At 47.2% G+C, this 230686-nt stretch carries 205 protein-coding genes, 4 pseudogenes, 1 riboswitch and 1 other annotated feature (2 of these 211 only partly in view); of the genes and pseudogenes, 137 read left to right on the top strand and 72 right to left on the bottom strand.

Annotation, left to right across the window (positions count from 1 at the left end; all coding sequences use genetic code 11):
- Positions 1-64 carry the 3' portion of a PTS transporter subunit EIIC gene (locus tag PJK55_RS08900; RefSeq protein WP_271305524.1) on the top strand. The gene continues 1490 nt to the left of window position 1, outside the view, so the window shows 64 of its 1554 coding nt (coding positions 1491-1554); its start codon lies off the left edge, out of view; its stop codon occupies positions 62-64.
- A 38-nt stretch (positions 65-102) separates the two neighbouring features.
- On the opposite strand, the gene PJK55_RS08895 is transcribed toward PJK55_RS08900, so the two are convergent.
- On the bottom strand, positions 103-993 hold the full coding sequence (locus PJK55_RS08895; RefSeq protein WP_271305523.1) for a helix-turn-helix transcriptional regulator: 891 nt from the start codon (positions 991-993) through the stop codon (positions 103-105).
- A 75-nt stretch (positions 994-1068) separates the two neighbouring features.
- Here PJK55_RS08895 and PJK55_RS08890 point away from each other — a divergent pair, with 75 nt between their 5' ends.
- From PJK55_RS08890 to PJK55_RS08875, 4 genes are all read left to right on the top strand, one after another.
- On the top strand, positions 1069-1587 hold the full coding sequence (locus PJK55_RS08890) for a dihydrofolate reductase family protein (RefSeq protein WP_271305522.1): 519 nt from the start codon (positions 1069-1071) through the stop codon (positions 1585-1587).
- Positions 1588-1936: 349 nt separating this feature from the next.
- Entirely contained in the window at positions 1937-2338 is a 402-nt protein-coding gene (gene tnpA, locus PJK55_RS08885) for an IS200/IS605 family transposase (protein WP_214882410.1), read from the top strand.
- 4 nt (positions 2339-2342) lie between these two features.
- Positions 2343-3419, top strand: coding sequence for an RNA-guided endonuclease InsQ/TnpB family protein (locus PJK55_RS08880; RefSeq protein WP_271305453.1), 1077 nt, complete (start codon positions 2343-2345; stop codon positions 3417-3419).
- A 174-nt stretch (positions 3420-3593) separates the two neighbouring features.
- Positions 3594-4598 carry a diguanylate cyclase gene (locus tag PJK55_RS08875; RefSeq protein WP_271305521.1) on the top strand — a complete coding sequence of 335 codons (1005 nt, stop codon included), beginning with the start codon at positions 3594-3596 and terminating at the stop codon, positions 4596-4598.
- A gap of 68 nt (positions 4599-4666) precedes the next feature.
- On the opposite strand, the gene PJK55_RS08870 is transcribed toward PJK55_RS08875, so the two are convergent.
- The 7 genes from PJK55_RS08870 to PJK55_RS08840 all read right to left on the bottom strand — a co-directional run bounded on the left by PJK55_RS08870 (position 4667) and on the right by PJK55_RS08840 (position 12770).
- Positions 4667-5401: a polysaccharide deacetylase family protein gene (locus tag PJK55_RS08870; protein ID WP_271305520.1), complete on the bottom strand. Its 735-nt coding sequence runs from the start codon at positions 5399-5401 to the stop codon at positions 4667-4669.
- A 55-nt stretch (positions 5402-5456) separates the two neighbouring features.
- A complete protein-coding gene (locus PJK55_RS08865) occupies positions 5457-5936 on the bottom strand; it encodes a GNAT family N-acetyltransferase (RefSeq protein ID WP_271305788.1) in 480 nt (159 codons plus the stop codon).
- A 5-nt stretch (positions 5937-5941) separates the two neighbouring features.
- Entirely contained in the window at positions 5942-6223 is a 282-nt protein-coding gene (locus tag PJK55_RS08860; protein WP_271305519.1) for a hypothetical protein, read from the bottom strand.
- A 117-nt stretch (positions 6224-6340) separates the two neighbouring features.
- Positions 6341-7840 carry a gluconokinase gene (gene gntK, locus PJK55_RS08855; RefSeq protein WP_271305518.1) on the bottom strand — a complete coding sequence of 500 codons (1500 nt, stop codon included), beginning with the start codon at positions 7838-7840 and terminating at the stop codon, positions 6341-6343.
- A gap of 16 nt (positions 7841-7856) precedes the next feature.
- A complete protein-coding gene (locus tag PJK55_RS08850) occupies positions 7857-9200 on the bottom strand; it encodes a GntT/GntP/DsdX family permease (protein WP_271305517.1) in 1344 nt (447 codons plus the stop codon).
- Between the two features lie 89 nt (positions 9201-9289).
- Positions 9290-10171, bottom strand: coding sequence for a phosphogluconate dehydrogenase (NAD(+)-dependent, decarboxylating) (gene gnd, locus PJK55_RS08845; RefSeq protein WP_214694376.1), 882 nt, complete (start codon positions 10169-10171; stop codon positions 9290-9292).
- A 139-nt stretch (positions 10172-10310) separates the two neighbouring features.
- A complete protein-coding gene (locus tag PJK55_RS08840; RefSeq protein ID WP_271305516.1) occupies positions 10311-12770 on the bottom strand; it encodes a bifunctional diguanylate cyclase/phosphodiesterase in 2460 nt (819 codons plus the stop codon).
- A gap of 161 nt (positions 12771-12931) precedes the next feature.
- Here PJK55_RS08840 and PJK55_RS08835 point away from each other — a divergent pair, with 161 nt between their 5' ends.
- From PJK55_RS08835 to PJK55_RS08825, 3 genes are all read left to right on the top strand, one after another.
- Complete coding sequence (locus PJK55_RS08835) at positions 12932-13780, top strand: MurR/RpiR family transcriptional regulator (RefSeq protein ID WP_271305515.1); 849 nt, start codon at positions 12932-12934, stop codon at positions 13778-13780.
- 83 nt (positions 13781-13863) lie between these two features.
- Positions 13864-14250, top strand: coding sequence for a hypothetical protein (locus PJK55_RS08830; RefSeq protein WP_271305514.1), 387 nt, complete (start codon positions 13864-13866; stop codon positions 14248-14250).
- A gap of 79 nt (positions 14251-14329) precedes the next feature.
- A complete protein-coding gene (locus PJK55_RS08825; protein WP_271305787.1) occupies positions 14330-15805 on the top strand; it encodes an FMN-binding glutamate synthase family protein in 1476 nt (491 codons plus the stop codon).
- A 133-nt stretch (positions 15806-15938) separates the two neighbouring features.
- Here PJK55_RS08825 and PJK55_RS08820 read toward each other — a convergent pair whose 3' ends face one another.
- The gene (locus PJK55_RS08820) at positions 15939-16784 is read right to left on the bottom strand and encodes an endo alpha-1,4 polygalactosaminidase (protein ID WP_271305513.1); all 846 of its coding nucleotides are present in this window, start codon (positions 16782-16784) and stop codon (positions 15939-15941) included.
- 32 nt (positions 16785-16816) lie between these two features.
- Here PJK55_RS08820 and pelF point away from each other — a divergent pair.
- From pelF to pelG (PJK55_RS08805), 3 genes and pseudogenes are all read left to right on the top strand, one after another.
- A pseudogene (gene pelF / locus PJK55_RS08815) lies at positions 16817-17257 on the top strand (GT4 family glycosyltransferase PelF); the annotation flags it as partial.
- Positions 17238-17501, top strand: coding sequence for an exopolysaccharide Pel transporter PelG (gene pelG, locus PJK55_RS08810; RefSeq protein WP_271305512.1), 264 nt, complete (start codon positions 17238-17240; stop codon positions 17499-17501). The pseudogene pelF and the gene pelG (PJK55_RS08810), both read left to right, overlap by 20 nt.
- Positions 17462-18013 (top strand): exopolysaccharide Pel transporter PelG, encoded by a 552-nt coding sequence (gene pelG / locus PJK55_RS08805; RefSeq protein ID WP_271305511.1) that lies wholly within the window; start codon positions 17462-17464, stop codon positions 18011-18013. The genes pelG (PJK55_RS08810) and pelG (PJK55_RS08805) overlap by 40 nt, the downstream gene beginning before the upstream one ends.
- A 41-nt stretch (positions 18014-18054) precedes the next feature.
- On the opposite strand, the gene PJK55_RS08800 is transcribed toward pelG (PJK55_RS08805), so the two are convergent.
- Positions 18055-20862 carry a sensor domain-containing protein gene (locus PJK55_RS08800; RefSeq protein WP_271305510.1) on the bottom strand — a complete coding sequence of 936 codons (2808 nt, stop codon included), beginning with the start codon at positions 20860-20862 and terminating at the stop codon, positions 18055-18057.
- Between the two features lie 479 nt (positions 20863-21341).
- Between PJK55_RS08800 and PJK55_RS08795 the strand changes: the two genes are divergently transcribed.
- The gene (locus PJK55_RS08795; RefSeq protein ID WP_271305509.1) at positions 21342-21956 is read left to right on the top strand and encodes a flavodoxin family protein; all 615 of its coding nucleotides are present in this window, start codon (positions 21342-21344) and stop codon (positions 21954-21956) included.
- A gap of 36 nt (positions 21957-21992) precedes the next feature.
- Here PJK55_RS08795 and gnd (PJK55_RS08790) read toward each other — a convergent pair whose 3' ends face one another.
- On the bottom strand, positions 21993-22877 hold the full coding sequence (gnd, locus tag PJK55_RS08790) for a phosphogluconate dehydrogenase (NAD(+)-dependent, decarboxylating) (RefSeq protein WP_271305508.1): 885 nt from the start codon (positions 22875-22877) through the stop codon (positions 21993-21995).
- Between the two features lie 125 nt (positions 22878-23002).
- Between gnd (PJK55_RS08790) and PJK55_RS08785 the strand changes: the two genes are divergently transcribed.
- The 7 genes from PJK55_RS08785 (at position 23003) to PJK55_RS08755 (ending at position 30895) form a co-directional block, all read left to right on the top strand.
- Entirely contained in the window at positions 23003-23848 is an 846-nt protein-coding gene (locus PJK55_RS08785) for a YihY/virulence factor BrkB family protein (RefSeq protein WP_271305507.1), read from the top strand.
- Between the two features lie 125 nt (positions 23849-23973).
- Positions 23974-24897, top strand: a complete 924-nt coding sequence (locus tag PJK55_RS08780; RefSeq protein WP_271305506.1) for an LCP family glycopolymer transferase — start codon at positions 23974-23976, stop codon at positions 24895-24897.
- 88 nt (positions 24898-24985) lie between these two features.
- Positions 24986-26191: a hypothetical protein gene (locus tag PJK55_RS08775; protein WP_271305505.1), complete on the top strand. Its 1206-nt coding sequence runs from the start codon at positions 24986-24988 to the stop codon at positions 26189-26191.
- A gap of 6 nt (positions 26192-26197) precedes the next feature.
- Positions 26198-26965 carry a tyrosine-protein phosphatase gene (locus PJK55_RS08770; protein WP_271305504.1) on the top strand — a complete coding sequence of 256 codons (768 nt, stop codon included), beginning with the start codon at positions 26198-26200 and terminating at the stop codon, positions 26963-26965.
- A gap of 36 nt (positions 26966-27001) precedes the next feature.
- Complete coding sequence (locus PJK55_RS08765; RefSeq protein ID WP_271305503.1) at positions 27002-27964, top strand: aldose epimerase family protein; 963 nt, start codon at positions 27002-27004, stop codon at positions 27962-27964.
- A gap of 413 nt (positions 27965-28377) precedes the next feature.
- Positions 28378-29874: a hypothetical protein gene (locus PJK55_RS08760; RefSeq protein ID WP_271305502.1), complete on the top strand. Its 1497-nt coding sequence runs from the start codon at positions 28378-28380 to the stop codon at positions 29872-29874.
- Between the two features lie 19 nt (positions 29875-29893).
- Entirely contained in the window at positions 29894-30895 is a 1002-nt protein-coding gene (locus PJK55_RS08755) for a hypothetical protein (RefSeq protein ID WP_271305501.1), read from the top strand.
- A 101-nt stretch (positions 30896-30996) separates the two neighbouring features.
- On the opposite strand, the gene PJK55_RS08750 is transcribed toward PJK55_RS08755, so the two are convergent.
- Complete coding sequence (locus PJK55_RS08750) at positions 30997-32325, bottom strand: PDDEXK-like family protein (RefSeq protein WP_271305500.1); 1329 nt, start codon at positions 32323-32325, stop codon at positions 30997-30999.
- Positions 32326-32522: 197 nt separating this feature from the next.
- Here PJK55_RS08750 and PJK55_RS08745 point away from each other — a divergent pair, with 197 nt between their 5' ends.
- Both PJK55_RS08745 and PJK55_RS08740 read left to right on the top strand, forming a co-directional pair.
- On the top strand, positions 32523-33287 hold the full coding sequence (locus tag PJK55_RS08745) for an SH3 domain-containing protein (protein ID WP_271305499.1): 765 nt from the start codon (positions 32523-32525) through the stop codon (positions 33285-33287).
- 329 nt (positions 33288-33616) lie between these two features.
- A complete protein-coding gene (locus PJK55_RS08740; protein ID WP_271305498.1) occupies positions 33617-37801 on the top strand; it encodes an Ig-like domain-containing protein in 4185 nt (1394 codons plus the stop codon).
- Positions 37802-38500: 699 nt separating this feature from the next.
- On the opposite strand, the gene PJK55_RS08735 is transcribed toward PJK55_RS08740, so the two are convergent.
- Complete coding sequence (locus tag PJK55_RS08735; protein WP_271305497.1) at positions 38501-39955, bottom strand: 6-phospho-beta-glucosidase; 1455 nt, start codon at positions 39953-39955, stop codon at positions 38501-38503.
- Positions 39956-39997: 42 nt separating this feature from the next.
- A pseudogene (locus tag PJK55_RS08730) lies at positions 39998-41888 on the bottom strand (beta-glucoside-specific PTS transporter subunit IIABC).
- Between the two features lie 411 nt (positions 41889-42299).
- Between PJK55_RS08730 and PJK55_RS08725 the strand changes: the two are divergent.
- From PJK55_RS08725 to PJK55_RS08705, 5 genes are read left to right on the top strand one after another with little or no spacing between them, the layout of a single operon-like run.
- Entirely contained in the window at positions 42300-43718 is a 1419-nt protein-coding gene (locus tag PJK55_RS08725; RefSeq protein ID WP_271305496.1) for a polysaccharide deacetylase family protein, read from the top strand.
- A gap of 1 nt (position 43719) precedes the next feature.
- Positions 43720-45576: a glycosyltransferase family 2 protein gene (locus PJK55_RS08720; protein WP_271305495.1), complete on the top strand. Its 1857-nt coding sequence runs from the start codon at positions 43720-43722 to the stop codon at positions 45574-45576.
- Complete coding sequence (locus PJK55_RS08715; RefSeq protein ID WP_271305494.1) at positions 45566-47302, top strand: polysaccharide deacetylase family protein; 1737 nt, start codon at positions 45566-45568, stop codon at positions 47300-47302. The genes PJK55_RS08720 and PJK55_RS08715 overlap by 11 nt, the downstream gene beginning before the upstream one ends.
- A 13-nt stretch (positions 47303-47315) precedes the next feature.
- On the top strand, positions 47316-48350 hold the full coding sequence (locus PJK55_RS08710; RefSeq protein ID WP_271305493.1) for a hypothetical protein: 1035 nt from the start codon (positions 47316-47318) through the stop codon (positions 48348-48350).
- Positions 48351-48370: 20 nt separating this feature from the next.
- Positions 48371-49663 (top strand): nucleotide sugar dehydrogenase, encoded by a 1293-nt coding sequence (locus PJK55_RS08705; protein WP_271305492.1) that lies wholly within the window; start codon positions 48371-48373, stop codon positions 49661-49663.
- 104 nt (positions 49664-49767) lie between these two features.
- On the opposite strand, the gene PJK55_RS08700 is transcribed toward PJK55_RS08705, so the two are convergent.
- Positions 49768-50415 (bottom strand): acetyltransferase, encoded by a 648-nt coding sequence (locus PJK55_RS08700; protein ID WP_271305491.1) that lies wholly within the window; start codon positions 50413-50415, stop codon positions 49768-49770.
- A 228-nt stretch (positions 50416-50643) separates the two neighbouring features.
- Here PJK55_RS08700 and PJK55_RS08695 point away from each other — a divergent pair, with 228 nt between their 5' ends.
- The 9 genes from PJK55_RS08695 (at position 50644) to PJK55_RS08655 (ending at position 59753) form a co-directional block, all read left to right on the top strand.
- A complete protein-coding gene (locus tag PJK55_RS08695; protein WP_271305490.1) occupies positions 50644-51489 on the top strand; it encodes an aldolase/citrate lyase family protein in 846 nt (281 codons plus the stop codon).
- A complete protein-coding gene (locus PJK55_RS08690; protein WP_271305489.1) occupies positions 51486-52397 on the top strand; it encodes an NAD(P)-dependent oxidoreductase in 912 nt (303 codons plus the stop codon). The genes PJK55_RS08695 and PJK55_RS08690 overlap by 4 nt, the downstream gene beginning before the upstream one ends.
- A gap of 174 nt (positions 52398-52571) precedes the next feature.
- A complete protein-coding gene (locus PJK55_RS08685; protein WP_271305488.1) occupies positions 52572-53624 on the top strand; it encodes a glycosyltransferase family 2 protein in 1053 nt (350 codons plus the stop codon).
- Between the two features lie 13 nt (positions 53625-53637).
- Positions 53638-54792: a glycosyltransferase family 4 protein gene (locus PJK55_RS08680; protein WP_271305487.1), complete on the top strand. Its 1155-nt coding sequence runs from the start codon at positions 53638-53640 to the stop codon at positions 54790-54792.
- 17 nt (positions 54793-54809) lie between these two features.
- Positions 54810-55988 carry a hypothetical protein gene (locus PJK55_RS08675; protein WP_271305486.1) on the top strand — a complete coding sequence of 393 codons (1179 nt, stop codon included), beginning with the start codon at positions 54810-54812 and terminating at the stop codon, positions 55986-55988.
- A gap of 126 nt (positions 55989-56114) precedes the next feature.
- Complete coding sequence (locus tag PJK55_RS08670) at positions 56115-56876, top strand: YveK family protein (RefSeq protein WP_271305485.1); 762 nt, start codon at positions 56115-56117, stop codon at positions 56874-56876.
- Positions 56845-57543: a CpsD/CapB family tyrosine-protein kinase gene (locus tag PJK55_RS08665; protein WP_271305484.1), complete on the top strand. Its 699-nt coding sequence runs from the start codon at positions 56845-56847 to the stop codon at positions 57541-57543. Before PJK55_RS08670 ends, PJK55_RS08665 begins: the two co-directional genes overlap by 32 nt.
- 15 nt (positions 57544-57558) lie before the next feature.
- Entirely contained in the window at positions 57559-59112 is a 1554-nt protein-coding gene (locus PJK55_RS08660) for a lipopolysaccharide biosynthesis protein (RefSeq protein WP_271305483.1), read from the top strand.
- A complete protein-coding gene (locus tag PJK55_RS08655; RefSeq protein ID WP_271305482.1) occupies positions 59112-59753 on the top strand; it encodes a sugar transferase in 642 nt (213 codons plus the stop codon). The genes PJK55_RS08660 and PJK55_RS08655 overlap by 1 nt, the downstream gene beginning before the upstream one ends.
- On the opposite strand, the gene PJK55_RS08650 is transcribed toward PJK55_RS08655, so the two are convergent.
- From PJK55_RS08650 to PJK55_RS08635, 4 genes are all read right to left on the bottom strand, one after another.
- Positions 59743-60615 (bottom strand): polysaccharide deacetylase family protein, encoded by an 873-nt coding sequence (locus tag PJK55_RS08650; RefSeq protein WP_271305481.1) that lies wholly within the window; start codon positions 60613-60615, stop codon positions 59743-59745. The genes PJK55_RS08655 and PJK55_RS08650 overlap by 11 nt on opposite strands.
- Positions 60612-61076, bottom strand: a complete 465-nt coding sequence (pgaD, locus tag PJK55_RS08645; protein WP_271305480.1) for a poly-beta-1,6-N-acetyl-D-glucosamine biosynthesis protein PgaD — start codon at positions 61074-61076, stop codon at positions 60612-60614. The genes PJK55_RS08650 and pgaD overlap by 4 nt, the downstream gene beginning before the upstream one ends.
- Positions 61034-62293, bottom strand: coding sequence for a poly-beta-1,6-N-acetyl-D-glucosamine synthase (pgaC, locus tag PJK55_RS08640; RefSeq protein WP_271305479.1), 1260 nt, complete (start codon positions 62291-62293; stop codon positions 61034-61036). The genes pgaD and pgaC overlap by 43 nt, the downstream gene beginning before the upstream one ends.
- 283 nt (positions 62294-62576) lie before the next feature.
- Entirely contained in the window at positions 62577-62837 is a 261-nt protein-coding gene (locus PJK55_RS08635; protein ID WP_271305478.1) for a hypothetical protein, read from the bottom strand.
- Positions 62838-62941: 104 nt separating this feature from the next.
- Between PJK55_RS08635 and PJK55_RS08630 the strand changes: the two genes are divergently transcribed.
- Both PJK55_RS08630 and PJK55_RS08625 read left to right on the top strand, forming a co-directional pair.
- Entirely contained in the window at positions 62942-64183 is a 1242-nt protein-coding gene (locus PJK55_RS08630) for a UDP-glucose dehydrogenase family protein (protein WP_271305477.1), read from the top strand.
- 97 nt (positions 64184-64280) lie between these two features.
- Positions 64281-65009 carry a DUF3784 domain-containing protein gene (locus PJK55_RS08625; protein ID WP_271305476.1) on the top strand — a complete coding sequence of 243 codons (729 nt, stop codon included), beginning with the start codon at positions 64281-64283 and terminating at the stop codon, positions 65007-65009.
- 12 nt (positions 65010-65021) lie between these two features.
- On the opposite strand, the gene PJK55_RS08620 is transcribed toward PJK55_RS08625, so the two are convergent.
- Together PJK55_RS08620 and PJK55_RS08615 are read right to left on the bottom strand one after the other, a co-directional pair.
- Positions 65022-67718, bottom strand: coding sequence for an EAL domain-containing protein (locus PJK55_RS08620; protein ID WP_271305475.1), 2697 nt, complete (start codon positions 67716-67718; stop codon positions 65022-65024).
- Positions 67719-67831: 113 nt separating this feature from the next.
- Entirely contained in the window at positions 67832-69643 is a 1812-nt protein-coding gene (locus PJK55_RS08615) for a C40 family peptidase (RefSeq protein WP_271305474.1), read from the bottom strand.
- Positions 69644-69922: 279 nt separating this feature from the next.
- Between PJK55_RS08615 and PJK55_RS08610 the strand changes: the two genes are divergently transcribed.
- Entirely contained in the window at positions 69923-71770 is a 1848-nt protein-coding gene (locus PJK55_RS08610; protein WP_271305473.1) for a sensor domain-containing phosphodiesterase, read from the top strand.
- A 14-nt stretch (positions 71771-71784) separates the two neighbouring features.
- Here PJK55_RS08610 and PJK55_RS08605 read toward each other — a convergent pair whose 3' ends face one another.
- Together PJK55_RS08605 and PJK55_RS08600 are read right to left on the bottom strand one after the other, a co-directional pair.
- The gene (locus tag PJK55_RS08605; RefSeq protein ID WP_333781798.1) at positions 71785-73155 is read right to left on the bottom strand and encodes a sensor histidine kinase; all 1371 of its coding nucleotides are present in this window, start codon (positions 73153-73155) and stop codon (positions 71785-71787) included.
- A 12-nt stretch (positions 73156-73167) separates the two neighbouring features.
- Positions 73168-73854, bottom strand: coding sequence for a response regulator transcription factor (locus tag PJK55_RS08600; protein ID WP_214784321.1), 687 nt, complete (start codon positions 73852-73854; stop codon positions 73168-73170).
- Positions 73855-73960: 106 nt separating this feature from the next.
- Between PJK55_RS08600 and PJK55_RS08595 the strand changes: the two genes are divergently transcribed.
- The 3 genes from PJK55_RS08595 to PJK55_RS08585 are packed head-to-tail and all read left to right on the top strand — an operon-like array spanning position 73961 to position 76899.
- Positions 73961-74722 (top strand): ABC transporter ATP-binding protein, encoded by a 762-nt coding sequence (locus PJK55_RS08595; RefSeq protein WP_271305471.1) that lies wholly within the window; start codon positions 73961-73963, stop codon positions 74720-74722.
- Complete coding sequence (locus PJK55_RS08590; protein ID WP_271305470.1) at positions 74709-76541, top strand: ABC transporter permease; 1833 nt, start codon at positions 74709-74711, stop codon at positions 76539-76541. Before PJK55_RS08595 ends, PJK55_RS08590 begins: the two co-directional genes overlap by 14 nt.
- A 13-nt stretch (positions 76542-76554) precedes the next feature.
- Positions 76555-76899 carry a YxeA family protein gene (locus PJK55_RS08585; protein WP_271305469.1) on the top strand — a complete coding sequence of 115 codons (345 nt, stop codon included), beginning with the start codon at positions 76555-76557 and terminating at the stop codon, positions 76897-76899.
- Between the two features lie 48 nt (positions 76900-76947).
- Here PJK55_RS08585 and PJK55_RS08580 read toward each other — a convergent pair whose 3' ends face one another.
- Positions 76948-77391, bottom strand: coding sequence for a MerR family transcriptional regulator (locus PJK55_RS08580; RefSeq protein ID WP_271305468.1), 444 nt, complete (start codon positions 77389-77391; stop codon positions 76948-76950).
- 317 nt (positions 77392-77708) lie between these two features.
- Between PJK55_RS08580 and PJK55_RS08575 the strand changes: the two genes are divergently transcribed.
- From PJK55_RS08575 to PJK55_RS08545, 7 genes are all read left to right on the top strand, one after another.
- Positions 77709-77918, top strand: coding sequence for a hypothetical protein (locus tag PJK55_RS08575; RefSeq protein ID WP_271305467.1), 210 nt, complete (start codon positions 77709-77711; stop codon positions 77916-77918).
- Positions 77919-77986: 68 nt separating this feature from the next.
- A complete protein-coding gene (locus PJK55_RS08570; RefSeq protein ID WP_214694127.1) occupies positions 77987-78127 on the top strand; it encodes a YvrJ family protein in 141 nt (46 codons plus the stop codon).
- Positions 78128-78154: 27 nt separating this feature from the next.
- Complete coding sequence (locus tag PJK55_RS08565; RefSeq protein WP_074036277.1) at positions 78155-78367, top strand: hypothetical protein; 213 nt, start codon at positions 78155-78157, stop codon at positions 78365-78367.
- A gap of 26 nt (positions 78368-78393) precedes the next feature.
- Entirely contained in the window at positions 78394-78606 is a 213-nt protein-coding gene (locus tag PJK55_RS08560) for a DUF2922 family protein (protein WP_074036279.1), read from the top strand.
- A 124-nt stretch (positions 78607-78730) separates the two neighbouring features.
- Positions 78731-80575, top strand: a complete 1845-nt coding sequence (locus tag PJK55_RS08555) for a methyl-accepting chemotaxis protein (RefSeq protein ID WP_271305466.1) — start codon at positions 78731-78733, stop codon at positions 80573-80575.
- A gap of 182 nt (positions 80576-80757) precedes the next feature.
- Positions 80758-82464, top strand: a complete 1707-nt coding sequence (locus tag PJK55_RS08550; protein WP_271305465.1) for a methyl-accepting chemotaxis protein — start codon at positions 80758-80760, stop codon at positions 82462-82464.
- Between the two features lie 117 nt (positions 82465-82581).
- Entirely contained in the window at positions 82582-83331 is a 750-nt protein-coding gene (locus tag PJK55_RS08545; protein WP_074036282.1) for an SDR family NAD(P)-dependent oxidoreductase, read from the top strand.
- Positions 83332-83366: 35 nt separating this feature from the next.
- Here the strand turns inward: PJK55_RS08545 and PJK55_RS08540 are convergent, their stop codons facing one another.
- Positions 83367-84242 carry a tetratricopeptide repeat protein gene (locus PJK55_RS08540; protein WP_271305464.1) on the bottom strand — a complete coding sequence of 292 codons (876 nt, stop codon included), beginning with the start codon at positions 84240-84242 and terminating at the stop codon, positions 83367-83369.
- Positions 84243-84360: 118 nt separating this feature from the next.
- Here PJK55_RS08540 and PJK55_RS08535 point away from each other — a divergent pair, with 118 nt between their 5' ends.
- Positions 84361-84585 carry a YobA family protein gene (locus PJK55_RS08535; protein ID WP_214874777.1) on the top strand — a complete coding sequence of 75 codons (225 nt, stop codon included), beginning with the start codon at positions 84361-84363 and terminating at the stop codon, positions 84583-84585.
- Positions 84586-84604: 19 nt separating this feature from the next.
- Positions 84605-84769, top strand: coding sequence for a hypothetical protein (locus PJK55_RS08530; protein ID WP_214694121.1), 165 nt, complete (start codon positions 84605-84607; stop codon positions 84767-84769).
- Between the two features lie 11 nt (positions 84770-84780).
- Here PJK55_RS08530 and PJK55_RS08525 read toward each other — a convergent pair whose 3' ends face one another.
- Positions 84781-85971 carry a hypothetical protein gene (locus PJK55_RS08525; RefSeq protein ID WP_271305463.1) on the bottom strand — a complete coding sequence of 397 codons (1191 nt, stop codon included), beginning with the start codon at positions 85969-85971 and terminating at the stop codon, positions 84781-84783.
- A gap of 104 nt (positions 85972-86075) precedes the next feature.
- Between PJK55_RS08525 and tnpB (PJK55_RS08520) the strand changes: the two genes are divergently transcribed.
- Entirely contained in the window at positions 86076-87248 is a 1173-nt protein-coding gene (tnpB, locus tag PJK55_RS08520; RefSeq protein ID WP_271305462.1) for an IS200/IS605 family element RNA-guided endonuclease TnpB, read from the top strand.
- Positions 87249-87437: 189 nt separating this feature from the next.
- The gene (locus tag PJK55_RS08515) at positions 87438-87998 is read left to right on the top strand and encodes an AAA family ATPase (RefSeq protein WP_271305461.1); all 561 of its coding nucleotides are present in this window, start codon (positions 87438-87440) and stop codon (positions 87996-87998) included.
- Positions 87999-88032: 34 nt separating this feature from the next.
- Here the strand turns inward: PJK55_RS08515 and PJK55_RS08510 are convergent, their stop codons facing one another.
- The 5 genes from PJK55_RS08510 to PJK55_RS08490 are packed head-to-tail and all read right to left on the bottom strand — an operon-like array spanning position 88033 to position 91975.
- Positions 88033-88764, bottom strand: coding sequence for a carbohydrate deacetylase (locus PJK55_RS08510; protein ID WP_271305460.1), 732 nt, complete (start codon positions 88762-88764; stop codon positions 88033-88035).
- Positions 88721-89014 (bottom strand): PTS sugar transporter subunit IIB, encoded by a 294-nt coding sequence (locus PJK55_RS08505; protein WP_214694114.1) that lies wholly within the window; start codon positions 89012-89014, stop codon positions 88721-88723. The genes PJK55_RS08510 and PJK55_RS08505 overlap by 44 nt, the downstream gene beginning before the upstream one ends.
- Positions 89011-89310 carry a PTS lactose/cellobiose transporter subunit IIA gene (locus PJK55_RS08500; RefSeq protein WP_271305785.1) on the bottom strand — a complete coding sequence of 100 codons (300 nt, stop codon included), beginning with the start codon at positions 89308-89310 and terminating at the stop codon, positions 89011-89013. The genes PJK55_RS08505 and PJK55_RS08500 overlap by 4 nt, the downstream gene beginning before the upstream one ends.
- Before the next feature lie 29 nt (positions 89311-89339).
- The gene (locus tag PJK55_RS08495) at positions 89340-90659 is read right to left on the bottom strand and encodes a PTS sugar transporter subunit IIC (protein ID WP_271305459.1); all 1320 of its coding nucleotides are present in this window, start codon (positions 90657-90659) and stop codon (positions 89340-89342) included.
- The gene (locus PJK55_RS08490; RefSeq protein ID WP_271305458.1) at positions 90656-91975 is read right to left on the bottom strand and encodes a 6-phospho-beta-glucosidase; all 1320 of its coding nucleotides are present in this window, start codon (positions 91973-91975) and stop codon (positions 90656-90658) included. Before PJK55_RS08490 ends, PJK55_RS08495 begins: the two co-directional genes overlap by 4 nt.
- Before the next feature lie 174 nt (positions 91976-92149).
- Here PJK55_RS08490 and PJK55_RS08485 point away from each other — a divergent pair, with 174 nt between their 5' ends.
- The gene (locus PJK55_RS08485) at positions 92150-92866 is read left to right on the top strand and encodes a GntR family transcriptional regulator (RefSeq protein WP_214694104.1); all 717 of its coding nucleotides are present in this window, start codon (positions 92150-92152) and stop codon (positions 92864-92866) included.
- A 325-nt stretch (positions 92867-93191) separates the two neighbouring features.
- Entirely contained in the window at positions 93192-93596 is a 405-nt protein-coding gene (locus tag PJK55_RS08480) for a hypothetical protein (RefSeq protein ID WP_271305457.1), read from the top strand.
- 23 nt (positions 93597-93619) lie between these two features.
- Here the strand turns inward: PJK55_RS08480 and relB are convergent, their stop codons facing one another.
- A complete protein-coding gene (gene relB, locus PJK55_RS08475) occupies positions 93620-93844 on the bottom strand; it encodes a type II toxin-antitoxin system RelB family antitoxin (protein ID WP_271305456.1) in 225 nt (74 codons plus the stop codon).
- A 101-nt stretch (positions 93845-93945) separates the two neighbouring features.
- Between relB and PJK55_RS08470 the strand changes: the two genes are divergently transcribed.
- The 5 genes and pseudogenes from PJK55_RS08470 to PJK55_RS08450 all read left to right on the top strand — a co-directional run.
- A complete protein-coding gene (locus PJK55_RS08470; protein WP_271305455.1) occupies positions 93946-94647 on the top strand; it encodes an ABC transporter ATP-binding protein in 702 nt (233 codons plus the stop codon).
- A complete protein-coding gene (locus PJK55_RS08465; protein WP_074035973.1) occupies positions 94647-95414 on the top strand; it encodes an ABC transporter permease in 768 nt (255 codons plus the stop codon). Before PJK55_RS08470 ends, PJK55_RS08465 begins: the two co-directional genes overlap by 1 nt.
- Before the next feature lie 228 nt (positions 95415-95642).
- Positions 95643-96044, top strand: a complete 402-nt coding sequence (tnpA, locus tag PJK55_RS08460) for an IS200/IS605 family transposase (RefSeq protein WP_271305454.1) — start codon at positions 95643-95645, stop codon at positions 96042-96044.
- A gap of 4 nt (positions 96045-96048) precedes the next feature.
- Complete coding sequence (locus PJK55_RS08455) at positions 96049-97125, top strand: RNA-guided endonuclease InsQ/TnpB family protein (protein ID WP_271305453.1); 1077 nt, start codon at positions 96049-96051, stop codon at positions 97123-97125.
- Positions 97126-97274: 149 nt separating this feature from the next.
- A pseudogene (locus PJK55_RS08450) lies at positions 97275-97565 on the top strand (VOC family protein); the annotation flags it as partial.
- A 41-nt stretch (positions 97566-97606) separates the two neighbouring features.
- On the opposite strand, the gene PJK55_RS08445 reads toward PJK55_RS08450, so the two are convergent.
- The 5 genes from PJK55_RS08445 to PJK55_RS08425 all read right to left on the bottom strand — a co-directional run bounded on the left by PJK55_RS08445 (position 97607) and on the right by PJK55_RS08425 (position 100083).
- Positions 97607-98065 (bottom strand): hypothetical protein, encoded by a 459-nt coding sequence (locus PJK55_RS08445; RefSeq protein ID WP_271305452.1) that lies wholly within the window; start codon positions 98063-98065, stop codon positions 97607-97609.
- Positions 98066-98183: 118 nt separating this feature from the next.
- Positions 98184-98783 (bottom strand): short chain dehydrogenase, encoded by a 600-nt coding sequence (locus PJK55_RS08440; protein ID WP_271305451.1) that lies wholly within the window; start codon positions 98781-98783, stop codon positions 98184-98186.
- 118 nt (positions 98784-98901) lie between these two features.
- Positions 98902-99234 (bottom strand): DMT family transporter, encoded by a 333-nt coding sequence (locus PJK55_RS08435; protein ID WP_214784255.1) that lies wholly within the window; start codon positions 99232-99234, stop codon positions 98902-98904.
- An 11-nt stretch (positions 99235-99245) separates the two neighbouring features.
- Positions 99246-99554, bottom strand: coding sequence for a DMT family transporter (locus tag PJK55_RS08430; RefSeq protein WP_271305450.1), 309 nt, complete (start codon positions 99552-99554; stop codon positions 99246-99248).
- Position 99555: 1 nt separating this feature from the next.
- Positions 99556-100083, bottom strand: a complete 528-nt coding sequence (locus PJK55_RS08425) for a TetR/AcrR family transcriptional regulator (protein WP_271305449.1) — start codon at positions 100081-100083, stop codon at positions 99556-99558.
- Positions 100084-100199: 116 nt separating this feature from the next.
- On the opposite strand from PJK55_RS08425, the gene PJK55_RS08420 reads away from it, so the two are divergent.
- From PJK55_RS08420 to PJK55_RS08385, 8 genes are all read left to right on the top strand, one after another.
- Complete coding sequence (locus PJK55_RS08420) at positions 100200-100766, top strand: zinc dependent phospholipase C family protein (RefSeq protein ID WP_271305448.1); 567 nt, start codon at positions 100200-100202, stop codon at positions 100764-100766.
- Positions 100763-101050, top strand: a complete 288-nt coding sequence (locus PJK55_RS08415) for a hypothetical protein (protein WP_271305447.1) — start codon at positions 100763-100765, stop codon at positions 101048-101050. Before PJK55_RS08420 ends, PJK55_RS08415 begins: the two co-directional genes overlap by 4 nt.
- A gap of 5 nt (positions 101051-101055) precedes the next feature.
- The gene (locus PJK55_RS08410; RefSeq protein ID WP_271305446.1) at positions 101056-101274 is read left to right on the top strand and encodes a hypothetical protein; all 219 of its coding nucleotides are present in this window, start codon (positions 101056-101058) and stop codon (positions 101272-101274) included.
- 230 nt (positions 101275-101504) lie between these two features.
- The gene (locus PJK55_RS08405) at positions 101505-102515 is read left to right on the top strand and encodes a siderophore ABC transporter substrate-binding protein (protein ID WP_271305445.1); all 1011 of its coding nucleotides are present in this window, start codon (positions 101505-101507) and stop codon (positions 102513-102515) included.
- 9 nt (positions 102516-102524) lie between these two features.
- Positions 102525-103529 (top strand): ABC transporter permease, encoded by a 1005-nt coding sequence (locus PJK55_RS08400; RefSeq protein ID WP_271305444.1) that lies wholly within the window; start codon positions 102525-102527, stop codon positions 103527-103529.
- The gene (locus PJK55_RS08395; protein ID WP_271305443.1) at positions 103526-104584 is read left to right on the top strand and encodes an iron chelate uptake ABC transporter family permease subunit; all 1059 of its coding nucleotides are present in this window, start codon (positions 103526-103528) and stop codon (positions 104582-104584) included. The genes PJK55_RS08400 and PJK55_RS08395 overlap by 4 nt, the downstream gene beginning before the upstream one ends.
- A complete protein-coding gene (locus PJK55_RS08390; RefSeq protein ID WP_012727166.1) occupies positions 104581-105333 on the top strand; it encodes an iron ABC transporter ATP-binding protein in 753 nt (250 codons plus the stop codon). Before PJK55_RS08395 ends, PJK55_RS08390 begins: the two co-directional genes overlap by 4 nt.
- Before the next feature lie 17 nt (positions 105334-105350).
- A complete protein-coding gene (locus PJK55_RS08385; protein WP_271305442.1) occupies positions 105351-106046 on the top strand; it encodes a ferredoxin--NADP reductase in 696 nt (231 codons plus the stop codon).
- Between the two features lie 3 nt (positions 106047-106049).
- Here the strand turns inward: PJK55_RS08385 and PJK55_RS08380 are convergent, their stop codons facing one another.
- Together PJK55_RS08380 and trpE are read right to left on the bottom strand one after the other, a co-directional pair.
- Complete coding sequence (locus PJK55_RS08380) at positions 106050-106625, bottom strand: anthranilate synthase component II (RefSeq protein WP_271305441.1); 576 nt, start codon at positions 106623-106625, stop codon at positions 106050-106052.
- Positions 106622-107953, bottom strand: a complete 1332-nt coding sequence (trpE, locus tag PJK55_RS08375; RefSeq protein ID WP_271305440.1) for an anthranilate synthase component I — start codon at positions 107951-107953, stop codon at positions 106622-106624. Before trpE ends, PJK55_RS08380 begins: the two co-directional genes overlap by 4 nt.
- 54 nt (positions 107954-108007) lie before the next feature.
- Positions 108008-108239: a binding site (T-box leader), on the bottom strand.
- Between the two features lie 298 nt (positions 108240-108537).
- On the opposite strand from trpE, the gene PJK55_RS08370 reads away from it, so the two are divergent.
- Together PJK55_RS08370 and PJK55_RS08365 are read left to right on the top strand one after the other, a co-directional pair.
- Positions 108538-110514, top strand: coding sequence for a dynamin family protein (locus tag PJK55_RS08370; protein WP_271305439.1), 1977 nt, complete (start codon positions 108538-108540; stop codon positions 110512-110514).
- A gap of 4 nt (positions 110515-110518) precedes the next feature.
- Complete coding sequence (locus tag PJK55_RS08365) at positions 110519-112237, top strand: dynamin family protein (protein WP_271305438.1); 1719 nt, start codon at positions 110519-110521, stop codon at positions 112235-112237.
- 47 nt (positions 112238-112284) lie between these two features.
- On the opposite strand, the gene PJK55_RS08360 is transcribed toward PJK55_RS08365, so the two are convergent.
- Entirely contained in the window at positions 112285-112596 is a 312-nt protein-coding gene (locus tag PJK55_RS08360; protein WP_271305437.1) for a hypothetical protein, read from the bottom strand.
- 135 nt (positions 112597-112731) lie between these two features.
- Between PJK55_RS08360 and PJK55_RS08355 the strand changes: the two genes are divergently transcribed.
- Positions 112732-114870, top strand: a complete 2139-nt coding sequence (locus PJK55_RS08355) for a dynamin family protein (protein WP_271305436.1) — start codon at positions 112732-112734, stop codon at positions 114868-114870.
- Between the two features lie 178 nt (positions 114871-115048).
- On the opposite strand, the gene PJK55_RS08350 is transcribed toward PJK55_RS08355, so the two are convergent.
- Positions 115049-117304 (bottom strand): C40 family peptidase, encoded by a 2256-nt coding sequence (locus PJK55_RS08350; RefSeq protein ID WP_271305784.1) that lies wholly within the window; start codon positions 117302-117304, stop codon positions 115049-115051.
- Between the two features lie 328 nt (positions 117305-117632).
- On the opposite strand from PJK55_RS08350, the gene PJK55_RS08345 reads away from it, so the two are divergent.
- The 5 genes from PJK55_RS08345 to PJK55_RS08325 all read left to right on the top strand — a co-directional run bounded on the left by PJK55_RS08345 (position 117633) and on the right by PJK55_RS08325 (position 124982).
- Positions 117633-120299, top strand: a complete 2667-nt coding sequence (locus PJK55_RS08345) for a S8 family peptidase (protein WP_271305435.1) — start codon at positions 117633-117635, stop codon at positions 120297-120299.
- Between the two features lie 157 nt (positions 120300-120456).
- Positions 120457-120831 (top strand): nuclear transport factor 2 family protein, encoded by a 375-nt coding sequence (locus tag PJK55_RS08340; RefSeq protein ID WP_271305434.1) that lies wholly within the window; start codon positions 120457-120459, stop codon positions 120829-120831.
- A 148-nt stretch (positions 120832-120979) separates the two neighbouring features.
- Positions 120980-122140: an SH3 domain-containing protein gene (locus tag PJK55_RS08335; protein ID WP_271305433.1), complete on the top strand. Its 1161-nt coding sequence runs from the start codon at positions 120980-120982 to the stop codon at positions 122138-122140.
- A 289-nt stretch (positions 122141-122429) separates the two neighbouring features.
- Complete coding sequence (locus PJK55_RS08330) at positions 122430-123611, top strand: SH3 domain-containing protein (RefSeq protein ID WP_271305432.1); 1182 nt, start codon at positions 122430-122432, stop codon at positions 123609-123611.
- Between the two features lie 141 nt (positions 123612-123752).
- Positions 123753-124982: a DUF5050 domain-containing protein gene (locus tag PJK55_RS08325; protein WP_271305431.1), complete on the top strand. Its 1230-nt coding sequence runs from the start codon at positions 123753-123755 to the stop codon at positions 124980-124982.
- 134 nt (positions 124983-125116) lie between these two features.
- Here PJK55_RS08325 and PJK55_RS08320 read toward each other — a convergent pair whose 3' ends face one another.
- Positions 125117-127177, bottom strand: coding sequence for a WG repeat-containing protein (locus PJK55_RS08320; RefSeq protein WP_271305430.1), 2061 nt, complete (start codon positions 127175-127177; stop codon positions 125117-125119).
- Positions 127178-127475: 298 nt separating this feature from the next.
- Here PJK55_RS08320 and PJK55_RS08315 point away from each other — a divergent pair, with 298 nt between their 5' ends.
- Entirely contained in the window at positions 127476-128780 is a 1305-nt protein-coding gene (locus tag PJK55_RS08315) for an Ig-like domain-containing protein (protein WP_271305429.1), read from the top strand.
- Positions 128781-129347: 567 nt separating this feature from the next.
- Complete coding sequence (locus tag PJK55_RS08310) at positions 129348-132368, top strand: immunoglobulin-like domain-containing protein (RefSeq protein ID WP_271305428.1); 3021 nt, start codon at positions 129348-129350, stop codon at positions 132366-132368.
- 161 nt (positions 132369-132529) lie between these two features.
- Here the strand turns inward: PJK55_RS08310 and PJK55_RS15180 are convergent.
- A pseudogene (locus PJK55_RS15180) lies at positions 132530-132722 on the bottom strand (IS30 family transposase); the annotation flags it as partial.
- A gap of 735 nt (positions 132723-133457) precedes the next feature.
- On the opposite strand from PJK55_RS15180, the gene PJK55_RS08305 reads away from it, so the two are divergent.
- A complete protein-coding gene (locus PJK55_RS08305; protein ID WP_271305427.1) occupies positions 133458-137444 on the top strand; it encodes a hypothetical protein in 3987 nt (1328 codons plus the stop codon).
- 126 nt (positions 137445-137570) lie between these two features.
- Here PJK55_RS08305 and PJK55_RS08300 read toward each other — a convergent pair whose 3' ends face one another.
- The 4 genes from PJK55_RS08300 to PJK55_RS08285 form a co-directional block, all read right to left on the bottom strand.
- Positions 137571-138020 carry a hypothetical protein gene (locus PJK55_RS08300; RefSeq protein WP_271305426.1) on the bottom strand — a complete coding sequence of 150 codons (450 nt, stop codon included), beginning with the start codon at positions 138018-138020 and terminating at the stop codon, positions 137571-137573.
- 19 nt (positions 138021-138039) lie between these two features.
- Complete coding sequence (locus tag PJK55_RS08295; RefSeq protein ID WP_271305425.1) at positions 138040-138651, bottom strand: hypothetical protein; 612 nt, start codon at positions 138649-138651, stop codon at positions 138040-138042.
- 265 nt (positions 138652-138916) lie between these two features.
- Complete coding sequence (locus PJK55_RS08290; RefSeq protein WP_271305424.1) at positions 138917-139789, bottom strand: tyrosine-type recombinase/integrase; 873 nt, start codon at positions 139787-139789, stop codon at positions 138917-138919.
- Positions 139786-140226: a sigma factor gene (locus PJK55_RS08285; RefSeq protein ID WP_271305423.1), complete on the bottom strand. Its 441-nt coding sequence runs from the start codon at positions 140224-140226 to the stop codon at positions 139786-139788. The genes PJK55_RS08290 and PJK55_RS08285 overlap by 4 nt, the downstream gene beginning before the upstream one ends.
- A gap of 730 nt (positions 140227-140956) precedes the next feature.
- Between PJK55_RS08285 and PJK55_RS08280 the strand changes: the two genes are divergently transcribed.
- From PJK55_RS08280 to PJK55_RS08225, 12 genes are all read left to right on the top strand, one after another.
- Entirely contained in the window at positions 140957-142240 is a 1284-nt protein-coding gene (locus tag PJK55_RS08280) for a nucleotide sugar dehydrogenase (protein ID WP_271305422.1), read from the top strand.
- A gap of 10 nt (positions 142241-142250) precedes the next feature.
- Positions 142251-143045, top strand: a complete 795-nt coding sequence (locus PJK55_RS08275) for an ABC transporter permease (protein ID WP_271305421.1) — start codon at positions 142251-142253, stop codon at positions 143043-143045.
- Between the two features lie 18 nt (positions 143046-143063).
- The gene (tagH, locus tag PJK55_RS08270) at positions 143064-143897 is read left to right on the top strand and encodes a teichoic acids export ABC transporter ATP-binding subunit TagH (RefSeq protein ID WP_271305420.1); all 834 of its coding nucleotides are present in this window, start codon (positions 143064-143066) and stop codon (positions 143895-143897) included.
- Positions 143898-143980: 83 nt separating this feature from the next.
- Entirely contained in the window at positions 143981-144457 is a 477-nt protein-coding gene (locus PJK55_RS08265) for a hypothetical protein (protein ID WP_271305419.1), read from the top strand.
- A 17-nt stretch (positions 144458-144474) separates the two neighbouring features.
- Positions 144475-144747 carry a hypothetical protein gene (locus tag PJK55_RS08260; protein WP_271305418.1) on the top strand — a complete coding sequence of 91 codons (273 nt, stop codon included), beginning with the start codon at positions 144475-144477 and terminating at the stop codon, positions 144745-144747.
- A gap of 3 nt (positions 144748-144750) precedes the next feature.
- Complete coding sequence (locus PJK55_RS08255; protein ID WP_271305417.1) at positions 144751-145869, top strand: glycosyltransferase family 4 protein; 1119 nt, start codon at positions 144751-144753, stop codon at positions 145867-145869.
- A complete protein-coding gene (locus tag PJK55_RS08250; RefSeq protein ID WP_271305416.1) occupies positions 145869-148370 on the top strand; it encodes a CgeB family protein in 2502 nt (833 codons plus the stop codon). The genes PJK55_RS08255 and PJK55_RS08250 overlap by 1 nt, the downstream gene beginning before the upstream one ends.
- Positions 148371-148507: 137 nt before the next feature.
- Entirely contained in the window at positions 148508-148894 is a 387-nt protein-coding gene (locus PJK55_RS08245; protein ID WP_271305415.1) for a hypothetical protein, read from the top strand.
- Between the two features lie 2 nt (positions 148895-148896).
- A complete protein-coding gene (locus PJK55_RS08240) occupies positions 148897-150435 on the top strand; it encodes a glycosyltransferase family 4 protein (RefSeq protein ID WP_271305414.1) in 1539 nt (512 codons plus the stop codon).
- Positions 150436-150590: 155 nt separating this feature from the next.
- Positions 150591-151706, top strand: coding sequence for a non-hydrolyzing UDP-N-acetylglucosamine 2-epimerase (wecB, locus tag PJK55_RS08235; RefSeq protein ID WP_442899500.1), 1116 nt, complete (start codon positions 150591-150593; stop codon positions 151704-151706).
- 64 nt (positions 151707-151770) lie between these two features.
- Positions 151771-153201, top strand: a complete 1431-nt coding sequence (locus PJK55_RS08230) for an MBOAT family O-acyltransferase (protein WP_271305413.1) — start codon at positions 151771-151773, stop codon at positions 153199-153201.
- Between the two features lie 212 nt (positions 153202-153413).
- Positions 153414-155480, top strand: a complete 2067-nt coding sequence (locus PJK55_RS08225; RefSeq protein ID WP_271305412.1) for a bifunctional metallophosphatase/5'-nucleotidase — start codon at positions 153414-153416, stop codon at positions 155478-155480.
- 48 nt (positions 155481-155528) lie between these two features.
- On the opposite strand, the gene PJK55_RS08220 is transcribed toward PJK55_RS08225, so the two are convergent.
- Positions 155529-156773, bottom strand: a complete 1245-nt coding sequence (locus PJK55_RS08220) for a DHHW family protein (protein ID WP_271305411.1) — start codon at positions 156771-156773, stop codon at positions 155529-155531.
- 389 nt (positions 156774-157162) lie between these two features.
- On the bottom strand, positions 157163-157456 hold the full coding sequence (locus tag PJK55_RS08215) for a hypothetical protein (RefSeq protein WP_271305410.1): 294 nt from the start codon (positions 157454-157456) through the stop codon (positions 157163-157165).
- A 184-nt stretch (positions 157457-157640) separates the two neighbouring features.
- On the opposite strand from PJK55_RS08215, the gene PJK55_RS08210 reads away from it, so the two are divergent.
- Positions 157641-158138: a YdcF family protein gene (locus tag PJK55_RS08210; RefSeq protein ID WP_271305409.1), complete on the top strand. Its 498-nt coding sequence runs from the start codon at positions 157641-157643 to the stop codon at positions 158136-158138.
- Between the two features lie 20 nt (positions 158139-158158).
- Here the strand turns inward: PJK55_RS08210 and PJK55_RS08205 are convergent, their stop codons facing one another.
- The 3 genes from PJK55_RS08205 to PJK55_RS08195 form a co-directional block, all read right to left on the bottom strand.
- Positions 158159-159979, bottom strand: coding sequence for an acyltransferase family protein (locus tag PJK55_RS08205; protein WP_271305408.1), 1821 nt, complete (start codon positions 159977-159979; stop codon positions 158159-158161).
- Between the two features lie 154 nt (positions 159980-160133).
- Positions 160134-161318 carry a chromate efflux transporter gene (gene chrA / locus PJK55_RS08200; RefSeq protein WP_271305407.1) on the bottom strand — a complete coding sequence of 395 codons (1185 nt, stop codon included), beginning with the start codon at positions 161316-161318 and terminating at the stop codon, positions 160134-160136.
- A 4-nt stretch (positions 161319-161322) separates the two neighbouring features.
- Entirely contained in the window at positions 161323-161631 is a 309-nt protein-coding gene (locus PJK55_RS08195) for a PadR family transcriptional regulator (protein ID WP_074036378.1), read from the bottom strand.
- A 199-nt stretch (positions 161632-161830) separates the two neighbouring features.
- On the opposite strand from PJK55_RS08195, the gene PJK55_RS08190 reads away from it, so the two are divergent.
- The gene (locus PJK55_RS08190) at positions 161831-164515 is read left to right on the top strand and encodes an HD domain-containing phosphohydrolase (RefSeq protein WP_271305406.1); all 2685 of its coding nucleotides are present in this window, start codon (positions 161831-161833) and stop codon (positions 164513-164515) included.
- A gap of 39 nt (positions 164516-164554) precedes the next feature.
- Here the strand turns inward: PJK55_RS08190 and PJK55_RS08185 are convergent, their stop codons facing one another.
- From PJK55_RS08185 to PJK55_RS08175, 3 genes are read right to left on the bottom strand one after another with little or no spacing between them, the layout of a single operon-like run.
- On the bottom strand, positions 164555-165655 hold the full coding sequence (locus PJK55_RS08185) for an ABC transporter permease (protein WP_271305405.1): 1101 nt from the start codon (positions 165653-165655) through the stop codon (positions 164555-164557).
- Positions 165642-166775 (bottom strand): ABC transporter permease, encoded by a 1134-nt coding sequence (locus PJK55_RS08180; protein WP_271305404.1) that lies wholly within the window; start codon positions 166773-166775, stop codon positions 165642-165644. Before PJK55_RS08180 ends, PJK55_RS08185 begins: the two co-directional genes overlap by 14 nt.
- Positions 166776-166786: 11 nt before the next feature.
- Positions 166787-167719, bottom strand: a complete 933-nt coding sequence (locus tag PJK55_RS08175; RefSeq protein WP_271305403.1) for an ABC transporter ATP-binding protein — start codon at positions 167717-167719, stop codon at positions 166787-166789.
- Between the two features lie 144 nt (positions 167720-167863).
- Here PJK55_RS08175 and PJK55_RS08170 point away from each other — a divergent pair, with 144 nt between their 5' ends.
- Entirely contained in the window at positions 167864-168259 is a 396-nt protein-coding gene (locus PJK55_RS08170; protein WP_271305402.1) for a hypothetical protein, read from the top strand.
- A 313-nt stretch (positions 168260-168572) separates the two neighbouring features.
- Here the strand turns inward: PJK55_RS08170 and PJK55_RS08165 are convergent, their stop codons facing one another.
- From PJK55_RS08165 to PJK55_RS08140, 6 genes are all read right to left on the bottom strand, one after another.
- Positions 168573-169919, bottom strand: a complete 1347-nt coding sequence (locus PJK55_RS08165) for a hypothetical protein (RefSeq protein WP_271305401.1) — start codon at positions 169917-169919, stop codon at positions 168573-168575.
- 36 nt (positions 169920-169955) lie between these two features.
- Positions 169956-170714, bottom strand: a complete 759-nt coding sequence (locus PJK55_RS08160; protein WP_271305400.1) for an ABC transporter permease — start codon at positions 170712-170714, stop codon at positions 169956-169958.
- Positions 170714-171562, bottom strand: a complete 849-nt coding sequence (locus tag PJK55_RS08155; RefSeq protein WP_271305399.1) for an ABC transporter ATP-binding protein — start codon at positions 171560-171562, stop codon at positions 170714-170716. The genes PJK55_RS08160 and PJK55_RS08155 overlap by 1 nt, the downstream gene beginning before the upstream one ends.
- Positions 171559-171765, bottom strand: a complete 207-nt coding sequence (locus PJK55_RS08150; protein ID WP_078147432.1) for a PLD nuclease N-terminal domain-containing protein — start codon at positions 171763-171765, stop codon at positions 171559-171561. The genes PJK55_RS08155 and PJK55_RS08150 overlap by 4 nt, the downstream gene beginning before the upstream one ends.
- Before the next feature lie 112 nt (positions 171766-171877).
- Positions 171878-172291: a universal stress protein gene (locus PJK55_RS08145; protein WP_214693889.1), complete on the bottom strand. Its 414-nt coding sequence runs from the start codon at positions 172289-172291 to the stop codon at positions 171878-171880.
- A gap of 69 nt (positions 172292-172360) precedes the next feature.
- Positions 172361-173842: a SulP family inorganic anion transporter gene (locus PJK55_RS08140; RefSeq protein ID WP_442899499.1), complete on the bottom strand. Its 1482-nt coding sequence runs from the start codon at positions 173840-173842 to the stop codon at positions 172361-172363.
- A gap of 224 nt (positions 173843-174066) precedes the next feature.
- Between PJK55_RS08140 and PJK55_RS08135 the strand changes: the two genes are divergently transcribed.
- Genes PJK55_RS08135 through PJK55_RS08105 form a run of 7 tightly spaced genes read left to right on the top strand, consistent with a single transcriptional unit; the run spans position 174067 to position 180424 of the window.
- Complete coding sequence (locus PJK55_RS08135; protein ID WP_271305398.1) at positions 174067-174384, top strand: ArsR/SmtB family transcription factor; 318 nt, start codon at positions 174067-174069, stop codon at positions 174382-174384.
- A 13-nt stretch (positions 174385-174397) separates the two neighbouring features.
- Positions 174398-174757 carry an arsenite efflux transporter metallochaperone ArsD gene (arsD, locus tag PJK55_RS08130; protein WP_271305397.1) on the top strand — a complete coding sequence of 120 codons (360 nt, stop codon included), beginning with the start codon at positions 174398-174400 and terminating at the stop codon, positions 174755-174757.
- A gap of 13 nt (positions 174758-174770) precedes the next feature.
- Positions 174771-176528, top strand: coding sequence for an arsenical pump-driving ATPase (gene arsA, locus PJK55_RS08125; RefSeq protein ID WP_442899498.1), 1758 nt, complete (start codon positions 174771-174773; stop codon positions 176526-176528).
- A complete protein-coding gene (locus tag PJK55_RS08120; protein WP_214693883.1) occupies positions 176525-176803 on the top strand; it encodes a Fe-S cluster assembly protein HesB in 279 nt (92 codons plus the stop codon). Before arsA ends, PJK55_RS08120 begins: the two co-directional genes overlap by 4 nt.
- A gap of 33 nt (positions 176804-176836) precedes the next feature.
- Positions 176837-178123 (top strand): arsenic transporter, encoded by a 1287-nt coding sequence (locus PJK55_RS08115; protein WP_271305395.1) that lies wholly within the window; start codon positions 176837-176839, stop codon positions 178121-178123.
- A gap of 12 nt (positions 178124-178135) precedes the next feature.
- Positions 178136-179794: an FAD-dependent oxidoreductase gene (locus PJK55_RS08110; RefSeq protein WP_271305394.1), complete on the top strand. Its 1659-nt coding sequence runs from the start codon at positions 178136-178138 to the stop codon at positions 179792-179794.
- Between the two features lie 60 nt (positions 179795-179854).
- On the top strand, positions 179855-180424 hold the full coding sequence (locus tag PJK55_RS08105) for a hypothetical protein (RefSeq protein ID WP_271305393.1): 570 nt from the start codon (positions 179855-179857) through the stop codon (positions 180422-180424).
- 28 nt (positions 180425-180452) lie between these two features.
- On the opposite strand, the gene PJK55_RS08100 is transcribed toward PJK55_RS08105, so the two are convergent.
- Positions 180453-181589: a GGDEF domain-containing protein gene (locus PJK55_RS08100; protein ID WP_271305392.1), complete on the bottom strand. Its 1137-nt coding sequence runs from the start codon at positions 181587-181589 to the stop codon at positions 180453-180455.
- Positions 181590-181767: 178 nt separating this feature from the next.
- Here PJK55_RS08100 and pulA point away from each other — a divergent pair, with 178 nt between their 5' ends.
- The 4 genes from pulA to PJK55_RS08080 all read left to right on the top strand — a co-directional run bounded on the left by pulA (position 181768) and on the right by PJK55_RS08080 (position 189372).
- Positions 181768-184689, top strand: a complete 2922-nt coding sequence (gene pulA, locus PJK55_RS08095) for a type I pullulanase (RefSeq protein WP_271305391.1) — start codon at positions 181768-181770, stop codon at positions 184687-184689.
- A 209-nt stretch (positions 184690-184898) separates the two neighbouring features.
- A complete protein-coding gene (locus tag PJK55_RS08090) occupies positions 184899-187751 on the top strand; it encodes a sensor domain-containing protein (RefSeq protein WP_271305390.1) in 2853 nt (950 codons plus the stop codon).
- 110 nt (positions 187752-187861) lie between these two features.
- The gene (locus PJK55_RS08085; RefSeq protein ID WP_271305389.1) at positions 187862-188938 is read left to right on the top strand and encodes a nitric oxide synthase oxygenase; all 1077 of its coding nucleotides are present in this window, start codon (positions 187862-187864) and stop codon (positions 188936-188938) included.
- Between the two features lie 14 nt (positions 188939-188952).
- The gene (locus PJK55_RS08080; RefSeq protein ID WP_271305388.1) at positions 188953-189372 is read left to right on the top strand and encodes an RDD family protein; all 420 of its coding nucleotides are present in this window, start codon (positions 188953-188955) and stop codon (positions 189370-189372) included.
- 215 nt (positions 189373-189587) lie between these two features.
- Here the strand turns inward: PJK55_RS08080 and tnpB (PJK55_RS08075) are convergent, their stop codons facing one another.
- Entirely contained in the window at positions 189588-190676 is a 1089-nt protein-coding gene (gene tnpB / locus PJK55_RS08075; protein WP_271305387.1) for an IS200/IS605 family element RNA-guided endonuclease TnpB, read from the bottom strand.
- Positions 190677-190918: 242 nt separating this feature from the next.
- On the opposite strand from tnpB (PJK55_RS08075), the gene PJK55_RS08070 reads away from it, so the two are divergent.
- From PJK55_RS08070 to PJK55_RS08045, 6 genes are all read left to right on the top strand, one after another.
- Positions 190919-191770 (top strand): DegV family protein, encoded by an 852-nt coding sequence (locus PJK55_RS08070; RefSeq protein ID WP_271305386.1) that lies wholly within the window; start codon positions 190919-190921, stop codon positions 191768-191770.
- A 19-nt stretch (positions 191771-191789) separates the two neighbouring features.
- Positions 191790-192116, top strand: coding sequence for a thioredoxin family protein (locus PJK55_RS08065; protein ID WP_271305385.1), 327 nt, complete (start codon positions 191790-191792; stop codon positions 192114-192116).
- 87 nt (positions 192117-192203) lie between these two features.
- Positions 192204-192605, top strand: a complete 402-nt coding sequence (locus tag PJK55_RS08060) for a (4Fe-4S)-binding protein (protein ID WP_271305384.1) — start codon at positions 192204-192206, stop codon at positions 192603-192605.
- Positions 192606-192619: 14 nt separating this feature from the next.
- On the top strand, positions 192620-193513 hold the full coding sequence (locus tag PJK55_RS08055; protein ID WP_271305383.1) for a DUF5996 family protein: 894 nt from the start codon (positions 192620-192622) through the stop codon (positions 193511-193513).
- Positions 193514-193786 carry a GNAT family N-acetyltransferase gene (locus PJK55_RS08050; RefSeq protein ID WP_271305382.1) on the top strand — a complete coding sequence of 91 codons (273 nt, stop codon included), beginning with the start codon at positions 193514-193516 and terminating at the stop codon, positions 193784-193786.
- A gap of 15 nt (positions 193787-193801) precedes the next feature.
- Positions 193802-194884 (top strand): low temperature requirement protein A, encoded by a 1083-nt coding sequence (locus tag PJK55_RS08045; RefSeq protein WP_271305381.1) that lies wholly within the window; start codon positions 193802-193804, stop codon positions 194882-194884.
- A 33-nt stretch (positions 194885-194917) separates the two neighbouring features.
- On the opposite strand, the gene PJK55_RS08040 is transcribed toward PJK55_RS08045, so the two are convergent.
- From PJK55_RS08040 to PJK55_RS08030, 3 genes are all read right to left on the bottom strand, one after another.
- A complete protein-coding gene (locus PJK55_RS08040; RefSeq protein WP_271305380.1) occupies positions 194918-195643 on the bottom strand; it encodes a hypothetical protein in 726 nt (241 codons plus the stop codon).
- A gap of 84 nt (positions 195644-195727) precedes the next feature.
- Positions 195728-198049 carry an ABC transporter permease gene (locus PJK55_RS08035; protein ID WP_271305379.1) on the bottom strand — a complete coding sequence of 774 codons (2322 nt, stop codon included), beginning with the start codon at positions 198047-198049 and terminating at the stop codon, positions 195728-195730.
- Positions 198050-198061: 12 nt separating this feature from the next.
- Complete coding sequence (locus PJK55_RS08030) at positions 198062-198760, bottom strand: ABC transporter ATP-binding protein (RefSeq protein ID WP_271305378.1); 699 nt, start codon at positions 198758-198760, stop codon at positions 198062-198064.
- Positions 198761-198921: 161 nt separating this feature from the next.
- Here PJK55_RS08030 and PJK55_RS08025 point away from each other — a divergent pair, with 161 nt between their 5' ends.
- Positions 198922-199752 carry a DegV family protein gene (locus tag PJK55_RS08025; protein ID WP_271305377.1) on the top strand — a complete coding sequence of 277 codons (831 nt, stop codon included), beginning with the start codon at positions 198922-198924 and terminating at the stop codon, positions 199750-199752.
- A 297-nt stretch (positions 199753-200049) separates the two neighbouring features.
- Positions 200050-201729 (top strand): sensor domain-containing diguanylate cyclase, encoded by a 1680-nt coding sequence (locus PJK55_RS08020; RefSeq protein WP_271305376.1) that lies wholly within the window; start codon positions 200050-200052, stop codon positions 201727-201729.
- Between the two features lie 47 nt (positions 201730-201776).
- Here the strand turns inward: PJK55_RS08020 and PJK55_RS08015 are convergent, their stop codons facing one another.
- Positions 201777-202418 carry a homing endonuclease associated repeat-containing protein gene (locus PJK55_RS08015; RefSeq protein WP_074036465.1) on the bottom strand — a complete coding sequence of 214 codons (642 nt, stop codon included), beginning with the start codon at positions 202416-202418 and terminating at the stop codon, positions 201777-201779.
- A 453-nt stretch (positions 202419-202871) separates the two neighbouring features.
- Between PJK55_RS08015 and PJK55_RS08010 the strand changes: the two genes are divergently transcribed.
- The 6 genes from PJK55_RS08010 to PJK55_RS07985 all read left to right on the top strand — a co-directional run bounded on the left by PJK55_RS08010 (position 202872) and on the right by PJK55_RS07985 (position 208772).
- Positions 202872-203684, top strand: coding sequence for an undecaprenyl-diphosphate phosphatase (locus tag PJK55_RS08010; protein ID WP_271305375.1), 813 nt, complete (start codon positions 202872-202874; stop codon positions 203682-203684).
- 80 nt (positions 203685-203764) lie between these two features.
- A riboswitch (FMN riboswitch) is annotated at positions 203765-203906 on the top strand.
- A gap of 153 nt (positions 203907-204059) precedes the next feature.
- A complete protein-coding gene (ribD, locus tag PJK55_RS08005; RefSeq protein ID WP_271305374.1) occupies positions 204060-205124 on the top strand; it encodes a bifunctional diaminohydroxyphosphoribosylaminopyrimidine deaminase/5-amino-6-(5-phosphoribosylamino)uracil reductase RibD in 1065 nt (354 codons plus the stop codon).
- Positions 205124-205765 (top strand): riboflavin synthase, encoded by a 642-nt coding sequence (gene ribE / locus PJK55_RS08000; protein ID WP_271305373.1) that lies wholly within the window; start codon positions 205124-205126, stop codon positions 205763-205765. The genes ribD and ribE overlap by 1 nt, the downstream gene beginning before the upstream one ends.
- Entirely contained in the window at positions 205765-206940 is a 1176-nt protein-coding gene (ribB, locus tag PJK55_RS07995; RefSeq protein ID WP_271305372.1) for a 3,4-dihydroxy-2-butanone-4-phosphate synthase, read from the top strand. The genes ribE and ribB overlap by 1 nt, the downstream gene beginning before the upstream one ends.
- 5 nt (positions 206941-206945) lie before the next feature.
- A complete protein-coding gene (gene ribH, locus PJK55_RS07990; RefSeq protein ID WP_214745735.1) occupies positions 206946-207410 on the top strand; it encodes a 6,7-dimethyl-8-ribityllumazine synthase in 465 nt (154 codons plus the stop codon).
- A gap of 126 nt (positions 207411-207536) precedes the next feature.
- On the top strand, positions 207537-208772 hold the full coding sequence (locus PJK55_RS07985; protein WP_271305371.1) for an HD domain-containing phosphohydrolase: 1236 nt from the start codon (positions 207537-207539) through the stop codon (positions 208770-208772).
- A gap of 38 nt (positions 208773-208810) precedes the next feature.
- On the opposite strand, the gene PJK55_RS07980 is transcribed toward PJK55_RS07985, so the two are convergent.
- Positions 208811-209692 carry a LysR family transcriptional regulator gene (locus tag PJK55_RS07980; protein ID WP_271305370.1) on the bottom strand — a complete coding sequence of 294 codons (882 nt, stop codon included), beginning with the start codon at positions 209690-209692 and terminating at the stop codon, positions 208811-208813.
- A 130-nt stretch (positions 209693-209822) separates the two neighbouring features.
- Here PJK55_RS07980 and PJK55_RS07975 point away from each other — a divergent pair, with 130 nt between their 5' ends.
- The gene (locus PJK55_RS07975; RefSeq protein WP_271305781.1) at positions 209823-210389 is read left to right on the top strand and encodes a LysE family transporter; all 567 of its coding nucleotides are present in this window, start codon (positions 209823-209825) and stop codon (positions 210387-210389) included.
- A 48-nt stretch (positions 210390-210437) separates the two neighbouring features.
- On the opposite strand, the gene pruA is transcribed toward PJK55_RS07975, so the two are convergent.
- Positions 210438-211982 carry an L-glutamate gamma-semialdehyde dehydrogenase gene (gene pruA, locus PJK55_RS07970; protein WP_271305369.1) on the bottom strand — a complete coding sequence of 515 codons (1545 nt, stop codon included), beginning with the start codon at positions 211980-211982 and terminating at the stop codon, positions 210438-210440.
- 171 nt (positions 211983-212153) lie between these two features.
- On the opposite strand from pruA, the gene PJK55_RS07965 reads away from it, so the two are divergent.
- The 3 genes from PJK55_RS07965 to PJK55_RS07955 all read left to right on the top strand — a co-directional run bounded on the left by PJK55_RS07965 (position 212154) and on the right by PJK55_RS07955 (position 215112).
- Positions 212154-212957 carry a hypothetical protein gene (locus tag PJK55_RS07965; protein WP_271305368.1) on the top strand — a complete coding sequence of 268 codons (804 nt, stop codon included), beginning with the start codon at positions 212154-212156 and terminating at the stop codon, positions 212955-212957.
- Positions 212958-212970: 13 nt separating this feature from the next.
- On the top strand, positions 212971-213408 hold the full coding sequence (bcp, locus tag PJK55_RS07960) for a thioredoxin-dependent thiol peroxidase (RefSeq protein ID WP_271305367.1): 438 nt from the start codon (positions 212971-212973) through the stop codon (positions 213406-213408).
- Between the two features lie 342 nt (positions 213409-213750).
- Positions 213751-215112: an alanine/glycine:cation symporter family protein gene (locus tag PJK55_RS07955; RefSeq protein ID WP_271305366.1), complete on the top strand. Its 1362-nt coding sequence runs from the start codon at positions 213751-213753 to the stop codon at positions 215110-215112.
- A 40-nt stretch (positions 215113-215152) separates the two neighbouring features.
- Here the strand turns inward: PJK55_RS07955 and PJK55_RS07950 are convergent, their stop codons facing one another.
- Positions 215153-216856 (bottom strand): methyl-accepting chemotaxis protein, encoded by a 1704-nt coding sequence (locus PJK55_RS07950; RefSeq protein ID WP_271305365.1) that lies wholly within the window; start codon positions 216854-216856, stop codon positions 215153-215155.
- Between the two features lie 216 nt (positions 216857-217072).
- Here PJK55_RS07950 and gatC point away from each other — a divergent pair, with 216 nt between their 5' ends.
- From gatC to PJK55_RS07905, 9 genes are all read left to right on the top strand, one after another.
- The gene (gatC, locus tag PJK55_RS07945; protein ID WP_012727041.1) at positions 217073-217363 is read left to right on the top strand and encodes an Asp-tRNA(Asn)/Glu-tRNA(Gln) amidotransferase subunit GatC; all 291 of its coding nucleotides are present in this window, start codon (positions 217073-217075) and stop codon (positions 217361-217363) included.
- Between the two features lie 11 nt (positions 217364-217374).
- Positions 217375-218817, top strand: a complete 1443-nt coding sequence (gene gatA, locus PJK55_RS07940) for an Asp-tRNA(Asn)/Glu-tRNA(Gln) amidotransferase subunit GatA (protein WP_271305364.1) — start codon at positions 217375-217377, stop codon at positions 218815-218817.
- 12 nt (positions 218818-218829) lie between these two features.
- Positions 218830-220260: an Asp-tRNA(Asn)/Glu-tRNA(Gln) amidotransferase subunit GatB gene (gene gatB / locus PJK55_RS07935; RefSeq protein ID WP_271305363.1), complete on the top strand. Its 1431-nt coding sequence runs from the start codon at positions 218830-218832 to the stop codon at positions 220258-220260.
- Positions 220261-220323: 63 nt separating this feature from the next.
- The gene (locus PJK55_RS07930) at positions 220324-221322 is read left to right on the top strand and encodes a diacylglycerol kinase (protein WP_271305362.1); all 999 of its coding nucleotides are present in this window, start codon (positions 220324-220326) and stop codon (positions 221320-221322) included.
- Between the two features lie 55 nt (positions 221323-221377).
- Positions 221378-222739: a 23S rRNA (uracil(1939)-C(5))-methyltransferase RlmD gene (gene rlmD / locus PJK55_RS07925; protein WP_271305361.1), complete on the top strand. Its 1362-nt coding sequence runs from the start codon at positions 221378-221380 to the stop codon at positions 222737-222739.
- Between the two features lie 72 nt (positions 222740-222811).
- On the top strand, positions 222812-223405 hold the full coding sequence (locus tag PJK55_RS07920) for a dihydrofolate reductase family protein (protein ID WP_271305360.1): 594 nt from the start codon (positions 222812-222814) through the stop codon (positions 223403-223405).
- On the top strand, positions 223402-223935 hold the full coding sequence (locus tag PJK55_RS07915; RefSeq protein ID WP_271305359.1) for a GNAT family N-acetyltransferase: 534 nt from the start codon (positions 223402-223404) through the stop codon (positions 223933-223935). Before PJK55_RS07920 ends, PJK55_RS07915 begins: the two co-directional genes overlap by 4 nt.
- 10 nt (positions 223936-223945) lie before the next feature.
- Positions 223946-224398: a hypothetical protein gene (locus tag PJK55_RS07910; protein ID WP_271305358.1), complete on the top strand. Its 453-nt coding sequence runs from the start codon at positions 223946-223948 to the stop codon at positions 224396-224398.
- Between the two features lie 132 nt (positions 224399-224530).
- Positions 224531-224971 (top strand): hypothetical protein, encoded by a 441-nt coding sequence (locus PJK55_RS07905; protein WP_271305357.1) that lies wholly within the window; start codon positions 224531-224533, stop codon positions 224969-224971.
- Here the strand turns inward: PJK55_RS07905 and PJK55_RS07900 are convergent.
- The gene (locus PJK55_RS07900) at positions 224963-225490 is read right to left on the bottom strand and encodes an AAA family ATPase (RefSeq protein WP_271305356.1); all 528 of its coding nucleotides are present in this window, start codon (positions 225488-225490) and stop codon (positions 224963-224965) included. The genes PJK55_RS07905 and PJK55_RS07900 overlap by 9 nt on opposite strands.
- A gap of 103 nt (positions 225491-225593) precedes the next feature.
- Positions 225594-226538, bottom strand: a complete 945-nt coding sequence (locus tag PJK55_RS07895) for a DUF5692 family protein (protein ID WP_271305355.1) — start codon at positions 226536-226538, stop codon at positions 225594-225596.
- A gap of 201 nt (positions 226539-226739) precedes the next feature.
- Here PJK55_RS07895 and PJK55_RS07890 point away from each other — a divergent pair, with 201 nt between their 5' ends.
- The 6 genes from PJK55_RS07890 to PJK55_RS07865 form a co-directional block, all read left to right on the top strand.
- The gene (locus PJK55_RS07890) at positions 226740-227354 is read left to right on the top strand and encodes a TetR/AcrR family transcriptional regulator (protein ID WP_271305354.1); all 615 of its coding nucleotides are present in this window, start codon (positions 226740-226742) and stop codon (positions 227352-227354) included.
- Positions 227355-227438: 84 nt separating this feature from the next.
- Positions 227439-228431: a tRNA dihydrouridine synthase gene (locus PJK55_RS07885; RefSeq protein ID WP_442899505.1), complete on the top strand. Its 993-nt coding sequence runs from the start codon at positions 227439-227441 to the stop codon at positions 228429-228431.
- Positions 228432-228528: 97 nt separating this feature from the next.
- Positions 228529-229596 (top strand): glycoside hydrolase family 5 protein, encoded by a 1068-nt coding sequence (locus tag PJK55_RS07880; RefSeq protein WP_271305352.1) that lies wholly within the window; start codon positions 228529-228531, stop codon positions 229594-229596.
- A 112-nt stretch (positions 229597-229708) separates the two neighbouring features.
- Positions 229709-230032 carry a PadR family transcriptional regulator gene (locus PJK55_RS07875; RefSeq protein WP_271305351.1) on the top strand — a complete coding sequence of 108 codons (324 nt, stop codon included), beginning with the start codon at positions 229709-229711 and terminating at the stop codon, positions 230030-230032.
- Positions 230029-230565 carry a DUF2812 domain-containing protein gene (locus tag PJK55_RS07870; RefSeq protein ID WP_271305350.1) on the top strand — a complete coding sequence of 179 codons (537 nt, stop codon included), beginning with the start codon at positions 230029-230031 and terminating at the stop codon, positions 230563-230565. The genes PJK55_RS07875 and PJK55_RS07870 overlap by 4 nt, the downstream gene beginning before the upstream one ends.
- Positions 230566-230588: 23 nt before the next feature.
- Positions 230589-230686, top strand: partial view of a hypothetical protein gene (locus PJK55_RS07865; protein ID WP_224861835.1) — the 5' portion only. Its footprint extends 73 nt past the window's final position; the window shows 98 of its 171 coding nt (coding positions 1-98); its start codon is at positions 230589-230591; the stop codon falls past the right edge of the window.

Here is a 230686-nt window from a genome sequence, read left to right as displayed (position 1 = left end):
TCGCTCTGATCTATACAAAAATGAGTTGCTACGCATTCATAAGGAAATGGATGAAGCGAATTGAAATCGGGCTCAACCGCACGGGTTGAGCTTTTTCAGTCTTCATACATATAGTGCTACAAGACGTTCCGCATGCTCCTTCATCATCTCCCGCAACGCACTCGGCGCCTTGACCTCTACTTCCGCACCAGCTTTCAACAACTGTCTCGACAAAAACGGCAGTTCTTCTTCGGGGACGTCCCATTCATTCTTTTGTTCGATATCGGGTAATACATCTTCAAGTAAACGACGTCCGAGTGGGGTGAGTTCGAGTTGAACGGTCACACTGATTCGTTCATCACTTTCCTGAAGCAAGGTCACCAAATCCTCAGACTCAAACGGTTCATCTAGCAACTTGACCGCTTCCACTCGGTCGATTCGATATTGACGAAGCCCCAGTTCAGACAGCCCGAAGACGTACCACTTTAAGTCAAGGAGTGCCATGCCGACTGGTGCGACGGTGAACGTACGTGAGCCTTTCGTTGTTTGATACGTCATCTCGATCTTGTTTCTTTGTTCGACAGCCTGATAGATGTCCTTTGTGAACGGAGCCTTTGGAATTTGTTTGTTCCCGAGCCACAGGATGTTTCGTTCTAAGCGATGAATCTTCGTCTCCAAGTCTTGTGGCAACTCATTCACGTACCAGTCGGACAGCGTATGTCGTATATCCCCGAATGGCACGTCCGGGATGTGTTCCATCCATTTGAACGTAAGATAGAGGGCGACCGCTTCTTGCTCGCGGAGATGAAGGGGTGGCAACAGTCGGTTCGGCAACATCTCATAGCCACCACCAGTTCCGAGCACGCTCCAAATCGGATAACCGAGCTCCTCAAGCGACAGCATATCCCGCTGAATCGTCCGAATGGAGGCGCCTGTCTCTTGAGCCAGTTCTTCAGCGGTGACACGTCGTCCTCGATTGAGCAGTCGAATCAGTTGTAAATGTCGTTTTTTCATAGTTATCATTCCCGTCATCTTTTGTCGTGTTTATTGGTTAAGCTGAATATATCACGAATCAAGGAGGAAGATACGATGCCGAAAGTAGTGTTGTATATTGCGATGAGTTTAGATGGGAAAATCGCCCGCTCGAACGACCAACTCGATTGGTTGTTCGCCGTGGAGGGAGACGGGGACAACGGCTACGCTGAATTTTTTAAGACCGTTGGTGCCGTTATCATGGGACGAAAGACGTATGAGGAAGTACTGAAGTTAGAAGAAGGGGCTTATCCGTACAAAGGCATCCCGAACTATATTTTGACGCGTCAGCCTGACCGTGAGGCAGAGCATGTCACGTTCACGGATGAACCAATCGAAAAACTGATTCATCGGTTGAAAGGAGAAGTCGATCAAGACATCTGGCTCATCGGTGGGGGTGAAGTCATCAAAGCAGCGATGGAATATGACTTGATTGACCGGTATGAGATTGCGATTGCCCCAGTCGTGTTAGGTGAGGGGATCCCACTCTTCCCAGAAGGCACAAAAGAGACGAAACTTCGACTGACGAGTCAGCACGCATCCGGTCAATTTGTGATGGTGACATATGAACGATAAGAGAGGGTCGAGTCCACAAAGGCTCGATTTTTTGTGGAAAAAGGAAAAATATTCATGTTGTAGAAAGTTTTACACTTTGAGACGTTAGCGGATGATCGAAATTGGATATATGTAGAGAGTGGAAGTAACATGACAAATGTGAAGGAGTACAACTAATGTTCATGAGTCTAATCGCCAATTCGTGCATTTCGTTTACAGAATTTCCGAGCGGGAAAGCCCACTCCTTTAGGGGTGGGATGAAAGCTCGGCAGGATGCGGAGTGTCAGTAAAGAATCCGAAGGTTTTGGCGCTTTAAGTATCTGGAAATCTTCTTGTTGCAGTTTGTTGGTTAAACTGACACGATATTAATATGGAAACCAACTATAGAAGAACTCATACTACTGTTTCTCTAATCAATTATCACTTCGTTTTCTGTCCTCGATACAGAAGAAAGATATTCCTTCGTAACGATGTAGAAATACGTTTCAAAGGTTTGATGTCCGAAATATGCGAAGAACTGAATATCAAAATTATAGCCTTGGAATGCGATAAAGATCATACGCATATGTTCCTTAACGCCCCTCCAACACTGAGTCCTGCCGACATCATGGCAAAAATAAAGGGAGTAACATCTAAAAAGTTAAGAGAGGAATTTCCTCATCTTCAACATTTGCCGAGTCTCTGGACACGATCCTATTTCGTCTCCACCGCTGGAAATGTATCGAGCGAAACGATCAAACGTTATGTTGAACAACAAAAAACAAGGGGGTGACACCGTGTCTCAGACGCTGACAGTTAACATTAAACTGAAGCCGACAAAAGAACAGGAAGTTGTTTTAAAAAGCATGGCAGAAACATATATCGAGACGGTCAATCAACTTATCTCTGATATGGTGGATGCTAAAGCGATGCTCAAATTGACAAGTAAAAGTGTTTGCGCTCATTTGCCTAGTGCCGTCAAGAATCAGATAATTAAAGACGCCCAAAGCGTATTTAAAAAAGCGAAGAAATCGAAATATGAAATAGTCCCAATCCTAAAGAAACCTTACTGCACATGGAACAATCAGAACTATTCGTTTGACTTCGAGTCCATCTCTCTTCCTATCATGGTAGATGGAAAAGCAAAGAAAACACCAATTAGAGCAGAAATGGTCGACAAACACAATCGCAACTTCTCGCTTCTTAATAACAAGTTGGGTGCGGTGCGCATTACGAAAAAGTCTGATAAGTGGATTGCCCAAATCGCCGTTACAATCCTCACAATCGAAAAGACGGGCTCAAGGATCCTTGGTGTGGATTTAGGCTTGAAAGTCCCGGCGGTCGCATCGACTGATTGCGATAAGGTAAGATTCTTTGGGAACGGTCGTGAAAACAAGTACATGAAACGCAAGTTTCGTGCGAAACGGAAAGAACTCGGTCAAAAGAAGAAGCTGAACGCAATCAAGGAACTGAACAACAAGGAGCAGCGTTGGATGAAAGACAAGGATCACAAGGTGAGCCGTGAGATCGTCGACTTCGCAAAAGAGAACAATATTTCTGTCATTCGCCTAGAGAAGCTAGCGAATATCCGGCAGACGGCAAGAACAAGCCGTAAAAACAATAAGAATCTGCATACATGGTCGTTCTATCGCTTGGCATTATTTATCGAGTACAAGGCGAAACTAGAAGGAATCAAGGTTGAATATGTCAATCCTGCATATACATCTCAAACATGCCCTTCTTGCGGGAGTCGGAATAAAGCGAAAGACCGTGCCTATTCGTGTTCTTGCGGATTTAATAAACATCGAGATTTAGTCGGTGCGATGAATATCCGAACCGCACCTGTGGTTGATGGTAAAAGTCAATCAGCCTGAGAATCTATATGATCTGTCTCAGGAGGGGTGATGGCACACCCTCATCTGGAGGTTTGAGCAAAACAGAAATGGACTGCGCTCGCACAAGCACTTCAGAATCCCACTCATCCCGAAGGGTGAGCTTGCGGCTTTAGCCGTGGGAGTGTCAATGGCATCTATTTCATCTCAAAGATCATGAACTATCATACGAGACATGTGCATATCCAGAAACTCCTCATCGGTGTGCTATCAGGCTGTTTCGGGATTTTTCTAATCACGCAAAGTATCCAATTTGAGAATGCGGTAAAAATTGATTTTCGTTTTCTCGTTCTCCTTTTACTCGGATTTTATCGTTTAGTCTCTCCGCTGTTCATCGCAGCCACGATCATGTCGATTCATCGATTCAGCTACGGCATCGATTTTTACTCAATCGTGGCCTGCGTTGCCCTCTTTACGATGGTGATCGGGACGATTCTGACATATCGGATTGTTTGGCTACAGAAGCGGCTTTTCCAATTTGGTCTCACGTTGAATGTGTGGACGTGTTTGGTCGCAGCCATGGGAATCCTTGTCGGCGGCGGGTTTACGGAACGTGCTCTCGATGTCGCGTTGTTGGTCACGCTGATCAGCTTCCCGATCGGGTTATTGATCACCATGTTGAATATTGACCTGTACCTCATCCATCACCGTGTGCGAGAGTATAAAATCTCGGCGGAGACGGACCACTTGACGGGTCTCGCCAACCGTCGGGCATGGGAGATGCAGATGAAAAAGTTCAAAGTGCAATATGCGACATGTAATGTCTTGCTTTTGGATATCGATCACTTCAAACAGATCAACGATCAATATGGCCACGCGAACGGGGATGAGGTGTTGAAGCAGTTTGCGGAACTGTTGCACCGAGAGACGCGAAATCAAGACATTAAGGCGCGGATTGGGGGAGAAGAGTTCGGCATTTTGATTCCGATGCTCTCTCAGACCGAGGTAGTCAACGTGGCGGAGCGGATTCGTAGCAGCATCTCCAAGCATGAATTCAAGCTACTCGATGGCGAGCGGATTCATCTATCCGTTTCAATCGGAATTGCGAACGGGAAGAGCGAGCACCTTCGCGAGATGATTCGCCTGGCAGATGAATGCTTGTATGAGGCGAAAAATAGTGGCAGAAACCGTACACACGTGACAGAGAGTGTCGTCGGATAGACAAGGCGTATCGGAATCCCGATGCGCTTTTTCATGTGAAAAACTGTAGACCACAAGATGGCCTACAGTCATGGTATTGTGCTTTCGCTAGCGTGTGGTTCCCAAGCATCTGAAAAGTTATGGGGCGGGTGAACGCCTTCGAGCGTCCGAAATTCGTAGTCCCGCTCTTTCGCATAGCGGATGATTGTATCGAGTGCTTCCGGTGTCATGGAATGGTCATGCGCCAAGACGATCGAGGCGATATTCGCCGCACGATTTGCCTCGAGACGATCGAACACGCGTTGCTCCACGCTGGCGTTGTCCTTCTTATAGATATGGTCGAGACTACCGACATTCCAGTCCCAAATCTCAAAGCCGGCTTCGTTCATCGCTTGCCAATGCGCAGGCGTCATGCCTTCATCACTCCCGTAAATCGTCCGGGCCATATTCGTATGGATGCCCGTCACCTCGTAAATGAGACGTTGTACGTCCTTCATCTGACGGACGGCCGTCATCGGTGACGCATAAAACTCCTCACGCTCGTGTGTCATCCCATGTAAGGCGATCAGGTGGCCCTCCTCGACGATACGATGGAGCAGATGCTCATTCCCGTCGATATTTTTCCCGAGGATGAAGAAAGTGGCCTTTACCTGATGCTTTTTCAAGACGTCGAGCAGCTTTCCCGTTTTCCAGTTCGGTCCATCATCGAGCGTCAGATAGATGAGGCTCGGGTCGTTATACGTTTTCGGCTCCGGAATCGCCGCCTGTGACAACGTACCAATCAACAAAAAAATAAACATGAGTAATAGAACGCGTTTCTTCATTCTGACAATAGCTCCCTCGAGTCAAAAAAACAAGTGACATATGACACATACCTTATCACATATCCGAGACATCGAGACGATAAATGTGTTCGTCGAGTTCTGTCGTGAGATAGGTGAAGTTCAATTTCTTCAATAGCGCGATTGACGCTTTGTTCGTCTCGAGGACACCAGCTTTGAACGCTTCTGCTCCTTGGTCGGTCAAGTGATGAATCAATCTCGACATCACCTCGAACGCATAGCCTTGGCGAGCGCGTACGGGTGTAATGGTATAGCCAATCCAATACGTCAGACCTTCTTGGTGGATATACACGTCCCCAATCAACTCATCCGTCGCTTGGTCGATGATAGCGAGTTGAATGCCGTGTTGAAGTGATTGTTCGCCGAGTAGGGCGTCCTCGTACTCGGTATAGCTAAGACCTTTGAACGATTGATGCTTCATCCAGTCCAAGTCGTTCCGATAGGCCATGAACGACTCGATGTCTTGTCGTTCGAAAGGGCGGATGAGGCAGCGGGTTGTCGTGAGCGTGATCATCATATCGCTCAAACGACTTTCTTTTCTTTTTTGAATAGACCGACTAGTAGAAGCGCAAGACCACTAAAGAAGATCACAGGGAAAATAAACCACATGATTAGTGCGGCCCAACCGTTCTGCACACTGATGGCGTAGGAGAGTCCGATTGAAAAGGCCAGTGCTGGTGAAATGGGAATCATGAGTGCGACTCCCCATATTTTATATGTTGTCTTTCGTGATTTGCCCGTACTGAACCAATACGCTACGAATGCGCCTATGCTTGCGATGAGATATCCGATTGCAATCGCCATTCCATCAGTCCCTTCTCTAAATATCGACGGTTCAACCTCGTCTTTATGTTCTATGCCTATAACGAAATCTCCTGTCACGATTCAAAAAACCGAGCCCTCGAAGGACTCGGTTTGACGTCACACATGCTTCCGCTGAAACGCCGAAATGGCTTCATATTCTTCTGACAAGTGACGCGATAGGCGAATGTAAATCGGCAAGAGTTCGCGATACACGTTTGTCGCTTCCATGTTCGGTGCATGCTCGTGGGTCACTTGCGGCACTTCTTGGAACTCATCGATGTCCCCGAAGGCATACTCTCCGAGCATGACGGCGCCGAGGCATGAGCTCTCGTGACTCTCCGGTACGACGACCGGTGTGTCGAAGATGTCCGCCATCATCTGGCGCCAGAGGCTCGATTGGGCAAAGCCGCCCGTCGCATGGATGCGGTTCGGTGCGCCTGTCAACTCGTCGAGTGCGAGCATGACCGTATAGAGGTTGAAGATGACGCCTTCCAATACGGCGCGGATGAAGTGTTCGCGCTTATGGTGAATGCTGAGCCCGAAGAACGAACCGCGGGCGTTCGAATCCCAAAGTGGGGCGCGTTCGCCCATCAAATACGGATGGAACAACAGTCCGTCCGCACCCGGTTTGACCGTCTCGGCGATTCGGGTCAACACGTCGTACGCATCGATGCCGAGCCGCTTCGCCGTCTCAACCTCACTCGCCGCAAACTCGTCACGGAGCCAACGGAGGATGATCCCGCCGTTATTGACCGGACCACCGATCACCCAATGCTTGTCCGTCAGCGCATAACAGAAGATGCGACCTTTCGGATCTTCGACCGGTTCCGAGACGACCGTCCGGATGGCGCCGCTCGTCCCGATTGTCACGGCGACGACCCCTTGTTCGAAGGCACCGACACCGAGGTTCGAAAGCACACCATCGCTTGCCCCGATGACGAGCGGGAAGTCCCAGCCGAGCGTCTCGGTCACGTCAGGTGTCACGTGTAAAATCTCTGTCGTTGGTACGAGCTCGGATAAACGTTCTGATGTCACACCGGCAACTTCAAGTGCTTCTGTGTCCCAATCCTGTTGTTTCAAATTGAAGAGTCCTGTCGCCGAGGCGATGGAGTGGTCGACGACGAAGCGTCCCGTCAACCGATAGAAGACATACTCTTTGATGGAGACGAACTTGGCCGTCTGTTCAAAGACGTCAGGATGTTCTGATTTCAACCAGCGCAATTTCGACAGCGGTGCCATCGGATGGACCGGGGTGCCGGTGCGCATATGGAGGGCACTCGCGTCAAAATCGCGTTTGATTTCTTGCGTATAAGGATTTGCGCGACTGTCGGCCCACGTGATGCTGTTCGTGAGCGGACGTCCTGACGCGTCAAGTGCGATCAGGCTGTGCATCGCCGAGCTGAACGATGCGAAGCGAATCGGACCGTCCGCTTTGGCACGGACCGCCGAGACGGCTTCGAGCACGGCCCCATAGATGACGACCGGATCTTGCTCGGCCGTCTCCGTATCGGGCGTGAGAAGCGGATACAACACGTTATGTACCGCCAATTGTTGATGACCATTGAACAGGACGGCTTTCGTACTCGTCGTCCCGATATCGACCCCAATCGTAAACACACAATCACTTCCTAACTTAGATGATGAATAGGCTAATCAAGAACACGACGGCGAAGCCGGTGAGTCCGATAATCGTTTCCATGATCGTCCATGACTTGAGCGTGTCTTTCACGTCGAGACCGAAGTAACGGTTGACGAGCCAGAAGCCCGAGTCGTTGACGTGTGAGAGGACTGTCGCCCCTGAGGCGATGGCGATGACGATCAAACCGAGTGCCGCGCCCGTGATGTTTTGGATTTCAAGGAGCGGTGTGATGAGTCCTGCTGCCGTGACCATCGAGACCGTTGCCGATCCTTGGGCGACACGGACGACCGTCGCGATCAAGAAGGCGAGGACGATTGCCGGAAGTGGTGAACCAGCCATCATTTCACCGAGTACGTCACCGACACCTGAGTCGATGAGGACTTGTTTGAACACGCCACCGGCCCCAGTGACGAGGATGATGATCCCGGCTGGTTCGAGTGCTTTCGTTGCAATTTCTTGTACTTCGTCACGTGAATAGCCACGGCGTGTCCCGAGGAAGACGAACGTGAGAAGCGTCGCGATTGTCAAGGCGACGAACGGGTGTCCGAGGAACGTCAAGAAGTCACGGACGGCGTTACCTTCATCCAAGAGTACCGCTGAGAGCGTGTTCGCCAAGATCAACACGAGCGGAATCAAGATGAGCGACAAAATCATTTTGAAGCTCGGCAGCTCTTTCGATGTATCGATTTCTTCAAATTCCATATAGTCCGGAATCGTCACATGAATCTTCTTAGCAATATACTTCCCAAAAACGGGTCCGGCTAAAATCATCGATGGGATCCCGGCTAGGACACCGAACAAGATGACCCAACCGAGGTCGGCACCAATCAAGTTCGCTACGGCGATCGGACCAGGTGTCGGCGGGATAAAGCTATGCGTGACCGCAAGACCTGCGAGTAGCGGAATCCCATAGTAGAGAAGCGAGCGTCCCGTCTTTTTGGCGAGACCGTATACGATTGGGACGAGAATGATGAAACCGACATCGAAGAAGACCGGGACGGCGACGATGAACCCGGTGATCCCGAGTGCCCATTGTGCCTTATCTTCTCCGAACTTACTGACGAGCGTCTGAGCGAGGCGTTCCGCGCCACCTGACACTTCAAGCATCTTCCCGAACATCGCGCCGAGACCGACGACGACGGCGACGAAGCCGAGCGTTCCGCCCATCCCGTTCTGGATGGAGGCGATGACATCTCCGAGCGGCATGCCGGCTGCGACCCCGACGATTAAACTGACAAGTAACAACGAAACGAATGCATGAAGCTTTGTACGAATGACTAAAAATAAGAGCAAGAAGATCCCGGCTAAGGCGATCAAAATAAGTGTTGAGCCAGACATTGAGTATTCCCCCTAAATTCCAAATATGTAACCGTTTACAGTTTTTGGCAAAGGAAAAGGCCATTTCCCCGTGACCTTTTCCGCATTTCTTACTTCTTAACGACCGCGTGACCACCGAATTCGTTGCGGAGCGCGGCGACGACTTTACCTGAGAACGTGTCGTCTTCGAGTGAGCGGTAGCGCATCATGAGCGACAAGGCGATGACCGGTGCTGCTGCCTGAAGGTCGAGCGCCGTCTCGATTGTCCACTTGCCTTCGCCCGACGAATGCATGACGCCACGGATCTCATCGAGCTTCGCATCTTTCTTGAAGGCGTTCTCCGTGAGCTCCATGAGCCAAGAACGGACGACCGACCCGTGATTCCAGACGCGTGCGACTTGCTCGTAGTCGTAGTCGAACGGGCTCTTCTCTAAGATGTCGAAACCTTCCGCGATTGCCTGCATCATCCCGTACTCGATCCCGTTATGGATCATCTTCAAGAAGTGACCGCTTCCGGCAGGTCCCGTGTATAGGTATCCGTTCTCGACAGACAAGTCTTTGAAGATCGGTTCGATCGTCGGCCACGCGTCCGCGTCACCCCCGACCATCGTACAGGCACCGTTTCGGGCACCGTCCGTCCCGCCGCTCGTTCCGCAGTCGAAGAACTTGATGTCCTTCTCGGCGAACTGCTCGGCACGTGCAACTGAAAGCTTGTAGTTCGAGTTTCCGCCATCGATGACGATGTCACCTGGTTCGAGTCGCTCATATAGTTCGGCGAGCACCGCTTCCGTGACGTCGCCGGCAGGGACCATCGCCCAGATGACGCGTGGTGTCGACAACTTGCTCACGACATCCTCGAGCGTCGGCACGATTGTGAACGCGTCCGATGTGACGTCCCCGACGTCTGTCCCGACGACCGTATGTCCGTGGTCGCTCAAGTTGAGGGCCAAGTTGTACCCCATTTTTCCTAAACCAATCAAACCAATTTCCATATTGTCACCCCTAAAAAAGAATTTTTTTCCGTCTCTAAATTCATCATATCAAAATAAATTCGATTTACAAGTCGAATCGCGGAATTTTTTTCTTTTTTCGGATATAAAAATTCGACCCCCAAGGTGGAGGTCGAATGAATCAATTCGATGATACTTTCTTATATTGCTGGAAGAAGACCTCGATCTCTTCCGCCGGCAACGGACGATTGTAGAAATACCCTTGCGCCTGGTTGCACGATTCGGCTTTTAGGAAAGCGACTTGATTCTCCGTCTCGACACCTTCTGCGATGACGTTCAAATCAAGCTCATGTGCCATGCGGATGATCGTTTTGACGAGGGCGGCGTCCTTCTCGTCACTTTCGATATTCTTCGTGAAGTGCTGGTCAATCTTCAGCGTATCGATTGGGAACAGCTTCAAATAGCTGAGAGACGAGTAGCCCGTACCGAAGTCATCGATCGAGAGATGGACCCCGAGGGCGACGAGCTCGTGCATCGTCTCGATGGCACGGTCTGCACTCTGGATGACGCTCTCGGTCAACTCGAGTTCTAAATACTTTGCGTCGAGACCTGATGCGTCGAGTGCGCGGCTGACGACTTCCGGCAAGTCTTTTTGAGCGAACTGAATGGCCGAGATGTTGACGGCGACCCGAAACGGGGGGATGCCCGCATCTTGCCACGCCTTGTTTTGGCGACACGCCTCATTCAAGACGAACTCACCGAGACGGTGGATGCTTCCCGTCTCTTCGGCGATCGGAATGAACTCGCCAGGCGAAATCATCCCGAGTTCTGGATGATTCCAGCGAACGAGTGCTTCCATCCCGATGACCATCTCCGTCTCCAACTGGATTTGCGGTTGATAGTGGACGGTGAACTCGCCACGTCCGATTCCTTTACGGAGTGCCATCGACAAGTTCGAGCGACGGGACACGGACTCGTTCAATTCATTGGTGAAGAACTGATAGCCGTTTTTCCCGTCGGCCTTCGCCCGATACATGGCGATATCCGCGTTTTTGATCAAATCTTCTGCCGTATCCCCGTCGGACGGGTGAAGACTGATCCCGATTGAAGCACCGGTGAACACTTCCTCGTGCTCGAGTTCGAACGGGGGATGGAGGACGTTGATCAACTCTTGAGCACGATGGGCCGCAAGGTTACTTTTCGTATGCGGCGACAAGATGATGAACTCATCTCCACCGAGACGGGCGAGCGTGTCCGACTTTTGAATCGTCGACTGGATCCGGGTCGTCACTTGCTTTAAGAACTGGTCGCCAATCGAGTGGCCGAATCGGTCGTTGATGACTTTGAAGTTGTCGAGGTCGATATAGTATAGGGCGAAAGGCTCTTGCTGGGACTGATCGAGTAGCGCATCCAGCCGGTCGCTGAATAGACGACGGTTCGGGAGACCGGTGAGCGGGTCCAAATAGACGAGGTCGTTGATTTGCGCCTCGATTCGTTTCCGTTCACTGATGTCACGGATGATGCTACTGAAGAAGATGCCTTTGTCCGTCTTCCATGTTCCGAGTGACATCTCAATCGGGACTTCGACACCGTCTTTTCGTAATCCGATGAGCTCGACCGTTTGACCGATGACACGTTTTTCACCGGTCGCCTCGTAACGCTTCATCCCACGCTCATGGGCATCTCGGAAGCGTTCCGGGATGATGGCGACAATCGATTGCCCGATCATCTCGTCATACGTATATCCGAACAAATCGGTCGCCCCGTGATTCCATTGGAGAATGACACGGTTATGGTCGGCGACGATGATGGCATCCGATGCCGATTCGATGATCGATTCAAACTTCAGTTCGAGTTCTTCCGATTGTGCCTCGAGCTGTGACGCCGTTCTCAGTGAGATGTACATGATCACGAACAAGGTCATGACGCTCGCTGCGATGACGTAGGCGAGAAGGGTGCTATCGACCGCATAACCGCTCATCGCCTTGCTGACTCCTTCTGTCGGGGTGAACTGTGCGGCGCCCATCCCGACGTAGTGCATCCCTGATACGGCGACACCGATCAAGACCGAGCTGGTGAGACGGCGCCAATGGAACCGCGAGACGTTTGGGATATAAAAGAGAATATACAGTCCGACGAGCGATGCTACATAAGCAACAAGTGCAGACGCAATCCACATGACCGGGTCATACGTGAGGATGGCGTTCATTTGCATCGCTTCCATCCCGATGTAATGCATCGAGACGACCCCGATACTAATCAAGGCAGCCCCAGAGAACAGTTGGATCCGGGTTGTCTTCGAGTGGCTGATGATCCAAAAGGCGAGCCCGGAGGCGACGACGGCTGGCACGATTGACAACAAGACGATGCCGAGGTGATACGTCACATCATCGTTTAGATGGAACGCCAGCATGCCGATAAAGTGCATTGCCCAAATTCCGAGCCCGAGGCTGAATGCGCCGGCTACGATCCAGCTAAAACGTGAGGCGTATTTCGCATATTTCAAACGACTGCTAATATCGAGGGCGACACCTGCAGCGAAGATGGCAACAGCGATGGAAAGAATGACGAGTGGTAAGTTGTACGAGCTACTGAGGTGATGTTCGATTCGAAACAGTCCTTTCAATTTCAAATGGTTCAAAGAGTGAATTAGTAAAAAAGTGCTTAATTAGAGTAGCACATTCCAGAATCCCACTTCCTGCCTCCTTTTGTAAGGTGGGTCAATCTTTTAGGCGAATCATACATTGCGGAATTTTTTTCGAAACGGTATCGTTAGATGAAGAAGAGAAAGGGTGATTCTTGATGGAAACGATGAACGGGACGGCCCGCATCCGTGGCGCCTATTCGACACTGAGCAAGAAAGAACAGCGTATTGCCGACTACATTTTAAAACAACCAGAACAAATCATTCATCATACGATCAATCAAGTGGCAGATGACCTCGACGTCGCCGAATCGACCGTGTTCCGCTTTTGTCAGCGCGTCGGGTTCAAGGGCTATCAGGCGTTAAAGATTGCGCTCGCCTCGGATGTCGTCGCACCGCTTCAAGACATCCATGAAGATATCACGGAGAAGGACACGGTGCTCGAAATCGCAGAGAAAATTTTTTCGACGAACGGGAAGACGATCGAGTCGACGCGTCAGATTTTAGAAGGGACCTCCCTGGAGAAAACCGTCGAGCTGTTCCTCGGGGCACGTCGCATCGAATTCTTCGGGAGCGGTGGGTCAGCGGTCGTCGCCCTCGACGCGTACCATAAATTTGTGCGGAGCGGGCTTCAGGTGAGTGCGATGCTTGAGTCGCATATGCAGCTCATGTCGGCCTCACAATTGACGACAGACGACGTCGCCGTCGTCATCTCTCATTCCGGGGCTTCTAAGGAAACGCTCGATATCGCCAAACTCCTAAAAGAGAAGGGTGTCCCGACGGTCGCCATCACGAACTATGCGAAATCACCGCTCTCGAAGATTGCCGACGTCTCGCTTTATACCGTGTCCCAAGAGACGGCGTTCCGCTCAGAGGCGCTCGCTTCCCGCATCGCGGAGCTCAGCTTGATTGATGCCTTGTTTACAGCTGTCATGATGCGACGTGGGGACGCGGCACGTGCGTCTCTCCAACAGATGCGTGAGGCGATTTCAATGCGCCGAATCTAAAGAAAACAGGGTTAACTTCTACAAAAAGGTGGAAATTATAAACTCTGAGGGCAAAGCGAGGCTTAGAGAGAGAAGGTGGACCGATGAACCATATTGATTTTTTGTCTTCCGACCACTACAACGAGTTCAAACGGTTAGCACAACGACTCACGGATCCTGGCAGTACCAGTCGCGAATACTTCGCTGCGCTATATGTACTTGCGGGTCATCCGCATATCCGAGAATGTTTGCTTCCTTATATAGACCTCGAAGCTGGGAAGATTCGAACCTCCACGATCATCGATGACAACACGTTCGATAAACGAGAGTTTGTACTCGCCAAACTCGTCATTCACTTGTATAACTCAAAAGAATGGGTCCTTCCGACCGAATTGATTGCCTTGCCGGAAGAGGACTATAAACTAGCGATGCAGGCGATCACGCTGTGCCGAAATGAACAATTTGACGGGGTCACGATCCCGAGCGACTGATGACATCCTGTTCCGTTTACGACAGGGTGTTTTTCGTCTAGTGAAAAAGGAGGGGGAAATCGTGTCACTCAATACATCGATGTTGACCATATTGCTTGTGCTCTTGTTAATGATTATGACAGCTCCACCGCTACTTCTGTTTTACTTGTGGCGACGTGACCGAAACCAACGTGAGCACTCCGTCCTCCGTAACTTCCCGATTCTCGGAAAACTGCGTTATATGTTCGAGAAGATGGGTCCAGAGCTTCGGCAATATTTGTTCTTGAACGACAACGAGGCGAAACCGTTCTCGCGAAACGAATACGAGGCGGCCGTCATTGCCGGAGAATACAAGTCACGCATCATCGGCTTCGGTTCGGAGCGAGATTTTGACGCGGGTGGGTTCTATCTTCAAAACGCCCTTTATCCGACAAATCGGAACGAACTACGCATCGACAATTCAACAAAAGTGTCGACGTGGGTGTATGAACTCGACGAAGATAACCTCTTCACCCGAAAAGAGCATCTCGTCGAACGAGACATCTCCCCATACTTATTAACAGAAGAAGATACCATCATCATCGGGAAAGAGACGTGTCGGGAGCCGTTCTACGCCCGCGGCCTCGTCGGACAGTCGGCGATGAGCTTCGGTTCGCTCGGCGACAAGGCGATCACGGCTCTCTCGATCGGGCTCGGCCGTGCGGGTGGGACATGGATGAACACGGGAGAAGGTGGTCTTTCGGACTATCATTTGAAAGGGAATGTCGACATCATCTGTCAAATCGGTCCGGCACTGTTTGGTGTCCGGGATGAAGACGGGGCGTTCTCGGTGGAAGCGTTCAAACAGAAGAGCGCACTCCCGCAAGTGAAGGCGCTGGCACAAGGGGCGAAGACGCGTGGGGGACATATCGATGGCTCGAAAGTGACGGAGGAGATCGCCCGTATCCGCCACGTGCGCGTCGGGGAGACGATTGACAGCCCGAACCGATTCTCCGAGTTTCAGACTCACAAGGAACTGTTGGGCTTCATCGAGAAGTTGCGTGAGATCGGTGGGAAGCCGGTCGGCATCAAGCTCGTCGTCGGCAATGTGAAGGATATCGAATCGCTCGTCCATGAGATGGCGACGTATCAGGAACTCGCCGATACGGTCGGGTTGCCGCTGAAAGCGGCACTTCCATACGTCCATCGCCTCTTGATCGAGCACGGTCTTCGGGACCGCATCAAACTGTTCGCCTCGGGGAAACTCATCACGGCGGACAAGGTGGCGATTGCCCTCGCACTCGGTGCCGACCTCGTCAACATCGCCCGTGGGCTCATGTTCAACGTCGGCTGTATCCAGGCGCAGGTGTGTCATACGAACCGATGCCCGGTCGGTGTCGCGACAACCGACCCAAAATTGCAGCGGGCCCTCGTCGTCGACGAGAAGAGCTTTCGGGTCACGAACTATATCATCTCGCTCCGGGAAGGACTGTATAATCTAACAGCTGCGGCAGGGGTCCGTTCCCCAACGGAACTGTCACAAGAACACGTGATCTATCAAGAGCCGGACGGTCACATCCGCTTGATGCATGATTAATAACCGTTGAATCAAAGGATTTCATCAAAACATCCTACGAATTTGCCGATAAAGAAGGCAAACCCGTAGGATGTTTTTACAGTATTTTCATTGTAGAAACTACCAGATACTTGTACAATCATGTAAATGAAAGTCAGAATTTATTATAATCTAAAGTGGCGTTTGAGTGGAAATGGATAAACCCGTTTTGTTCCGCGTATGCAGCACTCTTCGGACGTTGTTTCGAAGACACCGTCAATGCCTTGATGCCGTATCGCGCATCGAGGTCACGCAATTCTTGAATCCGGTCTTTTGACCATTGGTCTTTCGAAATAGTCGTATAGTTGAAGCTTTCCCACATGACACCATCCACATACGGATACGTATACGTCTTCAATGTCGCAAATCCCCAGTTTTGAATGAGAGAAAGGGTAGGGTGGTTGGCCTTGATCGTCTTCATGAACTGACTCATCCCGTCGCGCTGTGCTTTCAAGATGTTCGGTTGTTCCGAATGCTCGTTGTCGATATTGCCGACAGTATCTAAGAACGCACCGTCTAATCCTTTGGCGACGATTTGTTTCTCCACTTCACGCGTCAATAGCTCACGATAATGCGTCGACGTCATGTCGACCAAATAAGAATCCCACTCCGCATAATGGACACGTTGTCCGTTACGGTGGAAGAAGATCTGCTTGATGAAATCGACGTTCCAATTGTCAGCTTCCATCGTATTGATGTAGCCGTACACTTTCGTACCGAATTTTTGTAACTCTTTGATTTGAGCTGCAGTATAATAAACAGGCTCGATGATGACGAGGTCATATTGTTGCATCTTTTTGATCTTGCTCTTACTTGGCATGTCGTAATAAATCTTGTACGACTCGATGTGTTCGAGCGGATTGCTCGATTTGGCGACCGCTGGTTGCGGCGTCCACAACGCGGCGCCGATGATGCATGCACAACAGATGCTGACAATGCGTTTGACTGAGAAAATACCCATAAAAAAACCCTCCTGATAGTGATCAGAGAGCGGCTGAGTGTGAAGCGCTCATCCGACAACTCGAGCTCGAACAAGCCGTCTTCTTTGTCGGGAAAGTCGATATCCGCAACCACCTTCCGGAATTCGATGTCTGTCTCTTGACGAGTATCTTGGAAGGACAACCCTTCGCCGTACTTGAAGGGATGGCCGCAGGCGTCCCGTGGATCGTGACGGACGTCGAGGACTGTGCAGAGCTTGTAAACGGGCGGCTGGACGAGCCGTTCGGTCCGACCGGATTCGTCGTCCCACCGGTCAATCCGCGCCGAATTGCGGAACGTTGCGTTTGGTTCCACCAGAACCGAGAAGACGCGCGCCAACTCGGACGAAACGGGCAACAACGCGTCGAGACATACTATCGTACCGACCAGTTCATTGATGCGTACTTACATTTATATGAAGAAAGGAGAGCGGCATATGGCGGGCGTCGGGTTTAAGTTACAACAGCTCTTCCAAGAAGACTATTTTTCCTCACGCATTAAAGCGTATGCCTTTGCCGGTCTCGTCACGTCCGGGCCGTGGCTGATTGTCATCGTCACGATCGCGCTCATGCAGTGGCTGACGAGTTACTTGTTAATCGCGACGCTCGAGGAACGGACGACGTCTCGTATAGCTTCATCTTTTCCCAAGTCGTGCTTGGTGTGTTTTATGAGCGCTATCGAGTATTTTATGGGTATGTGAATGAAGGCGGGACGTATCAACAGATTCAACGGTCGAAGGCGGCGATGTTGCTCGTCTTGCGTCAAGAGTTGCAACGCTTATTCCGGAACCAGGGACTCGTCTCGCTACTGTTCGTCGTGTTCGCCGCAGTCTTGTTCCCGTTGATTGGGCTCTCACCTGAGATTCGGGACGTCTTCCAAATGACGACGATCGGCGCGTTCTCAAACGCGATGGTTCTCGTCCTCACGCTCGTGTTGCTTTACTTTGAAGACCATAAGGGAGCGGCGTATACGTCGGCCCTCTTCATCACGATGAACGCGGGACTGACTTATTTGCTCCTTCCACTCGGACCGGACAGCTATGGGCTCAGTTTTGCGATCGGCTGTACGATTGCCTTCGCCTTCTCGCTCATTCGTTTGATTCGGTACGTGTCGGAGATTGATTACCATACGTTTAGCCGTAGTGAATCTCCGCCTCGGACGGATACGTTCCGTCGTGTCGGGGAATGGCTCAACGAACGCTCGGCATCATAAGACAAGCCGCCTTCTCGTGAGAGAGGGCGGCTTCTGTTTCGTCAAGGAGTATTCATACGTTCTTGAAGCGCAATCACAATTCGATGGGCATCGCCCGTCTCGAGAAAACTTGCTTCATATTCGAAGATCCCGTTCTCGAGTTCAATCATCGAGTTCGGGGAAACGAGTAGTGCTAGTTGTTCCCCGCGATGTGTGAGTGTAATTTTTAATTCGATCGTATCTGCAATCGGCAATCGAACGGTCGCATAAAAGTGTAGGGAGCGGAGACTACTTTTCGTCAGAAGGATTGGGGTCGACCCGACCGTGACTTCCCGATCATGTAATTTATGAATGGTCACAGCAGCATCAAGAGAGAACGATTGACGGCTTACATGTGGTCCCGTCTCCGTCGTTGACAAGAAGCGGTTCTCTAAAGCGCTTTCGAAATTACGGATGTCGAGCGGCCGGCTGAACAAATATCCTTGAATGATGCGGCAGTTCAGTCGTCGAAGAATCATAAGTTGCTCGAGCGTTTCGACACCTTCGACGACAACGTCCATTCCAAACTCATCCGCCATGAATAAAATGGTACGCACGATAGACTGCGTCTTCTTGTTCGCATGCAAGTCCCTTGCGAATTGTTGATCGATTTTAATCGTTTTAATCGGATAACGCTGTAGATAAGAGAGTGATGAATATCCTGTGCCAAAGTCATCAAGGGCGATCCGGATATTTGCGTCACTCAAGCGATCGAGCGTCTCATGGATTTTTAAATTATCGCTCAATACATCGGTTTCTAAAATTTCAATCTCTAGAAGTGACGGGGGAATGTTTGATCGTCGCAATGCACGGATGACGGTCTCTGCAAAGTTTCCATGTAGGAGGCGCTTCGGCGAAATGTTAATCGAAACCGGCACGACAGGTAAATCTTGTGACTGCCACGCTTGAAGACAGCGACACGTTTCATGTAACACCCAATCGGCGAGCTTGATATGGAGCTCTGTCTCTTCAGAGAGGGGGATGAAGTCACTTGGGGGGATCCGTCCCCACTCTGGATGTTGCCAGCGTACGAGCGCTTCAGCTCCGACGATTCGTCCTGACCAGGCATCGACTTTCGGCTGAAACTCTAGGAAGAGTTCATGTTCCTCGATGGCCCTCCGTAAATCATTGCCGAGTTGGTGTCTTCGGTATGAGTCAATGTTAAAGTTTGACGCATAAAAGACGATAGGTTCCATCTTCGTCCCTTGTGTACGACCAAGGGCGGTGTTCGCGTATTGAAGGAGCTCGACGGGCACATCTGTATCTTCCGGATATCGACTGACCCCGATCGAAATAGAAGGACACCATTCGTACGGTCCGACTCGAATGTACTGATCGTTCAAGCGAATCAAAGGTTGGCAATATTGGACCATCTCAGACTCTTCTAAGCAGTGTGGAATGAGAATCCCGTATTCATCTCCCCCGAGGTGGCCGACAAAACTGCCTTTCGGAATACAATCGAGAAGAGCAGAGGTCGTGGCGACAATCCAATCGTCCCCTACGGCGTAACCGAAATCTCGATTAATCGCATGGATGGAATTGAAACTAAGTGTTAGAACAGCGACATGTGTGTAGGTATCCATCCAATCTTCCAGCTCACGGAGGAATAAACTGCGATTCGGTAGTCCCGTGAGCGAGTCGTACATGGCGAGTTGCCAAATTTGTTCTTCTTGGTGTTTCAAACGAGTCGCGTCATAGCAGATGGAGATGACGGAAACGACCGCGCCATCTGCGTTTCGTTTCGGCACGAGACGCTCTTCGATCCAGTTCGTTTGACCGTCTTTGACGGTTCGATAATACATTCGTACTTCTTCCCCGGCATCAGCCCTGTCATGTGCGACGCGTACTTTTTGACGGTCGTTTCGATGGATGACATGATGGCAAGCCTTTGGATTCTTCTTCATCATGTCAGGCGTCACTCCAAACAAAGATTCGAACTCATCTGTGTAAAACTCCAACTGACCAGTCGCAAGATCGCGACGGTAAATGGATGCGCCTGAATGTTTATACAAATCTTGCAATCGTTCGTTGGACTCTTCATAAGCTTCGGATAATCGAACGATTTGCGTCTCGTCTGAAAAAGCAGCACGAACCATTCCGTCGTGTCCGACAAACTTTCCGATGTAATGAGATTCGGTATTCGCTCGCCCTAAGCGAAAGGAAAAGGCGTGTTCGATTTGTTCTGACGTACGTGCCTCCTCATAAGCAGTCATAAACGACAGAACGTCCTCTCGATGAAGGAAGCCGATTAACTGATCAAGTGTGGTCACGTTCGTTCCGATGGACTTGTTAAATGAGCTGTTTCGTTCAGTAAGATGACCGTCTTGTTGAATCGTGAACGAAAGGAGGTTAGAGGTGTCGCGAAAGAGCTCTCGTTCGATGAACAAGTGCTCCAGTTGTTTTCTCAATTGTTTGTCTTCTGTGATATCTCGGGCAATCCCGTATACCCCTACAATCAATTGGTGCTCGAATTTCGGGATGTTGGTAACCCGTAACGTGAGAGGTCGCCCGCTTTTATGGAGAACTTCGACCGTATACGTTTCCTCACTACCTTGAAGGACACGATGGAAATAAGGGAGCGTTCGTTCCACTTCTTCAGTTGTCATGAAGGCAGCATAATGTTGAAACAACTCCTCTTTCGAATAGCCGAGAAGTAACGCAAGCTTTTCGTTGAAATCAATCAGATGACCATCTACGTCAAGCAAGTAGACCGGATCGAGATGTCCTTCTACAAATTGGCGGTCCGTAGCGACATAGTCGAGGTCGGTCGAAGAGTTGTTGACGGATGGAGATGAAGGTTTTAATAGTTTGTTCCATTGAAATCGTGGCATATATTCCTCCTATACAGTTTTAGTTTTTTTGAAGTCATTTCCATTCATTTGAATATTTGAGACGGATTTTAATATACCCATTTTTTATTCAATAGTAAATCAGTATGAGGTCGATTCGTGAAGAAAGGTACGAAAGCCCTAAAAGTATGCATTTTTTATAGGGAATTTCGCAGAAGGGAAGGATATAATGATTTTCATTAATGAAGCAAATCGATTTGAAAACTAACATTTTCTAGAAAGACGAAGAGTTGCTAGTTTAGGGTGGCTTGCCGTCAACGAATCACGTCAGTCGAAGAAGTCTATGTATGACACTTCATCTGTGCAAAGGAAGAATAGGCTTCCGAACGTGACACGGTTAGAATGTGTAGGAACTTTTTGCATCAGACATTGTCATTCGACTGAATGAAATGTTTGTAAACGTATTAAGAGATGGAATGAACGGGAATACGTAATTGTCAAAATAGTTGAGGAGGGATTCTATGAAAGCTTTATTTTTGAACTGTACATTAAAAGGTGGCGACACGACGTCGCATACGGAAGGGTTGATTCGAGACATCTTGCCCCATTTTGACGCGCTCGGCGTCGAGTCGGAGATCGTCCGCATCGTCGACTACAACGTCGCGTTCGGGGTGACAGAAGATGAAGGGGACGGAGATGAATGGCCGCAGATTTTTGAGAAGGTGAAAGGGGCGGACATCATCGTCATCGGGACACCGCTTTGGCTCGGGGAGAAAAGTAGTGTCGCGACGCAAGTGGTCGAACGGTTATACGGCGGTAGCGGCTTGACGAACAAGTCAGGTCAGGCAATCTACTACAATAAAGTCGGCGGGGTCGTCGTCACGGGGAATGAAGACGGGGCGAAACATGCATGTGCGGGCATTCTCTATGCCTTGTCCCACATCGGGTTCACCGTACCGCCGAACGTCGACACGTATTGGGTCGGGGAAGCGGGACCAGGTGACTCGTACATCGACGCCGGGCGCGACAATGCGTTCACGAAGTCGCACGGAAAAACGATGGCGTACAATCTCGTCCACTTTGCACGCATGTTGAAAGCCCATCCGATCCCGGCAGAAGGAAATACGATGGAATGAAGAATGGCCTCGGCATAACGCCGAGGCCATATCTCGTTATTCTTTTTTCTCCACCGCATGTCCCCCGAACTCATTTCGGAGCGCGGCAACGACCTTGCCGGAGAACGTGTCGTCTTGGAGCGATCGTTGTCGCATCATGAGCGAGAGGGCGATGACCGGTGTCGGCACGTCATACTCGAGCGCCGTCTCGACCGTCCACTTGCCTTCCCCTGACGCATGCATGACACCACGGATCTCATCGAGCTTCGCATCTTTTGAGAAGGCACTCTCGGTTAGTTCCATGAGCCATGAACGGATGACGGAGCCGTGATTCCAGACACGGGCGACATCTTCATACTCATAATCGAACGGACTTTTCTCGAGCACTTCGAACCCTTCGGCGATTGCCTGCATCATGCCGTACTCGATCCCGTTATGGACCATCTTCAGGAAGTGTCCACTCCCACTCGGTCCGGCGTATAAATAACCGTTATCCGTTGAGACGTCTTGGAACAGTTGCTCGATTTTGCCAAACGCCTCCAAATCCCCACCGATCATCGTACAGGCTCCGTTCCGTGCCCCGTCCATGCCGCCACTCGTCCCGACGTCAAAGAAATAGATGAGCTTTTCTTTGAAGTGCTCGGCGCGACGCATCGACTCCTTATAATTCGAGTTGCCCCCGTCGATGACGATGTCCCCAGGTGAGAGCGCTTCATATAAGTCGTTCAACACATGCTCGGTCACGTCCCCTGCCGGTACCATCACCCAGATGACGCGTGGCGCCTTCAGTGCAGCGACGACTTCTTCCGATGACTGTTTCGTCTCGAACTGACTCGTCGAGACGTTCCCTGGGTCATACCCAAAGACGAGATGTCCATTGTCCGTCAAATTCAATGCCAAGTTTAGCCCCATCTTTCCGAGCCCAATCATTCCGATTTCCACTCGTTCCACCCCATTTTTAAGATTTACTTCTCTATAGGGATACCCTAAATAAAGCTCGCTCAAAAGGACAGATTGTCCGAGGTGTAGAATGATATAAGTGCAATAGTGATGAGAGGAGAGTGAAGATGTTAGAGAATGTGTTTCAACTAGCAGTGGACGTCAGGCATCGATTCAAAGAACATCACATTAACGACTATAGTGCCACACTGGCCTTTTTTTGGTTTTTAGCCATCTTTCCAACTTTTTTTATCCTCTTTGCGGTGATGGCATGGTTTCAAATCGACGATGCGTTACTTATTGAGCAGATTGAGACGCTCGTTCCGGGGTCCAGTGTGCGTGAGCTACTGTCAATCGTCTATGATGTTAGCGGTAACTTGAACGGTGGTCTGTTATCGGTTAGTGCCATTATCGCTATTTGGTCAGCCTCGAATGGCACCGCCCGACTCGTCAAACTGACCGTGTTCGCGTACGGGGAGACCGAAGCGCGCGGTTACATCTTTCGTCGTTTGATTGGATTACTCGTGATTTTAGCAGGGAGTATAGGCGCGGTCATCTTGATTGTCTTTCATGTATTCGGCCAAGAATTTGTTGAACTCATCTATACCTTTTATCCAAAGGTTGAAGAATTCGACCGTTTGTCGACAGTGACTCGTTATACGATTTCGACGCTTATCTTAATCATGGCGTTCTCACTTTTTTATAAAATTGCGCCACAACAGCATGTGAAATTCATCGAAACGTTCCCAGGAGCCGTGTTTGCGGTCATCTCGTGGCAATTACTGTCGACTGGTTACAGTATATATGTCGAGCGTTTCTCGATTCTCGGAGATACATATGGCACGATAGGAGCGGTCATCTTGTTACAAATTTGGCTCTACCTTACGGCTGCAACAATGCTAATTGGAGCAGAAATTAATGCGGCCTGGCCACACTATATGAGTCGCCAACCGATACGAACCCATTTCCCATAACAAAAAAAGGGATATCATGATTATTCTTTTTGAACATATTTTAAAACAACGCGTCGTATGGGAATAAAATAGTACTGTTACGTGAGAATAGAAGAGTATTATTTTATGGAAGAAGGTGTGGTCACATGACGAAACATCGTAAACCGATAAAGTGGAAAGTTGTACTAGGGATTGTAGCAGGCGTCATGTCCTTGGTGCTCATCACAGGTGGCGCGTTTGTCTGGTCGATGGTAAAAGAAGTCGATGAGACTGTTTCAAAAGTGAATGACAGCTTGAAAATTAGCAAGGAGCGTAAACAGGTGGAGACGATTGAACAAAAAGAGTCTGTTTCTATTCTCTTGCTTGGAATCGATCGCCGCGGTAATGAGCAAGGACGAAGTGACTCAATCATTGTTCTGACACTCAATCCAGAACTCGATGAAGGTGCAATGCTCTCTATTCCTCGTGATACAAAGACTGAAATCATTGGGAAGGGGACACGTGACAAAATTAATCATGCATATGCGTTCGGAGGGGCCGAAATGGCCATGAACACGGTCGAAAACTTTCTCGATATCCCGATTGATTATGTCATCGAGACAGATATGGAGGCATTCAGTGATGTAGTGGATGCACTTGGCGGTATTACGGTCATGAATAAATTTGCGTTCACGACAGAAGATTACACGTTCCCGGTCGGTGAAGTGACATTGGATGGAGAAGCGGCACTAGATTATACACGGATGCGCTATAACGATCCAAACGGTGACTTCGGACGTCAAGAACGTCAACGTGATGTCGTCGCGGCAATCATTGAAAAAGGGCGTACCGATTTCTCGCTCGACAAAGTCACTGCCTTACTCGATGTCGTCGGCAATCGGGCAAAGACGAATATCGAACTCAATGAATTCGTTTCTTTGTCGACAGACTATATGAACGCGTTCCGCAACGCGAGTGTCTTACGGCTCGATGGTGCGGGCGGGTTAGAAGGAGACGGCATCTATTATTGGAATCCGGAATCTTCTTCGCTGAGTAGTGTGCAGGAAGAGTTACAACGATTAATGGAGTAGACTGTCTGACCCAAGTCGGACAGTTTTTTTGTGTTTCAAAGTAAACAGAAAGTGGGAGAAATAAAGAGATGAAAAGGAGGGATGGACCATGAAATGGGAAACGATTGAAGAGGTGCTCCCCAAACTTGAGGGAACCTCACAAGAAAAGTGGGAGCGATTGTTTGAGAAGTGGTCGAATCATCGTTGGCACGACCATGAACGCCCTTCTGAAAAAACAAATGTTTTGTTGGTGGATGCCGGGTTTATTCTGACCGACGGACGAGCCGACCTCGAGGCTCTCCACCAATGGTTAGCCGATCGCGTCCAAACGACGGTGAGTGATCTTTATCTCGTCTCCTTGTTTCCATATCAAACGAGACAACAGGACACAGCCATCGACTCGAGGGTGCAACTGTTCGAAGACTTAGGACGTTTCACGGACGAGTTCGATTTGATTTACGAGATGATGCCTGAAGCATGGAATGATTCGCAATTTGATCTTATAGCCGTAACGGATGCACTAATAGAACGTCTAGCGTATGGAGCGACGAAAATTCGGGTTCATGTTGAGTCATTCAGGGGAATGGAACCAGAACGAGTCAAACATATCCTAAAGTTATGGAGAACGGTCATGCATACGTACAAGCCGAATTCGCAGCTCATCATTGCCGATGAACGTGTGGATTCTGCCCTCATCTATGAAGAAGAGGCGGACGTCGTCTGTCATTTTGACTTATCCAGCCATGTGATTTTAGCCTTTGCACAGTCGAATGTGAAACGGTTAGCAGATTGGGCGAGACAGGTTCAGCCGTTGAGAGCTGATCAAACATATTTTAATTTCTTATCTTCGGCAGAACGTTCCCCGTTTGAGAAAGATGTGTTAAATCCTAACCCGGACATGATTCTCGCCGCCCACAGTGTGCTCTTATCGTTGCAAGGAATCCCGGTGATTGATTACCGAACCTTGTTTGGTATATCACAACCGATTGAACAGGAAGATCTCATTCGAGCGTTAAAACGTGATTCAGACCGACTCCGTGTTTATGAAGGTGTGTTGAGCCAATTGAATGTGAAGCGACTACATCCTGCCTTTTCACCGTATATCGGCCAAGAGGTCCTAACTCTCGACCGACGCGTCTTTGCAGTAAAAAGGAAGCATCGAGAAGAGACCCTACTATTATTGACTAACATGAGTGAAGAGACGGTGCAGACGAATTGTGAAGGGACGAATCTCTTTACAGAAGAATGGATAAAAAATGTGAAACTTCGTCCCTATGAATACGTTTGGCTAAAACTATCACACAATGGAGAGTGAACCTTCATGATTGATGTACATTGTCATTTGTTGCCTGAGGTGGATGACGGACCACGTACAATGGAAGCGTCCCTGCAACTCGCGAGACGCGCTGTGGAAGAAGGGGTGACGTCGATTGTCGTAACACCACATGCGTATCATCCATACTTTGAGACACAGAATCACGACGTCACACAAGAAGTCGCGCATCTACAACAACGGCTCGATGACGAACAGATTCCGTTAACCTTGTATGTCGGACAAGAGATTCGGATCTTTGGGGAATTGACTGATGCGCTCGAGTCCGGGAAGGCGCACTCGCTCGCTGGGTCCCGATATGTGCTCGTGGAATTACCGAGTCAAAGTTTACCGGCCTATACGGAAGCACTGTTCTTTCAACTGCAAACGGCTGGATATATTCCCATCATTGCGCATCCGGAGCGGAATCACGAGTTCTCACACCATCCTGAAAAGTTATATCGTCTCGTATCATCAGGTGCGTTGTCGCAAGTGACAACAAGCAGTTTGACGGGACAGTTCGGGAAACAAGTACGGGAACTGGCGCTCACATTCATCAGTAACGGATTGAGTCACATCGTTGCGTCGGATGCCCATAACGTGGAACATCGTGATTTCAATTGGTTGGCGGCAAGACAAGAAGTCATCAATGAATTAGAGAAAGAGATGTGGCAACAACATCTCCGATTCACGGAACAAATCTTAGCAAATGAACCAATCGTCACGAACCCACCTCATTTGCCAGAGAAGAATTGGCGAGGGCATTGGAAATGGTAAATCAATTGACCGATGATGGGTCAGAAAGGTGATGGCATGAAACAAACAACGATTCAAAACACCAACGGTATGAAACTATCCGCCATCGACTATGGTTGTGCGATGACGGAACTGACGGCCCCGGACCGAGACGGCAATCTCGACTCGGTCATTTTGAAATATGGGGACGTCTCTCAATACTTAGAAAACCCGGTCTATCTCGGATCGGTCGTCGGGCGGATTGCTGGACGGATCCGTGACGCGGAGATCGATGGTGTCGCCTTGACCCCAAGCGAGGCGCCTCATCATATCCATGGAGGCGACAAAGGCATCACGGCTCGTCACTGGGAGATGGATGCCGACGAGCAGTGTATTCAGTTCACGTATGTGAGCCCGGACGGGGAAGAAGGATATCCCGGAAACATTTTCTTCAAAGTGTTATATGAACTGACAGATGACAATGAACTGATTGTCACGATGACGGCGGAGACGGACCAATTGACGTGGGTCAACCTGAACCATCACAACTACTTCAATCTCGGGGGACGCCCGACCATCCACGACCATGAGCTGACGCTACCAGCCGATACGGTCGGAGTGCTCGATACGGAGTCGCTGCCGACAGGGGAGTTGCGGGATGTGAGCGGGACCCCGTTTGATTTCCGGGACGGGAAAGTGATCCGAGAGGCGCTCGAGTCAGAAGACGAGGCGATTGTAAAAGCCGGTGGACTCGATCATCCGTTTATCTTGAAGGACGGGGAGACGAGGCTACATGACCCGGGGAGCGGACGGACGATGACGGTCGAGACGAATCAACCCGTCATGGTCGTCTATACGGGCAACTTCCTCAGTGAAGAGACACCGGTAACGCTCGACGGCCGACAAAAACATAGCGCGATTTGTCTGGAAGCACAGGCGTTCCCAGACGCCCCGAATCTTCCAGACATCGCGACCTCAATCGAACTGAAACCGGGTGAATTGTATCACTCGCGGACGGTGTATCGGTTTGGGGTGGAGTGAAGAAAAAAATTCATCACGCAAGAGCGTGATGAATTTTTTTGATTTTAATTGATAAAAGAGTAACCTTGTAATATTTTTTTACAATATAACCCACTATAATGATATATACTAGTTTTATCAAAATGGAGAAAGGCGGGCAATAAATTTGGAGGAACGTCATTTCCCGTGTGATGCATGTGGTTTATGTTGTAGGAAAATTGGTGACGTCCCAGGATTCGAGGCGTTTGACTCTGGTGATGGAACATGTATGTATTTAGGTATGGATAACCAATGTACGATTTATAAAACACGCCCTTTGCAATGCAGAATTAATGAGGGATATGAAGTATTTTTTTCTTCTTTCATGAGCTGGGAAGAATATGTTTTAAAAAATATCTCGGTGTGTGAGACGTTGAAATGTGAGGTGAGTGAAGGTGCGGGATGAAAAAGAATTGATCGATTCTGGAATTCAGCAAAGTCTTGTAGATATATTTACAACTGAAACGCAAGTGCAACAAGAAATCATTCGTGGATATAATGGACAAAATGGTGCTAAAGGACATCGAACTATTGCGAAAAGTAAAGTAAATCCAAGTTACAAATCTCAAAATTTAAAGCAACAAGCAGGTTTTAATGCAGAGATTAATATGGTTACCGAGCAAAATATTAAAGCAATAAGAGAGAAGTCAAATATTCATGCGTATCGAACTGATGAGTTAGGACAGGTTAATAATCCGAAAACTGACATTGTTTTAATCAATAAGACCACTGGAGAACGTATTCCTTCTTCAAATATTCAAGTGAAATTTAGAGGGAAAACTGGTGTAGAAAATATTAAACAGTTATTAGGATTAAAAGAATTTGAAAAATATAGTGATCATTGGTTAGCAATACCGACTGAGCAATTGTACGAAGCACATCACTATATAGATTTAAAGATTCAAAAACTGAATCAACAAATTGAAAAGCAAAAAAAAATTGGAGATTCTAATAAAGTGAATCACCTTATAAAAAAAAGGAATGAAGCGGAATCAGTTAAATCTAGGTTGATTGATGGTGGAAGTGCCGAAGAGGCAATGAAGTATCGTTTACGACCACTTCAGCAGCATATGAATAAAAGAGTTTATGAGGCGCATAAAGCTGGGAAGCAAGCCACTATGCAAGGTGTTGCAATAAGTAGTATTTTGACTATGCCTTTTATTGCTAAGCGCTTAATAACTGATGACACATATTTATGGAAAGACGCTGGTGGAGATTACGCAAAAATTGTAGCCTCTAGCGCACTATCTACTTATGTTGTTACTGGGACTACAGTATTGATACAAGGTCAATTGAGTGCATCTACTTCAAAGTTAGCAAACCAAATTTCAAATACAAACGCGATCGGAAAAGTACTTACCGCCTCGGTTGATCTCAGTAAGAACATACGACAATTAGCTAAAGACCCAAATTATCATGTCATTGATTTTGTAACTGATACAAGTGAACATGTGACTGGTACTTTGTCGGCTGCATTTTTAACCACTGCAGTGAAGCAAGTCCTGCCGACTAATATAAATCCAATTGCCTTTACAATACCTGGAATGATTGGGTATGCCGCTGGACAATATATTGTCAAAGAACTTATCCGTTTGTGTAAAGATGCTGAACTTGCAATGGCAAAACGTAAAGAAATTGAAGCATTTTGCTTTGAAATGAATCAGCAATTGGATGAAATATATCAAGAGTTGATTCAAGTCTGTGAAAAAAATGCGTCAAAGTGGGACGCAATACATGATTTAATGACTGACATTCGTGAAGCAATCACACCAATACAGATGAATGAATCAATTAGTCAATTAGCTGAACGTTTAAAGATTGAACTACGTCTAACAAACTTTCAAGAGTTTGATGAAATGATGTCAGACTCAAATATTCCATTTACACTTTAACTTTTTAGGAGGAGTTACTATGCCAATTCCATTTATTTTAGGAGGGGCTGCTGCTGTTGCAGGAGCTGTTGGAGTCAAAAAAGGCGTCGATGCTGCAACAAAAAGCATTGAGGCAAATCGAATCTCGAAAGATGCAAAATCTTTATTATCTTCAGGTCAATCTCAAATTAACAATAATCGTTATGAAGTGAATGAAGCATTAGAAAAGCTTGGAGACGGGAAAGTGAAACTCGTAAAACAGCTTGAACGATATGTTAGACTGATGAATCAGATTCGAAATATTGATTTAGAAGAAATTGATTTATCAACGTCTGAAATCGCTAACGAAGAAGCATTTCATCAGTTAGAAACATATACAATAAAGCTTACTAACTTACTTGCGGGTGTTAGTCTTTCTGCAGGATCAGGCGTTCTCACGGCATTTGGCGCATACTCTGGAGCAATGACGTTTGGAGCAGCTTCTACAGGTGCTGCGATTAAAGGACTCACAGGTGTTGCCGCTACTAATGCGACATTGGCTTATTTAGGTGGAGGATCTCTTGCAGCTGGAGGTTATGGCATGGCAGGAGGAACAATGATCCTGGGGGGACTTGTTGCAGGACCTGCTGTTGCGGTAGGTGGTTTTGCATTAGACGCAATGGCAGACAAGCAATTAGAAACTTCGAAGTCAGAAGCGGAAAAGGCTAAGAGTCTACATAAACAACAACAATTACTAGCAGTGGCACTTGAAAATATCCATATGGTCACTAATTCATTTAACAAATTATTGTTAGATGTTCGAAAATTACAATTAAAGTCAGATAAAGCCCTCAAAGCAATTATTCAAGAAAAAATTGATTGGACATTGTTCACGAAATATGAAAAGGAAACAGTCCATACTACACTTTTAGTAGCACAGCTTGTTAAAGGTTTATTGGAAACAAATGTGTTGGACGAGTCTGGTGAATTGGTTACCGAAACGAATGAAAAACTAAACGAGATAGAATCGAGAACAGACGAATATCGTGTCAAATTTCAATGATGTGATTGATGGTCAGTAACAAAATTCGATTAAGAAATATATGCAACACGCCTTGATTGTATAAATCGACAATCAAGGCGTGTTGCAGTTTTGAATTACTACTAAACACGGTGAAGTGCATCTAATAATTGTTCATTAAAATCTCGAAATGCGTCGGTTTCTACTAAGTCTTTCATCGTTTGATGTACGTGGCTGGCGGTCGTCCAATCTGGAACGTCCATCGTGTCTGTGTATATTCGAGTAAACTTTTTCCCTTCTTGTTTTCCTGATTTCATAAAAGTGATTCCTCTCTTCTCAACTGTCTCAAGAAGATGAAGGCGTTGTTCGTAAGGAATCGGACCAACTTCGACATATAGTTTGAGTCGCTTATCGCCTTTTCGCTCAAACCACATGATGAGCGCATAATTGAGCCAATAGCGTTTCAAGCGAGGCAATCGTTCAAGTGTAGGTAACCACTCGTTCATCACAAAGTTTGGAACACGTGAATGTGCACTGTACACATTCAATTGCAGTTCATTTGCGAATGATTCAAATGCCTGAGGCAGAATGTTCCCACTCACTTTAATAATGTGATCGATGGTCTGCCGCTTTCGATTATAAATGATGCGTAGATGTCTTTTGGTATCCTCATCTAACGTCTTTAAGATACGCGTCGCTTTTCGAAGGTCGACTTGTTTTTGTTTTGATGGATTGGCATTCGCAAAAAGCAGTTGAATGGCAAGCGTGTTCTCTTGATACAGCTGTAGTGCCGTTCGGTCCGCTTCTTCGTTATCGACGAGCCGCTCTTCCAACAGATTCGTGTAATACGTTAAGAAATCATAAATGTTGTCAGCAATCGTTGCACGATTCAATTCAAGTTCTTGTTTGATGATGGTCAACACATCACCGTAGTCGAGTACCCAATAGTCTTCATGCGAAGGAAGGTCACTCGATAAGGTGAGGTAGACGGGTAGCACGTTCCGATTCGGAAACATGTCTTTCACGTGAGTGATATATCGAGTCAATTGTCCAGACGACTCACTAGAATGGAACTTATTTTCGATGAGTAAGGTGATATTGAGAGTGGGGATATCGATGAGTAAGTCAATCGATCCATTTCCCGTATACCATTCACGGTGAACAATCACGTCCGAGAGAGCTTGATGAGAGAAGGCTAAGTAATCGAACAAATGAATTTTATCTTCGTTGTCTTGTTTTGTAATGAGATGCATCAGTAATTTTCTCAAGAAGAAGCTTCCGAGGCGATGATTTTCGTTAGGGTCTAATAACCAGGCGAGTACGTTCGAGTGTCGAATCTCATAATGGTCGACCCGTAACACTTTCAATGGATTGAATTGCTCGAATTGTTGATGAAGTCGATTAAATTCAGGTGCATTTTCAAGTTGAAGAATGGTATCCAGTTGAATCGATTGTTCAGAAGTGGGATTCATGTAGTAGCCTCCTTAACATATATTGTAAGTCCATTAAATCATACAATGAATCCATATCCTTTAATGAAATTGCTATAGCTATGAAATGGGAGTTAAAAAATCAAAAAACGATTTTCTTATTTCCTAAAATCTCCGAAAAAGCAATATGATCACTTGATAAACTACTTATAAAGAATAAAGTCATGGAGGCTATACATATGAAGAAGTTGTTAAGTGGCGTTATGTTAGCAGTGTTTTGTTTGACAGCCGTACTCTCACCAGCTCAGATTCCTTTTTCTCAAGGTGATGTGAGTAAAGTCGAAGCAGCGATTGAAAAGCAGTTCAACAAATCGAGTAAAATTTATGCATCACGTAGTCGAAAAGCAAAAGTCATCCTTAACGTCCAAAAGAATCAGGCTGTCACGGTTCTTGAGACAGTCGGTAGTTGGAGCAAGGTGCGTGTAGGTAAGAAAACGGGATGGACTGCAAACCGAGATTTGAGTGTGGTGAAGCCGAAGAGTGAGATTGATCGTCCTTCCCCAACAGCTCTATTTGAAAAGGTGAAGCTGGATCCCCGTTTCGCCGAATTTGAGGGTATTCGTCTCATTGGCTATAAATATGAAAAGGGAGAACAGAATTTCCTTCAGGTGTTTCACCTCGAAGATAAAGGAATTATAGCCATGAGACATTGGTTCGGTGATGCATATAAACCAGGTGTGAGGCCAAAAGAACGTGAGGCGATGATGAAATATCAATATGAATCGATTCAAATGATGGGTGAGTTGATGTACGGACCTGGTACACAAGAAGCTAAAAACTATGCGAGCGTGGCATCTGCACATATGACTGAGGTGGAACGTCTTGTTATGGAAGACTGGCATAATCGGATGCGTTATTTCAAAGAAGGAACGTTCCGTGCAAATGGAGACTCTTATAAATATTACATGGCTGGTCCAGGAATTGAGATTGAGTTTTCTGAATAAAGTAGGAATCCTACGCATGAAATGTGGAGTGGGAAATTAATATATGAATCAATTTAGAAAATGTGGAGTGACCGAAACTGGTCACTCCGCTTTTTTTGTTGTTTATGCCTCTATTTTTATAAAATAGGTCATTTCGTTTTTGAAAAACGTGCTATATTTTTATATTGGATTTATAGGATTCATATTCAAAAACCTACATATAAGAAAAGAGAAGAGGAAAACATATGAAGAAGTGGTTAAGTGAATTTTAAGAGTAACTAATTAAAACAGATACTATTTTTGATAAGTATAAGTAAAGATTGAACTGAGTAATAAAGGAGGATATTTATGTGAAGAAATTCATGAGTTTACTAATTTGTATGATACTACTGTTTAGCGTGCACATCGATTCTTTTTCTTTAGTAGTAAATGCGGAAGTGGATACACTCAAACCGGAACTGAGGAGCATCAGCCTCGACAAGGAATCTGTCGTCCCGGGGGAGAGCATCAGTATCACGGTTGACGCCGTTGATGAGGGCGGGAGTGGCATCCGTGCGGTCGATGTCTACTACAGCAGCCCGATCACTGGCAAAACGAAAAGTTTGCGATTGACCTTGGATGAGGATGGAAAGTATAGAGGTCAACTCATGATGACGTCGAACGACGAGTCAGGTACTTGGATCATCTATCACGTAACAATTTACGATAACATCGGGAACTATCTAGAAGTTTATAACTCGAATAGTGACAAAGTACTTTCTTCTTGGAACAAGACAGATTTCAGTGCGTATAACTTCGAATTGAGCGGGACGCAGGTAGATACAATCAAGCCGGAATTGAAAGGTATCAGTCTCGACAGGAAGTCAGTCGTCCCTGGGGAAAACGTCGGCATCATGGTCGAGGCAATCGATGAAGGTGGGAGCGGAATCCGATCGGTCAACGTCTACTATAGCAGCCCAATCACCGCCAAATCAAAGAGCGTCCGCCTAACATTGGACGAGGACGGTCAGTATCGAGGACAGCTTGCGATGACATCGAACGACGAGTCGGGAACGTGGATTATCTATTACGTGTCGATTTACGACAATACGGGGAACTATTTGACGATATATAATTCGAACAGCGACCATGTACTTTCTTCCTGGAATAAGAGGGATTTCAGTGCACTTAACTTCGAATTGAGCGGAACGCAGGCAGATACGGTCAAACCAGTGCTGGAAAGTATCAGCCTCGACAAGAAGTCTGTTGTACCGGGGGAGAGCGTCGGTATCACAGTCGGTGCCGTTGATGAGGGCGGGAGTGGTATCCGTGCCGTCGATGTCTACTACAGTAGCCCGGTCACCAAAAAAACGAAAAGTGCGCGATTATCCTTGGACGAGGATGGAAAGTATCGAGGGCAGCTCGCATTGGCATCGAACGACGAGCTGGGAACCTGGATTGTTTATTACGTGTCAATTTATGACAACATGGGGAATTATTTGACGACGTATAATTCAAATCATGATAGCGTTCTTTATTCTTGGAACAAGAAAGATTTTAGTGATTATAACTTTGAATTAGTTGAGGATATTATATATCCTGTGTTCGAAAAAATCGATTCAACCTCACTCGAACTGGATGATGGGGATTTCAATTCACTAACTGTGTTTGCTTCTGACAATTCAAAATTAAAGTCAGTTAATGCTACGTTTGTGAACGAGTCCAATGAATCCATGACATTATCGAGTACGAATGTCACGTCAGACGGGTTTAACATGGAGCTGCCTCGTAACGCATTCCCTAAAGAAGTAGCAACATGGAAACTCCAGTCCTTGCGTATTCAAGATATGAATGCGAATGAAACAATCGTGACAGAAGGGTTATCTTTCACAGTTCAAACGCTCGCTCCAATCACGCCTATCGATGCTCGCATCGTTAAGTCAAATGAGTCTTGGAGTTACACAACGGTGAACCAGGATATTTACATCATGCCAGGTGCCACATTGACGCTCGGACAAGGGACTGTTCTTAACGGTAAGGTATATGTCGGTGGACGCTTACGAATGACTGGGGGCGTGACGGCATACGGTCAGGTTCGTGGGACATATTTTATTAACGGGTATTATATACCTTCTCAAGATGGGATGATTGTCATCTCAGGGTCGAATCTTGTGTATTCAAAAACTGCAACGAATCAATTATATGACACGTTACCCTTCCGACTCGAAAGCACACCTGTATTCGAACAAGATGGAAGGGTGTCGGTATCGGGATCATTCATTCCGTTGTCGACGCTCTACTTAAATGGAGAACCGCTCCAAACGAAAGCGAACGGGACGTTACGTGTCGAGTTGAAGACTCCGGAAGATCGGACGTTACGTTTCTCGATGACCGATGCTTACGGTAAGATTCACCGATGGTCATATCGAGTGTATAAGACGGACGTTCCAGTCGTAACTGCCACACTCGACAGTGGTATCTATTTGAAAGGTCAGACGGTTGGATTGACGGCGACCGATGGAACGATTCATGTCACTCGCAACAATCAAGCATCTGTTTATGAAGGTCCCTTCACGCTCAATGAGACCGTGAGCCTCTCTGCTTATGTGAAGGATGAAATTGATCGTACATCTGAGACCGTATCCCGTCGATATGAAGTCATGACGATTGATCCTGTGACGAACCGAGATACGTCGATTCAAGGAACGGCGGAACCGGGGGCACATGTGACATTGACACTCGGCGCAGACACATCTACAGTGACGACCGATGAGACGGGTCGTTTCGTCTTCGACGGCCTACAGTTAACCAATCAATCCACATTCTCAATCCAAGCGACTCACGGGATGCTGGCGAGTGACGTTTGGACGAAGTCAATCCAAGATGTGATCGCACCAATCGTGACAGGTGTGTCACATGACCATTTCTACGCTCAACCTGTCTCGTTCACGTTCAATGAAGGGACAGCGACGTTGAATGGTAATGCCGTCACGTCACCTGTCCGTGTTGAAACGGATGGAACCTATGAGTTGGTGGTTAAGGATGAAGCGAACAATCAGACAACCGTGCGTTTCACGTTGGATCAGCAAGCGCCTATTTTGACGGGTGTGCCGAACGGTTTGACCAATCAAATTGTGACACCGACCTTCAATGAAGGAGTAGCGTTGTTGAATGGGAAATCGTTCACGTCAGGTCAATCGATTTCGACAGATGGAACGTATACGCTGATTGTTCGAGACAAAGCTGGAAATGAAACGAAGCAATCATTCTCGGTTGACCGTACCGCGCCTGTCGTCAGCAATGTTCAAAACGGATCATTTAACCGAAACATTACTCCAGTCTTTGGAGAAGGAACCGCAACCTTGAATGACAAACCGTTCACAAGTGGGACGGTCGTTCCGGAAGAAGGCGTCTATGAACTAGAGGTCAAGGATAAGGCAGGGAACGTCACAAAAATCACGTTCACCATCGATAAGACAGCAGTCGAGGTTCAAGGTGTGACAGAAGATGGCACGTACCCGTCCGCTAGCCCGACATTTAGTGAGGGAGAGGCAACGCTGAACGGAAAACCGTTCACATCGGGTCAAGCTATCACAACCGACGGAAACTATACATTAATCATCACCGATCGAGCTGGAAATCAGACGGTCGTTCACTTCACGATTGATGCGACACCTCCCGCAATCAGTGGCCTCACGTCAGGAAAAGTCGCCTATCAAGAAGTGAAACCAACCTTTACAGAAGGGACGGCAATGTTGAACGGGAAGCCATTCCTTTCCGGGACAACGATTGCCACAGCTGGGAAGTATACGTTGGAGATTACAGATGAGCATGGGAACAAGCGGAGCGAAACGTTTACGATCGATCGCACCTCCCCAGACGTATCTGGTGTGACGCATCGCCAATTGACGAATAAAGATCTCGTCATCAAGTTCAATGAAGGAACGGCAACATTGAACGGAAGACGGATCGCTAATCAAACGAAAGTAAGTACTTCTGGAGCCTATACACTCCGTGTGACGGATGCCGCTGGAAACATCACACAACTTACGTTCACGATCGATAAGCAGGCACCTGCTCGACCGACCCTTCTCACGCTCACGAACAAATCGACTCGCGTGACAGGGAAAGCAGAAAAGGAAGCAATGGTGTACATTTACTACAACAACCGCACGTATAAAGCGAAAGCAAGCAGTACGGGTGTGTATCGCTACGATATGAAGACGACAAAAGTAGGTGCAACCGTATCGGTTCGTGCGTTAGACGCTGCAGGCAATCTTTCACCGCTCACCTCGCTGCGTGTCCTCAACACGTTCCGTACGTTTTCAGTCAACTCGGTCCGAGCGAGTCAGACTTACGTGACGGGTAAAGGGAACAAAGGGGCGACAGTTCAAGCATTTGTTGGTTCGAAAGCCATCAGCAAGACGGCTAAAGTCGATTCCCGTGGAAATTATAAACTAGTGATTCCACGTCAGAAATCAGGTGTGACGGTCACAGTGAAGATGAAACAGAGTGGGTATCAAGATCTGAAGAAGACGAGAAAGGTCGTCCGCTAACCGAGGAGCATCCTATCATAATGATGGGGTGCTTTTCTCTTTCATACAGTCAACCTGAAACATCATTCCAGAGACAATTGCTTTAAGGGAAGATGAAATATTTCATTAATCATTTGATCGTGTGTGATCTGGGTAGCGTGTATCAGATAAGTAGGAGCAATTTAAAAGAAGTAAAACGACGCTTTTGTATCATTTCACTTCTACAACATCTGCTAGTTATCTAATCAACCGGTCTAGTTATGGTCAGAGAGGAGGATATGTTATGACTCCAGAAGAGATTAAGCAAATCAATCGAGAAATTGAAGATGAATTATCAAAAAGTACGAACACGAGTCAGATTTTTAATAATGAAGTGTATTCCCGTTCGAATAACCAGTCCATATTTGATTAGTTCATGATTGTCATTTTACTCCTCATTATCTCTTCAAATATCGCTTTCTTTTTGATGAACCTTCTATCTGATTGAGGTAAGGATGCTGCATTTCGTACTATTTTTAGTATACGCTGAAAAAAATGAGTATTGAATTATAAAAAGAAAACGAGTGGTGAATTGATAGTCGCTAAGTAAGAACTATTTTTGTTAGAAGTGCACAAAATAGTGTGGTTATGAAAAGTTTAGAACGTCGAAAGTTTGCAACCATAAAGAACACCCGAAGATTTGATGATAAGCCATCAAGTCTTCGGGTGTTTTGAATCGTGTCATGATTTTGTCTGAACTGGAGAAGTCACTTCTGCTCCATTCGTCGCAATCACTTGCTTATACCAATCAAAGCTCTTCTTCTTCGAGCGGGTGAGGGTTCCGTTCCCATCGTTATCCTTATCGACATAGATGAAGCCATAGCGTTTTTTCATCTCGCCTGTCGACGCACTCACTAAGTCAATCGGACCCCAGCTCGTGTAGCCGATGATGTCGACACCGTCCTTAATGGCCTCGTGCATCTGTTCGATATGCTTTGCCATATAGTCGATGCTATAATCGTCTTCCACAAATCCGTTCGCATCCGGTGTGTCGACCGCACCGAGTCCGTTCTCGACAACGAACAATGGTTTTTGGTAGCGGTCGTACAATTGGTTCGCTGTGATTCGGAAACCGGTCGGGTCGATTGTCCAGCCCCATTCCGACTTCTCGAGGAACGGGTTCTCAAGTGAGCTGAAAATGTTCCCTTCGGTCGATGCGTTAATCTCTGGGTCTGTGCTCGTTGTCCGGCTCGCGTAATAGCTGAAGCCGATGTAATCGACCGTGTGCTCTTTCAACAGTTCGAGGTCACCGTCTTCCATTTGAAGTGTGATCCCGTGTTCTTCTAGATAACGTTTCGCATATCCCGGATATTCCCCGCGCGATTGAACGTCGATGAAGAAAAACGATTCCCTGTCTTTGTCCATCGCATCTAACACATCATTCGGGTTACACGAATAGGCATACGTTTGACCGGCGGCAAGCATACAGCCAACCTGTAAATCTGGATTGATGGCATGGGCCGCTTTGACCGCTTTCGCACTTGCGACGAGCTGATGGTGTGCCGCCTGATATTTCACTTGTTCTTTGTCTTCTCCATCCTCGAATACGATTCCCGCACCGATAAAGGGTAAGTGTAACAGCATATTAATCTCGTTGAACGTCATCCAATACTTTACTTTTCCGTTGTAGCGAGTGAAGAGGGTTGTCGCATACGTCTCGAAGAAATCGACGACCCGGCGATTGCGCCAGCTTCCATAGTTTTTGATGAGACTGACTGGGACGTCGAAGTGAGCGATCGTCACCACGGGCTCAATACCATGTTTCAATAGTTCATCAAAGACGTCATCGTAGAACTGCAATCCTTCCTCGTTCGGTTCTGCATCATCTCCGTTCGGGAAGATACGTGACCACGCGATGGAGAGACGAAGTGCCTTGAATCCCATCTCGGCGAATAGCGCAATATCTTCTTTATAACGATGATAAAAATCGATTGCCTCGTGCGATGGGTAGAACTCACCGGGCACCGGCTCTAAAGAAGGTAGCTCTCCGAACATGACGTCAAAGCGTTTCTTCCCCGTCGGCAATAAGTCGACCGTTGTCAGCCCTTTGCCACCTTCTAAGTAAGCACCTTCCGCTTGGTTTGCGGCAATCGCGCCGCCCCATAAAAATCCTTTTGGAAAACTCATCGAATCCATCCTTTCTATAATAGGGGAGGAAGATTCCTCCCGCTTGATTCATTAAATGCTGAAAATGGGATCGCCCGTCTGGACGTTGTTGGCATTGTTCGGTGAAAGTGCTTTTCGATTCGTGACAATTACCGGTGTTGTTAATGCACGACCGGATTGTTCGATTGCCTCGATATCGAATTCGATCAACAGTTGTCCTTTTTCGACAAATTCACCTTGCGTGACGTATGCCTTGAAATGCTTTCCTTCTAATTGAACGGTATCCATGCCGATATGGATGAGGATTTCAGCCCCTGACTCCGTCGTGATGCCAATGGCGTGATGTGTCGGGAAGAGTGCGGACACCGTACCGGAGACCGGGGCGACGAGCTTGCCTTCCGTCGGTTCGATGGCGACGCCTTGACCGAGTGAACCAGATGAGAAAGCGACGTCTGAGATGTCTTTCAAACGGATAACAGATCCTTTGAGCGGACTGACGATTTGTTCCTGGCCGACAGTTGTCGCGGATACTTCTTTGGCGACCGGAGTGACTTCTGGTTGTGGTGTCGCAGCGGCTGCTTTATTGACGCCACCGAAGAGGTACGTTAAGACGAATCCGACAATGAAGGCAACGGCTGTTCCAATTAGTGAACCGTAGAAGCCGATCGTAATGCCCTCAGGTGAGATGTTTGATGGATAACCAAAGACACCGAGACCACCGATGATATAGGTTTGCGTGCCCATGACACCCATGATCCCGCCACCGACGGCACCACCGACACAACTCATGATGAATGGTTTCTTGAGCGGAAGCGTCACACCATAGATAGCCGGTTCGGTGACACCGAAGATACCTGAGATAAAGGCCGGGATACTAAGCGTTTTGATTTTTAATTTTCAAGAAGACGGCGAGCACGGCACCGATTTGAGCGAATGATGCTGCAAAGACGAGTGCGAGTACAGGATCGGCTCCGAGTGACGTCAAGTTGTTGATGGCGACCGGAGCGAGCCCCCAGTGAAGACCAAAGATGACGAACACTTGCCACAAGCCACCAAGGAAGATACCGGCGACGAGCGGGCTCAAGTTGTACACGGCGACCGTTGCGCTACCGAGCAACATACCAGCCCATGTCGCGATCGGTCCGATTAAGATGAATGTAAGCGGTACGACGATGAGTAACGTAAGTAACGGAACGATAAACATTTTGATGACGTCCGGAATGACGGTCTTCAAGAACTTCTCGAGTTTCGCTGCGAAGAACGCCGAGATGATGATCGGAATGACCGATGTCGAGTACGTCATCAAGAGGACCGGGATACCAAGAAACGTGATATGGATCGGAGACTCAAACATCGTTCCCGTAAAGACGGTATAGAGGGGGTCTCCTGCCGTGAGCGTGGACAACGTCGGATAGACGAGTGATGCCCCGATGGCCATACCAATGAACGGGCTCCCGCCGAATTTCTTGATGGCCGTATAGCCAAGGAAGATCGGGAAGAAGTAGAACAGTGAATCACCAATGGCATTCAACAATTGATACGTACCGGAAGTACTGTCGAGCCAACCGAGTGCGACAAACAAAGCGTTGAATCCTTTGATCATCCCGGTCGCTGCCAACACGCCGAGGACAGGGGTGAAAATGCTTGAGATGATATCGATGAATCGGCTGAACAAAGAGCCTTTCGGAGCGTCTTCTTCAATCGGGGACTGTTGTTGGAACCCACCGACTTCTACGACTGCTTTGTATACTTCAGGTACGTGATTTCCGATGACGACCTGATATTGACCACCACTCTTCATGACCGTGACGACGCCATCCATGTTTTTAATGGCTTCCGTATTGGCTTTTTGTTCATCCTTCAATTTGAAACGCAAACGGGTGATACAGTGGATGACGCTGTTGACGTTTTCCTTGCCGCCAACTTGCTGGATGATGTCACGTGCGAGCTGTTCATACTTCATGTCCGTTCCCTACCTTTTCATTGGATTTTTGGGTTTGCGTCAAATAAAAAACCTGACCCGTGTCAGACGAAGAACGTAATATCACGTCATTCATCTGACTCGAGCCAGGTTATGCCCATTAAAGATAACATTCCTACTCAGGAGAGCGTTCAGTTATTTGATACTTGAAAATGTAGTATGAATAAAACTTAAATGTAATCGCTCGCATATAATTTTGTAAATTTTGGATTATAGTTGTGATTTAATGAAAAAGTAAGGGAATTAGATGGATTGCTTCATTTTTTCAATAGCCCTTTTAACCTAATCATTGACCAAACATAAAAAAACTCATCTTCAATATAAAAACAATCTCATATGATAAATGTAATAAATAAAATCGAATCATCATTATATGAATGAAAGGATCATGATATGAAATTCAATTCATTGCTATCTTCGCTTTTAGTTGGTGCATTCCTACTTGCGGGTTGTCAGGAAAAAGAAGTGATTAACCCAATCAAACCATCGCTTGAAATCCCTAAAGTCTCACATCCAGCGTTACCTCCCTTGACAAATATACAGACGACTATTCCTTCGATTGCTCTTACCTTCAATGGTTTGGCAGATGATCAAACAATGTTGGCATTATTAGAAGCATTGAACAAAGCAGATATCACAGCGACGTTTTTTGTTCCGGGTATGAAAGCGGCAGAGAATCCCGACATGATTAAGCGTATGATGCAATTTGGTCATTCGATTCAAAATAACACACTCAATATGGTGGTGCCCGACAAGCTGTCGTATGAAGAAGCTTATCGGGAAATATTTTTAGCCGATCAAGTGTTACAAAAACAGTTCGGTCTTGATCCGGAGTATGTCCGTTCAAAATCAGGTGACAGCACGAAACCTTTTGAGTTGGCCGCAGCACAATTGGATCAGCGAGTTGTCACATCTACAATCAATCCGAAAGATCGAAATATGCAGTCTGCGGAAGAGATGCTGACGTACATTGATCGTTTTGTATCGCGAGGAGCAATCATTGAATTGAACACGTATTTAAATCCGGAGGTCGTTCCGCTGATTGAAAAGTTAGCAAAACGAATGGGTGAGCGAAACTATAGCTTTTCTACGTTGGACGAACTACAAGATACGAGTTACGTGAGCGGGCGTACCGTATCGTCGAACGGATTGAAAGTTCAAAAGGTACGTGAAAACATCAAACCAAAAATCATACGTCAGTTCAATACAGATAAACGAGAAGTGGCTTTGACGTTTGATGATTGGGCAAGTGAGGCGAGAACACTCGAACTACTCGATATATTGGATCGCTATCAAATTAAAGCAACGTTTTTCTTGATTACGCGAGGTGTGGAAAATAATCCGCAATTGGCTCGATTGATTCTAGAGCGTGGTCATGAAGTCGCTAGTCATTCGTATCATCACAAAGTCGTGACAGAAATGACGAAAGAGGAATTACAACAAGATGTCGTCCGTTCTGATGAAATTTTGACAGAAGCGTTGCAACAAAAACCGCTTAACTATTTCCGACCTGCGCAAGGAATCATGACGGATGAGACTGCTCAGACGATCACGGCTACCGGCGTAGACTATATTATGCTTTATGACGTCGCCTCTTGGGACTGGAATATGAAGATTGATACGGATGAAGTATATGACCGAATTATCGGAACGGTTAAACCAGGAAGTATTATCACGATGCATATTCTCGACAATTCACACACGATTGACGTATTGCCAGACATCATTGAAACATTACATCGAGACGGCTACTCCATTCAACCGCTTTCGACAATGTTAGAAAGAGAGGGAGCTGTCTACGACAGCGAGTGACATGAATAATCCAAAGGAAACGATTCTTCAACCTTTACAGGACAGACGGCTCCTATCTAATATCCCGGATCCAGAAGGCGTTCGTCGGACGGTTGACCGTAGAGGCTTTCTTGAACAGGCGGTTAGTGAGAATCCGAATGACTTGTATAAGAAAAAACTAGAAGGTCAACGGTATATGGTCAATTTCCCTGTGAAAACGACTTTCAATAAACAGACAAAAACACTAAGGTGTCACAACATTTCAACGACAGGTATTTTGCTTGAGCTGCCAGACGGAGAAAACGAATCCTCGTTCGAATCAGCCGTTCAGTTGAAATTTGTGATTCCTGACGGTGCCATGCCTGAAGGATATGAGGCAAAAGTTAGTATGCCGGCGAAGAAAGTCCGGACATTTGTTGAGCGTGTTGACGGCAAAGAAGTCAGGTTCATGGCATTTATATTTGAGAAGCCACTTGACCTTTATTTCAAACGCCGTCGTTGGGGATTGTCGATTTTTATGGCAAGTGCGTTCCTCTTATTTATCACGCTACTTGTCCTTTTGATGCGGGCGGAAAGTGTCATTTATTTTCGATTTAATAAATTTTTATACTTTTATAGTCTATTGGCTGCTACCTTTTTACTGAGCCGATATATATTTGGACTGCTTTATCGGAATGTGCCAATCAACATGGATTATGAGCCCGGTGTTTCGATTATCATTCCGGTGTTCAACGAAGAAGAGTGGATTGAGCGCACGATTATCAGTTGTATCGACCAATCCTATCCAACTGACAAGCTCGAAGTCATCGTCGTTGATGACTGTTCTACCGATCAGACGGCTGAACGAGTTAGACGTGCATTTGAAAAAATCGATGAGAACGGGGAGCGGTTCAATACAAAAGCAAGGATGCGATTTCATATATTAAGTGAGAACGCTGGGAAACGAGAGGCGTTGGTAGCTGGGGTCAATATGGCAAAACATGACTTGGTCGTCTTTGTCGATTCAGATAGTTTCTTAGAACCGACAGCTATCCGAAACATCGTTCAACCGTTTCAAGACCCGCAAATGGGTGGTGTTGCTGGCCGTACTGAAGTCGAGAACAAATTTACGAATGCCCTTACAAAATTACAAACGGTCCGCTATTATGTGGCCTTCAGAATTATGAAGGCTGCTGAATCCTGGTTTGACTGTGTGACGTGTTTATCCGGGCCGCTCTCTTGCTACAGAAAAGATTTAGTGATGAAGCATTCGCAAGCCTGGCTCGACCAACGATTCTTAGGTCATCCGGCAACCTTTGGAGATGACCGAAGCATGACAAACTTCATCTTAAAAACGCATCGGACCACCTATCAGGATTTAGCAGTGTGCTCGACAATCGTTCCATCCAAAACAGGAGTTTTCTTACGCCAACAAATGCGTTGGAAGCGCTCGTGGTTGCGAGAATCTCTTCGTGCGCTAGGATTCGTTTGGCGAAAAGAACCCTTCATGGCGGTGTTTTTCATTGTCGGCTTGATCGTTCCGATTGCCGCTCCGATCGTGGTAACGTACAACTTAATTTATGTACCTGCCCGATATGGTATTTTTCCGATGACCTTTTTACTAGGCTTGATGTTGATGGCATTGATGATGAGTTTTGCGCATCTCTTTTTCCGTAAGAGTAAACTGTGGTCATTTGGGGTCGTGTTTGTCCTGTTCTATGAATTCGTCCTCCTTTGGCAAATGCCTGTAGCATGGGTGACGTTTTGGAAGTCGACGTGGGGAACGCGGGACACACCTCAAGATGTACTCGAACAGAACAAGAAGCAAGAACGGCGCGCACTACGCCGACCGTTTTCGCTGATTACCATGAAAGGAGAGCGTCAAGACGATGAGCAGTAAAACGTATAACGTCTCTTCCAAAAACAGAAGAAAGCGAATCAGTGCAGTCATACAAGGCATCATCTTGTTACTGCTTGTCATCACATTAGTGCGTATCGTATGGATTACTGATCGATATGTACCGGCTGATGAAAGTGAATTAACCAACAAAAAAGGATTTGTGGCACTTTCTTATTTTGGAGTGGCTCGTAATGAATCTTCGAAATATGTCGGTAGAGACACACTTCGACAACAACTTTCGCTGTTAAAAGATCAAGGGTTTGAAACAATCTCTCAAGATCAGGTAACGCGCTTTTTAGAAAAAGGAGAGCCACTTCCGGAAAAGGCACTCTTTTTATCGTTTGAAGATGGACGCAATGATTCGAGCATCTTTGCACAGCCTGTCCTGGAAGCTTTAAATTATCAAGCGACGATGTTTACGTACGCAGATAAGATGAACACGTCGGACACAAAATTTTTGAAGCCACGTGATTTAAAACCAATGATGCGGAGTGGTTATTGGGAGCTTGGTTCGAACGGATATCGATTGACATATATCAACACGTTCAACGACCGAGGAGAACTTTTAGGTGTCATTCCAGAAAATGATGTTCCCGATAAAACAGATATTGAATACTATAACCACTATTTGATGGATTATTTACGAGATGAGTACTTGATTTCAACAGAGTCCAAGCAAGAAATGGAAGCTCGAATCGCGAAGGATTATACTGAAATGAAAAAGGTTTATGAATCCGCATTTGGATTCGTGCCAAAAAGTTATGCAATCATGCATGCGAATGCGCTGTACAACAATATGAATGAAAATGTTGAAGCCGTGAATGACAAATATATTCGTGACACCTTTGGAATTCACTTCAACCGTGACCAAAAAGCCTACAACGATCGTGAAGCCGATCCATATAATCTGACACGTATTCAAGCAATTCCATCGTGGTCAGTCAACCACTTGTTGATGAAGCTTCGACAAGATTCACCTTATGAGATTGACTTTTTTGAGGGAGATTCGACCTTGGCTTCTCGCTTTAAAGCGACAAACGCCGTTTTAGAAGCAAATAAAGAATCTCTGATTGTGACGACCTTTCCTGGTAAAGAGGGCGTAATCACTCTACAAAACGAGGTGCCACTCCATTCTACAATCGAAACGCGGATGACCGGAGCAGTGATGGGAGAACAAAACATTTCCCTTCAAGATGCTGAAACAGGAAAGACATATCGTATTGCCTTGATGAAAAATGTGTTGACCATCGATGAAAAGCAGTCATGGGACACAAAACAAATCAAGCAAATCACGCTTCCGGAAATCAAGTGGGACGGAAAAGATTTTTCGTTTAACAAAGCGACCAACTATACGTATGAAGATACGCAATCAGGTTCACGTATTAAGGACGGAGAATATCCAAGAACGTTACCGAATGATCGACACGTCAAGTTAAGTGTTGAATCAAAACAATTGTCGGTTTGGGTCGACGGAAAACGGTACGTGGACATTCCTGTAGAAATGAACGACTCGTTCTACGTCAAATTAGGAGGAAGAGCCATTCAATCAAAGTCGGGATATCAAAAGGATGAGGGAACGATTTATGATGCCTCATTTGAAGGGTTACGAATCAAACAAGGCGATCAAATCATTTACGATTCAGCTCCTACACGATCGGAACAAATGATGACACAAGTGAAGACACGTTGGGATCGTACGATTGATTTCTTTATCGAAACGTTTTAAAGGGAGTCAAAGAATGAATAAAATGATTTATCTACTAGCGATTGCGATGCTTGTCAGTCTATATGGGTGTGACGAGGCTCCAGTTGAGAAAATAAGTACGCCGCGCGTTACAGAATCAATCGATACAGATTTATCGTGGTGGCTCGTTGATTGGGCGATTGAAGACGGTGTAGACGAGACGGTCAAACTGCACTCAGAGTTAGATCGCCTTGTCTTGTTCGGTGGATATGTCGACGACGTTGGCAACCTCTATCAAACAGATCAAAGTAAAAAATTGATGGAAGAGGTGTTTTCCACCGAATCTCTCCAAGAGAAACCGATCTATTTGACTCTGGTCAACGATCGGTTCACAGGTGAGTCCGTCATCCAAAAAGATCCGGGCGTGATTACAGCGTTACTTCAAGATTCATCACTTGAAGCACAATATTGGGAACAAGTGATGGAGGTGCTTGAACAGCACCCTTTTACAGGAGTTGAAATCGATTTCGAAAAAATACCGCCAATGAGCTATTCCTCATATATGAACTTTTTAGTGCGCGCGAAAGAACGATTAGACGAGCGAGGTATTCGTTTACGGGTGGTATTCGAGCCGAGTGTATCGTTTTCAGACATGGAGCTACCGGATGAAATTGAGTATGTGATCATGGCCTACAATTTGCATGGATTTCACACACCTGCTGATCCTGGACCGAAGGCGACCTATGCATTCTTTGATGAATTACACGGTCGTCTAAAAGAAGGAACCGATTGGACAATTGCGCTGGCAACTGGCGGTTTTGCATTTTCCGAAGGCGAGGTTACTTCATTAACGGAGAAAGATGCGCTCGCTTTAATCCCGAAAGGAACGGAAATTGTTCGAGATGAGTCTAGCGGAGTGTTGCATGCAACTTTTACAGATGAGGGTTCAGTGACATCTGTATGGTGGGCAGATGGAGAAACACTTAAAGATTGGATGAATCACTGGGAACAAACCTATGGATACCATAAGTTTTCTCTTTGGCGGGCAGGAGAATGGTCCGATGATTCGTTGAAGGTTTTATCGAAGTAGTTAAAGGAGGAAGTCTCGTCGTGGCAGTGAAAGAAACAATTGGAATTATTGGTTTGGGATATGTCGGATTGCCGTTGGCAGTTGAATTTGCGAAGCATTTCGAAGTTGTCGGATATGACATAAACCAAGAGAAAGTAAATGCATATTTAGATCAAATCGATGTGACGCAAGAAGTGGGAGAACAAGCGCTTTTGGAAACAGCAGCAACGTTAACCTCTGAGGATGAGATGTTAGCAACGTGTACAACGTATATTGTCACGGTCCCAACTCCAATCAATACTGATAAAACACCAAACCTTGACCCAATCATTCAGGCGACAAAAAAGATTGGACGTGTTCTCGAACCGGGAAACTTGGTGATTTTTGAATCTACGGTGTATCCGGGTACGACCGAAGAGATTTGTGTGCCGATTCTTGAGGAAGAGAGCGGACTCAAGTTCCATAGTGATTTCCAAGTAGGCTATTCACCGGAGCGAATCAATCCGGGAGATAAAATTCATACATTGACCACGATTCAAAAAATTGTGTCGGGTTCAGATGCAGAAGCGCTTGAACGAATTGATGCACTCTATAAAACGATTATTGAAGCGGGAACGTACCAAGCACCTTCTATTAAAGTGGCTGAAGCGGCCAAAGTCATTGAGAACGCGCAACGGGATATCAATATTGCTTTTGTGAACGAACTTTCGATGGTGTTCGAACGAATGGCGATTGATACGCAAGAAGTATTGGCAGCTGCGCGTACGAAGTGGAATTTTCTCCCGTTCACCCCTGGTTTAGTGGGAGGACATTGTATTGGAGTGGACCCATACTACTTTATCTACAAAGCGGAGCAGCTAGGCTATCATTCACGGATCATCTCTGGAGGACGTGCCGTCAATGATTCGATGGGCGAATTTGTGACCCAAAAAGTCATTAAAGATTTAGTTCGCCAAAAGCGTGTGTCTACTTCAATCCGAGTGGGCATATTAGGTGCCACTTTTAAAGAAAACTGTAGTGACGTACGCAATTCGAAAGTGTTTGATATCGTGTCTTCTTTAGTTGATTACGACATCGATGTACTTGTTCATGACCCGGAAGCCAATGTTCAGGATGTGAGCTTATATTATCATCATTCATTAGTGACACGTGACCAACTACGTGACCTAGATGCTATCATCATTGCGGTTGGACATGATGTCTTTAAGAAGCACTATTCATTGATTGATTTAAAATCTATGTTGAAACCGGAATCGACTACTCTGTATGATTTGAAAGCGATTTATCCAAAAGAACAGGCAGTCGCATTAGGATTGAATGTATGGAGTCTATAGAAATCAATGATTGCAAGCACCTATGAATGACGATTTTATCAGAGCGATTCATACGGAAAGCGAAAAGCTGCGAGCCCTTCAAAAAGGGAATCGCAGCTTTTTCATTATAAGTAGCGCTCGTTCGTATCACGCTTTCGTGTGACTTTGGCCGGTGTACCAAATGCAATCACTTGACTGGGGAGGTTGGAGACGACGGTGGCACCTGCCCCAACGACCGTATCTTGACCGATTTGAATGTTTTGAATGACCGTTGCACCCATTCCGATGAAAGATCGATTTCCGAGACGGACATTTCCTCCGAGATGAGCTCCTGGCGCAACGGATGAGAACGGAGCGAGGTGGCAGTCATGATCGACGGAAGCCATGGTATTGACGACAGCGTGTGCTTCAAGGACTGCATTGGGGTTCACGACACTCCCCGCCATGACCGCAACGCCAGGACCGATAGATACGTTCTTTCCGATGATGGCACTTGGATGAACCGCAGAGACGAATTCAAAATCTGGCATACGATCGAGCACGCGATAAGCGACAGCGTTTCGGTAATCATTATCTCCAATACCAATGATGCCTTTGCGAATGACGGTGGTCGTGCCAATCATACCAATTACAGGATACCCGTAAATAAACTTCCCAATTAAATCTGGATGATCATCGTATATTCCAGCTATTCGATAAATCCCCATCAATTCTAAAATATCAATCAATACTTGTGCGTGACCGCCTGCACCAAAAATTACAATCCATTCCATGTGGAAGTCACCCCTTTTGTTGAAAAATGTCGAAATGATTTGTCTGTAATGACATTATTTCCGATTCCTTTGATTTCAAACAAAACCAAAAAGAATTGACGAACATGAATTTAAAATGCCACTTTGAAAGACAAGTGTCGTTTCAAAAAGATGCTATTATTTTCTGTTTCATTGTTTTTTATATTGGTTAATTTCAAAAGGTAACCATTCGAGGGGAGGAATACAAAGATGTCCTTAACCTTTATGTATATTACTAACCAACCAAATGTGGCACTTTTGGCTGAACAAAATGGAGTAGATTTGATTTTTGTGGATTTGGAATTGAACGGAAAAGTGGAGAGGCAGGGACATCTTGACACGGTTATATCTAGACACTCGATGCATGATGTCAGTCGTATTCGTGCTGTATTAAAACATGCAAAACTACTCGTAAGACTAAATCCCATTCATTCAGGGTCTCGTTTTGAAATCAACGAGGCAATTTTTCGTGGTGCGGACATCCTTATGTTGCCTTATTACAAAACGGTAGATGAAGTGACAACGTTTATAGAACTTATTGATGGGCGTGTCAAGGTATGTCTTCTGTGTGAAACGAAAGAGGCGGTTGAGTGCATGCCAAACATATTAACTTTAAACGGAATTGATTTCATTCATATAGGATTAAACGATATGCATTTGAGTTATGGGCAAACATTTATTTTTGAACCGCTTTCGACTGGACTTGTCGATAATATTGTAAGACAAATACGTGAAGCGAATATTCCTTACGGATTTGGCGGAATTGCTCGTATCGGAGAAGGACGGATACGGGCAGAAAAAATTATTGCCGAGCATATGCGCCTTGATTCATCGTTCGCCATCTTATCTCGGAGCTTTTGCAACATCGGTTCTACTGAAAAATTGACAGCAGAACAGGCTCAATTGTTTCGGGAAGGGGTATGGAGAATTAGAGCATATGAACAAGAGCTCGAGTCAATGTCATCGGAGTGGTTTGAGCAGAATCGTCTAGACTTAGTAGCAGACGTACAGGCGCTCACTTCGGAAAGGCAATTAAAGAAAGGGATTCTGTCATGAAGATATGGGTTACAGGGATGCACCTATCCCTTGATCAACGTGAACAGCTTGAAAAATTGGGGCACGAGATCACGATGCTACAGCGAGAATCAGACATCATAGAGTGTGACGTATCTGAAGTAGAGGCTCTTGTCTGTCAAAATGTTTTTACTTATCGAACATTAAACGAGTTTCCACGATTACAGGTGGTGCAGGCGGTAAGTGCGGGACTTGATCGCTTACCGATTGAACAATTAAAGGAGCGAGATATTCGGGTTTATAACGCCGGTGATACATACGCCGTGCCTATGGCGGAATGGGTCGTTTGGCAATTACTCGATTTTATGAAGTATGGAGCTGCATTTCGAGAGAAACAACAAAATCGACATTGGGAAAAAGAACGTCGTTTGCTCGAATTGAGTGGGAAGACGGTCACGATACTTGGCGTTGGAAATGTAAGTGAAGCCATTGCCAAACGATTGCGTGCTTTTGACATGCATCTTATTGGAGTCGGTCATCGTGAGAAAGAGGTACCTTTCGTGGATCGCTATGTGTTGATGGATAGCTTATATGACGTTTTGCGAGTAAGTGATGTTATTATTCTCGCGCTTCCCTTAACAGATGACACATATCATCTTATCAATCAAGATGCGCTTGCTGTCATGAAAGAAGATTCAATTCTAATGAACGTAGCAAGAGGCGCGGTTATTGATGAAGAGGCGCTTGTCAAATCACTTCATGATGGGAAATTTTTTGGTGTAGCACTCGATGTATTTGAAACGGAGCCGATTCAATCCGATCATCCCCTCTATGAATTTGAATGGGTGAATCTGACACCGCATAATTCTTATGTGTCCGATCAAGTGAATAATCGACTTTTCCAAAATGTTTATAAAAATTTACAACAATACACAAATTATTTCTCCTAACCCGATTGCTTCAGGCTCTCGGGTTTTAGTTTTGATAATTCACTAAAAAATTATACATGGCTCTTTTTATTTCGGATTTATTCGATTTTTTGAATGGGAACAATGTCGTATAACCCTTTAGGTTAAACATTTCATATTTTCTGATATGACCAAATCATAAAAGGAGTGAAAAGAATGTCAAAGCATTCACCATTGATTAGTTTGATTGTTCCTGTATACAATACAGCCCCTTATATTGAGCAGTGTCTTGACAGCCTCATTAATCAAACTTACTCAAATCTTGAAATCATTTGCATCAATGATGGCAGTACAGACGACAGTTTTGAGGTGTTAATGAAGTACGATTTTGATTCACGCGTAAAATTGTATGATCAGACGAATCGAGGATGCTCATTTTGTCGAAATCGAGGACTTGACTTAGCGAATGGTGAGTATGTGATGTTCATTGATAGTGATGATTGGATTGATATTGATGCAATTCGCACATTGGTAGAACATGCTGAAGCAGAACGAGCAGATGCAGTAATGGGTACTTACGTTAGAGAGTATGAAGGACGTTCCTTGCCAAAGCGAATCTTTCAATCTGACTTCTTGTCATATGATGCTGAAGAAACGAAACGTTATGTTCATCGACGTCTGTTTGGGTTGGTAGAAGAAGAGTTAGCTCACCCAGAAACTATTGACGCCATGAATTCAAATTGTATTACGCTTTATCATCGAGATTTAATCAGAAATATATCTTTTGATAATACGTATGGGTCATTTGCCGACTTATACTATCAAATTCGAGCTTTAGAGAATTGCGAAAGATTTATCTATATTAATTTTCCTGTATACCATTATCGTAAAACGAATTCACATTCTATGACGAGTATCTATCAAAAAAACTTAGTTAGCTCCCGCATGGAATTTTTTAAAGTCCTCATGAGCTACATTGAGGAACGAAACTTAGGAGAAGATTATAATCGTGCACTGTATAATCGTATCGCGCTTAGCATGATCGGCATTGGACTCAACGAGCTGAGTTCTAATAAGTCAATGTTTTCACAAGCAGAAACATTGAGACAAGTGCTGAATCAAGAAGAATACAAAGAAGCCTATTCTCAAATGGATATGCAGTACTTTGATTTAAAATGGCGCACGTTCTTTCAATTGTGTAAGCATGAACAGACTGTTCCACTCGTCTTGATGCTTCATGGTGTGAACTACTTGCGGAAGCACATTTGAGGAGGAGATAAACATGAAACAAGTCCTCATGGTCGCATCGGTCGTATCGATGATTGAAAGTTTCAACCGTGACAACATCCGCACCCTTCAAAACATGGGATACGAGGTGCACGTCGCCACGAATTTTGAATGGGGCAGTATGTATAGCGAAGAAAAGGTCGAACGCGTCAAGCAAAGTTTACGGGAGGAAGGGGTCACCATCTTTCAAATCGACTTCGAGCGAGACATTAAAAAGATGAACGGGCATGTTCGGGCATTCAAACAATTGAAACGCGTCATGACGACACAGTCGTATGCGTTTCTCCACTGTCATTCCCCGATCGGTGGCGTGATTGGTCGTCTCGTCGCAAGGCAAACAGATACGCCATGCATGTACACGGCTCACGGGTTCCACTTCTTCAAAGGCAGTCCTTCTCTCAACTGGATGCTCTATTATCCGGTCGAACGGACACTTGCCCGATTGACCGATACCATCGTGACAATCAATCAGGAAGACTTTTCGAGAGCGCAGACATTTAAAACGACGCACACGTTCCGCATTCCGGGGATTGGGGTCGACACGAAACGAATCGAACAGGTTCATATCAATCGTCCGTTGAAACGTCAATCGCTCGGCGTGGACACTGATACCGATTTCGTCTTACTGTCCGTCGGAGAATTGAACGAGAACAAAAATCACGAGACAATCATTCGAGCGATTGCCGAACTCGGTGATTCAAGCATCCGTTACTGGATTGCCGGGACGGGGAACGCGAGACCTCAATTAGAACGAGTCATTCGAGAGACGAACCTCACGAATCAAGTACAGCTCCTAGGTTTCCGGGATGATGTGTTTGAAGTGATGAAAGCGGCAGACTGTTTCGTCTTTCCGTCTAAACGAGAAGGACTCGGGATGGCGGCGCTTGAGGCGATGGCGGCAGGGTTACCGATCATCACCTCGAATGTGCACGGTATCAACGACTATTCGGTCGATGGGGTAACGGGTTTCAAGTGTGCTCCGAATGATATTCAAGGATTCGCGCGCGCTATTCGAACGATGCGACTTGATTTTAAGCTTGCTCAGAAAATGGGTTTTAATAATATGAAGACCGCTAAATCATACGATGTTGAACAATCGAATACAGAGATGCGGCGAATATATGAGTCTATTCATCCATCAAAACACTAAAGTAAGGAGGCGTCGTCGTGAAACCAGGTACAGAAGTGAGTATAGTGCGCTACTTAGTACTCATATATTATTTGCTCGCTACGATCATTTTTTATATGCTCGCAATTTTTGTTAACGGTAATGGTGTATCGTTTCAAATTTTCGGGGGAGGAGATGACGGCGCGTTCTACTGGGAACAAGCGATGAATGTTTTTTATGACTTAACATGGATTCGTACCTCTATTTATCCATGGATTATCGGAAAATATATGCAGCTGATTGGCACAGAAAGTGTATTCGCGATTCGTATGTTTAACTTTTTTGGAGTAGCACTCTTGTTACACTTTTCACTAAAACTAGTCACAATTCAAATAACGTCAATATCACCACAAGAAAATATTTCAAGAATTCAACGAAATGCCTATTTATTGGCTCTCGGTAGTTATGTTGCCTACATTAGTCTATTTTTCAATATTACGACTTCGATCTTTCGTGATGTCTGGATTTACATGCTATTCATAACTGCAACTTATCTTGCGATTCGTTGGATTTTTGAAAAGAATTGGACGTATTTTATTCTGCTTCTTCCGACAATTTGGTTGCTAGGTCAATTTCGAACTTACGCGTTACTTTCCTTTGTTTTAGCTATGGGAATCTGGTTTGTCTTAAGAATAGTGAAACGTCCACTCTTATTTTTTACACTTTTTATAATTTTATTCGGTGGCATTTATACGTTCTTTATGGATATGAATGTTCCGATTGTTGACCGAACGCTTCGATCGGCCCTACAGTATCGATCAAGTGGTCTTGGTCAATTGGGTGGTGGAAGTCAGATGGGAATTCAATTGGATTCCACCAATTATATTGGGTTTCTTATTCATTACACACACAGTTACGTAGGAAACTTAATCGGTCCATTACCGTGGCATATTCAGAGTGCCTCCACAGCAATTGCATTTTTGATTGAAGCAATTCCGATGACATTAATCATTTGGTTTATTTGGTTGAAAAGAGCATCTTTAACAAAGATTCAAGGTTTTATTCTGACTCAAGCTTTTGTATGGAATGGGTTAATCGCTATTACAAATGACAATATTGGAACAGCTTTACGACTAAGGGCGATTGCATATTTATTAATTCTACTGGTATTTGCTGTTGCTTATAGTCGTCACCGAGAAGAGATTAAGAAAGAGTCAGTGTCATCTCCTCAGCAATAAAGATTTCAAAAAAAGATAACCATCTCTTCTCTATTTTGAATTGAAGATTTTTTTTAAGGGAAAAGTTCAATATCTTAATCTAATGCACATTTTCGAAATCGTAGAAATTAGGGAGGTAGAATCGTCGTGAAAGATATTAATTCTTCGATACAGGATACGTGGTTTATTTTGAAGTCTAGAAAGTGGATTATTTTAATGATAATGGTTCTATTTGGGGCATTAGCTTATTCCATTAGTCGATACGTCATCCCTCCGACTTATGAAGCGTCAACACAAATTTTAGTTGTCCCAAAGGAAAATGGAACTGAGGTATTGGACAGTAATCAAATTCAATCATCGCAAGGTCTAATTAATACGTATCGGATTATTATGAAAAGCCCGATCATTTTAAGTGAAGTTCGAGAAAACATTCGAAATGCCCCTGAAAATCTAGAAGAGCGAATTGTGATTGAAAGTGAAGAGAATTCTCAAGTTATCACAATCAGAGCTACTGCTGGATCTGGGGAGATGGCAGCAGATATTGCGAATGAATTAGGGGAAGTATTTTCAAATGAAATTCCGAATCTAATGAAAGTAGATAACACCCAAATTCTATCGCCTGCATTTGTTCCAAATGCACCAACTGAACCAAATATTACACGGAATACTGCTATCGGCGTAATGATTGGATTTATATTAAGCAGTGCTTTCGTTTTAATTCGTCACTTGTTTAACAAGCAGATACGAACAGAGTCAGAGGCAGAAATGATTCTAGGCATTCCTGTGATTGCTTCAATTCCAATATTTGAACGTCAATCTTTCAAAAAAGGTCAACATGAGTTAACTAACAAAAAAGAGTTGAAGGAGGGCGAGAAGTATGTTCCGAAAACGCAAAGAAAACTATCATAGAGATATGGCACGAAACTTGATTACGATTTCAGATCCGAAATCCCCGGTTTCTGAACAGTATCGTACACTACGTACAAATCTAGAGTACACATCACTTGGTACAGGGTTACAAACCATATTAGTTACGTCAACAATTTCTGGAGAAGGGAAATCTACAACTGCCGGAAATTTAGCGGTAGTCTATGCTCAATTAGGGAAACGTGTTCTTGTTATCGATTGCGACATGAGACGACCGACAGTACATCAAATTTTTCGATTAGATACTAGAAATGGACTATCGGATGTTCTAGCAAAACGCGTTGCAATAGATACTGCTATCCAACACACACAACTTGAAAATCTATATGTCATAACGGCAGGAATCGTTCCTCCAAATCCATCGGAGTTACTCTCAGCAGCAACATTTAAAGAAATGTTGAAATATCTCCAAAAAGAGTTCGATATGATCATTTTAGATGCACCACCCGTAATGCAAGTCGCAGATAGTCGGGTCGTTGCGACTGAGGTAGATGGTACCATTCTCGTTGTAAATTGCGAATCATCGGATCGAGACGAAGTGGTGAAGGCCCGTGATCAGTTAACGATGACAGGCACTAAAATATTAGGTATTGTTTTGAATCGTCGGGCTCATCGAAAAGATAAAAACTATTATTATGCTTACCAATGACACGGAGGTATACCTATGGCAACCAAATATGCTCTCGAACCGGAAGAAAATAGTTCGAAACAAATTAAATATGGTGCCTTGGTATCCTATTTTTCAATAGGCTTCAATATCATTTCTGGTTTTCTGTATACACCATGGATGATTTCGAAGATTGGACAAGCCAATTATGGATTGTACGTCCTCTCTTTTTCAATCATTGCCATATTTGCATTTAATTTAGGACTTGAGGTAGTTGTGGCAAGGTTTTTAAGTCAATATCGGAATCGAGGCGATCGTCAAGGGGAAATTCGTTTTTTAGGAATTGCCTATAAACTATTCTTTCTTCTGACATTTATCTTAGCGGTTATATTAACGATTTTATATGTTTTTTTAGACGAAATTTATAGCAACCTTGGCACAAGTGATTTAGAAAAGCTTCAATTCATGTATCCGATTGTTGCTTTTTATATCTTAATTACGCTGATTGCTAAGCCACTTGATGCAGTGTTTATTGTAAATGAACGGTTTATTCAATTTAACACAATACTATTCTTTGAAAAAGTGACTATCGTTTTTTGTACCATTGTAGCACTTTTAATGGGTTATGGTGTGTATGCCCTTGTTGTCATTAATGCCGTCGTAATACTATGTACAGACTTATTTAAAATAGCGTATATCATGAAATATACAGATACAAAAATAGATTTTATGGCCGATGGAAAAGGGATGTACCGTGAAATTTTTGTTTTTGCTTCCTGGCAAACGACTGTTGCGGCCACTCACAATTTTCTCATGAATATCATGCCTACAGTTCTTGTTATTTTTGCGAGCGGAGTAGCCGTTGCTATTTTCTCAATCGGAATGGTTGTTCAAGGGTATGTATTACTAATAGCTACAGCAGTTAATTCTCTTTTCTTACCTAAAGTTTCAAGAATCAACCATTCTGGTGATTTAAAAGATATTGAAAATTTAATGATTCGAGTAGGACGGATACAACTATATGTTGTGGGCTTTATTACAGTGATTTTTGTTGCGATGGGATCAGAGTTCATTCATTTTTGGGTGGGGGATTCATTTCGAGAATCCTACGTTGTAGCAGCACTCCTTATATCAATGGGAGTTATTACGCTACCACAAGAAATTGCAAATATACATTTGGTGACGACAAATCAAGTTCGCTATCGCGCCTATGGCATGGTAATTTCAGCCGTGGTTGGTTTGATTCTTGCAACATTTTTAAGTGGACCATTTGGAGCAAGCGGGGCAGCACTTGCCTTGATGATTGGGTATTTAAGTGGAAACGCTCTCTTCATGAACCTTATTTACGTGAAAATACTACATCTTGATATTCTTCGATTTTTTAAAGAATGTCATTTAAAACTACTGCCAGGATTAACTTTGATATTAATTATAGGATTGGTGATTCAACACCTACATTCATCATCAAATATCATTGAGTTCTTTTACAAAGGAATAGGTCTGACAGTTTTATATGTGATTTTTACTTGGCTCTTTACAATGAATTCGTTTGAAAAAGATTTGATTCGATCAATTCTTTTACCAAAACGTATGAAGAAAGGGGAGTTTTGATGAGCATGTATGCCCGATATATCAAAAGACCACAAGACTTTTTTTTCGCAACGATTGCTCTGATTTTATTGATTCCGGTGATGACAGTGACAGCTTTTCTGATTCGTAAAAAACTAGGAGGACCAGTCTTATTTAAACAAAAACGTCCAGGAAAAGACGGAATAGTCTTTGAAATGATTAAATTTCGGACAATGACAGACGAACGAGATGAAACTGGAGAATTGCTCCCCGATGACAAACGTTTAACACCATTCGGGCAAAAACTACGTTCGCTTAGTATTGATGAGTTACCGAGCCTGATCAATATTATTAAAGGAGATATTGCTATCGTTGGTCCTCGGCCTCTGCTAGTAGATTATTTACCTCTTTACAATGATGATCAGAAACGGCGTCACGATGTGAAACCAGGATTGACGGGTCTCGCACAAGTGAACGGGCGAAACCGCTTATCCTGGGAAGAACGGTTTGAATTAGATGTTCATTATGTCGAACACATCACGTTTTTGGGAGACTGGAAGATTATCTTTCAAACAGTGAATAAAGTGTTAAAACGAGATGGGATTTCATCCGAAACGTCCGCGACGATGGAGGCGTTTATGGGGAGCGAAGTGAAGAAAAAACAAGATGCACTCAGTCGATGAGGGCGTCTTGTTTTGATGTAAAGTAAGGTTTAACGAATTTGTCGAATAGTTGTTGGTCGAGTAAGTACCGATTGATGAAAAGAGGTGAATTCTCGTTCGTAATCGGATTCGGACTCAAGATGAATGCATCGGTGAAGCCTGCAGACTGTGCGATGGCCGTCACCGCATCATCTGTTTCTCCAAAGGGATACGCAATCGAGGTCACATTCACCCCTAGTTCTGCTTTTAAAGTATCCCGACTTTTGTTGAGATCTTCCCGAAAAGCTTCGTGTTGAGTCGGATCCAAAAACGTCGCTTGCCCGTCTTTGATGTAATGGAAATCATGCGTGTGCGACCCAAAATCGGCAAGTCCGCTCTCGTTCATCTCCCTCAATTCATCCCATGTCGAGAGTTCTAAATTTTGAAAACGTTCGCCTACATGATTCGTGATGACAAATAATGTGAATGGTACTTGTGCTTCTTTTAAAATCGGGTAGGCATTCTCGTAAACGGTATGGTCGACGTCATCAAAGGATAACCAGACACAGTTGTCAGGGATCGGGTTACCGCGAACATATCCGGCTAACTCTTCCGCTGTTGCGAAGTGAACGTCTTGTTGTTTCATCCAGTTTATTTGTTCCTCGAATTCATCTTCATACACGTTATATTTGGTCAGGTTATCAGATTTGGATACCATTTCAACCGCTTTGTTCCATACATTCGGTGTCTTGATCCGATGATAATTGAGACCGAGACAGACGCCCTCTTTCGCGAGAAGCTCAGGATTGGGTACTTCTGAATCGTTAGACATGACGTCCTGTACCTTCCAGACGATGAAGAGGATGACAACCAATACAATTATCCACTTGACCAAACGTTTCATTCGTCGAGCTCCTTGACAGGATTTTTTTCGAATATGATGACTTTATCATGTTGTAGTCTTTCAATTGTCGTAGCATCGATCAATCCGAGGTTGTTCAAGTCTTCGATGGTAGATGGTACAGGCGGCTTTCGGCGATTTAATGGGCCATATCTTTTTTTGTTGTAAATCCGCCATGCAATGAGTAAGACGGATAAACCAATCATGACTAGGACGCCGAAACTAATCAACTCCCGAATATCTGTGTTGGTCACATTTAGCGCAGATTTTAATGTGGCGATGTAACGGTCATTTTGATTGAGAAGTGCACTTGTGAAAAACCAAGTGACAACGAATGTGTAAACCCAAAAAAGGACAGTCAGTAAAATCTCAATGAACGAGCGAAGGAAAGAACGCTTCGTCTTGACTAGAACCTTTTGTCCTATAAGCTGCTCCGTCTCGTTCCGCGATCGGGAGAATTCCATGTCGCATATCCTCCTTTCAGAGTTGAACGAATCGCTTTCGGTGTTGCCGCGATGACGACGAACGTATTTAACATCCAATAGACGGCTGGATACCAAGCTGCCCATACATAATAACGGAAAACATTATCGTATTTGGCATCATTCCAAAGTGAGATAATCAATTGAATGTGACTGATCATCACGAGGGCAAAAGAGTTATACGTGAACCAAATCAACATGTCTTGAATCGTGTCTGCTGTGACGAGCAAATAAAGAGTGACGATGAGCCACGCGTATGCCCAAATGACGCTGATGACTTGTTCAATATAGACCGGCCAAATCCTGCGTTGTCGCCAATCTTTGAAGATGTCGAAGTGACGTAATACGACTTCTTGTCCCCCTTGAGACCAGCGGACGCGTTGTCGCCAAATTCCAGATAGCGATTCTGGTACGAGCATCCAACAAAGAGCGCGCGGCTCATAACGGATATCCCAAAAATTACGTTGAAGTTTCCATGAGACGGCGATGTCTTCGGTAATCATGTCGCGGTCCCACAAGCCGACAGAGAGTAGTGCTTTTTTACGAAACATGACGATGACACCAGATACCGTCATGATTTTTCCCATGACGCGTTGCGTCCGTTTGATTGAACCGATGATAGAAGCATACTCGACGATTTGCATTCGGCTGAGTAGGGTGTCACGATTTCGGATGCGTGGATTTCCAGTGACGGCACCGACACGCTCTCCTTTTTCAAGGAAGTGACGCACAAGATAATATGGCGCTTCTTCCGCCAAAAATGCATCAGAATCCACACAGAGCAAATATTCAGAATGAGCGGCATGCGCAGCCATATGTAGCGCATTTGCCTTCCCGCGGTTCTCATGACAATCGATAACACGGAGGCGTTCGTGTTTATCGGCTAATTCAATTAATATGTTTCCCGTGTCATCTGAACTTCCGTCATTCACTGCAATGATTTCTAGGTTAGGGTATGTGAGATGGTCGAGATACGTAATCGTTTCCTCAATCGTTTCTGCCTCGTTATAGCAAGGAATGAGGATGCTGATCAGCGGCCACTCTCGTTCGTTTAAATCGAGTTCTTTCTCACGTTCGCGGGTGACGCTGAATAATAAAGCCCCCGATATCCAAAACATGGCCATGATAAATGGATACCAAAAGACGAACTGTGCTAGGGGTTCAATCCATGGGGCGAACTCTAGTAAGTAGAAGGTCATAAACAAGTTCCTTTCTATCAAAAATAGAATACATAAGGAGATTGAACTTATATAAAATAAGATGGATATTTTTACATTATACTAGATGTGAATTCAGTTGTACGATTATACACTTCAAAAATAGCTCATATTTTAGGTGGTAAATTATACAGAATATAATCCGCTCAATTAGACGATGTTCATTACAGAAATAGAAGACGTTTACATACGGTTTCGAGCATTGAGAGCAGGAAATTCAGAAGCTTTCTCGAATAGGATAAAAAGAAAAAGCGCCCGACCGAGGTCAAACACTTTTCTTCATTTGCTGTTTTCGGTCGCGTTGCACTTTCCAAATCACTGACGCAATGACAATCAGGATTGGAGCGAATACCCATGGCCGAGCTTCTAAGATTGAAACGAGCTCAAAGATGGAGAGCCAACCACTCAACATAATCAATACAAGTAAAAAGGTTTTCAGTCCCCCCCGGACCGGAAGCCAAAAATAAATCAATAACGTCACCAAAAAGAAAGCGATTAAGCCCATGTGGTTTGTCCTTTCACCCATCATTTTGACTCATTATAGCAAAGAACATCAAGAGAGTGTTAGAAGCTTCACTTTTTGAGCGTATTTGAGTACGCTTAGAAAAGATGATTGAAGGAGGAACTGATGTGAAATTTGGAATTATAGGCTTAGGATATGTTGGATTGGCGACACTATGCGGATTGGCCAAAGCTGGTCATGAAGTCATCGGGGTCGAGACGCACCAAGGGAAGTTAGGTCTCCTGAAGAGTGGTCACCCTCCATTCCACGAACCGGGCATGGCGGACGTGTTACAAGAGCACGCCGATCAAATCACGTTGACCGACGAAATCGCGGATGCAGATCATGTCGACTATTTGGTTCTCGCGGTCGGCACACCGAGCAAGCCCGATGGAAGTTGTGACCTCTTTTATATCGAGACAGCTCTATCTGAATTGAAGACGAAGCATAAGGTCATCATTCGTAGCTCGGTCCCACCTGGCACGACAGATTTGTTGAAAATCATGTATCCTTCTCATACGTTTGCGATCGTACCTGAGTTTTTACAAGAAGGGCGCGCTCTCGCAGATGTGATGAAACCACATCGTGTCATCATCGGATGTGAGGACCTTGAGGTTTCTGAAGAGTTGGCAGGGATTTATGGCCGACTCGGTGTTCCGCTCATCTGTACGACACCAATCAATGCCGAGCTCATCAAGTATGCCTCGAACGCCTTTTTGGCGACAAAGATCAGCTTCATGAACGACCTGTCCCGTCTAGCCGATGAGGCAGGTGCGGATATCACGACGATTGCGGACGGCATGGGGCTCGACCCACGGATCGGACGTTCGTTCCTTAATGCTGGAATCGGATATGGGGGCTCTTGCTTCCCGAAAGATATGGATGCGCTTCTTCATGTCGCAAAAGAAAACGATGTCAATCTTCGCATCATCAAGGCTGCAGCGAAAGTGAACGAAACACAAGCACCGTACGTATTGTCAAAACTCCATCTAGAGCCTAAAATGCGTGTCGCCATTCTCGGTTTGGCATTCAAACCAGGAACGGATGATATGCGAGATGCACCGTCGATTCTACTCGCACATCATATGGTCGCCCGAGATGTCGAGGTCATCGGCTATGACCCAATCGCAACATGGGAATACCCACAAGCAGCGTCTGTTGAAGAAGCCTTGAAGGGTGCAGATTATGCGATTCTCGTCACGGAATGGGAAGAACTTGTCAACTTGGCACCAGAAGCCTTCTCCGGTATGCGTCAACGTCGGTTAATCGATGCGCGAAATGCGTGGAAGTTCGTGCGTGACCCTGGTGACGTCGCGTACGAAGGGATCGGTCGGATGCAACGTCCGTCCAACACCCCGACATCAAACTAAATCTTCTGAAGGGCCGCCCCGATAGGCGGTCCTGTTTTTGTGTAAGGTGAATCTTTTTCAGGATTCGTGACGTAGAAAAGTAGAGGAGGTGTGGCAGATGTGGGTTCTTGTATTGGCGGCGGTCATCGTCATCGCACTCGGTTTTGCAGTGGACCGTCTCGGGTGGCATGAATTGATTTCAGGCTACAATACGATGTCGAGAGAGAAGAAGGAGCGGGTGAACATTCAGAAAGTGGCACGTCTCGTCGCGTGGATGTGTTATGGGATTGGTGCCATCTTTATCCTCATCGCGCTCATCGAAAGATTTGAATTGGACATTCCGCTCGCTCCATTCTTTATCGTGATGATTGTCTTCATCGTAGCTATACTTTGGCGTATGCAAAAGTATGACGGCAATATTTATGACGAATCGGGGCGCTTGAGACCGGGTGGTAAAAAACGTCTCATCCCGATTGTCATCGTCTCCGTCGTCTTACTCGTCGGAGTGCCGGCGCTCCTATTTTGGTTCAGTCAACCGACCGAGGTGACCGTGACAGATTCGACGATCGTCATAGCAGGGAGCTATAGCCGTGAGATTCCATTCGATGAACTCGAAGATGTGACATGGACAACGTTACCTGAAATCGCGCGACGGACGAACGGGGCGGAATCGGGATCCCGTCTGACGGGACATTTTCGGACGAAAGCAGGGGAGGATGTTCTTCTCTTTATCGACCGTGATGTCGAGCCGGTCATTCGACTCGATTGGTCGGAAGAACCCATTTATCTGAATCAATCCTCGGCAGAAGCGACGAGGCAGCTATATGAGGACATTCGTTCTCGCTGAAGAAAGGGACACTCAATTCGAGTGTCCCTTCGTGTTGACCCATGATTCAAATGAAGCCGCATCGAGTGCGGGTGAGAAGTAGTAGCCTTGCCCGAGTTCGACCCCTTCCCGAATCATACGGGACAGGTCGCTCTCGGTCTCGATTCCTTCAGCGAGAGCGGTCAACTGTTGCTCGTTCGCAAAGCGTGAGACGGCGCGTAAGAAGGACGTGCTCTCTTTCGCTTTCCCACTCACATACATCCGGTCGATTTTCACTTCCTGAATCGGTAAGTGCCAAATCGCTTCGAATGAAGCATACCCAGTCCCGAAGTCATCAATCGAGAGACAATACCCGAGGTCGGCGATATCTTCTAACCGTTCGAGTTCGCTCGCATACGACATGATATCCGATGACTCGGTCAATTCGATTTTCAGACGGTCCGGTAACCATGGATACTTCTCAATCGAATCGCGAAGTTTCGTCACGATGGATGGGTCGACGGAGTGGGCCGACAAGTTGAACGACAGAGAAATCTCTTCAAACGAAGTTCCTTGCCAAGCGACGAGTTGTTCAATCGTCTGGTCGAGGATGTTGTGCGACAGCCACAGGATTTGATCGGACCGTTCGGCGATGCGAATGAATTCATTCGGTGGAATGATGCCTATCTCAGGATGTGTCCAACGGGCGAGTACTTCCGCACCGACGACGCGTCCGGTTTTTAGCTCGACTTGCGGCTGATAGGCGACCGTCAAATCCCCTTTTCGAATCGCATCCGGAAGTGCCTGTTCAATCAAGGCGGCGAGTTGCATCTGGGCTAAGATGTCTGAGTCATACCAAACGAGTGGCGTTCGTGTTTCTTTCGCGTGCTGCAAAGCTTTCATCGCCTCGAATAGACAATCATTATACGCTAACTTCGTTTCGGTCGCGCCGATTTGGATGTGTACGTTTTGTCGCTTGTGATTGACCGTCACTTCGCTCGGGAACAATTCAAGCAGTTCATGTTCATCCTCGGCAGTGAAGCCTTTGACATACAGCATGAACATATCATCTCGATATCGACCGAAGAGATGGTGCGCATATTTCGATAGACGGGCTTCGACAGAGCGGGCGAACTCTGTCATGAGTAAGTCCGCATACGCCGGGTCGTACCAGTCGACAAGATGATGGTAGTCGTGCAGTCGGATCAGGACGAACGTTCCGTCAATCTCTTTACGCTCCCACTTTCTGATGAATCCATACTCGTTATAGAGATTCGTCGCCAAATCGAAGCGGACGAGTCGGTCGACTTTTCGCTCCCGTTCGACCCGGTCGGTCTCATCTTCGACAATCAAATAATACGTCAGTTTTTCTTCCCGTTTGAGCGGGGTGAGCTTGATGTTCAAATAGCGTGTGTGTTCACCTTTTAAATGAATGATGAACTGTGCGCTCGTCCCTTGGTCGGTCACGCCTTCAAGTGCTTGCTCGAACATGCGCCGTCCCGTATCAGTGAACAGCTGATTGATTTCGTATAAGTTTCGGTCCCCAAAAAATTGACGGAACATCTCGTTGCGTTCCATCAGGTTATACGAATCGTCCATCAAGGCGATAGCGAGACCCGTCTCGGAGAAGAGCGATGACCAACGTTCGTGATAGCGGACGAGTTCTTGTGAGCGATTTTCGAGCTCATGGACGGTCGAATGAACGCTCACCGCGATCTCACGTAATTCGTCCTCGATGCCACGGAAGTCATGTGTTTTCGGGAATGTCGCTTCGACCGGTTCTAAGCTTGGGTCGATGGCGAGCGCACGTGCTTTCAGATGCGCCAAATCGTGATTATACCGTTTACGCGTATAGTAGAGCAGGAAAAGCAGTCCGAGCGATAAGAGGAGTGTCATGACAAACGATGCCGTGGCAAGGACTTGATAATGCTTACTTTCTTCTCGCAACATCGTCTCGGACGTGGAACGAATCGAGCGAAGGGCAGCGTAGGCATCTTCGTAAACGTTCGTCGAATTGACGTAACGGGCTTCAAGTGATGCTTCACGACTGGCCATATTCGCAAACGATTGACCACTTTCTGCGACATCGATGACGGCTTTCGTTTGTAACGCTTCGTTCTGGTCGATAATTTTTTGGGTGATGATCGCTTCATTGACGATCAAGTCAACGGTACTCATCAATTGTTCCTCTTCAATCGGTTCTTGGAGCAACGTATCGTTACTGCGCATGAGCATCGACTGCATTCGCATCATCGCATCCGTCAGCTCATACGTGGCGTTCGGTTGATTGGTTTGTTCGAGCGCTTGATAGAGCCAACGCCGATTGATTGAACTGATGACATCAGATGGGACCGCTTCGAACTGTTCCGTGTCGAGAACGCCTTCCAAGTTATTCGAAAATGTCTGAAGCGTCTCCCGTTCTCGTTCATTCACCCCGGCTTCCAGGTCTTTCTGCAGTCGTTCATTGTATTGAAGCGCGCGCTCTTTATAAGGGGTAGAAAGGAATGATGTCGTCTGATTCGATTGATCCTCATAACGAGTCGCCGCCTCGAACAAGGTGACATATGCTTCGACGCCAGCGAGGTTTGCCGCCTGATTCAAGTTTATAATCGTCTCGTCAATCGCTTCTTGTTTTTCATGCCAGTAATAACTCGTCCCGAGTCCGAACAACAAGACACCGATGAGACAAGCGATTGCCAGTACCATCGTGTAGATACGGTATGGAATTTTAGCAAAACGGGGTTGGCCCATCCGGCACCTCCTTTTTTTCCTTCATCATACTTCCGTTTTCGTTTCACTGGATGAAAATCCTGCAAAACGAAAGAAAAACCCGACTTTCGTCGGGTTTTATGGCGTGACCAAAGTCACGGTCGTTTGTAACCGATCAAGCGTGATTGCCAATACGGTTCTTTACTGATTTGGTTGTAACCTAATCCGGACGAACCGGCATGAATGAATGTATCAGCATTGATCATGATGCCCATATGCGATGGTCCCGTGGTGTACGTATTCTCGAAGAAGACGAGGTCACCCGCCTGAGGGACGAATGATGTCGGTAACTGTGGACCAAAGTAAGCACCAGCCCAGTAGTTGGCCACGTTTGTGCGTGGGATGCTGACGCCTGACTGATTGAATACATAATAGATGAGACCTGAACAATCAAAACCACCATTTGCCGGGCTAGATGATGCCCATACATATGGGGTACCGACGTATTGTTTGGCAACCTGAATCGTAGCAAGTCGTGTCGCCTGTGCGTTCTGACCTTTGATTTCGGTGACGGCTGATTTTGCGACAAACCCTGACGCGAGCTTGTAGTGCGTCGTCGTTTCCCCGATCACGTTCAACAATTCCCCGCGTAGTGTCGAACCGACAGTACTGCTTGATTCGTTCGCCTGTGCCCGAATTGCCGTCGGGTAATAGGTGTAGTAAGAATTCGCATCATACGAACCTTCCACCCACGTCGGTCCTTCGGTTCCGGTCGAGCCTTTAGAGACCGTTTTGACGTAAGCGGAAGCGACAAAACCGACCGTATTGCCGTAGTAGATTTGAAGCCAGCCGTTTGATGCTTGAACGACACGTAATGTCTGTCCGGCCTTGACGCTCCCGATGATTGTCGCATTCGTCGACGCGCTCGACCGAACGTTCAACGAGGGCGTGTTCACGATATAATCGACTTCTGCACTACCCGCACCCGCATCGCCTTCGTTCGGGGTTGGGTTGCTTGGAGTTGTTGTCGTCTGCTTCAAATAACCGGCACTCACGTAACCGGATTTTCCGTTATACGTGACGTAGTACCAGTCACCTGACTGCTTCGTCGCCTGAACGACCGTACCGTTCGGGATGTTCGTCACGAGTGCATAGCCGATGCCGGCTCCTTGGCGTACGTTCAAGTTCGCCGTCGTGACAAACTGCTGGTTCACCGTATTTTCCGAAGGTGTGCTCGGAGTTGGCGTAGTCGTGACTGGTGTGGACGGTGTCGCGGATCCTGAGGTCGTTAAATATGTATGAGCGACATAACCTGTGCGTGAGCCATATTTGACTTGTGACCATGAACCTTCTCGTTTTAGCACCGTGACGGCTTTCCCCTTTGGAATCGTCAATACGATACTGGCTTTCGTCGACTTAGAAGCACGAAGGTTCAAATTGACTTTCGTCTTCGCAGTGGTCGCACTCGGTTTCACGCTAGGCGGTGTCGTCGGTGCAGGTATTGTGGGAGTCGACGTTGAAGTCTTTTTCAAGTATCCGTTGTGCACCCACCCCGTTTGACCACCGTAGCTTACTTTTGTCCACGAGCCGTTCGTTTGAATCGGTGTGACAACTTTTCCTTTTGGGATCGTCAACAAGATCCGATGGGACGTCCCGGCGCCCGAACGTAAATTTAACGCATCCGTCGTCGCCATGCGCGTCGTGCTCGACGTTGAGAGTGACGAACCGCCTGTCGACCCAGTACCGGATACTTGAAGCGTTTGACCAATTCGGATGGAATCAGACGTCAATCCGTTCAACGATTTTAAAGCTGAAACGGAAAGGTCGTAGGATCGGCTAATGGACCACAACGTATCACCGGATCGCACCGTGTGTGTGCTTGCGGCGGCTGCTTCATCTGCATGAGCCAATACACTGACCGCTGCGAGAGCCGCGAATGAATAGGTGAGACCTGACTTTGGATTCATAGCGTCACTTCCTTTCAAAAATGAGAGCGAAACATTCAACAAGTGAAACAATACAAGTTCATTGTACGGTGAGATGAAACGAGCAAGCAATGGGACAAATGGTCAATTTGGGTCTCTTTCTTGTAAAGAAGGTCAATAATTTAGAAGTGGGAATAACTACCTATTTTATTCATTCGAAAAAGTAGGAAGCATTGACTTTCTGTTGAATTTTGGAAAACTTGTAACAGAAGGTTTCGTGCTATCATAATGTCAAATCAAAAGTGGTGAGGTAGAAGACTGATGATCGAGAAGAACTTTTCAAATCAAACATATCGTAAACATCAAGAGAAACTGTTCGAGCTCGTACGCATGCCAATCGTGACGGAAGACACGGTACAAGAGGCGACGCGATATATGTGTGAGATTGTCGCCGACATGTTAGCGGTCGATACGGTGTCGATTTGGCATTTTGATTCATCCTATCGGTCGATTTCATGCCAAGTCGCCTATTCTCATGAAAAAGGTACGCATTATCCAAAGTTAACCATTCATCGTAACCTCGCTCCAGATTATTTTGATGCACTTCAAAAAGATCGGGTGCTTGCGATTGAAGATGTTCGGAATCATCCTTGTGTGAAGGAACTATACACCGATTATTTCGTAGAAGGACAGCGAATCCGATCGATGCTCGATGCCCCGATCTATGCGAATAATCGTGTCAAAGGTGTGATTTGTTGTGAGACGTTCCTCCCAAGGGAATGGACCTATCTCGAGGAGTTGATTATTAGTACACTGACAGACTTTATTTCGATTCTCTACTTCCGGCTTGATCGACAGGCGGTCGAGACACACATTCGTCGTCTTGCCTATATAGATGAATTGACGGGGCTTTTAAAAGATACGGGTTTCATCGAGAAGATGGACGAGGAACGCCAGCTTCAACCGCAACAACTTGGCGCTTTAGTCTATTTGAAGGTCGACGATTTTCGGTCGATTGAAGATGCGATTGGAATCGAAAAATCAGATGAGATTGTCCGAGAAGTGGCCAATCGCCTACGTCGTTATGTCGACGAATCGAATCTAAGTCGCATGTCGCAGTCAGGATTTGCGATTTGGTTACCGTACGGGGATCGAATCAAACTGAATGCCGTCGCGGATGAGTTGTGTGAAGTTCTTGTGCGCGACCCGTTCCTTGTCGATGAGTTGGAAGTCATCTTGACGATGAGCGCGTTTATCGCCGTTGAGCAAAAGGACATCACGACGCTCGAGATGGTTCACCGAACACGCATCGCTGCGAGTGAACGAGCGTTTCAACGGGCTGCGATTGTCTTCTATGAAGAAGAGATGGGGACGAAAGCGGCGAACCGACTGATTTTAGAGATGAATTTACGAAGTGGGCTCGCCGGGAATGAGTTCATGTTGTATTACCAACCGAAAATCGATGCGACGACCGGGGCGCTCAGAGGGTTCGAAGGTTTGATGCGCTGGAATCATCCAGAGCGTGGCCTCATCCCGCCACTCGACTTCATTCCGCTCGCCGAGTCGACGGGAGTCATCATTGACTTAGAAGAGTGGGTGTTCGTCACGGCCTGTCGCCAACTCAAACGGTGGCATGATCGGGGAGACCGGTATTCACTTGCTCTCAACTTATCAGCACGTCACTTCTTGTCTGAAGGAGTCGTCGAGAAATTCGCTCAAATTGCCCGTGAAGAGGGGGTCTCTACGAGCTATTTGACGCTCGAGATCACCGAGAGTGTCGGCATGGAAAACCAACAGCATGTCATCGATCGGTTTGTTGCGTTCCGAGAAGAAGGGTTTTCGATTTCAATCGATGACTTTGGGACCGGATTCTCGGCGTTCGTCTACTTGAAGCATTATCCGATTCACGAGATTAAAATTGATCGTCAGTTCATCCAAGTGACGGAGAACGACCCGACCGGGAACGTCATCGTCGAGTCAATCGTCGACCTCGCGCGAGGATTGAACTTGAAAACCGTCTGTGAAGGGATCGAGACGATTGAGCAGTGGCATGCGTTACGCGAACTCGGTTGTGATGAGATGCAAGGGTATTACTTCTCTAAACCGTTACCTCTCGAAGAACTAGAGACATGGATTGATCACTATATGACACAAAAAAGGGACGCCTGAGTGCGTCCCTTTTGCTATGGAGTGAAGAGAATTCGGATGGTCGTCCCTTGTCCAGGATCGCTTTCGACCTCGACCTTTCCACCGTGTGCTTCGATGATATCACGCGAAATGGCCATTCCTAGACCGCTCCCGCGGGCATCGTCCGTGTTCGTTCCACGGTAATAGCGTTCGAAGATATAAGGCAACTCGGCTTCGGCAATCCCATTCCCGTCATCCTGGATCGTCACGACATCATCACGGACCTGAACCGTCACTTTTACCGATTCATCATTATGAAGAAGGGCGTTATACAGGAAGTTGAGCAGGGCACGTTTCATAAAGTGGCGGTCAATCGAAACGGTCGCTGCCGTGGTCGCCTCGAATTCAATCTGACGCTCACCGAAACGGGGGTCGTTCAACACGTCGATGACGAGTTCGCGAACGAACGGCTCGAGGCGTGTCTCTTCCAACGCGAGCGGGAAGTCGCCATGCTGAAGACGCATCGTCAAATTGAAATCATCGAGCAATTCTTTCATATATTTCGCCTGACGTTCAATCACGTGTACGTATTGGCTGCGCTCAGCTACATCTAGCGATTCATCATCCAATAGTTCAGCATATCCTTGAATCGAGGCGAGTGGAGTCTTCAAATCATGCGACACATTACTCATCCATTCTTTCCGTCGTTCATCGAGTTCCTCGCGTTGTCGTTCGTACGTCGTCAATGTCTCCGAGACCGCATTCAAGTCGTGGAAGACAGGGCGATAAATGCCGACACGTTTCGGTTCGGATGTCGAGAAATCCCGACGTTTCAGCTGGTGGATGCGCTCGGTCAGCCGATAGACGGGGCGGGTCAATCTGGAGCTAAACAAAAGACCGATCAAGGCGGCCACGAGCAAATCGACGATGAGAATCCAGAGGAACGCCTTTGCGATATAGGAGAGGACTGCTTGTTCATCTAGCATAAAGAGTGCCCGGCGTTCACTAGCGTCCGGGACACCGATGAGGTAGCTGTAATCGTCAAACTCTCCGATGAAGTAGAGACGAAGCTCATCATCCATGTATTTATAAATTTGAATCAGCTCGATCGGCGAATAGGCGTCTGGCAATCCACTCGGTGCGTCAATCTCACTGACGACTCGTCCCGTCTCATCTAAAAAACGGATAAAGGCCCCATACTGCTCGAGCGCCTCCTGACCTTCAGTTGAGACGACGGGTTCTCCGTCCTCGAGTGACAGGTACGTGCTGAAGTTGCGGGTGAACGTTTCCCCTGAGTTGCTTTCGACATCATCGATACCTGTTCGCTCGTTGAGTAGCACAAATAAGATGACGATGTTCAGAAAGACGACGATGGCGACAATCAATACAATCGACAGTAAATAGCGACCGGTCAGCTTCCATTTCATCATGATCGCTCCTTACACCGTCAACCGATAGCCGAGACCTTTGACCGTCTTGATGTAGGTCGGGGCAGACGGGTTTGGCTCGATTTTTTCACGCAATCGCCGTATGTGGACCATGACCGTGTTATCCGAACCGAAAAACGATTCGCCCCATACTTGTGTGAACAGTGTCTCTTTGCTGAGAATTCGATTCGGGTTTCGTAAAAAGCAGGCGAGGAGACCGACTTCTTTCGCCGTCAATTCCAATCGTTCGCCGTTCATATACACTTCCGTCTCATCTTCATTCATAAGGAACGGTCCGACGGTCGTCTCTTCCATCGGTGCTTCCATCATCGACAGCCGTCTTAACTGTGCTTTTACGCGGAAGGCCACTTCTTTCGGACTGAACGGCTTCGTGATGTAATCGTCACCCCCGATGGCGAGACCGAGCAGTTTATCGACTTCTTCCGATTTAGCAGATAGGAAGAGGATGGGGATGTTCGAGTGTGCCCGAATCTGTTGGCAAAGTTGATAACCTTCCCCGTCCGGTAACATGACGTCCAAAATCGCCAAATGCGGATGGAACGTCTCGAAGACGTCATACCCGTCCTTCAACGTGTGGGCGGTCCGGATTTGCGTGATTCCTTCCTTTTCGAGTGCGCGTTGCATCAACGTACATAAATCTTGTTCATCATCCACGATGAGAATCCGTGGTTGTTCCATCGTTATCACCTCTATTCAAGCATATCATGTAAGGATTTTGTAAGGTACGCGTGAGTTGAAGTTAAGACAGGGGGCGTAATGTAAGGAACAGAAAGAGGTGCTGAACATGGAAACATTATTACAAGTGAAATCGATTCAAAAGACATATGGGAAAGGAAATACGACGTTTCAGGCGCTCGATGACGTCTCGTTCACGATTGAACATGGTGAGTTCGTCGGAATCATGGGACCATCCGGGGCCGGGAAGTCGACGTTATTGAACGTCCTCGCGACGATCGATACGCCGACGTCTGGTGAGATTTTAGTAGAAGGGGATGACATCGCGTCGATGGATGAGGAGGAGCTTGCCGATTTCCGGCGCGACCATCTCGGCTTCATCTTCCAAGACTACAATCTGCTCGACTCGTTGACGGTACGGGAAAACATGTTGCTCCCACTCGCCGTCTCGAAGACGCCTGTTCACGAGACACGAGAGAAAGTCGAACGGTTGGCGAAGCGTTTCGGACTTGAAGGGATCCTCGACCAATATCCGTATCAAATCTCAGGAGGACAGAAACAGCGGACGGCCGTCTGTCGGGCTTTGATCTCGGACCCGAAACTCATCTTCGCCGATGAACCGACCGGCGCGCTCGACTCAAAGTCGGCGACGGATTTATTGGATACGCTCGCGCGGTTGAACGAGGCCGAAACGACCATCATGATGGTGACACACGACGCCTTCGCGGCAAGTTTCTGTCGCCGTGTCCTTTACATCCAGGATGGACGTTTGAACAAGGAATTGATTCGTGGCAATGCGTCACGGGATGCGTTCTATCAGTCCATCCTCGAAGAGCTAGCGAGAGGCGGTGCCGTCGATGACGCTATTTGAGCTCGCGAAGAAGAACGTCGCACGTAATTTGTCGCGATATGCGCTTTACGTTGGGACGACGATCTTCTCCATCGTCATTTACTTCACGTTCGCGACGCTCAAACATAGCCATGAGATCAGCGCACTCGCAGAAACGTCGAAGAAAATCAGTGGATTGATGAGCACGTCGACGTTCATCCTCATGTTGTTCGTCGCGCTCTTCATCGCCTATTCGAACGCCTTCTTCTTGAGAGGTCGGAAGCGAGAAGTCGGGCTCTATTCGCTACTCGGGGTCCGAAAGAAACAAATCGGGCTGTTGCTCTTGTTTGAGAACATCGTCATCGGAGCGGTGTCCTTGATTGTCGGAATCGTTCTCGGGCTCTTCGGGTCAAACGCGCTTCTCCAACTGTTGATGCGTCTCATGAAGAGCGACCTCGACATCGGATTCGCCTTCTCGGCGTCGGCACTCGTGGAGACGTTCCTCGTGTTTCTTGCCATTTTCCTCTTTACTTCGTTTCAAGGGTATCGGGTCATCTATCGCTTCAAGTTGATCGAGCTGTTCCATGCGGATAAGAGCGGGGAAGGCGTGCCGACGGCGAGAGGATGGGTCGCTTTGATGGGTGTCTTCACAATCGGCGTTGCCTATTGGCTCGCGCTTCAAGACTTGATGACGTCCTCGCTTTGGAGAACGCTCGGTCTCGCCATGCCGCTGCTCATCATCGGATTGAGCGTCATCGGTTCGGCGCTCTTATTCCATAGCGTGTTGATCTTTGCGTTTTCGTGGCTCAAACAACATGAGCGCTGGTCGTGGAAACGACTCAATTTGTTGACGACGTCACAACTTCTCTATCGCATCCGTGGCAATGCTAAGACGCTCACGCTGATCAGTATCATCAGTGCGACGGCGATCACGGCCGGCGGTGCCATTTTCAGTGTCTACTATTACGCAGAAGAGAATGTCGCATCCTATACTCCGTACACGTACGCCTGGAAAGGGGAAGCGGTCGATGTGAAAGGGGCGATGTTCGAATCAAGCGTGGAACAAAAGACGATCCGGATGGAAGCGCAATACGGAGAACGAGAGCTTGGTGTCATCGATGCGTCGACCTATCATCACCTTCTCGAAGGGCTCGGACAGGAAGAGCCTGCATCGTTTCCGGAGAACGAGGTGTTGTCGGTCGACCCGTTCTATGACGAGCGTTACTCGGAGGAGATCGAATCGGTCGAACTTTCAGCAGGGACGTTTGACGTCGCGACACGTGCCGAAACCTCACCGCTCAACGTCATGACGTTCGGTGGGACGTTCCTCGTCGTCTCAGACGATGTGTTTCAAGCGATGACGGAGCCGAGCGAGACATATCACGTCGCCCTCACGGAGTCGTTCAAAGATCAACAAGTACAATCTGAACGTTTGGCGAATCTCGGGCTTGAATCGTTCTCGAGCGCACCAGACGTATACACGGAAACGATGGCGATGAACGGGGCACTCCTTTTCGTCGGAACATTTCTCGGACTCGTCTTTCTCGTCGCGACAGGAAGCGTCATCTACTTCAAGACGATGACGGAAGCTGAGGATGACCGGGCGAAGTACGCCATCTTACAAAAAATCGGGATATCCAATCGGGACGTGCGACGGACGGTGCGTCAACAGATCATCGTCGTCTTCCTCGCACCGTTCGCACTCGGGATTTTGCATGCGACGGTCGCTCTCATCGCCTTTTCGAACTTGTTAAGTATGAATTTCACAGTGCCTGTTCTCGCATGGATGGGTGTCTATACGGCCATCTATGCGGTGTATTACGGAGTAACGGTTCGTCGGTTCATGACGGCCATTCGATAAGGAGAGAAGAACGATGAAGAAATGGATTGGAATGGGAGTAGTTGCCATCCTACTCCTCGCGGGTTTATTGCAAGTGGATTGGAATCGATTTGGAAAGGAAACCTTGTTTGTGGAAGTTCAGGAGGCGAGTGACGTGGAAGAGACGACACTTGAAAATGGGGATGTGATGACACGGTATGTGTACATCCAACCTGCTTATACACCAGAAGGGGAGTCGAAAGAAGTCACGTTTACCGCAGGAAAAGAACTTCGAGAAGGCGCGTATTTGCGCTTATACGTTAAGGACGGGGACACTGTCACGTCGTATGACGAAGTCTCCCGCGAGGACGTCCCAGATCCGGTCATTCGAAATCAGTAACAAAAAAGCCATTCGTCATGAGCATCATGGCGGATGGCTTTTGCCTGCTCAGACGACAGGCGCTTCATAGGCGTTCAGTTCGAGTTGTAATATGTAAGTCAATTCATGATGCGCCAATTCCGAGAAGTTTGTCTTCTTGACATGTGTCCGTGGACGCAATCCGCATTCTAATGCGATGTCGACAATGGTACGAATCTGATTTTCCGTATAGAATCGCTTCCGGCCGAACGTGAATGGGGTAGGTGGCAATACGCCATCTGTCTCCCATTTGATCAACTGTTGTTGGCTGCGTGGAATGCCAGCCACACTAAAGGCACGGCTCAATTCTTTGAGCGGATAGACAATCAAATGTTGCTCTTTATACGAGATTGGTTTTCCTTGTTCCGGTCGGTATGTATCCCATTCGGTCGCTGAAAACGTCAGGTCGGCCTGGTCGAAGTCGTGTTGAGCGGAAGGAATAGAAGTAGTACGTGCGAGGTCTAAGCTGTTCATATGATGGATCTCCTTCTTCAAGACTGACTGGTCATTTCAAAATGTCTTCTTACGTATCGTACCCGATTTATAAGATTTTAACTTACAGTTTTTTCAAAGTGGGGAAATGATTCATGGGACTTTTGGCGTAATTTTGAACGAGGTCTGTCGAACATTAAGATACCCTAATTGGTATCAAAACTCAAGCTTCGCAGTAAAAATTTGAAAAATGAATAAAAATTCAGACAATATGGGACTTTTGTCTTGAAATCAACTTGAAAATAGATTGAGCACATTCTTCTCGTGAACGGTTAATAAGGGCGAAGGAGGTGAGACAGATGGCAACTTACGAAGAAGTGGCGACGATGTTTTATTTGGACACCCGTCGACTCGTGGATGGGAAAGAGAAGAAGCAGCTTGTCCGCTACGGACCGCTTGGCGATCAAATGGATGAGGCGTTGATGCGGCAGTTCGGAGATTTACTGACGGGACTCATCGATGTCGAATCCGTCAATTACGTCGTCGCTAAAGAATCAATCGTGTATTAACACGGAGGACTTATGCAAAACCTCACTCGTACCGGCACCGACATTCGGAATGATGAGCAGGTGGTCACATGAGTTGGCCCGAACTCATCTCGAATCTCGGGTTCCCGATCGTCGTTTCGCTCTATTTGCTTCATCGAATCGAGACGAAACTCGATCGGATGATCCAGCTCCTCGAGCGCATGGATGATTCGACCTTGTCAGAAACCTAATCCCCCATTGAAAGGAGCCATCCCCCTATGGCTGTCTTAACGGAAAAGAAAGCGACACTCGTCTTGACGACGCACCACGACATTGAAACGGCAAAACCAACGAAAAAAGCACAACGGTTCGGTCCAGTCCGTGCCGATCTCACAGCCGATACGGTCAACGCGTTCGGTCGTCTCTTGATCGACTTGGTGATTCAAGAAGACGCAGACCTCGGCATCATCCGCGAATACGATTTAGTCTAACCCATACCCTAAGGAGGACATAACCCATGACTGACACAAAACTTGAAATCTCATTTTTAGACGCATTCCATAAGGTCGTTCGTTTCCGTCTCAACAACGTGAAGCAACCCGTCGACTCACAAAAAATCGAAGCATTGGCGGACTTCATGGTCGCTAACGATCCACTCGCGAAAAACGTGATGGAGTGGACGGAAATCAAAATGATTGAAGGCACGCAGACGGTATTGAGTGCAAAATAATCTGGCGACTGGCGACTCTTGCAATTGGAGTCGCCTTTTTTAAGTTTGGTCAATCCCCTTCACTATTTTCAGAAAATTGTCGATAGTATAGGAAACACTGCATGATTGAGAGGGGAATACATAGATGGCATGGAAATCAATCTGGTCTAAGACACTCAGTCGGATCAAACGAAAACCGACATGGACGTGGAAACCGATACTCAAACGAAAACGCAGAGAGAAGCGTGAACGCACGACATCTTTCGGAGCGAACGTCGGCAAGAACTTGACGATTCGTCAAAAATTGTGGGGACTCGTCATCATCTCACTCGTCATGGTTATTGGCGTCGGTGGGTATGCATTACTTTCGATGAACGACGCGAACCGCCAAGCGGACGATATCGTGAACAACTGGAACAAAGGGCTCGATTATGCCCATGAACTCAACACACTCGCAGCGAACTATCGTACGCTCGAACTCGATCACATCGTGACAGAGGATGCGGCGCAAAAAGAAGAATTGATGGCGCAGATGAAAGAAATTCGGGATGAAATCAATACGATTGCGCCGAAGTATGAAAAAACAGCGACAGGCGAAATCGATAAAGAGCTCTTCCAAAATTTTTCACGTCAATGGGAAATGTATCAACGCGTCTCGGACAACATGTTGACGTTCAGTACGACTGGGAACACGGGCATGGCACGATCATATTATGATGCCCAGTCGCAAGCGACGTATGACAACTTCACTCAAAAACTGAGTGACCTAGTCGCATACAACTCAGAAGGGTCGCAACGTGTCGGACAGGACATGGAGCGTGAGTTCATACAGTCACTCATGGCGCTCGTTGCCGTGACGGTCGGAGCCGTGGTCATTCTGTTATTCCTCGGACTCAGCTTGTTACGCTCGATTATCCGACCGATGCAGACGCTACAGACTCGCTTCGATGAACTCGCGACGCAGGGCGGCGATTTGACGATGACAATCCCGGTGACGTCGAACGATGAGATCGCCCAAGTCAGTCGCTCGTTCAACACGTTCCTCGGGACACTCCGCGAAATTATGATCGATGTCGATGAGACGGCAAAAGTCGTCCTGTCATCTTCAAAAGACGTATCTGCTGAAGTGACGCGACTCAGTCACTATATGGAAGAAACATCTGGAACGGTCGAAGAATTGACGGCTGGGATGGAAGAAACGGCAGCATCTTCGCAAGAGATGAGTGCTTCGACGACCGAGATGGGTAGCTCAATCGATTCCATCGTCGACTTATCCAACGATAGTGCCGAAACGGCGACACGTGTCGAGACACGTGCTCACGAAATGCGTGAACAGGCTGTCGTCTCGAAGACGGAGGCTGTAACGATTATCGAGAAGAAGCAGGTTGAACTTGCGGAAGCCATCAAGGGAGCACAGTCTGTCGAAGAGATTCGCGTCTTGACGACGGCCATTCTCGCCATCGCCGACCAGACGAACTTGCTCGCATTGAACGCATCGATTGAAGCAGCACGAGCAGGTGAAGCAGGTCGTGGATTTGCGGTCGTCGCTTCTGAAATTCGTAAACTTGCGGAAAACTCGCGTCAGACGGTGAACGAGATTCGTGACGTATCGAACACGGTTATCGATTCGGTCGAGCGCCTCAATACAAGTTCGGCTGACATGCTGACGTTCTTGAACACGAAAGTCATGGCCGACTACGATCGTCTCGAAGAGGCCGCGACGCAATATGAGCAAGACGCAACGGTGTTCGGCGAGACGGCGAAAACGTTCGAAGGCAATGCGCTTCAACTCCGACATATGACAGATAACATTCTCGGCGTCATCCAAGAAGTCGCGACGACCGTGACAGAGGGCGCGGACGGAACGCAGTCGATCTCAGAGAAAGTTCAACTTTCGGTCGAACGCTTCAATGACGTCCAGGCGAAGATGAGTGAGACGGAAAAAAGGGCGAGCGAACTATCGAATCGTGTCGCTCAATTCAAACTATAATTTGTAATCGGAACCAGGCATACGTCTGGTTCTTTTTTTATGACTTTTAGAAAGATAGGTCAATGCGTTTGTTAATTTCAAATTGTTGGTACAAATTAGGTTATTGTGTCCGATATAAGAAAAGGCAGTACATAAAAACAAAGAGAAATAGAGGTGGAAGAGGAGAAGACTCCTCGTAAGTCGTGAAAACAGTATTTAACAAATGGACGTTGTCCAAAAAAATCATGGCGAGCATCGGATTGCTCCTCATCTTGACGTTCGTCGGGATGGGATACAACCTTTGGACGCTTGAACGCATGACGAGTCAGTATGAGCAGATGATCTCAAACGATGTCATGAAAATGAAAGCGGCAGACGATTTGGCGCTCGGAATGGTACGCCAAGCATACGGGGTCCGTGGCTATGTCTTGGTTCAGGACGATGAACGCAAACAACAAATCATTCAAGGCGGAGAAGAAAAGAAAGCGGCCATCGAATCATTGATTGATTTGGCAGAAAACGAATCTGAAAAAAACGAATTTGAAGCATTGCTGGAATATGCGACGGGCTATGATGCGCTCGCGACACAAGCAATCACCGCGATCGATGAGAATGACCAAGAGGCAATCGACCGCTTGACGCTCCGTCTCATGCCGGACGTCACGAAGTCGATCTCGTCGACAGGGGAGGCGCTTCAAGCCGAAACGGAGAAAGACATGTTGGCGATGCAAACCAAACTCCAACAGGCGGGCGAGAGTGCTTTCTTGTATTCGATTGTCATCGCCATCGTGAGTGTTTTGTTGATGGTGGGGGCAGGATATGCCATCAGTCGAATGGTGACGGCTCCGTTACGCTTTTTAGCGAAAGAAGTGGCCGTGGTCGCGGAAGGTGATCTGACACGTGACGACCTCGAAGCACTCACGCAAGATGAAATCGGACAGTTGATGACCGGCTTCAACCGCATGAAGGGGAACTTACGCGAATTGATTGACCGTGTCACACAAAACGCACAAGAAATCACAGCACAATCTGAAGAGCTCTATGCGAGCACAGAAGAGATGGCGTCACAGACGGAAGAGACGACTCGCCTCATCGACCGGGTCGTGGAAGAAACGGTCGCCCAGGCGAAAGAAGCGAGTGATTCAGCGCGGTCCGTGGCAGCTGCGGACGAAGGCATCGGTCAAATCGCCGGTTCAATCGGTTCGATTGATGATGATGTGTCACAAAGTTTGAAACTCGCTGAAGAAGGCGGGGCAACGATGACGCAGGCGAAAGACGAAGTGCGTGCGCTTGAGCGGGAGACACGTCTCACCGGGGAATCGATTTCGGCATTGAAACAACAGTCGGATGAGATTGCCCTCATTACAGAAGTCATCCAGTCGATCACCGACCAGACGAACTTGTTGGCGCTGAACGCAGCCATCGAAGCGGCACGTGCCGGCGAACAAGGAAAAGGATTCGCGGTCGTCGCAGAAGAAGTACGTAAACTCGCGGAGCAATCGAAACAGTCGGCGACGCAAATCGCTGGACTAATCGAGTCGATTCAAGCGCAGTCGAATGCCGTCCTCGACCAACATGTCGTCAGTGCGAAGCGTGTCGAGACGAATTCACAGTTACTTGAACAAGCAACACGTGCGTTCGAACAGATTGTCCGTCAACTCGAGACGTCGGTCGATAACACGTCACACATCCGTATCGCGTCAAACGAGATTGCAGAGACGACAAGGCAAGTCGCGACATCCTCTCTTCGCATGTCACAAGATAGTGAAGCGATGGCCGGAACAATGCGTTCGGTCGGAGAAACTTCTGACGCACAACTTGCGATGATTCAAGAACTGAACGGCGTCGCGGAGTCACTCGGAAATATGACGAGCGACTTACAGACATTGATCGGAAGGTTCACGACATGATGTGAGGGAAATCCTGTCTCTTCGGAGTCAGGATTTTTTCATTCACATCGAGACGATTCATGAAGCAAAAAGTAGGGAAATGAGAACAGGGTAAACGAAAAAAAGGGAGTGGATCACATGAAATATACCGTCATTACAGGAGCAAGTTCAGGAATTGGCTATGAGACAGCGAAGCTGCTCGCTGAAAAAGGGAAGTCACTCGTCCTCGTCGCGAGACGAAAAGATGAGCTCGAATCGCTGCGAGATGAAATCAAGTCGATCTCGTCAGAAAGTGACGTCATCATCAAATCGACGGATCTCTCATACAGCGAGAACGTCTACGGTCTATATGAATCACTCGCCGACCTTGATATCGAGACGTGGATCAACAATGCCGGCTTCGGAGACGCAGACCTCATCAAAGATGTCGATTTAGGCAAGATTGAGAATATGATTCGCCTGAATATTGAGGCGCTCACGGTCTTGTCGAGCCTATACGTCCGCGACTACCACGATGTTGAGGGAGCACAGCTCTTGAACGTGTCGTCTGTCGGTGGCTATCGCATCGTACCGAACTCAGTCACGTATTGTGCGACGAAGTTTTACGTGAGTGCGTATACGGAAGGGCTCGCACAAGAATTGATGAATAGTGGCGCGAAGCTTCGGGCGAAAGTGCTCGCACCGGCTGCGACGGAGACGAGCTTTGCCGACCGGGCACGCGATACGGAAGGATTCGACTATAGTGAGAACGTGGCGAAATATCATACGGCACGCGAAATGGCTGAGTTCTTATATGACCTTCTCGAAGGGGATGAGGTCGTCGGGATTGTCGACCCAGAGGACTACTCGTTCAGTTTACGCGGACCGATTAAACCGTACGCCGGATAACCTAAAAAATCACGCCATTTTGTGGCGTGATTTTTTCATGGCATCGGGACAGTGTAGCCACCTGTGAAGCGGTGTGTCAGGCGGCGTGTCCAATAACGCATCCGAAGGCGCAATACATAAAACTGTGACGTGTTCGGGAGAATGACGTTGTTCACATAATCCGCGAACATGTGGCGGAACGTCCGGTCTTCACTGCGGTCATATGTCGCACTCCACATCCCGTGGTTCTCGACTTCGAGGAGCATCCAAATCATCTCTTCGGTGAGCGGGTCCTCGTCTTCAAGTGCGACGGAGAGGGAAGCGAAACGTTGACTGCAGATGGCGGCATATAGAGAATGGGCATGTGGGTCATGCGGATTGGCCGTTAAATAGCCGCTCGCCGTTTTCATCAATTCGTCTACCATCTCAATCGGGATGTCATCGTATACTTGGAAAAACTCAAGAAGCATCGGAACGGTATCTGGTCCGAGTCCGGCAAGGCGGACGTAATGCATGACGTGAAGGCCGGCCTCTCCGTAGAACTTCCGCTCGAAGTAATGAATGGCGATGGCACGGTGCATGAGCGGAACGTCAGGATAGCGTTCGACACCTCGGAGGAAGTGTTGCTCCGCCTCGAACGTGAAGCCCGTATCTTCGCTGACGATCCCGTTCAACATGTGAAGGATAAAGTGGTCACCGAGTTCGCTTGCTCGATCGAGCCACTCCTTTGCCTTTGCGGTGTTCCCTTCACGAATATACGGATAGGCGCGCATCGCGGGAAAGAATGGATCTTCTGGGAAAGCCGTCTCGCCACGTGTCGCAAGTGCCGTAATCGCTTCTGTGTTATACGCATCTGTTAATTCTGCGAGGAGCATCATCTCAAGAAACGTGCGTTGGAAGTCTGGGCTGTGTAAATCGATGGTGTGTGTCATAAGATCTCCTCCTCACGAATATAGGTGTGGCTTTATTATACTTGTTCTCGGAACGTGGGAGTAGCATCTTTTTGAAAAACGGGAAATGGAAAGTAAGGCGTGAAAAGGAGGGGAGGACATGGCGACTTTCACAGGTTATATCGCAGAAGTAATGGAAAGGAAGATTCGGGTCGCTCCGTCACGGGAGGCAGAACCGTTCGACGGCATCGTGTTTCACCTAGAGGAACCATTTCCTGAAGAAACACCATTTCTTGTCGGTCAGTATGTAAAAGTCGAGCACGATGAGCGGATGACGCGTTCCTTGCCGCCGCAGACGACGGCGCATCGCATCGATGTGTTATGATGAGAACGAGGTGAACCATATGGGACAACGTAACTTTTTGTGGCTCGGAGCCGTGATTGGATTTAGTGCCCTCGTCGTCTGGTTGTTGCAAGACGCGCTTCCGTTTTGGGCATTATCCATCTTGCTCCTCGGGCTCGGGGCCGTGCTCGGTAATCTGCAACGACGATTCACGCAAGACAAATGACAAGCACACCATCATTCGGATGGTGTGCTTGTGTCGTTTTCTTCAACAATTTCTTCTTCCTCTACTTCTTCTTCCGTGGCTGGTTCATCCTCGACGATGGAGTCGTCTTCACCATCTGGTTCAAGTGTGGTCGGTTCCTCTGGCTCTATTGGCTCTTCAGGTTCGACCGGCTCCTCGGGCTCAGTAGGCACTTCTGGTTCTGTCACCGGAGGGTCATCCTCAATCGGCTCTTCCGTTTCAGGAGGGTCTACCGGGGTTTCGGGTTCAGTAGGTGGTTCTGTTGGTTCTTCAGGTGACACCTCAGGCGTAGCCGGTTCGGTCTCTTCTTCTACCACCTCTTCCTCGACGTTCTCTTCAGCAGGTGCTTCCGGTTCAGTCGCTGGCGGTAGTTCGGGCTGCGTCTCTGGAACGCTTGGAGCTTCCGGAATGACGACTGGTTCTTCTGTCAAATCAGGTCGGATCGGCTCGACCGGTGCGAGTTCGACCGGTGGTGGCGCGGCTACGTCTGAATCGATCAACGTACGGAGATCTCGTTCGAACAAGGCGGTCGGTAAGGCAATCCCTCGTAAATGAATCGCGACGACCCGACCGGATGCTGAAAGGAGCGGACTGCCATACGCATGACGTGGCAATTCAAAGTTTCGGATGTAGCCGTTCTCTGCGAATGTGACCGTACCATTCATGCGTTCCTTCATGGTCAATGTGATAAGGTTTTCATCTTCTGCGGCGATGGCTTGCGTCAGCAAGAACGGTGTTTTGTCGGTTTCTTCAATGCGAATGACGGCAATGAAACTCGTACGACCGACGACTGTTCCGGAGACGGCCTGTCCGTCATGGTACATGATGATGTTCGTCAAGCCGGCTACGTTCGAAGCCGCAGTGACGACGTCGCGGGAGCTGACCAAAAAGCCAGTCCCGTAACTGACGGTAAAGAGGCTGTCCTGTAACGTATCGAAGTCGGCGGTCGTTGCTTCGTCAGCAGAAACGGTATCCTCACCAATCGGTAAGTCGACCTGATCGGCGAGCGAGTCGGTCGAACGCAACATATCCGTGAAATAGGCGTTTCCAATGAAGGCGACAAAAGCAATGAGTGCAATGGCGAGCGGGGCGGCGAGTAACCAAATTGTGCGACGTGAGCGGCGGCCACACGTCGGACAGACCGTTTTCGATCGTGTCTTCTTTCCGCAGTGGGGACAAGTCACGGGGGCACCTTCTTTCTATCAAAATTAAGCGAGAGTACTCCCACTTCTAAACGAAGTGTAAGTGGGAGGTGATCGGGTATACTACCTTCAAGGAGGTGAACATCATGCTGAAACACAAGGCTTACAAATTCAGAATCTACCCGACAAAAGAGCAGGAGATCCTGATCGCGAAGACGATCGGTTGTTCGCGTTTCGTCTTCAACCACTTCTTGGCGAAATGGGATGAAACCTATCAAGCGACTGGTAAAGGACTCTCCTACGGATCTTGTTCGAAAGAGATCCCTTTGCTGAAGCAGGAGTTCGACTGGTTAAAAGAGGTCGACAGCCATTCTCTTCAGACTAGCGTCAAGCATCTGGCCGACGCCTATGAACGCTTCTTCAAGAAACAGAACGAGCGCCCTCGCTTCAAGTCGAAGCGGAACCCTGTTCAATCATACAAGACGAATATCGAGAAGAATAATCAGATCCCCGAAATCTCGATCATCGGAAACAAACTCAAGCTCCCGAAGCTGAAGTGGGTTCGTTTCGCCAACTCGAAGCAGGTCAAGGGGCGTATCTTGAACGCCACGATCCGACGTACAGCTTCAGGAAAATACTTCGTGTCCCTGCTCGCAGAGCAGGAGATCGACGAACTGCCGAAGACCGGCTCATCCGTCGGCGTCGACGTCGGGCTGAAGAATTTCGCTATCCTGTCAAACGGAACCGTATACCAAAACGACCGTTATTTCCGTACGCTCGAGAAGAAGCTGGCGCGCGAGCAGCGGAAGTTATCCCGTCGTCAGCTCATCGCCTTGAACAGGAAGGTGAAACTGTCCGAGGCGAAAAACTACCAGAAGCAGAAGCGGAAGGTCGCCCGTATCCACGAGAAGATCGCCAACAAGCGGACAGACTTCCTGCACAAGGTATCGACCGAGATCGTCAAAAACCACGACGTCATCGGTATCGAGACCTTGCAGGTGAAGAACATGCAGAAGAACCGCAAATTGAGCAAGTCCATCTCCGAGGTGAGTTGGTCGGAGTTCTTCCGCATGCTTGAATACAAGGCCGACTGGTACGGGAAGACCGTCGTGAAGGTCGGGAAGACCTTCGCCTCGAGCCAGCTCTGTTCGGGTTGCGGCCATCGACACAAAGACGTGAAGCATCTAAGCCTGCGTGAATGGACATGCCCGAATTGCGGGGTCCATCACGACCGCGATGTGAACGCAGGACTGAATCTCAAACAAGAAGCAGAACGTATCTTGGCTGCTTCAACCGTCGGGACGACGGGGTTAGCCTGATCAGGTTTCGACCGATAGGTCGGATAACTCAGGAATCCTCCACCTCTAAGCGAAGCGTAGGTGGAGGTAGTTCAAAAAGTTCGATGTTATGCTTATTCCTTCAATTGGATAGAGGTAAACAAATATTTTAGGAGGCTTCTCCACTCGAACGTTCGTGGTAAAATCGTCAAAAGCGCAGGGGGAGATTTAATGAAGTTCATCATCTTATTCGGTCCGCAAGCCGTCGGTAAAATGACCGTCGGACAGGAACTCGCCGACCGGACCGGGCTCAAGTTATTCCATAACCATATGACGATCGATCTCGTCGGACCGTTCTTCAATTACGGCACGGCAGAAGGGAAACGACTCGTCCAACTGTTCCGTCAAGAGCTGTTCGAGTCGGTCGCAAAAAGTGATCTACCCGGTATGATCTTCACGTTCGTCTGGGCGTTTGATATGCAGGAAGACTGGGACTACGTGAAAAACGTGACGGATTTGTTCGAATCACATGGGGCGGACATCTACTACGTCGAGCTCGAGGCAGAGATGGAAGAGCGGCTCGCGCGCAATACGACCGAAAATCGCCTCACGCATAAACCGTCGAAGCGGGACATCGCCTGGTCAGAGGCGGAACTCAAACAGACGGCGACGATGTATCGTTTGAACTCGCGTCCTGGGGAATTAGACGTCGAGCATTATCTCCGTATCGATAACACCCATTTAAGTCCGGAAGAGACAGCTGCACAAATTCAACGAGCGTTTGACCTATGAAAAAGCGGGTCCCCAACAAGGGAACCCGCTTTTGTCATGCCCACCAATCGGGGCGTTGATAGTCGACCAACACCTGTTTTTCGAGGAGGCGTGGCACGAGGTAAGAGGTGATGCTCGGAAGATCATCGTCGATGTCGGCCGGATGGACCATCACTTCGATGGACCCTCCAGGTTCGATGGCATCAAGCGTCGCATGGGAGACACCGTTCGCGTAAAATTGATCACTGAACCGTTCGGTCACCCACAAGTCTCGGCGCGACCCGAGCGTCGTTAAGGCCCGAAACGTCGTGTCATATTCTTCGGCGAGACGAATGATGACGTCATGCAGGACCGGCCATCCGTGAACGTGGTGATGACTATCGAGATGGTCGAGCGGGAGACCTGTCGCGAGAAACGCCTCGATTTGGGCTTTCCACTCGAGATAGACGAGCTCTGGATCAGGTGGTGTTTCCTTCAAGAAACGGCTCGTGTAGCGGAACGTGCCGTCTTCTTTTGTAAGGGGCGCACTCGTGTCGGCAAGCGGTTTGCCCCAAGTCAAGACGAGATGGACACCGACGCGAAGAGATGGATGCTGTTTCGCGAGTCTGACGGCTTCCTCGACGGCATACCCGTTCATAATCATCGTCGCCGAATTCACGATTCCATTCAGATGACTCTCCAAGGTGCCGGCGTTCACACCTGTCGTCAATCCGAAATCATCGGCGTTGACCAAGACGAACGTCTTAGGCATTGACGAGACCGAGTGCCTGATCGAGGACCAGGTCACCTTTCATCATCCCGTACGCCATATTGTCGATGACCGCGACCGGTACGTCGACGGACGATTTGATTTTCCCTTCAAGGTAGCGGACTTGTGGTCCAATCAAGATGACGTCAACGTTCGTCTGTTCTTTCAAACGAGACTCCGGGATGGCGTCAATACTTGCGTCGATTCCGCGGTTCGCAGCTTCTTTTCGCATTTTTTCCACTAAGATCGATGTCGACATACCTGCCGAGCAGACGAGTAAGATGTTCATGTTGTTTCCTCCAATCGATTCAAACGGGTGATCATGTCAATCATTTCGACGGCGAGTTCTTTCACGGTCATCGCCGTCATGAGGTGGTCTTGGGCGTGGACGAGGAGGACGCTCATATCGCTCGTCGTCCCCCGTGCCTCTTCTTGTAACAGTTCCGTCTGTAATTTATGTGCGTCTAGAAAAGCCGCATCGGCTTCTTTTAATTTGGTTGTCGCCTCGTCCGTTTCACCACGTTTTGCAGCAGCGATGGCTTCGAATGCCGACGAACGGGCATTCCCAGCGTGCAAAATAATCATAAATGAGAGTTCTTGAATCGTTTCGGTTTTCACGAAATCTTTTCTCCTTCCTCAGTTGCAGCTTTGTTTTTGTTGATTTCGGCTGTCATCGCTCTTGCTCCTGCCATGACGAATGGGATATACATCGCAGTCGCAATCGACAAGTTGACGATTTGAAGCAAGACACCACGGACGCTACCGCCAGTGACGAGGTAACCGCTGATGATTGGTGGCGTCGTCCAAGGAACGATGGCGACCGTCTTCGGAACCATACCTGTCGAGAGGGCGACGTATGAGATAATCGTGAGCGTGACCGGCACTAAGATGAACGGTACGAGCATGATCGGGTTCAAGACGATTGGAAGACCGAAGATGACCGGTTCGTTGATGTTAAAGAGACTGGCTGGTGTCGAGAGTTTTGCCACTTGGTGATATGGGTGATTCCGTTGCTTCCGCACGACGATGAAGATGGCGAGCAAGAGCGCGAACGTCGTACCCGATCCACCCATGAAGACGAATGCATCCAAGAACGGTTTTGTGACCGTATACGGCACATCAAACGCTGACGTTCCCGCTTGGAAAGCAGCCAAGTTCTGTTCGATGAGCGGGAGATAGACCGGCTCGATGACCGAACCGATGATGTTTGTCCCGTGAAGTCCGAAGAACCAAAGGATGTGGTTCAAGAACGCGATGACAAGGGCAGCAGGGAGCGAATCTCCGAAACCTTGGAGCGGTTGTTGAATCGCCTTAAAGATGACTTCAAACACACTGAGCTCGACGACGAGCGTCATGAAAAGCTGGAATCCTGCGACGACTGTCAAGATGATCATCGATGGGATGAGTGCCTGGAACGAACGTGTGACCCCACCCGGTACTCCTTCTGGCATCTTGATTGTCAGTTTCGTATTGATGAGATAGCGGAACATTTCCGTGACGGCAATCGACACGATGATGGCGACGAAGAGCCCTTGGGCACCGAGCCATGCGAAATTGAGACCCCAGTCGGCAGTGACCGGTACGAGCATGATGTATGAGGCGAGCGACAAGATCCCCGCTGCAAGTCCGTCGATTCCGTACGAACGGGCCAAGTTATACCCGATGGAGAAGGCAATCAGCAGACCGAGTATGGCGAACGAAGCGTTCCAGATGCTTCCGCCGAGTCCTTGCCAATTTCCTTCGCCGAACATGCTGTTCATCGAGCCAACGAAATCGAGCGAGAGACTACCGATGTTGACAGCCGGGAAGTTGTTAATGAGGACGGCGAGCGACCCGACGATGATGAGTGGCATGACGGAGACGAACCCGTCACGGATGGCGACTAAGTGCCTTTGGGACCCGATACGTCCCGCGATTTCAATAAACTTGTTCATGAATAGACCTCCTTCTTAAATTGGGGTAGGTACGCCTCGTGCGCTGTGAACAGCTCCTTGAGAAGCGGGTCGATCCGTTTCTCGTCTTGGATGAGCGGGTTCATGAGGCAGGCAAGATAGGCGTCCTCGTAAGAACCGGATACAGCCGCCTGGATGGCGAGCTGTTCAAACGTTTTTAAGTTCGTGATGAGTCCACGAATCGGGAGTGGTAATGACCCGATTGAGATCGGACGAGGACCAGACTTCGTGATGACGGCGTTCACTTCGATGACCGCGTCGTCTGGTAAGTCCCGAATCGTGCCGTTGTTGAGCGTGTTGACCGTTTGGATGTCGCCACGGTCATTGTGAATCGAGTCCATCAAATTGCAGGCGGCATCTGAATAGTAGGCGCCTCCACGTTTTTCAAGCTCTTCCGGTTTGACGGCGAGATCGACGTCTTTATATTTCTCGAACAACTGCGCCTCGACTTGTTGGACGACTTCGGCACGGGTGCCGTTTTGTTCGTACGCCTCGAGGTCTTTTTTCAACACGTCCTTCGTCTGGAAATAGTACTGGTGATACGGGTTCGGTAACATGCCGAGTGACGATAGGAACGATTCGCTCCATCCGAGACCGACGATGTTCGCTGGCGAGTAATCGTTGCCTGCATTGAGCGAAGCAAGGACGTCACCTGTCCGATCCACGCCGTCGACCCAGACGTGACGACCGAAGACGAAATGGTTCAATCCGATAAATTCAATCGCGACTCGTTCGACCGGCGTCTCGAGAATCTCTGCGACCGAGTTTCGCATGTTGAACGGGATGTTGCAGACACCGATGACCTTCTTATGAGATGAGTGCTTGAGTACGGCCTCGGTGACGATGCCCGCCGGATTGGTGAAGTTGACGAGCCAGGCGTCCGGGCAAATCTCGGCGACTTCATTGGCCAAGTCGATTAAGACGGGGATGGTACGGAACGCTTTGAATAATCCACCTGCGCCGTTCGTCTCTTGTCCGATGAAGCCATGCTTGAGCGGGATGCGTTCATCGAGCGCACGTGCCTTGAGTCCACCGACCCGAATCTGTGTCGAAACAAAATCTGCGCCGACGAGTGCGGCTCTTCGGTCGAGCGTCCAACTGAGTGTGATCTCGGCGTTGGCCTTCTCGATCATCCGCTGAGCGAGACGACCGACAATCTCTAGTTTCTCCCTCCCTTCTTCGATATCGACGAGCACGATCTCCCGAACGGGGAACGATGCTTGCCGATCAATCAATCCTTCGATGATTTCCGGGGTGTAACTAGACCCACCGCCGATGATGACGACCTTGACTGCCATGGTGTCAACTCCTCCTTTTGAAAGCGATTTCTTTTTGTCGTAACAAATATAACAAATAGTACAACTTTCGGCAATATAAAAAATACAAATAATACAATTAGTTTTTTGTATTTGCAATTGTATGCTTGCTGTATCACAATAAAGGAACCAACCTAACGTAAAGGAGATGGAGGTATGTCGCAATCGACGCTCCAAACCGCAATCAAGGATGAATTGTTGTCCCGCATCAAAAGTGGGCATTATAAAGAAGGGGAGAAATTTCCGACCGAGTACGCGCTTTGCGAGGAGTTTGATGTGAGCCGAACGACGGTGCGTGGCGCCCTCAACCAATTGACGACAGAAGGGTATTTGGTCCGCCAACAAGGTCGCGGCACGTTCGTCGCCGGGAAGAAAGTCCAACAGACGCTATCGTATACACCGAACAACTATGCGGCCCAGCTCGCCGTTCAAGGGAAGCGTGGTCAGGTCGCGTTGATCGACATCTCCGTCATCTCGGCATCCGGTCAAATCGCTTCAGTGTTCGAAGCAGAGGACAATGCGCCGATTCAAAAGATTGAGCGGATTCGTCATGCGGACGGGGAACCGACCCAGTATGAGGTCTCATTCATCCCGTGGAAGATTGCACCGGGGATCACGAAAGAACAGGCGGAGCATTCGCTCTTCCGAACACTCGCTGAAGTCCATGATGTCCATGTCGCGAAGACGACGGAGGCATTGGAGATTGCCCTTGCTGACGAGAAGGTGAGTACGCTCCTCAACTGTCCACTTGGGTCGCCATGTTTCCATATCGAGACGGTGACAGAGGATGAGTCGGGACGGGCGATTGAATACTCACGCTCCTACTTCCGTGGGGATAAGACGAGCTTCGTCATCGAACGGAATTATAACTAACAAAAGCGCCCGACTGTTTCGTATGGAAACGGTCGAGCGCTTTGTTCGTTTCACCTATAACAAAAAGAATCATGTTCATTTTGGTCTGAGATGACTATGTTTATCGATGAAATAAGTACGAATCTAAATCATTTTACAGACAAGGGTTTTCAAAATGTAACTCGAATGTTGTAACAGATGACATAATTCGAAAGGTGATAAAATATGACCGTAACTACATTTATTGGTGTTCTAATTTTGGGTCTCTTGCTCTTAGGGTTGGGAATTCGTTCAAAAGATTGAAGAGAATAAATTCAAGTAATGGATGGCGAGGGGAGGAAGCTAGATGAATGAATGGGAAAAATGGATTCCGTTAGAGTCTATTCCAGCACGTCTGTATAAAGAGTCATTAATTGATGATGGTGATTCTTTGCGAATTATCTTAAGTGATGAAACAGAGGGGCAGAAATATTCATTCCTGTTTGATGGTCTTGTACTTTCTTATCGAAACTCGGACGAAGGTTCAAGATTGAGGACGTTAGAGCATCTGCATCAGCATTATGCACATCTTGAGTACGGGAACTGGACGTTATTCAAAGTAAAAAATTCTAGTTATCTGGAATGGTTTAACCGAGAGTCTCTTAAACGGTATGAAAGTATAGTTGAAATGGAGCATTATGTTTTTCTAACATCAAATGATGTGATTGAAGTGCTATCGGTTGATGCTCCAACAATAACAAAGGTGGTATAGCGTAGATTTTATTTGCAAAACATTTATTCCTCGTCCAATTCTTTCATCATCTCTTCGAATGAGATTGCTTTCGATGCCTTTTGATGATGATACATCGTTTCGTGATATCGATTTAGGTCTCTTTCGTTTTGAATATGTTCAATCATCACATCGCGAATGAAGGTAGACAGGTGCAGCTGTTTCGCTTCTACATATTCCTTGATGAATCTCGCATCTTCTTCATTGAGATGGATATTTATCGTTTCCATCACAGACACCCCCTTAATCTGATTATAACCGATTACAAACGGCATTCTTGACCACCTCATCCTCTCTTTTTTGTACACTAGAACCAGGAGGCGAGAGAAGCATGTCAATCATTGAATTCAAAGATGTGAGTCATCAAGACATCCTGCACCATGTGTCCGGGACGTTTCGAGAGGGGCGAATCACGACGTTCGTCGGACCGAGCGGCGCCGGCAAAACGACGTGTCTGAAGCATATCAATGGATTGCTGTCACCCGACACGGGCATGATTTTATTCAAAGGGGAAGATATCGCGGAGATGGACATCCTCGAACTTCGAAAAAAAATCGGGATGGCGTTCCAAAGTGCGCCGATGATTCAAGGGACCGTATACGACAATTTGAATCTTCCAAAAGCTATCTTTGACGAGACACTCGACCGAGACCGGGCTGCCGAATTGCTCCATCGCGTCGACTTGAGTGAGGCGCTCCTCGACCAACCCATCAAATCACTGTCGGGTGGGGAACGGAGCCGGGTCGCCATCGCCCGGACGCTCGTCAATAAACCGGACGTGCTCTTGCTCGATGAGATCACGGCGAGCCTCGATTACCGGACGGTGAAAGAGATCGAGCGACTCATCCGAAAACTGCAACAATCGTACGGCGTGACCGTCATTTGGATCACCCATGACTTAGACCAGGCGCGTCGGGTGAGTGACGACATGTGGTTCTTGAAAGATGGGGAGCTGCTTGCCTATGGGGACGCCTCGTTCATCGATGAATCGGACGATCCCGTCATCCAACAATTCGTCAGGGGGGAAGATTGATGTCATACATTGAACTCGCGACAGCGCTCATCTTCGTCGTCATCCCGCTTGCCTTGACGCTCGTCCTACGACTCGGACTCGAGCGAGATATTATCATCGCGACCGTCCGTTCCATCATTCAACTGCTGATCATCGGCTATATCTTGACGTTCGTCTTTGAGAGCGACAGTCCGATTTTCATGCTGTTGATGATCTTACTCATGATTGTCGCGGCAACACAGAATATTCGACGGAAAGGGGACGGGATTCCGGGCATCATGTGGATCATCGTCTTGACGCTTGTGACGATTGAAGCGCTGACGATGGGTCTCATGCTCGGGCTCGGCATCATCCCGTTTGAACCGGAAAAGGTCATTCCGATCAGTGGGATGGTCATCGGGAACAGTATGGTGTTGTCGCTCCTCTTCCTGAATAAGTTCAAAGACGAGGTCGAACGGAGTGACGACGTCATCGAACTCATCCTCTCGCTAGGCGGGACACCGAAAGTGGCCATCGACCGCAGCTTGAAGAATGCGATTCGCACGAGCATGATTCCGACCGTCGAGGCGCAAAAGACGATGGGCCTCGTCCAGCTACCGGGAATGATGAGCGGTCTCATCATCGGTGGGGCCGACCCGATGGAAGCGGTGCTGTACCAACTCTTGATTCTGTTCTTGATTTTGACGACTGCCTCTATTTCGGCGACACTTGTCGGTTACTTGGCGTATCCACGCCTGTTTAACGAGAAGATGCAGTATATCGGATTGACCTATCGGAAGGGGAAATGAGACATGATTACAGGGATTCATCATGTACAGCTCACGATTCCAACTGGAGCGGAACGAGAAGCGAAGGCGTTTTACAGAATTTCCGAGCGGGAAATCCCACTCCTTTAGGGGTGGGATGAAAGCTCGGCAGGATGCGGAGTGTCAGTAAAGAATCCGAAGGTTTTGGCGCTTCAAGTATCTGGAAATCTTCTTGTTGCAGTTTGTTGGTTAAACTGACACGATATTAATATGGAAACCAACTATAGAAGAACTCATACCACTGTTTCTCTAATCAATTATCACTTCGTTTTCTGTCCTCGATACAGAAGAAAGATATTCCTTCGTGACGATGTAGAAATACGTTTCAAAGGTTTGATGTCCGAAATATGCGAAGAACTGAATATCAAAATTATAGCCTTGGAATGCGATAAAGATCATACGCATATGTTCCTTAACGCCCCTCCAACACTGAGTCCTGCCGACATCATGGCAAAAATAAAGGGAGTAACATCTAAAAAGTTAAGAGAGGAATTTCCTCATCTTCAACATTTGCCGAGTCTCTGGACACGATCCTATTTCGTCTCCACCGCTGGAAATGTATCGAGCGAAACGATCAAACGTTATGTTGAACAACAAAAAACAAGGGGGTGACACCGTGTCTCAGACGCTGACAGTTAACATTAAACTGAAGCCGACAAAAGAACAGGAAGTTGTTTTAAAAAGCATGGCAGAAACATATATCGAGACGGTCAATCAACTTATCTCTGATATGGTGGATGCTAAAGCGATGCTCAAATTGACAAGTAAAAGTGTTTGCGCTCATTTGCCTAGTGCCGTCAAGAATCAGATAATTAAAGACGCCCAAAGCGTATTTAAAAAAGCGAAGAAATCGAAATATGAAATAGTCCCAATCCTAAAGAAACCTTACTGCACATGGAACAATCAGAACTATTCGTTTGACTTCGAGTCCATCTCTCTTCCTATCATGGTAGATGGAAAAGCAAAGAAAACACCAATTAGAGCAGAAATGGTCGACAAACACAATCGCAACTTCTCGCTTCTTAATAACAAGTTGGGTGCGGTGCGCATTACGAAAAAGTCTGATAAGTGGATTGCCCAAATCGCCGTTACAATCCTCACAATCGAAAAGACGGGCTCAAGGATCCTTGGTGTGGATTTAGGCTTGAAAGTCCCGGCGGTCGCATCGACTGATTGCGATAAGGTAAGATTCTTTGGGAACGGTCGTGAAAACAAGTACATGAAACGCAAGTTTCGTGCGAAACGGAAAGAACTCGGTCAAAAGAAGAAGCTGAACGCAATCAAGGAACTGAACAACAAGGAGCAGCGTTGGATGAAAGACAAGGATCACAAGGTGAGCCGTGAGATCGTCGACTTCGCAAAAGAGAACAATATTTCTGTCATTCGCCTAGAGAAGCTAGCGAATATCCGGCAGACGGCAAGAACAAGCCGTAAAAACAATAAGAATCTGCATACATGGTCGTTCTATCGCTTGGCATTATTTATCGAGTACAAGGCGAAACTAGAAGGAATCAAGGTTGAATATGTCAATCCTGCATATACATCTCAAACATGCCCTTCTTGCGGGAGTCGGAATAAAGCGAAAGACCGTGCCTATTCGTGTTCTTGCGGATTTAATAAACATCGAGATTTAGTCGGTGCGATGAATATCCGAACCGCACCTGTGGTTGATGGTAAAAGTCAATCAGCCTGAGAATCTATATGATCTGTCTCAGGAGGGGTGATGGCACACCCTCATCTGGAGGTTTGAGCAAAACAGAAATGGACTGCGCTCGCACAAGCACTTCAGAATCCCACTCATCCTGAAGGGTGAGCTTGCGGCTTTAGCCGTGGGAGTGTCAATGCGACTTTCTCGGTTTACGTGAAATCGAGAAGCCGGACTCACTGAAAGGGCGCGGTGGATTTTGGCTTCAAGTCGGCGACCGTTCCGTTCATGTCGGTACTGAGGACGGCGTCGAACGACAGAAGACGAAAGCACACATGGCGTATGCTGTGACGGATTTAGGTCATTGGAAGGCGGCCCTCACAGAAAACGAGATTGTATACTTCGAAGGTATCCCGATTCCAGGATTCGACCGATTCGAGTTCCGGGACCCGTTCGGCAATCGGGTCGAAATGATTCAAGCGTTATAACAAAAGGGAGCATCCAGCGCGGATGCTCCCTTTGTCGTTCTTCAAGAAATACAGAATAGCTGCGTCAATTGTCTCCATTGGTCGGGATAGGCGTTACTACCGCTATGTTCATGAATGAGTTTTCCGTTAGCGTATACGCTAAGGTTCCACTGCGTACCATCTACAGTGATGACGCCTTCGGGTTCTTCGAAAACGATCGGCCAGCGATGCGTTCCGAGTGATTGAAACGCCACGCGGATCTGTTCTGCTTCTTCGCCTTCGAATTCCTCGGATATCGAAAGGGCGGATTGATCGACGTGACGAAGGACGGTACCATTTTCAAAAAAGGTCAGGGTACTCACATCAAACACACCAAAGCCACCGACACGAAAAACGGCCTCAATGGACGATTGTTCCGGACGCTTCAATCGACCGGTGAAGCGAAGTAGTCGACTTGGGAACGGGTGGCGGACGAATGGTGGAGGAATGTCAAAAAGATTGCGCAGTGTTTTGTGATTCATGAACATTCAACCTTTCTCGCATATAAGTTGTCCTGAGTATAGCGGAGTTCATATGAATGAGTAGGTAAAATAACGTTCAAGGTACGAAAAAAGCACCTCTCAACGAGATGCTTTGCTGTTAATACACTTCGTACGTTTGTCCCGTCTGCGCGCCTTCGACGCTCTTCACGTAGGCGAGGGCGACCCGTTCACCTGGCACCGCCGCATAGCCACGGAAGTATGGGCCATATGAATCGAGGGCTTCGACGAGAACGTTCGGGCTGACGTTGTTGATACGGATGCCCCGTGGCATCTCAATCGCTGCACAGGTGACAAATCCTTTGATGGCACCGTTCGCGAGTGCGGCCGATGCGCCTTCTTTAATGGGATCGTCCATCAAGATTCCGCTCGTCAGTGTGAAACTGCCACCATCGTTTACATGATCGAGCCCGAGAAGGACGAGGTTGACCTGCCCTTTGATCTTGCTGTCGATACTCTTTTGATTATCTGCCGGCGTCATCTCGGAAAGTGGACCGAAATGTGTGCTTCCTGCCGTACTGATGACCGCATCGACGCGACCGACCTGTTCGTACATCTGACGGATGCTGTCTTCAGAAGCGAGGTCGACTTGCACGTCCGCTCCGTTACGCCCAGCTCGGATGATTGTATGTGTTTTCTCCAATTCGTTTGCGACGGCCTGACCGACCGTACCGCTTGCCCCTACAAGTAAAATATTCATGTGAAAACTTCCCCTTTCGTCACGCTTAGATTCCTTTTCAGGGTAGCGGAAGGCGAGGACGTTCGGCAATCAAGTTGCTTCTAGTGAGCAACTGCTTCTCAAGTACAACGAAGATGGTTCAAGCTGCGGCCTTCTGCCCTCGTTGATTCATCACGATGACCCCAAGGACAATCAATAACAGACCAATCCCGTTCAATGCGGAGAGGACTTCTCCATATACGAACACGCCGATTAGACCCGTCGCCACCGTGCCGAGTCCGGCCCAGATGCTATAGGCGATACTGAGCGGGATTGTCTTCAAGACGATGCCCATGAGGGTGAATGAGGCGGCGAAACTAACCAAGAGAATGACACTCGGCACAAAGTTCGTGAATCCGTCCGATAGCTTTAACATCGATGTCCCGAGTACCTCGAATGCGATGGAAAAGAACAGTAAAAAATAAGCTTTCATCTTCATTCACCTCACAATTTCATAAAGACGAGCCCGATGATCACGAGCGCAATTCCGGTAACTTTTTGACGACTCACTTGTTCGTGGAAGACGACAAAGCCGATCACAGCCGTGAGCGCCGTCCCGACACCGCTCCAAAACGCATAGGCGAAGCTGAGCGGGATCGTGAAGAGCGCTAGTGATAACAAATAAAACGCCGTCCCGTAGCCGACGGCGACCCCGAGAATCGGAAGTCGATTTGTCGAGGTGGCGTTCACTTTCAACATGCTCGATCCGAATAGTTCGGAAACGATGGCCCCAATCAAATAGATGAATCCCATGTCAGGCACCTCCTTCAAGTAACTCGTCACATGCCTCTCGGATGAGGGCTGCTGCGCGGTCTTTGAACGATTCGCTATATCCATAAAGAACGGCGAACCAAAAACCGTCACAGAGGAGACGGAGTTTTAAAATCGCATTTTGGTCGGGACCGTCTTCTGCGAACCGTTCGTTCCAACCGGTCGAGACGTTGCTCCAAATCGACTCGCTCGCCGCATCTTCTTGTGAGGAGATGAAGACAGCGATGAGAGCTGTGTCTCCATGATCGACATCATCCAACGTCGCCAGTGCATAGGCGCGAGTGAACGGATACGGACCATCCGACAAATGGTCGCTGATTCGTGTTTCGAACGTCTCGATGGCCATTTCGTTCATCTGACGCAATAAGTTGGCCTTGCTATCAAAATGATAAAGGACACCGGCTTTCGTGATCCCTGCTTTCGTCGCCAATCGTTCGAGTGACAACTGACTGATGCCATCCTCTCGAATCATCTGGGCCGCCGTCTGCAACAACAATTGTTTTTTACTCATCGATTCACACCCCACTTTTACTTTACTGACCGTTTAGTAAAGTCATCCTACCAAATAATGATTCAGGTTGTCTAGCGAAATGACTGATGGAATAATGTGGGAAAGGGGGTGTCGGTATGGGCTCACATTTGATGCATCTCGTTATCGCAAACGAGATGATAAATGAGTTACCAGAACTCGATGAAGTTGCATTCACACTCGGGAGTCTTGCGCCGGACGCGACGACCGAAAAAGGAGATTCGCATTACTATGCGGGAAAACACGACGATTTATCACGTCGTCTCGATCTCGAACAGTACTGGTGTGATAGCTTAGGAGAGGACAGCTCGTTTCGACTCGGTTACTATGCGCATCTCGTCGCAGATGAGATTTGGCTACAAGGGTTTTACAAGAGTTGGTTGAAAGAAATCATTACCCAAAATCCAGAGAAACAGGCTGCCTACTATGCAGATTTTGATGCCTATAACGCCCGCCTGTCGAGACGACTAGGGGCGTTCGATTTCGAACGATTAAAAGGGGACCCGGCTTTCGATGAATTGATCGAAAAAATCGAGCGAGACACGGCGATGACAGAGGAGGGGACATACACAATGTTCTTGCCGCATCAGTTCGATGGTTATGTCGATACGTGTGTTCGTCGCTGCCTGGAGATGGTAAAACGGAAGCAGGCGATACTCGTATGAAGAAGCGATTTGCACCGCTATATGCGACGCTCGGACTCTTCATCTTGACGGTCATCACATTCTTCACGCTGAACGGACGGGTGTTTCCGAACCTCGAGTTGATGCCGGTCATCTGGGTATACGTCGCAATTGATGTCGGGTTGTTCGTCACATTGATTTGGGGATTGTTTTGGAAAGATCCAGTCGTCAAAATATACACAATCCTTGCGACGATTGGATTGATCATCCCGCTGTCGATTTGGATTTTCTTGTTGCTGTTGGCGAACGGGATTTCGGAGGCATGAGTTGAATGACTGAAAACGAGAAAAAATTACCTTTTGTGGCTCAAGCAGTCCCATTTTTGATTGGTTGTCTGATTTTTGGACCAATCGGATTGGTGATTCTGCTGTTCATGTGGAGACGCTTGGAACGAGATGAACGAATCATCTATTTGATTGCTGCGCTCTTCTTCACGTTATTCGACGTTCTCGACTATTTTACAGATGGTCTACTCTATTATTTGGTTTGAGAAAATGGATCTTTCCATTTTCTTTTTTTGTGCTCTCTATAGAAAGGAAATTTTTCCTATCCGAATCTTTACAATTTGACGTTGCGTATCCTTTTTTTGTTTGATATGCTACTTGATGAAAACGACAATGATAATCATTATCACTGATAACGAGAAAGAAAAAGAGACATACATAACCAACATGACTCGTTTTTTGGTGGAAGAATCATTGAAACTTACATACAGAGGAGATGGATGAAGTGGGGAAATTTAAACTTTCACTCATGTTGACGTTACTCGTCTTCGTACTCGCCGCATGTGGCGGAACGAGTGAGATGAAGCAAGAAGAGAACGTCGACGGTGCAACAAAAACAGAGACAGTCGAGATTACAGACGCGCACGGCACAATCGAGGTACCGGTCAATCCGGAGAAAGTCGTTGCCCTTGATAACCGTACGTTCGAAACATTGGCAGCGTGGGACATCGATTTGGTGGCGGCGCCGATTGGACTCCTTCCAGCTGAGTCACCATACGCATCAGACAAAGACATCGCAGACGTCGGTATGCACTTTGAACCGAACTTAGAGGCGATTGCGGGAGTAGACCCGGACGTCGTCATCGTCGGTCAACGTTTCGCGGATTACTACGAAGACATCAAAAAGTTGGTACCAGAAGCAGCGGTCATCGACTTAAACATTGAAATCCCAGAAGATGCAGGGACACCGGGTGAAATCTTGGTTAAAGGATTGAAAGACACGACACTCACGCTCGGCCAAATCTTTGATAAGAACGAAGAAGCGGCACAAATTGTCGCTGATCTCGACAAGTCGATCGAAGATGCAAAGGTAGCGTATAACGGAGAAGACACAATCATGTCTGTCATCGTATCAGGAGGAGACATCGGATTCTCAGCACCGGTGACGGGACGCGTGTTCGGACCGATGTACGATATCTTCGGATGGGTACCGGCCCTTGAAGTCGAGAAGACGACGGGTGACCACGAAGGTGATGAAGTATCTGTTGAAGCCATCGCAGAAAGCAACCCGGACTGGTTGTTCGTTCTAGACCGCGATGCACCACTCGGTGATGCAGAAGGAGCGGTGCCGGCAGAGGACGTCATCGACAACGCTCCGGCCCTTCAAAAGACGACGGCTGTGACAGAAGACCAAATCGTTTACGCGCCAAAAGACACGTACTTGAACGAATCGATTCAAACGTATTCGGAATTCTTCAACAGTGTTGCGGAAGCACTCACGAAGTAAGGGTTTGTTATGCAAAAACCATTGACAGCCAGGGTTGAGACGATGTCTCAGCCCTCCTTTTCTAAATTGTGGACGAAGTCGTTCGTATTCACCGCTATCATCGTCCTCGGTTTGGCGGTGCTGTCGCTCTTCACAGGCGTATATGACTTATCACGTACAGACGGCTTCGATATGTTTTGGATCACCCGCGTTCCTCGTACGGTCGCGCTCATGTTGACTGGTGCGGCGATGGCGATGGCGGGGCTCGTCATGCAGCTCATCACGCAAAACCGACTCGTCGAACCGACGACGACGGGGACGCTTGAATGGGCAGGGCTAGGCTTACTTACCGTGTACTTGCTCGTTCCGGCACCGAGCCTCATGATGCGGATGACCGGGGCCATCGTCTTTTCGTTCATCGGAACGATGGTGTTCTTCTGGTTCTTACGTTCGGTCAAACTCCGCTCGTCACTCATCGTCCCAATTATCGGACTTATGTTAGGGGCGGTCATCTCTGCCATCTCGACGTTCCTCGGTCTATTCTTCCGAGCCAGTCAGGCAATCGAGGGCTGGTTCGTCGGGTCGTTTGCTTCGGTACAAATCGGGCGTTATGAATATTTATGGGTCATCATCGTCGTGACGGTGCTCATCTTTCTACTGGCGAACCGCTTGACGCTCGCCGGGCTCGGGGAAGACATCGCAACGAGTCTCGGTGTGAACTATAACCAATTGATGATGATCGCGACCGGGCTCATCGCCTTGTCGGTCGGGGTCGTGGCGACGGTCATCGGGAATTTACCGTTCCTTGGCCTCATCGTCCCGAACCTCGTTTCGATGTTTCGTGGGGATGATTTACGCAGCAATCTGCCGTGGGTCTGTCTTGTCGGGATGGGCGCGATTCTCGTGAGTGATTTGATCTCACGGACAATCATCATGCCGTTCGAGCTCCCAGTCTCGCTCATTCTCGGAACGGTCGGTGCGTTCGTCTTTATCATGATTCTATTGCGGCAACGTAAAAAAGGAGGGGTTCGATGAGTACGGTCATTGAACGAGATGGCGTCGAAGTGAAGGTCGGGGCATTGACAGAAGAACGTCATGCTTCGGCGTTTCAATCGAAACGGGCGAGCAGACGCTATTGGCTCTTCTTAAGTGCCTTCATTCTCGGAGGACTCTTATGCGCGCTCGGCCTTCTCCTTTACAACAATCCGGTCTCGATTGACTCGCCTTCATTTGTGCCGGTCGTCGAACGGCGAATCGTTGCCATTGTGACGATGTTGATTGCGGCACTGTGTCAAAGTCTCGCGACGGTCGCGTTTCATTCCGTGACGAACAACCGAATCATCACGCCGTCGCTTCTCGGATTCGATGCGCTTTACTCGACGATTCAGACGAGCATGGTGTTCTTCTTCGGGGCAGGGGCGCTTATCGGATTCTCGGGAACAGGCGCCTTCTTGACGCAAGTCGGGCTCATGGTGACGATGAGTCTTCTCTTATATGGGTGGCTCTTATCGGGGAAGTACGCCAATCTTCAGCTCATGTTGCTCGTCGGGATCATCATCGGGACGGGACTGAATTCGGTGTCGTCGTTCATGCGCCGCATGCTCGCACCGTCCGAATTCGATATCCTTCAGGCGCGACTATTCGGATCGGTGACAAATGCCGACGTGGCCTATTTTCCGATTGTGATTCCGATTGTCATCATCGCCGGGACATTGTTGTTCTTGTTTTCGAACCGACTCAATATCGTGGCACTCGGCAAGGATATCGCGACGACGTTCGGCGTGAACCATCGGAGAAGCGTCATCTACACGCTCGTTCTCATCTCACTTTTGATGTCAGTGTCGACGGCGCTCATCGGGCCGCTCACGTTCTTCGGATTTTTAGTCGCGACGCTCAGTTATCAGGTCGCTTCGACGTATGACCATAAATACGTCTTCCCGATGGCGTTCGCCTTAGGGTTCTTCGTCCTGACGAGCGCATATTTCTTTATGTATCACATATTCCAGACGCCAAGTGTCGTCTCCGTCATCATCGAACTGTTCGGCGGACTCATCTTCTTGGCCGTCATTCTACGAAAGAGGTCGCTATGATTCAAATCGAACAAGTCAAAAAATCGTATACAGATGACGTCCACATCGGACCGCTCACGCTCGACATCCCAAAAGCCGGGTTCACCTCACTCATTGGACCGAACGGGGCAGGGAAGTCGACGACGCTCATGATGATCGGACGGTTACTCAACTTAGATGAGGGACAGATTCAAGTCGCCGGGATGGACGTGTCGAGCACGAAGTCGAAAGACTTGGCAAAAATCATCACAATCCTTCGTCAAGAGAACCATTTCGTGACGCGGCTCACGGTCCGGCAACTCGCCGGATTTGGTCGATTCCCGTATTCAAAAGGGAGATTGACGAAAGAGGACGAGGCGATCATCTCGAAATATATCGACTTCCTCGACTTAACCGCTCTCGAGAATCGCTATCTCGACGAACTGTCAGGTGGGCAGCGTCAGCGTGCGTATGTGGCGATGGTGCTCTGTCAGGAAACGGAATACGTCCTCCTCGATGAGCCGCTCAACAACCTGGATATCGCCCGTTCAGTGCAGATGATGGAATATTTGCGCCACGTCGCGGACGAATTTGGTCGGACGATTGTCACGGTACTTCACGACATCAATTTCGCGGCGAAATACTCGGACCGGATCTGTGCGATGAAAGATGGACAGATTGCCGCATTCGGGACGGTCGATGAGATTATGGACGCCAAAATTTTATCGGATATTTTTGAGACGAAACTCGAGATCATCGAAGGGCCGTATGGGCCGATTGCGGTGTATTAACGAAAGGGAGAATTCATATGAAAATTGATTGGACACCCATCACAAAAGTCGTAAACGAAGCACCCGATACATACACGTTCCATCTCGCGTTACCTCCCGAGTTCACGTGGCAAGAAGGGGCGCATACGCATCTTGCGCTCGAAGGATTTAACGCTGGGGACAAGCCGAACCGAAGCCTCGTCCGCCATATGTCGATCTCCACATTGCCGCACGAAGGGGCAATCGGCATCACGACCCGCATCAAGTCAGAATGTTCACCGTTCAAATCCATTCTTCGCGACATGGTACCAGGGGACAAGGTCGCCTTGTTCAAGACACATTCGAACGTTCCGCTTGAACGGAGCGGAAAGAACGTCTATCTGTTATCGGCGGGTGTCGGACTCGCGACATTCCGTCCAATCGTCCTCGAGTACTTGGCGAATGGGGAAGGCGTCCCGCATCTCCATTCGTTGAACGTCGATTCGTCGAAAGCGTATCTATTCGCTGACGTCTTCGAATCGAACGAGACCTTCACGTCCGAGTTCGTCCCGAGTCGGAAAGATTACTATGAACGAGTTGAAGCGTTGGCTGCCGATCAAGATGGATTGTTCTATGTCGTCGGCAGTGACGAACTGTTACGCGAGACGATTCATGTGCTCCAGACGAACGGGGTGGCGTGTGACAACATTAAAATCGATAAGCACGATTTTCAACGTGAAGACTTTTTAGGCTGACACTCAAACCGGGGAAACATTCCCCGGTTTTTTCGTGCACACCTGGACGAATCGCTCGAAGATACTGCGACCATCTGGTGTCCCGATCGACTCAGGATGGAACTGGACGCCATACGTCGGATGGGTCGGATGTTCGATTGCCATGATGACACCATCTGTCGTCTCTGCCGTGACAATCAAATTCGTCTCTTGTACGACGAGAGAGTGGTAGCGCATGACATCCATCGACAGGCCTTCGAACAGGACACCCGGTGATGTATTGATGCGCGACACTTTCCCGTGCATGACCTCGTTCGCTCGACCGACGACACCGCCGAACGATTCGGCGATGACTTGATGACCGAGACAGACCCCGAGAATCGGGACGTACCCGGACAATTGTCGAACGACCGCAAGGGAGACACCGGCATCATTTGGACCACCGGGACCTGGGGAAAGGATGATCCCACTCGGGTTCATGCGACGGATTTCTTCTATAGTATGTTCATCATTCCGAATGACGCAGACGTCACTGAATCGAGCGACGTCTTGATAGACGTTATACGTGAACGAATCATAGTTGTCGATGAGGAGAATCATGCGAACACCTCCAAAAGGGATTTGGCTTTATGCAACGTTTCTTCATACTCTGATACAGGGTCTGAATCATAGACGATGCCGGCACCTGCTTGGACGTGCGCCGTGTCACCTTGGATGACCATCGTCCGAATGGCGAGAGCAAAGTCGAATCCGCCCCGGACATCGAGATAACCGACCGCCCCGGCGTACACTTCGCGCTTCACCGTCTCGAGCTCGTCAATGAGTTGCATCGCCCGAATCTTCGGGGCACCCGAAACGGTACCGGCCGGAAGACAGGCGCGGAGCGCATCGATTGGCGTCACGTCTTCCCGCAGTTCACCTTTGACTTCTGAGACGAGATGCATCACATTTTTGAACCGTTCGAGCTCGATGTGTTTCGGGATCGTGACCGTGCCGACTTTAGCGACGCGACCGATGTCGTTCCGTCCGAGATCGAGAAGCATCCGGTGCTCGGCGAGTTCCTTCTCGTCCTGAAGAAGCGATTCCGCGTGACGCATGTCTTCCTCAACCGTCTTTCCACGTGGACGTGTGCCGGCGATGGGGTTCGTCGTCACTTTGCCGTTCTCGACCCGGACGAGACTCTCTGGTGAAGCACCGAGGACGATGGCTTCCCCGAGGTCGATATAGAATAAGTACGGGCTCTGGTTTTGTTTGCGGAGCGTCCGGTAAAAGTGGAACGGGTCACCGGTGAATGTGGCATCGATGCGTTGCGACAAGACGAGTTGGAACACCTCTCCGGCGAGGATGGCCTCTTTCGCTTGGAGCACGCGGTCGATGAATTCATCTTTTGTCGTCAAGATGTGTTCGCTCGTCCGAACGACCGGTTCAAGGGCATGTGTCTCCGGTGTCTCCAGTTGCTCACGGATGGATTCGAGTCGCTCGGTCGCATCCGTTTCACTCGTATCGATCAAGACGACCTGTTCTTCGAGATGGTCGTATAAGACGACCGTCTCATAGCTCTGGAAGAGGGCGTCCGGTAAATCGCGCGTCTCCGTCGGTGTGTTCGGGATCGGTTCATACACGCGAAGTAAGTCGTAGCCGATATAGCCAACGGCACCCCCGATGAACGGATACGGTGCAGTGATATCTTCACGTGTGATACGTTCAGATAGGGCGTGGAGCGGATCGTCCGCATAGATGGTGCCGGTCGAATCTGTCACGTCGTTCCCATCGACGCGGATCGTCTCGACCGGATTCGCTGCGATGATGGAATAGCGGCCGTGCTTGCCTTCCGCCCGACTCTCGAGCAGGACCTTACGCTCACCTTGCAGACGGTGGAAGATTGCCACCGGTGTCAATTCGTCGCCATTGATGATCAGTTGTTGCATCGAAATCTCCTCCTTAAACTAAAAAATCTCCCCGTCCCACATGTCCGATCGGACATGAAGGACGAGGAGATTCCCCGTGTTGCCACCTTCGTTGAAAGACGCCTTGTCTTCCCACTCATCGCGAACCATCATTCGCTGTCCCCGATAACGGGAGGACCCGTCAGAGCCTACATGTCGGTCTGAACGCTCAAAAGCCCATTCACGCAAGGCACGACACCGGTTCGCATCGACCACCGGCTTTCTGGAAACGTCCCTTCGCGCTACTCTTCTTTCTCATCGCGAGTTCGTATGAATGTTATCGTTACTTTACTGAAGAATCAATGAACTGTCAATTAAAAATAAAAAGTAAGCTAGTTGTGACCTTCGACTTTTTGGATGATTGGGTCAGATAGCTAATTCGTGACGATATTTGATTTGCTACAGAGTGTACTGTCGCATTGATGATTTTTTCTCCTTCACCTGAACGAGTTGTATAAAGATTGACCTATAGAGAAAAACTCAAGGGTTTTCTATATAAATTAATCCATCAAAATCAAAATGTGGTAATATTAATTACAAAATATGTATTCGTAGGTGGCGATATGATGAATGAATTAAAAGGATACAAACATGCGCTCAATCAGTTGACGGACGCTTCAATCGCCTTTGAGTCGATTGCTCTTGAATTAAACGAAATCGAAGTGGTAAACCAACTCCAAAGGGTCCGGCAATGGATAGAAGAACAAGATCTGCTTGTTGCGACGGTTGGGGAGGTCTCGGTCGGAAAGTCAACGTTTATGAATGCATTGCTGCGTCAACCAGTCTTACCGGTAGCAGTCAAAGAATCGACTGCACTTGTTACATATATCAAACGAGGCGAACGTTTGAAGGCAGCGCTCCATATTGATGGAAAGCTCGTCCATGAGTCGTATGACGTTGAAGAGTTCAATGCTCATTATACGGTTAATTCTAAAAAGTGGGTGGAAGAAGAGGCGGTAAAGGAACAAGAAATGTCGCGTCTCGAGCGTTTCAAGCAAATCATGACAAAGAAAGATAAACAAGGAGATAGTTATATTGAGATTCAAGCCAATAATCCGATTTTGCAGCATCGTGTTCAAATGATTGATACACCAGGTCTTAACGATGCAAGCGGGATTCGCTCTGTTATGACGAAAATGTTTGTCGGAAAAGCAGATGCCATCATCATGTTGTTGCGGGCTGACAAACTGTTGTCTCGATCGGAAGCCAGCTTTTTCGAAGATTTTGTATTAAAGAAACACCTCGAGCATGTATTTATCCTGGTCAACCGTTTCGACAAATTGACTGAAATAGACCAACAGCACGTGAAACGAGCGGCTTTTGAAAAATTCACGGAAATCGGCGTACCGAAAGAGAACATCTTCTTTGTGTCTGCGAAGCAAGCAACACAGGCAGACGCAATCGATACTTATCTCGAAACGGAAACGGGCGAGTTATCATCAAAATTACTCCGTAGATTAACGGACGGTCTGACAAACGAAGAAGCCAGGCAAGTACTTGTTGAAAAAAGCAAGACTTTCCGTCAAGACAGTGGTTTCGAAACATTTTTTACACAACTTGAAACGTTCCTCGTAACGAACAAGGGAGAAGGGCGCATCCAAAAAGTTAACGCGGAATTTAATTTAATTGGCGAACGTTTACTGAAAGTGCTCGAGGACACGCGAATACGTTTAAATGGTTCCCGAGCAGATATCGCAGTAACGTTAGAAGCGAACGAAAAAGAACGGCGACAAGCGATTGATGCGATGAAGGGAGTTAGGAAGAAATTTCTTGGCGAAGCGAACAAAGAAAAACTCGCCTTAATCGAACGATTTATGGAATTGATGAATTCAATCGAACTGGAAGTAAATGAAGAGATGAAGTTAACAATCGTCGAAACGGAAGAAGGTGTCAGTCGTTTACTTGATTTACGCTCGGCAGAGGTGACGAAAACGGTTGAGAAATGGGTCGGGCAAGAGCTGCCAGCAATCGAACGAAAAATTCGGAATTTGTATAAACAAGAGTATGGAAAGAAGCTTCCAGTTGCGAAAGAAACAGGGTTTGCTTTGTCCATGGTACAAACCGACTTCTTACCGACTGTATCGACATCATCGCAAGAAAATACAGACTATGTCGCGGCGGGCGGAGCAGTCGCAGGGGTTGGAGCGGCTGCCTTGCTCGGTGCTGGGGTGTTCGGTGCGATGCTTCTTGCACCAATCGCTGCTGTAGGTGCGGTCATGCTTCTTGGTGGCAGCGAGAGCTCATCGTCGGTCAAACCAAAAGCACGGTTGGAAAAAGAGTTAAGCAAAATGTATGTCCGAGCGAGAAAAGAGTTGAAACGTGAGCTCGACAAAGGTTTCGATGACTCAGTAGATGCTTGGATTCATCAAATGGAAGAAAGTTTGAAACTCGAATATGAGCGGACCGAACAACGTTTGAAACAAATCGAGCATCAGATGACCGAGAACGAAACGTCGCTCCAAGACGAACTGGTTGTCGTTGAAGACCTGGAACGCATGTTGGAGAGTCGACTAGAACAAATTCAATCAATCAAGGTGAGGTGAGCCTATGTGGGAATTGACACGAGATAAACTTTCACAAGCAGAGGCGGTTTTGAATCAAGAAGAAATTTTGATTGTCGTTGTTGGTGAATTCAATCACGGTAAAACGACGTTCGTCAACAGTTTACTCCGACAAGACTTGTTACCGATGGGCATTTTGCCGACCACAGCAACTGTGAATATCATCGGTAAAGGCAATCGAAAGATTGAGGTACATGACGGAGAGAGCGCGACAACAGTTGAGGCACAAGCACTCGTAAGCTATATCGGTGATGCGGACGTCAGTCAAATCGATTGGATTGCGATTCGCGATCCGCTTGTTCCGTTCGAACCACCTGTCTTCCTGGTCGATACACCGGGGTTGAACGATATGAATAAACGTCGGAGTGACGTGGCCTATCGCTTCATTCCAAAAGCAGATATCATCTTTTTCTTGTTAAAAGCAGATCAACCAATCTCTGAAACTGAGCTCGTATTTTTGAAAGAAACGTTGCTTGAAGAAGGACTTGAGAGAATCGTGTTCGTCATGAACTTTGCGGATGTCTTTGAAGACGAGGAGGAAGAGCTCGAGGAAATGATGGACGATCTTCGCAGAACATTAGAAACGATAGATGGCATCACAAATCCTGTCATTATCCCATTTGATGCAAAAGGAGCACTCCGTGAAGCGATGGATGGTGACACGACAGCCGTTGACGTGCTCGTCCAGCAAATTGAAGCATTCCAAAAGGAAGGGACAGACCGATTGCGACGGCCTCGCTATGAACTGATGTACAAACAAATCCTTGATACGTTCAGTTATGAACGTGAACTGATGGAACAACTTTCCGAAATGAAGCGAAACGAGCTCGAGGCGATGGTCGGGATTCTTGAAGTTACAGAAACGACGCTTCAAGCGCACTTTATTGAAATTTCGTCTTATCTGGATACACGTCGGAATGAGCTCCTCCTTATGATTGATAAGTCGGTTGATTATCTGCATGACGAATGGGTAACGGCGTGTAACCGCGTTGTCAGACGCTACCAAGGGCCAGCGTCACAGTTCATGACCGTGATTGAACAGGACCTAGAGCATTTATTGAATGTTGAGCGAAAACGGTGGGTTGAAAAGTATACGCCCCAACTCGAACATTATGTAGCAAATGTTCAGAGCGAGGTTAAACGTTCCATCCGGGAAGCGACGACTGAACAGACTGTTGTTTTGTGGAAACAGATTGAAGAAACAGAAATCGGCAGGCATGACATATTGTTTCGTCCGCCGTTCACGGTTCAAGGTCAGGATCCGACAATCACAGCCGGATTATTCGCAGGTGGTGCGGCCGCTGTGATGATGGGGCTTGGAGGTGGATTATTGCTACCGTTTGTTGGGCTTGCGGCGTATCCAATGATTCGGAAACACCTAGAAGAGAAGGCGCTTGAAGAGGCGAAACAGCTCGTTCTTCTTGAGATAGACGGCATCGTTTCCAGCATCTTAAAAGAGTTGAAGCATGAACTCGAGTCGTATGTGATTCGCATGTTCGAACAAATGGAGTCGGTGACTCATGAACAGGCAACTCGTTACTACCAGAAACAACAAGAACAGCTCGAACGACAGTTGAAACAAAGTGAACATGCCGAAACGATGCGTCTTCAAACATCTTCGGCGGACGTACGTGAGATTGAAACGGCAATCGCACGATTCGGTCGGGAACTAGAGCGGAGGTTGGCAGGAAACGGCAACATGTAAATTCATACACATCCCCGTTTCAAGAAACGGGGATGTGTTTATGGAGCTTACGAACGACGATAATAACCATCTCCATCAAAGGTTCTTGTATCTCCATCACCATCACGGAAATAACCTTGTACATATGTGCCATCGGCTTTAAAATAGCCGTTCACCCAGTGAGGCTCGACGTACGTCAGTTTCAATGGCTCAATGGAAACATGATGTACATGGGCAAGTGGATCGAGTTTGGTTAGACAGTCCGATGCGCTCAGGTGTCCGACCATAGATTCTGACAGGACAAACGGATGATTGTGAACGTCTTGGGCCGTCAGTTCACTGAGCGGATTGAGGTCAAATAAATCAAAATCGTGGTCCATACGAACACTTCCTTTTCTAATTTTTTTTAGTTTAACACAGAAGAGTGAGCGTAATGTAAAAAAATAGTAAAACACTTCAAACGTTTCTTAGTAAAATCGATGACCTTTAAAATCAAAAAAATAAGGGGGGATCTTATGGAGTATTATGAATCATTACACGAAGTGAGCGAAATGCTTGAAGTGCCTTCAGCAAAGGTTGCGCTCAACTTTTTAAAAGATTATACGCGATCGACGAAAGTTCCGTCCGTTGCTTTTGTCGGTGAATTTAGTTCAGGTAAGACAAGTTTAGTTGCATCATTATTACAGACCGTGGTTGGTTACATAAGTGTACTCGAAGCGACAAAAGTGCCCGTCTACTTTGTTTACGGGGAAAGTCAACGTGTCTATCTGGTTCGAAAGAACAAACAATTCGGAATCGATGAAATCCCCTTCTCACAATTAAAAGAAGTGACACGGAATACATCTGAAAACATCGACTGGATGATGGTAACACTCCCGATTAAAGAGTTGAAAATAATGAATTTAATTGACACACCAGGATTGAATGCGGAGACTAATTTTACTCTTGAATTTTGTCCTACCCCTTTATATGCCTGGTGCCTACCTTATGGAGAGCCGCTGAGCGAAACACAATTAATTGCCGTGAACGAATTGGCTGTGTCGGACATGTATTGGTTAGCTACGAAAGCCGATCTTGTTGACGAAGACGAAATCGATGAGGTGGAAGAGTTAGTAGCGGATACTATGCAACAGATCCAATTTCTTGACGTGCGAACTGTTTCGGCAACATGGATGTCAGCAGATCAAGAACAATCAAAAAAACTTTGGAGCGCATTGTACGAATGGACGACGCGTACTTCAATATCAAATGATGAGGTAGATACATTCGTTTCAAAAGTGGAATATCTCGTCGGGGAATCTCTGTTAAACAAGATAAATCAGACGTATCAAAGCATCGACCGACAAGTTCACCCACTTTATACTCATTATCAAGCTTATTTAAAGAAGATTGAATCGGTAGAAGCTGAATTTGGCGACGTCTACAATCACTTTATATGGGAGTGGCGAAACGTTGTACAGGCTACTCTTTTGAAACAAAAGGTTCCTTCGATTGCTGATGCATATAGAGAAATGGGACGGACACATTTTATGCTATTCAAAGCGCATAATGATTTTGAAGTACCGTCTTCTGATCGCACTTTCATGGAAAACGAGAAAGTAAAACTTGAAACCTTCACTTCAATCTTAGATATGCCGTCACTTCAAGAAGTGATAAAACGAGGTTTGAATAATCGACACCAAAGCACCAGACGTAGCGTTCTAAAAATATTAAGTAAAATCGAACAGCTGCTTGAAAAAGAAGATATGATATTACATGAGGAACTTGTCAAAGAGTGGGAAAAATCAATTGCACGTCTTGATGACAAGATGGAAGAAATCCTAAAGATGATTCAACAAAAGATGGAACGCGATTATTTATTCGATATCGGAAAAGTGAAAGACAATAGTGAACTTGCTACGGAAGACGAGCCTTATCCGTTAGACACCGTTGTGTTGAACAGTTCGCTGATGTCGCAACCGGGAAGAGACAAAAATATCATCTTGATTGAGCGAATTGAAAGACAACTATTATCGCTGAATCATTATAATGTGGAAGGAGTGGAACGAATATTAAGCGACGCTCCACGCCAAATTTGGAAATTACCGAATAAAACCGAAGTGAAAACTTCACCTTGGCGTGCCGTTCGACACGCTCTTAAAAAGTTAGAATATCTGAAGAGGACGTTTCGATCGGAATCAATACTTTGGGAGAATGAGCGTCAACAGGCGGTCAAGGAGCTTCATACGATGTCGAGTCGTATACACGAGGTGCTTCATCACTTACCAAAATCCGATTCAGATGATGAAGATTGGTTTGAAGTCAACGATATGGCGGTAGAAGTCGTTCAGGACGTCCAAACAATAGTCAAGAAAACTAGGGAAAACACGGTCCTTCACCATAGCCCAATCATGGAACTGAACGAGACTCCGCACATATGGTCGCATACACTAAAGCGACAAGTGTTGTATAAAGGATTCCTTGTTTCGTCATTGAAGTTGATGTTTATCTTATCTGTCATAAATGTGATTGGCTATTTCTCAACCGACTCGATACTATTCATGTCACCGTTTCTATTTCCGGTAACTACAGGAACAACTTATATAGTAATTGCAACAGCTTTAACATTCATCGAGCAACGATATCTTGAACGAAAAAGGTTTGATAGAAAGTAGGACTGTATTGAATCGACGACATCTAGACATGAAAACAAGCACTGGACACTATTCGTCCGGTGCTTGTTTTATTTGATCATTGCGATGTGAATTCATGGAAAGAATTATGATGGAACCAATGACACGGGTATCGGACATGAGGAGCGGCATGAGAAACAGCTGCCTGTTGAACGTATTCTTAAAGTGACTTATATCCAAGGAAATACGTCCGCCACATCGGATCATAAATCGAGTTAATTTGAAGCATTTCGCCCCCGGCATGGATGAAGAACTCGTCATCAAGCATGATGCCGATATGGGATGGACCGTTCCGATACGTACCGGCAAAGAAGATGATATCGCCGCGGCGCCCGCTCGTGATGGAAGTTCTCTTGTTTTTAAAATGGTTGCTATTCCAGTAACCGGCGACGTTCGTCCGACCGCCGACCTTCCCGGCTTGGTTCGCCGCATAATGAACAAGTCCTGAACAGTCGAAACCGCCATTCAATGGAGATTGCGATCCCCACGTGTATGGTGTCCCGAGGTGGCGCACCGCGGCTGCGACGAGTCGTTCCTTTTGGGTGTTTCCGCGTTTCGTGAGGAGTGAATCGACTTTCACTCGAATGTCTGAAACTTTCACGTAGACCGGAAGCCAGTTGTATTGGATCAAGTACGAGTCACCACTCTTAGAACGTGGATAAACGCGTCGGTTCGTGTCGAGATAGCCGATTGGTCGTGTGTCGTTCGGGTTGGCATAAAAGGGCGTCCGCGTTGTCGTAGTATAGTGCGCCGCAACGTTCACCCTCGTATGAAGAATGGCTTTCGGTTGCGTTTTGGCGATATAGGGATTCAACACATAGGTGGTCTTTCCATTCGGCAGACGCACTTGCCAAAAGTCATCGTCAATGGAACGGATACCGACAAGGCGTGTGCCACGTTTCAACGTCCCGGCCGGGCGTGCATAGGCGACATCGGTTGAGAAGTGTGGTGTTCCATCAAGCTGGACGTAAAATACAGTACCTGCCTTCGATTTTGCGGGCGGTTTATTCAAGCTAAGATATCCGGTTGCCATATATCGGTACTGTCCTCCGATTCGCACCCGTGTATAATACCCGCTTGTTCCGAACGTTTCGACAACCTGTCCCCGCTTAAGTCGGGTGACGCGCGATGTTGTCGAAGCGGACGCATAGACACTGACATCGTTGAATTTTACAAAGCGTTTGCCTGTTGCCTCGTAAAGTGGAGGTTTTGTTGTACTGAGCACGTTCGTTGGTATGAAGTGAAAAGTGCCATTTATGAATACGCGCGTGTATGCGCCTTCCGTTCCATAAATATTTACGAGATGCCCTCTCTTGAAAGTACCAATACTATTTTTCGGTGCAGCCTGCCGATAGATGGGAGTCTGTTTCAAAATATAGCGGACACCCGTTTTTTGGTACGTCGGTTTTGTCGTCCCTATGTCGTTTGAATCGATATAGACGAACTGTCCTCCGACATACAAACGAGTGAGTGTACCTTCCGTCCCGTATATGTTGACGAGACGTCCGCGCTTCAACGTGATGACAATTTTTTTACGATCGACATCGAAGTAAACGATGGTGTCCCGTTGCACATAACGCTGTCCCGACTTTTGATATGTCGGCTTTTGTAGGGAAGTATGTGCAGTTTCGATATAGACGAAGCGACCACCGGCATAAATACGTGTGAGTTTTCCAATTGACCCGTATACATTAATTCGTTGCCCGCGTGGCAATGTACCAATCGTGCTCGTTTGGGCAGGGTCACTAAAAATGTGAGCAGTCGTCACGACGAACCGTTGCTCGACTTTGATAGGGGACGAACTTAGCTGTTCGAGTGCAACATAAGCGTAACCATCCGATGTTTGTAGTCGTGCGTATCCGTCGATATCGCCTGCAACGGTGAGGGTTTCAGCCAGTTCAGTGTAACGAATCGAGTCTCCTGTCTCTGGTTTCTCGAACACTGGGGCAGATTGTTTTGCATATCTCGTTTCTGTCGTCACAACTGGGGCCGTCTCGCTCAAGGCGTCACGGGAAATATACGTTTCATCGATAGTCTTCATAAAGTCGCTTCCTTGAAGATCATAAACTTCGACTTTTTTACCGAAAGGGAGATACTCGACACGTTCACCGTTCGCATCGACTGCATACGTTTCTCGGAGGACGTAGCGTGATGTTGCCGTCACGAGGTCAGCGTTACGGACATAACCTTCTATCGTTTCGGTACGAACGAGAGTGTGGCTCATGAGTCGTTCGAGTATAGTGACCGGTGTACCGGCAGGGATGACTTGGAGACTTGTCGCTTCATCAATCTCCTCGAAAACAGATGTCTCGATGGTCGTGACTGTCCGAGACTCGGCCGAGAAGGCGAAGGTCGATGTTGATAAAAATAAGCTAAAGAAAAACAAAAGACTAAACAATCGTTTCAATAAAAGCACCTCAATCAAATAATGTAGTATACGAAAATATGTAAGCTTTCCATTTTTTAGTATACTGTTCCGTCGGGGAAAGGGAAGGCGGTTTTAGAAGATGAGGGAAATGGATCGTAAAAACGAAAGCATCAATTCGTCATTTCATTTGTTCATGTCGATGAAATCGAATTGAACGGATTGGGATAAGACCCCGGAATCGGTCGTCAAAAGATGATTTAAGTCACCTCGAAACATTAAAGAAATCTTTTTGTTACATATTTGAAACATTAACCGATATATATCGTAGAAGCATCTAGAGCGAAATGCTCTATCTGATAAGAAGAGAGGAAACGACATGAAGCAAACAGTTCAACGAATTATTGTGATTTTGACCACACTCGTCCTCATCGTCTCACTTATGCCACCGAGCACGTATGCAGATGCCGGGAGTGGGATGACCGAAGCAACATTACTTACACCGGGAGAGGCCGTCGAATTTACGACAGGTACAGAGAAGGTGAACACGTACTGGTTCAAGATGGAACGAGAGGTTTCATCAATGACACATATGGAAATCACTCTCGACGCGTCGAAGTTAACGAATGTCTCAGTCTATCCAAGTGCGGACATGGCAGCCAAAGACGAAACGTTTGACCGATACCGTTCGAGTGCGACACAAGATGGAGAACAACGTACGGCAAAAATTGAATTGCCATATGCTTGGGAAGGTCCGTATTTCATCAAAGTCGAGTACATGCCCATGGACGTACCGATGAACATGGCGAGCGATGAGTTTCCTGAGGGTGAAGAGTCGCCAAATCAAGACCTGTCGACCTTCGCTTCAAACATTAAGCTCGTCTACAACCCAGTCAAATTACCGGTCAAATATGAGCAGGTTGGCGTTGATATGTGTGCCGTAGAATCTATTCTACAACCCACTCCAGAACGAGATTCAATGTTGAAAGTGATTCGTCGAATTCAGTCAGAAGTCTTAAGCAATTCGCCAAAAGGGCGGGAGTTATCAACGCTTTATTATCGTGCTTCTCCATATATCGTCAAAACAATTACATTCAATGGTGAAAAACGAAAAACGGCGTTGAGTGATTTAAAGACGTTACGTCCATTGTTCACAGCCCTTGTTGAACACGAAGAATACACGGTGAAGACGCAAGACGCCGCTGCAATTAAACGTCTTCATCTCCTTGTCATGGAGAGCGTTCCTTCAGCGTTGCGAGCTGAAGTCACCGACATCGCAGGAGCGCTCGGAATGGACAGTCTTGCCGGTACACCACTCGCCGATTTGTTCGGCCAAATTGGGATTGAAGTTCAGCAGGCTCACCCACCACGCTATATCGTCAAATATAAATCTTCGCCGCATACGTCGCTCGGTAAGATGAACGCGATGAATGATGTCTCGGCCGAGCGTCTTTCTATCGGTGCGCCAGGCGATCACTTCGCCCTCGTCGATGTCGAAGAGGCGTCATTAAAAACGCAGGCGATGGCAAAGGCAACACTTGAAAGGGACGCAAACGTTGAATACATCGAACCCGTTCAAACGTATCAAGCGTTCGCATCGGACGTGAGCCTCGACTACCAATGGGCAATCAATGAACGTTCGCTCCTGAAGCCATTTAAAGATTCAGGGATTGGTCTCGATGCTTACGAAACGCTCAACCTGCCAGGGCAATCGATTAAAGTCGCGGTCCTCGATACGGGTGTCGATTACCGTCTGCTCGACTTAAAAGGGAAAATCGATATCGCGAATGAGAAAAATTTCGTCGACCCGAACGGAGAAGGTGACGCGCTTGACGATCATGGGCACGGGACACACGTTGCTTCAATCATCGGTGCGGTTCGGGATAATGGCGTCTCGATGCGCGGTATCATGCCGAACGTTTCCATTCTCCCAGTGAAAGTGCTTGATGCGAGCGGGTCGGGGGACACTGACCAAATCGCACTCGGCATCAAGTATGCAGTCGATGCCGGGGCGAAAGTCATCAATATGAGTCTTGGTGGCGGCGAAAGTCGGACGATGGGGTATATGCTGCAGTACGCGTATGAGCGTGGCGTTACTATCGTCGCGGCGACCGGGAATGATGGGCAATCACAACTCTCGTACCCAGCGTCATCAACATACACGATTTCGGTCGGAGCGACGAACACGTTTGGCCTCGTTTCGGATTATTCAAACTACGGTCTCGGTGTCGATGTCGTCGCACCGGGCTCGAAAGTTGCGAGTCTCGTCCCAGACGGCAACGTCGTCTATATGGACGGCACGAGCATGGCAACACCTCATGTCACGGCTATTGCGGCCCTGTTGAAATCCCGATATCCGAGTCTGACAGTCGAACAGATGCGCGCTCTCTTGCAACGGACAGCTGACCCGATTGCCTTCTCTGGCGGGGACGTACCGAAGGATCCGCGAACAGGAGATGGGCTCGACTATGTGCTAGAAGAAGCAGCTGTTCGCCCACCGACATATTATGATGTTGTGAGCGGATATGGAAAGGTGAACATTTTTCGTGCCGAGTCGATGATGCAACTTGGAACAAAAACGGTCCGAGTCGTTGATAACGCCCCAATCGTGAACGTTCAAGCGAAAACAGGAACACAAATCACTGTCTATGCCGGGACAAAACGATTAGGAAGTGCTGTATCGAAAAATGGACGTGCTATCTTCTACGTGCCCGCCCAAAAAATCGGGACGGTCTTACGTGTCGACTACAGCCGGAACCAATTGCGAACGGGGGAGCGTCTTGTCGTTCATGCAGGAATACGTCCCGCAAAACCGAGTGTCATTCCGATTCGTGCGAACGCTAGACAAGTCACCGGCAAAGCGACAGCAGGAATGACGGTCATCGTCCGTGACAAAAAGCGGAAAGTGATCGGCAAGACGACGGTTAGTCTGAGTGGTACGTATATCGCCAAAACGCGCCTGCTGAGAAAGGGAGAGCCGCTCACGGTCCATGTTATGGACGCGAATGGAAAAGTCAGTCCAATTACCTATACGACCGTACGCTAAAATCAGTTGTTCTTTTGAAATAGATTGACTGGTTGTTATCGTCAAAGGATTATAGGAATAGTTGCTAAAAATCGTGGGAAACAGGTAAATATGAAAGTGAAACGTGCCTTTGGATAGGAGAGTGTGCTACACTTTCGCTGAAAGGGTGAATGAAGATTTGAATACAGATACGATACGCGATTTGGCGACCGAGCGCCTCGCGGCCCAACTAGCGGGTGATCTCGGCAAAATGAGCGATTTGATGAGCGAAACGTTCCGATACGTCGACTCGAGCGGTCGTCAGTTCGATAAAGAAACGTATTTGGACCTATTCGTCGATCCAGCTATGATTCAATGGATCAGCCAAGAAATGGTGACGTTCCAAGACAATATTCATGGCGACGTCGCGATTGTCGAGACACTACTCGAAGAGAAGTTCGTCCTTGGGACAAATGCATATGAGGGTCGCTTTTGGGCGCTCCATATCTATAAGAAGGAAGGCGACGTCTGGATGTGGCAAGGTGGCCAGACGACACTCGTCAATGAAGGTTGATCCCGTAGGGGGTCAACTTTTTTTGTGGAAATTAAAAAACCGGTTCACCTCTTAGAGTAATCAGACCGATTTCATATGTCTAATTTCGTTACAATAAAATGGGAGAAATCGACAAGGAGGTGGGTGGCCGATTCACGGCCATGACAACATGAACAAATTTATTAAACGACTCGGGGCGGGATTGTTCGCTCTATCGCTCGTGACAGCGAGCCCGAACCCGATCTCATTCGAACCGCAGTCTGCTTCGGCAGCAACACAGGCGAAAGTGTTCAACAAGGATACGAACATTCAGGCAGGCGCTTATCGAGCAGCGAAAGTCGTCCGATCCGTCAAACAAGGTGAGGTGGCGGACGTGCTCGAAGTGAAGGGGAGTTGGACGAAAGTCCGCGTCGGCACTGTGACGGGCTGGGTCGCAGGCTGGGACTTGTCCGCTAAGACTGCACCGGTCATAACGAAAGTGTTCAACAAGGACACACAAATTCAGTCAGGAGCATTTCGAGCAGCGAAAGTCGTCCGATCCGTCAAACAAGGTGAGGTGGCGAGCGTGCTCGAAGTGAAGGGGAGTTGGACGAAAGTCCGCATCGGCACTGTGACGGGCTGGGTCGCAGGCTGGGATTTATCTGACAAAATGGCTGAAGCGTATGAAGCGGTGGAGGCGTTTGTGCTCAAGGCCGGACGCTATCAGGCGGCACGGGTCGTCGCGAATGTACCGGCGGGTGCGAAACTTGAACGTATCGCCGTTCACGGATCATGGAGTGAAGTCATCTACAACGGCATGCGCGGTTTTGTCGCCAATTGGAGCATCCGTCAACAGACTGCCGAAAAACTCGTTCAAGGGAAGAGAATTCGGGCCATGGATATTATTCAGGCGACTGCAACCTATAATCCGCCGGAAGGAAACCCGTTTTATTTATATGATGAGGATTTATACGTTGCAGACCTTCCAAAGGGAGACCAGATGGGTTTTGCTTACACGAGCAATGAAAGAAAAAGTGAGACATACATTCTTTCAATCGTGAGTCAAATCTATGCAAAAGGACCGTACGCCTCAAATGTCGCACAAGATATGGTTAAAGTGAAAAAATTGTCACTGAATTACGGAGAAATTATATATGGCGTGGATACGGTTCAATCTCGTCAATTTGCGAACGAGTTTAATCGTTTATACGATGTCATGCATCAATCAATTATTAAACAATATCCAAACTTCCCGAAAGCAAATTACGGCACTCCTGGTTCGTTTAAGATTGGTGACGACTTATTCACATACCGTCTCTATACGAAGTCACTCGTGATTGAGTTCAAGTGAATGCACAAAGAAAACGACTATAATTTAGAATATGCTCGCCAATGGAGAAGCAGATGAAATAACTCTGTGTATGTATTGGTGAGTATTTTTTGCGTTCACGTGATGTGTCTCACGTTTCAATTCATCTGTTGAAAAAGACCAGCCCAAAAAGTTTCTCGATTTATTATGGATATTGAAAAAACGCTTTCCTTGTTTCAATAAACGGTGTCCAAATGCCAAATTGAATTCGATACAATAATATGGAAAAAATAACAAGGAGGTGTGTGACCGTCTAGCCGGTCACAAAAACATGAAATTAATTCAACGGATCGGGGCGGGATTGCTCGCCCTGTCACTCATCACAGTAAGCCCAAACCCACTCATGGGGGAACCGGCAACGGTCTCGGCTGCGACCGTAATCAAAGCCTTCAACAAAGATACGTCACTGAAGTCGGGCGCGTATCGTTCGGCGAAAGTATTGAAGCACGTGAAGAAGGGGGAGTCGGCGAGTATCCTCGCCGTAAAGGGAAGTTGGACGAAAGTGAAAGTCGGGACGGTCACAGGGTGGGTTGCAAGCTGGGACCTGACAGAACCGGTTCAAGCTGTCACGTCAAAAGTCTTCAACAAAGACACATCACTGAAGGCGGGCGCGTATCGTTCGGCGAAAGTATTGAAGCACGTGAAGAAGGGTGAGTCGGCGAGTATCCTCGCCGTAAAGGGAAGCTGGATGAAAGTAAAAGTCGGGACGGTCACGGGCTGGGTTGCAAGCTGGGACCTATCTTCGGCCGTGACGGAGCCCTATGAAGCTATCGAATCATTTGAATTATTGGCAGAAGCGTACCGAAATGCAGGAGTCGTCTTAACGGTGCCTGCCGGAGCACGAGTGGAACGGGTGGCGGTCCGAGGGTCCTGGAGTGAGGTTATCTATGAAGGGAAACGAGGCTTCGTTGCTAACTGGAGTATTCGCAAGTGGGGGAATGAGTCGCTAACGGAAGGGACTCGGGTTTTACCAAGTAAGATCTTAGAGGTAGGTTTGGCTTATAGACTAGAGAACAACAAACCACTGTTTAAAATGATTGATGATAATGGGTTTGATGTTTTGTCCGCATATACAATTGAAAATGGCGAAATGACATCTTCATTCTATATCACGACGTTTGAGAGTGAAGAGGGTCATTGGCGAGCTTCTGTAAATGCTTCAGTGGTCGATTTGTTTGTGGGACCATATCCTGCTAGTGAAAGAGAGCGACGTTTACGTCTTGTCAAATCCCATTCTCGATACCTTGGCGAAATCGTGTACGGGATTGACACGACGCAATCACGACTTTTCGAAGCACAACTTAACCTGTTATATGATGAATTTGGAAAACTAATCGTCAAGCACTCGCCGGACGACCATCCAGAAGTGACAGGGTCATTCCAAATTGGAAATGATGAATTTAGCTACCTCTTCTTTAATGAGGCGCTATACGTTTATTACGAATATCAATAATGAATTGCCACAGATTACACGCTAATCTGTGGCTTTTAAAAAATCCGAAAGCGGTGTCTTTGTTTCTCAAGTAACGTCTATACAGTGGAGATGATCAACAATAACAAGGAGGTGTGTGACCGTCTAGCCGGTCACAAAAACATGAAATTAATTCAACGGATTGGAGCGGGGCTACTGGCCCTGTCACTCATCATAGTAAGCCCGAATCCACTCATGGGAAAAGAGGGAACGGTCTCGGCCGCGAGTGTGGTCAAAGTCTTTAACAAAGACACGTCGCTGAAGGCGGGCGCGTATCGTTCGGCGAAAGTATTGAAGCACGTGAAGAAAGGTGAATCGGCGAGTATCCTCATGGTGAAGGGGAGCTGGACGAAGGTGAAAGCCGGGACGGTCATAGGTTGGGTAGCCAGTTGGGACGTGTCTTCTCCATCTAAAGAATATGAGCATCCAACAATTCGTGATGTTCGCCAATATCGATGTATCCCGAACTTTACAAACGGTAAAGACGATCTATACATTGTCCGGGGAGATGAGACGAAATACAAGATGGTTCGGGCCACTGTCCCGGGTCACTGTACGACAGCATATCCACAAGCTGTAAATCATCGTATTTTTTATCGGGACGGGATGGAGCAGTCTATTTATAGCATTCGTACAGATGGGACAAGCGCTGTGAAGATTGCTGAGGTCTCAAAAGGGAGTCCCTCTCTTCGGATTATTTCCGTGACGAAACAACGAGTCTATTACATTGAAAAGCGCTACGGATCGTCAGGATGGGATGACGTCATTATTTCTATGGATCATAACGGTAAAAATAAGCGTGTCTACCCGCATAAAGGCGTTGTAGATGCGGTGGTAAATGGGAGTACGATCTATTTTACAGCCGGTTACGAACAGCACCTGTATCGGATTGGGATTGATGGAACTAAAAAAATGAAACTGATCGGGGAAACCGTATACCGAGATTTTCGGATAGGACCTGGTTTTGTGTTTTACACAACACGAACAAAGAACGGGGAGAATTTACTAATCAGACATTCACTAAAAACGGGAAAACGTGAGGTCATCACACGGTATAGTTCTAGTTCCGGAGGATTTGCTGTCTATAAAGACTGGTTATATTTTGCGGAGGAAGGAACAACCTATGTTAGCAAAGGAGTCACCTATGTAAAAATGAGCATCAAGCGCAGTAGGCTTGATATGCCTGTAACGGAAAAAGAGCTTATTCATGCCTATGTAAGTCCTGAGATGGAATTGAGTTACGTCAGTGAGACGCCTGCAGGGATGAGTTATATAGTAGGGGAGTATTTTTATGTAGTCCCGTATGACAAAACGAAAAAGGCATACCGCTATCATTATAGTATTGATCGATGACTAGAGATGAATAGGGGGATAGGTGACCGCCGGATTGGTCACTATGTATCATCACTTTGCAAATAGTCATTCGATGATATATACCGTACACTTTCACGTATTGAAAAGCCGACGGACGCCGTCGGCTTTTCATGTTATCTGATTTTTAGGTAACCAATGCGATCTTCAAAGACGGTCATACCGACTCCTTCAGAGAGCGGCAACGTATATTGATACATCGCGGGAACGAAAGGTTTCCCGTTGAGTCCAAGATATCCCCATTTTCCGGTTGCATCTTCAAAAGGTGTGGCCGCACTTTGAATCTCACCGATGTACGCATAGCCCGTGTTACCGACGGTGCGTCCTTGTAAGTTGATCATATGCCACCGTTCTTTACCTTTCGACTTGATCATCACCTTTGCGCGATACTGACTAAAATCGGATGCCAGATCATAGCGAGGGGAGATGATCATTTTACCGCTTCCATCAGCATATCCAAATTTCCCGTTTTTATGGACGAGGATTCGCCCATTTTGATAGGGACCTGCGATTTGGTATTTCTGTTTATTTAAGTTGACCGAGGCTTTCAGTTCTCGTCCTTTTGTATCGATGATTCGAACTGTTCCGTTTAACGAGACGACAGCTAATCCATTTTTGAAAGAAGGGGAGCCGTAATCATCCGTTACGATATAGTCGTAACGCGGAGAAACCACCCACTGTCCTCGTTCGTTAAGAATACCGAGTTTATCTTTCACTTTGGCAAATGCATGGCCGTTACCGAAAGGATAAGCATTTTCATACGTCGGTCGAACAATCCACTTTCCGTTCTGATTGATGTAACCGAAGCGAGACTCTGATTTAACAAGTGCGACTCGTTCTTTTCCGAACCAGATGGGGATTGAAGACGAAGCTTCAAAACGAACACGTTGCGCTCGATCCATTAATCCCCAACGTCGATTCTGTCTTAACTTAAACGTGATGAGAGAAGAAGAAGCAAAATCGAGACCGGCGTAACGAGGCGGGATCACCGTTTTTCCGTTTCGGTCAATCATGCTCGCATAAAACTCATTATCTTTGTAAGTGCATACATTGAGCAGCCCGAATTGATACGCGCTGTATTGTCCACTACAGACACCCGGGGTATCAAATAACTTGTTTCCATACATATCCACGACATACGTATCATTTCTGCTAGTGGAGACATGCATACGTCCTTCGCTTGACATACTACCTGACATAAATTGTGGGGAGTACAACGTTGTAGGGAGATGTGGGAAGACCAGTGTTTTTTTCTGCTCGTTGTAATAAGGTGTGAGCGAGCTCATCCAATGTAATCGGTTGTTGTTTTTTGTTATCGCGAACGTCATGTCATTTGTAGCCGCAATCTGTTGGATCGGCGGAAGTTTCAGACGTTCTGGTATTCGGGTGATCTGCTCTTTGGCTTCTCCCCACTGCCAAACGGAACCGTCGGATGTAAGGGCGAGGACACGGTTAGAACCACCCGTGATAGAAACAACTTCTTTTAATGAAGAAGCATGTACGAACGTATTCGTGGGAGAAGTTTTATTCACGCCAGGATAAGTGGCCCATTTCGACCAAAGTGTCCCGTCCCGCTTAATAAGCCATATGCTTTTATCTACGAAATGAACAGTCTTCACGTGGTCGACCGATTCTTTTTGAAAACGAAGTTCGGTATCAGGTGACCATCTAGGCAGTTCGATTGACCAAAGTGTCCCGTCTGTGCGAACGACGAAGAGATCGAGCATGCTGATTGCAATGTCGGACACGTCTGTCATGGATAGGTCAATCCATTCTTTTGTAAAGTCGCTATAAATTTTGATTGTCCGATCTTGATGGAGGGTCACTTTATATAGGGGACTACTCGCAACTTTAATGACATCCATCGCCGGAAGAACTTTTCCTTGTGGCTCGAAAGGGTCGACCTTCATGTCTAACAGTCGATCTCCTTGCAAGAGGTGAAACGATGATGCATTCCGATCAACCTGACGAATGTTGGAATATGGGAGTCGCTCCCGTTTTAAAGGTTGATGAATGGAAGTGAACGTATAGCGGTCTAGCGTCCCATCACGATTTAGTGCAAAATATCCGTCATACCAAGGCGTCATGCTTTTGACGGTTGGTTCGGCTGCTAGAGTGGGAGACTGAAGCGACCAGACGATCCATAATCCTAAAAGAAGAATAGCAATCTTTTTCATATAGTCGATTCCTTTCGAAGTGGGATGTACCTTCATTAGTATAAAAGGATTCAAGCGGCAATTTGTGGTCGATTCATGTGATGAGTCAATCAGTTTTTTAGAATTGAACATGAAATGATCAGCAATGTCTGCCATCTCTCAACCTCGAACAGGATAAACTTGAATATTTCCAAAAGATATAAAGGGAATACTTAAAAAATATTCAATAATATAGAAATTTCTCGTCATTTTTAAAAGATGAGGATATACTACAGAAGTAGCACTTATTCATCTCATCAAGAAAGGAAAATAGAATAATATGAAAAAAACAATCACTAGCCTTAGTCTGACTGCGAGCCTGCTCGTCGGGACGATTGTCCCTGCGACTTATGTCACAGCGACAGAGTCCGCACAAACATTGCAGTTGACAGTATCTCAACCGACGACGTCATCGACGGCTCTTGAACTAACAGGCACGCCGAATGCGCTCGCCCAAATCGATTTTGGGTTTAAAGTGTATGAACGTCGTCTCGATGCGAACGGTCATGCGACGTTTGCGATGAACCCACAACCTATAGGGAAAGTGATTCACGTTACGCTTGTTTCAGGAAGCACAACGAGCGAACGGGTCACGGTGACGGTCGCGCAAGACCCGAACGTGGCAATCGCCCCAAAAATTTCAGCCGTATATAATACTTCACGCCAGATTGTATTTACGGGTACACCAGGAGCGGTAGTGAAATTCTCGGTCAATCAAGGGAAGTTTACAGGTACATACGATGCCCAAGGCGTCTATCGCTTCACGATGTTGCCACAACGTGCCGGGTCGATCATTCGTGCTGTGACGGTGACCTCTTCGGGGACGAGTGCGGAAACGACGACGACGATTCAAGCGGATAAGACAGCACCGGCCATCCCGGTTGTCACGAGCATCGTCAAGACGATGTCGACTGCGGTGACTGGCAAGACGGAACCGTACGCGACGCTTTTGTTAACAGCCGGTTCGACCGTGTATCGTGCCCAGGCCGACGCGAAAGGCATGTTTAAGATAGACTTCCCGCGTCAACCGATCAATCGTCAATTGTCACTCCGTGCGATGGATGCCGCAAAAAATGTGAGCGGGATCCGTACGATTGTTGTACAAAGTGCTCTTTACGAGAACTTCTATCGCATCGACACGGAGATGTTTGACCGTCTCGTCCTTCATAAGAAGACATTCAATATCTACGGCGCGCCTCGTCAGTCACTTTCTGTGTCCCCGATCTTTTATGGTATGCCGACTAAGGAGCGAATGGCCGTTGAAGTGAATGTGAATATCGAAGGAAATGAATTTATTGACCTCGACCGGATTCGTTTCCGGGTAGACGGAAAAACATATTGGATCCCGATGACGCTTGATAATGTGCTGTACTATGATGCGGAAATCGCAGATGACGATACGTCGAACTATGAGATGGTTCAAATGCAACCGGATCGCAATCTCATCACCGCCTTAAAAGCCGTTCGTGATACGACAAATCATGTCACGGTCATCGCGGACGGTTCAAATGGATACGTCGCTTGGTTTTTGAGCGCCTCGGAACGTCAGGCAATTAAAGATGCCCTTCAATATGCTGGTTATTAATAGGTAGTCTACATACTCTCTTCCTTATATTAAGGAAGAGAGTATTTTTTTTGCATATGGAACTTTTTTCTTTAAAAATTTGGTTAATGAAAAAATATGGATTTGAATAGAGCGGATGATGGTCAAAAGAAGAAATCTCTACTGTAAAATTTAACTTATAGTAATAATAGCCATTTAATCCATTTATATCATTAAAATGAATGATTTATATGTCGAATAATGACGAAAACCTTGTTTCTATGCGATTTTTGGACTTTTCAAAAAGATGGTAATGAGTTAATGAATTGTATAAAAAAATCCAAAATTCAATTTCATTAACCTTTTTGAGGAAAAAAAGACTTGTGCAAATTGGAAGGCTTCTGTATATTAATGAATGTAAGGTTTTCCAAGTAAATACTTGGTGACTGACAAGGGGCGATTGCCTCGATTTACCACTAGCTCATACAATCTTTGAGATCGGCGGCGATTTGGTCATACATAACAGGATGGCTGGCATGGCTCAAGGAGACAAGGGGAGTAGTGAGCAGTGAAAAAAATGCACATAATTTAAGGGAGGATTTACACAAGATGGCGAAGTCTAAAAAGCTCGTAACGTCGTTAGCGGCACTCGCAGTGTCAGCAGCGGCAGTCTCACCAGCAATCACAGCTGATGCTGCAGCAGTAAACCCGGTAGTACTCAAAGCAAAATCATTCCGTGGGGGAGTAGTTGAACTTCCAACAATGTACGGAAACTCACGCATCGTATGGGATCGTTCAACGATCGACTGGAACCAAATCAACAAGTTCCAAACAGTATACGGTGTAGTTGGATCACAGGAACGTCCGATCCAAATGCAAATCAACTTGCTCAACTACCCAATCTTCGCTGAGAAGGCAGAACCACAAGTCATCAAACTTGGAGAGAAGCCAGTTCTTCCTGAGCGCCTCAACATCAAGTTCGTTGACAAGTTCTACCCGAACGCAATCAAGTGGGAAGAAGCTCCTGTCGCTGACAAAGAAGGTACATTCTTCGTCAAAGGAACATACACGAAAGACGGACGCACAGTTGTCACATCTGCACTCTACACAGTAGAAGGCGTAGAAGACAAAGAAGCTCCAGAACTTAAATATGAAGGACCAGGCGTTTACGACATCGAAAACGGTGCGAAATTCGAATTGCCAACAGTCAAAGCAATGGACAACGTTGACGAAGAAATCGAAGTCACACACGTGATCAAAGACGCTTCAGGTAAAGAACTTGACGCAATCGACACGAAAGTCGCTGGCAAGTACACAATCACATTCATGGCTGAAGACAAGGCTGGCAACAAAGCGAAGCCTGTTGAAATCCAAGTGATGGTTGCAGAAGCACTTCCGAAGGTTGAGAGTGTGACTCCTATTGATGCAAATAAATTAAAAGTTGACTTCAACAAAGCTGTTGATTCGACAAAAGCTAAAGTTAGTCTCAAGAAAGGCGCAGTAGTTTATAATGCAACTGTTGCTTTCTCTGCCGATAGCAAATCTGCTACAATTACAACTCCAATCGACCTTGCAGAAGGTGAATATACAGTACAGGTTGAGGGATTGACTGAAACTGCATTAACTCAAAATGTAACGATTGTTAAAGAAGTGGAAAATGCAATTGAAATCACTTCAGCTCTCGTTCAAGCTTTAGATGATTCTACAATCAGCTTTAAAGTGTTAAATCAATATGGAGCTGATATGGAAGTTGATGGTAGTGATGTCATTGTTACTGCTTATAATGTAACTAAAGGCAAAACGGTATCTGTAACAGGCGATGCTGACGAGAGTAAAATTAAATTTGCTAACTTAACAGATGATAATGATTCTCAAACATCTGAAGATGCAGTGGTAGGGGATAAAGTTCGTGTGACAATCTCTTATAAAGGTATCACTGCTCAAAAAGAAATTGAAATCATCAAACCAGCTGCGACAGCAAGTGTACAACTTTCTCAAGTTCAACCTTTAAAAGATACAGTTCGGATTACTGAAGGCGACAGTGGCTTGGTTCTTCCTTACACTCTTGCTGACCAATATGGAAATTCGATCAAATTCTCTGCTGCTTCTAGCAACAATGATGATAATACTGCTACATTTGATGGAGTGTTATTTACAAGTTCTGATGTAAATGTAATTGATCCTGATTCATTTGCTGTAGATAGCGAAGGGAAACTGACTTTCACAGCCGTAGGTGATGGTAAAGCACGTATCACTGCAATCATTAATGCAACAGGTCAAACTGCTTCAGTTGAAGTAACGGTTAACAAATCTGCTGAGCTCAATAAGTTATCTATCTCTGGAGCTACTAAGTTAGTGGCTGCTGGCGAAACAGTAGAACTTGACTTCGTTGCTGAAGATCAATATGGTACTACTTTGAAAGCAGACAGTTCATTATTGTCACAAGCGGTTTGGACTTCTTCAGACACTGATGTAGTGGCAAACGATGATATTGACTTTGCAAAAGGTAAAATCAAAGTTGTAACAAATGAAGATGGAAAAACAACCCTAACCGCTAAGAAATTAGATGGTACGGTTCTTGGTACTGTAACGCTTGAAGTGGAAGCTGCTGCAAAACCTTCATCTATTACAGGTGTTACAGGTGTGGCTACAGTTCTTACTAAAGATGCTACAGACACAATTAAGACAGAAAATGTAGTGATTAAGGATCAATATAACCGTATTTACGAATTAAAAGGTGATGAAGCGGTAAAAGTTTATGTGAAAGATGGTTCTGAAACTTCTTTAGATATCGTTGACACTGCTGGTGAATCTACAGGTCTTGATCTACTTAATGCAACTACAGTAAATGCTACAAATTCTTCATTTGTGACACTAACTGGTCTTGCTACTACTGGTTCTGAGACTTTAGTTCTTCAATTGCATGATGGAACTAACGCGGTTGCAGGTGGTAAATTCGAATTGGTGATCAACACTAAAGCAGTTGCTGATGTTAAAACTTATGAACTAGCTACAATTCCAACTCTTTATGCTTCTGAAGACGATTCTTACGAAAAGGCAGTGAAGGTTACTGCAAAAGATTCTACTGGTAATGTAGTGGCAATTCCATCTACCTCTATTCGTTCTATCACTTCTAGCAACAATAGTATTGTTAAGGTGAATAGTGGGAAGTTGGAAGGTGTTTCAAAAGGTACAGCTACGGTAACAGTAGTTATTCAAGGTGCAGAAGGTTTAGTAACATTAACTCAAACTGTCACAGTCTCTGATGATGTCTTAGTGGCTCAAAAAATAGAATCTAACGATGCAGATAACAATGTATCTCTCACAGCTGCTGAATTGAAGGGCTTAGATTTAACTAGTGATGAAAGTCTTCTATACTTCACAGTGACAGATCAGTTCGATGGTACTTCACTAGTTCCTAGTGATTTCATTGTAACTAACATTGTTGATGCTTCTGGAAATGACTTAATTGATGCTGATTTCACTTTCGAAGATAGTGAGGATGCTGATACTTATGTCGATACAATCACTGTAAGTGAAAATGTGGTCGCTGGTGATAGCTTTAAACTGACTGCAGTTGCTCCAAACGGGAAAACTGTCGCTGTAACAATCACGATTGCTGCTGAATAATATTTATTAATCAAAAACATTAAAAAACCTCCGTGCTAATAACGAGGGCACTGAAAAACTCAAAATGATCTTGAACAGAGGAGCGTCGTCCCGACAAGGGATGACGCTCCTCTGTTTTCCTTTTGAGCGCAACATTTCATTGTTAAATGACTTGATGATATTTCCCAGACAAGGCATTTCCACGGTCGCCTATTGATCTTGGCGAGCGCATCCGCGAGTTCTTTACAAAAAGAACTCGCGGAGAAGACCGTTGCTGCCTCGTTTTCAGGACGCGTAGGGGTCGATGAAATAAAGCTGTACGACGAGTGACGACCTAATGCGCTCGTAACAGCTGAACTCCTTGCCCCGATCCGTCTCGAGATGGGCCAGATTGGCATCCCGAGTTCCAGATGCGTCTCTATTTTTAAGCGTTCCGTTGCGATAAGATAGGTGTAATTCATGTCGATTCCTCCATATGAACGTGTATTGTGTTGACTTCATTCTCCATGAGGGGAGCGTCATGGGCTTTTTTATATTCGCGTTAAGGTGCTGCACTTAATTTTATAGTTCATCAGTTAATTCAAATCAATCTATTATTCTGACATTCTCATTTAGGTTACTCATAGAAGTTGAGTTAAATCTTGATCTTACTTCAATTAATGTTCACCTGTATTTTGCACTACACATCACCTTTCTGAATCTAACGTGTTAGTTCGTTTACGTTCAAATTTATCACACTTACTTTCAATTAATTGAATTTACACTGTCATCTGATGAACAGTGAACATATACGCTTGAAGGGGAAAATCGTATATTACCATCCCTTTATTTTTGAACGCTTGCAAACTAATGAATCTTTGAATGCCATGTTCATCAAGTTTTGCAGACGGTTGGAAGTATAATATGAATTGTGAAATAAAGACAATCACTGATTTAAACCGATAAAGTACTAAATTCATTAGGTCATATTAATAACCTTTGAATTGTTATTTAAATGAAAATGAGGGACATATCGATCATGTACTATTGGTTTTTCCCGAAAACCAATGATTTTTCCATTATTGTAGGTTAAGATATAAAATATACTTAATAATGGAAATGAGGGATCGAATGAATCCGTTGATTCAACGGCCATGGAAACTATTGGTCGTTTTTTGTCTAGTCCTTGCCCAATTGTTGCAAGGTATCCCATCAGTCGGTGCGGTCGAGTCGGTTCGGCTCGACCCGTTTCGCGCGACCGATGCTATCGTTACAGGAGAGGCGCCAGCTCAATCGATTGTGGGGCTCGTTGCGAATGAATCGTATCGTGAAACCACAGCTGATGCAGAAGGAAAATTCTCCTTTGAGTTGACCCGAGCGGTCGGCTCGTCCGTCCGTCTCGTGACGGTCGGAGCGAATGATCTCGTTCGGGAGCAATATTATTCAGCGAGTGTCGGACAGTTGCCGCCACCGGTATATATCGGAAAAAATGAGCACCACGCCTATTTCTATTCGCAAGGTTACAATATTTCCGCTCTTGTCGATGGGGAAGTGTTCACGGGAACAGATGTGTTACGTGTACCCATCCGCGACCAGGCCATTTACCGGGTTTATAGCTCTTCCAGTAACTTAAAGTCAGAGACAGTCGAATTTGAGTTGTCTACACCTGCGGACACTCCGTTCGAATTGTTTGAGTCACCGACCGAGCGTTCCTGGTTATACGGACGCAGTCTTCCCGGTCTGTCTGTAGAGTTGGCGTTCATCGAAGATGGAACCGATTCGAGTATCGGGATTGCTAGAGCCGACGTTCAGGCGGACGGGATTTTTCAGGTAGCTTTCCCTGAAAGTAAGTTTCTCAAGTTTATTGGAAAGTCGGGCCGGTATATCTACACGGTGAACGGCATTGTTCAGGAAGAGCATTCATTTACATATGAACCGACCCGACCTGAAACGCTCCCGCATATTTTACCAGTTCACCCGGCAAACGGAATGATAGGGGGATGGCGGCCGGACGGTGCGGCGGTGTCTTACCGAACCGATCAATCTTCTCTCAGACAGAACTGCTACGGCAGTCGTCCGGATATGTTTTTGTGTTCAATCAATAATTTTTATAAGGATACCCCGAGTAAGGTATATCTCACAATCGGGTCGGATGAATACGAAATCCCGGTTGATGCGCTTACGTTGAATGTGAATGAGCCGAAAGCGCTAGACCGGTTTGTAACGGGTCAGACGGCACCGCATGCGTTTGTCCGCATAAATAACGGAACATTGTTCGTTGGTGACCGTGCAGATGAAGCCGGAAACTTTTCTGTCACCGTCCCGCCGATTGCCCACAATGGTGCGCTGTCGGTCGAAGCAAAGCTCGGTGCCCCTTATTTTTCGATGCAAACAAAAGAGATTCAGCTCACCGACGAGCGTCCGTTGCCTGAACCGGCTTATCAATTGACGGATCAGGAGATGAAAGTGACGCTATCACGGCAAAAAACGACCACGCCGAGCGCGTCCTTGTTGCTTGAACGAAAGAATGGGTCGTTCCAAAACTTTGAAATGACACTTTCGGAAAACGGGAGCGAGTCGTTCGTCTATACGCTGCCAGGGGACGTGTTCGCGGATGGTGACCAATTTACCATCAATATCGAAGATGGTACAGACGCACACGTGTCACTCTCTGATACAGTCGTCGGGAAGTCGGTTATCTTCGGGCCGGTAACGAATGAAGATCGTACCATTAACGGGAAGACGGGCCCGGGACTCATCGTCTATCAAATGGAAGGCGAACAAGTCACGTCCGCAGAGGATGGGACGTTCAGCCTACCTTTTCGTCCGATGACCGGCTCTGAGACCATTGAGGTCCGGAATCAGGAAGGGACCCAGCGCTATCGTCATACCGTCCAAGTAAAAGATGTGACTGCCCCGATTCTCGAATCGGTGGAACGGACGAACTGGGAAACCGTGATCCTCGCCATGTCAGAGCCGTCGTCTTCTCTAACGTATCGTACACTCGACGCGCTCGGTGGATTGTTACAGGAAGGGACGCTTCCGGGTTCCACATGGCAGCGTGCGTATGAAATCCGTGATTTACAAAATTATGCGGAGGTTCGTTTCGTAGAGGTGGAAGCGACTGACCGAGAGGGAAACACGGCAACGACGAAGATGGGTGTCTCTCGGGTCGGTGCTGAGGTCACGCATCATGGCGCGTTGTATGAAGGTGGACGAACACTCTCGTTCGATGGAGCACAACTTGGTGATGTGGTCGTTGTCGAACGGGATGGGAAGCGAATGGAACAGACGGTCGAACAACGTGACGACTTGTTCTATTTTAATCTTGAAACGCCACTCGAAGTCGATGAAACACTCACATATTGGATGAAAGGGGACGCGGACAACGCGAAATCGGTGACAGTGTCGAAACGGAATGTGACGTGGAATCTTTTTGACCAGAGTGTCCAAACCATTTCGACCTACCATCCTTTCAACGCGGATGAGCAACGTGTCGAACTATGGGTGAAAGACGACATGGGGCAAGAAAGATTATTGGAAGTAGATGATGTATTATACCACTCGACACTTACCTATCGTCTCGCGCATCCTTATATTTCAACGCAACAATTCATCTTCCGTGTGAAAGACCGGGAAGGGCGGATAACATACGAATCGGTCAAACGATTTGAAGAAGAGGTGTTCTCCGTCACGTGGGATGACTATATCAGCATGTTGCGTGCCGATATTGGACAAGGGACGACGTTGCAGCTAAGTCATGAGGGAGAAATCGTGCGGACGGAACAGGCTGACGCACAGGGGAGTATCCAAATGTCCGTTCAGTCCCTCCCGCTCATACCCGGTCAGGTCTGGACATTTACGCTGATTGGGAGTGACGGGATCAAGTCCTCCTATGATATCCCAGTTCAATCGGAAATGCGCGAACAGGTTAAGGAAATTGAAGTCCCGACCTTATCGACACAGGAATTGAAAGGTGTCGTCCAACGTGGGTATCGGGTCAGTGTACGATCAAACAAAGGAATCACGACCATCCATCCCGACTTTAACGGGGAATTTACCGTGCCGGCTAGCAAGTTAGGGGCGGGGGTCGTCCAGTTAAACTTATTGTCTACATCAAAAGGGATGAGCCGCCCGATCTACTTGCCCCGAATTGTCACACTTGACCGAATCGCGACAAAAGGAGACCTTCGGACGAAAGGGAAAGTCGTTCCGTACCTTGACGGAGCGGAAATGACGCTCGTCGCAGGGGACGAAACCTATCAGCAAAAGGTGACGGAAGATGGACTCTTCAACATCTCCCACGAGCCACTTCCACTCAATCCGGTATCACTTCATGTGACGAATGCACGAGGGGACTCCTTTAAGTTGAACAAACCAGAGATGTTGAACCGATTCACAGACCTGGCAGTTGCGACATTTACGACTTCGAGTACCGTATTGTATGCGCTGGCCCCTGCAGGTACGTTTGTACAAGCTGTCGTAAACGATAGAATCGTGAGTACAGACATCGCCAGTGACGCTTCGCGAATTGAGCTGAACATGCCGAGACTTCCAGTCGGGACATCGATTGAACTTCGATATTGGAAGACGGGTTATCGTGGGGCGAAACAGACGATACAAACGATGGGTACGTTACCATTGATGTCTATGCGAGCCACGACATTCCGCTCCGATGTCATCAGGGGAGTCGGTACGTTTGATGCGACCGTGACTGCTTATGTTGGCTCGAAGCGAATTGGTGAACCGACGCTCATCGGAGATAGTGGCGCGTTTTCGATTTCTATCCCACCTCAATCAGTCGGTACAGAAATCACGCTCGTCGAAGAGAAGCCCGCTCACATCACCCGAACGCAGACGATTCGCGTGCTCGACTTGATCCGGGTGATGTCAGTGAGCCCGATCCGAACGACGCAGACGGTAGCTTATGGAATGGGGCAACCCGGTGCGACAGTTCAAGCATTCGTTGGGTCTAAGGCAATTAGTCGACCGGAACGGGTTACTTCTTTTAGCACGTATCGTGTGGATATCCCGAAACTGAAGGCAGGAACGCCTGTGACGATCAAGATGAGTCATCCGGATTATCTAGAGCGGACAATGACGGTCAGAGTAAAATAATCTGATTGGTGCCAGATCCTATCTAGAGAATGGTTCGAACGGAACAGGTGACCTGTACAAAGAAAACGATTTACCAAGAAGCCGCTATCCTTTTATCGTGAAGGATAGCGGCTTTTACATATGAGATTAAGCGTTCACGAAACGTTCGGCTTGTTCTTTCAAGAATCGTGAAAAATGAATGTTGGGTATGTTCATGAAAAGTTGCTCCACAAAAAACGGAATACCTTGGAGCGGTACGGTGGTTGTGGAAACGTTGATGTCTGAGTGCTCATCATAACCGATATGAATAACCTTCCATTCAAATCCGTTTACGGCAGGCGTTTGAAGTGCGAGCAAAATAAATGGGTCGTCTACTTCCTTTGCCTTTAGTTTGCTCGAAAGGTCTTGCTCTTCTCTAGAATCGTTTGAAAGGGGATTCGTCACTACGAAGAGTAGATCGGGCACTTGACATCTGCACTCGATATTCATTTTGTGAATGAACGAGATACCGCAGTTGAGAAAGATGTTGACCAAGCTATAAAAACATCTCCGTTTTCCTGCTAAAGGAAACGGTCGAACAATAAACAAGGGAGCCACTATCGGCTCCCTTGTTTGTTTAGTATTGAAGCAGTAGTTCTGCCGCCCGCAATCGGACAGCCGGATCCTCATGGTCGAGTAACTGTTCCAATGCATCATATGCTTTGTCTTGACGAGAGGAGTTCGTTTGTGGGCTCTCTCCATCTGCCGTTTCTTTAGTGAACAGGAGCTGTTCGATTGTTTCTCGATGTTTTGTCACGTTAGCGATTGCCCCGGGGAAACGGAGTGAACTTCGTAATTCGTCCGGCAATGTTTGACGATTGAGCGGCTTCTTGTCGAAGTGCCAAATCACTGAACGCTGATGCGGATAACCTTGATCCTCAGAATCCAATGTCTCCTCGTATTGATAACCAGATGTTACTTCTGCAAAGTAAACGTCTTGTTGATTGTCATCAGGAACAATCACGTAATCACCGATTTCAAATTTTAAGACAAATTGAGTGACGTTTTTCAAGCTGCTTTCCCAATCATTTCTTTTCAAAGCTTCACGTAAATCTTCTACACCGGAATTTGCGAATGATTGACCTGTCGGATAACCGATTGCAATGCGATCCTGTTGCAGAAATTCCTGCATCCGATTCTTCCCGTGTGGTAAAGGGCGTACGATCCATACTTGTTTGTCTGCAGTCATGTGTAATTCCTCCTTAATTTGTGTTCAAATGTGATTAGATGTGATTACAAATATATAATACCTCGTTTATCAAGACTAGGCAAGTCTTAAAAAAAGTCAGTCTAGGGAGTAGGCGCAGTAAATCCATTACGAATATATGGGTGCCTTGTGTAGAACGATGAAACGGCTCCGCCTCTTAGACTTGAGGCTGAAGCCGTTTGATCGATTTTTTAATTTTTCCTTTTCACTCAAGGTGTCAGGCGTATTTCCTTAAGGCTCATTTGATTTACGTGTTACGAATCATCTTCTCGATCGCCTCTCGCTTTCTTTCTGCACTAGGCATGACATACTGACGTGTCGTATTTAAATTTTCGTGACCGAGTATATCGGCGAGCAAGATTTCCTCACCCGTAGCCTCTAAGAATTGGGAGGCGAATGCCCGACGCAATTTATGGGAAGTCTTCGGTTGGCCGGTAACTAAACAAGAAGCTTTTTTTAAATGACTGTTTAGCGTGGTCGTACTAATGATATCCCAACGCTTTGATGGGAAGAGGTAAGGGAAATGTTTATTTCTTGGTCGTTCTTCCTCAATATAATGAGAGAGAAACGTAGTCAACGTGTGACTCATGGGTACCATGCGCGTTTTTCTCCCTTTCCCTTGACGTATCAAGAGCGTACGATGCTCCCAGTCCACATCATCCAGTTGTAAACGAGCGACCTCGCTCACGCGCAAACCGGCATGATATTGGACGGTGAACAGCGCTCGGTAGATGGGGTTTTTAACGTGTTGCAGAATCGTTTCGACCTCATTTTTAGAGAGAGGGATATCACTATTACCACGTTCATGTTTGACATGAATCCGCTTAAACGGATTCGTATCGACATAACCTTCTTCGATTGCCCAGTCAAAGAATGTGCGAAGAGCACTCAGATAATTATTGAGCGTTCGACCGCTTCGCCCTCGTCTCATCTCCGTCAGATAAGGCATGATTGCTTCACGTGTCAAACATGAGGAAAGGATTAAGGGGTGCCCATGAAAACGCACCATGATTGTTTCGAATTGTCGGAACTTATAGCGTGCGTTGGAAATCGTGCTGTTCGCATGGTTGGTTGCTTGTAAGTAATCCATATGCTTGTTAACTGCGTCCTGAAATGTCATTGATGAACCTCCTGAAGTAATAATTTCTTTAGTTCGGCCTGATATGCACGAAGTCGGCTCGGTGAATATCCAAGCTCTTGCTCTCGACCGTCTAAGAGGTGACAGAGTAACGCATAATGACGAGTGGGTAAAACATCTTTTGCCCAATCGAAAAATTCAATGACGGATATGTCCGTATGACCTGTTTCAGGCATATGTTCAAGCGTCACTTCTTTGGATAATGCGCTTTTGCGGCTTGACTGATGGTTCAGAATGGATCCGCGTATTCTGATGTAGCAGTAGGTCTTGGAGAGAGTTTTTCCTTGTGAGATTGCTTTCCATAGGGCGATCCTTGCAATTTGTGCACAATCTTCAATCTCGTTCGGGTGGATTTGAAGGGTGCGGATGACGTAATAAATCATTGGCTCCCAAAGTTTCAGTTGATCATCAATCGTCATGAACGTTTATCCTTACGAGGGCCCTTCCTGGATTCCTAGGTAGTTTGAGCATAATGGTTGTTATGTACAAAATAGACGTTTTCGATGAATACATACCTAGTTATCGAAAACGTCCTTACGGGATTTGATTGTCATCAAGGATGGATTCTGCTGCTTTCTAGAGATGATGATTTATCATAACAACCATTATGTGAAAGAAATGTGACGTTTTACGGTTTGACATTTTTAAAAATGGGAAATTTAAATAGTGTGCAGTTTAGACATACTTGTCAGTCAATGTCTAAAACTCCCTTTAGTGTTGACTCCTCTTGAAAAATACGCTTATTTAAGGAAAAGACTGTCCGAATCATAGCGTAGTATGGTAATATCAAAGGGCAAACCTTCCCTTAGGTTGCGCATGTAGAGGTTCAAGTAGGTTAATAGACCATCTTGTGTAAAGGACGAAGTCGACGTAGTCGCTTCGTCCTTTTGCGTCATTCTTAGTCCTTTAGATGTAGAACCCGCGTGAATGTTAACGAGTATAAAAGTTGTGACGTTTCTATTAATAAAATGTATTTATGTTGTAATTTGACCCTGCTCAAACGTTGCGGTAAAATTTCATCTATGTGAGATGGCATGAGACAGTATTGATTATCGGACCGTGCGGTAGTATAATCTGTTTGCTCTAGCTCGATTTCTAAGAGTAAATGTACGAGATATCGTGCGGATTGAAAATTGGAGGATATGAACAATGAAAGTTTGTACAATTGGATTAGGATATATTGGACTTCCTACTTCAGCAGTGTTTGCACAGTATGGTGTCGATGTGCTTGGAGTAGACATTCATCAGTCAGTTGTTGATAAGTTAAATCGTGGTGAAATTCACATTGAAGAACCAGGTCTTGAGGACGTAGTGAAAGACGTTGTTGCAAAAGGAAAATTCCGTGCCTCACTTGAGCCTGAAAAAGCTGATGCGTTCATCATTGCCGTACCGACGCCAAACAACGATGACGAACATAAATCATGTGACTTAACTTACGTACTTGAAGCGACGAAACGCGTTCTTCCATACGTAGAAAAAGGAAATGTCATTATTGTCGAGTCGACAATCGCACCTCGTACAATGGATGATCACGTGAAACCGCTTGTTGAAGCAGCCGGTTTTACAGTAGGAGAAGATATCTTCCTCGTACATTGCCCTGAACGCGTTCTTCCTGGTCAGATTCTTGAAGAACTTGTATACAACAACCGTATTGTCGGCGGAATTACGTCAGCTTGTGCAGATGCAGGAGCGAAAGTATATGGTACGTTTGTTAAAGGCGAAATCATTCAAACAGATGCTAAAACAGCAGAAATGTCGAAGTTAATGGAAAACACATTCCGTGATGTCAACATCGCTCTTGCCAACGAATTGGCGAAAGTATGTAACGCACTCGACATTAATGTCCTCGATGTAATCGAGATGGCGAACAAACACCCGCGTGTTAATTTGCACAGCCCGGGTCCAGGTGTCGGAGGACACTGTCTTGCTGTTGACCCATACTTTATCGTTGCGAAACAGCCAGACCTTGCGAATATCATCAAGTTGTCACGCGATACAAACGTGTCTATGCCTGCTTACGTGGTTGAGAACGTACAAAAACTCGTCGCAGGACGAAATGATGCGAAAATTGCTGCATTCGGAGTGACATATAAAGGTAACGTAGATGATATGCGTGAAAGTCCAGCAGTTGAAATCATCGAAATGATGCTTGAACAAGGGATGAATGTTTCTGTACATGACCCTCATGTTGAAGTTTCATCTTCGAAGCATTTTGACCTCGTATCAAAAGAAGAAGCAATTCAAGGAGCTGATATCGTTTTGATCCTTGTTGATCACAACGAGTTCAAAGCGCTGGACTTTGCTGAACTTGAAGATAAAATGCGTCGCCCAATGATCTTTGACACGCGTAATATCGTCAAAGAAGGTGAAGGCGTGACAGTTGTCAATTATGGCAACTTGTACAACCATACGAAAGCGAACGTTACATTATAAGGTGAACATGATGCAATCTGCGAAAAAAGTATTACTCGAACTTTACGAGAATTTGTACCTGATTTTCAGATTGTCTTTATATGAAGCGAAAAGTAACAATAGTATGCAATACCTCGGTTTCTTCTGGGAACTGTTCACTCCGACACTCCAAGTCGCGGTGTACTGGTTTGTATTCGGATTTGGAATTCGAAGCGGCGCGCCAATCGATGGTGTGCCGTTTCTTCCATGGCTCGTTTCTGGGATTGTCGTTTGGTTCTTTATTAGTCCAGCCATCACGACGGGGGCGCGTTCTGTGTTCTCCAAAGTGGCGATGGTGTCTAAGATGAGTTTCCCAATTAGCACGATTCCGGCTTATGTCATTCTTTCGCTCTTTTATCGACATTTGGGAATGGTTTTGATTACATTCGTTCTCATGCTGGCATATGGTTATACACCTGGGCTACATTCGCTCTGGTTAATCTATTTGGTCATTTCGGCATTGGCGCTTCTTTACGCGCTCGCCTTACTCACTTCGGCCTTGACGACGATTATTCGCGATTTGCAAAACTTGCTGATGTCGATCATGCGGATGATGATGTACTTGACTCCGATTTTTTGGGTCCCGACCGGTCTATTTGCAAAAATCCTGATGATCAATCCACTATACTATTTAGTCGAGGGATATCGGTCGATGTTTTTAGGAACGTCATGGATTGCTGACAACTGGCAATACGGGATGTACTATTGGTTTATCGTGTTTGTGATTTTCTTTATGGGAGCGGCTGTTCATGTCCGATTCCGCCGTTACTTTATCGATTACATTTAAACCGTTAGGAGGTTCGTTATGAGCGCACATGTAAAATTTGAGAACGTGTCAAAACGTTATACGCTCTATCGCAAGCCGATGGATAAGCTAACGGAAATGATGACCGGTAAAGCGCGTGGTAAGCAATTTTACGCTTTAAAAGAAGTATCGTTTGAAGTGCCGCCTGGTGAAGTCGTTGGGATTATTGGAATTAACGGTTCAGGTAAGTCGACGATGTCAAACTTACTAGCCGACGTGATGCCGCCGACCCATGGTCAGATTACGTTAGCTGGCAAGCCGTCTCTTATCGCGATCTCTTCAGGTCTCAATGGAAACTTGTCAGGAATGGATAACATTGAACTCAAAGGATTAATGCTTGGGTTAACGAAAAAAGAGATTGAGGCACTGACGCCAGAAATCATCGAGTTTGCAGATATCGGGGATTTTATTCATCAACCGGTAAAAACCTACTCGAGTGGTATGAAGGCACGTCTCGGTTTCGCGATTTCAATTAATATCGATCCTGATATATTAATTGTGGATGAAGCCCTTTCTGTCGGAGATCAGACGTTTACGGATAAATGTATTCGTCGAATGAATGAGTTTAAAAAGAAAGGGAAGACGATTTTCTTCATCAGTCACTCGATTAACCAAGTCCGTGATTTCTGTACGCAAGTACTATGGCTAGAATATGGAGAAATCCGTATGTACGGTCCATCAAAAGAAGTGATCAAAGAATATAACAAATTTTTGTTTTGGTTCAGACATTTGTCAAAAGAGCAACAAGCACAGTTCAAACAATCCAAACAGACGGTTCGTACGACCGTACTATCGGAGACGGGCCTTGGGGAGACGACAATCCTCACTCGATGAAGTGGTGGCGCATCTTTTGCGAATCAACAAATGAGAGTGCCCCTCAATATAGAGGGGCCTTTTTTTAGGAGAAGGGGAAAAGCATGAGAACAGTCAAATTATTGCCGGCAATCTACAACTACTATCCAAACGTCGGTGTAAAAGACAAAGTACGATCAATCGAAAAGGCGTGGACGGTCATCTTTGAACTACGACCAACATCGCTTGATGACAAACTATATATTCAATCATTCGATCAACCTTTTAGTTTGCCGCCAAGCAAAATCTATCGAGATGAGCTATTTGTTCGTGGAGAACAAAATTTACGAATTCAGTCATCATTCCAAATTAATTCAACAGAACCACACGAATTTGAATTATTCTTGCTACAATATGATGAGCGTCGTAAGCTCGACATGGATGTGCGGACGCTCGTTCAACATGAAAATATGTATCAAGTAGACGAAACGTTTGAACTTCGTCCTGAAACGAAATTTTTAAAATTTGCGTATCGGTATATTTTGCATGACGTCAAGCCCGTCGATGTGACATTGGGCGAAGCAAGACTCGATTTTTTTTAAGAAAAGGAGATTGAATTTTGGATAGACAAATAGAAAAGAAATACTTAAATGACTATATTGAGAGTCTTCGTCTCAATGAAGAATTACTGACTCGCATCGTGGATACGGAAGAAAAACTACGCGAGATTGAACTGGAATATCAAAAGCTCGAAATGGATTATGAGCGCGTTGCCAAAAAGTATGAGGCGCTTGCGGGGTCTAAGTTTGGTCGTTTGAGCCGATCGTACTGGACTTTTAAACGTAAAGTCGTGAACTATAAAAATAAAACGAAGAAGAAAAGGAAAAAATGACCTATGTTAGATTTAGATTTTAATGCGCTACAACGAAAAGTGAAGGCTGAACTTGAACGGGCTACTGCCCGACGTGATGTGCTGAATGGGATTGTCTCTGTAAATGAGACTACACAGACGGCACGAAAAAAAATCGTTTTTGCAGGTCATGACCTTAAGTTCATTCGTCCCCTTTTATCTCGTCTAGAAGCTGAAAATCGATACGACATCCAAATTGATCAATGGTCAAGCCATAGTGTTCACGACGAATCACATAGCCGAAAAATGGTAGAGTGGGCAGATGTGATTTTTTGTGAATGGGGTCTTGGAAACGCCGAATGGTATTCACGGTATAAACGTCCACATCAAAAATTGATTGTACGTATGCATGCACAGGAGCGCAAAACCATTTTTCCAAAGCGCTTCACTTATGAAAACATTGACTCGATTGTTGCCATCTCACCATATATTTTGGAAGAGTTCCGTCGAATTTTCAAAATTGACTCAGAAAAGATGCGATTGATCACAAACTATGTAGATACAAATCAATTGAATCGTCCTAAAGATTGGGAGGATGCGAAGTTTACAATTGGTATGGTTGGTGTCTTACCATCATTAAAACGACTTGATTTGGCATTAGATACATTCGAAAAAGTATGGAAAGAGGATCACCGTTATCGCCTTGTCATAAAAAGTCGTCGTCCGGAACAAGTTGCGTGGATTTGGAACAATGCTGATGAACGATATCATTATCAGGCCATCCAAAAGCGTATAGCAGAGTCTGAGTGGTCAGGGAATGTTGAATGGAGTGGACATGGAGACGATATGGCTTCATGGTACGAGCAAATTGGCTATATTTTATCAATGAGCGATTTTGAGAGCTTCCATTTGGCTGTAGCGGAAGGCATGGCGAGCGGTGCATACCCGATTATCCGTCATTGGAATGGTGCGGAAACCATTTATAATCGTGAATGGATTGTAGAGGATTCGTCTATGGCAGCTGAACGCATCCTATCGACTCAGCCTCAGGAAGAGTCTGAGCGTGTAAAACAATTTGTAGAAAATCGATACGATATTGAAACAGTATACGAAGAGGTAGTTTCTTTAATGGAGCTCGAACCTGTCAGTGTGGAGGGTGCATGATGAATTCAACTGAAATAACACGATTGACGTGTCCGACAATTTTCTTGCCTGAACGATTTGCATTGGCAGAACATGTTGAACCGACGGATGAAATTTCGGTAAAGGAAGAGACGATTACTGCGTCACTTGGTGAAGAGGCTTACCATTATATCCTCTTGACGAAGACCCCGATTCCTGTACTTGGGGAGATGTCAATTGTATGCGGACTCGAAGGTGAAGTGTCGTCGCCTGAAGGGATCGATTTAGTCGTAGAAATTAAATCGACAAATGGTGTGAAGCGTCGTCACATCGTTGAAGCAAAGGAATCTCGTACCATTCAATTTGGGGCATTAGATAGCTCTTTCACTTTTAGCGTCAGATTGAACGGGCAAGGGGTATATGAAAGAGTCGAAGCACTTTATCAACAAATTGCCGTGTTACCTGACGAGCGAATCAGTTTACCAATTGACTCTAAACAGTGGTATGGCGGAACGTATCATGCGAATTATCGCCTTTCTGACAAGGATGGGGAACTGCAGGCGATGGTCAACCTTCCAAGTGGTAAAAAGAAATATATTTCATTCAGAGAAACGAATAATAATTATTCTTTGTTACCGAGTGAACCATTTGCAGAAGTCACGCATGAAGGATATTACGAGTTTTCCATTTTAGGATCGCGTTCACCAGATGTTGATATCATGCCGATGCTTGTCGGATACGAATCGAAGACAAAGCGTAAGGTAGAAATCGTCAACCTGATGTTCAATGGCGTGACGCGTGTCCGTCCGAATCGGGATGTAGATACGTGGCGCCTCGCCTTAAACGTGAAAGGAAGCGGAACTTTTACCATCCGCGAAATCCAACTATCAAAGATTGAAGAGGAGATTTCTGTGAATAACCAAGAGAAAGAATGGATTAATGACCATGAAGCATATCAAACGGGCTATTTAGCTCCACGAGAGCTGAATCGTATCAAAATGGGAGTCATCATGGACAAGTTCACATTTGAGAACTATCGACTCGAAGCAGACTTGTTGCAATTGCATCCGGATTATTGGAAAGAACAACTCATGACAGAACGTCCTGATCTCGTCTTCATTGAGTCGGCTTGGGAAGGAAACGACGGGCTGTGGAATAAAAAGATTGGTTATTACGGTGAAGCGAATGCGGAAACGATTCGTGCGCTCGTCGCATGGTGTAAGAGCCGAAACATCCCAACCGTCTTCTGGAATAAAGAGGATCCGGTTCACTATGATCGCTTCATAGAAACCGCTAAACTTGTCGATTTGGTATTGACGACAGATGAAAATCGCGTCCCATCCTATAAACAAGACTGCGGGCATGACCGGGTATATGCTTTACCATTCGCGGGTCAGCCGAAGTTACAAAACCCGATCAGTCTAAAAGAGGGACGAATTCCTAAAGCTTGTTTCGCTGGATCGTATTACTCACTCCATAAAGAGCGGGCGCAAGATATGGACCGCTTATTACGGGTTGCCAAACCATATGGATTGACCATCTACGATCGGAACTACGAGAAAAACCAGTTTAACTTGATGCCGAATCATCGGTTCCCTAAAGAGTTTGAAGAAAATATTGAGGGCGTCCTTGAATTTTACGAAATTGATCGAGCGTATAAAGGCTATAAAGTGATGTTAAACATCAATACTGTTAAACAATCTCCAACGATGTTCTCGCGTCGAGTGTTTGAAGGTCTACTTTGTGGAACACCAATCATCAGTACCTATTCACTAGGTGTAGAGCAAATGTTTGGGGAATTGGTGAGTGTAACAGAAGATGAAGACAAGATGGAAGAAGCTTTGCGAGAATTGATGACAAATGATGAGATTTATCACGATAAACAAGTGCGTGGTATTCGCGAGGTGCTCGAACATCATACGTATGAAAAACGTTTAAGTTTTATTCTTGATAAAGCGAATATTCCGCATAAAATTCATGTTCCTACAGTCGCTGTTCTTCAAGAAGTGAAATCTGACGATATTGATCGAATTGTAGAGCAATTCAAACGCCAGACTTATGAAAATAAAACACTTTACTTGATGGTTGAAGCATCTGAGGATATGAAGGATATTTACAAGCGTTTTGAGTCGGATGAAACCATTCAAGTCTTCTGGAAAGATAGTCTTTCGAAATACCAAACGCTCGGAAAAATGCTCCGTGAAGATTATGTCACAAGCTTTAGTCCAGAAACTGAGTATGGAGAGAATTACTTGAAAGACTTAATGCTCGCTACGAAGTACAGTACAGCTGAATTGATCGGAAAAGCCTCTTATGCGGTGAAAGAGGCAGGAGAAACTAAAATGATCAATGAAGACGCAGAGTTCAAGTATGTACCATCTCTCCAGTTTGATAAGGCTATTGCAAAAATGCATATTTTCTTAAAAGAATCGATTGACGAATCATTCAATAAGATTACAAAAGGTGAATCAACTGCTGAATACGGTGTCGAAGGATATCGCATGCTGAGTATTGATAATCAAAACTTAATTGTGCATCGTTGATTTTAAACTTTTTACGAAAGGGCCAGACTTACTTTATGTGAGGAGGTCCTTTCGTTTCATCTTTACATCTTTTGTACATCACTTCTTTTGTTTGGCATAATAAGATTGTGATATACAAAAAAAGGAGATAAAAACGTATGCGTGACATCAATTGGGAAAAAGAGTACGAAATGCTCGAGATTGAAATCGAACAAATGATGCGAAAAACATTGCTGCGATATGAGGCGTACGAGAGTCAAATCGAAGCCGAAAAGAAAAAACTAGCAGAAGCTACAAAGAAAATCGGGAAAATGGCCCGTGATCAAAAGCAAACTGAAAATGAAAAAAAAGAAGTGGAGCAAGAACTCGAGGCACAACTTCAAAAGTACAAAGGATTATTTGCCCGTTGTGAAAAAATGGAAATAGAATCAAGTGAGATGAAAAAGAAATTGGTTGAATTACAACAAGAAAATGATGAAATGCGCACCGAGCTCGAACGTTTCCAGTCTTCAATGATTTATCGGCTTTTTCGGAGAGGTGAATAAATATGGAACGACATGTTCATATCCAAGGAAAGCTAGTACAGTCTCATATTGATGAAGAAGACCAACTCTTTCTTTCAAAAAAAGAAGCTGAGAAAATTGGACATGCTTTCGAGTCGATTCCTCAAAGTGGACTTAAATGGTTATCCGTCACATTCGAATCCGAACAACGGGGAACATTATCAGTTCGTTATCTGTTAGAACAAACATTAAAGAATAATGAGATAGAAGTAACAGTACTCGAGCCGAGAAAAACAAACTGGGTAGCGATTCATCCTGATACGGTAGAAGTAGCTCTTCATTATCGTATAAGTGGAGAAGGGCAATTGAGTGTTTCTCCACTCGACTTATATGGAGAGACTGAGCCTTATCCGTTTCATATATCAAAAGCTGATACACTTGTCGTTTCCACCGCCTATCCGCATAAAGATCATCTTTATCGACATGGCTTCATTCACACAAGACTTGTCGCGTATCAACAAAATGATGTGGAGCCGATTGTATTGGTGTTGAAATCGGAAGAAAACGTAATTCGATCATATGTTCATGAAGGCATAAGAGTGATTGAAGCAGCTTCTCGATATGGTGACTGGATTATTAAAGAAAGTGGAGTATCCTCATTGCTCATTCATTTTCTTAATGAAAACATTTATAAACTCATGCAAACAATTCAACCGAGACTACCTTCGATTGTTTGGATTCATGGGGTAGAGACAGAAGCCTGGTATCGACGCTGGTTCCAGTTTTTAGACAATGCGTCTGACTTAAAGCATGCGATTGAGTTAAAAGGACGAAAAGAAAGACAATTGGAGTTGATACATCGACTTTACCGAGGAGACGATCCTTATGTATCTTTCGTCCATGTATCTGAATGGTTTAAAACTCGTGTTGCAGAAGTCGATGCCAAATGTGTCACAAGACATAGTACCATCATTCCTAATCCTATTGATGATGAGCATTTTAAATATGAGACGAAGAAGAGTGACGCTCGTTTTAACGTACTATCAATCAGACCATATCATACAACAAAATATGGGAATGATCTTGCTGTTCGCGCCGTCGAGTTGCTACAGAACGAACCTTGGTTTGAAGACGTGACCTTCTCATTCTATGGAGATGGACCATTATTTGATGACATCTTACAACCGTTGTCGGGCATGAAAAATGTGATCATTCAACAAGGATTTTTAACGAAAGAAAAGATATACGAATTGCATCAGCAACATGGAATTTTCTTGTGTCCGACCCGACTCGACTCACAGGGAGTTTCGATGTGTGAGGCGATGAGTAGTGGTCTTGTGCCAGTGACGAATGATGTCGCAGCGATTTCAGAATTTGTGGAACATGAAAAATCGGGATTATTAGCTAAAGCGGAGAGCGCAGAAGAATTAGCTGACCATATTAAACGCTTAGTGGAGAATGAGTCAACGTTTCTTGAAATGTCTATGCAGGCGAGTGAGTCCATTCGAGCTAAATGTGGGATTAAACGTGTAGTATCTGACGAGTTGAAATGGATTTCAAAAATGTCATCTTCTTGTAATTGATTCCGATACTGAAATAGGCGTATAATTCTTGTGGTTTGGCGGATAATTTTACCAACGTTTTCAGTTGATTAGATTTGATATAATCAATAGCGTATGATGAATAGCCGTTCCTTCATCTGTTCACCGATGAAGCGCGGGTAGAAAGGATTTTGTTAATGATTAAAGTAATGACAGTATTCGGGACACGTCCTGAAGCGATTAAAATGGCGCCTCTTGTATTGGAACTTAAAAAGCGTTCAGATATTGAACCTATTGTTGTTGTCACAGCCCAACATCGTCAAATGCTTGACCAAGTACTATCTCTTTTCGAAATCAAGCCAGACTACGATCTTGATGTGATGAAAGATAAGCAAACTCTGTTTGATGTAACGACACGCGTTCTTCATGGACTTGATGAAGTGATGAAAGAAGCAAAACCAGACATCGTTCTCGTGCACGGAGACACGACAACGACTTTTGCTGCATCGCTGGCTGCATTTTACAATCAGATTGCGATTGGGCATGTGGAAGCTGGTCTTCGCACGTACAATAAATATTCTCCATATCCTGAAGAGATGAACCGACAATTGACAGGCGTGATGGCGGATATGCACTTTGCACCGACTGAAACATCTGCTGAAAATTTGAAGCGTGAAAATAAAACTGAAGCAGACATTTTTGTAACAGGCAACACTGCAATCGATGCTTTAAAAACGACAGTTCGCGAAGATTATGAAAGCGATTTGCTCGGTTCAATCATGACAGGAGAAAAACGACTCGTTCTTTTAACAGCGCATCGTCGTGAAAATCTAGGCGAGCCAATGCGCAATATGTTCCGTGCTGTTCGTCGATTAATTGAAAAGTATGATGATATCGAAGTGGTTTACCCTGTTCACATGAACCCTGTGGTGCGTGAACTCGCGAATGAAATACTTCACGGACTTGAACGTGTACATTTAATTGAACCGTTGGACGTATTCGATTTCCATAACTATGCTTCTCGATCACATTTAATTTTGACTGATTCAGGTGGCGTACAAGAAGAAGCGCCATCGTTAGGCGTCCCAGTCCTCGTTTTACGAGACACAACGGAGCGTCCAGAAGGTGTGGCAGCAGGTACGCTCAAACTCGCTGGAGTCGATGAAGAAACAATCTTTGGGTTAGCAGATGAGTTGTTGTCAAGTAAACAGGCGTATGATGAGATGGCGAAGGCTTCAAACCCTTATGGTGATGGGGAAGCGTCGCGACGGATTGCGGATGCGATTATCGAACGCTTTGGATCGAACATGTAATCCGAATAAAGACTGCTTCTTGTAGCAGAGGCAGTCTTTTATTTTGTCAGGGAGGATATTTGTTATGTTGTTTAGTTCAACAATCTTTTTATTTGTTTTTTTACCACTGACCTTATTTCTCTATTATTTATCACCACGGTTTTTAAAAAATATCATTCTACTCGTTGCCAGTCTTCTCTTTTATGCATGGGGAGAACCGATCTATACCTTCGTCATGATTGGTTCAATCGTGATGAACTATACATTTGGTATATTTGTTGATCGATATCGAGAACAACGTAAAATTGCCAAGTGGCTTGTTGGAGGAATGGTACTTGGCAATGTATTACTGCTTTCGGTATTTAAATATACAAGCTTCATTATCGAAAACGTCAATCACCTTCTTGGTCTCTCACTCGATGACCCGATGATTCCTCTCCCGATTGGTGTTTCTTTCTTCACTTTTCAAGCAATGAGTTATGTGATCGATGTGTATCGGAAAGATGGAAAAGTGCAGCGCAATCCACTTGATTTAGCACTTTATATTTCTCTGTTCCCTCAGTTGATTGCAGGACCGATTGTTCGGTATCAAACAGTTGCTGATGAGATTAATGAACGCAAAGAAACGGTCGATGACTTTGCGTACGGAGTTCAGCGTTTTGTGATTGGTCTGGGGAAAAAGATGATCCTTGCAAACAGTTGTGGTTATGTAGCGGACCAAGCATTCTCACAAGCGGGAGACGATTTATCATTAGGATTCGCATGGATTGGAATCATTGCATACTCCTTACAAATTTATTTTGATTTCTCAGGATACTCAGATATGGCGATTGGTCTTGGGCGAATGTTTGGATTCCACTTCCTTGAAAACTTCAATTATCCATATATTTCTCGTTCGGTTTCAGAATTTTGGCGTCGGTGGCATATCTCTCTTGGAAGTTGGTTCCGGGATTACGTGTATATCCCACTTGGTGGAAACCGAGATGGGGCATTCAAAACCTATCGTAATTTAGCGATTGTCTGGGTGTTGACGGGCGTATGGCATGGAGCGAGCTGGACCTTTATTGCATGGGGAGCATACTACGGTATGTTCATCATGCTAGAGCGAGCATTTCTTGGGAAATGGCTTAAAGCTTTGCCGGCCTCAATCGCTTTGAGTATTACATTATTCATCGTAATAATTGGATGGGTATTTTTCAGAGCAGACAACTTTGAATATGCTTTAACATATTTACAAGCAATGTTCGGATTTGGAAAAGCAGGGATTTGGGACTCACAAGCGATGTACTATTTATCACAGTATGGGTTTATTCTACTCATTTCGATTGTGGCAGCCACACCGATTCCTAAAATGATTGGGTCATACGTAATGACCTTGGAAGAACGAAGCAGTAAAGGGTGGATTGTATTATCGGCGGGCATGTTGAGATTTAGTTATATTTCACTTGTTTTAATATTTGCCGTTGCCTATGTTGTGGCAAGTAGTTTCAACCCTTTCATATACTTTAGATTTTAAACAGCATAAGCGATGTAGATATTTTGTCTGCAACGCTTATGCTTTTTATACATAAGTAAAATGACCGAATATTTACAAAAAAATAATTGAGTTTATGGTAAATATTGCGTATCTTTAATAGTGAAGCCTGGGACAATTGTGAAAACGCTTTCTTTAAAGTCTTCTTAGGCTTTGTGAACGGTCATTAAATGAAAACTAGAGGAGGAACAGGGATGCTTCATTCTAAATCTCGCAAGTTGTATAAGGGGATACTTGCGGCTACGTTAACTGTATCGGCGATTGCGCCGGTTGCGGTTGCAGAGGCTGCGCCAGTCGCGAAAACGACAAAGTTGAAAGCCAAAATTGTTTGGAATGGTAAGTTGAGTTCAGTGCTTGATCGTACATACAAAGGACACAAAATTGAATGGTATACGTCGTGGGTTGATCCAACAAATGTCACAAGCTATCAGTCGGTAAAAGGGAAAGTACTTGGGACGAATAAATATGTGGAAAAACAAGTTCGATTCATCAACTACCCATCTGCGATTATTCCTCCGAAAGGGCCGCTCACATTTAAACAAGGGGATAAAATTAACGGGACGCTACGTACTCTTCCGGTGAAATTTGTTGATCGCACAGTTCCACAACCTGTAACATGGACAAATCTTTCGACAGATAAAATCGGGAAATTTGTAGCGACTGCTACGTATACACGTCGCGGAACAACGGTTTCTGTTGAAGTTCCGTATGAAGTTAAAGGCTACGAGTTGTCATTTATGCACACGAATGATACTCATGCTGCTCTCGATTCTGCACCAAAACGCGCAACGTTAATCAAAAAACTTCGCGCGGAAAATTCGAATCGTTTGTTGGTAGACGCGGGTGACGTCTTCTCAGGTTCGTTGTACTTCAACCAGTTCAAAGGGCAGGCTGATTTGAAGTTGATGAATTACATGGGGTACGATTTAATGGTTCCTGGAAACCATGAATTTGATTTAGGTACAGCTAACGGGCATGAAGAGTTATCTGAATTTGTAAAACAAGCGAGTTTCCCTTTTGTTAGTTCGAACGTTGATTATAGCAAAGATCAATACATGCAGAATCTCTTTAATGATGAAGTAACAACTAAACCTTATGATGGGAAACTATATGAGGGTGTTATTAAAGTGGTTGATGGGAAGAAAGTTGGATTCTTTGGTTTGACGACTGAAGACACTGCGAATATCGCAAGTCCAGGACCTATTCAATTCCAAAACTATATTGACGAAGCTAAGAAAGCAGTTTCAGCATTCGAGTCGATGGGTGTCGACCAAATCGTGGCGGTATCTCATTTAGGCTTTGATGATAATCCTGCAATTGACAATGACTTAGAATTGGCGAAGCATGTTGAAGGCATTGACATCATTATCGGAGGACATTCTCATTCGGAATTACAAGAACCTGTAGTGATTTCAGAAGGGAAAGAAGCACCGACGGTTATTGTTCAAGCTTATCAATATGGAGATTACCTTGGAACATTAGATGTAGTCTTCGACCGCAACGGTAAAATTGTGTCGCATGACGGGAAATTGATCAGCGTGAAAGACTATGAGGCAGACCCAGGAGCAACAGAACTACTTGCCCCGTACGCAGCAGAGATTAGTGAATTGAAAAATACTGAAATTGGCGCAACTACACTAGCACTGTTTGAAAACCCACGTGACAGAGGAGATGCTTCAAAGCCTAGCGTGCGTAAAAATGAAACTGCGCTCGGTAATTTGATTACCGATGGCATGTTAGATCGTGCGAAGCAAATTGATTCAGAGGTAGTAGCGGCCGTTCAAAATGGTGGAGGAATTCGAAATGAAATCAATGCAGGACCAGTTACGGCTGGTGAAGTATTGACTACACTTCCATTCGGAAACACATTGGCGATTATGTCACTCGATGGCAGTGAATTATTAGGTGCTCTCGAACGTAGTGTGAGATTATATCCAATCGAGAATGGTGGGTTCCTTCATATGTCAGGAATGAAGATTGAATTTGATTCTTCAAAACCAGCAGGTGAACGAATTGTCACTGCTCAAGTTATGAAGAATGGTTCATTTGTTGACATAAAGCCGGGTGAAACATATAAGGTGGCAACAAACTTCTTTACTGCTAAAGGTGGAGATAGCAACGAAGAGTTTAAACAAGCTTATGTAGAAGGTCGAGTAAATGACCTCGGTTTGATTGATTGGGAGATCATGCGTGATTACTTAGTTAAGCTAAAAACAGTTGAACCGAAGATTGAAAATCGGATTGTGAATATTACCCCATAACGAAAATAAGAAAGTCCATTCTGAATCAGAATGGACTTTCTTATTTGTTTAAACCCCGAGTTTTTCATGATAAAGCGGAATGAAGTCTTTTAAATTTACATTGTGGATAAATAAAACTGCATCCATATCATTCTCTTTTACATATTCACGAATCGTTTCTCCTTTATAATGACGGACATCAATCACGGATATATGTCCGAAGTGCTCAGGGAGTAATGTGAGCATTGGATTAGCATAGGAGTCTTTTAAGATTAAAAGACGGCGGTCGTTTACTGGATTGACCTGATCAATGGTAAGGAGTGGCCAGTTTCTGTGTAAAAATACAGTATACAGTTCTGTATACACTTCTTTTGATGCCAGTGGTGCCGTGTTAATCAAATCGATTCCGCATTCGCCATTAAAACATGCATTGGTTGGAGTGAAACCGTTTTTTGGTTCAAGCCATTCGAATGTATCCCCTTCTTTTACATACTGAAGAGTTGTATTTCTTGCAAATGAGCCATAGTAAGGTTGGTCATGCGTATGCCGGACGAGCTCTTCTTGAGTCAGTGGACTAGGAATGTCACTAAATTCAGATTGCATGGATTGAATCGTATCCTCGTAGGCTAATTGCGCACCGAACACATTCCAATGGTAATCGGTTTTATAAAACGCATCGTCTAGGTCCTGAATTGAGGATAGACTATTTCGATAATCGATAAAATTAATATTTTCTAATGTAGACATTTTATTTTCGATTAAATCATACATGGCGGGTGCTTCGTTTGTCATATACGTTGGTAAACTCGAATCAAACGAGTCAAGTGTTGCTTTATTCGGAGCTAAACCGAAATAGATTGGAATGTTTGCTTTATTCAAATCAGTGGCGAAACGAGTTAAATCGTCAATCAGAGGTTGTGGATCCGTCATCGTTCCAATCGGTGAGTTCATTGTCCCATTTTCAGAAACATACACCCCGTTTTTAATTGATTGCTGTAACACATCTTTTGTAAAGAATGCGTGGAGTCCAATCCATTTATCACGAAAAACGATTTGATCAGTGACGAATGATTCAAATTCTCGCATAAACGTCCCGTCTATGAGTGAAGACATTGAAATTTCAGGAGCATCAGCGAGTTCGCGATTTTCCATAACTGAAATGCTACGTTTTTCACCGTAATAAGTAAGATATGCACCAATAAAAATAAATAATAAGAACGATACAATGAAAAGGAACTGTATAAAGCGTTTTAGAATATTTAAGTCATTGTTGGGCTGTGAACTTTGTGTATTAGATAGTACAGGTTGCTGCATAAAAGCTCTCCTTTACAAAACTAATTGAAGGCGACATAGAAACAAACACCTAGAAATTTTAACATAAAATGGGCAAACTTAATTAACAAAAATATGTCACTTTTAATTTAACGTTTTCAGACGAAAATGCTATTTGAATGGCGGGACGTAACATGGTCGTGATATGCGCATAGGATTGAATAGTAAATAAAGAAACTGAATGAATTTTGCATTTTCACCCGTTTGAAAGACATCAGTTTTTGGGCTTTCTGTCAAATAACGTAGGAATTTCACATCTCTAAACAAATCGAAGGAGGACCAAAAAAATCCCTAACAGGAAAACAGACTTAAATGTATTCTGTCTATCCATTAGGAATCATCACATGTGCTGAAGCTACGCTGTTATTTAATTAATGTGGTGTAAAACGGGCCGGTCCAATCGACGACACGAGTCGGGTTGCGGCACGTAAACAATCAAGCTGTCTTGCATACACACGACTCACATCGGCGAACGCAGAGGGAAGGTGATCCGAGTCGAGAGGACCTTGTCGCATGTAAGACGATTCATTAGCTCCGAGTGGCGTCGGATGAATAACGAACTTATAGTGTGACGGGTCGAGCTCAATGACTTCAATCTCTGCAAACAGTCGCGCATCACGTGTATATAAGAAGCGGGTGGATAGCCATTTATCAGAATCAGTCATGGGTCACCTGTCCTCCCTTCAAAGTCTCATTACCATTATCATAAAACATTTTTTGGATATTTGGAATCTTATTTCATATTAATCCCAATACATTTACTTAAATTTGTAAAAGTGCCGAATCCGTGCATTCGTTTCTTTCTTTAGAGTATGGTTAAAAGAGAAAGTATGAAAAGTAGGTGACCACATGAGAACGAACGCAACGGGGGATTATCGCTTCGTATTGATTCTTGGAGCAAAAGTCAACGGCACCTCTCCATCGAGAGCGCTCCGACATCGGATTGACGTCGCTGTCGCCTATGCGAAGGCGCATCCGTACGTAGAACTCATTGCGACAGGAGGAAAGGGTCCTGACGAAGAGATGGCCGAGGCGCTTGTGATTGAACGAGAACTGATGGCATGTGGCATTGAACCACACCGGATCCATGTCGAAGCAACCTCTACCTCGACAATCGAGAACTTTCAGCACAGTCGACCGTTTTGGGAAGGCGAGACAGGTCTCACCATCGTGACGAATGACTTTCATGTCCCGCGGGCCCGTCTCATTGCGAAGCTCTATTTCCAACTTGAGAGCGATGCCCTATATGCACCGACTCCGCCGCTGGCAAAAGGGCGATACGTGATCCGTGAGGTGTTAGCTTATGTGAAACTACTTGTCCGCTATCTGTTCAAAGAAAAAAACTAGGCTCTTGCATCCGCAAGAGCCTAGTTTGATTGACAGCCGATTTCTTGATTTAAAACCTCACCGAACGCTTCGGCGCCTTCCACATTCAGATGGACGCCATCGCTCTCGAAATAAGATTCCTTCCCGACGGATTGACCATGCCAGTCGATGAGGGAGACGTTCTCATGAAGTTCGCTAGCACGAGCGAGTTTCTCATTGACCTCGCTCTCCCACGGACGAGGGACGCGGGTGTTGATTAAATAAATATGGTCCGCGCGCTCGAACTGTTTGAGGAGCGTGTCGAGTTGTTCCATTTTGAACGCCCCGTTCGTTCCGAGGTGAAGGAAGACGACATGACCTGGCGCATTATACGATGCATACTGAGATGCAACAGGGATGGCATCGCGGACTTGGCGCCCGATTTCAGCATCAATGGTCATATTCGGAAACGCATCTGCCAAGTACTCGTTCAACCCGAGCATGACCGAATCACCGATCGCAAGGGCCGGTGGACAACTCTTTTCTTCTGGCGTTTCAGTTGCTGGAGGCGTCACCTCTGTGGTCGCTTCTTCCGAATCATCTGTTTCAGGTTCTTTCGGCACGTCAGGTGTCTCTTCCTTTGGCATCGGTACTTTCACAATCGGAATCTCATCTTGTGCCGGCTTCGATTCAGAGAAGGCCAAGATGGTCAAGTTGCCGACGAGTACGAGTGAGAGTGCCGTCGCGCAAGCCGTAGCCGCGAAACGGGCACTTGGATGCGTCGGTGTCGAGACGAGTTGACGGAACGAGGCGATAAATCCGTCCCGACGAATCGGTGTCTCAATAAAGCGATATGACAATTCGGCGATCAACAACGTGAGCGCGACCTGACCGACCGCAAGGAGCGGTGAAAACGTTCCAAGTCGTTCGAGCGGTGTCGACAAGATGATGATCGGATAGTGCCATAAATAAATCCCGTACGTTCGCGTACCGATCACACGAAGCCAAGCGCTTCCAAATAGGCGTGACCAGATTGTCGCCGGATGGGCGACCGCGGCAATCAAGATTGCGGACAAGAAGGCGACGAGCAAGAAGCCACCATAATAGAGGAACGCGTCATACGCATTCACCGTGGCGATGATTCCGACGATTACGATGAGAGAGATCGCACCAGCCACGTTCAAAATATGTCGTCCGATGTTTGGGATGACCGCTTTGAACGTATCTGGTCGCCAGCCGAATGCGAGCATGGCACCCATGAGCAGACCGAACAGGCGTGTATCTGTCCCGTAGTAGACACGGCTTGGGTCCGCTTCTGGAACGTAACGGAACGCCATCCATGTCGCGGAGACGAGTAAGAGCGCTGCGACCAATTGAAGCAATCGTTTCCGGAAAGCGAGACCGACGAGTAGAATGAGCGGCCAGACCGCGTAAAACTGTTCCTCGATGGAGAGAGACCACAAGTTTTGAAGCGGTGACGGTTTCCCGAAGCTCTCGAAATATGACACTTCATGGAAGATGTACCACCAGTTGTTCACGTAAGCGAGCGCGGCGAGTGAATCTTGCCGAACTGTATCAAGCAACGAGCGGTCAAAGAGCGTGACGTATGTCATCACGAGAGACAACATCAAGACGAGCGCCGGGAGCAAGCGACGGAAACGGGCGATATAGAATCTTTTTAAGTCGATTGTGCCGGTCTTCGTCCACTCTCGAATGAGAATACCGGTAATCAAATAACCGGACAGGACGAAGAAGACATCGACACCGAGGAATCCCCCGGATATGTAAGGTACGTTTAAATGATATAAAATGACAGCCAAAACGGCGAACGTGCGTAAGCCGTCCAGACCGGGCATATACGTTGTATGTTTAAGTGGTTTCATGCCCCCACTTCCTTTCTAGTCAAAGCGGACATTTCCCTTTTTTTAGAATCCATTCTTCAGTATAACGAGTGGGGGAGAGGGAATGGTTTCAAAAGATTAACAATCAACTAAGCGAAAAAGTCCACAAAAAAAGGGACACAAGGTCCCTTAGTGATTACACCATATTGATCAACATTCCACCTATGACGCCAGCGATGACGAGTGCCCAAGGTGGTAATTTCCAGTAGGCGATCATGACGAACAAGAAAGCGGCAAAGACGAAGTCGACCGCACCGTTGACGGTACTTGTGAAGATTGGGCTATAAAATGCCGCAATCAAAATACCGACGACCGCAGCGTTCACCCCAATCAAGGCTCCAGCGACTTTCGGGTTGTGTCGAAGCGCATCCCAGAACGGGAGTGCCCCAAGGATGAGCAAGAACGCCGGTAAGAAAATAGCGACCGTCGCCAAAATCCCACCCGGAATCCCATTGATGACTGTCCCGAGGTAAGAAGCGAAAGTGAACAATGGTCCCGGAACGGCCTGGGCGGCACCGTATCCTGCGAGGAACGCTTCTTCACTTAAGAAACCTGCTGGGACGAGTTCACGCTCGAGAAGCGGCAAGACGACGTGCCCGCCACCGAAAACGAGCGCACCGGCGCGATAAAAACTATCGAACAAGGCAATCGCCTGGTTTTCAAACGTTTCCCGTAAAATCGGTAAGATGACGAGAAGTGCCCCGAATACCGACAGCAAGACGGCGCCGAGCCGTTTTGAAATTGGGAACGTGCTTGATTTTGCATCGAGACGATCTGGCTTGAACAACAAGAACCCAGCGACGGCAGCGACGAGAATGACGAGCACTTGGCTGAATGTCGTCTGCCAAAGCAATACGCCGGCAAGTGCGAAGAAGGCGATTGTCTTCGTCTTTGGATCAGGTGTGAGCTTACTCGCCATGCCTAAAATCGCATGGGCGACGATGGCGACAGCAACGACTTTCAAACCGTATAACCAACCGGCATCAGAGACGTCGAGACCGGATAGGACCAAAGCAAACAGCATGAGGGCGATGACCGACGGGGTCGTGAAGCCGATGAACGAGGTGATGCCACCTAGTATCCCACCGCGGACGATGCCGATTCCAATCCCGACTTGTGAACTCGCGGGACCGGGCAAGAATTGACATAAGGCGACGAGGTCGGCATATGCCTTCTCATCCATCCATTTGCGCCGTCTCACATATTCCTCATGGAAATAGCCAAGGTGGGCGACCGGTCCGCCGAACGATGTCAGCCCGAGTCGGGTCGAAACGAATAAAATCTCTAGTAACGTCTTGAACGTCACACGTTGTGTCGTCATACCTTCACTCCTTAATCTCTTTGAATAACTCATAAGCTTTTTGACGGGCTTCTTGTAAAACCGAGAGCCCTTTTTCGGTCGTCACATAATTTTTTCGGACGTGCCCATCGACGGTCTCATTTTCACGGACGAGGAGACCATCCTTCTCCATCCCATGTAAAATCGGATAAAGCGTACCGGCACTGATTTCATAACCGTGCTCTCGTAGTTCATCGACCATCCATGCCCCGTATACCGGATGTTCAGCGGCATGATGCAAGATATGGATGTGGATAAATCCGAGGAACAGCTTCCGCAAAACGCGGTCTTCCATCCATGTCACCCCCTGTTATCGAAGTTCGATATCGATTTTCGAAATCAGTCTAACAGACGAGTGAGAAGGAGACAAGCACGCTGTCTGCAGTTTACGAAAACTTATAATAAGAAGATGGGAATGAGTTCGGAAAAAATAGGGAATCTATCACAAATGAGGTAAACTAGGTATTGAGTTTAATTGCTGAGGAGGAAGTGACGTGACAAACCCAATGCATTCTTCATACGATACATTGTTGCGTTATATGCCCCAAGGCTACGTCGAGTTTAAAGTGATTTACGACGACGCTTCGGAGCCGATTGATTACGAATTTTTTGAAGTGAACCCTGCCTTCGAAAAGATGATGAAAGGGAAACGGAAACATTTTATCGGTCAGAAAGTGTCAGCGGCATTGAAGGATTTTGAATATAGCGAGCGGGAATGGATGATTCAAGTGGCACGGGTAGTCAGCGATGGCGGTACGGTGACGTTTGAACACTTCTCTCGCCGCAATAAATCGTGGTACGAGATGTCCGTCTTTAGTGAACGAAAAGGCTTTGTCTCTGTCATGTTCCATGACATCACGCGACATGTACAAGAAAACAATGCCTTGAAGCAACTTGTGAACGTGTCGCATCGTTTCGTTTCCACCGGTAGTGATTTGTTGATGAACCAACAGTTCCTTGACCAGATTCGCGATTTCACTGGGGCGAAAGCGGTCGCACTCAATTTGATGGAAAGCGACGGAGAGACGTATACGACGGTCGCCTTATCCGGCATCGATGAGATGTTAGAACGAAGTCTCGATGTGTTAGGGTTTCATCCGGTCGGGAAGAAGTGGCCGATGACCGCCCAGCGCCGGGAACTGTTCAATCGACCGAATCCGCTCGTCTTCGATGGAATTGATCCATTGATTGATGGAGTCTTACCCAAACGACTTGTCAAAAACTTGCTACGCATCTTCTCGCTTGGAGAGGTCGTCCTCTTCAAAATTGAGAAGGATGGGATACTATATGGAGATTTGACGATTGTGATGCAAGAAGGGAAAGTGGCGAATCGACTTGGTCTTGTCGAGTTGTATCTTGTCCATGTGCTCGAGCAGTTAGTCAAAGCGGATCACCAAGTCGGGGAAACGAAAAAATCTATGTTTGATGGTTTTGCGACACTTGACTTGGAATGCATCATGGCGCTCAATACGCGTCAAGTCTTACATTTAAATGAAACGTGGGAGCGGGTGCTTGGATATTCATTAGAACAACTTGAAAATATGGATTTCCTCCGTTTGATTCATCCAGACGATGATGTCATCACAGAAGCTGCTTTTGCAGAACTCGAGGAACGGGGCGAGTTGTTCCGTTTCGTCAATCGCTTCCGGACGATTGATGACACATATCGTTCAATCGAGTGGCATTGTAAACTTCAAGGGAACTATATTTACGCTGTCGCGAAAGATGTGACGGATCGCGTTCAGTTGGAAGAAAAATTGGCCGAACGGGACCGTTTGTTGACGAAGTTGTCCGACCAGATCCCAGGTGCCATCTATCAGTTCGAGTTGTTGCCGGATGGTAGCTTCAATTTCCCATTCTTCAGTCGAGGTTTTGAGGACATGATCGGAATCTCTGCGGAAGAAGTACAAGCAGACGCAGGTCTCGTCTTCCGTCGGATGCATCCCGATGACTATCCTCACGTCATGCAGTCGATTGATGAATCGTATCGGAACTTGACGATTTGGGATGCCGAATTTCGCGTATTGACCGAAGATGGCCGAACGATTTGGATTTTAGGGTCGTCCCGACCAGAGAAGATAGCGGAAGGTCATGTATTGTGGCACGGCTATATCGGAGATGTTACGGAGAAGAAGACATACGAGAAAGAGATCGAGTATCTCAGTTATCACGATCAGTTGACAGGTATCAAAAACCGACGTTACTTTGAAGAAGCGCTGGAACGTTATGACGACGATTCGTTTTATCCATTGTCACTGATTGTCATTGATATTAACGGACTGAAATTAACGAATGATGCGTTCGGACATTTGGTTGGCGATCAGTTGCTTGTTGAAGCGGCGAATATTTTAAGAAATGAATTGCGTTCCAAAGATGAAGTCGCACGAGTCGGAGGTGATGAGTTCGTCATCATCTCCCCGAACACGACACTCGATGAGGCGAAACAACTATCAGACCGTCTTGGCCGTCTCTTCCACGAGCAGACGGTTGAAGGGTTACCCATTTCTGCGTCGTTCGGTGAAGCGGTCAAACACGATTCGAATATCGAATTGACCGAAGTGTTCAATTTAGCGGAAGATCAGATGTATCACCATAAAGTATCTGAAAAGCAGAGTCGACGTCACCATTCCATCCAAATCATCATGCGTACGCTTTACGAGAAAATCCCACGCGAAGAAGCGCATTCTCAACGTGTCGCCAATTTGGCAGAACAGCTTGCGAAAGCAATGGGCTTCACAAGTGCTGAAGTGAATGAAATCCGTACAGCCGCCATCCTTCATGATATTGGAAAAGTGGCAATCAGCAATGATATTTTAGATAAACCAGGTACCTTAACTGAATCCGAATGGTATGAAATCAAACGGCATCCTGAGATTAGTTATAATATTTTAAGCACGGTACCTGAGTATGTCTCATTATCTGAAATTGTTTTGGCGCACCATGAGCGATGGGATGGGAAAGGATATCCGAAAGGGATCAGTGAATATGAGATTCCGCTCGCTTCCCGCATCATCTCAATCGCCGATACGTTTGATGTGATGGTGACGGGTCGTCCTTATCGGCAGGCGAAGACGATTGATGAGGCGCTTGCCATCATTCAACAAGAGGCGGGCAAGCAGTTCGACCCGACGCTCGTCGATGTCTTCTTTGAAAAAGTCGTCCCAACCCTACAACAATAAACAAGCGAGTCCTCTCTTATTTTGGGAGGACTCGCTTTTTCAAACGGTGAGTGGACGCTTCTTCAAGACGAGAACCGTCAACAAGAAGACGACGGCGGTCATACCGATCATGACGAGAATGGAGAGGAACGGAAACTGTCCTTCGTACATCGTGATGACCCCGTTATTTAGCCAATAGGTCGGCAGGAAACGTCCGACAATCTTCAATGAATCTGGTAACCAAAGCAGACTGATGAATGCGCCTCCGGTGATGGCCGATGCCATCGTGACCGAAATTTGAAAAATGTTCGCTTTCTCTCGATTCGTCGCAAATACCGCGATGAGGCCACCGAATGCCAGACAGACGAGCAGATAGGCCGAGAACAATGCGAAGACGGTCGGGAGATGGGTCCACACGTCTTGACCGTAAAGCGCGAGACTCACGCCAATCAACAGCATGACATAGACGAAGCCGACGAGATAGAAGGCGAGAAGAAGTGATGCGAAATACCGCCGTGGTGACACCGGTGAGGCGAACAGGCGGGCATAAATCTTCTCGTCCCGGTCATCCGCGACAAACATCGGGATGAACTGGAGGAACGTCGACATCATGATGAACGACAAGAGACCGAAAAACGCTTGTGTGCGTGCGGTCGTCGCGACGCTCTCTTGGAACGGTTCACTAGAGAGCGTGTATCCGTTATCTGTCTCCTCGGTCGCGAGTTGGGTGAATGTGGCTTCGTCATATTCACTCGCCTCAAGAAGCTGGCGTTCACGTGACAAGTGGCCGTTCAATGCCTGTTCGACTAAAGAAGCGTCACTGCCGGCGATTGCGGAGAACGAGAGGCGAGGCATATCGCCGTTGAACGATTGTTCTGTAAACTCTTCAGGAATGAGAAGCACAATGTCTTCTCCTTCTAACAAGACGTCTTCGCCACTCGTCTCGAGCAGGGTGACGCGACCGAAGCGCTCGGCTTCTTCAATGAGGCGCTCGGCGAGAATGCCCTCATCCTCATCGACAATGCCAATCGACGCATTGAGACTCGACGTCCCTCCGACAAAGGAGAGGATGAGCGCAAACCCGAACATCGAAACAAACGTGAACACCCAGAGCCCTTTCTTTCGGAGCATCCGTTTGGCGACGTGCCTAATGAGTACCATGACGTCTCACCCCTTTCGATAGAAGATAGCTGAGTGCGATGAAGATAAGTAAATGAATCCCGAGTAAACCGAGGCTTTCCCAATAAATGCTCATGTCGCCTTCACGAAGCATGACGGCGAGCATCCCGTCTCGCATGAAAATCGGCATGAACACATACGCGGCCCATGGCGCATAGTTCAGCGTCACTTGATCGAATCCGGGGACGTAGCCCCCTGATAAGATCATGATGATGGCAACAAATCCGTTGACGACCGCATCTTTTGTCGTCGTACTCAACTTCGGCAGGTTGACGATGACAAATCCGACAGCGACCCCATACGCGGTCAAGGCGAGCCAGGCAAGAATCAAATAACCGAACTGGATATTTGCCAAATCAAACGTCCGATAGACGAAATGACTGAACCAGAACAACAAGATGAGCTGAAGCAAAATAATGACGTAGCGGCTGAACGTCCGTGCGAGCCGATATTGGACCGTTCGGACAGGAGCGGCTTGAATCCGTAGATAGCTACCCGTGTTCGGCTGTTCTTCTCGTGCCATCGCCGTGATATAGAACGACCCGAACAGAGCGGTCATGATGGAGATGGTGACAGTGAAGTATTCAAGCGATGTCGGAGTCCGCCCCGCTAAATCGACGCTCTCTGTATCAAGCCACGCCTCATTCTCATACGGGGCCGAAAGACCGGACTCCGCGAGCGTAATCTGTTGGTTGGCGATTGCCGTATACTGACCGAGAATGGCTTCAAGGACGTCAAACTCGACGGTCGTCGGTTCTTCGTATAACAGCGTGAGGTCACTGCCGTCGAGCCGTAAGATGACGTCTGCATCCCCATCGTTCACCCCTTGTTCGGCTGACGCGATGTCTTCATAAGGGACAAGGCGGATGAACGCCTGAATGTCTTCGTCGTTCAAAAAGTTCTCAAGCGGTTCACGATACTGATCGGTCGATGCTTCGACGTACGCGACGTTCGTGACAGGGAGTTTGAACGTGTCACTGAAGACGGCAGATAGCATCGTCCCGAGTCCGAAGATAAGGATGAGCGGGAAGAGGAGCATCCAAAAAAGTGTCGCACGATCCCGGAGCCGCTGTTTCACATCATATTTGATAAATGTCCACATGAAAGGGCCTCCTATTCCCGGAGCGTCTTCCCGGTCAATGCCAAAAAGACGGTATTGAGGGAAGGACGGTCGACCGTGATGGACGTGAAGTGAACATGTTCCTGATGAAGCGTATCCAGGAGCGGAGCGAGCGGCGTATCTTTATCGAGCGACACTTCGATATACGGTTCCTCATATTGCACTTTTTGGACGTGGTCGAGTGCATCGAGCCGTTCGAGCAGGTGCGGGGTAAGCGCATCAACTTTGATGCGGGCTGTCTCGAGCGTCATGACGCGGTCTTTCAGCTCATCTTGTGTCCCTTCAGCGATGATTTTTCCTTCGTCGACGATGGCGATACGGTCGCAGAGCAGCTCGACCTCTTCCATGTAGTGTGACGTATAGATGATGGTGGCCCCGCGACGGTTCAGTTCACGGATATTCTCTAAGATCGTGTTCCGTGATTGCGGGTCGATGGCGACGGTCGGCTCATCCATAAAGATGAGTTCTGGTTCATGGACGATTCCGCATGCGATGTTGAGGCGGCGGAGAAGACCGCCGGACAGTTCTGGTGGGCGTTTCTTTTGATGGGCATCGAGTTCGACGAACGCAATCGCGGCCTCGGTCTTTTGTCGCGCTTCCTTTGGACTGAATCCGTATAATTCAGCGAAGAATTGAATGTTTTCATACACGGTCAGTTGGTCATAGACGGAGACGTGCTGCGGGACGATCCCGACACGGCGCTTGATGGACAGTTCGTCTTTTGGCATCGATTGTCCGAAGATGTGAATGGATCCGGAATCCGCCTCGTATAGATTCAACATGACAGAAATGGCGGTCGTCTTACCGGCACCGTTCGGACCGAGAAGACCGAACAGCTCGCCTTCTTCGACGTTCAGACTAAGGTCGTTCAAGGCGACGGTATCTCCAAACCGTTTCGTGACATGATCGAGCGAGATGATCGACATAGATGTACTCCTTTCTCATGTGAAAGACTCATCATTCTACACAAAGGTGTTCGTGGATTGTCACGAATATACCTGTCAGAATCGACTAAAATGTGCAATAATCTAATTATTCAGATAATTATTGTGTTGAAATGAGGGATTGGGATGAAAGGGTGGCAATTCAATAAACATGAGGGGGCGTTATTCCCGGACGAAATCGTACTGTCTGCATTTTGTACAGTCGAACCGAAACGGATGGATTCGACGTTACCATTTTACTATGACGAGTCGATTTTTCGATTCACCAATAAAGAGGAAACATTCTACTTTAAAATTTCCCCGAGTTATCACGAGTTTGAAATCAATGTGAAAGACCGAAACGGGGAACTTCTTTACTACCAATTGCTTCGGACCGTCAGCAAGGTCGAAATTTTAGAAGACCGACGTGACCATGCGGAGCTGTTGATCGTCCTCGCGGAAGACCGAAAGCGGACCGTGACGTCAATCGAATTGACCGTCCGACCGCGTTTTCGTGTGCTTGTGAAAGAGCATGAGGTATGACACCTATCTATTCATTACTGAGATACTTTGTTAGTCAAAAGTGATCGAGATTGTTTGTGATGACATCAAAAAGATGAGCTCGCATTTTTTGCAAACTCATCTTTTTAAATACTTCTAAGGAGAAATCCTACAGTTTTTATATTTCTTAAATTTCTCTTTAGTGGTATCACTATGGAAACATGGTTTCTGGTCGTTATCTATCGATGAACGGAACGATTTTTATATCATAAAAACTATACGATCTTCGAACACTTCGTGATACAGTGTAAAATCAAAATCGGACAAATTAAGTTAAACATAAAAGTTTTTATAATCAATACCCGAGAAAAGTAATCAATTCTTCTTTAAAAACAGAATCTTCAGAGTTAATTACTTCGGAAAGTGTCAATAGATTTTGGTGAAGTGGTGTTGAAATGTTATCTGACTCTCGAAGAAGTTCTTTTATAACTCTGTCTAAAGTATCTAAATCTTGAACCTCAAACACACTATGATTATAGACTTCATGATTATTTGATGAAAGCTCAATATAATCTAGATTTAACTTAGTAACGCCTACAAACTCTGGTTTACCGCCTTTTGTAGCCCATCTAAAGAAACCTAACATTTTAGTATCTCCTATTTCATGTGCAGCAAGTCTAATTGATGTTTTAGCACTTTCTTCCCAAAGTTCACGTTGCATAGCCGATTCAATTGTCTTTTTAAAATCATATGTATTCAAATCACATTTTATCAAATCACTCCAATCACATGATCCGCTCCCCGTAGGAACAACCATCCCTTGACTTGATTGAGCTTTTCTATTTTGTTTCCAAAGAACTAAGAACATGTCTTTCGTGATTCCAATTGTAGAAACACCAATTTCGTTATTCATCATCGACAAAGAAATCGGTTTTAAAAAAGTTTGGTTCTGAGCAACTTCTATAGGAAACTGATCAACGAGATTAAAAATAGTTGAGTCGTTATCATTTGACATGAATTTTCTTCCAGATATTATATTCGTTAAAAAAGTATCATAATAGTAACCCTTGTGAACAGCTACATGTAGTTTATTGGTTTGTTTACTCGTGAGTTCATTCGTTTTCTTTACTGAAAAGTCATTTGATAAGCAGAGTTTTGATTCGTTAAAAAATTTTTTTCCTTGAAATTGAGCTTCTCGATATTGTTTTTGCAAAAATGGAATTAAATGATGTTTCTCTGTATTCAAGTACTTTTTTAGGTTGGTCTCCATTATTTTATTTCGAACACCAGTTATTTCTTTAGATTGTAATAATCGGTTCAGATTATGCGATCTTGTAACGTAATCTTTTTTAGTAGGGGTATTGTCGATAGTGTACATTTCAAAGCCGTTTTGCTTCTCTAAAACACTAACTTGTAACTCTGTCATATCTATTTTTAATTCGCTGATGTCCCCATATGATATTTTGTTATATTTTGAAATTTTATCGATTATTAAGTAAGTATCGTATATAAATTTGCATAAAGTGCCAATGAGAACACTCACTACTGCCCAATTTAATGATAGGACGTTCGTTGTATCGTTTAAGAATTTGAGAAAAACCTTTAGAGAAAGTAAAAAAAGAGCAAAATCAATCAGTAATGTAATGGATTCTTCTTTATTTAATTTGAAATAGTACTTGTAAAAACTAATTCTATTATTCACCAAAAAAACTCCTTTATTAATATATTAGAAAATCAATTAAAGTATTTTACTCATGAACCGAAGACGTTTCGACGCCACATAAAGCGAGAGGATGACGACGAGCATTCCGGTCATGAGCGGCCACATGAGATCTACTTCTGTCAGGAGCACTTCACTCGATAACGGACCGAGCATCCAAGGCATCCATTCGAGGTCGACCCAACCGATGAGGAGCGACATGACGAAATGGAGACCGAGCGTCAACACGACCGCGACGACACCACTTTCCAACATCGCGGCGATGAGGAAGAAAATCGATAACTGAACAACAAAATGACAGATGAGGAGTGTGGTCGATATGAGAAAGTCGAGCCAATCGAATGCGTCGAATAAAATGACCGTATAATAGGCGGCTGCCGCTTGTGCGAGCAAGATGCCACCGACGGTCAGTAGGGCGTAATGTCCCCATTTGCTGACGACGATGCGTGACGTCGGGATTTGTAACGACTTGAGCCAGGCCAGGGTCCCGTTCGTCCGTTCATGGCTGAACGTATGCATCGCCGACAAGAGGACGACGAGGAGCCCGATTTGGCGAAGCTGTTCGCTGACAGAAATCAATACTTCTTCCGGTGTCGGTGTCGGGATCTCGATGACGGCACCGTCCGGTAAGTTCCCGCCGGAAGCGAGAATATCTGGTAAGAAATAAAGCGTGAGCGGCTGCATGGAGGCGAGGAGCATGAGAGCGATCGGAATCCAGATTAGTCGCTTGTTCGCCCACGACTCCCGCCATTCTTGTTTGAAAATTGCCGTGCGCATCAGGCGTTCACCTCCAAGAACAAGGACTCGAGTGACGGATGCCCGACGTGTAACGATTGGACGGTGACGTTCAGTTCAAGGATCCGGTTCAAGATTGCACGTTCAGCGATATCCCGGTCCGTCGACTCGAACGTCCACGTCGAGCCATTTTTCGTCACACGACGCACACCGTTCAACGCTTCCCAATCTGTCCCGCTCGTCGGGTCGTCGAAGAGACGCAACTCGATCGTTGATTTTGATCCGAGCAAGTCCGTCACCGTGCCTTCCATCAGTAGTTTACCTTGTCGAAGCAAGAGCACCCAGTCGCTCGCTTCTTCAGCATCCGGGAGGACGTGTGTCGAATAGAGAATCATTCGCTCTCGTTTCAAGTCGCTCAACAAGTCGAGCACTTCCCGTCGACCGCGTGGATCTAAAGCTGAGACCGGCTCGTCGAGTAACAGTAATTCAGGGTCATGGACGAGTGCCTGGGCGATGCCTAGACGCTGACGCATCCCACCCGATAAGTTCGAGGCTGGACGGTCGACCGGCTCAAGACCGACGCGTTTTAATAGTTGGATAGGATCAACGTGTTTCGTTCCCGTCAATTCAGCAGCGTAGCGAATTGTCTCGACTGGCGTGAGGGATGGATAGAGAGCGGGGCGTTGTGGCAAATAGCCAACCCGAATCTGGTCATGTCCGCTCATGTCTCCACTCGTCGGGTCTGTGACTCGGGCGAGCAAGTTCAACAAAGTTGTCTTACCGGCACCGTTTTCCCCGAGTAACGAGGTACATCCTGGGCGCAGTTCAAAGCTGACATCATCGAGTGCCGTGAAGGAGCCGAATCGTTTGGTTAACTGTGTGACGTTCATCGCGGCGTCCGTCCCCATAAGAAGTAGATGATTGGGCCGAGAATGTTGATGAAAACGATGACGAGGAGCCATACCCATTTCGGGCCGTTCGTCATGTCCCGTTTGAACAAGTCGATCAACGCGACGACGAGTAAGATCAGTTGCAGGATGAGTACAGGTAACAGGATGAGAAAAAGTGTATTCGGGTCGTTTGCGATGTCCATAGCGAGAACCTCCTTCAGTAATTGGACTGTCCTTACACATTCTACACGAACAGTGCGTCCCCTGTATGAGACACAAAAAATCCCCATCTCACGAAGAGACGGGGAAGACGAATCATTTGACGATGATGACAGGAGCGAGTGCACGTTTGGCGAGTTTATGACTGACGCTACCGAGCACGAACTCTTGGAACGTGTTCAATCCACGCGATCCGACGACGACATATTCGTACGGCTCGTGGTTCGCATATTTGACGAGCTCAACGTCCGGTTCACCACGAAGTTCGATGTACTCGTAAGGGATGCCTTCTGCTTCCGTCAAATCGAATAACGGTTTGAGCATCTGCTTCCGTTTTGTTTCCAAGTCGATTTTACCCGTCGAGTTGAGGGCGGCCTCTTTTGATTCTTTCGCACTGATGACATGGACGATGTCAATCGACGCATTGGACGCCTTTGCGAGTTGAATCGCCTTTTCAAGCGCACGTTTCGAGTGGGCAGAACCATCTGCCGCTAAAAATACCTTTCCCATGAAAACTCCTCCTCTTTCGCACGTTCTACATTTAGTATAGGTGATTTGGTGAAGCGGGGGAATGCCGAATCAATGTCCTGCGTTCGCGTCTTGTTGCTTCAAGTGAAGCGCGAGCGTGTTGAGCAGTTTTTCAGAGTCTTTATTCAAATTGAGAAGTTCAGGTTCAATTCCGACTTCACGGTATTTGAAGACGACCTTATCGATGGCGCTGATGGCCGAGTCATCCCAAAGATGCGTATTCGCAAAATCGATGGTGACCTGTTTGACACCTGCATCCACGTCTTCTGTCACATCAAACTGGTTGACGAATTCAGACGTCGAGGCGAAGAACAATTGTCCGTTCACGATATATCGAGCCTGGTCGGCCTCGATATTGCGGTCGAGCTCGACTTTTGAGATTTTCGCGGCGAAGAGAATCGCTGCTGTCAAAATACCAGCAAACACACCGAGTGATAAGTCGTGGGTAATGACCGTGACGAGTACGGTGACGAGCATGACGACTGTGTCTGACTTTTGAGCGGTCCGCATTGCTTTGAGCGAGCCCCAGTCAAATGTCGCATACGACACGAAGAACATGACACCAACGAGCGCGCCGACAGGGATGAGCATCAAGATGTCGCTCATGGTCATAATCATGATGAATAACGCGAGTCCGGCCGTGAATGTCGAAAGACGTCCACGTGCACCAGAGGAGACGTTGATGACCGATTGCCCGATCATCGCACATCCTGGCATCCCACCGAAGAACCCGGCGATGATGTTTGAAATCCCTTGGCCGCGAGATTCACGGTTCTTGTTTGAGTCCGTGCCTGTCATGTCATCAACGATTTGTGCCGTCAAGAGCGACTCAATCAATCCGACGAATGCGAGGGAAATCGAGTAAGGAAGAATGATCAACAACGTCTCAAACGTCAACGGGACGTTCGGGAATAAAAATTCCGGGAGTGTTGCTGAGATTGTTCCCATGTCTCCGATATTTTTCGTATCGAGACCGAGTGTGATGGCTAAAATCGTCATGACGACGATGGCGACGAGCGGGGCAGGGATCATTTTCGTGACTCGCGGGAACAAAAAGATGATGGCGAGTGACGCCGCAACGATTGCCCAAATGATCCAGCTCTCGCCTTCAAAGTTTGATAACTGTGCCTGGAAAATCAAAATCGCAAGCGCGTTAACGAATCCGACCATGACGGCACGTGGGATGAACTTCATTAAACGGGCGATGCCGAGATAACCGAGGACGATTTGAATGATCCCCGTTAAAATACCGGCAGCCAGCAAATACTGAAGGCCGTGGTCGGCAACGAGTGAGACGACGACGAGTGCCATCGCACCGGTCGCAGCTGAAATCATCGCAGGTCGACCGCCGGCGATTGAAATGACCATGGCGATGATGAACGAAGCATAAAGCCCGACCATCGGGTTGACGCCAGCAATGAGGGAGAACGCGATGGCCTCAGGGATGAGGGCAAGCGCGACGACAATTCCTGCAAGAAGGTCTGCTCGGACGTTACCGAGCCAATCTTGTTTGATTGTATTCATTTTTTCCAAGAAGAACACACCTCTCTTTTATTTTGACTTTGACCTTCGAGTCTCACGAAGATCAAACGCCGCATTATATGAAAGGAAATGTTCTGACGTCACATGTTTTCACAACGTGTTTCATCATAACGGATTTTTTTCGAAAAGACAATTGAATACAGGTAAAAAATATGGTAACTTCATAACGGATACGTTATATAACAATTTTGTTATACAAAAGGAGTGTCATGAAGATGTACACCGCAGAAGAATTAAGTAAAGTGCTCAAAGTGCTCGGGGACCCGACCCGCTTGACGATGTTGAAACAGATGGAAGCCGGTGAACAGTGCGCCTGTAGTTTCGTCGATTGTTTCGATATTTCGCAACCGGCAATCAGTCGCCATTTGAAGATGTTGCGTCAGGCAGGGCTCTTGCTCGAGCGCCGAGACAAACAATGGATTCACTATCGATTGAATGAGACGAGTCCGTTTTATGGGACGGTCATCGATTTGCTCGACAAGATTGAGATGGTCGATGTGAGTTGTGACTGTGACAGTGAATGTGCGATTTAAGGAGGAGTTAACGATGAAACTTGAAGTGTTTGAACCAGCCATGTGTTGTCCGACGGGATTGTGTGGACCGTCCATCGACCCGGAACTGACACGGGTGGCGACTATCCATTACGTGTTACAACAACGCGGCTTTGATGTGTCGCGCTATAATCTCGCATCGGAACCGAACCGATTCGTCGAGAATGCCATCGTCCAAGCCGAAATCATGAACGGGCTCGACGTGCTCCCGATGACGCTCGTCGACGGAGAAATTGTGAAACGAGGCGCTTATTTGTCGAATGAAGAGATGGCGGAGTTGACGGGGTTACCAATCGCCGCATTCGCCAAACAAGATGGAGAAAAACCAAAAGTTCGAATCTCACTCAAAAAATAAGGAGATGCTCACAGTGAAGCCATTTGACTTTCATGCGATTGAACCGACCCGCTATGTGTTTTTGACCGGAAAAGGTGGCGTCGGGAAGACGTCGACGGCATCGAGTCTCGCTTTGACGCTCGCTAATCGTGGAAAACAGATCTTACTCGTCTCGACCGATCCGGCAAGTAATTTACAAGACGTGTTTGAGATGGAGCTCGATGAGACACCACGTCTCGTCACAGGGACGATGCTCGAAATCGCTAACTTTGACCCGGAACAGGCGGCCAAACAGTATATGGAACGCATGGTTGGTCCGTATCGGGGCGTTTTACCGGACGTTGCCATCCAATCGATGGAAGAACAGTTGTCTGGCGCCTGTACGGTTGAGATTGCGGCGTTCGATCAGTTCACGGAGCTGTTGACGTCCAAGGCAGCACGGGAACGATACGACCATGTCATCTTTGATACGGCACCGACCGGGCATACGTTGCGACTACTGACGTTACCGAGCGCATGGGATGAATTTTTAGAGACGAATACGACAGGTGCATCTTGTCTCGGACCACTGGCTGGTCTTGCGGATAAGCAAGTGCAGTACAAACGAGCCGTCGAGACGCTCATCGATGACAACGAGACGACGTTATTGCTCGTCGCTCGTCCTGAGAAGTCGACACTCGTCGAAGCAGCGCGAGCCGTGACAGAACTTCGCGCCATCGGCATTGAGCGAATGCAGCTCATCATCAACGGTGTCGTCGAGCCAAGTGAAGGAACAGACCGTTACACGAAACGGTTCATTGAACGCCAACAACAAGCACTCGATGATCTCCCGCATGGAATCGTCGACCTCGAGACGTTTACGCTCCCGTATGCGTACGAGAATCTCGTCGGGGTTTCGGCGCTCCAGCGTTTTGTGGGCGGGGAGTCGGTCGTGATCTCGGATGCATGCTATGACACGAGTCGTTACGGATCGATCGATCAACTCGTTGACGAAATGGAGGCGGACGGTCCGAGCGTGATCATGACGATGGGGAAAGGTGGCGTCGGGAAGACGACACTCGCCTCGCTTCTTGCTGTCGCGCTTCACGAACGAGGGCATGCTGTCCATTTGACGACAACAGACCCGGCCGCTCATGTCGCACTCACAATTGGCGCAGACGTTTCAGATACGTTCACCGTCGATGCCATTGACCCGAAAGCCGAGATTGAGAAGTATCGGACGGATGTGTTCCGGGAAGCAGGGGACATGAACGAAGAGCAGCGCATGATGCTCGAAGAGGACTTGCGCTCACCGTGTACAGAAGAGATTGCTGTCTTCCGTGCCTTTGCCGATCAAGTGGCGAAAGCGAAAGACCGCTTTGTCGTCATCGATACAGCTCCAACGGGACATACGCTTCTGTTATTAGATGCGACGGAGAGCTATCATCGGGAACTCGAACGGTCGACCGGCGTCGTTCCGGAAGCGGTCCAAGAGTTGTTACCGAAACTGCGTGACCCAAAACAAACGCACGTCATCATCACGACACTGCCTGAGGCGACGCCAGTATATGAAGCGGAGCGTCTCACAGTAGACTTGCAACGGGCAGCGATTCAACCGTTCGCTTGGGTCGTCAATCAATCGTTTACGCCACTCGATGTGACGAGTAAGCTCTTGACATCGAAAGTCGCGAGCGAGGCGATTTGGCTAGAGCGCGTGAACAACTATCCGCGTCCGACGATTCTCGCATGGCAAGAACAACTGCCAGTCGGATACTCGGCGTTATCTCAATTAGGAAAGGAGAAAATACAATGAACATCACGAACGAAGCAATCGACTTTTTACAAACCGCGTTAGAAGAGGAAGAAACGAAATCTGTCCGCATCATCACAGAGGCGGGTTGCTGTGGACCAACGCTCGGTCTAGCCGTGGCGACACCAGAAGAGACAGACGAGGTGAAGCAGTTCGACACGCTCACGTTTGCTGTTGCAAAGGAAGCTGAAGCGTTGGCGGAAAATGTTACGCTCGACGTCGAATCGACAGAAGATGGCATCACGCTCGTGTTGCACGGTTTACAACCATCTTGCTAAAAGAATAAATAGAGATTATTGGAGGAACTCATTGTGCAGTGGATTGCTAGTTTAATTTTTCTCGTGACGCTCTTTCTCATCATCAAGCAACCGAAAGGCCTCGGCATCGGTTACTCGGCGATGGGGATGGCCGTCATCGCCCTCCTTTCAGGCGTTGTCAACCTCGATGACGTCGGAACGGTATGGGACATCATCTGGAACGCGACATTCACGTTCATCGCCGTGATTTTGATCTCACTCATTTTAGATGAGATTGGATTTTTTGAATGGGCCGCTTTACATATGGCAGGAATCGCTAAAGGCGGTGGGGTGAAGCTGTTCGTCTATATCACCTTACTTGGCGCGCTCGTCGCAGCATTGTTCGCAAACGACGGGGCCGCACTCATTTTGACACCAATCGTCTTGGCGATGGTACGAGCACTCAAACTGCCGGACGCGGTCGTATTGGCATATGTCATGGCATCCGGCTTCATCGCCGACACGGCAAGTCTCCCGTTCATCGTCTCGAACTTGGTCAATATCGTTTCGGCTGACTTCTTTGGTATCGGGTTTGCCGAGTATGCGGCGCGGATGGTATTAGTCAACGTGTTCGCAGTCGCGGGTAGTCTGCTCGTCTTGTATCTCTATTTCAAAAAAGACATCCCGAAACAATATGACGCGTCTCAGTTGGCTGAACCGGCGTCGGTCATCAAAGACCATACGATGTTCCGCTTATCGTGGGTCGTACTCGCTTTGCTAGTCATCGGTTACTTCACGAGTGACTTACTCGGGATCCCGGTCTCACTTGTTGCCGGTGTCATCTCCTTGTCCTTCCTCGTGATGGCGAATCGATCATCTGCGGTAGAGACGACTCAAGTCGTGAAAGGCGCGCCGTGGGCCATCGTCTTTTTCTCGCTCGGGATGTATATCGTCGTTTACGGTTTACAAAACGCGGGACTGACACAAGTACTCGCCAACTTCATTGATTGGTTTGCAGTGAATGCATTCAGTGCGACGTTCGGGATGGGCTTCTTGGCTGCCATCTTGTCATCGGTCATGAACAACATGCCGACCGTCATGATTGACGCGCTCGCCATCGACTTGACGCATACGACCGGTCAGATTCGGGAAGCGTTAATCTATGCGAACGTCATCGGGTCCGACCTTGGACCGAAGATCACCCCGATCGGATCACTTGCGACGCTTCTTTGGCTCCATGTGCTCCGTACGAAAGGCCTTAAGATCGGATGGGGTGAGTATTTCAAAGTCGGGATCATCTTGACGATTCCGACACTGGCCATCACGTTGCTCGGCCTCTATATCAGCTTATTACTTTATTAAGGAGTGGGTTATATGAAACTAGTCATCATTGGATCTGTTGCTGCCGGGACATCGGTCGCAGCGAAAGCACGTCGGAATAACGAGGACGCCCAGATTACGATTTACGACAGGGATTACGACATTTCGTATTCAGGTTGTGGGATTCCTTACTACGTCGGTGGCGAGGTAGAGTCACGTGACGATTTGACACCTCGTGACGCGGCGTTCTTCAAGAAACGTTACAACATCGACGTCATGACACGTCATAACGTGACAACGGTCGATAAGGATGCGAAGACAGTAACGGTGGAAAACTTAGAGACAGGTGACACGTTCACAGACTCGTATGATGTCCTCGTCCTCGCCACAGGGGCGACGAGCATCATTCCCCCGATTCCGGGTGTGAAATCGGATAACGTCTTCCCGATCCGAAACATTCAACACGCAGAGGCGACTCGTTCTTTCGTCGATTCGACGAGCCCGAAACATGCGACGATCATCGGTGCCGGCTTCATCGGTTTGGAGATGGCCGAACAGTTGAAGCTACGCGGTGTGGACGTGACAATCATCGAGCGCGTGCCGCAGGTGATGCCACCACTTGATAAAGACATGGCGTGCCGCGTCGAGGAACACCTCGAGAAGAACGGAATCGAGCTCATGCTCGGGGAGACAGTGACGGAACTTGTCGGTGATGGACATGTAGAACGTGTCGTCACGGAGAGCGGCAAGACGATCGAGACTGACTTCGTCATCCTATCGGTCGGCGTCCGTCCGAACGTCGAACTTGCCATGAAGATGGGAGTGGAACTAGGTGAGACGGGAGCGATTGCCGTCAATGAACGTATGGAGACGAACATCCCGAACGTGTATGCGGCCGGAGACGTCGCGGAGAGCTTCTCGATTGTGACCGGAAAGCCGATCTGGCGTCCGCTCGGTTCGACAGCGAACAAGATGGGACGGACCGCTGGGGACGTGATCACGGGCGGGCATCTCGAGCATCGCGGTATTCTCGGAACGGGTATCTTCAAAGTGTTCGGACTTGCGGTGGCGCAGACGGGACTTTCCGAGAAGGAAGCACGCGAACTCGGTTACGACATCGAGGTGCTTCATAACACGAAACCGGATAAGCCTGCCTACATGGGTGGGAAAGACATGACGATCAAAGCGGTTGCGGATCGTTCGACACGTCAATTGCTCGGCATCCAAATCGTTGGGTTCGAAGGAGTCGACAAACGAATCGACGTCTTCGTCACGGCCATCACACTGAAGGCGAAAGTGGATGACTTGTTCCACCTCGACCTCGCATACGCACCGCCATTCTCGACGACGAAAGATCCGGTCATGTATACGGGAATGGTCCTTTCGAACAGTATCGACAAGGCGGCGCGACTCATCACACCAGCCGAGCTGCAGACACGAATCGATGCAGGGGAAGACATGCAAATCATCGATACGCGGAAAGCAGCACAGTTCGAGAAAGCGTGTGTCGATTGTGCGGTCAACGTCCCACTCGGCAATTTGCGGGAAGCGGCGAAAGAGATGGACAAAAACAAGCCGACAGTCGTCTATTGTAACGGTGGAGTGACAGGAAATGCGGCACAAAACGTGCTCCGTAACCTCGGATTCACCGACGTGTACAACTTGTCAGGCGGGAACAAGAACTATCAGTTGTTCAAAAAATACGGGAACTAAATAAGACGACGTCCATTGCGGGCGTCGTTTTTTGATATGCTGAAACGTGAGGTGAGTCGTATGGATTATAGAATATTACATGAAAAGTTTGAACGTAGGAAGCAGTGGCTCATTTTTGATAAGGAAGAAGTCGTCCGGCGTGTGATGGTGCGCTATAAGGCGAGAATCATCCCGAAGACGGACATCATGGACTTAGTGAACGACGATCAACTGTCGTATGAACATATCTTTTGTTGCTTAACGATCGATGACCCCAGCATACTCGAGAAAATTTTCACGGCGAAAGAGAGAGCAGACCATCAGTGGGAGATTGATGACAATGCGAGACGTGGGATGAAATACAAGCACAAAGACGATGCACATCGACTTTACAATCAGTTGATCATCGATGAACAGGAAGGACGCCGACTCGATATCGTCTTCGAGAGCAAGGATGGAAAGTATGTGACCGGCTTTTTGACGAGATACATGTCGGAGCAAGTCGGATCCTATATTTTCGCACATGTCGGAGGTGCCAAGTTTACGGGTCTCGTGCCACGTTCGCTTTTACCAGCCGATCTGACGGATGAAGAATTCAAGATGAGCTATCGGTGGTATTTAGAATCACTCGAGGAATGGAATAAGCTATAAAAGGAACCTCTCACGCACGTGTGAGAGGTTAGTTGGCTTTCCGTTGATTCCATTTTCCGATCCGATTTCGCCCATTCCGTTTGGCGACATAAAGACCGATGTCTGCCTTTTTAATCAGTTGAGCGGACGTGACGACTTTGCGTTCAGAAGTGCTCGATACTCCGATTGAAACGGTGACATCTAACATCGCTTCATCGGGTAATTGAAAAGGTTGTTTTGAGACTTCTTGCAAGTAGCGGTTTGCAATTAACACAGCTTGTGAAAGGTTGCAATCGGCAAGTAAAACAGAGAATTCTTCTCCGCCGTTTCGACATACCATGTCATCTGCTCGTGCGATTCCAGAGAGACGTCGACCGAGTTCGACTAAAATCGCGTCACCTGCATCGTGTCCGTACGTATCATTGACCGATTTAAAGTGATCGATGTCGATTAACAACAATGCAATCTCATGCGGTGATGCAAACACTTCTTCATCAACTCGTTTCATTTCTTCGTCAAATTGTCTTCGATTCCCTAGACCAGTCAGCGTATCGGTATATGCAGCTTCTTTATACTTCGTGATTAAACGTCGAGACCGTTCGATTTTACGGATTCCGCCATATACGATGTGCAAGAACAAGCCAGTTGCGTATCCAATCAATAAAAACCAGACGAGTGTGATCGCATATGTGCTTGGTTCTTCGTAATTGGTCATGTTAAGTCCAGAGAAGAGTGCGATACAGATAAGACTAATCACATTGACAGTTCGAATATCTTGAGTCGGTTTGATCCGTTCACGTCTTCGTAAAAAAAGGAAAGCAGTAACCGCCGCGACAGAATAATCGAGAAGCGTTACAATCAGAAGCGTTTCTCCAGGTACGATGAACGGAAGGAGAATGATACTCGTCACATACGTGATGCGTAAACCAGGAATTCCAAAATATAAGGCAGAGATGATGAGCGGGATGAATCCGTATTGAAAGTCCGCTTGGGCGTTCCATAGCACACCATGAAGCGTGATCAGCATGGAGAGCCCGGCCAATAGGATGGAGATGGTAATCTGCCGACGAATCGGCAATTTATTCGTGAATCCAAGCTTTGTAAAACGTGAAATTAGGTACAGGCCCACGAGTAAGAGGCTCGCGTTGGCAATCAAATTATTGATTAAGTTTGTAAGTGACAGCAATTAATTTTTTCCTCCTTAAATTCTATATACAGTCTGCATTCATGGAAAGCAATCACTTTTCGAGAAAAAACATCAATTGATTTCCACTTTTCTAAAATAACGTTGCTTCGATAAAGGAAACCGTTTACAATTTTTGTGTAAGCGTTTTCTCAAAATAGTGCTACAAGGAGGGACCCTCATGGTCAAAAAGCAATGGAAACCCGTATGGGTAGTTGTGCTAACGTTTGCACTAATTCTGTCAATGTTTCCGATGCCGACGTCCGCTTTGGATAAAGGGAAGTCGACACTCGTCGTCGTCCATTATCAAGAGGCGCCGGATAACGAAAAGGATTGGAACCTATGGCTTTGGGCGAATGGCCCAGATTACTTCCCGAACAAAGGCTTCACATTTAATGGGGAAGATGCATTCGGAAAGGTGGCGGCTTACGAATTCCCGGTCGATTCACCTGAAAAAATTGGTCTCATCGTTCGAACGGACAACTGGGACAAAGATAAAGGGTCAGAGAACGACCGCTTCATCACGAGCGACATGATTCAAGATGGTGTAGCAGAAGTGTGGATCAAGTCAGGTGATCCGAAGATTTATACGTCGAACCCGGACGGGGAGACGGCTTCAACGGAGATCGATATGAAAGTTCACTATTTCCGTTACGACAATACATACACGGACTGGGGCTTATGGGCTTGGCCAGACGGTGGGGACGGTCAGAGCATCGCGTTTGACGAGACGGATGCATTCGGTGGCGTGGCGAACGTCAAGCTCGCCAACCCAGAGTCGAAAAAACTTATGGGCTTAATCACGAAAAAAGGAGAATGGACGGAGAAAGATGGGGAAGACCGTTTCGTTCTTGGTTCAGCGAAAGAAATTTGGCTCGTTGAAGGCGATTCGACGATTTACTATTCAGAGCCTGAAATCGATCGCTCACCGAAACTCGTCTCATTCTCGGCGGACACGTTCCGTCAAGCAACACTCACGACGAACCGCGTCATTACGGATGCGTTCATCGATGAAGTGACGGTAGATGGTGCAACTGTCGCTGCCATCACAAAGGCTGGTGACAAGTCAGTCACAATCGAATTCAAAGAAGATATCGATTTAGCAAAAGTCATCAAAGCCTCACATCCTGAGTTTGGTGAACAGACGCTTCAAGCAGGGAAAGTACTTCGTTCGAAAGAGTTTGATGCGAAGTATGCCTATAATGGAAAACTCGGCATCACATACCAAAAATCAAAAACACAATTTGTTCTTTGGGCACCGACGGCTCAACAAGTCGAGCTCGAGCTATGGAACATGCCGAAAGACCGACCAGCGAACGACAAAGACTTGAAAAAAGTCATCCAGATGAAACGTGGGGAACGTGGCACGTGGGTGGCTGAAGTACGCGGTGACCTCGACGGTGTCGGGTATACGTATCAAGTGACACATGCGACAGGGAAAGTCCGTGCGGTCGATCCGTATGCAACAGCTGTCGGTGTGAACGGTGACCAAGGTGTCATCGTCGACTTGAAAGAAACAGATCCGAAACGTTGGAACTCGATGAAGCCGAAGTTGAAAAACGCGACGGACGCCATCATCTATGAGACACACGTCCGTGACTTCTCGATTTTTGATGTCACATCGAACACATATGATTCAGGAATCCGCCATAAAGGCAAATACCTCGGTGTCGTTCAACCAGGAACTCGCTTGATCGAGAACGGGAAGAAGACAGCGACGAAGACGGGACTCGACCACGTCAAAGACCTTGGCGTGACACACGTCCAGTTCATCCCGGTCTATGACTATAACACGGCTTCTGTCGACGAAACGAACCCGACGGCAACATACAACTGGGGCTACGATCCGAAAAACTACAACGCACCAGAAGGATCGTATTCGACAAACCCATACGATGCCAAAGTGCGGATCAGTCAGATGAAAGAAATGATTCAAGGGCTACATGACAACAACTTACGTGCCGTCATGGACGTTGTCTACAACCACATGTTCGACGCGCAAGCATCTAACCTTCACAAAATCGTACCGGGTTACTACTACCGTTATACGGCAGGTGGCGACTTCGCAAACGGAACAGGTGTCGGGAACGATACAGCGTCTGAGCGTGCGATGATGCAAAAACTCATCGTCGATTCAGTCGTCTACTGGGCAAAAGAATACCATTGGGACGGCTTCCGCTTCGACTTGATGGGAATCCACGATGTCGATACGATGAACAAAGTTCGTGCAGAATTGAATAAAGTCGACAAATCAATTCTCGTCTTCGGTGAAGGCTGGGATCTCGGCACGCCACTTGACGCCGAACTCAAAGCGAATCAAAAGAACGCCTACGACATGCCTGGTGTTGCTCACTTTAATGACAACATCCGTGATGGATTGAAAGGTAGCGTCTTCTATGATGAAGACAATGGCTTCATCAACGGAAAAGAAGGCATGGAGAACCGCGTGAAGACAGGAATCGTCGGTGAAATCACGTATAACGACATGATCAAAGGCTTCACGAAAGAACCGACGCAAGCGATCACATATGTCGAAGCGCACGATAACCATACGCTTTGGGATAAGTTAGAATTGACGAATCCTGACGCCTCTGAAGAAGTGCGTACCGACATGCACCGCCTCGCTTCTAGCATTCTCTTGACGAGCCAAGGTACGACATTCCTTCACGCTGGTCAGGAGTTCATGCGTACAAAAGAAGGCGACCATAACTCGTACAAATCGCCGGACTCGATCAACCAGCTCGACTGGAAGCGGGCAGCCGACCGTAAGGCGGACGTCCAATACATGAAAGGCTTGATTGAGATGCGCAAAGCCAACCCTGGTCTCCGCATGACGAAAGCGACTGATGTGAAGCGCTTCTTGAAATTCTACAAGTCTGAGGCGAACGTCATCACGTACTTGATTGATGAAGACGCACCAGGACAAAAGAACGACTTGTACATCACACATAACGCAAACCCGAACGCTGTATCCGTGAAGCTTCCAACAGGAACGTGGAACGTGATTGTCGACGGGGACCGCGCTGGAACGAAGACAATCAAACGTACGACGGGCAGAGTCACAGTCCCTGCCTACGCGAGCTATGTGTTGGAAAAACAATAAGCTGAAACACCACAATCATTGCTGAGATGATTGTGGTGTTTTTTTGTCTTTCAGATGATGTGATTTGAACTGTAGAAAAAATTTTTTTAATGAAAAGAGAGATTACTAACCTTATTTTCAAAATAAAGACATATTTTTGACGCGAAAATTTAATATAATGGAAATGTGAACAATGCTTTGTGACTTTTGTCACACCAGGAGGTTATCATATGGGATTCTTTCGTCATTGGAAACAGATTTTGGAATCAGATATTGAAGTTGAACAACGAAACGAAATTATCAATATTGATTCATTGCTGTTAGACCAATATCCAGACGCTGTGTTCGTATTAAACCGTGAGCTAAAACTCATTGATTCAAACGAAAAGTTATCCTTGCTTTTCAATGGAATGGAAGAACGTTTTGTACACTTAGAACAGTGGCTCCCACAGGCAGACAGTGAACGGGTATACAAATTTTATGAGCGAACATTGCAGGGAGAAACGGTACATTATGAATTAAAGGTCACGAATACGGAAGGACGAAAGATTCATTTATCCATTACAAATACGCCTCTTTATACAGGACGTGTCATTACAGGTCTCTATGGCATCGTTAAAAATTTAACGGATCAAATAGAACTTCGAGACCGCTATAATCGATTCAAGCTAAGTCGAGCGTTGTTCGAGCGAATCCCAGGGCTAGTGTTGATTGAACTTGATATCCGAACGGGAGATTTCTATCATTCGCCCCAGACGAGTAGTGTACTTGGACTATCGTCACGTCAGCTCAGTCAGATGAAGAGGGAACATTTTCGTCATTTGATTCATGAGTCAGATCGCCCCGCGTTTGCGAGAGCGATTCAAGCATTGATCGATGACCCGAGTCAATTCGAATATGAAACGCAAATTAAGGTGCTTCATTCCAGCACAAAAGAATATTTAGACCTCATCGTCAAAGTGGGAGTTTCGAAAGATCGGGGTACAGTGACATGGGCGATGTTTGATGTCACCAATTTGATGCATGCGGAAGAGGCGCTTTCAAAAGAGAAATCGAAAGTGAGGCAGCTTTGCGAAATTGTGGATTCCGTCATCTTTGAACGCTATTTTGATTCAAAACGGTTTAAGTTTCTGACACCAGGCTTCTCCAGTATTTTTGGTTATACGGAAGACCAATTCAATACACATCCTGATTATTGGCAACGCGTGGTTGTCCCAGATGATGTGCCAAAAGTGAAGCAAGCGCGAGAAGTGACGTTGAACGGAAAAGCGTCTACTTTCTCCTATCGTATTTTTGCGAAAGGAGAAGTGAAGTGGATTGAAGAGAATCGAGAACCGATTTTCACAGAGGACGGGACCGTGATCGGATTCCGTACGCTCGTTAAAGACATTTCGGAGTTAAAAGCGCAACAAGAAGAGATATGGCGTCTCGCTTCACTTGATTCGATTACAAATATGCCGAACCGGGAGTCGATTACGCAAACCGTATATGAATTGACCCGCAGACGAGACCCTTTTACTCTTTTTTCTCTTTCTTTTAATCGAATCGAAGAAATCAACCACACATTCGGCTACGAACTCGGTGATGAATGGCGAGTGAAGACGATCAATCAGTTGATTCGATTCCTTCCGACAGATGCGCAACTCGGTCATTTGGATGCGGACAACGTGCTGATTGTCATCCCGAGACGAATGGACGACCCTGAAGTGCTCGCCTTAGGAAATAAATTAGGCTCGTTGTCGACATATCGGTTCCGTGTAAGTGTGTACGACTTGTATGCGCGAATCTCGATTGGCGTCAGTCGTTATCCAGAAGATGGGGCACAAGCCGGGGAACTCATCAAAAATGCTTGTACCGCTATGAATCGGGTCGATAAAAAAGTAGGGAAGTCACTGGAATTGTATTCTTCTCAAATGGATATTGAATCACTGAGACGCTTTGAGTTGTTACGCGATATGCGTGAAGCGTTGAATAACGGAGAATTTTTCTTAATGTATCAACCAAAAGCGAATGCGTGGACGGGACAGATTGTCGGAGGCGAAGCATTGATGCGCTGGACGCACCCGACATGGGGGTCGATTCCGCCGGCAGAGTTCATTCCACTTGCTGAAGAAAGCAGTCTTCATCTTGAATTAACAAATTGGTTGATTGAAGAGGTGTGTAGCTACCTTTCCCAACTTCCTAACAAAGTTCCTATTTCCATTAACGTATCTGCGAAATATTTGTATCAGGAACATTTTGAACGTGTCTTTGAGGATGTTCTGCACCGCTACAACATCCCGAGAAGTTACTTAGAAGTTGAAATTTCTGAGACGTCGCTACTTGAGGATGCGCAACAAATCAAAAGTGCGTTCACTCGCTTGAACGACTTAGGGATCCCGATTGCGTTTGATGACTTTGGAAAAGGTTATTCGTCACTTGCCTATCTACAAACCTACAATGCGCAGACGATAAAAATTGATCGTATGTTTGCCCATCATGTCAATCAAAGTCGGAAAGCGCAAGGAATTATTCGGAGTCTTCTTTTAATTGCGGAAGAATTTGATATGAATGTCGTAGTCGAAGGGGTCGAGATGATGGATGATTTACTTCGCCTACGCGAATTTGGCTGTCATGTCGTTCAAGGATATATTTTCAGTCGTCCGTTAAAACAAGTCGAATTCGAACAAGCGCTTCAACAAGGAACGTTGACTCCGATTGAAGAATATATCGAAACCATTGAGCAATCAAACCGTCTCATACATGCCGGAATTACGATTACAAGACTTCGAAACCAAGAGGTCACTGTCGGAACATCCCCAATCGTCATTATGCGTCGTGGCTTCAAAACACTTGCTTTTTACGCCTCGATTCGCTTGCCGACAGACGGTGAAATGGATCTCGTTATTTTACTCGATGACGGTCAAAGTCCCTTTGTCATCAACATCACTCGCTTGACCGAATTGGCCAATGGTTTATATCAGTATGAAGCCAGCTACGAGCAAACGGCTCAGCTAGAGAAGCGCTTGACTACGCTTGAACGTGAAAAACCACGTGGCTTTTCAATCCACCAACCAAAAGATTTACAAATAAAATTGAAATAGGAAAAATCGAGAGCCGTCTGACGTACGGCTCTTTTTGTGCGCAATGGTGGCGCAATTTACCTCGATTCAATATGATTGAGAAAGAGAAAGCGAAAAGAGGAGATTGAATGATGGACTTATTACAAGCAGCGCGACAATTTTTCTTACAGCTAGAAGGAGATTGGTCTGCTCGCCTTCAAGAAGTTGAGGACATGTTGCATCGTACGGGTTCCTACTCCTTGACGACGGAAGAGTTGGGTGAAGGCGCAAAAATGGCGTGGCGGAACTCGAACCGTTGCATCGGACGATTGTTTTGGCAGACACTTCATGTGATCGATGCCCGGGATGCGAAAACGTTTGATGACGTCTACGCTCGGCTTGTGGAACATCTTCATTTCGCCACAAACGGCGGGAAAATCCGCTCGACGATGACGGTTCTTCCGAACGAGTTCAAACTGTTGAACACGCAGCTGATTCGGTATGCCGGATATGAGACACCGGACGGAATCATCGGGGACCCGATGTCCGTACCGATGACGAAACGGGCCGAACAACTTGGATGGGTCGGGGTCGGCACCCCGTTTGATATGTTGCCGCTCATGATCACGGACGGTCAGGACGTTCGTCTATATGACTTGCCGAGTGATGCCGTGCTCGAAGTGGAAATCATTCACGAGGAGTTTGACTTGTTTGATGGTCGTCCGATCAAATGGCATGCCGTTCCGGCCATCGCTGACATGGAACTTGAAATCGGCGGTCTCCGTTTTACGTCAGTGCCGTTCAACGGCTGGTATATGGAGACGGAAATCGGTGCCCGTAACTTGGCAGACACCAATCGCTATGACTTGTTGCCGCTCGTCGGTCGCTCACTCGGGCTCGATACGTCGAAAGAGCGCTCGCTCTGGCGGGACCGCGCGCTCGTTGAATTGAATATTGCCGTCCTCCAATCGTTCGAGCGGGCGGGGGTCACGATTGTTGACCACCATACCGCTGCCAAACAGTTCAAACGATTCGAAAAGAATGAACGGGAAGCAGGGCGTGACGTCACCGGGCAGTGGAGCTGGCTCATCCCCCCTCTATCGCCTGCGACGACGCACGTCTTTCATGAACAGTATGACAACATCATCAAAACGCCGAACTTGTTCGCACGAAGCGGATGTCCGTTCTCTGGGTTTCGTCAGCCGGTAAAAGAGGAAATAAAAGGCTAGAACCGAGAGAAAGGATGATTGCTGTGGCAGTCCCACTTTGGAAACGAGCCGTCGCCGGTCAAATCGACCAAGTCGTCTTTCAGACGCCGGCTAAATTGATTGAAAAGGCTATCCGTAAAAAGGTATGGCCAGACAAGGAAGTGAAGCGGTATTACTTACCGACCGTTGTGACGATGGCCGGAGAGGTTTACTGTATGCTGTACCAAAACGGTCAGACACTCGGAGACCGAGTCGTCGGGATCAAAGTCGTGAGTGCGGACGGACGCCCGCTCTCCCTTGAGCAGGTCATCAAACGGACGCTTTATAAAGATATCGTCTATCCGGCGACGCTTGGGATCCCACTCATTCGAGCGCTTCAACAGATGAAGTCGAATAAAGATCTCGAGTTGCCGCATGACGAATTTGCCCATACGAAACTCATCTCGACCAAGTGAAAAAACAGAGCGGCCTCGTGTCGCTCTGTTTTTGTGTCTCGTTCGGTCGGGTAGGAATCGGGATAGAAAATAAGGTATAATGGGATTGGAGTGAACTACTCGCCACTTATTTGCTTCGCAAATTGAAGGGGGAGCTTCTTGGGAAGACCGTGCTCTTACCAGCCACGGTTGTTTACCAAGCTCGTTGGGTGGTTCCCACCCTGAAGGAATTCGTTTTAGTTTGCCAGCATCAACAGATTGATGCTCGCGTTGATGTCACGGTCATGATGCGCGCCACAGGCACATGTCCATTCACGGACATCCATCGCCTTCTTCTGACCTTTCACGCCGCAAGTGGAACAGATCTGAGTGGATGCGTACCAAGGGTCTGCCTTGATGAGCGTTCGTCCGAAGAAGTTTGATTTGTACTCGAGTTGCCGGACGAACTCGTACCAACTGACATCGCCAACCGATTTGGCTAAGCGTCGGTTCTTCATTATGTTGCTCGATTTCAATGTCTCCACGACGATGACTTGGTTCTCGTCAACGATCCGTCTCGATAGTTTGTGAAGGAAGTCCTTGCGTTGGTTGGCAATCTTTTCGTGTTTCTTGGCGAGGATCAACCTGGCCTTCTCACGATTCTTGCTCCCGATCTTCTTTCGCGACAGCGCGCGTTGTGCCTTCTTGACCTTTGCTTCGGATTGTCGGAGAAAGCGAGGGTTTTCGACCTTTTCGGAGACCATCGCATCGTTCGTCATGACGGCGAAGTGTTCCAGGCCAAGATCGATCCCGACCTTGTTCTTGGCTGGGATCCGTGGTTCATCGTCCTGTTTGACGAGGATGGAGACGAAGAACTTGCCCGTCTTGGTCATCGAGACCGTCGCGGACCGGATGACGCCCTCGAACGGGCGATGTTGTGTGAACCGCACGAACCCGACCTTCGGCAGCCGGACTTTTCCCGACTCGATGCGGATCGTGCCATGCTGGTTGTTCGTCGTGTAGGAGGCACGCGACCGTCGTCTCGATTTGAAGTTCGGGAAGCCACCCGTCCCGGCGAAGAACTTCGCGAACGCGGTGTCCAGGTTCAGCTTCGCATTCGCGAGCGCGAGACTGTCCGCCTCGGCGAGGAACGGGAACAGGGGCTTGTAGGAGGCGGGTGTCGCCGGTTTCCGTCTCGTTCCGCTCCCCGTTTTCGCCTCCTCGCGGATGGCGATGCGGTCCTCGAGCAACTTGTTGTAGATGAACCGGGCGCAGCCGATCGTCTTGATGAAGAACTCGGCCTGTGCAGGCGTCGGGTGGAGCCTGTATGTGTAACCTTTCAGCATGTCCGTCCCTTCTCCCTTCAGAAGATCGTGATGTATCCTCCTCGTCCGATACCCGCGGAAGGGAAGGGAGAATCTGACGGAATCACGAACTTTTGTTCGTTACATCTGTCACAGGGGGAGAAGACTGTTGGACCGGGCGATTCATTTCCCCCCTACGCTGGGCTTCGCCCCGAGACGCTTAGAGGAGGGAGAATTCTCGCCTGATTTAGTTAAAATGAACGACTATTGGAGGCTTTTTAGTTATGACAAAAATTGCATGGATTACCGACAGCATGGCCAACTTTTCACAAGAAGAGGCAGCGCGTCTCGGTGTCGATATCGTCCCGATTCAATTGATCGTGGATGGCAACGGCTATAGTGAAACAAATCTCTCGCTTGAAGATTTGCATCGGTATATGATTGACCAAAAGAAAGAAGCGAAGACGTCACAACCGATTTTCGGAGATTTCATCGGCCGTTACGAGCGCTTGAAAGAAGAAGGATATGACTGTGCCATCGCCGTTCACTGTTCAAACGGATTGAGTAGCACGGCGAAAAACTCAAAGGCAGCGGCAGAGGCGGCTGACTTCAAAGTATATACGATCGACTCGCACGCCGCGCTCGAAGCGCAACAAGAGCTCGTTCGAATCGGCAAGGCTGCTGAGCAAGAAGGCAAATCCGTCGAAGAGATTGTCGCGTTGCTCGAGGCATGGCGCGATAAGAAAAACTTCTTCATGATTATCGGAAACATGGAAACGATGCGCCGCGGCGGTCGTGTTTCTTCGGGTGAGCTGTTCCTTGCGAACATCTTGAACATCAAACCGATCATCACGCTCGATGAGACAGGGAAAGTCATCCCGTTCAAAAAAGCACGCTCGTTGAAGAAGGCTTATGCAGAGATGGTCGGCGAACTCGAACGTCGCCACGCGGAGAACGGTGTGAAGGATAACCGGGTGTTCGTCCAGACGGCACTCGCACCGAAGATGCAAGACGACCTTGTCGCGCTCATCGAGTCGAAATTACCGAGTCTTGAAGTGGTACGGACACGATTCTGTCCATCGATTGCGGTACATGCCGGGTTTGAGACGGTCGGTGTCTTGTGGCTCGACGCTTAATCAATAGGAGGAATGAAAGATGGAAGCAATGACAACCTTGACTGGATTGAATGAACGGATTGCGAGCACGGAACAACTGCTCGTCTACGTGTCACATCCGGGATGCAGTGTCTGTCATGCGCTGAAACCTCAAATCGAAGAGATGCTTCATCAATTCCCTGACATCGAGGCGGTCGCGGTGGATTCGGACGAAGTCCCGGAAGTTGCGGGATCCTTCTCCATTTTCACGGTACCGGTCGTCCTCTTTTTCATCAACGGGAAAGAGATGTTACGTCGGGCGCGATTTGTCCCGATCGGTGAACTGACGCATCAACTCGAACGCATGCGAGAAATGAGACAAGCCTGAGATCAACCCATCATCCTATTTAGAGGATGATGGGTTTTTTTCGTAAGTGAACGGGTAAAGACCCGCAAACACAAAAGGGGTGATTCGATGCGAGGCAAACAATACGTGGGAGAATCGATTGACGTGTACTATGACGTGTCGCTCTGCGTACATGCGGCAGAATGTGTCCGTGGGCTACCGGAAGTGTTTGATACAAAACGAAAACCGTGGATTTTACCGGGTGGTGCCGAGGCGCCAGATGTCGCGACGGTGATTGAACGTTGTCCGAGCGGTGCCCTCCAATTCGTCCGAAAAGATGGAGGGGATGCGGAGACACCAGATGTACCGACATCCGTAAAATTGAACGATTGGCAACAAATCGAAGTGCGGGGTGACCTCCAGATCGATCAAGGCGATAAGGTCATTTCAACTTACCGAGCGACACTATGTGGATGCGGACAGTCGGGGAAACGTCCGATTTGTGACCATAGTGGTGCGTGTAAAGGATGAGAGGATGATGGGGGATGCACATTCCACTGCATTCAGAATGGCACGATACGAAATTGACCTTACATTTGATCTCGCAGCTTCTCGGAAAAATTAAGCTCAAACTGGCACCGCCGGAACCGCAATGGGGACACGTCTCGTTGCCGCTCACGGTGCAAGGTTTCACGACAGGGTTGTTATTTGAAGGAGAGCGGGCGCTACAGATTGATGTGGACCTATTGACGTCTTGCCTCGTCGTCCATGTCGAGGAACAGACGGACGCCATTCCGATTGAAGCGGGAAAAACGATTAAGTCTTATCATGATGACTTGTTCGCGCGCCTTCGTGAACATGGGGTACACGTGAACATCAATCCGAAACCACAAGAGATGGCCTTCAAAGGGTTACTCGATACGGATGAGACACCGCTCGCCTATGACGCGACGTATGCTCGGAAAGGATTGAGACTGTTTCAGCGGGCGGCGCACGAACAACTGACATATTTATCAAAATTGCGATGTCGGAAAATCAAACCGGCTCTCTTTTGGGGAACGTTTGATGTTTCATCACTTGTCATTTATCCGATTGAACATCCGTTTCCGGAAGATAAAATAATCGAACGTGTCGCCTTTGATGAGCAGTTGATTGAATTTGGATTTTGGCTCGGAGACGACGTGACGGATCGTCCGAGTTATTTCGTGTTGCCGTATCCGTTTTTGTTCAGACCGTTGCCGACGGATACGTTGAAGCCGGAAGCGGCTTATTATGATGCGGAGAAGAGCGAATTTTTCTTGACGCTTGATGAAGCGACGAGTGGTCACGTCCAAGATTTTTTGTCCACCTCGTTCGATATCTTGATGCGTGAGATGGACTGGACGACGCGTGATCATTTCTTCATCCCGCTAAAACTAGACGAGGAGAGTGCTGAGTGAATGGATATTAAACAAAAAGAAAACACGTTTTATGTAGGAAACGAGGCTGAGCCATCGGCAGAACTGCATTACGTACCGACGGGTCCCGACAAACTCATTGTCGACCATACGTATGTCAGTGACGACCTGAGAGGACAAAGGATCGGGGAGAAGCTCGTCCTCACTGTCGTCGAATATGCACGGGAGCAAGGGAAGACGATCATCCCGCTCTGTCCGTTCACAAAAAATCAGTTCGACCGTCATGAGGAGTATCACGACGTGTTGGCGACGTGAACCGAGGTGGGCTAAATGGAAGAAAAACGAGCCACGTGGTTAGAACTCTTCTATGACTTGGTTTACGTCGCAGCGATTGCGACAGCGACCCATGTCTTACTTCACACTCACCACGGTGTCATCCCTTTCGAATACGCCTCGAAGTTCGTGCTCATGTTCATCCCGATTTGGTGGGCATGGGTGGGGCAGACGATGTTTATCAATCGATTTTTTGAAGACGCTGTCCACCAGCGTCTCTTTGTCATTGGACAAATGGTATTTGTCCTCATCATGACGGCAAGCCTGAACGTCGATTTTGATGACTATTATTATTCATTTTTGATTGGCTATCTGGGACTACGTGTGATGACGGTCTTGCAATATACGATGGTGAACCGACGCATTCAAGACCCGGCGGCACGTTTTTTAGGGACGTATTTGTGGATTGGGATTGGAGTATCGGCATTATCCCTATTCTTTGATGGAAGTTTCCGCTATGTCGTATTGTATCTGGGCATCATCATCGATTTGGTCGTACCCATCATAGGTCGAAAGCGCCTTGCGATGACACCGATTCACTTAGGATACTTGCTCGAACGTTTCGGTCTTTTGACCATCATCGTCTTGGGCGAATCCATCATCAGTATTCTCGCTGTGCTCGAACCACAAGATGGGGACATCCGGTCCATCAGCTTTTCAATTTTGGCATTCATCGTCCTCATCGCCATCTGGTGGCAATACTTTGACAACATTGAAAAGAAAGTAGACAAAGAAGCAGTCGGTACCGGTCAAATCATTCTCTACGGTCATTTGTTCATTTGGATGTCACTCAGTGTACTCGCGAGTATGATGAAACTCATGTACTTGGGCGAACTGAACGAACGGTTCGAAGTGATTGTGACGTTTGGTGCGGTGCTCGTCTACTTTTTGTCAACAACGCTCGTGTTTCATAATCATCGTTTCCCGGAAAGTCGATTGCACTGGGGCTATTTCGTGTTTTTCATCGCGCTCATTCTTGTGTTTACCGGCATCCATTTGTTAGTACTCGTTTCACCTTTAGTCATTATGATTGAACTTGCCATCTTCTTCGCTGTCTACGCTAAACTCACGACCACATAAAAATGGAGCGCCATCGGGCGCTCCATTTTCGAGTTATTCTGCTACTTGTGGGACAAGGTAGATTAAGCCGAACGGATTATGCAACAAGTTGTCGATTGTCGTTCGCTCATCTTCACCCATCTCGACCGTGAAAGCACGTCCGTCTTCGAATGCGAAATGGTCGCCATCACCGAACATCGCTCCGCCTGAGATGAGGTGGAAGTTGAACGAGTGAATCACGTGGATGGCATCTTCGATCTCGAGTGTCATCGGTACGGCCACGTCCGCATGTCCGAACGCTTTCATTCCCCACGACATATAGGCGTTCTCTTCTTCCGTAATCGCCGTCAATAGCGAGTAGTCGAGCGCGAGATCTTCTTCTTTCGACTCTTGCCATTCATCTTTCGAGAAGGAGACACCAGCCGACTCGACCATGACGCCGACCCCACCGGCATTCAAGACGGCGTTTGCGGCACGGCGCGCAGCGGCGACGTCTGTCAAATCGTTGACGTCGACAATCAAGTAGACGACATGCGTGTGCCGGGCGATTCCTTTTGCGACTTTCGGTGTGAATCCACCAGAACTCGCGTGAATCATGGCCTCGGCGAGAGCCGGGTCACGTTCCACGACTTCTACGGTGAACGCTTTGCCCGTCTCATCTTCGAGTAGCAATAAGCCGGCCATCGTGTAGCCTTCACTATGTAAACTGATTTGTTCGTTCACGCCTTCTGCGGAAGACCAGTTTCCGGGAATGGCGAGCATAACTTGTGTACGATTCATGTCAATCATCCTTTTCTGCAAAAGTCAGGCCCCTCTTCTAGAGAGGCCTGGTCTATCTCTTATTATGCCCTATTTTGGCATAAATTATTCTTGATATGTCTTTAATACTTCCTGAAGTGGGATTTGATCGATTTTCCGTCGGCTGACGAACGTGCTCAGGAAGAAGAGGAGAACGACCGCACCGAGCGTATAGACGATATAGATCCATTCGAATTCAAGCGGGAGGACGAGCCCGTAATCTTCTGCAAATACGATGATGATGACCTGAAGCGTCAACAGGGCAATCGGAATACTCAAGAGGGCCGAGACGAGCGCATAGATGAAGTAGCTATTTAGAATCATCGAACGGACTTCCCGTTTTTGGTACCCCATCACTTTCAATAACGAAATGACGTAGTAGTTCTTCTCGACCGTCAACGCCGTCAGGACGAACAAGATGCTGAAGGCGATGAGAGACGCGCCACCAATCAAGACGTTCATCATGAAGTTCATATATTGATTGATGGACTCGGATTGTTCAATCAACCCTTGACGGGACAGGATGGTCGGATAGTCTGAGTCGTTCGGGCGCTCCGTCGCATAAATGCCATTGAACAACTCGTCCGTCGCGCCGTCGGTAAGCAGTTCACTTAGCGTCGCCCGGGGCAAATAGGCGAAGTCTCCAGAGAATTCATCAGCAATCCCGACAATCGGATAGGTCAGCGTCTCTTCGTTTAGCTCGACATCGATGTCCTGACTGACTTCAAGTCCGAGTTTGAGGGCGAGTGACGAGGAGACGATTAGTCCGTCGGGTTCAAGTGTCAATGTGTCACCATCTTCGTTACGTAGCGGGAACAAGGTATTGTCAATCTCTAAACCTTTCAACGTAATCAATTTCTCTTCGACAAATGCGAATGGGTAAGTGAGGAACGGCTCTTGTCCGTCTTCGATTGGCGGTGAACCGTCCGTATAGGCTTCGTATTCATACACTGCTTCATTCAAACCACCCACGGTCATTCGATCGACGGCCCCGTTCATCATGAGGGCGAAGACGATGAGGATGGTCGAGAACAAGATGCCGAGGAAGAAAATGAGGAAGCTTCCCGTGCTCTTGACCGCATACAAGTATTTGAACTTCGTCTTGCCGCTCGCGCGTTTCAATAGTCGACTGACGAGCCGACTCAGGCGATTCAAGGAAACATTGTCCCGAGGCGATAAGAGGGCGAGGGCGCTTTCTCCCATGATCTTGTAGATGACCGCTCCTGCGACGAGTGCAAAGAAAAGCAGTGGCGCAAATACGGCCGTCAAAAAGACGAGCGGACTCTGGGCGATGGTGATGGACGGTAAGAGATAAAAATCGAGATACAGTTCTTTCAACGGGTCTGCGAAATAAAGACCAAGGAAATAGCCGATGATTAGCATGAAGAAAGCGAAGATTAAGATGAGGACGAGATAAGGTGCTGCGATTTGTCGACGACTGTACCCAATCGCCTTCAACAGTCCGATTTGACCGCGCTCCGCCTCAAGCATATTCGAAATCAAGATGGCGACGATGATAACGGCGATTGAGACGATAAAGAGGCTGAGCCCGAGCGCCATCGCTTTCCCAGATGAGATTTCACTATAAATCGCACCGCTTCGGATAATATTTTCCGTCTCCATGACAGACACGACAAACGGTAGGTCGAGCTCGGTCACGACTGTCTGTTCCGTCACGCCCGATAGGCGGAACGACTCTTGTCCGACGATGGATTCGTATGATTCGTCTGTCATGAGCAAGAGTGTTTGGGAGCCGGGATCTAGATTGAAAAAGTTGTCGTCGAAGAGGGGAAGTGTATAGTCCGGAAAGAGAACGAACCCGCTGACGGTGAACGGTCTACCGAGGTCGATCGTGTCCCCGATTTCAATTCCATTCTCTTCTGCGTACTTTTTGTTCAAGGCGACCTCGTCGTTCGTGCTTGGTCTTGCTCCCGCCTCTACATAGGAACGGTTGATTGTATCGGATTCTTTTAGCAAGAGACCCCGATGTTCCGCGTCACCGAGTGTGTACGTGATCGCTTTTAAGTCACGAAGTTCAATCGTCGCCTCTGGCATCTCTTGTTCGACCGCATCGATGCGTGACGCAATCAAACGATTAAAGACTTCCTCGTCAGATTGTTTGATGTCGGCTAGTGTGAACGTTCCGACTTCAGCGAGTGCGGCGACATCGGGATCACGTAATTCTTCTTCCGTCACCCGATTCAGCATCTCGACGGCGAAGTCTTCCTGGTTCGATTCTTCCAAGTATTCTTCGGTTGGAACTTCGATTCCGCTAATTCCATAGAACATCATCGTGTACGTGAGTGAACTCATGACGATGATGATGGCGATGGCGAGCAGTTGCATCCATTTCTTACTGAGCGTCTTCCACACATTTTTGTACAGCATGTCGCCACCTCCTTATCCCCAACGAATGTCACGTGCTGCGACACGGGTGTCGTGATGGGTCACTTCGACGATTCGACCGGAGTTCATTTTAATGACATCGTCCGCCATGTCACTGATTCCGTTATTGTGCGTGATGACGACGATCGTCTTTTGATACGTCTCGTTCAGTCGCTCCAACAGCTCGAGCACCTTTTTCGAATTCTCCTCGTCGAGCGAGCCCGTCGGTTCGTCACAGAAGACGATGGCTGGATTTTTAGCGAGACTCCGGGCGACGGACACCCGTTGCTGTTCGCCCCCAGATAGTTGATAAGGATATTTGTCACGCGCTGCCGCGAGCCCGACTTGGTCGAGCAATTCATCGATGGGGAGCGGGTCTTTCGTCAAATCGGACCCGATTTGTACGTTCTCATAGACGGTCAAATTTTGAAGAAGATTATATTGCTGAAAAATAAATCCAAGATGGTCGCGCCGAAATGCCGTCATCTGTTCAGGAGACAGGTCGGTGAGCACCGTGTCTCCGAACGTGATTTTACCGCTCGTCACGGTATCGAGTCCGCTGATGACGTTGAGTAGCGTACTTTTCCCGCTTCCGCTCGGTCCGAGGATGACGACGAATGCACCGTCACGAATAGTTAGGTCAATCTCTTTCAGAGCGGCTGTTTCTACGTCTCCAGTTCTGTAGATTTTATTGACGTTCTCGAGCTGAATCATGTCACATTCGCCTCCTTCGTTCGTTATGTATCATTTACCCGTTTCGAGGTCGGATTGGACGAGTTGCACATAGGATGTTTTGAAAAAATAGTGAAACCGCTTCACGTGTGATAAAATAATATCACCAGGTACTAAAAACTTTTTTTAAGGGAGAACTTTAAATGAAGATTGCTTACATCACGGACAGCACGATTGTCCTTCCAGATGCTTTAGTGAATCACCCGGACATTCATATCGTCCCGCTATATGTCGTCAAAGGAGATCAACCATATAAGGACGGGATTGAAGTCGATGCCACGACCGTCTATGAATGGATTGATGCCGGGGAGCGCGTCTCGACGAGCCAGCCAGCCATTGGAGATTTTGTCACACTCTATGAGAAGTTGAAGGAAGAGTACGACATGGGAATCGCGATTCATTTGTCTTCTGACTTGAGTGGAACGTACTCGGCATCTGTACAAGGTGCTGAGATCGCAGAATTTAAGTTACTCGCCCTTGATTCACGAGCGGGGATTTATACGATGGGGCTCATGCTCGAAGAGTTGGTGGAACGTGTTGAGCGAGGCGATGCACTTGAAGATGTGGAAACCTATATGAAGGAGCGCGTCGAAGACGTGCGAATCGAATTGACGCTTCAAAATTTGACGCAGATGCAAAAAGGCGGACGCATCTCAAAATCGAAAGCATTGATTGGGAATATGCTTCAATTGAAGCCAGTGCTCCGATTTGAGGACGGATTGATCGTTCCTTATCAGACGGTCCGCACATATAAGAAAGCACAAGCTCATTTATTTGAAGTGTTGCGTGCGGCGATTGAGTCAGGAGAGTGTAAAGACGTCTCGATTTTCCACGGGAACGTCCCTGAACTCGCGCAAGAGTGGAAAGAGCGACTCGGTGACAAGATTCCGATTCGGGTCGACACGCTCGCACCGCTCCTCGGGGCACATACGGGATCTGGATCAATCGGAATCTCGTATTTGAAAGCGAAATAATTCATGAAGGCGGTTCTCGTGAGAGAATCGCCTTTTGTATGCTTCAATTCTGTTTTTGCTTTCGTAAAAATAGAAACGTGATTGTCAGCGAATAAATCAGTAGGAACGTGATGAGAAACATGGAAAGGTCCATCGTGATCGCCTCCTTTCCTTGACTGTTGCCGACATTCATGTCTATAAAACTTTTGATTGGGAATCTTTTCAATATTTCATTGTCTCAACTTTCAAACAATTGCTGGAATGTTTTTGCATTACGGGTCATACTAGAAAAAATGAACGAGAAAAGGGGAGAAGACGATGCGATTTCGGAAGTATCTAGTTCGGAGCTGGCTCGCATGGGCAATCGTCTTCACAGGTGTGACGTATTTGACTTTACACCACCTGGAATCGTTCGACTGGCCGTTGTTTTGGTTTATCTATACGCTAGGCGCTTTATTCGTCATGAACCCGCTCAAGCGTAGACATCTCCATTTCACGTTTCATGAGATGTTCGTCTTTATCACGTTCTTCCTTTACGGGCTCGCCCCGGCCCTCCTGATGGGTCAACTTCTTCTGTTCACCTTTCAAGCGAGGACGTTCAATCGTCGGGTCGGACGTCGTCGTTTCTTACATTTCTATCCGTTGAATACGGTGATCGAGTGCCTCCTCGTCCTGTTGCCGGGACTGGCCTATATCGGGCTCGGTGGACGCATCGGGGAGCCTGTTCATTTGATGCAAGAGGGAGTAGCGATGTTGGCGTTCCTAGGCACGCTTTTCCTGGTCCTGACGATGAGTTTTGCCTTGTCTTACTTCATGGTCGGGGAGCGGATTCCATTCCCAATCATGTGGCGATTGATTCGATTTGACTGGCTCGTCGTGTCACTCGAACTATTGTTCACGATGATTGCCATCGAATCGTATCACGTGTTTGGGTACGTCGGACTCATCGTCACGTTCTTCGTGCTATCTGTCTTAAAAATGACGATGTCAAAAGCAACGGAGACAGAAGAGACGAAAACAAAAGTCGATCAGGTCGAGCGATTGAAAGAACAGCTGTACCGTGTCGATAGCGAGCAACTGTTGATTGAAAAGTTTTGGAACGGATTGCGTGACATCATAGAAGTCGAACGTGGATGGCTGCAGGTCAACCGAAAAGGGGAGCGAACGTTTTACGACATGACGGGACGCATCATCCCGAGTGTACCTGACGCCTATACGATCGAACGTTATCAAGACGAGGATGAGCCATGTTTCGTTTATGATTCGTTACATGAATGGCACCCGGATTTGCAACAACAGCAGCAAGAGCTGCATCATTCGGCGCTCGTTATCCAGCCGGTTTGGGGAGCAGCGACGGCCGTCAGCTGTATGGTGTCAACGACAGCGAACGGCGCGTATGAGACGCCAATCGCCATCGAAGTGAACCGGCTCATTAAAACATTGTCGTGGTCGATCGAGCGAATCGATGAGCGGGACCGCTTGCAGCACGAGAGTTTGACGGACCCGTTGACGGGCTTACATAATCAGCGAGCGTTACGTAGTTGGACGACAGAACGATTGAATGACGTGGCATCCTATCCACTCTCGCTTTTCCTCGTCGACTTGGATCATTTCAAGTCGATCAACGATACGTATGGACATGCGTTTGGGGATGAGGTGTTGATTGAAGCAGGACAGTTGTTCACGCGCAGCGTTCGGGCGACGGATCTGGTGACGCGGTATGGTGGGGAAGAATTTGTATTCGTGTTCCCCCGAATGGATGAGGCGGCAGCCCATCTGGTCGGCGAAAAGATACGGGAAGCGCTGAGACGCCATGATTTTGGTACGGAAGGGACGCGCATCACCGTGACGGCGAGTATTGGAATCGAGACGATTCATGAATATGAAGATCTTGATACGGTACTTCGGCATGCGGACCGAGCCATGTATGTCGGGGCCAAGTTCAATGGTCGTGACCGGGTCGCCCACTATCAAGAACTATCCACAGAAGTCAGATGAAAGGAGGATCCACCCAAACGGGGGGATCCTCCTTTTATATGAAAAGATTATGAGTTCGTATTATAAAGTTCTGATTCCACCGCATGAACGGCGGCTGACCAAGAGCCGTAGCGATGTAGGATCGCTTTTGTCGAAGGCTTGTTGTTGCGTTTTGCCCATTCTCGATATGCTTCGAATGAGAGGGAGAAGCCCATTTCTTGAATAGCTTCACGTAGCGCGTTGGATAATTCTGTTTTCGAATAGGTCACACTTGCCTCAAGTCCTGCCTCGGCACAGGCATCATGCCACGAACCGAATGTCTTGACTATATGATAATGGCTCGGTGCCTTCGGATGGAGCTTTCGCCATTGCTGATACTTCTTCAAGGTGATGATCGAGCCCATGTCTCGCGAATAAAGTGCAAGCGTCTCGATGATGTCCTCACGTGTATACTTCGGCATTTTGTCTGGCAATTCGACAGTTGCTTCTCCATGCCATTCATAGCCTGCGATGGCAAGTGCCTCAGCCCATGACCCGAACTGTCTGATGATGGATTCAGGAGATGGCCAATTCTGTTCCATGGCAAAGCGACGGTAGACAGAGCGGCGTGGACGTTCCTTCAACAAGTCCCCGAGAAGGCGGATGCAATGGATCATCCTCTGTTGTTCGGTGGACAGGTGATGGGATTTAGTGGTTAGCGTTTGACTCAATGATGGTTCCTCCTTCCGTGGACTCAATTCTGAACCGACAAAGATGAAAAAAATGCTCCTACAATCATACTATCGGATGGTTTTTCGGATTTATTAACGTGATTTTGAAAAATATTAAACAATTCCTAAGAATTGGATAGGTCTAAAGTCACAGATAAACATTTCAAAAAATGGTAACAGTTCTATTACAAATTAAATCGAATTTCGTGATAAATGTAAACAAAAAGTTTTAATCAACCAAAAATGTCATATTTTTATAAAAAAGTACCCAACTGGAGAAATGGGGTCATCGCCTTCGCTCCAGATGAGTACCCTTCTATAATAAATTTAATTTTCAGACTAATCAATCGAATATTGAAATTACATCAAAAAATTTTTAACAGCTGGTCAACGAAAGTCGAGTTCTGCTAAAATAGGCGCATTGAGTGAAAAACAGAAAAGAGGATTACCATTATGACAGTTTGGTTATTTTATACGTTGCTCGGATTGATCCAAGGATTCACGGAGCCGATCCCGATTTCATCAAGTGGACATCTTGTTATCTTCCAAGAATTATTTAACATCGATTTGCCGGGATTGTCATTTGAAGTTTTCGTAAATTTTGCTTCGCTCCTCGCGGTCTTGACAGTTTATCGTAAAGATGTCATCCGCCTCATCGTCAGTTTATGGACGTTCCTGTTCAAGAAAGATCGTACAGATGAGACGATGGTCGATGTGAAATTCATCGGCTTGCTCCTCGTCGCAACGGTTCCAGCTGGTGTTCTAGGTGTCATTTTTGGTGACTGGATTGGAGAAGTACTCGGTGGCGTCGCGACGGTCGGATACACGCTCATCATCACAGGTCTCGCGCTTTGGTTCATTCGAAACATGCGCGGAAATAAAGGAGACGGCGGAATCACGTTACGTGACGCAGTATTGATTGGACTCGCCCAAGCGGTGGCGCTCATCCCAGGAATCAGTCGCTCTGGAGCGACGATTGTCATGGCGATGTTACTCGGGATTAAGCAGGAATCAGCACTTCGTTTCTCATTCTTCCTATTCATCCCGATCAGTCTCGGGACGATGATTTTGGACGGTCCGGCGTTATTTACGAACCCGGAAACACGTGACTTATTCGGTCCGCTCATCTTGGCGTTTGTCGCCTCGTATGCGTTGACTGCGATTTCGTTGAAATGGTTCCAGCACATCATGGCCAAAGGCGAATTAAAGTATTTCTCTTATTATTGCTGGATTGTCGGGCTTCTCGTCGTCCTCTTTCTCGCATAATCGAGGCGCTACTCTCACGGGTAGCGCTTTTTGTTTTGCGAAATCAAAATAATTGCGATACAGTAAATCTGTACAAACAAATATTCCTTCGGGGTCGGGTGAAATTCCCAACCGGCGGTGATGGGCCATGCCCTAAGTCCGTGACCCGGGCGCACGTGTGCGAACGGTGGATCTAGTGAGACTCTAGAGCCGACAGTATAGTCTGGATGGGAGAAGGAACAAAAAACAGGTCCGCGTGACCTGTGCTTCGTCGTACGCTTTTCTGTAAAGAAAACGTTTATTTGGCTTGTCCAAAAACGACGAAACCCTCCCACCAAGACCCTAAGGACCGTTCCTTAGGGTCTTTTGTTTGTACGGAAAAAAGGAGGGAGAACGATGAAACAGTACATGCAACAAGCCATCCAATTGGCGAAATCTGCCGACGGACAGACGGGTGTGAACCCGCTTGTCGGCGCCGTTCTCGTCAAAGACGGTCGCGTCGTCGGGCTAGGTGCCCATCTCAAGGCGGGCGAGCCGCATGCCGAGGTTCACGCCATCAAGATGGCAGGTGCGGCAGCTTACGGGGCGACACTGTACGTCACACTTGAGCCGTGCTCGCATCATGGGAAGACACCACCGTGTGCCGACTTGATTGTTGAATCCGGAGTCAAACGAGTCGTCATCGCCATGAAAGACCCGAACCCACTCGTTGCCGGGAAAGGGATCATGCGTCTCAAGTCGGCTGGCGTCGAGGTGGAAGTCGGTTTACTTGAAGAGGAGGCGCGGGCACTGAATCCAGCGTTCTTACGAGCGCTCGAGACGAAACGACCGTACGTCATCTTAAAGACGGCGACGAGTCTCGACGGAAAAGTTTCCTTGGATTCCGGTGAGAGTCAATGGGTGACGAGTCCGGAAGCCCGTCGTGACGTCCATGAACTGCGTGCCAAAACCGATGCGATTTTAACGGGAATCGGAACGGTGCTAGCGGATGATCCGGCACTGACCGTTCGATTGGACCATGAGACACGTCAACCGAAGCGAGTCGTCCTCGACCGTGACCTTCGCTTGCCACTTGCGAGCACGCTTGCCCGAACGGCTGAAGACGTCCCGGTGCTCCTGTTCACCTCGTCAGACGACAGAGAAAAACGGGAACAGGCACGTGCCATGGGAATCGAGTTATTCGATTATACGTCGCTCGGAAACGTGCTCGAGACACTTTACGCGAACGGAGTTGGACGCTTATTGATCGAGGCGGGACCGACACTTGTCACGTCCCTTCTTGACGGAGGGTACGTGGATGAATGGGTTGCCTATCAATCACCGCGCGTGTTCGGCGGGAAAAACGGTGTTTACCGTTCACAACAGGAAGGTTCGCTGGATGCGATTTCTCGTTTTGAGATTCAGCAGGTCGAGACGATTGGACCTGATCTGAAAGTCGTCCTTCGAAAGGGGGCGCTCTGATGTTTACAGGAATCGTAGAAGAAATCGGTTCGGTCAAAGCGGTGAAACGAAACGGACCGTCCTTGCGGCTCGTCCTATCGGGGGCAAAGGTGCTCGATGACGTAAAAATCGGCGACAGCATTTCGGTAAATGGGATTTGTTTGACGGTCACAACGTTTGATGCGTCAACATTCGCCGTTGATGTGATGCCAGAGACACTGAAAGCATCCAGTCTAGATGGCGTGAAGCCAGGAACGCGCGTCAATCTCGAACGAGCGATGCCGGCGAACGGGCGATTCGGCGGGCATTTCGTGTCCGGACATGTTGACGGCGTCGGGCGCATCACCAAGAAGCGTCCACTCGCAAATGCCGTATATATCGACATTCAATGCGACCCTTCGCTTCTCCCATACATCGTGCCGAAAGGCTCGATTTCGGTGGACGGAACGAGTCTGACCGTATTCGATGTATCCGAACGTGGGTTTACGTTGTCGTTGATCCCGCACACGTATAGTGAGACCGTTCTCGGGTCGAAGCACGTCGGTGACCCCGTCAATTTGGAATGTGACTTGTTGGCAAAATATATGGAAAAACTAGTCGGACAGTCGAAGATGACACTCGAATCTTTGGCATCACAAGGTTATGGAAAGGCGGGATGGTAATGTTTGATTCGATTGAACGGGCCATTGAGGAATTAAGACGCGGACGTCCGATCATCGTCGTCGATGACGAGAATCGTGAGAATGAAGGAGACTTTGTCGTGCTCGGTGACAAGATGACATCCGAGACGATGAACTTTTTAATCACGGAAGGGAAAGGACTCGTCTGTGCGGCCGTCGCCGAAGAAGTGGCGGCGCGCCTTGAACTTGCACCAATGGTGACCAATAGCACGGACCCACATGGTACGGCGTTCACGGTCAGTGTCGATCATATCGATTCGACGACAGGTATCTCGGCGAGCGAGCGCTCCCACACTGTTCGTGAATTAGCAAACCCATCGTCACGTCCTTCTGACTTTCAACGACCGGGACATCTCTTCCCGCTCATCGCCAAAAAAGGAGGGGTCTCGGTTCGTCGTGGTCACACAGAAGCATCCGTCGATTTGGCACGCCTTGCTGGTAGTGAGCCGGTAGCCGTCATCTGTGAAATCATTCGAGAAGACGGGGAGATGGCCCGCGTCCCGGACTTGGTCGAAGTCGCAAAACGTCACGAATTGGCATTCATCACAATCGAAGCATTGGTCCAGTATATGGAGACGAGCCTTGTCACGCGCGAAGCGGACGTGTCACTCCCTTCATCGAAAGGGACGTTTCGAATGATCGGATATGAGAACCGATTCGACCGACAAGAGCATGTGGCCCTCGTGACCGAGACGCTTACAGACGTCCCACTCGTTCGGATCCATTCGGAATGTTTGACAGGAGACGTCTTCGGGTCGTTCCGATGTGACTGTGGTCCGCAACTTGATGCAGCCATCGAGAGAATCGAACAGGAGTCGGGCATTGTCCTTTATATGCGTCAGGAAGGGCGAGGCATCGGACTCGTGAACAAACTGAAAGCATACGCTTTACAAGAGGAAGGGTTGGATACGGTCGAGGCGAACGAGGCACTCGGATTCCATCCCGACATGCGTGACTATCGTGTCAGTGCGGCGATGCTCCGTGACCTCGGGGTGAGCCGTGTCCGACTCATGACGAACAACCCTGAAAAAGTCGATGCCTTAGAATCATGTGGCATCACCGTTGTCGAGCGTGTCCCGCTTCACGTCGGCGCGCACGAATCGAATGAATCATATCGTATGACGAAACAACTTAAAATGAACCATATTGGAGGATAAATGAGATGACATATACATTTGAAGGTAATTTAGTTGGAGAAGGCTTAAAGATTGGAATCGTCGTCGGTCGATTCAACGACTTGATCACGATGCGTCTTCTAGACGGTGCGAAAGATGCATTGAAGCGTCATGGCGTGAAAGAAGAGGACGTGTCGCTCGCTTTCGTCCCGGGTGCGTTTGAACTCCCACTCGTTGCGAAAAAAATGGCGATGAGTCAAAAATATGATGCGGTCATCACGCTAGGGGCCGTCATCCGTGGCGCGACGCCGCACTTTGATTACGTGTGTAACGAAGCGGCGAAAGGAATTGCACAAGCGAGCTATCAATCGGAGGTCCCGGTCATCTTTGGCGTATTGACGACGGAGACGATCGAGCAGGCGATTGAACGGGCTGGTACGAAAGCAGGGAATAAAGGCTGGGAAGCAGCGACGTCAGCCATTGAAATGGCCAATTTATTGAAGCAAGTGTGAGGAAGAACCGGGTGCATCGCCGCCCGGTTTTTCAATTGGGATAAGCAGGGTAAAAAGACTGAAAATTGGGTAAAATAAACTCATGGAACGATTGCATATATTCCAGACAAAAGGGAGGTTTGGCACATGGCAACTTCGCATGAATCATTGACGTTACAGTTACAACAACAAGAGCGACTCCATCACCTGCTTTCGTCACTCCTCAATCGCTTTTTAACAACAGAGATTGCGGATTTCAAAAAGCGGGTTGACCAGTCGCTAGCCGAACTTGGACATTATTTCGCGGTCGACCGCGTCTATGTCTTCGATTACGATTTCACGAATCAGGTTTGTCACAACACGTTCGAGTGGTGCGCCGAGGGCATCACCACCGAGATGGACAATCTTCAAGACGTGCCGATTGACGTGCTGCCCGAATGGGTCAACACTCACGTGGCAGGTGAGACGATGTACATTCCACGCGTGGCAGATTTACCAGAAACCAGTGTCGTCCGCGGCATTCTCGAACCGCAGTCGATTCAAAGCTTGCTGGCGGTCCCGATGATGCAAGGCAAGACGTGCCAAGGGTTCGTCGGATTTGATTCCGTCGTCTCGGAGCGAACGTACACGGAATACGAGCAACAGGCACTGCAAGATTTCAGTAACGCCCTTCTCGGTGCGGTCGAACGGCACCGGATCGAAGCAGGACGGGAAGAAGCACAGCGTATCCTCGCCGAGCGGGAAAAAGAAATGATCGATTATCAAGAGGGGCTCGTCCGGACGTTGTTACGGCTGTCCGCACTACGTAACAATGAGACAGGGAACCATATCGAGCGGGTACAAGATTTGTCGACGCTCTTTGCGACGATTTTATATGACCATCATCACCCGGACGTGTCGCCACTCTTCATCGAAGGAATTCGACTCGCGGCACCGCTTCATGACATTGGGAAGATTTCTGTACCAGATTCGATCTTATTGAAGGCGAATAAGTTATCCGACCAGGAATGGGTCTTCATGAAAGATCATGTGCGCGTCGGGGGTGAAGTGTTGAAGGATCTCCAGATACAGTTCCCTCAAAACTACTTTATTCAAATGGCCTATCAAATCGCGCTCTATCATCATGAGCGTTGGGACGGGACAGGATATATTAAAGGATTGAAGGGAGAGGAGATCCCACTCGCGGCTCGAATCGTCACGATCATCGACGTCTATGACGCGTTACGGACGGTTCGCCCGTATAAACCTGCTTTCTCCCATGACAATACGATTGTCGCGATGAAAGACATGAACGGGGCGTTCGATCCCACATTGTTTGAGCTGTTCCTGTTACACCAGGAAGAGATAGCAATCATGTTCGAACAAACATTTAAAGCACACTGAAAAAGATAGCCACGAACTATAGTTGTTTGTGGCTATCTTTAATTTTTTTGCCAAAATTGTTTCGCTGTATGAACAAACGCTTCAATCGGTAAAGGGATCCACTTCACGTCTTTAATGAGGATATATGCATGCATCGGAGTAAATGATTCTTGATGTTCAACAATTTTTAATGTGCCGGACTTTATTTCATCTTGTACTGTGACTAACGGAAGATATGAGAATCCAAAACCGTTTATTAGCGTTTGTTTAATGGCTGTGATACTCCAAAGTTCCATTGTCGGAAATGAGAGGTTATGAGACTTCTTCATTGCAGATTCAAATGACATACGGTAGGTGGAATTGGCTTCATTCGTTATAAATTTTGAAGCAGAAGGATGAGTCAAATAGTTGTCGAGAGACGTTTCGGAATCGGCTCCGTTCACAAGCACCATCTTTTCTTCTCCGAGATTATAGACAATTGTTCGTTGTGCATTGATTTCGGGGAAAATGATAAGTGCTACATCCGCAACACCTGATAGTACATCTTTTTGATTTTGACTACATGTACCATTAGTCAATATGATCTCTACGTCAGGATATTGAATTGAAAACTCTTTAAGAAGAGGACCTAGTCTTGTAATTGTAAGAGATTCAGGCGCGGCAATAATTAGTTGTCCTTGAACTTTTGATTGTTGATGGAGCTGTTTAATTTTTTGATGCGTCGCAATTAAGTCTTCTGCTAAAGGGATTAAATCATGCCCCAGTTTGGTTAACTTTAACGTACGATTTTCATACTTGAATAAAGCACCACCTATTTCTTTTTCGATTGACTGTATATGATTGGTTAGCGTGGACTGAGTATATCCGAGTACTTTAGCAGCCGCAGTATAAGTTCCAGTTTTCATTATGGTTTGAAATGTAATGAAGTGGCGTACTTCCATACATAACATGCCTCCTTGAAGATTCTATCGAAAATATCGATAGGTTGATCATTATTTTCAATTTTATTAATAGTTAATTTCATTTTATAATTAGATTTATTATGATTCAAGGAGGCAAAAAAACTTGAATATGATTTCCTTAATTGCATTTCTAATCATCTCATCCATCACTCCTGGTCCAAGTAACATACTGATCATGAATGAAGTTCGCCAATATGGTTTCAAGAGGGCGATACCGTTTGTGAGTGGGGTTTTGTTTGGATTTGCTTGTTTAGGTCTGTTGAGTAGCCTATTTACTGTACAACTTAGTGCTATCTTGCCGATTATGATTCCTTATTTAAAATTGGTTGGGATCGCCTATCTATTGTTTATGGCATATAAAATTGCAAAGTCAAATATGACTCCTGCGAATACGTCAAAAGAAAAATCTTCGTTTATGAGTGGTATGTTTATTCAACTGATTAACGTAAAAAGCATATTATTCTTTTTGACCGTATGGGTAACATTTGTTCTTCCGTATACATCGACTTCAATTCCGATGTATCTCGTCTTTTTAAGTGTAGGGATTGGATGGGGCGCTTTACTGTTATGGGCTGGACTTGGTCACGTTTTTAAACGTTTATTTGAACAGTATGATCGTCCGTTTCGGCTCGTCATGTCGCTTAGTTTGGTGTATACCGCAATCAGTATAGTATAAAAAGAGTCACAGATCTCTACGTGAGATCTGTGACTCTTTTCGTCATATTTAGTATGTTTCAGATGTCGTCTTCGCTTGCATGTGGAGTTGGATGTAATCCGGTCCACCTGCTTTTGAATCCGTTCCTGACATGTTGAATCCACCGAACGGCTGGTAGCCGACGATTGCGCCTGTGCAACCACGGTTGAAGTAAAGGTTACCAACGTGGAAGTTTTGGCGAGCGAACTCTTGGTTTGCGCGGTCACGCGTAAGCACTGCACCTGTCAAGCCGTATTCTGTGTTGTTCGCGATGTCGATCGCTTCTTTGAAGTCTTTCGCTTTTGTGAAGGCGACGACTGGTCCAAAGATCTCTTCTTGCATGAGACGTGCTTTCGGGTCGACGTCTGCGACAACCGTCGGCTCGATGAAGTAGCCTGTTGAGTCATCGGCGTTTCCACCTGCGACGATGCGTCCTTCTTCTTTTGCCACATCGAAGTACGATGTGATTTTCTTGAAGGCTGCTGCGTCGATGACCGGTCCCATGAAGTGTTCGTTCTTCTCTGTGTTTCCGACAGAGAGTTCGTTCGTGAGTTCGACGACGCGGTCAAGTACCGTATCATAAACGCTGTCGACGATGACGGCACGTGAACAAGCTGAACATTTCTGACCTGAGAAACCGAATGCCGATTTGACGATCGATTGTGCTGCGAGTTCGAGATCCGCTGACTCGTCGACGACGATTGTATCTTTTCCGCCCATCTCTGCGATGACGCGTTTGAGCCAGATTTGACCTTCGTTCAACTTAGAAGCTCGTTCGTTGATGCGGAGTCCCACATCACGCGATCCTGTGAAGCTGATGAAACGAGTTTTTGGATGGTCGACAAGGTAGTCTCCAACTTCTGCACCAGGTCCTGGGATGAAGTTGAGGACACCTTTTGGAAGACCTGCTTCTTCCATCACTTCGACGAATTTTGCAGCAACGATTGGTGTCGTTGAAGCTGGTTTCAAGAGAATCGTGTTACCGGCAACGATTGCCGCAACGGCTGTACCGGCCATGATTGCGAACGGGAAGTTCCATGGGCTGATGACGATCCCGACCCCGAGTGGGATGTAGTCATAACGGTTGTATTCGCCTGGACGACTCTCGACTTTCTTACCAGGTTTGAGTTCGAGCATCTGACGTGCATAGTATTCCATGAAGTCGATCGCTTCTGCCGTGTCCGCATCTGCTTCGTTCCATGGCTTACCTGCTTCTTTGACGAGATAAGCTGAGAACTCGTGCTTGCGTTTACGGACGATGTTCGCTGCTTTGAACAAGACGTCTGCGCGGACGGCTGGGTCGACGTGGCGCCATGAGTCAAATGCTGTGAGTGCTTCTTGCATCGCACGTTCTGCGAGCTCTTGGTTTGCTTTTGAGACGCGACCAATCACTTCTTCTTTGTTCGCTGGGTTGTAAGACGTGATTTTACCTTCCGTCGTAACCTTTTCCCCACCGATTACGAGCGGATAGTCTTTCCCGAGCTCACCGTTCACTTTCTCGATTGCCGCTTGGATCGCATCGGCATTCTCTTTTTGTGTAAAGTCTGTGAATGGTTCATGTTTGTATGGAATCATTCTCGTTCCCCCTTAAAGTGATGTTGAGCGTTAAAGCGCTTACGTCTGTATTGTATCGAAATTATCGTAGAAATCCTAGTGAAACAATTTTCCAGAAATACATGCCATTGGAGCGACGATTCGAGACATGGTAGGATGGGGGAGAACACGGCTTTAGAAAGGACGAACAACATGAAAAAATGGCTCATTCTGCTCCTCCTCGTCTTCACGCTTGGCGCATGTGGGAACGATGAAGAGACGGTTGTAGAAGAAACGAAACGCGCATTGCCTGACGCCGTCACGGAAGTGTATGCGGATTATCAAACCGCGCTCGAGTCAGGCGATGCCGAGGCGCTCGCAGCCATCGACTATGCGGGTCGATTGACTGACATTCCGGCGACCGGTGCCGTCACGCGTCAGCTTGCCCCGGGGGACATCTATGAGAGTTGGGTCAACGAGGACGAAGACGTGGCGTTTCTCGTCCATGAAATGGTCGACCAAGACGGCAATCCGCTCCCGAACCGGCTCAGTAAAGTCGCTGTGAAAGAAGGCGACGACTGGTCGCTCGTCATCACGCCGACTGCGTTACCAGAGGAGGTCATCGCCGAAGTCGGGGAACTCCTCATCGGGATACAGGCAAACGAATATGGGGTCAACACAGAAGCGAACGCGCGTCTTGCAGGGGTTCCGGAAGATGAGGCAGGACCGATCTATGACCGAGTCAACGCCCAGACCGACTATACGGCGCTCGAGGCGGACAATAACGTTTTTCTCTTGATGGCAGAGACGTTGACGGTCGAAGAGAACCAAGCCATCATGGCCGATTACTTTAAGGCGTATGAGACATGGTACACCGACAATGAAGAGACGCTTCGAAAAGCGGCCGCCACTGAAGATCCAATCGAGTATATCGAAGTACTCGATCCATTAAAGACAAAATTAGAGGAAGCGATCGATGGTTTTGACGAACAACTCGTCGACCCGTCGTTCGGTTAAGGAGGAAAAACAGATGCTCGCACCTACATTTTCATTACCGAACCAAAATGGAGAGACGGTCTCACTGGAAGATTATTTAGGCAAGAAAGTCGTTTTGTATTTTTATCCTCGTGACTCGACACCGGGTTGCACGACGGAAGCGTGTGATTTCCGTGATGCGATGCCGAAGATGGAAGGCGCGGTCGTCATCGGGATTTCAGCGGATAGTCAAAAGAAACACCAAAACTTTATCGCGAAGAATGAGTTGCCGTTCGACTTGCTCGTCGATGAGGAACACGAAGTGTCTGAGTTGTACGGTGTCTGGCAATTGAAGAAGAATTACGGGAAAGAGTACTACGGTATCGTCCGTTCAACGTTCCTGATCAACGAGGACGGCTACATTCAAGAAGAGTGGCGTAACGTCAAAGTAAAGGGACACGTTGAAGAAGTCGTGTCTGCTATTCGTTCGTAAAATGAGCTAAAGCGGTATTAGACTGTAGACAATATAGGTCTACAGTCTTTTTTGACCAAGTACAGGCACGGAGCTGCATCGCTTTCTCATCGAGAAATAGTCTCTTGATCAACGATTCGTATGGATTGTGAAATCACTGCTTTTGGATTCCAAGATATATTACAATCATATTTCGAAATAAATTTTAAGAAGCTCTTAAGAACAAGGGTTTAGGGAAAATATTACAATTATATAACGTGTTGAAAACGCTTTCTTTAGGTGGCGTACCTTGACTCGATTGTGAATGTTCTGAAAAATATAGGGAGAGCGCTCAAATCAAGAACGTAGGAGGAGAGCAACACAGTGAATCAAATTGAAAGTTGGCTGTCGAGTTTATCAAATCTCGTGTGGGGGCCACATTTATTAATCTTACTTGTCGGGACTGGAATCTTCCTGACCGTCCGTCTCGGCTTTATTCAAGTGACGAGGCTTGGTGTCGGCTTGAAAGAGGCCTTTATTCCAAAGAATGAGAAACCGAAGAAGAAACAACGTGGGGACATCTCGCATTTCCAGGCATTGATGACGGCATTGGCGGCCACGGTCGGTACCGGAAACATGGTCGGTGTCGCGACGGCAATCGTCCTCGGGGGACCGGGCGCAGTCGTTTGGATGTGGTTATCCGGTTTTGTCGGAATGGCGACGAAATACGCGGAGGCCATCCTGGCGGTCAAATATCGTGTCGTTGATGAACGAGGTGAAATTGCCGGGGGACCGATGTATTACTTAGAACACGGGCTAAAGAAAAAATGGCTCGGCATGTTGTTTGCCTTATTCGCATCAGTCGCAGCCTTTGGGATTGGGAACGGGGTACAGACGAACTCAATCAGTCTCGCCTTGAACAACTCGTTCAACGTCCCAATGGTTGTGACAGGAATCGTCATGATGGCGGTAACAGCGTTTGTCATTTTAGGTGGCGTTAAATCGATCGGAAAAGTCGTCGGGATCTTCGTCCCATTCATGATTTTTGCTTATGTCGGAAGCGGGCTCGTGATTCTCATCATGAACTTTGAATTGGTACCGGGTGCCTTATCGACGATGTTCTCGAGCACATTCAGTGCCGAAGCCATTGGTGGGGGTGCGTTAGGTGCCGCGATTCGCTACGGGGTCGCGCGCGGTGTGTTCTCTAACGAGGCAGGACTTGGATCTGCACCGATTGCGGCCGCGGCAGCGAAGACCGATTTCCCGGGACGACAAGCACTCGTCTCGATGACACAGGTGTTGATCGATACGCTCATCGTTTGTTCAATTACCGGACTCACGATTGTCATGGGTGGTCAATATACGGAAGGGCTCGAAGGGATTGCCTTGACGCAAGCGTCGTTTGCTTATTTCTTAGGACCAATCGGTGAAATCATCGTGACGATCTCACTCGTCTTCTTCGCCTATTCGACCGTCCTTGGCTGGTGTTATTACGGGGAACGCTCTGCATATTATTTACTCGGGGAAAAAGTGATCGTCCCGTATCGTGTCCTCTATATTTTAGTCGCAGGACTCGGTGCGATGACGACGAATTTGAATTTGATTTGGTCCATCTCGGATGTGTTCAACGGTCTCATGGCGATTCCGAACTTGATTGGACTCTTGTTCCTGTCAGGTGTCGTCGTCGCCGAGACAAAACGATTCGAACTCGAACGTAAAAAAGAAGCGGCGCAATCTGTCGCCTGATCAGAAAACCCGCCGAACAGCACGTGTCGGCGGGTTTTTGTCATACCTTGAATTGTCGAATCAATGAATCGAGTTCTTCCATCTTTTGTTGTGACTGTTCGGTCGCTCGGTTCAATTCAGCGAAGCGATCGACGGACATCGTCACTTTTTCAGCTATTTCTTGCGTCCCAAGAGCACCATTATTGACGGTCGTCGCCACGTCTTGAATGACGCCGATCATGTTCGATGTCAATAGCTCAAGTTCACCCGCGGCAGCGGCAAACTCGGTCGCCGTCGTCTCGAAACGTCCCGCGTCCTCGCTATATTGACCGGCCGCCTCCTCGAGTTGATCATAGTCTTTCAACACGTTCGTATCGAGGAAGTGAAGCATCTGACCTGAGCTCTCATTCAAATGATCGACCGAATGTAGGACAGTCGTCGAGATGGCTTGGATACGTTCTACGGTCGCCCGGCTCGTCTCGGCAAGTTTTCGAATCTCATCAGCAACAACGGCAAATCCACGACCGGCCTCACCGGCACGTGCTGCCTCAATGGAAGCATTGAGGGAAAGCAGGTTTGTTTGAGCGGCGATGTCGAGAATATCGTTCGTGAGTGTTGCGATTTCACGGACGGCTTTGGCGTCTTGCATCGCTTTTTCTAAGTTCGTGCGTGTCGACTGCAGAACGCTGATGGCGTTCTCTTTTGCTTCCACCGCATGCGACTTCAGAGAGAGGGCGCGTTCATCAATCTGTTTGGCTTCAACTTTTCGCTCATCAGCCATCGTCACGATATGATGAATCGTCCGTTCCATATCCGACGCAGACGCGTTCATCTCTTGCGCGCTCGCGGCTGTCTGTTGCATGCCCGCGGTCAAGTCTTCGGTTGTCGCCGCGGTCGTCGTCATATACGTATCGAGTTCTTTCAATTCTTCATACATATGGTTGGATTGTTTCGTCACGCCTGTTGTCACATCGTTCACTTGCAAAATCAACTGACGTAAGTTGGCGATGAACTGATTGAAGTCACGCGCGAGTCCTGCGAACTCGTCACGACGTTTCACGGGAATCGACGTCGTCAAATCGCCTTCGCTCGTTGCGAGTTCGTGCATCTTCGTCTTGAACTCTTTGAGTGGTTCAAAGATCGAACGGAAGATGAAGAGCATCATGAGAATGGTCATGACAGCCGCGACCCCGAGAACGATGAGAAGTGTCAGCTGGACCTGTTCAAACATCTTAGCCGCTGCAGCTGTGTCCGTTTGAATTTCTTCACGGTTCAAGTTGACGAGAAGACCGAGAGCGTTCGAAAGGGTATCCGCGCTTGCGGTAGCCGTATCACGAATATATTCTTCCGCAGCTCCTTCACCTTCTTCATTTGAAATACGGATGAGTTCGGTCATGACAGTCTGAAAGTCGTTCCAGTTCGCACTAGCTTGGTCGAAGAGCTGTTGATCCTCTTCCATAATAATTGTCGCTTCATAGCCATCCATCCGCTGTTCTAAAATCGCAACGGATGCTTGAATATCTCGCTCGATATTTTGTTTCGTCACCGCATCGTCGACGAGGGCGTGACGAATGAGGTGGCGTCGAATTTCGAGCAATTGTTTATCGACTTGATGAATTTGGTCCATCCCCGGTACCCAGGAGACGGTCATATCTTCTTGAGCCGCTTTTGAGGCGTTCAAGGCATACCAAGAGTAACCGCTTACACCGAGAAGTAAAACGAACATGATGCTGAAAGCGGTGATCAGTTTATTTCGGATCGACATATGATTCCTCCTTAACGAATCGTTTCTATACATAAGCATAATCAGAATCGCACTCCGACCGTATAGCTGATTTGGAAAGCGGGTCAATATTCGGGGAGGATTCCCCTAGTTTGATAAAAATGAGACAATTTAGAACGAGATAGATTTCCTTTTTTGTCTTATGAAAAAGTGGTATGATAATGAACGATGTATTGAAAACTGTTGGAGGTGGGAATTTTGGCTCGTATTACAGAAGCTGAAGTTCGGCACGTCGCCGGACTTGCCCGACTTGCGATCACGGATGAAGAAGTGACGCACTTCACGGAGCAATTGACAAAAATTCTCGAGTTCGCCGAGCAACTCGATGAGCTGGATACAACGGGCGTCGAACCGACGACCCATGCCCTAGATTTGAAAAACGTACTACGCAAAGACGAGGTTCGTCCATCGCTTCCACGTGAGGAAGTCGAACGGATGGCACCTGACTGGGAGAACGGTCAAGTCCGTGTCCCTGCGGTCTTTGAGTAAGGAGGCCTTTCATGAGTTTATTTGACCACGGTGTAGCGAAGCTGCATACGCTATTAAAAGAAGGCGAAGTCACGGTCACGGACCTCGTCAAAGAGTCGTTCGACCGGATTGAAGCGACAGATGACAAAATCGGTGCGTTTTTGACGCTCAATGAAGATGCGTTCGAGCAAGCGAAACGCATGGATGAGCTCGCCAAAACATCAGAAGACCCGCTCTTCGGGATTCCAATCGGTGTGAAAGATAACATCGTCACAAAAGGGATGCGCACGACATGTGCCTCGACGTTCCTCGAGAACTTCGTCCCGGCCCACGATGCGACAGTCGTCGAGCGTCTTCATGACGCTGGTGCCGTCACAATCGGGAAGTTGAACATGGACGAGTTTGCAATGGGTTCATCGAACGAGAACTCGGCGTTCAAACCGGTCCGTAACCCATGGGACGCGACACGTGTACCAGGAGGTTCTTCAGGCGGTTCAGCGGCATCGGTCGCAGCTGGACAAGTCCTCTTTAGCCTCGGTTCGGATACGGGTGGTTCGATTCGTCAACCAGCCGCGTATTGCGGTGTCGTCGGGATGAAACCGACATACGGTCTCGTCTCACGCTTCGGCCTCGTTGCCTTCGCGTCTTCACTTGACCAAATTGGTCCGCTCACGCGTACCGTTGAAGACAATGCTTACTTATTGAATACGATTGCGGGACACTGTGACATGGATTCGACGTCAGCCGAGGTTGAGGTGCCGGACTATACGGCAGCGCTCAACCAAGATTTGACGGGGATGAAGTTCGCCCTTCCAGAAGAGTTCATGGCAGAAGGCGTCGCGCCTGGTGTCCGCGAACAGATTGAAAAAGCGATTGAGACGCTCAAGTCTCTCGGTGCGACGATTGAGACGGTCTCGATTCCGTCTGTGAAGTACGCGCTCTCGGCTTACTACTTGCTCGCCTCATCGGAAGCCTCTTCGAACTTGGCTCGTTTCGACGGCATCCGTTACGGACGTCGTGCCGAAGCGGACACGCTCGACGAAGTGTTCACGTATTCGCGTGAACAAGGTTTCGGTGACGAGGTCAAACGCCGGATCATGCTTGGGACGTATGCGCTCAGCTCTGGTTATTACGATGCGTTCTATAAGAAAGCACAACAAGTCCGTACCCTCATGAAGCAGGACTTCGCGAAAGTGTTCGAAGAGTACGATGCCATCGTTGGACCAACGGCACCGACGACAGCGTTCAAACTCGGCGAACAGCTCGACGATCCGCTCACGATGTATGCGAACGATATCATGACGATTCCGGTCAACTTGGTCGGTATCCCGGCGATCTCGGTCCCGGCAGGTCTTTCAGAAGGTCTTCCGGTCGGTCTTCAAATTATCGGGAACTACTTTGATGAATCAACACTTTACCGCGTGGCCCATGCTTTTGAACAAGCAAACGGCGGTTTCAAGATGCCACAGCTCTAAGGAGGACGTACGATGAACTTTGAAACGATCATCGGGATCGAGGTGCACGCCGAGCTGAGCACGAAGTCGAAGATTTGGTGTGGCTGCTCACGCACTTACGGTGCCGAAACGAATACACAGACGTGTCCGATTTGTCTCGGACACCCGGGCGTCTTGCCTAAATTGAACGAAGAAGCGGTCAACCTCGCCATCAAAGCGGCGATGGCACTCAACTGTGAGATTGCGACAGATACAAAATTTGACCGTAAGAACTACTTCTACCCAGACACGCCAAAAGCGTATCAAATCTCGCAGTTTGACAAGCCGATCGGTTCAAACGGCCACGTCGATGTCGAAGTCGATGGCGAGATGAAACGATTCCGCATCGAGCGCGTGCACTTGGAAGAAGATGCTGGGAAGATGAACCACACGGGCGAGAAGCACTCGGTCGTCGACTTCAACCGGACCGGCTCACCGCTCATCGAGATTGTCAGTGAAGCAGATATGCGTTCACCAAAAGATGCGGTCGCATACCTCGAGCGTTTGAAAGAGGTCCTTTCGTTCGCTGGCGTCTCGGACGTCAAGATGGAAGAAGGGTCGCTTCGCTGTGACTGTAACATCTCGGTCCGTCCATACGGGCAAGAGAAGTTCGGGACGAAGACGGAGCTCAAAAACTTGAACTCGTTCTCGAACGTCTTGAAAGCACTCGACTTTGAAGAGACGCGTCACCGTAAATTGCTTCTCTCAGGTGGCGTCATGCGTCAAGAGACGCTCCGCTACGACGAAGCAGCGAAAAAGACGATTCTCATGCGTGTCAAAGAAGGGGCAGCGGACTACCGCTACTTCCCAGAACCGGACCTCGTCCGTCTCGAAATCGATGAGGCGTGGAAAGAGCGCATTCGCGCGACGATTCCAGAGATGCCGGCAGCACGTCGTGAACGCTACATGAGCCAATACGGTCTCTCGGCATACGACGCGAAAGCTCTCACGTCGACGCGTGAGTTCTCGGACTTCTTCGAAGCGACGACAGCGGCTGGAGCTGAACCGAAGGCAGCAGCGAACTGGCTCATGGGTGAAGTACTCGGTCACTTGAACAAGTCGAATGAAACGGTCGAAACGATGAAGTTGACGCCAGAAGCACTCGCAGAACTCATCCGCTTGATCGCGGAAGGGACGATTTCATCGAAGATTGCGAAGCGTGTCTTCACAGCGATGATGGAAGAAGGCGCAGAGCCGAAAGCGTATGTCGAAGCGAACGGTCTCGCCCAAATCTCGGACGAGAACTTGCTCCGCGGCTACATCCTCGAATTGTTCGAGGCGCACCCGCAAATGATCGAAGACTTTAAGAACGGGAAAGACCGTGCGAAAGGCTTCATCATCGGGCAAATCATGAAACAGACGAAAGGGATGGCGAACCCGGCACTCCTCGATGGCTTGTTCCACGAAGAGATCGCGAAACGCTAAGCAGGCGGCGAGACACTTGTGTCTCGCTTTTCGCTCGAGTTGAGCACAGGGGAGAGAATCAATATGCAACGGAAACGTGCGCGGGTCATTTATAACCCGACATCTGGTAAAGAAGTGATCAAACGGGAACTCCCGTACATTTTGAACCGCCTCGAGGATGCGGGTTATGAGACGTCGACGTATGCGACGAAAGCGATTGGTGATGCCACGCTCGAAGCAAAACGGGCCTCAGCGGCCGAGTTCGACCTCATCATCGCCGCAGGTGGAGACGGGACATTGAATGAAGTCATCTCAGGGCTCGCACCGCTTGAGAATCGTCCGACAATCGGTCTCATTCCGGTCGGGACGACGAACGACTTTGCCCGGGCGATGCGGATTCCACTGAGCGTCGTCGGCGCACTCGACGTCATTTGTGACGGGTTCGAGATGCCGGTCGACCTCGGTGAGATCGAAGGCGAGAAAGGTGATATCCACTACTTCATCAATATCGCCGGCGGTGGAATCATGACCGAGCTCTCGTATGAGGTGCCATCGAAGTTGAAGACGGCACTCGGACAGCTCGCGTATTACGTGAAAGGAATGGAGAAACTGCCACTCATCAAACCGACGTACATCGAACTCGAGCACGATGAAGGGACATTCCAAGGCGAGGTCATGGTCTTCCTCACATCGAACTCGAATTCAGTCGGTGGATTTGAAAAAATCTCACCGCACGCGTCGTTGAATGACGGGTTGTTCGACTTGTTCATCCTTCGGAAATGTAACTTGTTTGAATTCATCCATGTCGTCCGTCTTCTCCTCCGCGGGGAACATTTGTCGAGCCCACTCGTCGAACATGTGAAGACGAGCCGCGTCCAGATGAAGACGACCGAGCCGATGAGTCTGAACATCGACGGGGAGTATGGCGGGGAGTGCACAGGTGAGATGCGGAACTTGTTCCGTCACTTGACGGTGCTCGCACCGAACGCCCGGATCCGCGAGATGGAAGATTTGAATGCACAATATGAACGCGAACAGATGATCAAGCAATTGTTCAATGTTTCGCTCGATAAAGCAGAGTGAAAAGATAGGAATGACGACATCAGTCATTCCTATTTGCAATGGAAGGAGCATTCGTATGCTACCAGTGAAAAAGAATGATCGTCTCGATGTCCACGTGCACGACTTGACCCATGAAGGAGCGGGTGTGGCGCGTGTCGATGGCTATACGTTGTTCGTCCCGAACGCGTTGCCAGGAGAGACGATCGAAATCGTCGTGACGAAGACGAACAAGCAGTACGGGTTCGCCCGATTGTTGAACGTGAAAGAAGCGAGTGCCGACCGTGTCGAGCCACCGTGCCCGATCTTTTATCAATGTGGCGGCTGCCAGCTACAACACTTCAGCTATGAAGGACAACTTCGCCAAAAACGGGAACGCGTCGTCGATGCGTTGAAGCGTCTCGGCCAGTTCGATGTACCGGTCCATGACACGATTGGCATGCCAGAACCTTGGCGCTACCGCAACAAGGCACAAGTCCCGTTCAAACAAGAAGGAGACCGTCTTGTCTCGGGCTTCTATCGTCCTCGTTCGCATGACATCGTCGAGATGAACGAATGTTTGATTCAAGATGAGCGTAATGACAAGGCGATCCAAGTCGTCCGTGATGTATTGGACGCACGAGGCGTGCCGGCGTATGACGAGAAGACAGGACGTGGGGTCATACGTCATGTCATGGCCCGTTACGGGTACCATTCGGGTGAACTCATGATCGTTCTCATCACGAAAACGACGAAACTAAAAGGCGTGAATGAGATTGTCGCGGACATCGTCGAGCGTCTCCCAGACGTGACGTCAATCATGCAAAACGTTAACCCGGACAAGACGAACGTCATCCTCGGGGCGACGAACAAGTTGCTTTACGGACATGAGACGATTGAGGATAAAATCGCAGGACTCACGTTCACGATTTCCCCACACTCGTTCTTCCAAGTCAACCCGGTCCAAACGGAGAAGCTATACGGGAAGGCACTGGAGTACGCACAGTTGTCAGGAACAGAACAGGTCGTCGATGCGTATTGTGGCATCGGGACAATCAGTCTCTTCCTCGCTCGGAAGGCGGCTCATGTGTATGGTGTTGAAGTCGTACCGGAAGCGATTGAGGATGCGAAACAGAATGCGCTTGTCAATGAGATGAATAACGTGACGTACGCATGTGGAGCGGCCGAAGATGTGCTCCCACAGTGGAAGAAAGATGGCGTGAATCCGGACGTGATCGTCGTCGACCCGCCACGTAAAGGATGTGCCGAGTCATTCCTCGAAACGATGGTCGAGATGGGACCGAAGCGAATCGTATACGTCTCATGCAACGTCGCGACCCAAGCGCGCGATATGCGTTACCTCGCCGACCGTGGTTATCGATTGATGGAAGTGACACCGGTCGACATGTTCCCGCATACGGCGCATGTGGAGACGGTGGCATGGATGGAGAAAGTAGAATAAGATGAATGTATGATGCCTTCGATTGATTCAATCGGGGGCTTTTTGTGCAAACAGCCGAAAGGGGAGTTGGAGATGAGAAAAATCATTGTTCTGGAACATCTGTCGTTAGACGGTGTCATTCAAGCGCCTGGTGGAATAGAAGAGGACATGAGTGGGGATTTCATGCATGGAGGGTGGACGAAGTCGTTTTCAAGTCAAGAGCTCGGAATTTGGATTCGAACGCAGATGCATAGTGAGTTTGATCTGTTGCTTGGTCGAAAAACGTATGATCAGTGGGCGAGTTATTGGCCAAAACATGATGACATTTGGCCGGAAGCCAACCGTGCAATAAAATATGTAGTTACGCGGCAATCAGAGGATGCACGATGGAAATCAACGACGTTTCTGACAGACCCGGTCGAATCATTGAAACGACTCAAACAAGAGGACGGACCGGATTTACATGTATGGGGCAGCAGTGAGCTCGTACACACGTTACTCGCGAACGACCTCATCGATGAATACCGATTGATCATGTATCCGATTATCATTGGTTCCGGAAAACGTCTTTTCCCAGATGGAAACATCTTGCCACTTCAACTTGATGTAGTCGAGCACCAGCTGATGCCGAACGGAGTCAGTATCGTCCGCTACGAACGTATTCAGCAAGATGGAGAGGGGCTATGAGAATCGAGCAACACCTCGAGATAACCCTTTCAGAATCGATGGATACGGAACTGATTGAGCTATTACAGCATTCATTTCCTTCCATTTATCCGAATCGTCGCTACTTTAAGCAATTGCCCCATCTTCGGCTTATTGCGTATGAGGATCAACGAATCATTGGGCAAGTCGGATTAGATTTTCGTGTGATGAATATGGATGGAACTCCGATTCACGTGCTCGGCATCATCGATTTATGTGTGAGGGAAGAAGTTCGGGGACGTGGCGTTGGACGGGCGCTAATGGAAAAAGTCATTGCGCTCGGGGAAGAGTACTCAATCGATTTTCTCTTGTTGTTCGCAGATCGACTAGACCTTTACGAGCGAATTGGATTTCACGCTGTATCGAATACATGCACATGGCTTCAAATCAATGACGAGAATCAAACGACACGCGGGATTGGGGAGGCGTCATTCGAAGAATTTATGGTTCGATCGGTCGGGGATAAGCGATGGACGGAAGGGAAGCTCGATTTGCTCGGATATTTATATTAGGAGGATCTAGATGAATCTTGAACAAGTGTCAGACATGTATGAGGCGTATGCACAAAAAATTGGTGACCGGAAACAAGTGTACGAAACGATTGCAAGCACCTTCGACGGGAAGCGGGCGCTTTATCCTGGAAGTCACGTCATCTATGTCGACAGTTTCAAAGGGACGATTCGTTTCTTCAAGAACCTCGAAATAGTACAGGAATTGGTGAATGAACGAAAAGAATATGATGAGCCGTGTACCATTGGATTCTTTGGTCAGGATTATACGCAGCCGCTCGACATTGAACCGGTCGATTTGATCATCTCGCAATATGCTGGATTTGTTGGTCAGGCAACGAAGGACTATTTGAAGCTGGGCGGCATCTTGCTCTGCAATGATAGTCACGGGGACGCGACGTTGGCACGATTTGATGAGACGTTCGAATTGATTGCGGTCATGAGTAGTACGAATAAAATCGATTAGACGGGACTCGACGAGTATTTCCAATTGCCAAAAGGGAAAGACGTCGATATCGCAGAAGTGAAGAAGACGATGAAAGGTCCTCGATATACGAAACAAGTGGAGAATTATGTGTTTCAGAAAAGGAGGGATTGAATGAAACAATATACGATGCGAAACCGAAGCGTCCCGATTTCCTTACATGACGCTGTCATCACGGAAGTGACCGTCATGGGTTCGACCATCCGTCTCGTCTTTGAAGATGGGATCCGTGATTTGTTTAAGAAAGAAGCGGTGTGGACAGGACGTGCCACCGTGACGATTCCGAACGTAGATCGAGATTCTTCTTCCGTTACACGCTTTGGTGAATCGACCTATTCGGTGTGTCCAATCGGGCAACTCGGTCAGTTCGTCAAAAACGGACGGTTCGAGATTGTCGACGAGTTGTATGGTTATCGTCAGCTGTTATTCCGTTGCATGTGGTTGACGGATACGACATGTGAGACGGTGGAGTTGAATCTCTCCCATGCAAGCGAGCTCGTCATCCAATGGGAAGACGAACCCGTGGAACAAATGTATGAATCTGAATCACTTTAAAGAAAGCGTAAGTCCAACATGCTGAGCGACTGCTCTCGCGACATCTTGTTTTGATTGAGAATCCGTTACAATTTTTTCTGCATGGATGTCAGATTCGAATGCGGATTGGCAGCGGTCGATTTGAGATTTCCCCCAAGAGTTGAACCACTCGAATCGTTTATTCAATCGTTTCACGAGTGTCCGTCGATTTGCTTCGAGAATGATATGTCGTACATCGACGCCTTCCCGTTGAAGCCGTCCGATGATTTCATCTACATACGTTGCGTCAACGAGTGTCATCGGAACGAGGATAACCCCATCAAAGGACGTTGCGATTTTCAAAAGCATTCGATAATTGAACTCTCGCCATTCCGGGTGATGTTGAAAATCAGGCTGTTGGAGGCTCTCTGGTAATTGATCCCGAATAAAAAATCCAGCCTGCTCCGGGTCATAGAGAAATGCGTTCGGCAGTTGTTTCTGAAGTATATTAGCACATGTGGTTTTGCCTGAACCGAAAGCGCCGTTGATCCACAAAATCATTGTCATCATCCTTTCGTGTTTATATTCTCTACGATTACAATGGAGTCCTATAAAAAACACCCCATAGTAACGGAATTCGAATTCCATCTACTATGGGGTGTTGTCATGCTGTCTTTGGATTAGGCGATTCTGTTTCACGTAATGCATCGACTCGCTTGTATTCTTCGGTATCGGTCCAGAGCTCGTCTTTCAACGGGTTGAGACGTCGTTTAACAATACGTGACACCTGCATGACGGCGAGCACGACGTTGAGGACAAGACTGATGAGTGCGAGTGTCCAGTTCGCTGCTGGATTATACGAGACACTCATGTTGAACGTACTGCCGACCGCAAAAAAATAAGGGAAGGTCATGACCCACATCATCCAAATCGATAGTGTCTGGGCACGGTTTTGCATCCATGTCCCTTTCGCCCAAAGAAGAGCAGGAATCGTTGCGGCAATGTTCAAGGCGAAGCCGGAATAGAATGCATTGCCCGGTGCACAAGAGTAGACGTAGGAGATGTTCCAAATACCATACGCGATGATCCACAGTTTCGTCTGGTCTGGCCAAATCATATCGACTCGTCTACCGGACGTCGCGAAGATACCGAACCATCCGCAAATCGTGAGGATGTTCAAAATCCCGGCGAAGGCGTTGATATAGTTCCAACCACCGGAGATGTAAGTCATTCCATCGACGACTCCATCAAATCCCATGAAGCCGACTTGAAACTCCCGAATGACGGCCTCCATGATATTGATGGCAAGAATAGCCGGGACGAGTACTAAATACCATGGATGTTTCTTATGGTAGTTTGTGAAGCGGATGACCATGTAGATGAGTGCGCCGGCGAGTGCCGAGTACACCTTCACCCAGTGGAACCAGGATGTAATTTCGGAATCGACGACAAACAACCAGACCGGGGTCAATGCAATCGGTAACGCCATGAACATGAGTTGACTCGCCCGTTTTCCAGAGCGGACGAACTCGTTCAAACCCATCAAAAGACCAAGTACGACGAACCACATGACGACGTTATACCAAGGAATCGACTCGAAGAAAAACATAAAACGACACTCCTTTCCGAAATGAAATGACCAGAAATAAATGCAATGACTAAACATACCGAACGTTCGTTATGTTTATGTGAAAATTGTAACAATGTATTGGGAGCGTTGTCAATCTGAGTTGGTAGCTCACAAGGAAGTGTCGAAAGTTCGCCACATCATTATGATATAATGAGCGATGAGAACAGAGGAGGGTGCTAGATGATGATGAACGAAGGGAAGTTAAAAATCTTACAAGCCGCGCGTGAAATCATCGTCGAACAAGGCATCAAAGGCACGACGCTTCGAGGAATCGCAGAGCGAGCCGGATTCAGTACGGGCGCGATTTATCATTACTATACGTCCAAAGAAGCGATTCTTTATGACGTAATGGATGAGGGGCTTGGAGAAGTCAAACGCATTGAGACCGTTTCCCATGACGATCGAAAAGAGGCGGCGGTGATCATCCAAGAAATCTACGAAGGCATGCAGGAGCGCCTTCAAAAAGATGCGGAGAGCCGACTCCAGTTTTATCTTGCCCATGAAGCGATGATTGGGAATGAGGACATTCAACAGAAATTCAAAGAGAAGTATGAAGACTGGATCATACGAATTGAGGCGATTTTTGTACGAGCCTATGGTGTCGAACAAGGACCGATGACTCGGGCGGTCGCCACGTGGACGATGGCCGGAATTGATGGAATGGTCCTCCAGACGCTACTCCGGACGGGAACGATCGAACTGGAATACACGAATCGTGTGCTTCATTATTTGTTGACCGAAGGATTCCCACACTTTTTTCAGCTCATTCGTTCGAAAGAAACGAATCATGAGTAATGTCAGTTGATACAATCCGACAGACATAATAGAATAGATGAGTGATTTTGTTGGACTGTATGGATGAAAGGAACTGATTTTACGATGAAAGAAAACTTTTGGCGCGACCTTCCGCGTCCATTCTTTATACTTGCCCCGATGGAAGATGTGACCGATGTCGTCTTCCGTCATGTCGTCGCTCATGCGGGACGCCCGGACGTCTTCTTCACAGAATTTGCGAACTCGGACAGTTATTGCCATCCTGAAGGGAAAGGCAGCCTTCGTGGCCGTTTGACATTCACGGAAGACGAGCAGCCGATGGTCGCCCACATCTGGGGAGACAATCCGGAATATTTCCGTCAGATGAGTATCGGTATGGCCGAGATGGGCTATAAAGGTCTCGACATCAACATGGGTTGCCCGGTTCCAAACGTTGCAAAACGAGGAAAAGGGAGCGGACTCATTCTCCGTCCTGACGTTGCGGCTGAGCTCATTCAAGCGGCGAAAGCCGGCGGCATCCCGGTCAGTGTCAAGACGCGTCTCGGTTTCGCGAAGCTCGACGAGTGGCGCGACTGGTTGACGCATCTCTTGAAACAAGACATCGCCAACTTGTCGATTCACTTGCGCACGCGCAACGAGATGAGTAAAGTCGACGCGCACTGGGAGATGATCCCGGATATCGTGAAGTTGCGTGACGAGATTGCACCGGATACGCTCATCACCATCAACGGAGATATCCTCGACCGTCAAATGGGACTCGAGCTCGTTGAGAAGTACGGGGTCGATGGTGTCATGATTGGTCGTGGTATTTTCAAAAACCCGTTCGCATTCGAGAAAGAGCCGCGCGAACACTCGATGGAAGAACATCTCGATCTATTGCGTCTGCAACTGGACCTTCAAGACAAATTCCAAGAAGACGTGCCACGTTCGATTTCGAACTTGCATCGTTTCTTCAAGATTTATGTCAAAGGATTCCGCGGGGCGAGCGAACTCCGTCATAATCTGATGGAAACGAAATCGACGGACGAGGTACGGGCGTTGCTTGATGCCTTCGTCGAGAAATATCACGAAGAAGAGGCAGCGCTGGCTGCCGAATAAGCTTATTGGATACGAGGCGTACTCGTATCTTTTTTTTGCAGGAAAAGTTATTTATGGGACGAATGAGAACAGGAGAGTGAAAAAGGGAGGAAAGCAAATGCTACACGTTCAAGGACAACATTTAGTCAATGCGGCAGGAGACGTTGTTCGGTTGCGTGGTTTCACGTTGACGGCTTTATATTGGGAGCCGACACAAGTAGTTACGGAACTGTATCCAACGGACGAGCCATATCGTGTCATGCGAGAAGTAGGAGCAAATGCCGTGCGTCTCACGTTCCATGCTCGCCTGATTGAACGTGAACCGTTTTTAGAGGAAACAGCCGGCCTTGAATGGTTAGATCGACAACTTGATTTCGCTCAAGCGAACGGGTTGTACGTCATCCTTTGCCTAATTTTGCCGCCGGGAGCGGACTGGATGGACGATCGTCCAGAACCCGATTATTCACTTTGGAGCGATCTCTCGAAACAGGAACGATTTCGTTGGATTTGGCAGACGTTACTGACACGTTATAAAGGAACGACACGTGGTGAGGCGATAGCAGCGTTCGATTTATTCAATGCTCCCGCCACAATCGATGGGACTGGAGAAACATATCGTCAATTACTTCAGTCGACTGTGAACGAACTACATGCTCTCGATTCGAAACGTATTTTCATTGTCGCGCCATGTTATGGTACGGATGGTATGAAACACGACGGCCTGTTGAGAGACTGGATTTTGCTGGATAACCCGAATGTGATGTATGACCTTCACTTTTACGATCCTTTTTCGTATACGCATCAGTATGCGGAGTGGGTTGGTGTTCATGAAGAAGGTGGCGTTTATCCGGATCGTTCTCTTTTAGAGCCTACACTTGCAGGTTATATGCCACGCTGTCGGTCATATCTTGCTAAACAGCTCGAACCGCTTCTTCAATTACGAGTGATGCATGAGGTCCCGATTTTCATCAGCGAGTTCGGTTTGATTCATCATTGTTTTGAAGATGGGCGAGGTGGTTTGGCTTACGTGAATGATGTCATCACATTATTAAATGAAGCGGGCATTGGATTTACGTATTGGGACTTTCAGTCGACAGTCATGGGACTGTTTCGTTCAGATGCTCAATCATCGCTTATGCAATCGGATCAACAACGTGATCTTGCCCTTACATTATTTAAAACATGATCCTGTCTGCAATGGATGCAGACAGGATTTTATTGATTTTTTGACCAAAATAGGATAATTTTAATATATCGGATGACGATATAACGAAACACGATATAAAGGAGAAGGATACGTGACACAACAGTCGAATACAGGCGCACTAACCGAGGCGGTTTATTATATATTATTGTCCCTTCAAGTTCCGAAGCACGGGTACGGCATGATGCAGTTTGTCCAGGAGTTGAGTCATGGGCGAGTTCATCTCGCACCCGGTACGTTATATGGGGCTCTCAGTAGTTTGGTTGAAAGAGGTTGGATTCAAGCACTTGAAGGAACGGGACGGAAAAAAGAGTACGAAATCACCGATGCTGGTCGAGAAGCACTTCAGATTGAATTAAAACGATTGGAAGAATTGGTGCGGCACGGTCATGAGTGGACAAAGGAGTTGGACACATGAAGACGAAAACGGTCTATCGCATATTTGTTGATTATGAGAAGGAAGAGAAATGGCTCAATGAGATGGCTCAAACCGGATGGGCGCTCGAATCCTTTCGTTTGATGCGATATGTGTTCAAACAAGTCGAACCTGAGACGTACACGTATCGAATCGAATTGTTATCCAACTTACCTTCGCACCCCGAGTCGAAGGCGTATATGGCATTCCTGGATGAAGTGGGCATCGAAGTGGTCGACACGTCGTATCGGTGGATCTTCTTACGAAAACGAACGAGTGACGGGCCGTTCCAATTGTATTCGGATTTTGACTCGATGATTCAGCGAGAAAAACGAATCATCCAACTGTATGGCGCAGTGGGACTCGCCAACTTTGTTGTGGTGGTAGCGAATTTTTCCAATCCATATGCGCAGTGGACCATCTTATTGAACATAGGTGTCGTCGCGATGTTGGCCTATGCCGTCCAGCATCACACACGAAAAGTCAGGACACTAAAAGGTCTTAAAGCAATTGGAGAGATGAAGTCGTCAGATTGAGCGGATGGGTAAGGAGGAGCAAGATGGATTCACGAGAATGGAAGGACTGTATCATTTGTTTTGGATTGATTGCGGGGACAACACTCGGTGTAATCCTCTCGTTTTTCTTCGATATACAGCT

The sequence above is a fragment of the Exiguobacterium sp. MMG028 genome (assembly GCF_027947425.1).
Classification (GTDB): domain Bacteria; phylum Bacillota; class Bacilli; order Exiguobacteriales; family Exiguobacteriaceae; genus Exiguobacterium; species Exiguobacterium aestuarii_A.
The sequence above is the reverse complement of the archived record's forward strand: the minus strand, read 5'-3'. Positions and strand labels throughout refer to the sequence as shown.

Coding starts and splice junctions, on each gene's coding strand:
- PJK55_RS08715 (WP_271305494.1), top strand. CDS start 45,566: ATGAGCAGTAAAACGTATAACGTCTCTTCCAAAAACAGAAGAAAGCGA.
- PJK55_RS08090 (WP_271305390.1), top strand. CDS start 184,899: ATGGGATTCTTTCGTCATTGGAAACAGATTTTGGAATCAGATATTGAA.
- PJK55_RS08230 (WP_271305413.1), top strand. CDS start 151,771: ATGTTGTTTAGTTCAACAATCTTTTTATTTGTTTTTTTACCACTGACC.
- PJK55_RS08445 (WP_271305452.1), bottom strand. CDS start 98,065: ATGAATCACAAAACACTGCGCAATCTTTTTGACATTCCTCCACCATTC.
- PJK55_RS08660 (WP_271305483.1), top strand. CDS start 57,559: ATGGCAACCAAATATGCTCTCGAACCGGAAGAAAATAGTTCGAAACAA.
- PJK55_RS08545 (WP_074036282.1), top strand. CDS start 82,582: ATGAAATATACCGTCATTACAGGAGCAAGTTCAGGAATTGGCTATGAG.
- PJK55_RS08735 (WP_271305497.1), bottom strand. CDS start 39,955: ATGGATTCGATGAGTTTTCCAAAAGGATTTTTATGGGGCGGCGCGATT.
- gnd (WP_214694376.1), bottom strand. CDS start 10,171: ATGGAAATTGGTTTGATTGGTTTAGGAAAAATGGGGTACAACTTGGCC.
- pgaC (WP_271305479.1), bottom strand. CDS start 62,293: ATGACCTTCTACTTACTAGAGTTCGCCCCATGGATTGAACCCCTAGCA.
- PJK55_RS08825 (WP_271305787.1), top strand. CDS start 14,330: ATGTTGACCATATTGCTTGTGCTCTTGTTAATGATTATGACAGCTCCA.
- PJK55_RS08195 (WP_074036378.1), bottom strand. CDS start 161,631: ATGGAAGACCGCGTTTTGCGGAAGCTGTTCCTCGGATTTATCCACATC.
- PJK55_RS08030 (WP_271305378.1), bottom strand. CDS start 198,760: ATGATTCAGCTCGAGAACGTCAATAAAATCTACAGAACTGGAGACGTA.
- PJK55_RS08380 (WP_271305441.1), bottom strand. CDS start 106,625: ATGATTCTCCTCATCGACAACTATGATTCGTTCACGTATAACGTCTAT.
- trpE (WP_271305440.1), bottom strand. CDS start 107,953: ATGCAACAACTGATCATCAATGGCGACGAATTGACACCGGTGGCAATC.
- PJK55_RS08105 (WP_271305393.1), top strand. CDS start 179,855: ATGGATTATAGAATATTACATGAAAAGTTTGAACGTAGGAAGCAGTGG.
- PJK55_RS07910 (WP_271305358.1), top strand. CDS start 223,946: ATGAATCTTGAACAAGTGTCAGACATGTATGAGGCGTATGCACAAAAA.
- PJK55_RS08860 (WP_271305519.1), bottom strand. CDS start 6,223: ATGGCGATTGCAATCGGATATCTCATCGCAAGCATAGGCGCATTCGTA.
- PJK55_RS08390 (WP_012727166.1), top strand. CDS start 104,581: ATGATTCAAATCGAACAAGTCAAAAAATCGTATACAGATGACGTCCAC.
- PJK55_RS08330 (WP_271305432.1), top strand. CDS start 122,430: ATGAAATTAATTCAACGGATCGGGGCGGGATTGCTCGCCCTGTCACTC.
- PJK55_RS08070 (WP_271305386.1), top strand. CDS start 190,919: ATGACAAAAATTGCATGGATTACCGACAGCATGGCCAACTTTTCACAA.
- PJK55_RS08530 (WP_214694121.1), top strand. CDS start 84,605: ATGGGACAACGTAACTTTTTGTGGCTCGGAGCCGTGATTGGATTTAGT.
- PJK55_RS08635 (WP_271305478.1), bottom strand. CDS start 62,837: ATGGGTGAAAGGACAAACCACATGGGCTTAATCGCTTTCTTTTTGGTG.
- PJK55_RS08870 (WP_271305520.1), bottom strand. CDS start 5,401: ATGAAGAAACGCGTTCTATTACTCATGTTTATTTTTTTGTTGATTGGT.
- PJK55_RS08695 (WP_271305490.1), top strand. CDS start 50,644: ATGTCCTTAACCTTTATGTATATTACTAACCAACCAAATGTGGCACTT.
- PJK55_RS08335 (WP_271305433.1), top strand. CDS start 120,980: ATGAACAAATTTATTAAACGACTCGGGGCGGGATTGTTCGCTCTATCG.
- PJK55_RS07880 (WP_271305352.1), top strand. CDS start 228,529: ATGCTACACGTTCAAGGACAACATTTAGTCAATGCGGCAGGAGACGTT.
- PJK55_RS08325 (WP_271305431.1), top strand. CDS start 123,753: ATGAAATTAATTCAACGGATTGGAGCGGGGCTACTGGCCCTGTCACTC.
- pulA (WP_271305391.1), top strand. CDS start 181,768: ATGGTCAAAAAGCAATGGAAACCCGTATGGGTAGTTGTGCTAACGTTT.
- PJK55_RS08155 (WP_271305399.1), bottom strand. CDS start 171,562: ATGAACGTCACACAGTTAACCAAACGATTCGGCTCCTTCACGGCACTC.
- PJK55_RS08215 (WP_271305410.1), bottom strand. CDS start 157,456: ATGACTGATTCTGATAAATGGCTATCCACCCGCTTCTTATATACACGT.
- PJK55_RS08035 (WP_271305379.1), bottom strand. CDS start 198,049: ATGCTGTACAAAAATGTGTGGAAGACGCTCAGTAAGAAATGGATGCAA.
- PJK55_RS08135 (WP_271305398.1), top strand. CDS start 174,067: ATGTACACCGCAGAAGAATTAAGTAAAGTGCTCAAAGTGCTCGGGGAC.
- PJK55_RS08220 (WP_271305411.1), bottom strand. CDS start 156,773: ATGCAGCAACCTGTACTATCTAATACACAAAGTTCACAGCCCAACAAT.
- PJK55_RS08365 (WP_271305438.1), top strand. CDS start 110,519: ATGTGGGAATTGACACGAGATAAACTTTCACAAGCAGAGGCGGTTTTG.
- PJK55_RS08495 (WP_271305459.1), bottom strand. CDS start 90,659: ATGAACAAGTTTATTGAAATCGCGGGACGTATCGGGTCCCAAAGGCAC.
- PJK55_RS08440 (WP_271305451.1), bottom strand. CDS start 98,783: ATGAATATTTTACTTGTAGGGGCAAGCGGTACGGTCGGTCAGGCCGTC.
- PJK55_RS08610 (WP_271305473.1), top strand. CDS start 69,923: ATGATCGAGAAGAACTTTTCAAATCAAACATATCGTAAACATCAAGAG.
- PJK55_RS08785 (WP_271305507.1), top strand. CDS start 23,003: ATGTTAGAGAATGTGTTTCAACTAGCAGTGGACGTCAGGCATCGATTC.
- PJK55_RS08285 (WP_271305423.1), bottom strand. CDS start 140,226: ATGACGATTGATGATCAACTGAAACTTTGGGAGCCAATGATTTATTAC.
- PJK55_RS08175 (WP_271305403.1), bottom strand. CDS start 167,719: ATGTCGATCATCTCGCTCGATCATGTCACGAAACGGTTTGGAGATACC.
- PJK55_RS08890 (WP_271305522.1), top strand. CDS start 1,069: ATGCCGAAAGTAGTGTTGTATATTGCGATGAGTTTAGATGGGAAAATC.
- PJK55_RS08795 (WP_271305509.1), top strand. CDS start 21,342: ATGAAAGCTTTATTTTTGAACTGTACATTAAAAGGTGGCGACACGACG.
- PJK55_RS08210 (WP_271305409.1), top strand. CDS start 157,641: ATGAGAACGAACGCAACGGGGGATTATCGCTTCGTATTGATTCTTGGA.
- ribD (WP_271305374.1), top strand. CDS start 204,060: ATGAAACAGTACATGCAACAAGCCATCCAATTGGCGAAATCTGCCGAC.
- tagH (WP_271305420.1), top strand. CDS start 143,064: ATGAGCGCACATGTAAAATTTGAGAACGTGTCAAAACGTTATACGCTC.
- PJK55_RS08425 (WP_271305449.1), bottom strand. CDS start 100,083: ATGAGTAAAAAACAATTGTTGTTGCAGACGGCGGCCCAGATGATTCGA.
- PJK55_RS07895 (WP_271305355.1), bottom strand. CDS start 226,538: ATGTTTTTCTTCGAGTCGATTCCTTGGTATAACGTCGTCATGTGGTTC.
- PJK55_RS08020 (WP_271305376.1), top strand. CDS start 200,050: ATGCGATTTCGGAAGTATCTAGTTCGGAGCTGGCTCGCATGGGCAATC.
- PJK55_RS07930 (WP_271305362.1), top strand. CDS start 220,324: ATGCAACGGAAACGTGCGCGGGTCATTTATAACCCGACATCTGGTAAA.
- PJK55_RS08225 (WP_271305412.1), top strand. CDS start 153,414: ATGCTTCATTCTAAATCTCGCAAGTTGTATAAGGGGATACTTGCGGCT.
- PJK55_RS08360 (WP_271305437.1), bottom strand. CDS start 112,596: ATGGACCACGATTTTGATTTATTTGACCTCAATCCGCTCAGTGAACTG.
- ribH (WP_214745735.1), top strand. CDS start 206,946: ATGACATATACATTTGAAGGTAATTTAGTTGGAGAAGGCTTAAAGATT.
- PJK55_RS08725 (WP_271305496.1), top strand. CDS start 42,300: ATGAAATTCAATTCATTGCTATCTTCGCTTTTAGTTGGTGCATTCCTA.
- PJK55_RS08405 (WP_271305445.1), top strand. CDS start 101,505: ATGGATGAAGTGGGGAAATTTAAACTTTCACTCATGTTGACGTTACTC.
- PJK55_RS08585 (WP_271305469.1), top strand. CDS start 76,555: ATGAAGAAATGGATTGGAATGGGAGTAGTTGCCATCCTACTCCTCGCG.
- PJK55_RS08620 (WP_271305475.1), bottom strand. CDS start 67,718: ATGGGCCAACCCCGTTTTGCTAAAATTCCATACCGTATCTACACGATG.
- PJK55_RS08170 (WP_271305402.1), top strand. CDS start 167,864: ATGAAAGGGTGGCAATTCAATAAACATGAGGGGGCGTTATTCCCGGAC.
- PJK55_RS08465 (WP_074035973.1), top strand. CDS start 94,647: ATGTCATACATTGAACTCGCGACAGCGCTCATCTTCGTCGTCATCCCG.
- PJK55_RS07890 (WP_271305354.1), top strand. CDS start 226,740: ATGATGATGAACGAAGGGAAGTTAAAAATCTTACAAGCCGCGCGTGAA.
- PJK55_RS08085 (WP_271305389.1), top strand. CDS start 187,862: ATGGACTTATTACAAGCAGCGCGACAATTTTTCTTACAGCTAGAAGGA.
- PJK55_RS08540 (WP_271305464.1), bottom strand. CDS start 84,242: ATGACACACACCATCGATTTACACAGCCCAGACTTCCAACGCACGTTT.
- PJK55_RS08320 (WP_271305430.1), bottom strand. CDS start 127,177: ATGAAAAAGATTGCTATTCTTCTTTTAGGATTATGGATCGTCTGGTCG.
- PJK55_RS08565 (WP_074036277.1), top strand. CDS start 78,155: ATGGCTGTCTTAACGGAAAAGAAAGCGACACTCGTCTTGACGACGCAC.
- PJK55_RS08710 (WP_271305493.1), top strand. CDS start 47,316: ATGAATAAAATGATTTATCTACTAGCGATTGCGATGCTTGTCAGTCTA.
- PJK55_RS08835 (WP_271305515.1), top strand. CDS start 12,932: ATGGAAACGATGAACGGGACGGCCCGCATCCGTGGCGCCTATTCGACA.
- PJK55_RS08065 (WP_271305385.1), top strand. CDS start 191,790: ATGGAAGCAATGACAACCTTGACTGGATTGAATGAACGGATTGCGAGC.
- PJK55_RS08435 (WP_214784255.1), bottom strand. CDS start 99,234: ATGAAAGCTTATTTTTTACTGTTCTTTTCCATCGCATTCGAGGTACTC.
- PJK55_RS08665 (WP_271305484.1), top strand. CDS start 56,845: ATGTTCCGAAAACGCAAAGAAAACTATCATAGAGATATGGCACGAAAC.
- PJK55_RS07965 (WP_271305368.1), top strand. CDS start 212,154: ATGAAAAAATGGCTCATTCTGCTCCTCCTCGTCTTCACGCTTGGCGCA.
- PJK55_RS08420 (WP_271305448.1), top strand. CDS start 100,200: ATGGGCTCACATTTGATGCATCTCGTTATCGCAAACGAGATGATAAAT.
- gatB (WP_271305363.1), top strand. CDS start 218,830: ATGAACTTTGAAACGATCATCGGGATCGAGGTGCACGCCGAGCTGAGC.
- tnpA (WP_271305454.1), top strand. CDS start 95,643: ATGGAAACCAACTATAGAAGAACTCATACCACTGTTTCTCTAATCAAT.
- PJK55_RS08895 (WP_271305523.1), bottom strand. CDS start 993: ATGAAAAAACGACATTTACAACTGATTCGACTGCTCAATCGAGGACGA.
- PJK55_RS07980 (WP_271305370.1), bottom strand. CDS start 209,692: ATGGAAGTACGCCACTTCATTACATTTCAAACCATAATGAAAACTGGA.
- PJK55_RS08275 (WP_271305421.1), top strand. CDS start 142,251: ATGCAATCTGCGAAAAAAGTATTACTCGAACTTTACGAGAATTTGTAC.
- PJK55_RS08625 (WP_271305476.1), top strand. CDS start 64,281: ATGTGGGTTCTTGTATTGGCGGCGGTCATCGTCATCGCACTCGGTTTT.
- PJK55_RS08570 (WP_214694127.1), top strand. CDS start 77,987: ATGAGTTGGCCCGAACTCATCTCGAATCTCGGGTTCCCGATCGTCGTT.
- PJK55_RS08345 (WP_271305435.1), top strand. CDS start 117,633: ATGAAGCAAACAGTTCAACGAATTATTGTGATTTTGACCACACTCGTC.
- PJK55_RS08750 (WP_271305500.1), bottom strand. CDS start 32,325: ATGAATCCCACTTCTGAACAATCGATTCAACTGGATACCATTCTTCAA.
- PJK55_RS08290 (WP_271305424.1), bottom strand. CDS start 139,789: ATGACATTTCAGGACGCAGTTAACAAGCATATGGATTACTTACAAGCA.
- PJK55_RS08560 (WP_074036279.1), top strand. CDS start 78,394: ATGACTGACACAAAACTTGAAATCTCATTTTTAGACGCATTCCATAAG.
- arsD (WP_271305397.1), top strand. CDS start 174,398: ATGAAACTTGAAGTGTTTGAACCAGCCATGTGTTGTCCGACGGGATTG.
- PJK55_RS08780 (WP_271305506.1), top strand. CDS start 23,974: ATGACGAAACATCGTAAACCGATAAAGTGGAAAGTTGTACTAGGGATT.
- PJK55_RS08765 (WP_271305503.1), top strand. CDS start 27,002: ATGAAACAAACAACGATTCAAAACACCAACGGTATGAAACTATCCGCC.
- PJK55_RS08775 (WP_271305505.1), top strand. CDS start 24,986: ATGAAATGGGAAACGATTGAAGAGGTGCTCCCCAAACTTGAGGGAACC.
- rlmD (WP_271305361.1), top strand. CDS start 221,378: ATGCTACCAGTGAAAAAGAATGATCGTCTCGATGTCCACGTGCACGAC.
- PJK55_RS08820 (WP_271305513.1), bottom strand. CDS start 16,784: ATGGGTATTTTCTCAGTCAAACGCATTGTCAGCATCTGTTGTGCATGC.
- ribE (WP_271305373.1), top strand. CDS start 205,124: ATGTTTACAGGAATCGTAGAAGAAATCGGTTCGGTCAAAGCGGTGAAA.
- PJK55_RS08605 (WP_333781798.1), bottom strand. CDS start 73,155: ATGAAATGGAAGCTGACCGGTCGCTATTTACTGTCGATTGTATTGATT.
- PJK55_RS08255 (WP_271305417.1), top strand. CDS start 144,751: ATGTTAGATTTAGATTTTAATGCGCTACAACGAAAAGTGAAGGCTGAA.
- tnpB (WP_271305387.1), bottom strand. CDS start 190,676: ATGCTGAAAGGTTACACATACAGGCTCCACCCGACGCCTGCACAGGCC.
- PJK55_RS08655 (WP_271305482.1), top strand. CDS start 59,112: ATGAGCATGTATGCCCGATATATCAAAAGACCACAAGACTTTTTTTTC.
- PJK55_RS08385 (WP_271305442.1), top strand. CDS start 105,351: ATGAAAATTGATTGGACACCCATCACAAAAGTCGTAAACGAAGCACCC.
- PJK55_RS08850 (WP_271305517.1), bottom strand. CDS start 9,200: ATGTCTGGCTCAACACTTATTTTGATCGCCTTAGCCGGGATCTTCTTG.
- PJK55_RS08395 (WP_271305443.1), top strand. CDS start 103,526: ATGAGTACGGTCATTGAACGAGATGGCGTCGAAGTGAAGGTCGGGGCA.
- PJK55_RS08505 (WP_214694114.1), bottom strand. CDS start 89,014: ATGAACATCTTACTCGTCTGCTCGGCAGGTATGTCGACATCGATCTTA.
- PJK55_RS08055 (WP_271305383.1), top strand. CDS start 192,620: ATGCACATTCCACTGCATTCAGAATGGCACGATACGAAATTGACCTTA.
- PJK55_RS08295 (WP_271305425.1), bottom strand. CDS start 138,651: ATGACTGCAGACAAACAAGTATGGATCGTACGCCCTTTACCACACGGG.
- bcp (WP_271305367.1), top strand. CDS start 212,971: ATGCTCGCACCTACATTTTCATTACCGAACCAAAATGGAGAGACGGTC.
- tnpB (WP_271305462.1), top strand. CDS start 86,076: ATGCTGAAACACAAGGCTTACAAATTCAGAATCTACCCGACAAAAGAG.
- PJK55_RS08180 (WP_271305404.1), bottom strand. CDS start 166,775: ATGTGGACATTTATCAAATATGATGTGAAACAGCGGCTCCGGGATCGT.
- PJK55_RS08280 (WP_271305422.1), top strand. CDS start 140,957: ATGAAAGTTTGTACAATTGGATTAGGATATATTGGACTTCCTACTTCA.
- PJK55_RS08040 (WP_271305380.1), bottom strand. CDS start 195,643: ATGAATCGTACACAAGTTATGCTCGCCATTCCCGGAAACTGGTCTTCC.
- PJK55_RS08160 (WP_271305400.1), bottom strand. CDS start 170,714: ATGCGCACGGCAATTTTCAAACAAGAATGGCGGGAGTCGTGGGCGAAC.
- PJK55_RS08500 (WP_271305785.1), bottom strand. CDS start 89,310: ATGATTATTTTGCACGCTGGGAATGCCCGTTCGTCGGCATTCGAAGCC.
- PJK55_RS08580 (WP_271305468.1), bottom strand. CDS start 77,391: ATGAACAGCTTAGACCTCGCACGTACTACTTCTATTCCTTCCGCTCAA.
- PJK55_RS08600 (WP_214784321.1), bottom strand. CDS start 73,854: ATGGAACAACCACGGATTCTCATCGTGGATGATGAACAAGATTTATGT.
- PJK55_RS08150 (WP_078147432.1), bottom strand. CDS start 171,765: ATGGACATCGCAAACGACCCGAATACACTTTTTCTCATCCTGTTACCT.
- PJK55_RS08485 (WP_214694104.1), top strand. CDS start 92,150: ATGTCGCAATCGACGCTCCAAACCGCAATCAAGGATGAATTGTTGTCC.
- PJK55_RS08305 (WP_271305427.1), top strand. CDS start 133,458: ATGAATCCGTTGATTCAACGGCCATGGAAACTATTGGTCGTTTTTTGT.
- PJK55_RS07870 (WP_271305350.1), top strand. CDS start 230,029: ATGAAGACGAAAACGGTCTATCGCATATTTGTTGATTATGAGAAGGAA.
- PJK55_RS08830 (WP_271305514.1), top strand. CDS start 13,864: ATGAACCATATTGATTTTTTGTCTTCCGACCACTACAACGAGTTCAAA.
- PJK55_RS08400 (WP_271305444.1), top strand. CDS start 102,525: ATGCAAAAACCATTGACAGCCAGGGTTGAGACGATGTCTCAGCCCTCC.
- PJK55_RS08430 (WP_271305450.1), bottom strand. CDS start 99,554: ATGGGATTCATCTATTTGATTGGGGCCATCGTTTCCGAACTATTCGGA.
- gatA (WP_271305364.1), top strand. CDS start 217,375: ATGAGTTTATTTGACCACGGTGTAGCGAAGCTGCATACGCTATTAAAA.
- PJK55_RS08515 (WP_271305461.1), top strand. CDS start 87,438: ATGAAGTTCATCATCTTATTCGGTCCGCAAGCCGTCGGTAAAATGACC.
- PJK55_RS08315 (WP_271305429.1), top strand. CDS start 127,476: ATGAAAAAAACAATCACTAGCCTTAGTCTGACTGCGAGCCTGCTCGTC.
- PJK55_RS08120 (WP_214693883.1), top strand. CDS start 176,525: ATGAACATCACGAACGAAGCAATCGACTTTTTACAAACCGCGTTAGAA.
- PJK55_RS08690 (WP_271305489.1), top strand. CDS start 51,486: ATGAAGATATGGGTTACAGGGATGCACCTATCCCTTGATCAACGTGAA.
- PJK55_RS07920 (WP_271305360.1), top strand. CDS start 222,812: ATGAGAAAAATCATTGTTCTGGAACATCTGTCGTTAGACGGTGTCATT.
- PJK55_RS08045 (WP_271305381.1), top strand. CDS start 193,802: ATGGAAGAAAAACGAGCCACGTGGTTAGAACTCTTCTATGACTTGGTT.
- PJK55_RS07900 (WP_271305356.1), bottom strand. CDS start 225,490: ATGATTTTGTGGATCAACGGCGCTTTCGGTTCAGGCAAAACCACATGT.
- PJK55_RS08470 (WP_271305455.1), top strand. CDS start 93,946: ATGTCAATCATTGAATTCAAAGATGTGAGTCATCAAGACATCCTGCAC.
- relB (WP_271305456.1), bottom strand. CDS start 93,844: ATGGAAACGATAAATATCCATCTCAATGAAGAAGATGCGAGATTCATC.
- wecB (WP_442899500.1), top strand. CDS start 150,591: ATGATTAAAGTAATGACAGTATTCGGGACACGTCCTGAAGCGATTAAA.
- PJK55_RS08080 (WP_271305388.1), top strand. CDS start 188,953: ATGATTGCTGTGGCAGTCCCACTTTGGAAACGAGCCGTCGCCGGTCAA.
- PJK55_RS08875 (WP_271305521.1), top strand. CDS start 3,594: ATGAACTATCATACGAGACATGTGCATATCCAGAAACTCCTCATCGGT.
- PJK55_RS08720 (WP_271305495.1), top strand. CDS start 43,720: ATGAATAATCCAAAGGAAACGATTCTTCAACCTTTACAGGACAGACGG.
- PJK55_RS07905 (WP_271305357.1), top strand. CDS start 224,531: ATGAAACAATATACGATGCGAAACCGAAGCGTCCCGATTTCCTTACAT.
- PJK55_RS08010 (WP_271305375.1), top strand. CDS start 202,872: ATGACAGTTTGGTTATTTTATACGTTGCTCGGATTGATCCAAGGATTC.
- PJK55_RS08595 (WP_271305471.1), top strand. CDS start 73,961: ATGGAAACATTATTACAAGTGAAATCGATTCAAAAGACATATGGGAAA.
- PJK55_RS08555 (WP_271305466.1), top strand. CDS start 78,731: ATGGCATGGAAATCAATCTGGTCTAAGACACTCAGTCGGATCAAACGA.
- PJK55_RS08050 (WP_271305382.1), top strand. CDS start 193,514: ATGGATATTAAACAAAAAGAAAACACGTTTTATGTAGGAAACGAGGCT.
- PJK55_RS08240 (WP_271305414.1), top strand. CDS start 148,897: ATGGAACGACATGTTCATATCCAAGGAAAGCTAGTACAGTCTCATATT.
- PJK55_RS08185 (WP_271305405.1), bottom strand. CDS start 165,655: ATGGTACTCATTAGGCACGTCGCCAAACGGATGCTCCGAAAGAAAGGG.
- PJK55_RS08060 (WP_271305384.1), top strand. CDS start 192,204: ATGCGAGGCAAACAATACGTGGGAGAATCGATTGACGTGTACTATGAC.
- PJK55_RS08590 (WP_271305470.1), top strand. CDS start 74,709: ATGACGCTATTTGAGCTCGCGAAGAAGAACGTCGCACGTAATTTGTCG.
- PJK55_RS07975 (WP_271305781.1), top strand. CDS start 209,823: ATGATTTCCTTAATTGCATTTCTAATCATCTCATCCATCACTCCTGGT.
- PJK55_RS07885 (WP_442899505.1), top strand. CDS start 227,439: ATGAAAGAAAACTTTTGGCGCGACCTTCCGCGTCCATTCTTTATACTT.
- PJK55_RS08480 (WP_271305457.1), top strand. CDS start 93,192: ATGAATGAATGGGAAAAATGGATTCCGTTAGAGTCTATTCCAGCACGT.
- PJK55_RS08490 (WP_271305458.1), bottom strand. CDS start 91,975: ATGGCAGTCAAGGTCGTCATCATCGGCGGTGGGTCTAGTTACACCCCG.
- pelG (WP_271305512.1), top strand. CDS start 17,238: ATGGCGGGCGTCGGGTTTAAGTTACAACAGCTCTTCCAAGAAGACTAT.
- PJK55_RS08770 (WP_271305504.1), top strand. CDS start 26,198: ATGATTGATGTACATTGTCATTTGTTGCCTGAGGTGGATGACGGACCA.
- PJK55_RS08355 (WP_271305436.1), top strand. CDS start 112,732: ATGGAGTATTATGAATCATTACACGAAGTGAGCGAAATGCTTGAAGTG.
- PJK55_RS08370 (WP_271305439.1), top strand. CDS start 108,538: ATGAATGAATTAAAAGGATACAAACATGCGCTCAATCAGTTGACGGAC.
- PJK55_RS08865 (WP_271305788.1), bottom strand. CDS start 5,936: ATGATGATCACGCTCACGACAACCCGCTGCCTCATCCGCCCTTTCGAA.
- PJK55_RS08310 (WP_271305428.1), top strand. CDS start 129,348: ATGGCGAAGTCTAAAAAGCTCGTAACGTCGTTAGCGGCACTCGCAGTG.
- PJK55_RS08265 (WP_271305419.1), top strand. CDS start 143,981: ATGAGAACAGTCAAATTATTGCCGGCAATCTACAACTACTATCCAAAC.
- PJK55_RS08650 (WP_271305481.1), bottom strand. CDS start 60,615: ATGAAACGTTTGGTCAAGTGGATAATTGTATTGGTTGTCATCCTCTTC.
- PJK55_RS07950 (WP_271305365.1), bottom strand. CDS start 216,856: ATGTCGATCCGAAATAAACTGATCACCGCTTTCAGCATCATGTTCGTT.
- PJK55_RS07985 (WP_271305371.1), top strand. CDS start 207,537: ATGGCAACTTCGCATGAATCATTGACGTTACAGTTACAACAACAAGAG.
- PJK55_RS08680 (WP_271305487.1), top strand. CDS start 53,638: ATGAAACAAGTCCTCATGGTCGCATCGGTCGTATCGATGATTGAAAGT.
- PJK55_RS08700 (WP_271305491.1), bottom strand. CDS start 50,415: ATGGAATGGATTGTAATTTTTGGTGCAGGCGGTCACGCACAAGTATTG.
- PJK55_RS07915 (WP_271305359.1), top strand. CDS start 223,402: ATGAGAATCGAGCAACACCTCGAGATAACCCTTTCAGAATCGATGGAT.
- PJK55_RS08110 (WP_271305394.1), top strand. CDS start 178,136: ATGAAACTAGTCATCATTGGATCTGTTGCTGCCGGGACATCGGTCGCA.
- ribB (WP_271305372.1), top strand. CDS start 205,765: ATGTTTGATTCGATTGAACGGGCCATTGAGGAATTAAGACGCGGACGT.
- PJK55_RS08410 (WP_271305446.1), top strand. CDS start 101,056: ATGACTGAAAACGAGAAAAAATTACCTTTTGTGGCTCAAGCAGTCCCA.
- PJK55_RS08745 (WP_271305499.1), top strand. CDS start 32,523: ATGAAGAAGTTGTTAAGTGGCGTTATGTTAGCAGTGTTTTGTTTGACA.
- PJK55_RS08415 (WP_271305447.1), top strand. CDS start 100,763: ATGAAGAAGCGATTTGCACCGCTATATGCGACGCTCGGACTCTTCATC.
- PJK55_RS08245 (WP_271305415.1), top strand. CDS start 148,508: ATGCGTGACATCAATTGGGAAAAAGAGTACGAAATGCTCGAGATTGAA.
- PJK55_RS08575 (WP_271305467.1), top strand. CDS start 77,709: ATGGCAACTTACGAAGAAGTGGCGACGATGTTTTATTTGGACACCCGT.
- PJK55_RS08250 (WP_271305416.1), top strand. CDS start 145,869: ATGAATTCAACTGAAATAACACGATTGACGTGTCCGACAATTTTCTTG.
- PJK55_RS08800 (WP_271305510.1), bottom strand. CDS start 20,862: ATGCCACGATTTCAATGGAACAAACTATTAAAACCTTCATCTCCATCC.
- chrA (WP_271305407.1), bottom strand. CDS start 161,318: ATGACGACACAACGTGTGACGTTCAAGACGTTACTAGAGATTTTATTC.
- PJK55_RS08535 (WP_214874777.1), top strand. CDS start 84,361: ATGGCGACTTTCACAGGTTATATCGCAGAAGTAATGGAAAGGAAGATT.
- PJK55_RS08205 (WP_271305408.1), bottom strand. CDS start 159,979: ATGAAACCACTTAAACATACAACGTATATGCCCGGTCTGGACGGCTTA.
- PJK55_RS08615 (WP_271305474.1), bottom strand. CDS start 69,643: ATGAATCCAAAGTCAGGTCTCACCTATTCATTCGCGGCTCTCGCAGCG.
- PJK55_RS08025 (WP_271305377.1), top strand. CDS start 198,922: ATGAAGATTGCTTACATCACGGACAGCACGATTGTCCTTCCAGATGCT.
- pgaD (WP_271305480.1), bottom strand. CDS start 61,076: ATGGAATTCTCCCGATCGCGGAACGAGACGGAGCAGCTTATAGGACAA.
- PJK55_RS08145 (WP_214693889.1), bottom strand. CDS start 172,291: ATGGGAAAGGTATTTTTAGCGGCAGATGGTTCTGCCCACTCGAAACGT.
- pruA (WP_271305369.1), bottom strand. CDS start 211,982: ATGATTCCATACAAACATGAACCATTCACAGACTTTACACAAAAAGAG.
- tnpA (WP_214882410.1), top strand. CDS start 1,937: ATGGAAACCAACTATAGAAGAACTCATACTACTGTTTCTCTAATCAAT.
- PJK55_RS08755 (WP_271305501.1), top strand. CDS start 29,894: ATGCCAATTCCATTTATTTTAGGAGGGGCTGCTGCTGTTGCAGGAGCT.
- PJK55_RS08685 (WP_271305488.1), top strand. CDS start 52,572: ATGTCAAAGCATTCACCATTGATTAGTTTGATTGTTCCTGTATACAAT.